Below are 197,058 nucleotides of genomic sequence, written 5' to 3'. Positions count from 1 at the left end.
TGGCCCGACAGACCCGGGGTTGCGCCACGAACCGACCCCGTCGTCAGCAGCTGCCGCTTGTGCGTCACGGGCACCTCGAAAGCGACAACAACATTGCAACGCGGACAGCGCGCCGTGTCGCGCTCGGGCAACCCAACTCGCCGTAGCGTGAGCCGAAATTGCCTTGCAGCCGGGCATTCCCGACACAACCCTGCGCCTCGTCCATCGTTAGCAGGACCGCGGAAAGCGTATGCAGACTTACATTGGCCGGGCCGGAATGTGCCCGCCTGCGCTTCGGCGTGTCGACCACTGCGCAACACAACTGCACAGATTACCGCAGGCGGCAGCAGCGCCACACAGGACCGCGCCGATCATGGGCCGCGTTAGTCAGTCATCGAGCGCACCGAGAAGCGCCAGCAGCACGACGAAGGCGAGCAGCGCCATCGGGATTGAGCAATATTCTATCCGTATCCAGAACAGCTTGTGCGTCGGAGTCATTCCCAGACGCTCGCCGGTCGCGGGATCGACCAATTGGCGCGGCGGTGTCGTGTTCATCCGTTTGCTGACGAACCAATTTACCGCTGCCGTGGCGAACAGGCCGATGCTCGCTGCGAGGAACGCCAGCTTCGGCTGGCTCAGCGCGCCGGCTGCGGTGGCGACACCAGCGACGATGAAAAATAGTCAGAGCCCCTGAACCACTCCGGATGATGAACATCGGCTGATCTCCTTGTGGGCGGATCGATCGACCGCTTCGTTCCTGATGGTGACGGCGGCACGTCGGTCCCGATGGTTGCTTCGCTTCTGTCCCGGCTCGTTGCACATTGCACGTTTCGCCATCGCCACCTGCGAGGGTGGACAGAGCAAAGCCTTACTGTATGATAAATACTATTCGGCATAGCGCCCGGGGGAAAATCATGGATCGTTCGACATTCGCCCGGGCCGCGGGGTTGCTATCGTTTGCGATGGCGACGCCCGCAGCAGCGCAGCCCAACGCCACGGTACCGCTGACGGTTTCGGCCACGCGCGCGACCAGTCTCGTCACCTGGGTGCCGAAGCAGGTCAAAGGCGTCGTTCTGTTCTCGACGGGACATGGCTCGTGGCCCGAGCGCTACGACGCGATCGTTTCGGCATGGCAGAAGGCGGGGTTTGCGGTGATCGCGCCGGTGCATGTGGACTCGATGCACTATCCCGATCGGGAGAAGTTCAGTCGCGAAGCAAGCTTCGGCGAACGGATCGCCGATCTCCGCGCCGCCAGCGCCTATGCGGCAAAGACGTGGCCGGGACGACCGGTCGTCGCGGCGGGGCACAGCTTCGGAACGCTGACTGCGCTGTGCCTCGGCGGCGGGCTGGCGTCGCTCGGCAATTTCCGTGATCCGAGCGTCAAGGCGGTGCTCGGCTTCTCGTCACCCGGACGGATCCCCGGCCTGATCGGACCCGACGCCTATGCGGGCGACCGCGTTCCGATGCTGCTCGTCACCGGTGATCGCGACGTCGTACCGGGACTGGTGACCGACTGGCACGATCATCTGTTGCCGGTCCAGTCTGCGCCGGCCGATGACAAGTTCGGCGTCGTCTATGCCGGGGCCGATCACGAGTTTATCGGGCGTCCCGCCGACACCCATTTCGCCGGCGCTGCCGCGATCAGCACCGATTTCCTGCGCGCCTATGCCCTGTCCGACGCCAAGGCACGCAGCCGGCTGACCAAGGCATCCGACACGGCCACGACGACCTGGACGCGCCGGTGATGCGGGGCAAACCGGTTCGGGGCATCGTTGCGGCGGCCATGTTGCTCTGGACCACCAATGCGGCGGCCCAGCAAAAACCGGTCTTCGATCCCACGTCGTGGAAACGCGACGTGGCCGGTCCCCCGACGCGGGTCATGGTCCTCGCCTCGACGCATTTGAAAAACCTGCCCGGCTTCAAGCCGGAATGGATGGGATTGCTGCTCGACCGCCTCGCGGCCTACAAGCCATCGATCATCACGATCGAGGCACTGTCCGGTCAGGAATGCGATCAGTTGCGCCGTTATCCCGCGACCTATCCGGGCGTGGCCGGCCAATATTGTCCGACCGTCGACGATGCGCGCATGGCGACCGGCCTCGACGTGCCGCAGGCGACGTCGCAGGCCGCCGCGATGCTGGCGGCGTGGCCGGAACGTCCGACGCCGGCCGCGCGCCGTCGGCTCGCCAGCGTGTTTCTGGCGGGCGGCGAGCCGGCGTCGGCGCTCGTTCAGTGGCTGCGGCTCGATCCGGGCGAACGCCATGACGGCGACGGCCTCAACGAAGCGCTGGTCAAACGGCTCGGCACCTTGATGGCGAGCGCCAACGAGAATTATCAGATTGGTGCGGCGCTCGCGGCCCGGCTCGGCCTCGAACGGGTGTACCCGATCGACGATCACACTGCCGATGGCGCGATGAGCGAGGAGCAGGCGTTCGGTAAGGCGATCCAGCGGCTATGGTCGACCCCCGGACCGAACGTCGAAAAGCTGAACGCAGAAGCGTATGAAAGCCCGGCGGACATGCTCGCCACCTTCCGGCTGAACAATCGCGTCGACATCCAGATCGGCGGGATCGAGGGCGACTTCGGGCGGGCGCTGAAGGATCGCACGCCCGAACTTTGGGGCCGGCAATATGTCAGTTGGTGGGAAATACGGAACCTGCGGATGGTCGCCAACATCCGCGCGACCTTCGCCCAGCAGCCCGGCGCACGCGTGCTGACCATCGTCGGCGCGGCGCACAAACCTTATTTCGATGCCTATCTGAATCTCATGCACGAGGTCGAGCTGGTGGATGTGAATACGGCGTTATGAACCGCGCCGGGGTTGCCGGTTCGCATTGACCGTCGGTCGTGTAGCGCCTGTTCGAGCGCAGGTAGGACAGGCCGGTATGCGCGCTCCGACGGGCGCGCGCCGGAGCATCTCGGCCAACAAGATGTCGTGGGCCGGTTCTTACAACGCCCGAATCCACGCCGCCTTGGTCGTGGCAAAGCGCGTGTCACCGTCAGACCTGATCCGGTCTGAAAATCCGTCAATCATCCACGCTGCTGAGCACATGTTTGGTTAACCCGAGCAGCGGCGCTCGCTGCGCGGCCATACCACCCCCCGCCCCTGCTACGGCCGGGCTCGGGCCATAAAGTACGAGGGTACCGTCGTCGCTTCCTTGTGCGACAATCTGTCTATTTCGGTACGGTTCAGTAACGAATCTTTATCATGCTCGTACCGCTATTCGTCATTTGCCAGACATATTACCATCGCACGTTCGGTGTCCTGCCGCGCCAGATCGACCAGAAATTCGGTCGCCGCGCGCGCGCCCGCGCCGTCGCTGCGGGCGATCATGTCGAACAGCGCCTGATGTTCCATCACCGGGTCGCGCGGCGTGCCGGCCCGATATTTGAAAAGCGTGGTCCAACGCACTGCCGCGGCGATGCTGCCGGACAGGCTGACCAACAATTCATTGCCGGTCGCTTCGAGGATGATGGCATGGAAACTCTGATCGGCCGCCTGCCCCGCCTCGCTGTCGAGGCCGAGCCGCGCCATTTCTTCGAGCGCGTGGCCCATCCGCGTCAACTGGCGCGCCGTGCGCGAAACCGCCGCCAATTCCGCCGCTGCGGGCTCGACGATCATGCGAAGCTGAAACAGGCTGCGCACGAACGCCAGCGACGGCGGCTCGCCTTCGAACATCCAGCCCAAGAGTTCGGGGTCGAGCAGGTTCCATTCCTGCCGCTCGCGAACGCGGGTGCCCGCCTTGGGGCGGCTTTCGACCAGCCCTTTGGCTGCCAGCATCCGCAGCGACTCGCGGATGACGCTGCGCGACACGTTGAAACTCTCGGCGAGATCGATTTCGCCGGGTAGATAACTGCCCGGTTCGTGGCGGCCGGTGACGATCGCCACGCCCATCCGGCGGGCCAATACGACGTTGGCCGGCTGTCCGCCGTTGCGCAGAACCATGGTCCCCCTCCCCCGCTTTGCTCCAGCATAGCCGTGAAGGCAAAGCTGCGTCGAGCCGCTCGATTCCATATTGTCAGGCAAATATTATACGGTAATATGTCAGACAAGGCTCGATTCAGAGTCATATATGGGGAGAGGCATTATGAGGACCATCAGGCACGCCCTCTTGGCGAGCGTTTCGTTGATGACCGTCGGCGGGTTCGCCGCCGCAGCATCGGCACAGACGGCGGCCGAGACGACCGGCGATGCGGCGGCGGGCGATGGTCAGGATATCGTCGTCACCGGGGTCCGTGCGTCGTTGCGATCGGCGCAGGCCATCAAGCAGAATTCCAACCAGATCGTCGATTCGGTCAGCGCGCAGGACATCGGCAAGCTGCCCGACGTCAACACCACCGAAGCGTTGCAGCGGATCACCGGCGTGCAGATCCAGCGCCGCTATGGTGAGGGCGCGACAGACTTCGATCATCGGACACAGCCGGCCGTGACCGTGCGCGGCCTGACCCAGGTGCAGAACTTCCTCGACGGCCGCGCCGTGTATTCGGCGTCGGGCGGTCGCGCCTTCGACCTCGAAGGCATTCCGCCCGAACTGCTCTCCGGCATCGACGTGTACAAGAACGCGCCGGCCAATATTATCGAAGGTGGCGTCGGTGGCGCGGTCAACCTGCGCACCCGCCGGCCGTTCGATTCGACGGGTCAGGTCATCAGCATGACCGCCCGCGGCAATTATTACGACCGCGTCGACAAGCCGGGCTATGCGTTCTCGGGCCTGTACAGCAACCGCTACGATACCAGCATCGGTGAAATCGGCCTGCTGGTGAACGCGGTCTATTCGAAAAGCCATTATCGCCAGGACGGCCTGCTTGCCGGTCCGTTCGGCGAGGCACGGCCCGGGTCGATCGCGAATGCGCCGAGCAACGCGCAGATTCCCTATGGTTTCGAAGTCTATGACGATACCGGCGATCGCAGGCGCTTCGGCATCGCCGCCGCGGTACAGTGGCAGGCGAGCGATACCGTATTGGTCACCGCACAGTATCAGGGCAGCAAATACTGGTTCAACCGGACCGGCGCATATTATTATGATTTCAACAACCTGCCGGGAAACCAGTATAATTCCGCAGGGCAGGTGACCCAGTACAACACGCTGCCGACCGCCGGCGCGGCGTTCACCTTCAACAAGGATGGCTATGCGACCAGCGGTTCGCTGTCGCCGCAGACTTTCGAGACCGGTCGTTTCGATCAGGAACTGTGGAGTGCCAGCCAGAACTACACCTTCAATGTCGGCTGGCAGGCGACCGACCGGGCGAAGGTCAATTTCGACGTCCAGTATCTGACGTCCTATTACAACGCCGATCGCAACGGCCATGTGCTGTCGCTGTACAATCGGACGAACCAGAACGCGACCGGCCAATATGGCGGCACCCTCGCGCCGCATCCGTCGACCGTAGTGTTCGATCTGCGCGGCAAATATCCGCGCTGGGACGTTACCGATCCGTCGGTGCTGAACAACCCGGCGAACTATACGCTGCCGTTCATCGCCGACTCGCTTCAGCGCAACGACGCCGACACGCTCGCGCTTGCCTATGACATCGAATATGATGTCGAAGGCGGCTTCCTGAAGAAGCTGCGTGGCGGTGCCCGCTATTCGGACAATGGCATCGATCTGCGCGGTACGTGGAACGGCGTCGGCCTGTTCCGCGACTATGCACCGGGGGCGAGCAACGTGCCGGCCGGCGCGGCGCTGATCCCGCTGACCCGTTTCCCGCAGCTCGCGATGAAGGGGCCGTCGAAGAACTGGTTCGACGGCAATACCGTCACCGGCGGCATCCTGTACCCCGCGTTCCCGGCCGGCGATGGCGTGTGGGAACAGACCAAGGCGCTGTACGCCCTGTTCGGTGCGCAGACGAAGGATGCCTTCACACCGGGCGACCTCAATCGCCAGACCGAAAAGACCTATACCGCCTGGGGTATCGCCGATTATGAATTCGCACTCGGCAGCATCCGGTTCGACGGCGGTGCCGGTGTGCGGATCGTCAAGACGCGCACCACGTCGGTCGGCACGCAGTTCAATGTCGACGGCACCTTCAGCCCGATCTCGCTGGGCAACGAATATACCAACGTTCTGCCCAGCGTGAACATCCGGGCCCGGCTGACCGACACGTTCCAGATGCGCTTCGCCTATTCGAAGGGCGTGGCGCGGCCGAACTTCGACGTGCTGTCGACCAACGTCACACTGCAGAACCCGAACCAGGTCGATCCGAACAACGGTCTGCCCTTTGCCAATTCGGGCAACCCGTTCCTGCGTCCGATCAAATCGGACAATTTCGACCTGACCGCCGAATGGTATTTCGCGCCGACCGGTTCGCTGACCGCCGGCCTGTTCTACAAGAAGGTCAACGGCTTCCTGTCGAGCGGACGGTTCATCGGCACCTATGGCGGACGTCAATATAACGTGAACTCGACGCTCAATTCGGGCGACGGGACGGTGAAGGGCCTCGAAGCGGGCTATCAGCAGTTCTTCGACTTCCTGCCGGGCCTGCTGAGCGGTTTCGGCATTCAGGCGAACTATACCTATGTCGACTCGAACGTCGAAAACCCGTTCTCGTCGTCGAGCAACAACCTGCCCTCCACGCTGCCGCTCGAAAAGCTGTCGAAGCATAGCTACAATTTGATCGGGCTGTACGAAAAGGGGCCGATCACCGCCCGCCTCGCCTATAACGGCCGGTCGAGCTATCTCGAACAGACGACGGGCAGCGGTGCCAACGGCCAGGGCCAGTTCGCCAAGCCCTATGCATCGCTCGATGCATCGGTCAGCGTCAATCTGAACGAACATATCGCGGTATCGGCCGACGTCGTGAACCTGAACAACCGGATGAACGTGCTCTACATCGGCACGCCATCGGCACCGCTTCAGTATCAGTTGAACGATCGCCGCTTCGGCCTGTCGCTCCGCGCGACGTATTAAGGACAGGGCGACGCGACGAATTTTTCGTTTCGTCGCCCATATTTCCCCTCCCCTGTCGGCGTGGTTCGCCACGCCGACGCTTTTTGCGCTATCGGATCTGCCATGTCGTCCGCCCCGATCGCCGCCGCCCCGCCCACCATCACCATTCGCCATGTCGGCCATGAACGCGAACCGGTGGTCGTCATCGACCGGGCGACCGGGCAACGCGACGCTCTGGTCGATTTCGCCGCGACCCGATCGCGCTTCGCGCCGGCGACGGAGGTCGGCAGCTTCTATCCCGGTCTGCTCGGGGCAGCGCCGACCGCCTATGTCGACGCGATGGTCCGTCTGGTCCTGCCGCTGATCGCAGCCCATTTCACCGGAGCCCCGGTCCAGCCGGCCCGCGCCCGCGGCAATTTCTCGCTGGTCACGCTCGCCCCCGACGCGCTCAGCCCCGACCAGCGCGTGCCGCATGTCGATTCCGCCGACCGGCTGCAATTCGCGACCGTCCATTTCCTGTCGTCGGCCAATGGCGACGGCACCCGTTTCTTTCGCCACCGCACCACCGGGTTCGAGACGATCGACGCGGAGCGCATGGCGACCTTTCGCGCCGCGCTCGACGCGCAGATCGCCGAGGTGCCCGCCGCCTATGCCGATGGTAGCAACGGCCCGTTCGAGGTGATCGATACGGTCGATGCGGTGCCCGACCGGTTGATCCTGTACCGCGCGGCGCTGCTCCATTCGGGGGCGATCACCGCGCTGCCCGCCGATGCCGCCGATCCGCGGCACGGTCGCCTGACCGGCAATCTGTTCCTGCAATGCCGGATCGCGGCGTGAGCGCGCGCGCCGATGGTCCGCTGCGCCGGATCGCGATCGTCGGCGGCGGCACGGCCGGCTGGATGGCCGCCGCCGCGCTGTCGCGTCTGCTGGGACCGCACGGCCCGACGATCACCCTGATCGAGTCCGAGGAGATCGGCACGATTGGCGTCGGGGAAGCGACGATCCCACCGATTCAGGCCTTCAACGCGATGCTCGGCATCGATGAGGACGATTTCGTCCGCGCGACACAGGGCACGTTCAAGCTCGGTATCGATTTCCACGACTGGGGCCGGGTCGGCCACCGCTATTTCCATCCGTTCGGCGTGTATGGCATCGATGCCGGTGCGGTCCCGTTCGAGGCGACGTGGCGACGGCTGCACGCCGCCGGACAGGCCGGACCGCTCGCCGACTATTCGATCTGCGCCGCTGCCGCGTATGCCGGGCGGTTCCAGCGGCCACAGCCCGGCAACACCCCGCTCGCGCAGATCGGATATGCCTTTCACTTCGACGCCGGGCTCTATGCCCGGTTCCTGCGCGCGCGCGCCGAAACGGCCGGCGTGGTGCGGATCGAAGGGCGGATCGTCGATATCGGCCGGGACGGCAGCGGGTGGATCGATGCGGTCCTGCTGGCCGATGGCCGGCGGATCGATGCGGACTTCTTCATCGACTGTTCGGGCTTTCGCGCGCTGCTGATCGAAGGGGCGATGGGCGCTGGGTTCGAGGATTGGAGCCATTGGCTGCCCAACGATCGCGCGGTCGCCGTCCCCTCCGCCAATGCCGGCCCGCCCAGCCCCTTCACTCGTTCCACCGCACGTGCCGCCGGGTGGCAGTGGCGCATCCCGCTGCAGCATCGCACCGGCAACGGCTATGTCTATTCCAGCAACCATGTGTCCGATGACGAGGCGGCGGCCACCCTGCTCGCCAATCTCGACGGACCGGCATTGGCCGATCCCCGCCCCTTGCGGTTCCGCACCGGGCGACGCGACCGGTTCTGGGTCGGCAATTGCGTGGCGCTCGGCCTGTCCGGCGGATTCCTCGAACCGCTCGAATCCACCTCGATCCATCTCGTCCAGGCGGGCATTGCGCGGTTGCTGGAAATGCTGCCGACGCGCGCCTGCGACCCGGCCGATACCGCGCGGTACAACCGGCTGATGGCCGCCGAGTTCGATCAGGTCCGCGATTTCGTCATCCTGCATTTCCACGCCAGCGAGCGGCGCGACACCGCCTATTGGCGCGATCAGGCCGAACGCCCGATCCCGGAGACGCTGGCCGAACGGCTTGCCATCTATGCCCGCACCGGCCGCGTCTATCGCGAAGGCGACGAGCTGTTCACGAAGACGAGCTGGCTGGCGGTGATGGACGGTCAGGGCCTGCGCGCGGCGAGCTATGATCCGCTCGCCGATGCGATGCCGCTCGACGCCGCCGCCGCGCGGTTGCAGCGGATCGGCGCGGTCGTCGCCGCTACGGCGGCACAGATGCCCGCGCACGACGCCTTCATCGCCCGCCATTGTGCCGCCGCTGGGTGACGCTGACCGGATCGGCGCCGAGCGTACGGCCATGGACCGCCGGGACGCTGATCTCTGCACCCTGATGGTCGACCTCGTCTCGATGGACGAGGAACCACACCCCGCCAGCGCGGCGAGCGACGAATGGCGCGACGCGCTCCCGGCGGAACGGCAGGCACCCCTTCCTACTGCCGAACGGATACCGGCGGTGCGAAGACCAGCAGGGCGTTTGCTACCGGCCGTTCGCGGCCGGCGATGCCGGTATGGATCGGGCGGTTGAGAACGACCGCGCCCTTCCCCTCGGCGACGGCGAGGGTCGAGGAACCGCCGCCGTCGAAGCTAATCGCATCGCTGGCCCCCAGGTCGCGGAACAGCGCGACCAGCGCGGCATTGTCCGCGCCCATGCTGTAACCCTTTTGCCGGCCGTCCACGACGACGATCCACGCCCGCCGCCGGTCCGCCGACAGGCCGATGGCCGTGCGCGGACCTTTTCCGCCCTCGGCCATCAGCGCGCGGTGGAGCGGGACGGCCTGCCCGCCCTGCAACAGATGCGGACCGGCGGCGATGGCATCGCGCGTGCCCGCCGGACACCGCTGCCCGGCCCGGATGTCGGTGCGGCGGCCGAGGCACAGGATCGCCGATACCCGCAGGTCCTGATCGATTTCGACCGGCGAGGCGACCCGCCCGCCGCCGATCGCCGCCCCCGATACCGACACCGGCTCGCCGTCATGCGGGTAATAATCGTCGCCCTTGGGCGATCCGCCGAAAAAGGGCAGGAAGTAGCTGGCGTTGACCGCCACTTGGGCGTGTTGCGCGATCAGGTCGTTGCGGACGGTGTGCGCGACATATTCCATGCCGCGCGACCGGTCGGGCGGGGTCACGCCCAATCGCAGGCCCGGCCGCGTCAGGTCGAGCGTGACGATGTGGATCACCGCCGGATCGGCCGAGGCATCGACGCGCCGTTCCTGACGATAGGTGACGCCGTCGAATAATGGCCTGTCCGCCGGTGGCGCGGCAGCGGCCTGCCACGCCGCCGCCGCCAAGAGGCCGGGCCAGACGCTCACAGCTTCACCGCCGCGCCGAGCCAGAACTGGCGGCCGAAGAAATTCTGGTCGCGCGTGCCGAACCCGTCGAAATTCTCGCGGTGCGCATCGGTGGCGTTTCGGACCTCGCCGATGATCTGGATCGGGCCGAACGTCATCCGCGTCTGCAGGTCGAGCTGGTCGAACGGCTGGTCATAGCGGTTGGTGAGCGGCGCGGTCGGGCTGATTGAGGTATATTGCCGGCCGATATGCGCGTAGCTCGCCCGCGCCTGCAACCAGTCGCGCTGGTAGAACAGCGCTGCATTGCCCTGAAACTCCGGCTGCTGGGTCAGCCGGTCGAAACTGCCCCCGGCCGGGAAGCGCGACTTGCCGTTCAGATAGGTGGCGTTGAGCGACACGCCGAAATCGGCCAGCGGCCCGGGCAGGAAGCGCAGCTTGTTGACGACCAGCGCACCCTCGACCCCGAACACGCGCGACCCGGACAGATTCTGCGGCTGCGTGACCTGATAGGTGGTACCGTCGATCACCGTCGTGCCCGCCGCCCGCGAATAAATGTCGTCGCGAATATCCTTGTAGAAGGTCGCCAGCGACACGAGGCCGGCATTGCGCGGCATGTAATATTCGAGGCTGGCATCGAAATTCTGCGCCACCCGCGGCCGCAGGTCGGGATTGCCGCGCGTCAGGATCAGCGTCGTCTGGTTCAGCGTTTCGTTGGTGCCGAGGTCGCTGGGGCTGGGCCGTCCGATCGCCTTGTAATAGCCGAGCCGCAGCTTGAGCGGATCGGCCAGTTCGTAGTTGAAGGTGGCGGACGGCAGCCAGCTGCCATAATTCGCGCCGCGCGTCAGCGGGGTCAGCGTGCTGCCGGCGACGCGAAAGCCGTAGATCGTCGTCTCGGTATCCTCATAGCGGACGCCGGTGATCAGCGTGTGGCGGTCGCCGGTGTGACGTAGCAGGACATAGCTCGCCATCACCTTTTCACCGACGATAAAATCCGACCGCCGCGCGTTGAGCGTGGTCTGCGCGGTATTCAGCGTGAAGGCAGTCGGGTTCTGGCTGAAATACCGCTGGAACGCGGTGAAATCGAGCAATGGCTGCGGCCGGCTCTGCCCACCGGTGTACAGCGGCGACCAGCGGTCGGGCAGCACGAAGTTGGTGGCGGTCAGGCTGGTCCCGGTCGCGCCGCTCCAGACCGCCTGTTGCGTGTCGAAATCGCGCGTCGCGGCACGGTATTTCAGCCCCGCACCGATGCCGAAGCCGCGATCCTGCGCGGTATCGCGATACCCCCAGTCGAACTGCCCCTCGCGCACCAGATCGAGCGAACGATCGCGATAGGGGGTGTAGGAGGCAAAGGTGTAATTGGCCGGATTGGTAAACGTCGCCGGATTGTCGAGCACCGCGATCGGCACGCCATCGGCCAGCGTCTGGCTATAGGCGTTGGCGGCGCTGGTCGGGAGGTTGAACTGCATCTGGTTCGACGCTTCAAGGAAGATGGCGCGTGACCAACTGCCGCGCAGCGCGGCATGGTGACCGTCATCGCCGGTCCACTTCACCCGGCCCTGCCCGACATAAAGCGGCTTTTCGAGCGGGAAGTCGTTGAAGCGCAGGAAGCCGCCGGCGGTGTTGACGCGCGCGGTGCCGCCGGTGGTGCGAACGGTATCGACGGTCCCGCGCGTCAGCTGCTGCTGATGGCGCAATTCATTGTCGGACTGCTGGAAAAACGTGCCCGACACCTCTGCCTGCACGCGCGGATCGGGACGCCATTCGAGCTTGGCGGTTCCGCCATAGCGGTCGACGGTGTTGGGATAGCCTGCCGAAATGATCCCGCTGGCCACGGTGACGCCGTTCACTTGGGTATAGCCGGTCGGGTTCTGCCGCTCCTGATCGCGCCGCTTGCGGCTATAGGCGCCGGTCAGCACGAACCCCCAGGTGTCGTCGACCCCGAACCGGGTCGCGAGCGTCGCATCGGCGCGATAGTTTACGCCGTCGTCGGTCGGCCGGTTGAAGCCCTTGCCGGGGACGGCGCGGCTGTCCGACAGGCCGATGAACGCATTGCCGACAAAGGTCCGGATACCGCGATCGAACGCCGATCGGCTGCGCAGGTTGACGATGCCACCGATCGCATTGCCCTCGACGTCGGGCGTGCGCGACTTGATGACCTCCAGCGCGGAGACGGCGGTCGTCGGGATCGCCTCCATGTTAAGCTGCCGGTTCTGCCGCTCGGCAGTGGCCAGCACCGCGCCGTCGAGCGTGCCGACGGTGAAGTTCGGGTTCATGCCGCGGATGCCGACATAGCGGCCTTCATCCTCGTCGAAGACGGTGGTGACGCCGGGCAGGCGGCGGAAGCTGTCGGAAATATTGTAGTCGGGCTGCTGGCCGATCTCGTCGCTGGCAAGGAATTCGCCGATCCGGTCGTTGTCCCGCTTGGCGGCGATGGCCTGCGTGTTCTGCCGGGCATAGCCGGTGACGACGATATCCTCGCTGGTGGTGTCGGACGGCACCTCCTGCGCCAGCGCCGAAATCGGCATCACCGCACCGGCCAGCAACATCACCCGCCACGTCTTTCCAAAACGTACCATCGTCAAAACCCCCGATTCCTGAAACACGAATGCCATTTACTGACTATAAGTGACATATAGGTGACGCGACGACACCGGTCGGGCGTCGAACCGTGCAGGGAGCGACAGGATGTTGACACTGCTGGCTATTTCCTTGGCGATGTCGCCCGGTCCGGCCGCCTATGCGTGCGGGGACGATCAGGTGCGCGAGGTGCGAATCACCCCCGATGGCCCGGTCGAGGTCTGGCGATGGACCGCCCACGATGCCCGCGACCTGCCGGCGGAATATCGGACGCGGCTGATGGCCCATATCGACGAATGCAAGCCGGTCGATCGCAACCGCGCGATCCTCGTCACCGCATCGACCGGCGGCGCGGTGCTGATCGATCGTGCCAGCGGACGGGTGCTGTTCCGGGCGCGGGTGCCGATGGCGCATTCGGCGGACCTGCTGCCCGGCGGGCGGATCGCGATCGCGCTGTCGATTTCGCCCGAGGGCGACCGGTTGCAGCTATACGACCGGCGGCATAGCGAGCAGGTGGTGCAGGACCTGCCGCTGCCATCGGGGCATGGCGCGGTATGGGACGCGAAGCGGCATCGGCTGTTCACCTTGTCGCACGATCTGGTGCAGTCGTTCCGCCTGACCGGTCAGGGGCGTGCCACCCGACTGGTCGAAACCGCGCGCTGGACGCTGCCGGGGCGGCGCGACGGCCACGACCTGTCGCCGGGCGATAACGGGCGTTATTATGTCACGACCGACGACGGCGCGTGGCGGTTCGATCCCGAGGACGGCAGGTTCGTCCCCTATGCACCGCTCAACCCCGCGCTGCGGGTGAAGTCGGTGAGCGCGACGGCCGACCGCGTCGCATGGGTGCAGGCCGAGGAGAAGTGGTGGACGAACGGCTTTACGGTAATGACGCCCGACGGTCGCGACCGTCGCCGCATCGCGCTCGACGGCATCCATCTCTATAAGGTCCGCTGGATACGATAGGTCTGCGGGCAGGCTTGACAAGCCGACCCCCACACGGCGCAACAGCCGGATGAACGACGGTTATGCCGGTGCCTTTCACCCCCGCTTCCTGCGCGCCGATGGTCAGCGTACCGCGACCGCCAACGAACGGGTCGTCCTTGCGCTGCTGTCGCGGTGTGGCGCGGCTTCCCGTGCCGAGCTTGCCCGCGTCACCGCCCTCGCGCCCCATTCGGTGGGGCGGCTGATCGAACCGCTGATCGAACGTGGGCTGGTGCTGGCGGGCGCACCGGAAGTCGCGGGACGGGGCAAGCCCGGTGCGCCGCTGCGCCTGAACCCCAACGCCGCCTTTTCGATCGGGGTGTCGGTGATGACCGACGCGGCGACGCTGGTCGTGGTGGATTTCACCGGCGCGGTCCGCGCTCGGGCATCGGTGCCGCTCGAACGCGACGATTTCGATGCCGGCACCCGACAGGTCGCTGCCCTGATCGACCGGGCCGTTGCCGAAGCCGGGCTCGATCCGGCGCGTCGTCTGGGAATCGGCGTCGGGGTCACCGGCTATTTCATCGGGGACGGCGCAAGGGTCAATCCGCCGCCCTCGCTCGATTCATGGGCGCTGCGGCCGCTCGACACGCTGCTGGCCGACGCGCTGGGCGGTCCGGTCTGGGTCGATAATGACGGCAACGTCGCGGCGGTCGGCGAAGCGATGCTGGGCGCAGGCCGGACCTGCCCCGACTTTGCATATCTGTACTTCGCGGCGGGATTCGGCGGCGGCGTCGTGGCGCGCGGCGCGCCGCTGCGCGGGGCGCACGGCAATGCCGGCGAGTTCGGATCAGTCCTGCCGGCGGGATGGTATCAGCCGAATCTGGAGAATCTGCGCCGTCACCTCGCCGATCACGGCATGGCCTTTGACGGATTGCGGACGATGCTGCGCGATCTCGACCTCGCCGCGCCGGCGATGGACGCGTGGGTCGATCGTTGCATGCCGTCCCTGAACCTCGTCGTATCGGCGATCTTCGCCGCGCTCGATCCGGCGATGATCGTTCTGGGCGGCCGGCTCCCCCCCAGCCTTGCCGAGCGCATGATCGCGAAGATCGACATCACCAACCCGACCCGGCGGGGCCATCACCGCCCCATGCCGCGTCTGGTGCCTTCGGTCATCGGCAGCGATGCGGCGGCGATCGGTGCCGCGATGCTCCCGACCCGCGCCGCCTTCTTCGAGTAACCGCCCCCGGATCGCCTGCCGCATTGATCGAGAGCGAGCCGCAGGCAACGCTTCATCCTGCATCCGTCGCCGATGCTGCCAACAAACATCGTTCCAATATAGATGCCCATCGCCGCTGGCCCTGCTCGTCGGCCAGAAGATCCTGCCGGATCTCGATCTCGGCATAGCGGCGGCGCAGCGGATAGGCGTGCAGCGGGAGCGTATAGTCGACCTGATCCATCCGGTACGGCTCGTTATCCCCGACGATCAGGTCGGCCTCGCGCCGCAGCGCCGCGAGCAGGGCGAGGGCGAACGACGGATCGCCGCCGTCGTGGAGGATGCCGGCATGCCACGGCCGTGCCGGCCCCCCGGACATAGCGGGGGTGAAGCTGTGGAGCGCGATCAGGATGCTCGCCCGCCCCTCCCGGTCACGCCGTGCCAGTTCGTCCGCGATCGCGCGATGATAGGGTGCATGGATCGCATCGATCCGGGTAGTGCGTTCCTCGGGCGTGAGTGCGGCGTTCGCCGGAACGATCGTCCTGTCGCTTACCGCCGGCATCGCATCGGCGGAACCGGGCGCGCGATTGCAGTCGATCACGAGGCGCGAATAGGTCTGGCGCAGGAAGACCGCGTCGAGCCGCTCGGCCAGCGCGAGGCCGAGACCGGCGACACCGATGTCCCATGCGATGTGGCGGCACAGGTCGGGCGAACCGATTCCCATCCTTCCCAAGGACGAGGGGATGACATTGCCGGCATGATCGCCGATGATCAGAAACGGCGATCGGCCTCCGGGATTGACGGTCACTACCGGCAAAGGGTCGGAATCGCTCAGCAACGCAGCCTCGACGCGGGGATTACCGTTTGATGCCATTCGTGAATCTCTCGCATGTGACGACCTATCTCTACAAGCAGCCGGTCGCGTTCGGCGAGCACCGAATCATGGTCCGGCCGCGCGAGAGTTTCGATCAGCATCTGCTCGAAGCGACGCTGACGATCGACCCCGCGCCGGCCGACGTGCGCTGGCTGCAGGACGTTTTCGGCAATGCCGTCGCCATCGCCACGTTCGAACGGCGCGCGAGCCGGCTGTCCTTTACCAGCGACGTCCGCGTCCGTCACGAACCGGGCGACGTCCAGTATGTCGACATCGAGGAATATGCGCGCAGCTATCCCTTCACCTATTCGTCGGAGGACATGCCCGACCTGCTGCGTTCGATCGAGCGACAGCATCTCGACCCGCAGCGCGAGGTCGACAGCTGGGCACGGCGGTTCCTGAACCCCGGGGGCGTCACCGACACGCTGGCGCTGCTGACGGCGATGACGACCGCGATCCGCCGCGAATTCACCTATCAGTCACGAGCGGAAAAGGGCACCCAGACCCCGATCGAGACGCTGCGCCGTCGCAAGGGCACGTGCCGCGACTATGCCATCCTGATGATCGAAGCAGTCCGCGCACTGGGCTTCGCCGCGCGCTTCGTCTCGGGCTATGTCTACAGCCCGTCGGGAACGCGCGACACCCGGATCGGCGGCGGCAACACCCATGCGTGGGTTCGCGTCTACCTGCCGGGATCGGGCTGGGTCGAGTTCGATCCGACCAATGGCATCGTCGGCAGCGCCGGGCTGATCCGCGTCGCGATCGCCCGCGACATCTACCAGGCCGTGCCGATCTCCGGCACCTTCGATGGTTTTCCCGGCAGTTTTCTCGACATGCAGGTGTCGGTGGACATTACGGTGGACCCGTCTCCCCCGCGCGACGTTCCTGTCCCTGCCGATACCATAGGGGCCGTTCGATGCTGATCCGCGCCGGTTACGACATCAGTTTTTCCGCCGACACCCCGACGCCGATGATGGCGATGCTGAGCGTGCATCCGTCACGCCATCAGGATCTGCGCACCCCGCATCGCATCACCACCGTGCCGGAGGTTGCGCTCCGCGACTATGTCGACGCCTTCGGCAACATCTGCACCCGGGTGAGCGTGCCGCCCGGCGGCCTGACGCTCAGCTGCGACTTCGTCATCGAGGACAGCGGCGAGCCCGACGTCCAGTCGCCCGGCGCGATTCAGCACGACATTGCGGACCTGCCCCATGACGTCCTCGTCTATCTGCTCGGCAGTCGCTACTGCGAAACCGACCGGCTGTCGGAAACGGCGTGGTCGTTGTTCGGCGATGTCCCGCCGGGTTGGGGACGCGTGGAAGCGATCGTGGCGTTCACGCACGATCATGTCGAATTCGGTTATCACCATGCCCGTCCCACCAAGACCGCGTGGGACACCCATCAGGAACAGCAGGGCGTGTGTCGCGATTTCGCGCATCTGGCGATCACGTTGTGCCGCTGCATGAACATCCCGGCGCGCTACTGCACCGGGTATCTGGGCGATATCGGGGTACCGCCGGTCGATGCCGCGATGGATTTCTCGGCATGGTTCGACGTGTATCTGGGCGGCGAATGGCACACGTTCGACGCGCGCCACAAACACCCGCGCATCGGCCGCATCCTGATGGCGCGTGGCCGCGATGCCACCGACACCGCATTGACCACGGTCTTCGGGCAGACGACGCTGACCCGTTTCGAAGTCCATACCGACGAAGTCGCCACGGTTTGACGATCGACGGGTCGCGACGCAACGACGTTATTGCATCGAGTTGTTGAAGAGCCAGGGCGTAGAAGCACCAATCGAGCGCGGCGACCGAATAAATTGCCTCCAGCGGAAGCCACATCTAGGACCCTACATAGCTCTACTGCCCAAACAATTCGATCTTGCCAACGACAACCACCAATCCGACCAGCGTCGACCGGTTCATTTAGCATTATTTCTATATTGCATCGGAACTGATGCACCATGCTGCTCGATTAGGCGCGAACCAAATGGTTGTAGACCATCGTTCTACTCGCCTGCCGCTGGTCGTTCCTTCCGAACCCGACGCGGGACGGTTCGCGATGCGTCGACCCGGTTTGGGGTAGCACGACCGGCGCTCTGCGTGGCGCGTCGTTCGCCTGTTTGCGCATAGGAACGACGGGAAATAGAGGCCATGGCAACCGCGATTTCCCCCTCCGGCGCGGCGCGCACCCCACCCGCCAGGACGCCGACCGGTACGCTCGACGCGCTCAACTTCTTTCTGGCCGACGTGCGCGACGGGCTGGGGCCGTATCTCGCCATCTATCTGCTGGTGGTGCGCGGACCGTCGCATGGCTGGGACGAGCAAACGGTCGGGCTGGTCCTGACCATCGCCGGCATCGTCGGCCTGTTGTCGCAGACGCCGGCGGGCGGGCTGATCGACCGGGTGAAGAACAAGCCGCGCATCGTCATCGCCGCCGCGCTGCTGGTGACGGCCGGCAGCCTGTCGTTGCCGATCGTATCGGGCTTCACGATGGTGACGATCACCCAGTCGATCGCCGCCGCGGCGGGCGCGGTGTTCGCCCCCGCAATCTCGGCGATCACGCTGGGATTGGTCGGGCCGAAGCTGTTCGCCAAACGCGTCGGGCGCAACGAAGCGTTCAACCATGCCGGCAACGCGGTGTCGGCCGGACTGGCGGGGGTACTGGCATGGTCGTTCGGGCCGGTCGTCGTCTTCTGGCTGATGGCGGCGCTGACCGTCGCCAGCGTCGTCGTGGCCGCCCGGCTGAACAATGACGATATCGACAACGCCGTCGCCCGCGGTCTCGACTGCGAACCCGACGAGGGTTGCGACGAGCCGAGCGGATGGAAGACGCTGGTCGAAAACCGCCCGCTGATGATCTTCGCGCTCGCCGCCTTCACCTTCCACCTGTCCAACGCGGCGATGCTGACATCGGTCAGCCAGCTGCTCGGCCGCACCGTCGGAACCGACAAGGCGACCTCGCTGACCGCCGCGTGCATCGTCGCGGCACAGCTGGTGATGGTGCCGGTCGCGATCGTCGTCGGGCGCAACACCGAACGCTGGGGGACCAAACCGATGTTCCTGATCGCGTTTGGCTTCCTCGCGATCCGGGGCGCGCTTTATACCGTATCGAACGATCCGTGGTGGCTGGTCGGGGTACAGGCGCTCGACGGGATCGGCGCGGGCATTTTCGGCGCGTTGTTCCCGGTGATCGTCGCCGATCTGACCAGGGGGTCGGGCCGCTTCAACGTCAGTCAGGGCGTGGTGTCGAGCGTCTTCGGCCTCGGTGCCGCGCTGTCGGCGACGCTGGCCGGGTCGATCATCGTCTGGGCCGGTTACAGCGCCGGCTTCCTGACACTGGCGGCGATCGCCGCGATCGGCTTCGTCCTGTATCTGACCGCGATGCCCGAGACGCACAAATGACACGCCCGCCGCGCGGCCCCGACGAGAACGGACGCCATCGGTGATCCTTGCTACCGGGGCGATATGGGGAATCTGCGCTGCCGCGACCGCGGCGGTGATCGCGCGGCCGTTCCGCTGGCCCGAGGCGATCTGGGCACTGGCCGGGGCGGCGCTGCTGCTGCTGCTCGGTCTGATCCCGCTATCGGCGGCGCTGACGGCGGTGGCGAAGGGCGGCGACGTCTATCTGTTCCTGATCGGGATGATGCTGCTCAGCGAAGTCGCCCGTGCCGAAGGGCTGTTCGACTGGGTGGCGGCGACCGCCGCGATCCATGCGCGCGGATCGACCACGCGGCTGTTCGCGCTGGTCTATGTCACCGGCATCGTTACTACCACCTTCCTGTCGAACGATGCGACCGCCGTCGTCCTGACCCCGGCGGTCTATGCCGCCGCGAAAAAGGCGAAGGCCGATCCCCTGCCGCTGTTGTTCGCGTGCGCGCTGATCGCCAATGCCGCCAGCTTCGTCCTGCCGATCTCCAATCCCGCCAATCTCGTGTTGTACGGGGGCCGGATGCCGCCGCTGGGGCAGTGGTTCGCGTCGTTCGCGCTCCCCTCGCTGGCGGCGATCGGGGTGACGTTCGTCGTCCTGCGCTGGCTGGAGCGCGACCGGCTGGCGGGGACGTGTACCAGCAACGTCGAGCGCGCGCCGCTGACCGCCGGCGGCAAGGCGGCGTTCGTCGGGATCGTCGCCACGGCGGCGGTGCTGCTGGTGGTATCGGCGCTCGACATCGAACTGGGATTGCCGACCGCGATCGCCGGGATCGTCACGACGCTGGTGGTATGCGCCATCGCGCGCAATTCGCCGGTCATGTTGCTGCGCGACGTGTCATGGAGCGTCCTGCCGCTGGTCGCCGGGCTGTTCGTGCTGGTCGAGGCGCTGGACCTGACCGGAGTGATCGGACAGGTCGCCGCCGCGCTGCGTACCGCGTCGGCCGATCCGGTATCGGCGGCTGCGGCGTCGGGCACGATCCTCGCCTTCGCATCGAACCTGATGAACAACCTGCCCGCCGGGCTGGTCGCCAGCACCGCCGTCGCACAGGCACAGCCGCCGCGACTGGTGGTCGATGCGCTGCTGATCGGGGTCGACCTCGGCCCCAATCTGTCGATCACCGGCAGTCTGGCGACGATCCTGTGGTTGCAGGCGATCCGGCGCGAGGGCGAGGATGTCGGTTTCTGGCGCTTCCTGAAAATCGGTGCGGTGGCGATGCCGCTGGCCTTGTTCGCGGCGCTGGGTACGCGGATCCTGCTGGGATAGCTGCGCAAGCGATCCCGTACGGTTCAGGCGGGATCGACCTTTATTCGAATCTCCGGCGATATTGCTCCCCTCCCTGACAAGGGAGGGTTGGGGGTGGGTCGGTCCGTTGGCGGACGGCACCTCCCCTCGCGGGCCAACCCACCCCCCGCCCCTCCCTTGTCAGGGAGGGGAGTAAGGTGATTGCGTCCGACCAAGGTCGATCCGGACTCGCGGAACGGCGGCGTTCCTGCATTGACAACGCATCCCTTAAACAATAGCAAATTTGTTAATTAATAGGGGCCGCACGATAACGGCCCGATCCATGGGGAGGCTCTATGCGCCGTACTTCGCTCTCGATCGTTCGTCCGATGTTGCTCGCGGCGGTATCCGCCTTCGCCTTGCCATCGGCGGGTTGGGCACAGACCGCTACCGGCAATGCCCCGGATGCCTCCGCCGTTCCCGCCGACGGGGCGGCCGCTCCCCAACAGGTCGAAGGTCCGGGCGAAGAAATCGTCGTCACCGGCATCCGCGCATCGCAGGCCCGATCGGTCGAGATCAAGCGCAACGCCGCCAGCGTGGTCGAGGCGATCAGCGCGCAGGATATCGGCAAGCTGCCCGACGTCACCATCTCCGATTCGCTGCAACGCATCCCCGGCGTCCAGATCCGCCGCGAGGCGGGCGAAGGCGGCGCGATCAACGTCCGCGGCCTGCCGCAGGTCACCACGCTGATGAACGGCGAGCAGTTCCTCGGCGCCAATTCGGTGACGACGGTACAGCCGAACTTCACCGACATCCCGTCGCAGCTGTTCTCCGGCGCGACCGTGTTCAAGTCGCCTACGGCGTCGCTGCAACAGGCGGGTCTGTCGGGGACCGTAGACCTGCTGACCCGCCGGCCGATGGACCTGAAGAAGGGGCTGACGCTGTCGGCCGCCGCCGAAGGGCAATATGGCGACCGGACCGAAAAATGGAGCCCGTCGGCCAACGGCCTGATCGCCTATCATGGCGAGCGGTTCGGCGTGCTGGTGTCGGCGGCGTATAGCGACCTGACGCTCGGCAACAGCTTCCGCGGCATTCAGGATTACGGCGTCGCGTTCAACACCGAAGCCGGCAGCGATGCGGTGCTGAACCGCGACGGTTCGGTCACGCCCGCGAACCCCGGCAATTTCGCGGTCGGCAACAACGGCGTCAGCCGCGGCCGGCCGATCCGCAATTCCGCCGGCAGCCTGTTGGGCTATGACGTCAACGGCGATGGCGACGTCAACGACGCGTTCATCACGCCGCAGTCGCACACCGCGTGGAACCGCATCACCAATCGCGAGCGCTTCGGTGCCAACGCGTCGTTGCAGTTCGAGATCAACGATGCGCTGAAGCTGACCGCCGACGGCTTCTACACCCGCCAGACGCAATATGACCGCACCGCCGGTTTCCAGTTCCAGAATGTCGACTGGCTGTCGTCGCCGTTCCTGCCGACCAAGTCGCGCGATACCGGCGCGGTGTCGCCCAACGGCTACAACGTCAATACGGTGCAGGAATACAGCTACAGCCTGCCCAGCTTCGACAGCTATTCGGAAACCTTCCGTACGAAGAGCGAATCGCAGAATTACAATGTCCAGCTCGACTGGCAGCCGAGCGAACAGTTCAAGGGCACCGTTCGCGGTATCTATGGCAAGGCATCGCGCAAGCGCGATCAGGCCTATACCCAGTTCAGCCTGACCAACGGCACGCAATGGGCCTATAACGGCGTCGGCAACTATCCGGCATCGGTTGGTGGCGACCGCCAGTTCAATCCGACCGGCTACCAGATCTACAGCCAGGCCGCGACCGTCGACTATTCGAGCGGCGCGCCGGTGTTCGGCTTTTCGCCCGCTTTCCTCGCGCAGGCATCGGACCCGTCGCGCTACGGGCTGAAGACGATCTCGTCGGAGGGCAACCAGTATCAGAATGGCGACCTGTGGGCGGTGCGCGCCGATGGAGAATATACCGCCGACAACGGCGTGAAGCTGTCGTTCGGTGGCCGCTATGGCGAACGCAGCGTCGATCAGTTCACCTTCGACCGCGTCTCGCCCTTCTATGCCGGCAACACCGACAATGCCGCCAATCCGGCGGGCGGTTGCCTGGTCAAGTGGAAGGCGTTCGACGTCAACCTGAACGACAACAAGTGCGCGGTGCGCGATGCGCAGGGCAATGCCTATACCGCGGGCTATACCCGGCAAGCGAACGACCCGGTCTTTGCCGGCCTGATCAAGCAATATGCCCTGCCCGCCGGCGGCACGCCCGCGCTCTACGCGCTCGACCCGCACGCGATGGACGACAGCGAGGCGTGGCAGAACAAATTCTATCCGGGCAGCCAGAATCTGGTCAATCCGGCCGACAGCTTCACGGTCAACGTCCGCCAGATTTCGGGCTATGGCCAAGTGTCGGGCGAAGGCGAGCTGTTCGGCATGCCGTTCCGCGCCAATGGCGGCCTGCAGGTGGTCAATACCCGGCTGAACGTGCGGCAGAACATCGTCGGCGCGCCGCAGCCGTACGGCGTGTCGGGCGTCGATGCCGGCGACGTCGTGACGCAGCGTGAATTCACCGATTTCCTGCCCGCGTTCAACGTCGCGTTCGACGTGACCGACAAGCTGCGCGCGCGCGCCGCCTTCTCGAAGACGATGACGGTGCTCGACTTCCTGCAATGGGGCGGCGGTCTGAACGTCAACTACGCGATCAATACGCAGGTGAACCCGGCCCGGTTCGAGGCGCGCACCGCCGATTCGCGCGGCAATCCGAACCTGAACCCGTGGCGCGCGACCAATGCCGAGGCGAGCCTCGAATATTATACCGGGCGCTCCAGCCTGCTGGCGGTCGGTGCGTTCTACATCTCGGTCGACAGCTTCATCACCACCACCACCGAAACCCGCAGCGACATTCCCGACAATGACGGCGTGATCCGTCGCCCGGTCGTCACCAACACCCTGGCACAGGGCGAGGGCGGTACGCTCAAGGGGATCGAGGCGTCGGCGCGCCAGTCGCTCGCCGATTACGGCGTGGGCGGGCTGTTCGGCGGGTTCGGCGTCGATGCCAACTATACGCTGTCGCTGGGCGATGCGGGGCAGGTCGATCTGGCCGGCAACAAGATGCCGTTCCAGGACAACAGCAAGCATCAGGTAAACGCCGCCTTGTGGTTCGAGAAATACGGATTGCAGGCGCGCGTCGCCTACAACTTCCGGTCGAAGCGGCTCGCCTCGTCCAACTATGGCGGCATCCCGGGGCTGGCCCAGTATCAGGAACCGACCAGCTATCTCGACGCGTCGATCGCCTATGACCTGACCCCGCACTTCAGCATCTATGGCCAGGCATCGAACCTGACCGGCGAGACCGAACGCTATTACCTCACGTGGCAGGATCAGGTGTTCAACGAGAATATCTACGAGCGTCGCTTCATCGCCGGCGTCCGCGCCAAGTTCTGAACGCGTCGGGGAGGGTCTGGCCCCTCCCAGCCTGCCCCGGCCATGCCGGGGTGACGTCCGCGGCGTTGGGCGATAGCATGGCATCGCGGAACGGGGACGAGGGGGACGGATGCCGAACGAGCCGGTTCGATCGATCGTCATCGTCGGCGGGGGCACCGCCGGATGGATGGCCGCGACCTATCTGGCGCGGCGGCTGACCCATCTGAACCTGTCGATCACCGTCGTCGACAGCGCCGCGATCGGTACGGTCGGCGTGGGCGAGGCGACGGTGCCCGCAATCCGCGACTTCCTGTCGGCGATCGAACTGGGCGAGCCCGACGTGCTGCGCGAGACCGGCGGCACGATCAAATACGGCATCCGCTTCGACGGATGGGGTGGCGAGGGACATCGGTTCTTCCACCCGTTCGGCCTGTACGGCGTCGGCGCGCAGGGCGTCGCCTTCCATCACTATTGGCTGAAACTGAACGCCGCGGGCCGCGCCGGGCCGCTGGCGGACTATTGCCTCGCAACGCAACTGGCCCGCAACGGGCTGTTCCTGCCGCCCGCCGACCAGCCCGCCAACGATCTGGGCGTGTTCAACTTCGCGCTGCATTTCGATGCCGCCGCCTTTGCCGCGATGCTGCGTCGCCTCGCGCTCGCCAACCGCGTCGCGCATGTCGACGGGCGGATCGGGGCGGTCGCGACCGATCCGGCGCGCGGTCACGTCACCGGGGTCACGCTCGACGATGGGCGCACGATCGAGGGCGACCTGTGGATCGACGCATCGGGGTTTCGCAGCCTGTTACTGGGCGACGCGCTGGGCGCGCCTTATATCGACTGGCGCCACTGGCTGCCGTGCGACCGCGCCATCGCCATTCCCTGCACGGCGGCACCGGGCGATCCCACCCCCTATACCGTCGCCACCGCCCGCAAGGCCGGCTGGCAATGGCGCATTCCGCTTCGCCACCGCATCGGCAACGGATCGGTGTATTGCAGCGCGTTCCAGTCGGACGGCGATGCCGAGAACGCGCTGCTCGCCACGCTCGAAGGGGCACCGCTGGCCGATCCCAACCGACTGCGCTTCACGACCGGTCACCGGGAGCGGTTCTGGAGCGGCAACGTCATCGGCCTCGGCCTTGCCTCGGGCTTCCTCGAACCGCTCGAATCGACCAGCATCTCGCTGATCCAGTCGGGGCTCGAGCGGCTCGTCGCGCTGTTCCCCGATCGCGACTGCGACCCGCGCCTTGCCGCGACCTATAACCGGCAATCGGTGCTGGAATTCGAACGGCTGCGCGACTTCCTGTTCCTTCATTATCTTGCCAACGGTCGCAATGAACCGTTCTGGCAGGCCATCCGCGCGGTCGAACCGCCAGAACCCTTGCAGATCAAGCTGGACGCCTGGCGTTCGGGAGGAGAATTTGTGCGAAACGAGTGGGATACGTTCCAGGACCCGAGCTGGTTGAGCCTGTATGCCGGGTTCGGCGACCTGCCCGCCCGCCATTCGCCGCTGGCCGATGCGATCGATGAGGACACGCTGGCCGACAGTTTCGCCCGGATGCGCGAGGCGATCGGCAAGACGCTGGCCCATGCCGAACCGCATGGCCGCTTCCTCGCCCGGGTGACCGGCGCATGAGCGGCGCGACCCACACTCGCGCCGTGGTCGCGATGAGTCTCGGCGGACTGTTGTTCGGGTTCGACACTGCCGTCATCTCGGGCGTGACCGACGCGCTGCGCAGCAACTACGCCCTGTCCGAAGCGGGCCTCGGCCTCGCCGTCTCCGCCGCCTTGTGGGGCACGCTGGTTGGCGCGTTGTTCAGCGGCGCGCCGGGCGACCGCTGGGGCAGCCTTGCCGTGCTGCGCGTCGTAGGGCTGCTCTATGTCGTGTCGGCGGTCGGTTGCGCCATCGCCACCACGCTGACCGGCTTCATCGCGTTCCGCGTGCTCGGCGGCCTCGCCATCGGCGCATCGTCGGTGCTGGTCCCGGTCTATATCGCCGAAATCAGTTCGGCGAAGCGACGCGGGCTGCTCGTCGGGCTGTTCCAGTTCAACATCGTGGCGGGCATCCTGATCGCCTATCTCAGCAATTATCTGGTCGCGCAGGCGGTCGCCCCCGATCTGGCGTGGCGGTGGAAGCTGGGCGTGGCGGCGGTCCCGGCCGCGCTGTTCCTGATCCTGCTGACCGGATTGCCGCAAAGCCCGCGCTGGCTGACCGCCCGCGGACGCGGCGACGAAGCGGCCCGCGCGGCGGCACGGCTCGGCCTCGACGCGATTCCGCCTGCGACAAGCGGCGGCACGGGGCGGCTCGACTGGCGCGTGCATCGGATGCCGATCCTGCTCGCCATCGCCATCGGGCTGTTCAACCAGCTGTCGGGGATCAACGCGATCCTCTATTACCTCAACGACATCTTTGCCGCCGCGGGCTTCACCGGCGTGTCCGGCGATATGCAGGCGATCGCCATCGGTGCCGCCAACCTGATCGCGACCGTCATCGGCATGGGCGTGATCGACCGGGTCGGACGCAAGCCGTTGCTGATCGGTGGCGGCATCGTCACCGCCGTCGCCCTGGGCGGCGTCGCGCTGGTCTATATGGGACAAGCATCGCCCGCCCTGCTGCTGCCGCTGCTGATCCTGTTCATCGCCGCCTTCGCCATGTCGCAGGGGGCGGTGATCTGGGTCTATCTCAGCGAAATCTTCCCGACCGACGTCCGTGCCCGCGGACAGGCGATCGGCAGCGCGACCCACTGGGTCGCCAATGCCGTCCTGTCGTTCGCCTTCCCGCTGGTGGCGCATTGGGACCGAGCGCTGCCCTTCTGGGGCTTTGCCGCCGCGATGCTGGTGCAGGCGCTGCTGGTCTGGCGCTTCTTCCCCGAAACCCGTGGCCGCGATCTTGAAGCGATCAGCGCCGACCTGACGAAAAGGACTTCTGCATGAAACTGGGCATGATCGCCGCGCTGCTGGGCAGCGTCGCCATGGCGGGGGTCGCCGGCGCACAAGTCCCGGTCAATGGCGGGCCGTATAATGCCAGCTTCCTGACCGGCGGGATCGGGATCGAACGCCCGGTCGCCGGACCGGTGACACAGGCCGGGGCACCGTACAGCGTGACGTTGTGGATCAAAGCCGACGCGCGACAGGCGGGCATGGTGCCGCTGGTCGCGCTGGGCGAGGCGCGGGTCGTGGCACTGAACGACGGGCGGCTGACGCTGAACGACGGGGCGACGACGCTGACCGGCCCGGCCATCGCGCCCGGCCGCTGGACGCAGGTCGCGGCGGTATCCGACGGCACCCGCGCGACCCTGTATGTCGACGGTCGCCGCGTCGCGACCGGTACGGCCCGTTCCGCCGCGACCAACGGCGTCCTTCACGTCGCGCGCGCGGTGCCCGGCCGTCCGCATTTCGGCGGTACGCTGGTCGGCGTCACGCTGGATGACCGCGCGCTGTCGCCCGCCGCCATCGCCGCGATGCCGCGCCCCGACTTCGCCAATGTCCAGCTGTGGGAGGTCGGCGTCACTTGGCCTTTCCAGAAAACGGCCAATATCGGCCAGACCCAGCAGCAGGACGCATGGACCCTGCCGCAGTCGAAGGGCGATGCGTACAGCGCGCCGGTCGCCAAACCGCTGCCGACCGCGCCCACCGTGCAGGCGACGGCACCGGGCCGGTGGCAGATCAATGGCTGGCAACTCGCCGCCGCCCCCGATGTCACCGGCGACGGCGCGGCGCTGTCGCGGCCGGGCACTCCCAAGGGGGCGTGGCGCGCGGCGACGGTGCCGGGCACCGTGCTCCAGACGCTGGTCGATCGCGGCGTCTATCCTGACCCCTATTACGGCCTGAACAACCTCAAAATCCCCGAAAAACTGGCACGGCAGAATTACTGGTACCGCACCCGCTTCACCGTGCCGGCCGAGGCTGCCGGCAAGAAGCTGACGATCGTGTTCGGCGGCATCAACTACGCCGCCGACATCTGGGCCAATGGCGTGAAGCTGGGAGCCACGCGCGGCGCGTTCATCCGCGGCCAGTTCGATTACGTGCCCGTCGCGGGCGAGAACGTGATCGCGGTACGGGTATCGCCGCCGCCACATCCCGGCATTCCGCACGAACAATCGGTCAGCGCCGGCGTCGGCGAAAATGGCGGGCAGCTGGCGATCGACGGCCCGACCTTCGTCGCGACCGAGGGGTGGGACTGGATTCCCGGCATCCGCGACCGCAACACCGGGCTGTGGCGGCCGGTCGAGCTGGTCGCCCATGGCGCGGTCCGCATCCTCGACCCGCATGTCGTAACCGACCTGCCGCTGCCGCGCACCGACCGCGCCAATGTCCATGTCACCGTGCCGATCGACAATAGCGGGCCGGCGGGACCGGTGACGGTCAAGGTCGCGTTCGAAGGGGTGTCGGTCGAACGGACCGTGACCGCGCCGACCGGACGCAGCGAGGTCCGCTTCACCCCCGCCGACTTCCCGGCGCTGACCGTCGCCAACCCCAAATTATGGTGGCCCAATGGCTATGGCGAACCGCATCTCTACCACGCGACCTATCAGGTCAGTGACGCGAACGGCGTGTCGGATAGCAAGGCGCAGCGCTTCGGCATCCGCGAGGTCAGCTACGACCTGTCGCTGTTCGATGCGGCGGGCGCGCTGCGCCGGGTCAACGTCCAGACCACCGATGGCGGGCTTGCCGGGCAGAAGCTGATCGACGTCCGCCACGCCGCGATCAAGCAGACGCCGACCGGCTGGGCGGAATCGCTGACCCCGGCGGGTGAGGTGTCGAAGGCGGTGACGACGATCACCGAAACGCTGCCCGAACCGCATCTGACCATCCGCGTGAACGGGGTGCGGATCGCCGCGCGCGGCGGCAATTGGGGCATGGACGACGCGATGAAGCGCGTCAGCTACGACTGGCTCAGCCCGTTCTTCCGCCTCCAGCGCGAGGCGCATATGAACGTCATCCGCAACTGGATGGGCAACAATACCGAGGACGAGTTCTACGATCTGGCCGACGAGAACGGCATGATGGTCCTGAACGATTTCTGGCAATCGACCCAGAATTTCCAGATCGAGCCGGACGATGCCGCGCTGTTCCTCGCCAATGCCCGCGACACGATCGCCCGCTATCGCAACCACCCCAGCATCATCCTGTGGTTCGGCCGCAACGAAGGCGTCCCCTATCCGACGCTGAACGAGGGGCTGGACGATGCCGTGTTCCAGCTCGACGGTACCCGCTGGTTCACCGGGTCGTCGAACGTCGTGAATCTGCAGGGGTCGGGGCCGTATAACTACCGTGCGCCGGTCGGCTATTTCACCGATCTCGCCACCGGTTTCTCCGTGGAGACCGGCACGCCGTCGCTGTCGACGGCGGAATCGGTCGCGTCCTATGTCCCTGCCGCCGATCGCTGGCCGCTAGGCGACGTGCTGGCCTATCACGACTGGCATTTCGGCGGGAATGGCGACACCAAGACGTTCATGCAGACGCTGGCCACGATGTTCGGGACGGCCAAGGACTTCGCCGATTTCGAGCGCAAGGCGCAGATGATGAACCTCGAAACGCACAAGGCGATGTACGAGGGGTTCCTCGGCCACCTGTGGACGAAGAATAGCGGCCGGTTGCTATGGATGACGCATCCGGCATGGCCGTCGAACGCGTGGCAGATCTATTCATGGGACTATGACACCCACGCCGCCTATTATGGCGCGAAGAAAGCCGTCGAACCGCTACACGTCCAGCTGAACCTGCCGGGCAACGAACTGGTCGTGCTCAACACGACCCGGGGCGATGCGAAGGGGCTGACCGCGCGCGTGCGGGTCGTCGGGCTGGACAATGCCGAATTGTTCGCGCGGTCCGAACGGGTCGATGCGCTGGCCAATCGCGCGACGCCGCTGGCCGCCGTGCCGCTCGACACGCTCTATGCGACGCATCCGGTGGTGCTGGTGCGGCTGACCCTGTCCGATGCGGCCGGCAAGCCCGTTTCGGACAATTTCTACTGGCGCGGGCGCGATACCGCTTCCTATCAGGCGCTGAACGCGCTCGCCCCGGCGACGCTGACGGCACGGATGGCGGCACCGGTAGTCGACGGCGGCGACCGGATGGTCGCGGTGACGCTGTCCAACGACGGCCCGGTCGCCGCGCTGAACACCAAATTGACGCTGCTCGACCGCAACGGGCAGCGTATCCTCCCCGCCTTCTACGACGACAACTACGTTTCCCTCCTTCCGAAGGAAACCCGCACCATCACCATCCGCTACCCCGCGACACTGGCCGCGCAGCCGGTCGTGACCTTGCGCGGATGGAACGTCGCGGAAACGAAGGTGCCGCAGTGAAAGGATAATTTCCGCGTTGCCGGTTTCCACAACCGGCAGCGGACCGGGCAGGGCGGCATCGCTGTCGTGGGCACTCTTCCCGACGGTGCGGTTCGCGACGATGCACCATCGACCGCCGCTCGCCGAGCGACGGCCGATGGCAACGGATCAGAAGCCCCGGCGCAGCGTAACGAACCACTGGCGCGGCGCACCGGCCAGCAGCGTCTGGTTGTCGCCCGAGGCGGTATAGCCGTTGGTGCCGACCGTCGAGATATAGGCGCGATCGGTCAGGTTGGTGACGCTTCCTTCGATCGCGACGCCTTCCAACACGCCGCCTAGCCCGGTCAGCCGGTATCCGATGCTGGCATCGAGCAACACCCGCGCGCCGACCGACTGGTCGTTCAGATAGGTGAAGTAGCGTTTCGACATGTAATCGCCGCCGACCCGCGCGAAGAAGCGGTCGTCGTCATAGGCGATTTCGCCCTTGGCCATATGTTCGGGCGTGTCGACCACGGTCCGGCCCGCGATCGGCTGTACCACCGTGCCCGCCGCGTTGCGGACGTCGTTCTGATACGTCGCCTTGTTATACGAGTAGCTGGCGAACAGCGTCAGCGGCGACGCGAGGCGATAGGTCGCGGCGAGTTCGGCACCATAGCTTTCGACGCTGCCGGCATTGTTCAGCGTTGGCGGGTTGCCGATGATCCCCGCCCCGTTCGCAAAGGTCAGCAGCCGGTTCGAGAAATCGACGTAATAGCCGACCGCCGACAACTGTAACCCGCCCGAGCGCAGACGCGCCCCGCCCTCGACCGTCTTCGACGTTTCGGGCTTCAAGGTCGAACGGATCGCGTTGAACCCGTTCTGGGTCGTCGCGAACGGACCAGTCGTCGCCGACGACACGAACGCCCGCAGATTTTCGGTGTAGCTCGCGAACAATTCCGCCCCGCCGCCCACGCGGAACAGCGCCGAGACCTGCGGCAGGAACCAGTCCCGCGCCTGGATGTCGCCGACGACCAGCGTCCCGGTGCGCAGGTTCGCCGAATTGCGCACGCGCAATCCCTTCCATCCGCCGTTGAGCGTCAGTGCGCCGAGGTCGAGCGTATCGGCGACGTGATATTGCAGCGTTTCGGTATCGTATTTGCCGTCCCATTGCGTGCGGTACGGGTTGCTCTGGAACTGGCGCGCCGTGCGGTTCGGCGTGGCGGCGTCGTTCATGCCGTAGAAGCGGCGCGCCTGTTCGAACGTATTCGTTTCGTACCACAATCCGACTTCGATCCGGTTCGCGCCGGTGGTCAGCGCCATGCGGGTCTGATTGCCGGCGCGATCGATGCCATATTCGGTAGTGCGGAAACCGAGTGGCGAGGTAAGGCCGGCGGTCGAGGTCGACGATACCGGCAATGCCGACCCGTCCGGCCCCGCAGCCCCCGCCGGTGTAGGCGAATAGGGCGTGATCCACGATCCCTGCCCCTTGTTGTGATGATAATAGCTGGTCGACACCAGCGACAATTCGGGCGTGAGCCGCGCATCGAAGGTCAGACCGCCCAGCCAGTCGCGCCGCAACCCGGCGGCGTCGTAATAGGCGTCGTCGACGGTGCCGAACCCGGTCGGAAAGGCGAAGCCGGCTCCGGTCCATGGCGCGGTGAAGCCCGCCGTCGATCCGTTGTTGGCGGCAGAATAGGCACTGCGCGCCGCCTGATTCTGGTACACCCGGCCGATCTGCAGCGCGAGCGGATAGTCGTCCGAGATATTGTCGGCGCGCAGGCCGCGCCGGGCGATGATGTCGTAGCTCAGATCCTGATAGTCGTTTTCGCGCCGGTCGGAGAAGTTGAGGAACGTGGTGATGCTGCCACGGGTGTCGATCTCCTTCACCAGCTTGGCATTGGCCTGATGCTGGCGCTGGACGCCGACGCCCTTCCACTTGTCGCTGGTCAGATAGCCATAAGACAGATAGCCCATCAGCCCGCCGCCGAGGTCGCCGGTGTCGATCCGGGTAAAGGCGCGGATCGTATCGTTACTGCCATAGGTGCCCGACGCGACGATATCGGCAGTGTCGGACGGCTTGCGGCTGACAAATTCCAGCGTACCGCCCAGATTGCTGGTCGATGTGGTGCCCAGCGCACCCGCCCCCTGCGCAACCGTCGTCGTCGCGATGTTTTCGGACAGGATCGCGCGGCTGATATGCAGGCCGTTGACGTTGCCATAGCTCATGTCGCCCAGCGGCACGCCGTCCAGCGTGAACCCCAGCTGGTTCTGATTGAACCCGCGCAGCGAGATGCGCGTCGACCATTCATAGGCACCGAACGCATCGGCCGACTGGAAATTGACGCCCGGCAGCTTGGCGGCCGCCTTCAGCGGCGACGTCCCCGGCGTCAGCCGTTCCATGTCGATCGCCGAAATCGTCTGCACCTGCCGCGTCTGGCCAAAGCCGAGCACGACGATTTCCTCGCCTTCCGCCGGTGCCGCTTCATCGACCTCGGGGGCGGCGACAGGTGCGACGACCACGCGTTCCTGGCCGTACGCGGTGCCTGTCATGAGTGCGAGTGGCGCTGCGCCAACCAACCAGATGCGTGCCGTCATGATAACCCCCTGCGACGTTCTGAACTGCCGTCCTGTCGGGGGGCGCTTGCGACGGTATCGTGAAGTACGTGCGACGGTTCGGCGACCAATCGATGACAATGCGCCGCCAAATGGCTGCAGGGTACGTTCGGGCTCCAAACCGGGCGGCCGGTCAGAATTCGGCAGGTACAATCGATTATTAACCATCTGTCACGTTGTCGCAACGAACCTGTAATTCATCTGCCATGCGCAACGGGCAGCCTGATGCGCGAAGGCGGCCGGGGCCGCACCATCGCATGCGGGGAATGTCGGGTATGGATCTGTCGAAATATGTCCGGGTCGGACGCTACGACCTGCCCGAACCCACCCGCACCACCGCCCCCGCCGGCAACGTGCTGGGACAGGAAGCCTCGGGCGTCGCCTATAACTGGGACACCGACACGCTGTTCATCATCGGCGACGGCGGGCGTTCGATCACCGAAGTGAGCAAGTCGGGCAAGCTGGTCAGCACGATGACGCTGGGTGCAGGCAACAGTCCGCAGGGCACCGCCTTCTACGATCCCGAAGGCATTACCTATATCGGCAACGGCCAGTTCGTGTTCACCGAGGAACGCGATCGCAACGCCGTGCTCATCACCTATGAAGCGGGCGCGACCAAGACGCGCGCCGATGCGCAGGTCGTCAACCTCGGCACCTTCGTCAACAATATCGGTCTGGAGGGTCTGAGCTACGACCCGCTGACCAAGGGCTTCATCTTCGTCAAGGAAGCCGGACCGATCGGCGTGTTCCAGACGACGCTCGACTTCGCCAACAACACCGCCAGCAACGGGTCGGCGACGACCGAAAATGCGACGAACCTGTTCGATCCGGCGCTGCTCGGCCTGTCCGACGTCGCCGACGTGTTCGCGCTGTCGAACATCCCTTCGCTGGCCGGCACCGCCGAGGCGGACAACCTCCTCATCATCAGCCAGGAAGAGGGCAAGATCGTGAAGGTCGATCGCGCTGGCAACATCCTGAGCGAACTGGTCATCCAGACCGATGCCGGCAATCCGCTGGGCGTCGCCGATCAGCAGCATGAGGGGATCACCGTCGATCGCAACGGCTTCATCTATGTCGTCAACGAAAATGGCGGCGGCGATGCCGATCATCCGCAACTCTGGGTCTATGCCCCGGCCGACTTCCCCAATGCCGCGCCGAGCGCGATCACGCTCGGCAATGCGCTGTCCGCGATCGAGGAAAACAGCGGCACCGCCCGCCGGGTGAAGGTCGCCGACGTGCTGGTCGCCGACGACGGCATCGGCGTGAACCAGTTGGCGGTCACCGGAGCCGACGCCGCCTTCTTCGAAGTCGATTCCACCGGCTTGTATCTGAAGGCCGGCACGAAACTCGATTACGAGACCAAGACCAGCTATGCGGTCACCGTCACCGTCGATGATCCCAATGTCGGCAGCGCGGTCGATGCCAGCGTCGATTATGTGCTGAACGTCACCGACATCGCCAACGAAGTCGTCAAGCCGACGCTGTTCATCTCCGAAATCGCGCCATGGTCGAGCAGCAACAGCCCGGTCGCCGCCGACTGGTTCGAAGTCACCAATAACGGCGACGTCGCGATCGACCTCACCGGATGGAAGGTCGACGATAATTCGGCGCAATTCAGCAACGCCCGCGCGCTGACCGGCATCGCCCGGATCGGTGCGGGGGAATCGGTCATCTTCTTCGAAACCGCCGATCTGGCCGCGACGCAGGTGGCGTTCGTCGATGCATGGTTCGGGGGCAAGGCCCCGGCAGGACTGCAATTCGGTGCCTATACCGGGTCGGGCGTCGGCCTGAGCAGCAACGGCGATCAGGTCAATCTCTACGACACCACCGGCGAAGTGCGCGCCAGCGTCAGCTTCGGCGCATCGCCCGCCGCCAGCCCGTTCGCGACCTTCAACAACGCCGCCGCGATCAACAATGGCGACGTCGCCACGCTGAGCGAAGCCGGACGGAATGGCGCGGTCGCGGTCGGCAGCGGGAGCAGCGCCGCGATCGGGTCGCCCGGCACGGTCGGCAAGCTGTTCGTATCGGAAGTCGCGCCTTGGGCAAGCGGCGACAGCCCGGTCGGTGCCGACTGGTTCGAAGTCACCAACTCGACCGGTCTCGCCATCGACCTGACCGGGTGGAAGGTCGACGACAATTCGCAGTCACCGATCGCAGCCGTCGCCCTGACCGGCGTCGATGCGATCGCCGCGGGGGAATCGGTCATCTTCGTTAACGGCGGCGCGATCGAGGTTCAGGCGTTCGTCACCACATGGTTCGGCGGCACGCTGCCCGATGGCGTCCGGATCGGGACCTATACCGGATCGGGCATCGGGCTGAGCACCGGCGGCGATCAGGTCAACCTGTACGACGCGGGCAATATGCTGCGTGCCAGCGTCAGCTTCGGCCAGTCGACCGGCCGCCCGTCGCTCGCAACGTTCGACAACGCCGCCGGACTGACCGGCCCGATCGCGCAGACCAGCACCATCGGCACCAACGGCGCCTATCAGGTGACGACCGTCAACGGCACCGAAACCGGATCGCCCGGATCGATCCGCACGGCGATCGACGACAGCAATGCCGCACCGACCGCCATCGCGCTCGCCAACGCGCTGGACGGCATCGACGAAAACACCGGCACGCTGACCCGGATCAAGGTCGCCGACATCGCCATTACCGACGATGGACGCGGCACCAATGCGCTGGGCCTGACCGGCAGCGACGCGGCCTTTTTCGAAGTCGACGCCAACGGCCTGTATCTGAAGGCCGGCACCAGTCTCGATTACGAGAGCAAGACCAGCTATGCCGTGACCGTCACTGTCGACGACCCGACCGTGGGCGCGACGCCTGACGCCGCCACCGACTATGTGCTGAACGTCCGCGACATCGCCAACGAAGGCAGCGGCCCGGCAATCCGCATCACCGAAGTCGCGCCATGGGCCAGCGGTGACAGCCCGGTGCGTGCCGACTGGTTCGAACTCACCAACTTCTCCGATGCCACGGTCGATATCACCGGATGGCGCGTCGATGATGATTCGAACAGCTTCGCCGCGTCGGTCGCGCTGGGCGGCGTGACCAGCATCGCCGCCGGCCAGTCGGTAATTTTCCTCCAGACTACCGACCTTGCCGCGACCGCAAAGACCTTCGTCGACACGTGGTTCGCCGGACAGGCACCGGCCGGGCTGACTTTCGGCAGCTATACCGGGTCGGGCATCGGATTGAGCGGCGGCGGTGACGCGGTCGTCCTGTTCGACGCCGCCAGGCGGGTCGCGGCCAACGTCACCTTCGGCGCGTCGACCGGCGTGCCCGCGCTGGCGACGTTCGACAATGCGGCGGGGCTGAACAATGCCCGCCTGACGACGATCGCCACCGCCGGCATCGACGGCGCGTTCACGATTCCCGGCAGCACCGGCAACAGCGAAACCGGATCGCCGGGCTATATCGCGCCATCGCAGATCGTCGGCGGGGCCGGCAACGATGTGCTGAACGGGACCGTCCTTGCCGATTTGATGATGGGCGGCGCGGGCAACGACACGCTGTCGGGCATGGCCGGCAACGACCGTCTGGTCGGCGAGGCCGGATCGGACACGATGCGCGGCGGCGCGGGGGCCGATGCGTTCTTCTTTTCGGTCGACGACAACAGCCTGTCGCGGGCCCGGACACAGACGCTCGACCGCATCCTCGACTTCTCGGCGCAGGACGTGCTGGTCACCGACGTCGCGCTGTTCGACAGCGACGACAACGGCATCGTCACTTTCGGCCGCAACAAGCTGCTCGACCTGACCGGCGGCGGACAGGTCAGCATCATCGGCGATAATGGCAAGCGCGTCCTCGCGCTCGAATTCGACGGCATATGGCGCGATGAAGCAACCGGCATCGACCATTATGTCTACAGCCTGGTCGGGTCCGCCGCCGGGGTCGCCACCCTCGACCTGACCGCCTGACGCATCGCCGGGGGATCGGAAGCACGCGCCGCCGATCCCCCGGTTCCTTACCGTCGGGCGCGCACCTGCCGCCAGACCAGCAGCGCGTCGACCGCATCGGTCTGGATCAGGCGGACCCCGCTATCCGCCAGTCGTCCCCAGACCGCCTCGGGATCGCGCGCCGCGACCGCATCGCCGCCCAGCCCGGTCACGAACCCTTCGAACAGGGTGTTGACCCAGACGGCCATGCCCGCTTGACGGGCGGCGGCGACGCTGGCCGGCAGGCTCGCGAGCGGCATCCGCGGCAGTTCGACCGCAAGCGGCTTACGCCGCGCACCCGCCTGTTGGCGGATGATCGCCGGCACGTCGGCGGCGGCCGGATCGCCGGTGATCGGGATCGGCGCGAACGGCACCCGGTCAAAGGGTGGCATCGCGGCCAGCGGCGGCGAACCGATCCCTGCAAAGGTCTTCACGATCACCCGGTCGGCCGCACCCGCTCGCACCACCGCATCGACCACCTCGCCATAGATCGCGTCCTTCACGTCGAGGTTCAGGACGATCCGCCCCTTTGCCAGCGCCAGCAGTTCGTCGAGGGTCGGCACTCGTTCGTCGGTGAGCGCGGTCCCCGCCCCGCCTTCGTCGTCGCGCAGGCGCAGCGCGCGGATCTGCGCAAGGGTCAGGTCGGCGACCTTCCCCGTGCCATCGGTCGTCCGGTCGACGCTGTCGTCATGGATCATGACCAGATAGCCGTCGCGGGTGCGGCGCACATCGGTTTCCATCACCTCGACGCCCAGCGCCGCACAGCGCAGCAGCCCGGCGCGCGAATTTTCGGGAAGCGTTCCGGCCATCCCGCGCGTCGGCGCGGCGGCATGACAGCCGCGATGGGCGATGGCGATGATGCCGCCCCTGGGATCGGCGATCCGACGGATCGTATCGACCGGCCCCGCCTGTGCCGCCGAAGCGACGACACAGGCAAGGACGATGGCGAGCAGCGGACGGATCACCATTTGCGGCTCACGATCAGGCGGAAGTTGCGCCCGAACAGCGGCCGGCCGAAGATCGCGGTCGGCACGCCCTGACCGAACCGGTCGCCCGCCGTATTGCCTTCGGTAAAGCCATGCGCGTTGGTGATGTTGTCGCCCACGATCTGGACCTGCCAGTCGCCGTTGCTGACCGTCCCGCCCAACCCGAACGCGCCATAAGCGGGCAGCGCGGTGCTGTTGAAGAAGTCGGTATAGCGCCGCCCGACATAGTCATAGCGTCCATAGACGCTGACCGCTGCGCCGCCCACGTCGAGGTCGATGGTCGGCCGTACGTTCAGGAACAACTTCGGTTCGCGGATGATCTGCTTGCCGCTCGCCCGGCTGCCATCGGCACCGGTATTGCTGCTGAAGTTCAGATAGCGCGGGTCCTGGAACGTCACCGACCCGGCCAGCGAGAAGGGTCCGGTCAGGCGCAACTGCCCATCGGCCTCCAGCCCCTTGGTCTCGGCGGTGCCGATGAAGTTCGTCACCTGATCGGCGCGGCCCGTCGCCGGGTTGAACGCCGCGAAGCTGGCGTTCAGCGGATCGAAGCGGGTGTAGAAGCCGGTGACGTAGAGATAGGAGCGCCCGGCGGCGAACTTCACGCCCGCCTCGTACAGCTTGGCCTTGGTCGCGACGATCGCCGCCACCGGATAGTTCAGCGCGATGGTCGTGTTGGGCGGCACCTCCAGCTGCGACGCGCGGAGATACGCGCCGATATTGCCGGTTGCGTCGTAATTGGCCCCGACCGTCCAGTTGGTCGCCTGCTGCTTCAACCGCAACGTACCGATCGCGCCGGTGAACCCGCGCGTGGCATTGTCGGCCAGCGTGGTGGCGTCGCCCAGATTATAGCTCGACGTCAGCCGGCCGAACCCGTCATAGCTATACCATTCGTGACGCAGGCCGGCATCGATCCGCAGCCGGTCGGTCACGTCCCACGTGTCGGTGCCGTACAGCGCGACCAGCTGACCATCGGTCGCACCGCCGCCTAGCGTCGCGGCATTCGCCAGCGCGCCATTGTCGGTGACATAGCCCAGCACCGCGCCCGTCGCGCTATAGGCGGCAAGGTCCAGCGTGCGCGGCCGCGATTTCACCTCAACCAGCAGGTTCTGGTACGCGTTGAACGTCTTCTGACCCCAGAAAGAGGTATAGACCCCGGCACGCAGATCGTGCGCACCGATCGCGGTTTCCAGCTTGCGCGTGACCGACAGGTCGCCCTGCGTCGAATGGAAATCCGTTTCGACCGAACGATATTGCGCCTGCATTACCAGGCCGGAATCGGCGGCGGGGTTATAGGCGGTCTGTCCGCCCGTACCGGCGACGCTGTAGCCGAGGCGGCTGACGTTCGCACCGAATGCGGTGGTCGCCGCTGCGCGGAAATTATTGGCGAACGTCGTCGCATCGACCGGGTTCGACGTCGAATAGAAAGCGTCGAAATGCAGCTTGCCCTGCGTCACGCCACCCTTGGCCGACACGTGCCAGTCGCCGACATCGCCTTCGTAATTCAGCGCGACGTTCCCGAATTGCAGATGCCGCCCATTGGCCAGATCGCCGCGCTGGTTCTGCAACACGCCGGCACCATCGCGATACTTGATGTTCACCTGCCGCAGCGACGGGCTGTTCAGCGTACCGGTGAAATAGTCGATATACTTGTCGAGGCTGACCGAGGGATCGCGCGGATCGGCGGTCGGGATCGACAGATAGAACAGGTTGTGATCGTTGGTGTATTGCCCCGACAGCTTCACGAACCCATTGGCCAGATCATGACGGATGTTCGCCCGGATCTGCCCGCCGCGATCGGACGGAAAGCCGGAGTCGCGATAGCCGTCATGATGGCGCAGGAAGCCGCCGATGGCGTAATAGGTGTCCTTCGAAATCGGTCCCGCCTGATATGCGTCGAGGCGGTACAGCCCGGTATCGCCCAGCGTCAGCTGCGCCTTGCCACGCGTCGTCGCGCTGCCGGTCACGGTGATGACGTTGGCGATCGCGGCCGCGGTGCTGGCATAGATCGGTGCCGGACCGCCGCGAACGACCTCGATCCGGTCGGTCATCAGGTCGAGCCGGTTCATGCCGTCGCCCTGATTGAAGAAGAAGCCGTCCAGTTCTTGGAACAACGGCAACCCGTCCTGCTGATAATAGAGGAAACCGCGATCGGTCGGGATGCCGCGCACGCGGGTGATGTTCTGCACCTCGCCGCCGGTCGCCTCGGCATGGATGCCCGGCAACGTCCCGATCAGGTCGGTCGTGCTCTTGGGCGCGATTTTCTGAATATCGGTCTGGCTCAGCGAATTGACCGCATAGGATACGTCGAAGCGCCGCTGCTGCCGCGCCGATCCGGTGACGATGATGTCCGATGCCGGTGCGTCCGTGGATTCCACGGTTTCGGCAGTCGGCGTCGTATCGCGCGCGGTCTGCGTGGTTTGCGCGATGGCCGGACTGGCGATGGCAAGCAGCGCGACGTACGCGACGCCGCCCAGGAATTTGGTGTGCATGGATGGAAGCCCCCTGTGGTTTCGTTGAGGAGCCCTTGGCGGCACTGCGTGACAGTTTTATTTGCTTACACGCAATTAAATCACAGCCTGGTGGGACGTGATCGAGTGGATCGGGATCATCGCCGCGCCGATCACCACCGCCTTGCTGCCGATGGTGGACGCGAGCACGGGCGGCAGGGTCGCCCGATACTTGTCGCCGCGACGGCGGCCGATCGCGTTTAGCCCATCGGCGATGCGGCGCAGCAGCGGCAGCGGCAATGCGCCCGACACGATGATCGCGCCGGGATCGAGCCAGACGATGCCGCTCAGTACGGCCAGGTCGAGCTGCTCGATCACCCGGTCGGTCCAGCGGTCGATGATCGCACGATGCGTCGCCATCAATCCGTCGATGTCGGCCAGCGAATCGACCTCGACACCCTCCGCACGCAGGGTCCGCAGCAGATCGATGCCCGATGGCCGGTCGCCATGACCGGGAAACAGCCGCCCGACCTCGCCGGCATTGCCATGTTCGCCGAGGAACAGGTCGCGCTCGGCGATCAATCCGCCGCCGACGCCATGCCCCAGAAACAGGGTCAGGACCGATCGATAGCGACCGATGATACCGTCCTGATAATATTCGGCCAGCCCGGCGACGCTGGCGTCGTTCTCGATCCACACCGGCATGCCCAGTACGTCGCCGATGATCTCGGCCAGCGGAACGTCGTCCCACCCCGCCACGCGATCGACGACGGCGCGACGATTGCGGTCGCCCGACAGGGCATAGCCTGGAACGGCGACCCCCATGCCCAGAAACTGGCCGCGCATGAATCCGTGCGCCGCCGCCAGCGCCTGCAGCCGCGCCTCGACGGCGCGGGCGAACACGCGGGGGTCGGGACTGTCGAACGGCGTCGTATCGTGTACCAGCGGCCGGCCGCGAAAATCGACCAGCACCAGTTCCAGCCAACCGGGATGCGGCGTCGCGCCGATCGCCCAGCCGCCGCGTCCCGACACGGTCAGCGGCACCAACGGCCGCCCCCGCGCCACCGCCTCGGGGGATTCGCGTTCCTCGATCAAGCCGAGCGCCAGCAGCGATTGGGTCAGCCGGGTCACCGTCGCGCCGTTCATCCCCAGCACCTGCGCCAGTCGCGTCCGCGGGGCGGTCCCCTCGATCCGCAACTGGATCAGGACCCGGCGTTGCGGTTCGCTGAGCGGGATGGGCGGGCGGTGCGGACGCGACATGATGCGGATGATATAGTTGCGACGTGTCAAATAAATGAAATCGCCGCCGCCTATGCGCAGACATCATGCCTTCCGCTGCCGATCCTGTCCCGACTTCGCTGCCCACCCGGATCGGCTACAGCATCGGCAATCTGGGCAAGAGCGTCGTCTGGACCAGTTTCGAAAACTTCATGCTATTCTATCTGGTGTCGATCGCGGGATTGCCGCCGATGCTGGCGGGCGGATTGCTGGCGGCGGCGATGCTATGGGATGGGCTGTTCGATCTGGGTATCGCCTTATGGGCCGATGCCCATGGCAGCGGCGACCGGCTGGGGCGGCTGATTGTGATCGGCGCGCCGATGTGCGCGACCGGTTTCTACCTGTTGTTCACGCTCGACCGGCCGGGGGCGATCGCAGCGGCGATCTTCCTGTGCCGGGTCGGCTATTCGCTATGCGATGTCGGCCATAACACGCTGCTGGTCCGCGTTGCCCGGACACCGGGCGATGCGTCGTCGGTATCGGGCTATCGACTGATCTTCAGCGCGTGCGGTGCCGCTTTGGTGGCGCTGGCGTCGACCTGGAGCCTCGCCCCGTCCGACGCGGCGGCGCGGCAGGATGCGTTCGCCACCAGCGCTCTGATGGGCGGGCTGCTATACGCCACGACGCTCGCCATCGCCGTAATCGCGACCCGGCATCTGAGAGGACGAACCGGGCACCGCCAGCAGCTGTCACCGCGCAACCGGTTGCGCGGACTGTGGCGGCACGAAGCATTCCGCCGAACGCTGCTGGTCGCGGCGATCCAGGCCGGGGCGGTGCCGCTGTTCCTGCGCACATTGCCCTTTTTCGGACAGGCGGTGCATCACGATGCGGGCTGGGCCGGACCCGCGCTGGCGACGATCACGCTGGGTCAGGCGCTGTCCCTGCCGGGCTGGATGGCGCTGTCCCGCCGCCTGTCACCGGTCGCGATCTCGCGGATCGGGCATGGCACGACCATCGTCGCGATGGCGGGGCTGGCCATCGGGTCGCGTGGGCCGATCGGCACCGCGATGCTCCTGTTGCTCGGCAGCGCGCTTGCCGCGATGAATCTGGCGATCTGGGCGATGCTCGCGCTGGCCGCGCAACGGTCGGCAACCAACGAGGCGACCCCGGTCGGCCTGTTCCTGACCACCCTGAAATCCGCCGCCGCGCTCGGGAATCTGGCGTCCGGCGCGCTGGTCGCCATGGCACCCCCGCAATCGTCGGACAGCTGGTCGACCTTTACGTTCGGAGCGCTGCTGTTTCCGGTGGCCGGATGTGGCCTGACCTTGCTGCTGTTGCGCTCGCGCGCGCCTGCCGCCGCAACTTGAGAAGATTCACTGACAGGCCGGCGTCAATGGTCGGCGCGTAACCGATATCCGACGCCGAGTTCGTTGGCGATGACACTACCCACCGGTCCGGGGGCTTCGAGTTTTTGGCGCAGGTTGCGGATGACGATGCGCAAATATTCGACGCGCGGTTCCTCGTCCGCGCCCCAGCATGCCGCCAGCACCCGCTCATGCGTCACGACGCGGCCGATATGCCGCGCCAGCACGCCGAGCACGTCATGCTCCTTCCGGGTGAGGTGCAGCTCCTCCTCGCCCCGACGCACGATCCGCCGATCGAGATCGATGCTGAGGTCGCCGCGACGAACGATCTTCTGCGTGGCGGGCGACACCCCCTGATGACGCAGCGCGACCCGCAGCCGGGCGAGCAGTTCGTCGGTATCGAACGGCTTCGTCACGAAATCGTCCGCGCCGAGATCGAGCGCGGTCACCTTCTCGTCGGTCGCGTCACGCGCCGATACGACGAGGATCACGATATCGCCCTGCGCGCGCAGCTGCGGGATGATGCTCAGCCCGTCGCGATCGGGAAGACCGAGGTCGAGCAGGATGGCGCCGGGATGCTCGACCGCCGCCTGCCGCAGCGCGCCCCTGGCATCTTCGGCCTCGACGACGGCATAGTCGGCCCGCAACAGCGTGTTGCGGAGCAACCGGCGGATCGCCGCGTCATCGTCGACGACAAGGATTTTAGCCGGCATGGCGAGGGGCGCTTTCGGTCGCGTGCGGTTGGACGATCAGGGCGGGCGGGAACACCAGTGCGAAGGCGGCACCGGTGCCGTCCGGGCGGTTGGCGGCTTCGACGTTCATGCTCATTGCCTCCGCGAACGCCTTGACGATGGCGAGGCCAAGGCCGGTCCCGCCGATCGCGCGATCGGACCCCTCCAGACGTTTGAACATCTCGAACACCTCGCGTTCGCGACCCGGCGGCAAGCCCGGCCCGTGATCGAGGACCGCGAGCCGCAACTCGCCATACCGGTTTCGCCCCTCGATCACGATGTCCGTCCCCGGTTCGCCATATCGGCCGGCATTGTCGAGCAGGTTCAACAGGCAGTGATGGAGCAGCTGCGGATCGGCCCGCACCAGCGGCAGGTCGGGCGGAACGTCCAGACGCACGGCATGTCCCTCCAGCGCGCGTCGGGCATCGTGCGCCGCCCCGGTGACCGCATCGCTCAGGTCGGTCGCCTCGATATTGAGTTTCAACGCCCCCGCCTCGACCCGGGCCATGTCGAGCAGGTTGGCGACGAAGCGGTTGAGCCGCTGCGCCTCGCTCTCGATCGTACCGATCAGTTCGGGCGTGACCCCGTGATGCAGTTCCGCCGCGGCGGCGATCACGGCGGTCAGCGGTGTGCGCAGATCGTGGCTGACCGAGGATAGCAGCGCCGCGCGAAGCCGGTCACGGGTGCGGACCACGTCGACGTCGCGCATCTCGGCCTGAAGCCGCAGCCGTTCGAGCACCAGCGCGGACTGGTCGATCAGGCTGCCGAGCAGCGGCAACTGATCGGCGCGCACCGGGCTGCCGGCCTTGTCGCTGGCGACGCCCAGCACGCCGAGTACGCGGTCGCCCGCCTTCATCGGCTGGAACAGCCATTCCGAGGCGGCGAGCGTCCCCGATCCCTTGCCCGCCGGACTGCCGGTGTCGAAGGCCCAGCTCGCGGCGGCGCTGTCCATCGTGTCAAGGCGATAGGCCGGGTCGCTGGCCGCGATGATGTCGAGCGCCGCGCCATGGCCACGACCGAGCAGCACCACCTGTACGTCGAGCAGGCGGCGGACATCGTCACAGATCATCTGGGCGGCGACATCGCGGTCGTTGACCCCGGCGATCTGGCGCAGGAAGCCGGCCAGCGTCGCGTTGGTCCGCGCGCTCGCGGTGGCCAGATCGGCCTGCGCGCGCACCCGCGCCGTCAGCTGGCTGGTCGCGATGGCGATGCCGAGCAGCACGATGATCGAGATCAGGTTTTCGGGATTGCTGACCGTCAGCGTCCCGGTCGGCGGCAGGAAGAAGAAATTATAGGCGAGGCTGGAGGCGATGCCCGCGTACAGCCCGGTCCGCAGGCCATAGAGGCTCGCCGCCGCCATCACCGGCAGCAGATAGAGGAGCGCCACGTTGCCGAGGTCGAGGATCTGGAACAGCGCGCTGGCAAGGCCGGTGATCGCCGCGACCATCACGCTGGTGATCGCATAGCCGGCGGGCGTACCCCATTGCCCCGGCCGTCGCCGGATGTGCTGCCGACCCGACGGCGCGGTCGGCATCGGCAGCACGTGAACGGTGACGCCGGGGGTATCGCGGACCAGCCGGTCGACGACCGACCCGTGACGAAGCTCGAACCAGCGCGAGCGGTCGGCCTTGCCCAGCACCAGCTGGGTAGCGCGCAGGTCGAGCAGCACGGACTGGATGCCGGCCACGACATTCTCGGCGGGCACGGTCGCGACCGCGCCGCCCAGCTGCGTCGCCAGCGTCATCGTCGCCGCGATCCGGGCGTGCTGTTCGTCGGTGAAGTGCGCGGCGCGCGGCGTTTCGATGAACACCGCGGTCCATGGACCGCGCAAGCCATCGGCGACCCGCTTGGCGGCACGCACCAGCGCGTCGCACCCCGGCAGCTCGCTGATCGCGACGACGATGCGGTCGCCCCCCGCCCAGGTGCCGCCGAGTCCCAAGGACCGGACATCGTCCAGCATCCGGGCATCGACCGCCTGCGCCGCCCGGCGAAGCGCCAGTTCGCGCAACGCGGACAGGTTCGATTTCGAAAAGAAGTGCCCGAGCGCGCGGCTCGCCTCGGCGGGGAGATAGACCTTCCCCGCTTTCAACCGCTCGATCAGCTCGTCGGGCGGAATGTCGACGACCTCGATCTCGGCGATTTCGAGGAAGCGGTCGGGCACCGTCTCGCGCACCCGCACCCGGGTGAAGCTGGCGACGATATCGTTCAGGCTTTCGACGTGCTGGATGTTGACGGTCGAATAGACGTCGATGCCCGCCGCCAGCAGCTCCTCGACATCCTGATAGCGTTTGGGATGACGGCTGCCCGGCGCGTTGGTGTGGGCCAGCTCGTCGACCAGCGCCAGACGCGGCGCACGGTGCAGGATGGCGTCGATATCCATCTCGCGCAGCGTGCGCCCTTCATAGGCCACGTCGCGCCGGGCGACGATCTCATGGCCGCGCAGCAGCGCCCCGGTTTCGGCGCGGCCATGCGTTTCGACGACGCCGATGACGACATCGACCCCGTCGCGCTGCCGCGCTGCCCCTTCGGACAGCATTTCATAGGTCTTGCCGACGCCGGGGGCCGCGCCGAGGAAGATCTTCAGCCGCCCCCTGCCCTCCTGCCCGGCCGCGCGCAGGAGGGCGTCGGGATCGGGACGCACCATGTCCGGTCCGGATCCCGCCACCGGCATCAGCGCGCGGGCGACCGGACCGGCGCGCCGGGGGCCGCATCGAGCGCCTGATTGAGCACGAAGACGTTGACGTGGGGATCCCCCAGCAGCGAGGTTTCGGTGTTTCCGGTCACGATATCCCGAAGGCGATCGGGCGAGATGCCGCGCACGCGCGCGATGCGCGGCACCTGTACCATCGCCGCCGCCGGCGACAGATCGGGGTCCAGCCCCGAACCGCTGGCGGTGACCAGATCGGCGGGCACCGCGCCGGTCAGCCCCTCACCCCGGCGTTTCGCGACATCCGGCGTTACCCGGTCGACCAGCGCCCGGCTCGTCGGACCCAGGTTCGAACCGGACGAGGCGAGCCCGTCATAGCCCTTGCCGGCCGCCGACGGCCGCGTCTGGAAATAGCGGTCGGCGGTGAAGGCCTGTCCGACGACGGTCGATCCGATGACCCGGCCGGTCGTGTCGCGAACGAGACTGCCATTGGCCTGGCTCGGGAAGATCGCCTGGCCGATACCGGTCATCGCGAGAGGGTATGCCAGCCCGAGCAGCAGCGCGAACAGGATCGTCATGACGATCGCCGGACGCAGCGCGGTAGAAAAATCTTTGCCCATGATATCGATCCTTACGCGAGGCCGAGGCCACCGACCACAAGGTCGATGATCTTGATGCCGACGAACGGGGCGAGGAGACCCCCCAAACCGTAGATGGCGAGGTTGCGTGCCAATAATGGCCCCGCCGCCATCGGCTTGTATGCCACGCCCTTCAGTGCCAGCGGCACCAGCAGCGGGATGATGACCGCGTTGAAGATGATCGCGCTCAGGATCGCCGACTGGGGCGAGCCGAGGCCCATGACGTTCAGCACGCCGAGGCCCGGATAGAGCGCGACGAACATCGCGGGAATGATCGCGAAATACTTGGCCACGTCGTTGGCGACCGAGAAGGTCGTGAGCGCACCGCGCGTCATCAGCAACTGCTTGCCGAGGCCCACCACCTCGATCAGCTTGGTCGGATCGCTGTCGAGGTCGACCATGTTGCCCGCCTCGCGCGCGGCCTGCGTGCCGGTGTTCATCGCCACGCCGACATCGGCCTGCGCGAGGGCGGGCGCGTCGTTGGTGCCGTCGCCACACATCGCCACCAGCTTGCCGCCCTGCTGTTCCTTGCGGATCAGCGCCAGCTTGTCTTCGGGCGTCGCCTGCGCGAGGAAGTCGTCCACCCCCGCCTCGGCGGCGATGGCAGCGGCGGTCAGCGGGTTGTCGCCGGTGATCATCACCGTGCGGATGCCCATCGTGCGAAGCTCGCCGAAGCGTTCGCGGATACCCGCCTTCACCACGTCCTTCAGGAAGATCGCGCCGAGCAGGCGACCGTCCTTGGCCACCGCCAGCGGGGTACCGCCGGCGCGTGCGATCTCGTCGGTGATGCGGCGCAGTTCGGTTGCCGCCGCGGTCTCGCCCGAACCGGGGTTCGCCTTCAGGATCGAGACGACGGCCCCCTTCTGGATCAGCGTGCCGTCGAAGCGGACGCCCGATACGCGGGTCTGCGCGGTGAACGGGATGACCTCCGCCCCGGCGGGCATCAACCGTTGCAGATTGAACGCGTCGCGCGCCAGCACCACGATCGAACGGCCTTCGGGCGTTTCGTCGGCAAGGCTGGCGAACAGGGCGGCTTCGGCCAGTTCGGCCTCGCTGGTGCCGCCGACCGCGCGGAATTCGCTCGCCTGCCGGTCGCCGATCGTGATCGTGCCGGTCTTGTCGAGCAGCAGCACGTCGATATCGCCCGCCGCCTCGACCGCACGGCCCGATTTCGCGAGCACGTTGAAGCGGACGAGCCGGTCCATGCCCGCGATCCCGATCGCCGAGAGCAGCGCCGCGATCGTGGTCGGGATCAACGTGATAAGCAGCGCGGCGAGGATGGCGACCGGGATTCTGCCACCCGCATAGGCGGCAAAGCCCGGAATGGTGGCGACCGCGATCAGGAAGATGATGGTCAGACCGACCAGCAACAGCGTCAGTGCGATCTCGTTGGGCGTCTTCTGCCGCTGCGCCCCCTCGACCAGCGCGATCATGCGGTCGAGAAAGCCCTCGCCCGGCTCGACCGTCACCTTGACGCGGATTTCGTCGGAGATGACGCGCGTCCCCGCCGTCACGGCCGAGCGATCGCCGCCCGCCTCGCGGATCACCGGTGCGCTTTCACCGGTGATCGCCGCTTCGTTGACCGACGCGACGCCCGATACGACGTCGCCGTCCGACGGGATCAGGTCGTTCGTCTCGACCAGCACGACGTCGCCGACCTTCAGCTGGCTGGCGGGCACCGCGTCATATGCGCGCCCGTCGCCCTTCAGCCGTTTGGCCGTCAGTTCGGCCTTGGTGGCGCGCAGGCTCGCCGCCTGCGCCTTGCCCCGCCCTTCGGCCAGCGCCTCGGCAAAGGTGCCGAACAACACGGTCAGCCACAGCCATACGACCAGCTGAAGTTTGAATCCGATCGTCAGGCCGTCCTGCCCGACGACGAGCAGGACGGTCATCAGCGCCGCGACGACGGCGGTGACGAACATGACCGGGTTACGGACCAACTCTCTAGGGTTGAGCTTCAGGAACGACACCTTGATCGCGGGCCCGACAAGGTCGGCGGTGAACAGGCTCTTGGATTGGGTTTTTGCCATGATGGCCCCCGTGTCAGAACAACTGGCCGCGGATCATCGCGAGATGATCGGCGATCGGACCGAGCGCGAGGCTCGGCAGGAAGGTGAGGCCACCCAGAACGAGAATGATGCCCACCAGCAGGCCGACCCACAGGCCGCCCGTCGTCGGGAAGGATCCCGCGCTTTCCGGCGTGTATTTCTTCGCCGCGAGGCTGCCGGCGATCGCCAGCATCGGCACGATGACGAAGAAGCGGCCGACCCACATCGCGACCCCCAGCAGCCCGTTGTACCAAGGCGTGTTGGCGGTCAGGCCGGCAAAGGCCGAACCGTTGTTCGCGACGGCGGAGGTGAAGGCGTAGAGGATCTCCGAAAAGCCGTGCGGCCCCTTGTTCAGCGGCCCGGCCAGCCCCTGTTCCAGCACCGACGACAGGGCGGTCAGCCCAAGGATCATCAGCGGCAACACTGCGATGGCGAGGACCGCCAGCTTGACCTCGCGCGCCTCGATCTTCTTGCCGACATATTCGGGCGTGCGGCCGACCATCAGCCCGGCGACGAACACCGCGAGGATCGCGAACAGCAGGAAGCCGTAGATACCGGCACCGACGCCGCCGATCACGACCTCGCCCAGTTGCATGTTGAACAGCGGGATCAGCCCGCCGAGCGCGGTGAAGCTGTCATGCATCGCGTTGACCGCGCCGCACGACGCGGCGGTGGTGACGACCGAGAACAGCGCGGAGGCGGCGATGCCGAAGCGCACCTCCTTGCCCTCCATATTGCCGCCCGCGACGCCGATCTGGTGCAGCACCGGGTTGCCGGCCGCCTCCGCCCAGTAGGTGACGGTCGTGCCGGCGAGGAACAGGACCATCATCGCCGCGAGGATCGCCCAGCCCTGTCGCGGATTGCCGACCGCCTTCCCGAAGGTCCAGGTCAGTCCGACGCCGATGACGAAGATCGACAGCATCTGGACGAAGTTGGTCAGCGCCGTCGGGTTCTCGAACGGATGCGCCGAATTGGCGTTGAAGAAGCCGCCGCCATTGGTGCCGAGCATCTTGATCGCTTCCTGCGACGCGACCGGCCCCAGCAGGATCGACTGGCGCGCACCCTCCAGCGTCTGCACGTCGACGACCCCGGCCAGCGTCTGCGGCACGCCGCTGGCGATATAGAAGAGGGTCAGCGCGATGCAGAGCGGCAGCAGCAGATAGAGCGTGATCCGCATCACATCGGCCCAGAAGTTGCCGACCGTCTTCGTTTCCCGCCGCGCGAACCCGCGAAACAGCGCAAAGGCCAGCGCGATGCCGGTCGCCGCCGACAGGAAATTGTGGATCGTCAGCCCCAGCATCTGGCTGAGGTTCGACATCGTGCTCTCGCCGCCATAGCTTTGCCAGTTGGTGTTGGCGGTGAAGCTGATCGCGGTGTTGAACGACAGATGCTCGCCGACACCGGCCAGATGCTGCGGATTGCCCGGCAAGAGGCCCTGAAGACGCAGCACCGCATAGGTGAACGCCATGAGGACCGCGTTGAACAGGAGCATGTGCACCGCGTAGCGGCGCCAGCCCTGCTCCTGCGCGGGATCGATACCCGACAGCTTGTAGAAACCGCGCTCGACCGGGCCGAGCACGAGGTGAAGCGGGGTGCGTCGCCCTTCGTACAGCGCGAACAGCCACAGACCGACCAGCTTGGCGAGCGCCAGCAGGATGCCGGTAAAGGCGATGATCAGGAACCAGCCCTGAAGTGTCATGGTGCCGCTCCTTTCAGAAGCGTTCGGGGCGGATCAGGACGCCCACGAGATAGACGAGAAGGCCAAGCGCGGTCAGCGCCGCCAGCCAGAGATCGAGCGTCATGTCAGCGCTCCCTCACGCATTGTCGCAGAGGCGAACATAGGCGAGCGTCAGCGCCACCAGTCCGACCATGATCGCGACCCACAGCAGGTCCTGCATCGGTGTTCTCCAAAGTTCAGAAGGCAGCGGTCAGCGCGACCACGACGGTGCCGCCGGCGATGTTGCCGGTGCCGTCCTGACCCTTGCTGAAACCGGGGCGGAGGTACGTCGCCGCGCGGTTCGAAATGTCGGTATCGACATAGCTGACGTTGAACGTCAGGTTTTTGTACGTGGCATCGGCACCCAGCGACCAATCCCAATAGGTGCCGGTGGGCGAAACCGCGGTCGCGTTCGGGCCGAGCCCGTCCTGTCCCCGGCTATGGCCGACATGCGCCCGCGCGGTGATCGGCGTCCCGGCGAGCGCGAACGCGCCGTCGCCCCACAGATACAAGTTGTCGTCCCTGGCACCGGGATCGGTGTAGGTTCCGGCGGCGGCATCGGCACCGGTGTCGTACCACTTGCCGATGGCCTCCTGCCGGGGCGCATAAGCAGCACCGGCGGTGAGCGTCGCCGGCCCGGCCGTGCCGGTCAGTTTGGCATAGGGTTCGGCGAAATCGGTCTTATCGGCACCGCCCGGATACAGGTACCAGGTCAGCCCGACATCCAGCGTCGCGGTGTCGGACAGCCGCGCCTTGTACCCGCCGATCAGGTCGAGCTCCATATTGGCCCCGCCGAACGTGCCCCAGCCGGCAAGGTTCGAACCCCAGCTTCCGATATACAGGCCGCTGTCGTGGGCGACGGTGATGCCGGCCTGCACCGCCATTTCCTGATCGGACTGCGATACGCCGCGGAACCGGTAATCGGACGCGATCGACGCCGACCCGCTGATCGTGAAGGCCGGGGACGGTGCGGTCCCGGCGACCGCTTCCGCATCGTCGGCGGGTGCCGATTGGGCTTGCGCCGCGGCCGGCAGCGCGAGCAGCGCCACGACTGCGGCCGCCTGATAGAACTTCATTCCTGCCATCCCTTTGCGCGGCAAACGTCGCGTGACGCTGCCTTCAGGGACGCGCGATTAGGCCCATATCGCGTAGCAATTCGAGAGCGATTCCGGGTAATCGCATAGTGCGCGCATATAGATGTCGCTTTTTCCGCCGGATTGGACGCCACGCGGCGTCCCGGGCGGTGACATATTGCCCGCGCCCTTGACCTCGCGGTGCCCGGCATCCGACACTCATCGAATGATCAAGCCTTTCGTCGCCACCGTCGCGCTGTTCGCCCTCGCCACCGGTACCGCTGCGCAGACCGTGCCCACGCGGCAGGTCGGCACCGCCACCCTGTCGGGCGTGCCCGACATTCCCGCCGATGTGCGCGAGGCGGTGCAACGCTATCAGAACAGTCGGGCGGCGCAGTTCGAGGATTGGCTGCCCGACGGTTCGATGCTGATCGCCACGCGCTTCGGCGCGACCCAGCAGCTGCATCATGTTGCGGCCCCCGGCGGCGCACGCACGCAGATCACCTTCGGCACCGAACCGGTCGCCGCAGCGACGACGATCCCCGGCAGCGACCGGTTCGTGATGACGCGCGACACGGGCGGGGACGAATGGTTTCAGCTCTACACGCGCGGCCTCGCCGGTGTCGCGACGCCGCTGACCGAGGCCGGGACGCGCAACCAGTCGCCGGTCTTCAGCAAGGACGGTGCGCTGATGGCATGGGCGCGCGCGACCAAGGGCAGCGCTGCCTATGCGATCCTCGGCATCGATCCGAAGGCGGGCGGGAAACCGCGCACGCTCTACCAGTCCGACGGTGCGGTGGCGCCCGCCGATATCGCGCCCGACGCCGCGCGGCTGATCTTCATGCGCAGCCTGTCCAACCGCGAGGACCAGCTGTTCGAGCTGGATCTCGCCAGCGGCAAGGCAACGCGGATCGCGCCGAAGGCTGCTGCCGCCGTCTATGCCGACCCACGCTATCTGCCAGGCGGCCGCAAACTGATCGCCATCTCCGATGCCGGCAGCGACACCCGCCGACTGGTAGAGATCGATATCGCGACCGGCGCGCAGACGGTCCTGACCCCGGACCTCGCATGGGATGTCGAAAGCTTCGACCTGACCGATGACGGTCGCGTGCTGTCCTATGCCGTGAACGAGGACGGCTTCTCGCGCATCGTGGTTCAGGATCGCGTCACCCGCCGGGCGCTGCCGCAACCGGTGCTGCCGCGCGGGGTGCTGACCGCGCTGAAATTCTCACCGGATGGCCGGAATCTGGCGATCGGCCTCACCTCGGCGACGTCGGCCGGCGACGTATGGAGCTGGCCGGTGACCGGCGGCGACCTGACGCGCTGGACGGTGTCGGAACTGGGCGAACTCGATCCCGCCACGCTCGCCGAGCCCGAGCTGGTGCGGTTCACGTCGTTCGACGGCCTGTCGGTGCCCGCGTTCGTCTATCGCCCCCGGGGAGTGCCGGCGGGCACGCGGACGCCGGTCATCATCGACATCCATGGCGGACCGGAGGCGCAGACGCGTCCGATCTGGAACTATGGCGCGCAATATTTCGCCGATGTGCTGAAGGCGACGGTGATCCTGCCCAACGTCCGTGGCAGCGACGGCTATGGCAAGCGCTACCTGAACCTCGACAATGGCGCGAAGCGCGAAGATTCGGTGAAGGATATCGGCGCGTTGCTCGACTGGATCGGCACGCAGCCCGGCCTCGATGCGGCCCGCGTCGCGGTCTATGGCCAGTCCTATGGCGGCTACATGAGCCTTGCCGTCATGACCAAATATTCGGACCGGCTGGTCGGCGGGGTCGAACGCTATGGCATCAGCAACTGGAACACCTTCCTCCAGAACACCGAAGCCTATCGCCGCGACAATCGCCGCGCCGAATATGGTGACGAGCGCGATCCGGCGATGCGCGCTGTGCTGACGCGGGTGTCACCGATCACCAATGTCGCAAGGATCACCAAGCCGATGCTGGTGATGCAGGGGGCCAACGACCCGCGCGTGCCGCAATCGGAATCCGATCAGGTCGTGGCGCGCCTCCGCGCAAACGGCAACGACACCTGGTATGTGCTGTTCGCCGACGAAGGCCACGGCTTTCTGAAAAAGCCGAACAACGACCTGCGGCGCGAGGTGGAAACGGTGTTCCTGCGGCGGTTGTTCGCGCGGTAGAACGTGGCTGAAGCGTCCGCCATGCCCGTGCATGGCGGCGCGCCCCGGCCTATGTCTGCGAAAGCGCGCCGCTGGCGATGACGGGGCCGGTCGGCGTCGGTTCGGGCGAACCGCCCAGCGGTTCGATCGATATCGCCAGCACCTCGTTCGTCCCCAGCGCACCGCGCTCGGCCACCGGCAGGGTAAGGCGTGTCGCGCCGGCCCGGTCGAGCAGACCGATCGAATGCGGCACACCGTCGCGGATGATCCACAGCTGCGCGTCTTTCCCCGTCGGTGCCAGACCGCTGGTCGCGACGCGAACCTCGCTGGCATCGAGGTCGATCGACGCTGCGAAGGGCGCATCGCTCTTGTCGGCGGGCACGAGTACCGCCAGCATCGTCTGCTGCACCCGTGGCGACGGCTGTTCGACCGTCCCCTTCGGCTGGACAAGCAGGAGCGCGACCGACGCCGCGATCGCGCCGGCCAGCGGAACGAACGCCCATCGGAACCCCGATCGTTTCGCCGCGGGTGCCGGAAAAATCCGGTCGGTCCGCAGTGGCGGTGCCTCGACGGGACGAACGTCGTCGAACAGCGCGGCAAAGCGATGCCGCCACCATTCGACCTCACGCGCGAACTGCGGGTCCGACAGCGACCGGCGCAACGCCGCCGATCGATCGTCACCCTCCAGCAAGCCGAGCGCGAACTCGGCGGCCATCGTTTCGGGATCAGGATCAGTCATCGCCGACACACCCCCGAAGCTGCAACAATCCGCGTCGGACCCAACTCTTCATCGTCCCCAATGGTACCCCGCGGGCGTCGGCGATTTCGGCATAGGTCATCCCGTCGACGAAGGCGGTCCGGATGGCATCGCGCTGCGCAAGCGTCAGTTCGTTCAGGCAGTCATAAAGCCGTTGCACGGTTTCGGCACGCTCCGCCGTCGCCGCCTGGTCGGGCGTATCGTCGGCGATATCGAACGCCTCCTCGATCGGGCGCATCGGCCGCCGGCCGTGTCCGCGGACCCAGTCGATCGCCCGGTTGCGCGCGATCGTCGCCAGCCACGCGACCGGATAGAGCGACCCGACCTGAAACGCGCCGGCCCGTTTCCAGATGATCGCATACACCTCGTGCAGCACGTCTTCCGCCGAACTGCGGTCGCCACAGATGCGCAGGCAGATGCCGAAGAGCTTGGCGGACGTCATGCGATATAATTCGCCCAACGCATCCCGATCCTCGGCCGCGACCCGTTCCAGCATCTCGCATAACCGGATGCGTTCCTCGAGGGCGTCGGTCGTCATATCCGGCACAGGTCCTTTGTCGGCGGGTCGTCGATCGGACAACGGGTGGTCATGCGTCCTTACCGCCGGAATGGCCGACGTGCTACCGCGATGCGCCGATCGGAGGTGGCCGGCAGGGTGCACGGGCCGGCACCGCAAAATGCGCATCCGGGCGTTTTCAAACAGCCGCTTACCCCCGAAATCGGATATATCTTGCCAAGCTCTCGCCATTGGTTATGTCGAACGCTGGTTTAGGGAAGGTGATACACGATGAAGAAGGTATTTGCATTTGGCGTCGCCGCCGGTCTGCTGTCGCTGGCCGCATGCAACAACACCCCGCGTGAACAGGCCGCCGACAATATCGAAGCGAACGCAGAAGCGGTTGCCGACAACCTCGAAGACGCTGCGGACGCCGTCTCGAACGACGTCGTCGAGGCGAATCTGGAAAACGCTGCCGAGGCAGTTCGCGCGACCGGCGAGAACCAGGCCGAAGACATGCGGACCCACGATGCCGACACCAACCTGAAGAACGGCATCTGATCGAAACCGAACCCGCCGGTAGCGCCGACGCACGGCAATACCGGTCCGGAAAGGCGCCCACGGCAACGCGGGCGCCTTTTTCGTTGCGGCTCCCGGTGGCAGTCGCCGCTGGGCACGGTAACCGTCCGCGATGGTCGGCGGCGACCATTTCCGCACGAGCGAAACGTCATGCGGCAGCAGTCGGAACCCGCATATCTGCGAACATCGTAGCACCCGGAAACCGACCGTGCGGTGCGACCCGTCCAGAATCTCGAAGCGCCCCCCACCCTGCGATCACACTTCCAGCGTGGCATTTATGTGACAGCTCCGAAGTTAGTAGGCTTCGTCTACATTTTCACTCTTGCCGGCTTCCCGAACGAATACTCTTATATCGGTAAGCCCTATCGGGCGGAAAAACGGGGAAATTTTGTGAAACTGTCACATCTTTATGTGGCCACGGCATTGACGCCGCTGGCTATCGCTATCGCTTTGCCTGCGTCGGCTCAGACCATCGCCACCGATACGCAAGCCAGCCCGGTTCCCGATCCGACCCAGGTGCCGAGCGACGCCCAGAACCCGCAATCGCCGAACGCCGAGGACGGCACCGTGACGGTCGGCACGGATATCGTCGTCACCGGTTCGCGCATCCGCCGCGATGAATTCTCGGTGGCGGAACCGATCACCGTGATCGGTCGGGGCGAAATCACCCAGGCCGGCTTCGCCAGCGTCGGCGATGCGTTGCAAAGCAATGCCGTTGCGCAGGGCGCGTCGCAGATCAACAGCGCCTATGGCGGCTTCGTCACCGACGGCGGGGGCGGCGCGAACACGCTTGGCCTGCGCGGCCTTGGCCCCAACCGCACGCTGATCCTGCTGAACGGTCGGCGACTGGCACCGGGCGGCACGCGCGGATCGCTGCTCGCTGCCGACCTGAACGTCCTGCCCAACGCAATCGTCGAACGGATCGAGGTGCTGAAGGCCGGCGCGTCGTCGGTCTATGGCTCGGACGCGGTCGCCGGCGTCGTCAACATCATCACCGACCAGAAGCTCAAGGGCCTCCAGCTCAATTTCCAGATGAACGTGCCCGAGGTCGGAGCCGGCATCGATCGCCGCGCCAGCGCCAGCTTCGGCTTCAGCAACGATCGTTTGAGCGTCATCGGCTCAGCCGAATATCGCAAACGCGATCTCCTTTCGCGCAACGACGTGCCGTTTTTCGGCTGCCCGATCGGCGGTTTCCTGAACGGCGAGGGCTCGGCATTCGGTTCGGGCGACAATTTTTCGCCAGACGATCCCCGTGCCTGTTTCACGCTCGATAATGGCGGCGTGACGATCAATACGCTGGGCCTGCCGACCCGTGATGCGATCGGGCGTACCAGCGGTGCCGTCGGCCGGTTCAACCGGTTCGTACCAGCGCCCGGCCAGACCACCGGCCCGTTCCCCGGCTATCTCGGCGTCGGCACCTATGACCGCGACACCTTCGATCCGCGGCAGGAGGAAGAGCCGCTCATCAACGATACCGAAATCTATACCGGCTATCTGTCGGCGACCTACAAGCTGGACTTCCTCGGCAATGCCGAAGTGTATGGCGAATTGCTGGCGACGCGGCGCAAGTCGTCGACGGACCTCTATCGTCAGCTGTCGCTCGATTATCTCCAGGGCAGCCCGCTGCTTCCCGAAGCGATCCGCAACGGCGCCTTCGCCAACCCCACCAACACGTCGAGCGGCCGCAACATCGCGGCGCGGGCGTTCATCGGCTATGGCATGACCTCCTCTGCCCAGACGGTGGACTATGTCCGCGCGTCGGGCGGCGTGCGCGGCGACTTCTTCTTCCCCAACTGGCGCTATGACGCCTATATCGGCAAGTCGTTCAACGACGGCACCTACGAAGCCGAGTCCTTCCTGATCGACCGGCTCGCCAATTCGCTGAACGTCACTGCCAACGCCAACGGCACGTTCAGCTGCGCCAGCATCGCCTCGAACGCCAACTGCGTCGCTGCCCCGTTCCTGAGCGCGGCGGTGATCGGCGGCCAGTTGCCGACCGATTTCCGCAACTACATCGTCCAGAACACGATCGGGAAGACCCGCTTCCGCGAAACGACCTATGCGTTCAATATCGACGGCCCACTGGTCCGTCTGCCCGCCGGTGACGTGCAAGTCGCGCTGGGCGTCGAGCATCGCCGACAGAGCCTGAACGACCAGCCCGATCTCAATTCAGTCAACGGCAACCTGTACGGTCTGACCGCGGCGACGCCGACGGTCGGCAAGGACAATGTGAAGGAAGGCTTCGGTGAAATCTTCGTGCCGCTGCTCGAGGATCAGCCATTCTTCTATCGTCTGAACCTGACCGGATCGGCGCGCTATACCGACTATGCGTCCTATGGTTCGGACGTGACCTACAAGATCGCGGGCGAATGGGAACCGTTCCGCGGCTTCGGCATCCGCGGCAGCTATGGCACGTCGTACCGCGCGCCGGCGCTGGCCGAACAGTTCCTCGGCGCCACCAGCGGCTTCCTGGGCTCGAACAGCGATCCGTGCAGCGCGCTGCCGGTCGCGGGCGAACAGTCGCCGAACCAGCAGATCGTCGCGCGCAACTGCGCCTCGATCGGCCTGCCAGCGGACTTCGAACAGCGCAGCGGCATCACGTCGTTCCGCGTCGGCGGTGCCGAAGCGGGCCTGAGCGCCGAAACGTCGACCAACTGGACGATCGGTGCCGTCATCAGTCCGCGGTTGCCCGAAGCGATCGGCCAGCTATCGCTGTCGCTCGATTATTTCGACGTGAAGGTCGACAACGGCGTTTCGGACCTGAGCGGAACGACGATCCTGCAGCGTTGCTACGGCAGTGCGAACTTCAATCCGACCGAAGGCTTCTGCCGGTTCGTCCAGCGCGACAGCAATCAGGCGCTGACGGTGACGAGCAGCTTCGTCAACCTGTCGGAAAACATCGTCAAGGGCTTCGAATTCAACGGCCGCTATGCCCGCGAACTGCTCGGCGGAAAGTTCATCCTGAACGCCAACGTCACCAAATATACCGAACAATCGACGCGCCTGTTCCCGGAAGAATTCCTGACGGATTCTAACGGGATCCTGACCGCGCCGGATTGGGTCGGCAATTTCGACGCGACGTTCAGCATCGATCCGGTCACGATCCGCTACGGTCTCGACTGGACCGGTGGCGACCGCAACCGGACCTATGACTATTTCGCATTCGACAACCTGACCGGTGAAATCGACGCCGATCTGCAACAGGAATATCGCGACAACTATTATTTGGAGGCAAGCAGCTACTTCCTGCATTCCTTGTCGCTGCAGTTCAATGTGCAGAAGCAGTATCAGTTCACCTTCGGTGTCCGCAATCTGCTCGACACCAAGCCGCCGCGGATCAGCGCGATCGGGTTCACGACCGTTGCCAACGCTCCGCTTTATTCGGGCTACGACTATGTCGGGCGGCAGTTCTTCGCCAACGCGAATATCAAGTTCTGACCATCCGGAAGGCCCCGAGCGATCGGGGCCTTTCCTTTTGATCCGGGGTAATGGCGCGAGCACGACGAGCGGCGGCGATTTCGGACAAAGCGTTTTCTCTTGGGCAACTTAGCGGGGTCGCGATCCGTTAGCATTCCGAACGAGAAGGATTGCCATGACCGATCACATTGCCCGCAACCCCGGAACCGGCGGCGAGACGCATCAGACGACCGATGCCGATCACCCGGTGCTGACCACCAACCACGGCACGCCGATTTCCGACAACCAGAACCAGTTGAAGGCGGGCGCGCGTGGACCCGTGCTGATCGAGGACGAAGTCTTCCGCGAGAAGATGAACCACTTCGATCACGAGCGCATTCCCGAACGTATCGTCCATGCCCGCGGATCGGCCGCGCATGGCTATTTCGAATGCACCGACAGCCTGTCCGACATCACCGTCGCCGACCTGTTCCAGAAGAAGGGGCAGCGCACCGACGTGTTCGTCCGCTTCTCGACGGTCGCGGGCGGATCGGGATCGGTGGATACGCCGCGCGATGTGCGCGGCTTCGCGGTGAAATTCTACACGCGCGAAGGCAATTGGGATCTGGTCGGCAACAACATCCCGGTGTTCTTCATCCAGGACGCGATCAAGTTCCCCGACCTGATCCATGCTGCCAAGATGGAGGCGGATCGCGGATATCCGCAGGCGGCGACCGCGCACGACACCTTCTGGGACTTCATCTCACTGATGCCCGAATCGACGCATATGATCATGTGGGCGATGTCGGACCGGACGCTGCCGCGTACCTTTGCCAACATGGAAGGGTTCGGCGTCCACACCTTCCGCCTGATCGATGCGGCGGGCAAGTCGACCTTCGTCAAGTTCCACTGGAAGCCCAAGGCGGGTCTCGCCTCGACCATCTGGGACGAAACGGTGAAGATCGCCGGTGCCGACCCCGATTTCCAGCGTCGCGACCTGTTCGAACGGATCGACCGGGGCGACTATCCCGAATGGGAACTGGGCGTCCAGCTGTTCGACGAGGCCTTTGCCGACAGCCAGCCCTATGACGTACTCGACGCGACCAAGATCATTCCGGAGGAAGTCCTGCCGGTCCGCATCGTCGGGCGGATGGTGCTCGACCGTTATCCCGACAATTTCTTCGCCGAAACCGAACAGGCGGCGTTCGTGCCGAGCCATGTCGTCCCCGGCATCGGCTTTTCGAACGATCCGCTGCTGCAAGGGCGGCTGTTCAGCTATACCGATACGCAGCTGTCGCGACTCGGATCGGTCAATTTCCACCAGCTGCCGATCAACGCCGCCAAGGGCCGCGCCGAAGCGGCGGGCTGCCCATTCCTGAACCAGCAGCGCGACGGCCACATGCAGATGGCGGTGCCCAAGGGCCGCGCCAATTACGAGCCGAACAGTCTGGCGAAGGCCGGCGAGGAAGCCGGCGCGCGGGAGGACCCGGAAAAGGGGTACAAGACATATCCCTCGGAAGAGCAGGGCCAGAAACTGCGCATCCGCCCCGAAAGTTTCGCCGATCATTACAGTCAGGCGCGGCTATTCTTCCGGTCGATGGACCCGGCCGAACAGGCGCACATCGCCTCTGCGCTGGTGTTCGAGCTGTCGAAGGTCAGCCTCGATCATATCCGCAGCGCGGTACTCGCCAATCTGCGCAACGTCGACGAGGGGCTGGCGGGCCGCGTCGCCGATGGGCTGGCGATGGACCTGCCCGACGCATCGCCGACTGCCGCACCGGTGCTCGACATGGATGTGTCGCCGGCGCTCCGCATCATTCGCGGACCGCTGGAAAAGCATACGCTGGAAGGGCGCACCGTCGGCATCCTGATCGCCGACGGCACCGATGCCGGTGAGCTGAAGACGCTGAAGGACGCGGTCAAGGCTGCCGGCGGCAATGCGATGACGATCGCGCCGAAGGTCGGCAAGGTGCCGCTGTCGGACGGATCGACCATCGCCGCCGACGCGCAGCTGTTCGGCCAGCCCTCGGTCACCGTCGATGCCTGTGCAGTGATCCTGTCGGACGAAGCCGCGCAGAAGCTGACCAAGGAAGGCGCAGCCGTCCAGTGGGTCATGGACGCGTTCGGCCATCTGAAGGCGATCGGCCACAACGCCGCCGCGCAGCCCTTGCTCGACAAGGCCGGCGTCGAGGCGGACGAGGGCATCACCGACCTCGCATCCTTCGTCGACGCCGCCAAGCAGCGTTATTGGGACCGCGAGCCCAAGGTCCGTACCCTGGCGTAATCGACGCGGCCGGAGGGTTCGCCCTTCGGCCCGTTACTTTCGCCGCAACTTCTTACCAAGTCCGTGGTAAATCCGCTGCGGAGCCCCTGCCCTGGGCCCGGATCGACATGCATCGGACGCCGTCGCCTGCGGCTCCCCTCCCTGACAAGCGAGGGGTCGGGGGTGGGTTGGTCCGTTGGGGATCGTTACCGCCGCTCGCAGGCCGCGCCACCCCCAGCCCCTCCCTTATCAGGGAGGGAAGCGATACCGCGATCCGTTCGGTCTGCAAGCAATCCACCCTACCCCTTACGCAACGTCGCCGGACCACCCGGTAGTGTCGCGGACCATCCGTCCGCACCGGTAGCGAACAGCACGACCGTGCGCCGGTCGGCCGACGCCAACGCGATGCCGTCGGGGGTCGGCCGCCATCCGACGACGCCCGGTGCCAGTGCGGTCAGGCATCCCATCGCATCCTCGACCGCCCATGCATTGGCGGAATTGATCCGTCGGGCGGTGAAATCCATGGCGCAATCGCCCGTTTGCGTGGCGATGATCCAGCGTCCAACCAGCGCCGCGGGCTCCTCCAACCTCAAACTGCCGCTCGATTGTGCCGGTTCGCCGTGAAGTTGCGTCATCTCGATGTCCTTCTTCGTACCAAGCGTTGCGGATGCGGGCGTATTGATAAAGAATACTAATGGGGCGACACCAAACGTCATTCCCCGAACGTACCGAAATACGCGTCCGCTCCGTGCGATCGTGGCGCGTCTGTGTGGAGAATATCTGTGGCCGTAGCGCATTCCACAACTCCCGTTATCGGAAACATGTCCGAACAATATTTCGACGGACCGACCGGTCCCGATCCGACATCGTTATTGCACCGGCTGATGAACGATAGCAACGCCGTGATCGGCGGCTATGACTTGCCGGCGATTTCGACAGCACCAACCCCGTCCGCCGTCATGGCGATCGCCGCTCCCGGCGCATCGTTCGGCTTCGGGTGGGAAGCGTGGCAGTCGCACCAGTCGTCCCAGACGGCGGCCGCCGCCGAGGGATGCCATTGCTGGGGCTGCATGAACGGCGGCACGCCCGATCAGGGAACCGGATCGGGTCCGCAGGCGGCGCTGAACGGCGAGCAGCGCGGCGATGCCGGCCCGAACGGCAAGCAGTCGCTGACGATCGGCGAGGCCGCCGCACAGATCGGCCGCGCGAACCAGACGTGGAACGGCTCGACGCTGGGACAGGCGGCCGAGGTCACCTATGCCTTCCGCGCCACCGCGCCCACGTCGATGCCCAACGGCACCGCCGGGTTCTCGCGCTTCAACGATGCGCAGATCGAACAGACCACGATCGCATTGCAGGCATGGGCCGATGTCGCGCGCGTCACCTTTCGCCGGGTCGACAGCGGCAACGGGTATAGCAACAATGCGCAGATGCTGCTGGGCAATTATTCCAGCGGCGCGTCGGGGGCGGCGGCCTTCGCCTATTATCCCGGCAGCGGCGTCGGCGGTGACAGCTGGTACAACAGTTCGCTCAGCTACAACCGCGCGCCCGACAACCTGAACTATGGCGGGCAGGTCCTGATCCACGAGATCGGCCATGCGCTCGGCCTCGGCCATCCGGGCGACTACAATGCCGGCAACGGATCCCCGACCTATGCCAACAGCGCATCCTATTACGAGGATACGCGGCAATATTCGGTGATGAGCTATTGGTCGGAAACCAACACCGGCGGCGACAATGGCGGCTATTACGCGGCGGCACCGTTGCTTGACGATGTCGCCGCGGCCCAGCGGCTCTATGGCGCGAACAACACCACCCGCACCGGCGACACCGTCTATGGCTTCGGGTCGAACACCGGGCGCGACTATTATACCGCGACGTCGGGCAGCTCGGCGCTGATCTTCGCGGCATGGGACGCGGGCGGCAACGACACGTTCGACTTTTCGGGCTATGCCAGCGCACAGCTGATCGACCTGAACGACGGCAATTTTTCGGACGTCGGCGGGCTGAAGGGCAATGTCGCCATCGCGCAGGGCGCGACGATCGAGAATGCGCGCGGCGGGTCGGGTGCCGACCGCATCGTCGGGAACGAAGTCGCCAACCAACTGGTCGGCAATGCCGGCAACGACGTACTGATCGGCGGCGGCGGGGCGGACGTGCTAACGGGCGGCAGCGGGGCGGACATCTTCGTCTTCACCGCGATCGACGATTCGACGTCGAGCGTCCGCGACCGGATCACCGATTTCGCCACCGGCGTCGACAAGATCGACCTGTCGGCGATCGACGCCGACCTGTCGGTATCGGGCGATCAGGCATTCAGCCAGGTCGCACAGTTTAGCGGGCGCGCGGGACAGGCGGTGATTGCCAGCAGCAACGGCACGACGATGCTGTCCCTCGACCAGAATGGCGACGGCGTTGCCGACTTCATGCTGTCGGTCACGGGGACGCTGTCGGGCAGCGACCTGTATTGGTGAGCGACCACCGGGGCGAGCACCCTGCCCGCCCCGGCCGGTTCACGCGAGCATGACGCTGTCGGCGTTGACCAGATCGGCACCGACCAGCGTGCCGACCAGTCGGACACGCTTTTCGACTTCATCCACCGGCGTACGGTGCAGTTCGAGCTGATACCGCCCGCCCAGATCACGCCGCAGATAAAAGGCGCCACCTTCGCGGATCAGCGTTCCGCTTTCATCGATGCGGGTGCCGATGGTCGGCATCGCCGCCCGGCTCAGCGGTCGCGTTCTGCGCGCTTGCGGTCGGCCTTGCGTGCGCGGCTGATCGCGGCGGCGCGTTCACGGGCACGCTTTTCCGACGGCTTTTCGTAATGCCGGCGCAGCTTCATTTCGCGATACACGCCTTCGCGCTGCAGCTTCTTCTTGAGCGCTCGCAGCGCCTGATCGACATTGTTATCGCGAACGATGATCTGCATGAGGTATAAGGTCCTAGGTTGATTCGAATCGGCAAGAGCCGGTTTTGCCGGGCTATCCGGCACCGCCTATTACGATTAGCTTACATTTGGCAATCCGCGATCTGTCCTGCGGCTCGCGCGGACCATCTCATCGATCCAGTGCAGAAGCAAGGTCGTGTAGGTCCGCTGGTGCCGCGGATCGCGCATCGCATGGGTCGCGCCGTGCAGAATCCGGTGGCTGAGCGAGTTCGCGTTGCGAAACGCCGACTGATAGGACAGCATCGCTTCGCGCGGAATTTGCTCGTCCTTTTCGGACTCGACGATCAGCACGTCGCCACGAAAAGCCGCACAGGCGGCGAGCGCCCGGTCGCCCCGCTCGTCCTGCGGCTGCTGGCGGTAGGCGCGCACGACCTCCTTGTCGAGCAGCGCCTTGGGCGTGTCCCAATGTGCGTCGGGGTACAGCGCCGGCACGCGCAACGCCATCCAGCGGATTGGACGCCGGGCACTCAACAACGCCGACAGATAGCCGCCATAGCTGGTGCCGATCACCCCGATCGCCCCACGATCGATCAACGGGTGGGATGCGAGATGGTCATAGGCGGCAATGACATCGTCGAGGCTGTTCTGCCGCGTGACCTCGTTGCGGTCGGCATCGCTGCCGGCATGGCCGCGCAGGTCGAAGGTGAAACAGACACATCCGAGCCGGGCCAGCTCCTCGGCCTGTCCGAAATCCTCCGCCTGATCGCCGCCCCAGCCATGGACGAACAGGAAACCGGGCACCGGCGCCTCGGGTTCGATCAGCGTACCGGTCAGCTTCTGTCCGTCGACGCGCAGCATGACGCGCCCTTCGTCCAACCGCTCGGGATCGCTCACGCCAGCCTCACCGCATATTTGGTCATCGGCCCGACCCGCGGATCGACGCCGCGAAAATAGACCGTTGCTCCGGTCGGCGGATCGATCTCGGCATAGATTTCGACCGTCGAGCAGCGCACGGCATGGGTGTCGGGTTCGTCGCGCAATGCCTCGAACGCAGCGATCTCGGCACCGCTGGCCCCGCCGACGCGCCACGATTGCTCCAGCACGCCGATCCGCCGGGCACCAGCCGCATCGGTACCCTCGATCACGTCATAGTTGCGGCGCGTCAGCAGCAGGTCGGGATAGGCAAGCTGCGCCGCCCGGTCGAACGCCCCGGCACAGGCCACCGCCCGCGCGATCGCCGGCGACAACGGTTCGGCGGCGAGCGTGTCGAGCCCGCCGCGCACGACATACAGGTCCGACCCGCCATATACCTCGCGACCCTGATGGTCGGTCGCCAGATTCTGGCTACCCCAATAGCTGATCGTGCGGTGGCCGAGTTCGATGACGCCGATGCTGTATGTCACGACTTCTGTAAGATTTTCCTCGAGCACGATACCGTCGCGCGCCAGATCTTCGTCGGTTTCGCGCGACAGGGCATCGGCGAGCACGGCTTCGTGATGGACGACGATCTGGCCCAGCCCGGCCTTGGCACACACGTCCTTGATGCGGACCGGGCCGGTGGCCAGCAGGCGCTGCCCGGCGGCGAACGCATCCTCGCGGCTGAACGCGGTATAGCCGGTCAGCGCGGCATCGCCCATCAGTTCGGCCATCGCCGGCGACCAGAGCGGCGGGCATCGGGCGTCGGGGTGCAACAGGCCGTGGGTGATCGCCTTGGTCGCCACGAAGGCGGCGGGAACGACGCCGCCCAGTATCTGGTCGCGCCGGCGGATGCCCAGATCCTTCGCCACCGCCGCTTCGATCGCGTCGCCCGGCACATGCAGCGTCGCATCCTCGACCGGTTCACCGATGCCGATGTCGAGCAGTGCCGCGATCCGGGTCAGCAGCATTTCGCGCGAGCGGTGGTCGTGAACGTTGCCGGTGCGGCGATCGACATCGCCCGGCGCGGCGACGACGCGGATCGGGGGGAGCGGAAGGACGGCCGGGGTCGGGTCGATCGCGGAAGCGTGGAGCATGCCGTTTCGCCTGCATCAGAGGAACGTCGCGCCAACGCACCATGCCGCAAACCGGTTCAGCGATACCGACAACTTCCCCGTCCGTACCGATCCCGACCGACCGGCCCCTGTCGATGCTACCGCAGCGACGGGCGGGCCGGGGCGGGCGCGGCATCGTCCCCTTCGTGCAACTGCCCCAGTGCGCCTGCCGCGCGCGCCTTGCGGCCATACACGATCTCGAACAACGGCGACGCCATCAGCGTCGTCACGATCGCCATGATGACCAGCATCGAAAACAGCGCCGGGCCGATAATCCCCTTTTGCAGCCCGATATTGATGATGATGAGTTCCATCAGCCCGCGCGCGTTCATCAGCGTGCCGACCGCCATCGCCGTCGCATTGTCCTGCCCGGTCGCCCGCGCCGCCGCCCAGCATGCCACGCCCTTCGCCCCGATCGACCCGATCAGGATGACCGCCGTGACGAGGATCAGGTCGACGCTGTTGACCATCGTCAACTGCGTGTTCAGCCCCGAAAACGCGAAGAACATCGGCACCAGCAGCGCGGTGGTGAAGGGTTCGACCTGCTTGCGCACCTCGCGCGTCAGCACCCCGCGCGGCATGACCACGCCCAGCAGGAAACCGCCGAACACCGAATGCATCCCCGCCGCATCCATCGCCCATGCGCTGAGGCCGAACAGCATGACGACGACCGCCAGCATCGGCTGCGTCACCCGCCCCTCGCGTTCGGCCCAGCGGGTCAGCGGGGCCAGCACCTTCGGCCCGAGCACGATCATGAACGCCGCGAACGCGCCGCCGCCCACGATCGCCTTGACCGCCACCTCGCTGCCGCCGCCGAAGCTGGCCAGCACGATCGCCAGCACCACCCACGCCCCGGCATCGTCGATCGCCCCCGCCGACAGCGACAGCGATCCGAGCGGTGTACCGGTCAGCCCGCGCTCATGGATGATCCGCGCCAGCATCGGAAACGCAGTGATCGAGATGCACGCCCCCATGAACAGCGTGACCTGCAGGCTCGTAATCCCCTTGCCGAACAGGTCGAGGCCGAGCAGCCACGGCGTCAGCGCGAACGCGACGAGAAACGGTGCCGCCATCCCCGACAGCGACACGGCGATCGCGCTGCGGGCGTTCAGCCGGAAATGATCGGTGCGGAACCCCAGCCCGACAAGGAACATATACAGCCCGACGCCCAGTTGCGCGCAGACGTACAGGATCGGCTTGGCATCCTTGGGAAAGATCGCCGCCTGCAGATCGGGCGCGATCAATCCCAGAAGCGACGGGCCGAGCACGACCCCCGCGATCATTTCCCCCACCACCTGCGGTTGGTCGAGAAAGCGTTTCCCGAACCAGCCCATCGCCCGGCACGCGCCGACGATGACGAAGATTTGCAGGAAAAATGCTACGCTCAGTTCCGGTAACGCCATCCGCCCCTCCCCCGGGTCGTTTCGTCCGACCGCTTCGGGCGGCCCGGTATTTGCCAACGAATTGCCGCAGCGACGGGCGAGGGCAAGCGGCATTCGCAGCGACAGCACGGATGCGGCTTCGTTTTTCCCTCGGCACGCCGCCGAATGTTGCCGCGACGCTACACCGCAGCGACGCGGATGCCGCCCCCTACAACAGTTTGTCGAGCGTGATCGGCAGGTCGCGGATGCGGCGACCGGTCGCGTTGTAGACCGCGTTCGCCACCGCCGCCGCGACGCCGGTGATGCCGATCTCGCCGATGCCATGCGCGCCCATCGGCGTGTGGGGGTCGGGGATGTCGGTCCAGATCACGTCGATCTCCGGCACGTCGAGATGCACCGGCACATGATATTCGGCGAGGCTGGGGTTCATGATCCGGCCGTTGCGTTCGTCGAACTGCGTCTCCTCCATCAACGCCATGCCCAGCCCCATGACGATGCCGCCGCGAAACTGGCTGGCGGCGGTGCGCGGGTTCAGGATGCGGCCGCAGTCGAACGCGCCGAGGAAGCGGCGCACCCGCACCTCGCCCGTCACGTCGTCGACCCCGACCTCGCAGAACAGGGCGCTGTGCGAATGCATCGACCAGTGCATGAATTCGAGCGGGGGCGAGCCGGCCTCGGTCACGCTGATGCTGTCGCGCCCGGCGCGGCGCAGGATTGACGCATAGCTTTCGCGTCGGGCCGGATCGTCGAGCTTCGCCAGCCCGCCGCCCTCGCTGCCGATCTCCTTTGCCGACAGGCCGGCCAGCGGCGAATCATTGCCGGCCAGTTTCAGCAGCTCGGCGGACAGCGCATTGTGCGCGGCGATGACCGCCGCACCGATCGCCGCGGTCTGTTGCGATCCGCCGGCCATGATCGCGCCGGGAATGGCGCTGTCGCCATAGCCGACATCGACCCGGTCGAGCGGCAGGCCGAGCCGTTCGGCGGTGACGATCGCGGTGGTCGTGCCGGTGCCCATGCCCATCTCCGCTGCCGCAACCTCGACAAAGGCGCGCACGTCGTCGCCGTCGCGGGTCAGCGTCAGCCGTGCCTTCGCCCCGGGCATCCGGTAATAGGGATAGGTACCGGTCGCGCAGCCCATGCCGATCCGCCATGCGCCGTCGCGCCGCGTCGCCGTCTGCGGCCGGTCGCTCCATCCGAAGCGTTCCGCCCCCTGTCGCCACGCGGTGACGATATGCCGCGAGGAAAAGGGCAACCCCGATGTCGGGTCGCGGTCGGGTTCGTTGCGGATGCGCAGTTCGACCGGATCGATGCCCAGATCGTCGGCCAGTTCGTCGATCGCCGATTCCAGCGCGAAGGTGCCGACCGCCTCGCCCGGTGCGCGCATGAAGGTATTGGCCAGCATCTGCACCCGCGCCACCTCGACCTTCAGCGCGATGTTCGGCACCGCATAGGCCGACCGCGTACCGAGGATGAAGGGTTCGGGCATCGCATTGTGCGGCGTCATCACCGACAGCCCGCTATGGACCAGCGCGGTGAAGCGGCCATCGGCCTGCGCACCGATCGCCACGCGCTGTTCGGTCAGCGTCCGCCCGCCGACGACGCGATAGACGCCCTCGCGCGACAGGGCGATGCGCACCGGTCGCCCGGCGAGCTTCGCGGCGGCGGCGGCGATCACCTGATGCTCCCACAACCCCTTCGACCCGAAGCCGCCCCCGACATAGGGCGATGTCAGCCGGACCTTGTCGGGCTTCATCCCGAACACCTCGGCCATGGTCTGCGCCTGTTGCGCGACCATCTGGCTGGCGTCGTGGATCACCAGTTCGCCGTCGATCCATGCCAGCGTCGCGGCATGCGGTTCGATCGGGTTATGGTTGTGGCGCGGCGTCGTATAACGCCGGTCGACGCGGTGCGGTGCCGCCGCCAGCGCCGCCTCGGCATCGCCGATGTCGTTGCGCAGTGGCTGTCCCATGAACAGCCCCTGTTCGATGCCCCTGGCCTTTGCCGCCGCCAGCGTCGTCACCGCCGGCACTTCAGCATAGGTGAAGCGCAGCAGCGAGGCGGCATGGTCGGCCTGTTCCTGCGTTTCGGCGAGGACGCAGGCGATCGGCTGTCCGTTCCAGTGTACCTGATCGTCCTGCAGGATCGGGATCGTGTCCGGCCCGACCGCACTCATCGACGTGCCGAACATCGCCGGGGTCTTCATCCGCGGTGCATTGCGGTGGGTCATCACCAGCACCACGCCCGGCGCGCCCTCCGCCGCCGCGCCGTCGATCGCGGTGATCCGCCCGCGCGCGATCGTCGCATAGGCGAGCGCGGCATAGGTCATGCCGTCGAACCGGAATTCGGCGGCGAACGGCGCGCCGCCGCCGACCTTCAACGGCCCGTCGAGCCGCGACACCGGCGTGCCGATCAGCCCGTGCTTGCGCGCTATCAACGGGTCGGGAACCCCGCCGGGAATCCAGCTGTCGGGGGCCAGCGGCACCAGCTTTTGCAGCGCGCCCATCACCATCCCCTGTGCGGTCTGCTTGGCGCTGTCGATGATGCTCATGCCCGTGCTCCCGTCGCCAGTTCGCCCAGCACCGCCGCCAGCGTCCGTTCCGCCAGCACCGGTTTGAAACCATTGTCGCGCAGCACCTGCGCATCGGCAAACTCCGCCGCCGCCGCCGCGCGGAACGCCACTTCGCCCGGCACCTGCCCTAGCAGCGCCGCTTCCGCCGTTCGCGCGCGCCACGGCTTGTGCGCGACCCCGCCGAACGCGATGCGCAGTTCGGCGATCCGGTCGTCCTCGATCGTCAGCGCCGCCGCGACCGAGATCAGGGCAAAGGCATAGCTCGCCCGGTCGCGGACCTTGCGATAGGTCGAATTTGCCGCGACCGGGGCGGGCGGGACCTCGACCGCGACGATCAGCTCGCCGGGTGCCAGCACCGTGTCCAGATCGGGCCGGTCGCCGGGCAGCCGGTGGAACTGGTCGAACGCGATCGCGCGCATGCCATCGGGGCCGGCGACCTGCACCACCGCGTCGAGCGCGGCGAACGCCACGCACAGGTCGGACGGATGCGTCGCCACGCACGCCTCCGACGCGCCGAGCACCGCATGGATGCGATTGAACCCGCCCAGCGCATCGCACCCCGATCCGACCACCCGCTTGTTACAGCGCGACCCGTCGGTGTCGTAGAAATAGGTGCAGCGCGTCCGTTGCAGCAGGTTGCCGCCGACCGTCGCCATGTTGCGGATCTGTGCCGATGCCCCCGCGAGGATCGCGCGGGACAGCACCGGATAGCGGCTGCGGACGGCGGGATGTTCGGCCAATGCAGTGTTGCGCACCGCCGCGCCGATGCGCAGCCCGCCGCCATCGGTCTCCTCGATTGTGTCCGACAGTCCGGTGACGTCGATCAGCCGGGTCGGCCGCGCCACCGTTTCGCGCATCAGGTCGACCAGATTGGTGCCGCCGCCCAGAAACGCGGTGCCCTCCCCCGCGGCCATCCGCAACGCCGTCGCCACATCGTCCGCGCGCGCATAGTCGAACGGGGTCATGCCGCCGCCCCCATGCTGTGCCGGATCGCATCGATGATGCCGTTATGCGCGCCGCACCGGCACAGATTGCCGCTCATCCGTTCCTGCACCTCTTCGCGGTTCAGCGTGACGGCGACGGTCAGGTCGACGGAGACGTTGCTCGGCACGCCGCGCTTCGCCTCGGCAATCATGCCCAGCGCCGAACAGATCTGGCCGGGCGTGCAATAGCCGCACTGGAACCCGTCATGCTCGATGAACGCCTGTTGCAGCGGGTGCAGCACATCGCCCTGCCCCACCCCCTCGATCGTCGTGATCGACCGGCCGTCATATTGCACCGCCAGCGCGAGGCACGACAGAATGCGCTCGCCATCGGCCAGCACGGTACACGCCCCGCACGCCCCCTGGTTGCAGCCCTTCTTGGTGCCGGTCAGGTGCAACGTCTCGCGCAGATGGTCGAGCAGCGAGGTGCGGGGATCGGCCGGCGGCGCGACCGCCACCCCGTTGATGATGAGCGACACGCCTGTCTCCGTCGGAATGGCTGGATCGCGACAGGCTATCACAGTGCGAAACTTTGAAAAGCTGCCATTTTCGGTCGGCCCGGCACCGACGCGCTACCCGATATGGCGTATTTCCGGTCTGCCGCTCTCCCGTCATCATCACGTCGGGCCGCCGCCCCCATGCCGGCGACCAGGGGAAAGCCACCATGCCGGATGCCAGGCTGTTGCGTACCTTCACCCGCAAGCGGTTCGATCCGGCGCGGATGCGGATCGATCCCGCCCGCCTCGCGCAAATGCGCGACACGCGCGCGGCGCGGATCGCCGCGCTGCTCGGCACGCGGAAACCCTATAAACTCGACACGCCGTGGCTGACGCTGCGTCCCGATCAGCCGATCGTGCCCGGCAAGGGCTGGGTCGAATATGTCAGCCCCAGTTCGGTCGGCATGGGGCAGTTCGCTGATGGCAGCTATATGTATGCCGCCTTCGACCTGATCTTTCAGAAGGACATGCCCTCGTCCTATTCGGTCGAACGGCCGCAGGTGCTGATCCGGCTGGTCGACCCGCCAGCGGCGACGATGCTGATCGAGGTCGATCTCCACTGCTATGATTTTCCGCCGGGCGATCCCGAGTTCGAGGTGCAGGCGGCGAACAAGCAGGTGATGACCATTTCGGAAGGGCATCGCGAAACCATCCTGTTTGTGATGCGCGACTTCGCCTCGATCCAGTCGGCATGGGCCACCGGCGAGAAATTCTGGGACCGCGACGGCAACTGGGCCTTTTTCGAAGCGCGGATCACGCCGGTCGACTGATCGCGCGTCACAGCGGCGTGCCGGTCACCCCGCTGACGAAACCCGGCCCCCAGAAGCGGGTGACGAACACCCAGGTCGCCAGCACGATGAACAGGCTGGCGGCAATGAGCGCCACGACCGCGCCGATCGCCAGCGCCGCGTGCGCCGGGCGACGTCGCGCGCGGATGAACAGTTCGGCGACCAGCAGATTGGGCAGGTAGAAGGCGAACGCCATCACCGCGTCGAACGGGCCATGGAAATCGCTGGCATGTCCCGCCTTGCCCATGGTCAGGAACCACAGGCCATATTCCATCCGGTACAGCCAGGATCCGATCACCAGCGCGAACAGGCGGATCGCCCATGCCCGGTGCGCCGCGATCCGTCCGCTCCACGCCCGCTGCCACGCCAGCACCGCCGCGCCGACGACCAGCAGGCCGTACAGGCCGAAGCCGGTATCCATCACGGTCCCGCCGATCGTGCCGCGCGTGGCGATGAAGCCCAGCCCCCCTGCCCCGGTCACCGCCGCCGCGACGACATAGACGCGGCCCAGCCACCGATGCAGCGCCGGCCACGCCGCCCGCAGGCGTCCGATCAGCTGGATCGGGCCGAGCAGCAACAACACGCCGCCCGCGACGAAATGCGCGCCGATCGCCACCGTCCCGACCGGTCCCGCACGGTCGAAGAGCGCGGGCAGCGACGCGTTCCATTGTTCAGGATCGCCGCGCAGCGCCGCCCCGCCGAAGAACGCGACGATATACGCGCCGAACAGTGCCGCGCTGATCCATGTCACCACGACCAGCAGCGTCGCCGCCCATCGTACCGCGTATTGCCCCGTCGTCCCCATCGCCGCACCCTTACGCTGGCCCGGATGGTCATGCTATGGCGACGCGGTGTTCGTACCTTCCGTTCCGCCCGTCGATTTCGTCGTCATCGATGTCGAAACCGCCTGTTCGCGCGTCAGCAGCATCTGCCAGATCGGCATCGTCGGCTTTCGGGACGGCCGTGAAGTCTTCGCCTATGAAACGCTGCTCGATCCCTGCGACGAATTTTTCCCGTCGAACGTCCGCATCCACGGCATCACCAGCGACCATGTCCATGGCAAACCCAATTTCGCCGATATCCATGCGACGGTCGACGGCTATCTGACCGGACGGGTGACGGTCGCCCATTCGTCGTTCGACAAGAGCGCGCTGGCCGCCGCCTGTGTGCAGCACGGCCTGCCCCCGATCGAGACGCGCTGGCTCGACAGCGTCGGCGTCGCCCGCCGCGCATGGCCCGAATTGCCCAGCCACCGGCTGAACATCCTGACCAAATTCCTGAAACTGCGCCACAAGCACCACGATGCGCTGAGCGACGCGCGGGCGGCGGGCATGGTCGTGCTGCGGGCCATGGCACATACCGGCCACGACCTCGCCTCCCTGTTCGCGCCCGCGCCCAAACGGGGTTCCGCGCCCAAGGCGGCCGGTGACGGCCCGTTGAAGGGGCAGCGTGTCGCCCTGATCGGAGCGACCCGCGACGGTCCGCTCGCCCATCGGCTCGCGGCCCTCGGCGCGCGGATCGCCGCCGGGGTCGGTACGACCACGACGCTGTTGGTGATCGGCAATGCCCAGACCTTTGGCCGGTTCGTCCACGCCCATGCCGATTATCGCCGCGCCGAGGAATTGAACCGGGCGGGGGCTGCGATCGAGATCGTCGAGGAGGATGTGCTGCTGGCGCGGTTGGCGGTCGTGGATTGAGCCTCTCCCCTCCCTGAAAGGGAGGGATCGGGGGTGGGTCGGCCCGTTGGCGGACGTGACCGTCCCTCGCAACCCGACCCACCCCCAGCCCCTCCCTTGTCAGGGAGGGGAGTCATCTTGCCGACATTCTAACGGTGCCGATACCTCCGCCTAACCCCTTGTCCCCCATCCCCCCACCGGCAATGATGCAGCGATGATCGCCCGCCTTCCGCTCGCATTGCTCGGCGCGTTCGCGCTCCTGCTTCCCGCCCGTCCGGCGCTTGCCCAGACACCGCCGGTGCCGGTCGCGATGGTCGCGGGCGACCTGCGTCCGGCCACCGACCTGACCGGACAATGGCATTATTCGATCGATCCGTACCGCGCGGGCATGCGCGGTTTCCATGGCGAGGATGCGAACGTCACCGAACGCCGTTGGGCCGAAACCGACGTGCCCGCCGAACTGCGCCGCAACCAGCAGGCGCTGTTCGAATATGACATGGCCGCCGCGCCGATCGCGACGCTGCCCGGCGGATGGATGACCCATGCAGCGGAGATGCGCCATTATCAGGGGCTGTTATGGTACCAACGCCATTTCAGCGCACAGCCGACTGCCGGCAAGCGCCGCTTCCTGCGGTTCGGTGCGGTCAATTACCGCGCGCGCGTATTCCTGAACGGCCAGTTCGTCGGCGAACATGAGGGCGGCTTCACCCCCTTCGCGATCGAGGTCACCGACCGCGTCCGTAGCGGCGACAACCAGATCACCGTCGCGGTCGATTCGGCAGTCGATGCCAGCAGCGTGCCGCCGCCGGTCACCGATTGGGAGAATTATGGCGGCATCACCCGCGACATCCGCCTGATCGAAACGCCCGCGACCTTCGTCGACGATGCCTGGGTCCGGCTGACCCGCACTGGCCGACTCGCGATCGACGTGAAGCTGAACGGCACCACCGCCGCCAACGCCCTGCTACGCCTGACCATTCCCGCGCTCGGGGTCACGCTGTCGAGCCGCACCGATGGCGAAGGTCGCTGGCATGGCGAGACCGCCGCGCCCAAGGCCCTGCGCCGCTGGTCGCCCGAGACGCCGCAACTCTATGACGTGAGCGTCGAGGCGGGCGAGGATCGCTGGCGCGACCGGATCGGTTTCCGCACCATCGAGCGGCGCGGGGCGCAGATTTTGCTCAACGGCCGTCCGGTTTTCCTGCGCGGGATCAGCGTGCATGAGGAAGAGTTCGGCAACAATCCGGCACGGGCTATCACGCCGGCGGCGGCGCGCGCCTTGCTGGCCGAAGCCAAGGACGGGCTGCACGCCAATTTCGTCCGCCTCGCCCATTATCCGCATGGCGAGGTGACGACGCGCCTTGCCGACGAACTGGGGCTGCTCGTGTGGAGCGAGGTGCCGGTCTATTGGCTGATCGCGTGGGACGATCCGGCGACGCTCAAAACGGCCCGCGCGATGCTGGCCGACAATATCGTGCGCGACCGCAACCGCGCGTCGATCGCGATCTGGAGCATCGCCAACGAAACGCCCAACTCGCCCGCGCGCAACGCGTTTCTGGGCGCTTTAGCCGACGATGTCCGGCGGCTCGACGATACGCGGTTGCTGGGGGCGGCGTTGCTGACCGACCGGTCGACCAGCGACGGCCATCCGCTGATGACGATCAACGATCCGTTGGCGCAGCGGCTCGATGTGATGGGGGTCAACACCTATAATGGCTGGTATTCGCCCGACCGTCTGGCCGATCTGCCCGCGATCGCGTGGCAGGTGCCGACCGACAAGCCGCTGATCCTGTCGGAGTTCGGCGCGGGGGCCAAGGCCGGTTTCCACGACGACCGCCCGGCCCCGCAGAAGTTCTCGGAAGAATATCAGCGCGACTATTACCGCGCGACGCTGGCGATGGCGGCACGGATCCCGACGCTCACCGGCCTGTCGCCGTGGCTGCTCAAGGATTTCCGCTCGCCGCGCCGCCAGAACGGTTGGCAGCAGGGCTATAACCGCAAGGGGCTGGTGTCGGAAACCGGACAGCGCAAGCTGGCGTTCGACGTGCTGGCGGGATTTTATACGGAGCGGGCGGAGCAGGACGCGAAATAGGCGCGATCGATCGGTAAAATCGATCAATGGCAGTGGTTCAAGTCGTTAGCCTTACCCGATCCGCTGGTTCATCCTGCCGCCATATACAGTCGAGAGGAATGTACCGATGGACGCCATACCCGAAGGCAGCCCGATCAACGATCCCAAGAAGCAGCCCGCGGCGATGCGCCGCCTGCTGGGACATACCGCCCGCGACTGGTGGCCCGAAGCACTGTCGATCGACATCCTGCATCAAAAGGGTGTCAGCGGGAACCCGATGGGCAACGACTTCGACTACCGCAAGGAATTCGAGGCCATCGACTATGCTGCGCTGAAGGCCGACCTGACCGCGCTGATGACCGACAGCCAGCCATGGTGGCCGGCCGATTACGGCCATTACGGCCCTTTCTTCATCCGCATGGCGTGGCATTCGGCCGGCACCTATCGCACCGGCGACGGGCGCGGCGGGTCGTCGGCGGGGCAGCAGCGGTTCGCCCCGCTCAATTCATGGCCGGACAACGGCAATCTCGACAAGGCGCGCCGCCTGTTGTGGCCGATCAAGCAGAAATACGGTCGCCAGCTGAGCTGGGCGGACCTGTTCATTCTGGCGGGCAATGTCGCGATCGAATCGATGGGCGGCCCGACCTTCGGCTTCGGCGGCGGACGCGAGGATGTGTTCGAGCCGGAAAAGGACGTGTATTGGGGCACCGAGGAGGAATGGCTCGGCCAGACCCGCATCGATGAGGAAGCCGGCCTCGCGCTCGAAAGCCCGCTGGCCGCGATCCAGCACGGCCTGATCTATGTCAATCCGGAGGGTCCGGGCGGCTGCCCGATGCCCAAGGGATCGGCACGCGACATGCGCGAGACCTTCGCCCGCATGGGCATGAACGACGAGGAAACCGTCGCGCTGACCGCCGGCGGCCATACCTTCGGCAAGGCGCATGGCGCGGGCGATCCCAAGCATGTCGGCAAGGAGCCGGAGGGTGCCGATATCGCCGCACAGGGTCTGGGCTGGGCATCGACGCATGAGACCGGTCTGGGCGATCACACGATCACCTCGGGCTTAGAAGGGGCATGGACGCCGACGCCGACGAAATGGGACATGACCTATTTCGACATGCTGTTCGATCACGAGTACGAACTCACCAAGAGCCCGGCGGGCGCGCACCAGTGGCAGCCGGTCGGCAATCCCGAGGATACGCTGGCCCCGGCTGCGCATACCCCGGACAAGAAGGTGCCGACGATGATGTCGACCGCCGATATGGCGTTGAAGGTCGACCCGGCATATAACGCGATCTGTCAGAAATTCCGTGCCAATCCTGATTATTTCGCCGATGTCTGGGCGCGGGCATGGTTCAAGCTGACCCACCGCGACATGGGTCCGAACGTCCGCCTGATCGGGCCGGAAGTACCCAAGGAAGACCTGATCTGGCAGGACCCGGTCCCGAAGCTGACCGGCGAGCCGCTGAACGAAGGCGACGTTGCGACGCTGAAGCAGGCCATCGCCGGATCGGGCCTGTCGATCGCCGAACTGGTGACGACGGCCTGGGCATCGGCCTCGACGTATCGCGGGTCGGACAAGCGCGGCGGGGCCAATGGTGCGCGCATCCGCCTCGCCCCGCAAAAGGACTGGGAGGTCAACGAGCCGGAACAGCTGGCCAAGGTGCTGGGTGTCTATGACGGCATCAAGGGCGATTTCGACGGCAAGGGCGGCACGACCGTGTCGATCGCCGACCTGATCGTGCTGGGCGGTGTCGTCGGTGTCGAACAGGCGATCGCGCCGACCGGGCACCATGTCGCCGTTCCCTTCACGCCGGGCCGGACCGACGCGACGCAGGACTGGACCGATGTCGACAGCTTCGACGTGCTCGAGCCGAAGGCCGATGCGTTCCGCAACTATCTGCAGGTGCAGTTCAACGTTCCGACCGAGGAACTGATGGTCGATCGGGCGCAGCTGCTGGGGCTGTCGGCACCCGAAATGGCGGTGCTGGTCGGCGGGCTGCGCGTACTGGGGGCGAACCACGGCAAGGCTAAGGAGCACGGCGTGTTCACCACGCGTCCGGGCCAGCTGACCAACGACTTCTTCGTCAACCTGCTCGACATGGGCACGGCGTGGAAGCAGGTCAGCGACGACAGCGATCAGGAGTTTGTCGGCACCGATCGCCACACCAAGGAGCAGAAGTGGACCGCGTCGCGCACCGATCTGGTCTATGGTTCGAACTCGCAGTTGCGGGCGATCGCCGAAGTCTATGCGTGCGACGATGCCGGCGAGAAGTTCGTGCAGGACTTCGTGGCGGCATGGACCAAGGTGATGATGGCCGACCGTTTCGACCTCGGTCGCGCATAGGCCTTGGGATCGGCGGGGAGCAGGCAACTGCTCCCCGCCTTTTTTTGGCCGGTTACGACGGAACCGCTATGCGCCGCCCACGCTTGATCTGCCGCACCGCGGCCAGTTGCCCGGTCAGGATCGCAATCGCATTCGCCTCCGGCACGCTCAACTTCTCCATCGGCACATGCTTAAGCACAGCTTCCAGCACGTCGCCGATCCGTCCAATCTGTCGGCCATAGCTCCCGACATCGTCCAATATCTGCTGTTCGACTTCGGGCGCAGGCGTGCTGCCCAGCTGAATGTTGACGAACCCGATCTGGGCACCTTGCTGATAGACGCGCCACGGATTGATCGCCTGGATCAACTGTTCCGGTGCTATCGCATAGGTCATGGTTTTCATCGTGCATCTCCGCTTCCGGGGGTCGGTACAGATACGCGCGCCCTGTTGTTCAGTACCGGCCTGATCCGGTCAAGATCGCGCGAAGCGAAACCAGCCACTGAACTTTCCGCTGATTGTACTTGCTCGATTGAAGCACGTGGTGGCATATACCTTCCGACAAGCTTCAAACTGCGGATCGGACCCAAACATGAATGCAATCGTCGCCCAGATCGGCGATCTTGCCGATGCCGGCGAGCGGATGATCGAACGGCTGCGGCGCAAGGCGTTCCTGCCCGAAAGCCGCAAGGCGCTCACCGTCCGTTTCGGTATCGCCGAGGCTGCGCAATTGCTCGGCTGTTCGACCAACCGGATCCGCATGGCCGAAGACGATGGCCGCCTGCCCCCCGCCCCTGCCGCCGAAAACGGCCGCCGCCTCGGCTATAATGTCGAGGAATTGCTGCACATGCGGCAGGTGCTTGGGGCCTCCCCCGCGCGCGCACCGCTCGACGTGCCGGCGATCATCGCGGTGCAGAACTTCAAGGGCGGTGTCGGGAAATCGACGGTAACCACGCATCTTGCACATTATTTTGCGGTGCAGGGGTATCGCGTGCTGGTCGTCGATTGCGACAGTCAGGCGACGACCACGACACTGTTCGGCTTCAATCCGCATTTCAACATCACGCGTGAAGAGACGCTCTACCCCTATCTCTCGATCGATCCGACGCAGAACGACCTGTCCTATGCGGTCAAATCGACGTCGTGGCCGAATGTCGACCTGATCCCGTCGAACCTCGAACTGTTCGACGTCGAATATGAACTGGCGGCGTCGGGATCGGACGGGCAGTCGGTGCTTGCCGCGCGTTTTCGGAAGCTAAAACAAGGGCTTATCGACCTTTCCCGACACTATGACATCGTCCTGCTCGATCCGCCGCCCGCGCTCGGCACGATCAGTCTGGCGGTGATGCAGGCCGCGAACGCGCTGCTGGTGCCGCTCGCGGCGACCACGCCCGATTTCTGTTCGACGGTTCAATTTCTGTCGATGATGGATCAGGTGTTGCAGCAACTGGGCAGCGCCGGGATCGAGGTCAATTACAGCTTCGTCCGGCTGATCTGTTCGAAGTTCGACGGCAACGATCCGAGCCATGCGATGGTCCGCGCGATCATGGAGCAGAGCTTCGGCCCGGCGCTCCTGCCCGTTCCGATCCTCGAATCGGCGGAGATCAGCCACGCGGCGATGCGGATGATGACCGTCTACGAACTCGAAAAGCCGATCGGCACGCCCAAGACGCACAAACGCTGTCGTGCCAATCTGGACGAGGCATTGGGGCAGATCGAGCAATTGGTGCGGCAGGGTTGGGGCAGGATCGCGCCGGCGGGGGAAGAGGTGCTGTATGCGGCGGTTTGACAGCGCGCAGCGCGCCGGCAAGGCGCTGAAAGCGCCAAGCCGGCTCAAACCGCCCGGCCGGCGGGCACCACGCCCGACCGACGCGTTGGCGAAGGCCAATGCGGCGCTGGGTACAGACCACCCCATCCACGAGGCCCATTCCCATGGCGCGTAAGCAATCCGATTACCTCGCCGCGCTGCTCTCCGACGAAGCGCCGCAGGCCGCTGACGCCCCCCCTGCCCCGCCCGAACGCGGCTCCGATCGCCTACGCGGTACGACCCTGCTCGGCCGGGAATCGGCGCTCGCGCGCGTCGCCTCGGGCGAGGTTCGTCAGGTGACCCAGCTACTGCTCGAGCCGGCCCGCGTCCGTATCTGGCCGGGCAATGCCCGCTCCTACGCGCATCTGACCGAGGCGAGCTGCCGCGAACTGATCGATTCGATCATCGCCGAGGGTGGGCAGAAGGTCCCCGCGGTCGTGCGCCGGGTCGAGGGCGACGCCGCGCACGACTATGAGGTCATCGCCGGCACCCGCCGTCACTGGTCGATCTCTTGGCTGCGCGCGCACAGCTATCCCGACATGATGTTCGTGGCGCAGGTTGCGACGCTCGACGACGAAGCCGCCTTCCGTCTCGCCGATCTTGAAAACCGGGCGCGGGCCGATGTTTCGGACCTCGAACGGGCGCGCAACTATGCCGCCGCGCTCAAGACCCATTATGGCAACCACGCCTCGCGCATGGCCGACCGGTTGAAATTGTCGAAAGGCTGGCTGTCGAAGATGCTGCGGGTCGCGGCGCTGCCCGACCCGATCGTCGCCGCCTTCGCTTCGCCCGGCGATGTGCAGTTGAAGGGCGGCTATGCGCTGGCGCAGGCGCTCGACGATCGCGCCGATGCGGCGGTCATCGGCGGCGAGGCAAAGGTCCTTGCGCGCGAGCAGCAGCACCGCCGGGAGAAGGGGCTGCCCCCCATCCCCGCCGCCGACGTGCTGCGCCGGCTGATCGACGCGCCGAAACGCGGACAGGAAGCGAAGGACCGGTTCGTATGGACCACGCCGCACGGCCGCGTCGCGGTGACGGCGCAGACGATCAACCGGCAGGGGGTGACGCTGCGGCTGCATGCCGGATCGGGCCTCGGCCATGACGACATGGTCGAAATGGTCCGTCGCGCGCTGATCGAGCTCGACGCCGACGGACGCGGACTGCAACGGTGACCGGGCGGGGGCCTCAAGTTTCCCCGGGGAAACATCGCCCGCCCCCTGCCCCTTCTCCCCTGAAGTTTCCCCGGGGAAACCCGCCTGCGGACCTGAAGCCATGACCCGCCCGAATCCGGAAAAGATCCCCGAGCAGTTCGACCTGTTCCTCCCTTATCTCGCCGACATGCCGCTGCGCGATCAGCGCGAGATGATGGAGCGGCCGTTCTTCAGCCTTGCGAAGACTAAGCGGCTCAAGCCGATCGACTATCGCAGTCCCGACGGGGAGCTGTGGGTCCATGTCTCCGCCAATGCCGATTACGGTATGGCGACGATCTGGGACGCCGACATCCTGATCTACTGCGCCAGCGTGCTGGCCGATATGGCACGGCGCGGCGTCAACGACGTACCGCGCAAGCTCCATTTGATGCCCTATGACCTGTTGCGCGCGATCGGACGGCCGACGACCGGGCGTGCCTATGAGCTGCTCGGGCAGGCGCTCGACCGATTGGTGGCGACGACGATCAAGACCAATATCCGTGCCGAGAACCGGCGCGAGGCGACGTTCAGCTGGCTCGATGGCTGGACCCAGCTGGTCGATGAAAAGACCGAACGATCGCGCGGCATGACGATCGAACTGTCGAACTGGTTCTGGGAAGGCGTGATGATGACCGGCGGCGTGCTGTCGATCGACCGCGCTTATTTCGATCTGACCGGCGGACGCGAACGCTGGCTGTACCGCGTCGCGCGCAAACATGCCGGCGGGGCCGGCGAAGCCGGTTTCGCGATCTCGATGCCCACCCTGTTCGAAAAATCGGGTGCCGAGGGCCAGTATCGCCGCTTCAAATTCGAGATCGCGAAGATCGTCGAACGCAACGAGCTCCCCGGCTATTCGCTGGCGCTCGAACAACCCGCCGAAAAGCGCGAGCCGTTGCTGCGGATGCGCCGTCGCGCAGGTGGTGCCGCGCGAACCACCGTTGTCGGCGCGCCCCCCGCCCCTACACCGGTCGCCCCGCCGGCTCCCTCTCCCGAACGAACCGAGGAACTGGTCGATGCCGCCGCGCTGATCCGGGCGTCGATCAGGGGCCTCGCGAACCGGGCGACTGACGGCGAGATCACGTCGCAGACGCTGTCGCTGCTCCGCAATGAATGTCCGGGCTGGGATTACCAGACGCTGCACGCCGAATTCCGCACGTGGATCGAAGCCGACAGCACCCGGACCCCGGTCAGCTATCAGGCGGCGTTTATCGGCTATGTCCGGCGTTGGGATGCACAACATCGGCATGAACTCGGCCGGTAACGCCGCGGGGATGTGGCGGCGGGGCCCTGCCCCCGGTCTTTTTGCGGCCCTTTCAACGCATGCCGCCCTACGACGAAGCGCCATTCAGCGGTAGCTACGGAATTTCGTCATTCCCGCACAGGTGGGAGTCCATATACGCCAGCGTCCGGATCCAACCAAACCGTCAGCGTATATGGATTCCCACCTGCGCGGAAGTGACGAACGGGGATCGAACGCTATTCCTATGCCCAGCGAACTGAATGTCTATCCCGCCTAGCAATGCCGGCATCAGTCAGCCCGAAGAATCCATCAAACCGTCCCCGAACGATCGACCACCCCGCACCCGCGTTCCCGAAGTGTCGTGCGGCACATGCCCCGGTCCGCCGATTGCGTATGAAATGGAATATCCCCACTCCAATTGAACGTCCCCCACCGCCACCATCGACGAATTGATTCAATCGGGGCGGTCGACCGGGCGGTATCGGGGAGCCGTCGACACTCCGGGAACGCGGTTCGACCCTTTGGGAACGATGGGCCGACACATCGGGAACGAGAGCGTCGATCTATCGGGAACGAAGCATCGAACTTTCAGGAACGCGGACACCCACGCGACTCGTGGTTGCGAGCCGATTCGGAAGCCGATTCCACGCCCCTAACCTGCTAACCTTTCAATAAACCGTCTAACTATTTCGATGGTTTGATTTCAGGTTTTGAGCGTAGCAGATCGATTGGCGGCAAGCCGTTTGCGGGTAAGAGGAGGGTGCTCGTACAGATCGCGCAACGCCCTGTACCGAAAGCGATTCCACCAGCGTTGCCAGCGATGTTCGGCCGCATCGTGCAGGATATGGCACCGCTGGCACAAGGCGGCGAGGTTCGCCGCAGCGTTGTTGCCGGGATCATGGTCGAGATGGGCACAGGCCAGTACCACGCGGGTCATGCGCACGCGGGCGAGGGGTACCCGAACGGTGGCGATCCGCCGCCCGCTTGGTGACCGCCAGCAACGTCCCTCCGCATCCCACCAGCGGCCATCGCCCAGATGCGGCACCCGCGCCAGATGGGGCCGGCCACATCGCTCGCAGCGGCCCCCGGCACGGTCGAACCGGATCGTCGCGGACAATTGCGTCCAGTCGATCGGGTAGAGCCAGCGATTTTCGGCGCGGATCGGCATGTCGATTCTATGAGTCGGTCGCCGGCGAAAGGGAAGCGAAATGTTCCCGTCCTGTCCTGCACGTCCAGGCCTGCCAAACGATATCGACGGCCTTAACCGACCTTGGCCCCGGCGCGGGCAGGGCAGTGGGGCCTTCACCCGCCGCATAGCGCCGGTCATGCACCGGGAGGACGATCACCGGCGCATCGCCGAACTGGTCGGCAGTGATGTCGATGACGAAGCCACCTGCCTCGACCCAGGCATGGCTTTCCCATTCACCGGCTGCGCGAAATCCGAACGACGCGGACGCCGGTTCCCGTTCGTCGGCAAGCGGGACGCCCGACCGCAGGACGCCGACGATGCCCTGTTCGGCGAGCAGGCGAACGACGAACAGGCCGCTACGGACACAGGTGTAGCGCGACAGCGGCGACGGCACGCCCCAGTCCGCATGCCATGCCGGCCAGACAGGCGCGACGAACCGTCGTGCGACGCTCGCCAGCCTGAACAGCCGGCGTCGCGGCAGCCTATAACCGATCGAAATCGATCGCCCCATGCCGGTCGAGCATCGCATCGGCGGAGGGCAGGGGGTATTTCAGCCCGGTCGCACAGTTGAACAGGACGACCTCCTCCTCGGCATCGACCTCGCCATCGCGCAGCGCTTGCCGGTACGCGGCCAGCGTCGCGCCGCCTTCGGGACACAGCAGCAGGCCGTCGTGGCGGGCACAATCGTCGACGGCCTTCAGGATCGCCGGATCCCCCACCGCCAGTGCCTTGCCACCCGACGCCCGCACCGCGCCCAGGATCAGGAAGTCGCCGACCGCGCGCGGGACGCGGATGCCGGCGGCGACGGTGTGGGCGTCTTCCCAGCGATCGGCATGGTCCTGTCCCGCTTCGAACGCTCGGACGATCGGTGCGCAGCCGGCGGCCTGCACCGCATACATGCGCGGCCGTTCCGACCCGATCCAGCCCAGCGCCTCCAACTCGTCAAAGGCTTTCCACATGCCGATCAGGCCGGTGCCGCCGCCGGTCGGGTAGAAGATCGCATCGGGCAACCGCCAGCCAAGCTGTGCGGCCAGTTCGAGGCCCATCGTCTTCTTGCCCTCGATCCGGTACGGCTCCTTCAGCGTCGAGAAGTCGAACCAGCGTCCCTCGGCAGCGCCCTTCGCGACGATCGCGCCGCAATCGTCGATCAGGCCGTTGACCCGCCACACCCGGCTGCCCTGCGCCGCGATCTCGCGGACGTTCACCTCCGGCGTGTCTTCGGGGCAGAAGACGATCGTCTCGATCCCGCAGCGCGCGGCATAGGCGGCCAGCGCCGCGCCGGCATTGCCGTTGGTCGGCATGGCGATACGGCGTACGCCCAGCTCCCTGGCCATCGCCACCGCCATCACCAGCCCGCGCGCCTTGAAACTGCCGGTCGGCAGGCGGCCCTCGTCCTTGACCAGCACCCGCGCGCCGCCGGTGCGGGGGATGGGGATCAGCGGCGTCTCGATCTCGCCCAAGCTGACAATGTTCGCGGCATGGCGGACCGGCAGCAACTCGCGCCATCGCCACAAATCGGTATCGCGCGCCGCCAGCGTGTCACGCGACAGCGCCGCGCCGGCCGCCGCGAGATCGTAACGGACCAGTAACGGCTTTCCGGCCCGCGACAGATTGTGGAGCGTATCGGCGTCATACCGCTCCCCGGTCAGCGAACATTCGAGATGGGTGACGAAGGTCGGGCGATGTGCGGTGAGATTATCGTGCATGGTCAGCATAGTAGCGGCCGATCCGTCCGGGTCCATGCGTTCGGCCGTTAACCGGTTGCGGCAAGCATCTCTTCCACAGGAACCCGGCGACGCCGCCGATTCGCCATCCGATTCGAGTATCGGAGAGTATTTGTCCGCTTTTGTATGAAACCGAACGGAGTGATTGCGAAGGTCATTCCCTATAGCCGATAGTTAACGGCACCGGAATATTGGTAAATTTCCGAACCTTGTCCCGGTTCCGGACGATCCGTGTCGCCCTGATACGAATGGTTGAGCGTTGAAGTGCGATCCCGACGCGTGAGTGCTTGCGAATGTCGCGATCAGATGCCAATCGCGCTGCCACCGAGCCGCCGGGGATCATGGTGAGCGATCGGTGGCGATACAGGGATGGACAAGATGGCAAGCGCGACCCCGATCACGTTGGACGGCAATCTGGGCGATTGGACCGCACAGGACCGCATCGATCGCGGGCTGGAGGACGGCTATGCCATCTATGCCAAGAGCGACGGCGATGCCTTCGCCTTCGCGCTGAAGGTGCCGGGCACGGTCGGGATCAACACGACGGTCTGGCTGAATACCGATCGCAATGCGCAAACCGGCTATCAGGTGTTCGGCTTTGCCGGCGGGGCCGAATACAGCGTCAATTTCGACGCCGACGGCTCGGTCGCGCTGTACCACGGCGCGCCGGGTGCCTCCGCCCCGGTCGCGACGCTGCAGGCGGTGTGGTCGGGCGATCGCTCGACCGTCGAGTTCCGCGTCGACAAGGCGGCGATCGGCAACCCGCAGGCGATCGACACGCTGTACGACGTCAACGACCAGACGTTCCTGCCCGGCAGCTATTCGGCACCGCCCTTCACGGTCTTCAACGACGCCGGCATCGTCGCCGACCCGGCGCAGCGCGTCGCGATCGTGTGGTCGGAAAGCACCGCCAACGCCTATTTCAGCAAGACCGCCTATTCGCAGCTGTTCATGTCGGTGCAGGCGCAGGCGATGCAGGCGGGCGTTCCGTTCGACATCCTGACCGAAGACGATCTGACCAGCCTCGCCACCGTTTCCAAATATGACTCGATCATCTTCCCGTCGTTCCGCAACGTCGATGCGACCAAGGTCGATGCCATCGCGCAGACGCTGGAACAGGCGACCAAGCAGTATGGCATCGGCCTGATCGCGGCGGGTGAGTTCATGACCAACGACGCGGCGGGCAATGCGCTGGCCGGCGACAGCTATGCACGCATGAAGCTGTTGTTCGACGTGACCCGCGTGACCGGCGGCTTCCCGGCCGACGTGACTATCAAGGCGACCGATGCGAGCGGCCTTGTGCTCGACGGCTATGCCGACGGACAGGTCGTCCATGACTACAAGCAGATTGGCTGGAACGCGTTCAAGAGCGAGAGCGGCACCGGGCAGACGATCGCGACCGCGACCGTGAACGGCGAGACCTATTCGGCGGCGATCGCGACCCAGACCGGCGGGCGCAACGTGATCTTTTCGTCCGAAGCGGTGATGGCCGACGACAACCTGCTGCAAAAGGCGATCGATTACTCGGTGCATGGCGGCGGGCTGTCGGTCGGGTTGCAGATGACCCGCAACACCGGCCTGTTCGCGTCGCGCACCGACATGGACCAGAGCCAGGAACGCGACGAAGTGAAGCCCGAAGAGGGCGCGCCGGGCATCTATGACAAGATGATCCCGATCCTTGCCGAGTGGAAGGCGAAGTATAATTTCGTCGGCAGCTATTACGTCAACATCGGCAACGATCCGGCCAATGGTCAGGCGACGAACTGGGCGGTGTCGCTGCCCTATTACAAGCAGCTGATCGACATGGGGAACGAGATCGGCACCCACAGCTATACCCATCCGCACGACACCAACCTGCTGACCGACGAACAGATCAGGTTCGAATTCGGCCAGAGCCGCGCCGAGCTGGAAGCGAAGCTGAGCGACTATCTCGGCCGGACCGTGTCGGTCGGCGGCGCGGCGGTGCCGGGCGCGCCCGAACAGATCGCGACGTCGCAGGAAATCCTGAAGTACGCGCAATATCTGTCGGGCGGCTATTCGGGCGTCGGTGCCGGCTATCCCAACGCCATCGGCTATATGAACCCGGCCAACGCCACGTCGAACCAGGTCTATATCGCGCCGAACACCTCGTTCGATTTCTCGCTGATGGAATTCCAGAAGAAGACCGTCGCCGAAGCCGAAGCGGTATGGGCCAAGGAACTGGCCACGCTGACCGGCAACGCCGATGCGCCGGTCATCGTCTGGCCGTGGCACGATTACGGCCCCACCGCATGGGCGCTGGACAATGACGGCAACCCCAGCACGACTGGCAGCCCCTATGTCCGGTCGATGTTCGACAATTTCATTGCGGCGGCAGCGGCCAAGGGCGTCGAGTTCGTGACGCTCGCCGACCTTGCCGCCCGCGTGAACGCGTTCGACAAGGCGCAGATCGTCAGCAGCGTCGTCGGCAACACCATCACCGCGTCGGTATCGTCGTCGATGGGCAGCGGCCTGTTCGCGCTCGACGTCGACGGTCAGAAGGCTGGGCAGGTGATCCAGAGCGTCAAGGGCTGGTACGCCTATAACGACGACAAGGTATTCCTGCCGACCAAGGGCGGCAGCTTCGAGATCGTGATGGGCGCGAAGGCCGATGACGTCACCCACATTACCCAGCTGCCGATGCGCGCGTCGCTCGAAACGCTGTCGGGCGACGGCAGCGACCTGTCGTTCACCGTGGCGGGCGAGGGCAAGGTCGTGATCGACCTGAAGGCACCGGGCACCAACTGGATCACCGTCGAGGGCGGTACGCTGGAATCGCTGGTCGGCGAGATCGCGACGATCGACATCGGCGCGATCGGCAGCCATGCGGTGAAGTTGACGCAGACTGCCAATGTCGGCCCGACGATCACCTCGTTCGGCGGCGGCGATGCGGCGTGGCTGCCGGCGATGGCCGAAAACAGCATGGCGGTCGCCACCATCACCGCCACCGACGCCAATATCGCGCAGGGCGACCGGGTCCGCTATTCGATCGAAGCCGGTGGCGAAGGGGCGTTGTTCACCATCGACGCGACGACCGGCGCGCTCAGCTTCATCAAGGCTCCCGATTTCGAAAACCCGCAGGATGCGGATCGCAACAACATCTATGACGTGAACGTCGTCGCGACCGATGCCCGCGGCATGGTCGACAAGCAGATGGTCTATGTCACGGTCAGGAACGTGACCGAACAGACCGGCGGTCCCACCATCACCTCGTCGGGCGGCGGCAGCTGGGGCAGCATGGCGCTGAACGAGAATACGACGCTGGTCGGCACGGTCACCGCAACCGATCCCGACCTGCGCGACGGCGATGTCATCCGCTATTCGATCGCGCCGGGCGGCGAGGGTTCGCTGTTCACGATCGACGCCAATACCGGTGTGCTGAAGTTCGTGGCCGCGCCCGATTTCGAAACCGCGCGCGATTCGAACCATGACAACATCTACGACGTGAACGTCGTTGCCACCGACTCGTTCGGCGCGACGTCGCGGCAGTTGCTGTGGGTCTATGTGAACAACGTGAAGGAGCAGACCGGCGGTCCGACGATCACGTCGGCGGGCGGCGGTGATCGCGGTTCGATCACGGTCCTCGAAAACGGCACGACCGTCGGCACGGTCACCGCGACCGATCCCGACGTCCGCGACGGCGATGTCGTCCGCTATTCGATCGCGCCGGGCGGCGAGGGGGCGTTGTTCAGCATCGATGCGACGACCGGTGTCCTGAAGTTCAACACCGCGCCCGATTATGAAAATGCGCAGGATGCGAACCGCGACAATATCTACGACGTCACCGTCGTCGCCACCGACGCCTATGGCGTGACCGACCGGCAGCTGCTGTCGGTGACGGTGAAGGACGTTGCCGGACTGAACCAGACCGGCACGCTGCGCGACGACGTGATGAACGGCACCGGCGAGGGTGACACGCTCGACGGCAGCTGGGGGCATGACGTGCTGAACGGTCTCGGCGGGAACGACCTGCTGATCGGCAACTATGGCAACGACACGCTGAACGGCGGCGACGGCAACGACACGCTGAACGGCGGCGATGGCAAGGACGTCCTCGACGGCGGCAATGGCAACGACCTGCTGATCGGCGGCGACGATCGCGACGTGATGACCGGCGGGGCAGGGCGCGACGTGTTCCGTTTCGAACGGACCGGCGATACCCTGACCGCTGCCAGCCTGCGCGACGTCATCACCGATTTCCGCGCCGGCGAGGACAAGATCGACCTGTCGGCGATCGACGCCAACATCTCGATCTTCGCACGCGGCGATCAGGCCTTCACCCTGATCGGCGAGAATGGCCGGTTCTCGGACGGTGGGCAGCTGCGCTATCGCTACGAAATGTCGGGGGGCAAGGAATATACCATCGTCGAGGGTACGACCTTCGGCAAGCTGCCCGATTTCTCGATCGCGCTGTTCGGACATCACGTCCTGACGTCGGGTGATTTCTTTCTGTAAGGGATTGCTGGGCTAGGAAGCGTCGTCGGGGGCGCGAATGGCGGGAATCGGATTCAAACTGGCACAGGTTGCGCGCGAAGGCGGCGTCGGCGGTATCGTCGGCGCCGCTGCGCATGGTGCCGTCATCAGCGCGGGACCGTGGTTGATGACCGCGGTCGCGATGGGGCTGCTCGAACGCTGGGCGGCGGTGCATCTCATGCCGGCCGACGGCATGGTCCTGCAGACGGTGCTGATCTATGCGTTCAGCCTGTCGGCGCTGGCGGCGGCACCGATCGGTATCGTCGCGACGCGACTGGTCGCCGATCGCATCTTCGCGCGCGATGCGGCGGGGATACCGGGAATCGTGCTGCTGGCACTGGCGGCGGGCGGCGTGATCGGGCTGGCGGCGGGGGCGGTGCTGTTCGGCGTGCTGGGACGATTGCCGTTCGCGGAGGCACTGGCGGCGAGCGTGGCGCTCGCGTGGCTGGCGCAGATCTGGATCGCGGGACCGATGCTGACCGCGCTCGATCGCTATCGCGCGGTGCCGGTCGCCTATCTGATCGGGACCGGGGTCGCGGCGGGCACATTGTGGTTCTGGCCGCAGCGTGAACTGGTCGGGGTGCTGCTGGTCGTCACCGGCGGCATCGGCCTGACGCTGGCGGCGATCCTGCTGGTGCTGCGCCGCCATTTCGCGGGCGACGTGGTGCTGCCGACGCGCGAGGCGATGCACCCGCGCCTCGGCTTCATCATCGCGCTGGCCGGCATTGCCGGGGTCGCCGCGATCTGGATCGACAAATGGATCCTGTGGTTCGGCCCGGCGAGCCGGGTCGCGATCGGCGCGTTGCGGCTCAACCCGATCAACGACGGGGGCAGTTTTCTCGGGCTGCTGACGATCGTGCCGGGGCTGACGCTGTTGCTGATCGTCACCGAAACCCGGTTCGACCGCGCGTTCGGCAGCATGTTGGCGCGCTGCACCGGCACGTCTACGCTTGAGCGGATCGAGGAAGCGCGTAGCGAGGTCCTGCGCGTGATGTTCGACAGCCTGCGCCTGCTGGTGCTGGCGCAGATGCTCATCGCCGCCTTCGCATGGGTGCTGGCGGTGCCGTTGTTCGACGCGATCGGTGCCGATGTCCGCGCGATCTTCGCGTTTCGCCAGACATCGGCGGGGGCGGTGTTCCACCTCGTGGTGATCGCGACGACGGTGGTGCTGGCCTATTACGACCTGTTCGGGCGCATCCTGTTCACCTGGGCCAGCTTCGCGCTTGCCAGCGCCTTTGCTACTTATGTCCAATTCGACGCGGGTTTCGCGGCCTTTGGTTGGGGCTATATGGCCGGGTCAGTGGTGGGGGCCTTTGTCGGCCTCGCGCTGGTCGCGGAGGCAAGCACGAATATGACCTATCTGTTGTTCGTCGGAAACAATCCGGCGGTCGTCGGCCATGGCGGCCGCTGGCTGTGATCGGCCGCAGGCAGGCGATGGCGCTGGGTGCGGGCGCGGTGGGGCTGACGCTCGGGTTGCGTGGCGTGACGTCGGGACAGGTGCGCCCCGCCGGCGGCGACGCGTCGCTGCGCTGGGCGGTCGATTACGGTCCCGCGACCGATCCGGTATTGGCTCGGCGATATCAGTTGCTGGTCCTCGAACCGCATCATCCGCGCCCCATCGCGCCGTTGCGCGGTGAGGGGGCGGTGCTGCTCGGCTATGTCAGCCTCGGCGAGGTCGAGAAGCGGCGGCCCTATTTCGCGGCGCTCGACCGGGCCGGGGCGCTCGGCATCGCCAATCCCGACTGGCCCGATGCGCGCCGCGCCGATCTGCGCCATCCGGCATGGACCGCGACGGTGGTCGACCAGATCGTCGCGCAGATCCTGCAACGCGGCTATGACGGAATCTTCATCGATACGATGGATAATGCCGAGGCGATGGAACGGCAGGACCCCCTTGGTGCAAAGGATATGGTGGCGGCGGGCGCGCGCCTGATCGTGGCGATCCGGACGCGATTCCCCGCCATCCGCATCATGTTGAACCGCGGCTATGCCCTGCTCGACCGGGTCGCGCCGTCGATCGATTACGTGCTGGGCGAATCGATGGCGTCGCGCTGGAACTTCGCGACCAAGCGCTACGACATGCTGTCCGACAGCGACTGGCAGTGGCAGGCCGACCGGCTGCGCGCGGCCAAGGCGATCAACCCGGCGCTGGTCGTGACCACGCTCGATTACTGGGACATGGCCGATCGCGGGCCGGTGGCCAAGCTCTATGCCCGCGAACGCGCGGCGGGGTTTGCCCCCTATGTCTCGACGCTGGCGCTCGACCGGTTGTGGCCGGAGCCGACCGGATGAGCATGGGCGACCAGCGTTGGCTGGCGATCGGCGTGCCGATGGTCGGGGGCGGGGCGGCATTGGCCGCCGCGATCCTGTTGCTGCCCGGCCGGACCGAAATCCTGCATGTCGAGCGCCGCGCCCATCCGGTGACGGTGTCGATCGCGCTGCCGCCGCCGATGCCGTCACCCGTGATGCCGGCGGGGCCGCAGCTGCCGGCGCTGGCCGATACGATCAAACGCGCCGATGCCGCCGAGCTCGCCACGCTGACCGCGCAGTTGCAGGCGGCGGGGCAGCAGGTCACGACGCTGCAGGTCGCCTATGACCTGAAGGCCGCCGGTCGCGGCACGGTCGCGCTCGCCTATCTGGCGGTACGCCCCGACGGAACGGCTGCCGAGACATGGCCGCTGCGCATCGACCTGCTGGCCGAGGCGGGGCAGCGCGATGCCGCGGCGAAACTGTTCGATGCGGCCAAGGGTGTGCCGGGGCCGGCGATCGTCGCCGCCGCCTATACGCTCGACCGGCCCGACCTGCTGGTCGCCGCCGCCGAACGCGGCGCGATCCCGCGGCCGGACGCCGCGCTGTCGCTCGACCTTGCCCGCCGGTTGGAACGGGCGGGGCAGGGGGCGTGGATCGCGCGGCTCGCCCGGGTCGGCAGCGACTGGCGTGCCGGCGATCCATGGCTGGCGATCCGCGTCGCGCAGGCGGCGGGCGATCAGCGCGCGGCGCTGGCGGCGGCGGGGATGCTGCCGGGCGATCAGCGCGATGCCGCGCGCGAAGCGATCCTGACGCGTGCCGGCGACCGGGCGGGGTTGCGGCAGATGCTGCTTGCCCGGGCGCAGGTGCCGGGTACCGATCCGCTACCTATCGCCGAGCAATTGCTGGCGGCGGGGGCGCGCGACGATGCGGTCGGCGTGCTGGCGGCGGCGGTCGGGCAGGGTGGCCCCAACGGCCCAGCGGCGCGGCGGCTGCTCTATCTGCTCGGCCCGCGCCCTCGCCAGGGCGACGTCGCATGGCTGCGGCAGCGCACCCTGAACGGCACGACGGCGCAGCAACTCGACTGGATCGCCGCCTATGCCGATCGCGACCGGCCGGGCGAGGCGGCAGCGTTCCTCGCCCGCCATCCGCTGGCCGATCGGACGCCGGTGCTGCTCGAACGGCTGCGGCTTGCGCAGGCGGCGGGGGACGATCCCGCCGGGCGCGCGGTGCTGGCCCGGCTGTTCGACGGACGCGCACTGTCCGCCGATGCGGTGCGCGCGGCGGGCGACGCGATGCCGCGCAGGCCCGATCCGGCGCAGCTCGCCACGCTGCTGCGTGCCCGCGTCGCCACCGGCATCGCCGCTCCGCGCGACCGGATGGATCTGGCGTGGAGCGCGTGGAATGCCGGCGATGCGCCGCGCACGGTGCAGATCCTGCGCGACTATCTGACGACGCAGGGCGACGATCTGCCCGCGGTGGGGCTGATGGCCGATGCGCAGGGCCGGATCGGCGGCGATCGCGCCGCGCGGCCATGGCTCGAAAAGGCGCTGGCCAGGACGCCCGCCGACAGCCGCGCCGCCGCCGAACTGCTCGACCGGCTCGGCCGTCGGCGCGAAGCGGTGGCGCTGGTCGAACGCCTGCGACAGGCGACACCGAACGACCGGCAACTGGTCGCGCTCCATGCCCGGCTGCTGATCGCCGATGGTCAGCCCGGCCGCGCCCGCATGGTGCTGTCGCAACAATGATCGCCGCGCTGGTCCTGATCGCGGGCATCGCCGGCCCGGTGCTGCGCGTGCCGCCGGCGATCCTTGCCGATGGCGAGGTCGCGGGCGGCGATCCGCAACTGGTGTGGCCCGCCGGCACGACGCTGAGCGTCGAGGGCGATGGCGGCGAGATCGTCGTCCGCGCCGACCGTCCGATCGACGACCGCGCCATCGACCGGTTCCGCGATGCCGCCGGCGATGCGATCGGCGACCTGCGCTGGAATGATGACAGCCTCGTGCTGCGCCCCGCCGCCGGAAATACGCTCCGCTGGCGGCGTAGCGACAACCGCATCACGATCGGCTTCACGCCGGCCGACGACGCACCGGTCGCGGCGGTGGCGCAGGACGCCGCCGATCTCGACCCGCAACTGCTGACGATCGAGGCCGATGTCGCCGCCGGCTATCCGGGCGAGGGCCGCCGCCGTGCGGAGGTGCTGGCGACGCAGCATCCGACCGACCGGCGCGTGACCCGCATCCTCGCCGATGCGCGGAACGCCGATGGCGACGCTGCCGGTGCGACGCGGCTCTATCGCCGCCTCGGCGCGACCGATCGCACCGCGCGGCGGGCGGCGGCCTTCGCCCCCGGTGCGGCCTCGGCCAGCGTGACGCTGCGCGACGGCAGCGACCTGTCGCAGATTGAGAGCGCCGCGCGCGTCGATGTCGCGCTCACCGATCGCACGACGGTCGGCGGTGGCGTGCGCCATATCGCCAGCACCATCGGCGACGCCCATCGCGGATCGACCGTGGCCGAAGCCGGTGCGACGGTCCGCGTCGGCGACGAGGCACGGATGCAGGCGGTGCTGGCCGGCGCGCTCGACAGCGGCGTCACCGGCGGCGGCGTGCGCTATGCGTCCGGCTCGGTCGAGGGACAGTGGCGCGCCGGGCTGACGCTGCATCAGCCCGATTATTCGACCCGCGAACAGGCGATCGACGATGGCTGGCTGTCGCGTGTTTCCGCAGGAGCCACCTATCGCATCGCGCCGGGGCTGGTCGGGCAGGTCGATGTCGGCGGCAATCGCTATGGCATTGCGGGCGCGGGCGGGGCGGTCGACACGATCACGCTGGCCGGCGGGCTCGACTATATCCGGCGGCGCGGTGGCTTTGCCTTCGGCCTGACCTATCGGTTGGAGGCCGAATATGTGCAGCGTCTGCGCGGTGGAATCGATTTCGCGACGCGCGAAAACCACACGGTGCAGGGGTTGGTGAGCGGCGCGATCGGCGAAGCGCAGTTGACCGGCCTTGCCGGATGGACGGTCGACCGCTTCGGCGGCGACGGTCCCAATGCCAGCCTCGGGCTGGCGCTGCCGATCGGCACCGCGTGGCGGGTCGAGGGGAGCGGCGGGATCAGCTCGGTCACGCGGCCGGGCTTTGCGGGGCAACAGATTTTCGCGCGCGCGGGCGTAACGCGCGGCTTGGGGAACGGGCGATGAGCGCAGGACGTCACCGGTCGCTGCGCATCGCCATGGAACTGGCGGCGGGTTTCGGGGTGCTGATCGCGCTCGACCGGCTGCTGCTGGGCGGCACGGCCTTTACCGGCGTCGATCCCAATCCGCTGTGGCTGCCGGTGGTAGTCATGGCGCTGGCCTATGGCACCTTTCCCGCGCTGGCGGCGGCGGGCATCGCCAGCGGGCTGTGGCTGGCGATCGGGCAGGAACCGGGCGTCGAGCGCGATTATCTCGATCACCTGCTGCACCTGTCGCTGCCGCCGCTGCTGTGGTTCATGGCGGCGGTGGCGATCGGCGAGGTGACGATGGTGCGCGCACAGCGGCTCGTCCGGCTCGAACGGACCAAGAATACCGCGCGGCGCAACGTCGTCCGGCTGACCGAAGCGTTCCACCGCCTGGTCGATACCAATCGCGCGTTGCAGGTGCAGGTCGCGACCGACGACCGCAGCATCGGCCATGTCATCGCCACCGCCGCGCGTCTGGGCGATGTCGACCCGGCCGAACGCCGCGCCGCGGTGGTGGCGCTGATCGCGCTGGCCGCGCACACCCGCGACTTCACCTGTTACCGCGTGGTCGGTGGCGAGGCGCGGGCATGGTTGCGTGGCGACGCGGCACAGGCGCGCGCCGACACGCTGCCGCCGCCGCTCCTGCTGATGGCGCGGCGCGGCGATGCGATCCATGTCGGCCGGGCGTCGGATCGTGCCGCGCTGGTCGGGGTTGGCGTCGCCGCCCTGCCGCTGATCGACGGCGATGGCGACCGCGTGGTCGGGATGCTGGTGCTGCACGACCTGCCGTTCGAGGCGCTGGGCGCGCATCTGCTGGCCGAACTGACCGAAATCTGTCGCTGGCTGGTGCCGCTGCTGGTCGACGAACCGCGTCGCCCCGCGATGCTGGCGGTCCGGTCGCCCGGAAAGGTCGCATGATGCGCGCGGTCGTCGCGCTGGCGGTGGCCGACGTGGCGATGCTGGCTTCGGCGCCGGTCTGGCCCGGTCCCGTGTTGCTGATCGGCCATATCGGCTGTTCGATCGCGGCGATCGTGCTGCGGCTGCGCGACGGTCGCGCATTGCGCTTCAGCGCGATCGTCTTCGGCATGATCGGCCCGGCGGCGTTGCTGGCGGGCGAATGGGCGAGCCGCACGCTGCCCGATGACGATCGTCCGCCGGCCCCGCTGCCCGAACCGGTTGTCCGGTCTGGCAAGGCGCAACGCGGTGCCAAGCTAACCATCGCCCGGATGCTCGACGGACGCGTCCTCCATGCCGAACCCGACGCGCTGCATTCGCTGGTCACGATCATGCGCCACGGACAGGTGGCCGAGCGGCGGCGCGCGCTGGAAACGGTGGTGCGCTCGTTTCAGCCGTCGCTTTCGCCGTTGATCGCGCTGGCACTGACCGACGGCGATCAGACGATCCGCGCGCTTGCCGCCGCCGCATCGGCGCGCATCGTGCAGAATCTGGCGACCGGTCGCGCCGCACTCGAAGCGGCGAGCGGGCCGGAACGCGATGCGGCGCTGGCGGCGATGCTGGCCGATCATGCGCGCGGCAACGTGCTGTTGTCCGATACGCAGCGCGCGCATCTGCGCGCCGACGCGCTGGACCTGATCGGCGACGACCCGCTCGACCCGACCCGGATCGAGGCGCTGTGGGCGGCGGGCGACTATGCCGCGATCGATGCGATCGTCGAACAGGCACCTGTCGACGTCAGCCCCTACGACCGCGTCTCCCGTGCAACCGGATGGTGGCGCGGACAGACGATCGGGCATCGGGCGTGAACGCGCGGATCAACCCCGGCCCGCCCGCCGATATCTGCCTGATCGTCGAGGGGGCGTACCCCTATGTCGTCGGCGGCGTATCGGGGTGGTTGCAGGACCTGATCACCCACCTGCCCGAAATCCGTTTCGCCATCGTCGCGATCAAGCCGTCCTCGGCCCCGCTCGCGATGCAGTTGACCCCGCCCGACAATGTCGTCGAACTGGTCGAGATCGCGCTGGCCCCCGAAGCGACGATGCCGCGCGGCTATCCGGCGGCGCAGGCGGTGGCGATCGCCGACGCGCTGATCGATTTCGTCGACGGGGGCGGGGCGGGGACGCTCGGCACGCTGATCGCGCTGATCGACGGTGTCGGACGCCCGCTGACGCCCGGCGATATCCTCGCCCATCCCGCGACCTTCGCGCGGTTGCGCCGCCATTATGAGGCGCTGTTGCCCAAGGCGTCGTTCCACCATTATTTCTGGGCGATGCGCGTCCTGCTCGGCGGGCTGCTCGCGGTGCTGACCGCGCCGCTGCCCCGCGCGCGCGCCTATCACACCATCTCGACCGGGTTCGCCGGGCTGCTGGCGGCGCGCGCGGCACAGGTCAGCGGACGTCCGGCGTTCATCACCGAACACGGCATCTATCTGCTCGAACGACAGATCGAGGTGATGATGGCCGAATGGATCGGCGATCAGGTCGATACCGGCCTCGCCATGGACCGCACCGTCAACGACCTGCGCGACCTGTGGGTGCGCGCCTTCACCAGCTATGCGGGTGCCTGTTACGATGCCTGCGATCCGATCGTCGCGCTGTACGGTGACAATAATGCGGTGCAGCGGCGACTGGGCGCGGCGACCGACCGGGTGCGGGTGATCCCCAACGGCATCGACGCACGGCGTTTCTCGCACCTCGCCGATGCCCGCGATCCCGACCATCCCCTGGTGGCGCTGCTCGGGCGGGTGGTGCCGATCAAGGACATCAAGACTTTCGTCCGCGCCTGCGCCATCGCCCATGTGCAGAAACCGCATCTGCGCTTCGTCGTGCTGGGGCCGGAGGACGAAGACCGCGAATATGCCGCCGAATGCAACCAGCTGGTCGCCGATCTCGGGCTGAACGACGTCCTGCATTTCGCCGGGCGAGTGCGGATCGAGGATTGGATGAACCGCATCGACCTGCTGGTGCTGACCAGCCTGTCGGAAGCGCAGCCGCTGGTGATATTGGAAGGGGGGGCGTGCGGCATCCCGGTCGTCGCCCCCGACGTCGGCAGTTGCCGCGAGATGATCGAGGGGCGTGGGGCTCATGATCCCGGCCATGGCGGCATCGTCACGCCGCTGGTCAATCCGCAGGCGACGGCGGCGGGCATCTTCGCCATCGCCGGCGAACCTTCGGTCCGCTGGGAAATGGGCGAGGCGATGCGCCGCCGGGTGCTGCGCGATTACGATCACCCGACGATCATCGGGTCGTATCGTGCGCTCTATGGGGAATTGATCGGGCGGTAGAGGTTAGCGCCTAACCGCCCCAAAAACCCGTTCGGTTCGAGCGGCTTCGAGCCAAGTCGAGAAGCGTCCGTCGAGAACGGCCCGCTTGGGGCGCTGCCTTCTCGACTTCGGTTCTCGACAGGCTCGACCTGCGCTCGAAGCGAACGGGAGGAGGGCGGCGTGTCTTACGACAGCTTCTTGCCGCGCAGCGTGTTCAGCACCGCGATCGCCGCCACGCCGGCCAGCGCCGCGCTGGTCCACGGACGGTCCTTGGCAAAGCCGCGCGCCTTGTCGGCGATCGGGGCGTCGCCGCCGAAATGCTTCTTGAACGCGTCGGTCAGCTTGGTCTTGCCGTTCGAAACGGGGATGTCGCGATTGGTGATGAGGGTGTCGGCCATGAATCTACTCCTGATCGGTGAAGGTCGCGGGTCGTAACGCACGACCCGCGAACCGGTGCCATCGCCGTCCCGATCAGAAGTTCAACCGCGCACCGACAGCATAGCGCGGGCCATAGGTTTCGAACGCTATCACCCGTTCCTTATAGACCGAGTAGGAAAAGGTCTTTTCGTTGAACAGGTTCAGCCCCTGCGCGAACAGCGTCAACCGATCGTTCAGCGCATAGTTAATGCTGGCGTCCCAGATGCCATAGGCGTCGACATTGACCGGCTGTCCGCGATTGCCCTGCTGCGTCTGTTCATACGCGTTGCGGTAATTATACGCGATCCGCGCCTGCAACGGCCCTTTTTCGTAAAAGGCCACGGCATTGTACGTCGTCGCATCGGGATCAACGAGGCTCAGGTTCGCCTGCACGCCCAGCCCGTCGAGCGGCGCAGGCAGTCCGGTAAAGGTATATTGCCCCGAAAATTCGATGCCGCGATAGCTGCGGCTGCCGATATTCTCCGGCCGCGTCCGCCGGAAATCGAGGCCGAGCAGCTGGATCGTCGACGTCACCGATTCCGAGATATTGTCCAGATCCTTGGCGAACAGCGCGACGCTGACGAAGCTCGACCGGTCGAGATACCAGGTCAGCGCCGCATCGTAATTCCATCCGATCATCGGTTCGAGGCCGGGATTGCCGTCGGTGATCGCGCGTTCGCGTGGGCGCGGGTTGATGTTGCGGATGAGCAGCAGGTCGGACAGCGTCGCGCGGGTCAGCGTCTTGGCGACGGCCGCCTGCAACACGACGTCCTCGAACACGTCGATCTTGAAATTGGCGCTGGGGAGCCACTGCGCATAGGAACCGGTCTGACGGATCGGTTGCGCCGCCGACAGATTGACGATCGGATCGCCCCCGGGCGGGGCGGGGGTGATGCTCACGATCTCCTGCCCGAACCCCAGCGAGGTCACGTCGGTGCGGGTATAGCGCAGCCCGATATTGCCCGACCATGGCCGCGACCCGAAATCGCCGCCGAACGTCGCCTGCACATAGCCGCCGATCGTCCGTTCCTGCGCCGACCCGCTGTTGCCGGGTACCGGAATGACGCCGAAGCCGCCGCCATTGGCCGCCAGCGCCGCGCGCGCCGCCGCCGGATTGGCAAGCTGGTTGATCGCGGCATCGCTCAAGAGATAGCTGGCGAGGTCCGCCGCAGAATAGGTTGGATAGGCGCTGTCGAACATGCCCGTGCCGAGGAAATTCGTCGCCCCCGCCGGCCGCCCGAACACATTCTGCGGCACCCCGACACCCGCCCCGCAATACAGGCATTGCAGCGCATCGGGCGTCTTGAACGAGAACCGCGATTTCTTGCGATCCGAGAAATTATACCCGCCCGAGATCTTCGTCAGAATGCCCATATCGGCATCCCATTTCAGGTTCGCATTGCCCTGATAGATCTGGTCCTCGACGCTGACCCCCTCATAGGTCAGGAACCCCGCCTTAGCGTTCGACGTGTCGAGCAGGTTGCCAAGGCCCGTATAGACCGGCAATCCGGTCGGGCCGATCGCGAAGCGTACGCCGGCCGGCGAATAGCTGGGCGTCGCCAGATTGCTTTCGAACCACGCCTGATTGCCGCCGGTATCGTCGGTCGCCTTCGACCATGAAAAATCGACCGAGCCGCTCAACCGGTCCGACGGGGTCCATGCCAGATTGCCGCCCGCCTGATAGGTGGTGGCAAGTCGCGGGCGAACCTGGTTGGTGATGTTCGGACCCGATGCGATGCCGGTATAGCTGGTGATGGTCTTGTTCGAATCGACCGTCGCGGCGGTGATGTCGCCGGGGCCGCCATAGACGAAGAACACCTTGTTATCGTCGTTGACGTCCAGCTTCGAATACAGGCCGTCGAGCGTGAACAGCAACGTGTCGCTCGCCCGCCACTGCGCGGTGAGCAACCCCGACAGCCGCTTGCGACTGGTGCGGTTGGTGCCCCATTCGACATAGGTCGGCAGCGACACGCCGGTGAATTCGGCCGTCCCGTCCTTGTTCAGGTCGAGCGACTGGTTCGCTTCCCATCCGTCGGTGAAGATGCGCTTCCCCTCGATCTTGCGATCGATATAGGAAAACGCGCCGAGGATGCCGAAATCGCCGCCGCCGAACGTCGTGCTGAACAGCCCCGATGCCTGTGGCGAGAATTCCCCGCGCAGCTTGTCGTAATTGGCCTGTCCCGACAGCGCGACCCTGGTCCCCGAAAAATCGAACGGCCGCGCGGTGTACATGTCGACCGTCGCGGCGATGCCGCCCTCGATCTGCGCGGCGGTCGGCGTCTTCGACACATCGACCCGGTTGATGAGTTCGGCGGGCAGGATGTCGAAGCTGAACTCACGCCCCTGATTCTCGGTCGCGAGGATGCGGCCATTGTACAGCGCGCTGCTGAACGCCGGCCCCAGGCCGCGGACGGTGATGAACTGTCCCTCGCCATTGTCGCGCGAGATGGTGACGCCGGGAATACGCTGGATCGCCTCGGCGATATTCTGGTCGGGCAGCTTGCCGATATCGTCGGCGACGATCGAATCGACGATATTGTCGGCGTTGCGCTTGATATCGGTCGCGCGGCGCAAACTGGCGCGTAAGCCGGTGACGATGATCTCGCCGTCGTCGACGGCCGTCGCCGCATCCTGCACCGTGCCGGCGGGCGGGGCCGGATTGTCGGCCCCCTGCGTCTGCGCGGTGGCGGGAGTCATGGTCAGCACCGTGGCCATCCCGGCCATCGTGAGCAAGCGGAACCGCGTATCGGATTTCATGCCGAATCCTCTCCCTATCGCTTCCCGTATCGCCATGCCGTTCGTGCGGTCATCGGGTCGGAAGCTGCGACAGGTTTAACGATCAACCTGCCGCACGGCAAGCGGGCATGTGCGGTAGCGTACTGGAGCGGATCAGATCGATTTTCAGGTTTGTGCGGCCAGCGTGGCTGCAATGGTCGATCCTGTCCCGACCGCGCCGGCGTACCGAGGAGGATTCATCGAGGGAGCGACGCCGATGACAGGAGAAGCGGATCGTCCGATGGCCGAACCTGCACCGCGTCCGGATCTGATCGAGACGCTGCGCGCGATGGAGCCGCTCGCTCCGGCGGACGCGTTGCCGGACGATCTCGACGCGCTCCTGTTGCCGTTGCGGGACGCTGCGTGCCTGTTGCCGGCACCGTGCCGACGTCTGCTTCCCCGGTTCGCATCGGACGCAATCCACCTTCATCGCACCATGCGTCATCCCAGCGCAGGCTGGGATCTCCCGGTGATGGCACGAAACAAGCGCCGCACGAGGCCTCAGCCCCCGCTGGGGCGACGTTTCCGGTTAGCTGGATCTAGAAGATAAAAACCGGCGGACAGTACAGACTGTCGGCGATACCCGCCCGCACGGCGGCAATGCCTATGTCCGCTGGCCGGGTTTGCCGTCCGGCAGCACCGCGCCCACGAACGCCGGTCGTCAGATCGACTGCCACACCGCATAGCCGCTGAGCAGTGCCGACGCCGATCCCGACATGCCGACCAGCAGATAGCCCATATAGGTCAGCATCGCCGGATTGGGCCGCTCCATCCGCTTGTTGCGCGCCGCGCCCGACAGCACGAAACTCGCCAACAACCCATAGGTGAACACTGCCGTCTCGACCATCGCTCGCGCTATCCTTTGCCAGTGCGGGATGCCCCCCGGCTCTCCGCTGTTCGTCCTAAATCATAGGCCGGTCAGACTAGCAAATGGTTAACGCGGAACCGATCGCGTGATTGAGGCGTTTCGGCGTGTTGGTTTGAAAAATCGGCCTGATTGTTTCGGTGCGCGATCCTACGTCGACTTCCGAATGAACAGCCGATCGCCGTCGCGCCCGATCAACGCTGCGTCACCATGGTCGCGGATATGACGTAACGCCATGCGACGGCATTGCTGGTCGTGTTCGATCTGCCGTTCGACCCATCGCCGCCATGCCGGATCGGCAAGCGCGATCCTTTCGGCGTCCAGGATGCTCACCGCATGCGCGGCGCGCAGGTCCTTGATATGGAGGATCCAGCGATTGCGTTCGGTCACCACTGGGCGGCCTCCCGCACCGTCACCCCATCCGATCCGAACACCAGCATCCGTGCCGGATCGGCGTACAGCGTCACCGCGCCCGTCACCGTGTGATGTCCGTCCAGCTTCGCGCGAAATTCGTCGCCTGTCGCCAACCGGCCGTAGAGATAGGTCGAATGGCCCAGCGCCTCGACCGCCTCGACCATCATCGGCAGCGCGACGCCGTCCGCCCCCGGCTGCAACCGCAGATGCTCGGGCCGCAGCCCCAGCGTCACCCGATCCCCCTCCGCCAGCGTGCCGGACGTCCCGGCGATGCGCACGCCCCCGGCCAGTTCGAAGATCGCCGCCGCGCCATCGCGCGCCACGACCGTCGCCGGCAGCAGGTTGATCCGCGGCGAACCGATGAACCCCGCCGTAAAGACATTGGCGGGCCGGTCGTAAATCTCCAGCGGGGTGCCGACCTGCGCAATCCGCCCCTTGTCGAGGATCACGAGCCGGTCGGCCAGCGTCATCGCCTCCACCTGATCGTGCGTCACATAGATCATCGTGCTGCCCAATCGCCGGTGCAGTGCCGCCAGTTCGTGCCGCATCCGCACGCGCAGGTCGGCGTCGAGGTTGGACAGCGGTTCGTCGAACAGGAAGATCGCCGGATCGCGCACGATCGCCCGGCCGATCGCCACCCGCTGGCGCTGGCCGCCCGACAACTGGTGCGGCATCCGGTCGAGCAGCGCATCCAGTTCGAGGACCGTCGCGGCATGGTCGACGGCCTGTGCGATCGTCGCCCTGGGCGTGCGGATGTTCTTCAGTCCGAACGCCAGATTCTCGCGCACGGTCATGTGCGGGTACAGGGCGTAGGACTGGAACACCATCGCCACGCCGCGATCGGCGGCGGGGGCATGGGTCACGTCGCGCTCGCCGATGCGGATCGTGCCGTGGCTGACGCTTTCGAGGCCGGCGATCATCCGCAGCACCGTCGACTTGCCGCAGCCCGACGACCCGACCAGCACGACGAACTCGCCCGACCGCACCTGCAGGTCGATGCCGCGGATCGTCTCGACCCCGTCATAGGACTTGCCGAGTCCTTCGAGCATCAATGCCGTCATGCGCAGGTCCCTTTCGACGCGGCGGCGCTGCTGTCGCCGATCACGAATTCGGCCTCGATCGCGATCGGGGCGGCACCGCCATCGGTGTCGCACAGCAGCCGTTCGGCGGCCTTGCGTCCCTTCTCGAACGCATTCTGCCGTACCGTGGTCAACCGCAGCCCGCCGGCTCCGCGGCCGGGCGGGTCGATCCCGTCATAGCCGGTCACCGACATCCGCCCCGGCACCGCCCGCCCCAGCGCGTCGCACGCCGCGATCACGCCATGCGCCAACCGGTCGGAGAAACAGACGATCGCGGTCAGGTCGCGTTGCCGTTGCAATAACCGGTCGACAGCGCGCGCGCCGCCTTCCTCCGCATTCATCGTCTCGCATACCAGCACGCTGTCCTGCGCGATGCCGGCGGCGTCGAAGGCGTCGCGACAGCCGAGGATGCGTTCGTGGACGACGTAATTCTCGTCCGAAAAATCGCGGTCCAGCGCGTAAATCTCGCCATGATCCTCGGTCCATGGAAAGGTGACGATCGCGATCCGGCGGTGGCCGAGCGCGAGCAGGTGCGACACCACCGCGCGCATCATCGCCCGGTCGTTGGTCAGCACGCTGGGCAGCCCCGGCGCGTCGAAATCGACCACCACGGTCGGCAACCGCCGCGCGAGCGCTTTCTGGATCGTCGGATTGCTCTTGTACGGCGCGTTCAGGATATAGCCGTCGACGATGGCGGTCAGCGTGTCGCGCCGTTCGGGATGCTTGTCCTTCAGCGGGATCAAGACGATGTTGGCGCCTTCCTCCTCACACACCGATGAGATGCCGCGTAGGAACGCGATGTCGTGCGCGTCGGTAAAGGCATAGCTCAGCTGGTCGTTGAACAGTACGCCGATCGCGCCGCATTGTCCGGTGCGCAGCGACCGTGCGGCGGGGTTCGGCCCTTCGTAATGGACGTGGCGGGCATGGGCGAAGATGCGGTCGCGCAGGTCTTTCGACACCTTTGCCGGGTTGTTGTACGCATTCGACACCGACGTATGGGTGATGCCCAGATCGGCGGCGATCGATTTCAGCGTGGCGCGTTTGGGGCGCGGCATGGCATCCTCTCCATTCGGCCGTTCCGCCGGTTGGCCCCTGCCTACCGCGCCGCCTTGACAGCCGCAACTGCCAATGTTTAACGATAAACCCGCACCTCGAAACGGGGGCGGTGGAGAGGAACGGCCGCTTGTGAAGACGACCCTGCGCATCGGCGCGGCCGCGCTGCTAGCCCTTGCCATTCCCTTGCCGGGCAGGGCGGTCGCGCAATCGATTGCAGCGGCGTCACAACTACCGATACGTGGCAACTTTGTCCACTTCGACCATCTCTATGCCGAACGCGACTTAAACGGCGAACGCGTCGGCATCCTGCATATCTACAGCGAAGCCCCCGACTATCGCTTCGCCATCGAACCGCGCGAAGGCTATACCTGCGTCGATGATGTCGCGCGCGGCATCGTCCTGCTCGCCGCCACCAACCCGGATGCGAAGCGGCGGCACCGGATCGAGATGCTGACCCGCTTCGTCCTGCGAATGCAGGCGGAGAACGGCTATTTCCACAATTTCCTGTGGGGCGACGGTCGCATCAATCGCGACTATCGCACCTCGCTCGCCGAGCTGAACTGGTGGTCGCTCCGCGCGCTATGGGGGCTGGAGGCGGCGCTGCCGCACCTTGCCCCCGACACTGCCGTGCGCGCCCGCACCGCCGCCGACCGCCTCGTTGCGAATCTGAAGCGCGACCTGCCGGTCAGCGCCAGCGGGACGACGACGGTGGCGGGCCTGACCGTCCCGACATGGCTGCCGCTCGAATCGGGTGCCGATGCCGGATCGGTCGCGCTGCTCGGCCTGCTGCCGCACTGGCAGCGCACACAGGACCCCGCGACCCGCGCCCTGATCGGGCGGATCGGCGACGGGCTGGTCGCGATGCAGGCGGGCGATGCCAGGCGCTTCCCCCACGGCGCGTTCCTCAGCTGGCAGAATCGCTGGCACGCGTGGGGCAATGCGCAGGCCTATGCGCTGCTGCGCGCCGGCAAGCTGCTGAACCGTCCCGACTTCACCGCCAGCGCCTTGCGCGAGGTCGATCATTTCTACCCCTGGCTGCTGAACACGGGCATGCGCTCTGCCTTCGCGCTGCAAAAGGACGGGCAGGGGTTCAAAGCGGTTGAGGCCGAACGCTTTCCGCAGATCGCCTATGGTATCACCCCGATGATCCTCGCCGCGACCGAGGCGCATCGCCAGACCGGGGAAGGGCGCTATCAGTTGCTGGCGCAGCGTCTGGGGACGTGGTTCACCGGGCGCAACGATGCCCGACGCGTGATGTACGACCCGGCGACCGGGCGCGGCTATGACGGGATCATCGCCCCGGGCAAGATCAACCCGAACGCCGGTGCGGAGTCGACCATCGAGGGGCTGTTCGCCGCCACCGCGGTGGCCGGAACCCCGCTGCCATGACCAGCAGGCGCGACGCCCTGCTGCTGGCGCTGGGCGGTGCGGCGCTGCTGGCCGGGTGCGGGCAACCGCGCCGCGAGCGGCGCACCGACCGCATCCGGCTCTGGGTCGCGCCCAATGCGGCGGAGGAGGGGTTCTGGAAGATCGCGGTGGCGAAATGGAACGCCGCGCGGCTCGGCCTGCCGGTCGAGTTCACGACCATCCCGACCGCCGGCAATTCGGAGGATACGGTGTTGTCGGCGCTGGTCGCGGGCACCGAACCCGATCTGTGCACCAACGTCTTTTCGGGTTTCGCGGTACAGCTGGCCGCGCTGGGACAGGTCGCCAATCTCGCGGTGATGCCGGGCTATGATGCGTTGCTCGACCGGCGACACATGCGATCGATCATGGCGGGATGGGAACAGGGCGGGCAGGTCGTGGCGCTGCCGATCTATTCCAGCCCGACGCTGATCTGGTGGCGCGCCGATCTGCTCGAAGCAAACGGCCTGTCGGCACCGCCCACCACCTATGCCGATGTCTATCGCTTCTGCGAACGCTATGCCGTGCGCGGCTCGCGCTACGGGATGCAGGTCGTCGCCGGGCGCGCGTGGCAGGACCGCTGGTTCGACTATATCTCCTATTACTATGCCGCATCGGACGGGCAGCCGTACCTCGCGGGTAACAAGGCGCTCTACGACAATCCGGCGGGGAGCCAAGCGGCGGGGTTCGTCGACCGCATGTATCGACAGGGCTGGACCGCGCTCGACTTCGATGCCGAGGAGCCGTTGGTCTCGGGCCTTGCCGCTGGCGCGGTGCGGGGGCCATGGGATGTCGAGCGGTTCGCGAACATCTATCCCGAGACGCTCGCGCGCATCGCCGTCGGGCCGATGATCGCGGAGGGTCCGGCGACGGGTACGCGGTCGACCTTTTCCGACAGCAAGGGCGTCGTCATCTTCCGCAACAGCCGCGTGCAGCGCGAGGCATTTGCGTTCCTAAGCTGGGTATTGGGCGACGAAGCGCTGAACCTGCTGTGGCTCCAGCGTACCGGCCTGTCGCCCGCGCGCGACGACCTGCTGACCAATCCCGCCTTTGCCGATTATTATCGCGGCAACGCCATTGCCCGCGCCTACGCCGATCATGTCGCGACCGCCCGGCCGCCCGCGCTGTCCGAACATACCATCGATATCCAGAAGATCATGAGCGCAAGGCTGGTCGAACCGCTGATGCTCGGCACGACCAGCCCCGCCGCCGCGCTGGCCGACGCGGTGGCGCGGACCGACCGGATGCTGGAGGTGCAGGCATGAAGCTGTCGCGCGAAGCGGTGATCGGGCTGTCGCTGGCCGGCGCCTATCTGCTCTTTACCGCCGTCTTCTGGGCCTATCCCTTCTTTTGGCTGGCCAAGCTGTCGGTGACGCAGTGGCGCTTCTTCGACGAACCGGTGTTCACCGGTGCGCGCAACCTGTTGCTGACGGTGCAGGACCCGCAGTTCTGGCAGGCGTTGTGGAATGTCGTGCGGTTCCTCGGCTTCTATCTGCCGATCGCGTTCGGCGGGGCGTTGATCGTCGCGTTCGGGTTGCAGCATGTCGGGCGGGGCAAGGCGTTCGTGGCGCTGTGTTTCCTGCTGTCGAACGTGTCGTCGGGGGTCGCGCTGTCGCTGGTGTTTGCCAAGGTGTTCAGCTCGACCGGGCCGCTGAACACCATGCTGTTCGATGTGGCAGGGGTGCGGGTGCCGTGGACCAACGATCCGACGCTGGCGATGCTGGCGATCGCGCTGGTCGTCGCGTGGAAGTTCGTCGGCTATTACGGGCTGATCCTCTATTCGGGGCTGCTGGCGATTCCGAAGGAAATCTATGATGCCGCGCGGCTCGACCATGCGGGGCCGTGGACGCGGCTGACGCGGATCACGCTGCCGATGATGAACCCGCAGCTGATGATGGTGCTGACCTTTGCGATCCTCGTATCGTTCGGGCTGTTCACCGAACCGTTCATCATCACCGGCGGCGGCCCCAGCGACAGCACGGCGACGCCGCAGATGATGATCTACGAAACCGCGTTCCGCCGCCTGCAACCCAGCCATGCGGCGATGATGAGCATCCTCGTCGCGCTGGTCACCTATGCGCTGGTGCAGCTCGCCCGGCGGCTGTTCGAACGAAAGGTCGTGCTGGCATGACGCGCATCCGGGCGTTCCCTGGCAAGCGCAGCATCGGCGGATGGGCGGCGACGATCGCCATCTATGCCCTCGCGCTGACATGGCTGTACCCGTTCGCATGGATGGTCGCCGCGTCGCTGAAACCCGCCGCGCAGATCTACAATACCGGGTTATTCGAGGGCGACTTCACGCTCGACAATTTCGCCTTCCTGTTCGCGACCGCCGACAAGCTCGACCGGCCGTTCCTCGGCGCGCTGGGCGTGTCGGCGGTGGTGACGCTGACCGTGACGGCATCGGTGCTGCTGACCTCCGCCTTCATCGCCTTCGCATTGGCGCGGATGCGGTTCCCGGGGCGCAAACTGTTCGGCGATTTCCTGCTGCTGCAAATGGTCATTCCGACCAGCATGTTCATCCTGCCGCTGTTCGTGCTGGTGAAGGAAATGGGGCTGCTCAATTCGCTCGCCGCGCTCATCCTGCCGTCGATGATGTCGGGCTGGGGCATCTACATGATGTCGCAGTCGTTCCGGACCATGCCCGAGGAATATTTCGATGCGGCCCGGCTCGATCGCGCCAGCCTGTGGCAGACGGTGACGAAGATCGTCGTGCCGCTCAACAAATCGATCATCGCCATCGTCGCGCTGTTCACCTTCACCGGCACCTGGGACAATTTCCTGTGGCCGCTGATCGCGATCTCCGACACCGACAAGATGCCGTTATCGGTACTGCTGGCGACGTTCAGCAAGCAATATGGCGGCTATGCCGGACCGGTGATGGCGGGTGCGGTGTTGCAGACGCTGCCGCTGGTGCTGCTGTTCCTCCTGTTCCGGCGGCATTTCCTGCAGGGCATGTCGCTGTCGCTCAAATGAGAAGGTTTCCGCATGTTGCAGCGTGATCCGCGCAATCCCGTCGTCACGCCCGAGATGGTCCGGCCGAGCCGCCCCGAATGGCGGGTCGACGGCAGCTTCAATGCCGGCGTCACCCGCTTTGGCGAGGAGACGATCCTGCTGGTCCGCGTCGCCGAGAGCGTCGTCGCCGACGATCCCGACACGGTGATCGTGCCGCTGCTGGAGGAGGTGGACGGCGCATGGGCCTGCACCACCCGCAGTTTCCGTCGCGACGATCCGGCCTATGACTTTGCCGACCCGCGCATGGTGCGCTCGCGCGCCGATCCGCGCGACGTGTTCCTGACCTCGCTGTCGCACCTCCGCCTCGCGCGCAGTCGCGACGGGGTGACGTTTGCGGTCGACGACGCGCCGTTCCTGTTTCCCGCCGACCGCAGCGAACGCTTCGGGTGCGAGGATGCGCGGATCACGCAGATCGAGGGGCGCTGGTACATCAACTATACCGCCGTCAGCGACCTCGGCATCGCCACCGCGCTGGCGGTGACCGACGACTTCGTTTCGGTCGAGCGGATCGGCATTATCCACGCGCCCGACAATCGCGACGTGTGCCTGTTTCCGCGCAAGGTCGGCGGGCAGTATTGGTGCCTGCATCGTCCCGCGCCGCTGCACCTCGGCACGCCCGAAATCTGGATCGCCAAGTCGCCCGACCTGCTGCACTGGGGCGATCACCGCCATCTGGCCGGACGGACCAGCGCCGCATGGGAGGCGATGAAGATCGGTGGCGGCGCGCAGATGATCGAGACCGATCGCGGATGGCTGCAAATCTATCACGGGGTCGATGCCGATCAGCGGTACAGCCTCGGCGCGCTGCTGCTCGATCTCGACGATCCGCGGATCGTGCGGGCGCGGTTGGACCGGGCGCTGGCGGTGCCGGACGAAGCCTATGAACGCACCGGCTTTTTCGACAATGTGCTGTTCAGTTGCGGCGCGTTGGTCGGGGGCGATACGCTGCGCATATATTATGGCGCGGCCGACCGGGTGATGGCGGTGGGCACGGTGTCGCTCGCCGAATTGTGGCAGGCGATGGGCGTTTGAGGACACGCCCGACCGTACTCCCGCGCATGCGGGAGTCCAGGGCCAAGCAATACCGCGTCCCGATCGGGACTCTGGACCCCCGCCTGCGCGGGGGTACGGATGCAATACAGGAAAACAGCCATGCACCATGACAGCATTCCGCGCGTCAAAACCCGCCATGCCGCCTTCGCCGCCGACCCGCCCAAGGGCCGGACGGGCAAGCTGACCTTTGCCGGGGTCGACGGGCTCGACGTCTACAACATCTCCGCACCGTTCCGCGTCGGCGGGCGGACCGTCATCGCCGGGCGGGTCGAGGCGCGCGACAGCGAACATTCGACCGCGATCTTCTTCGAGGAAGCGGACGGCGTCTGGCACCCGATCGACGGCGCGCCGCGCCTTGCGTTGCAGGACCCGTTCGTGACCTTCATTGGCGGCGAACTGGTGTTCGGCGGGGTCGAGGTTCGCTTCGGTGTGGGCGAGCCCGAATGGTGGACGGTCTTCTATCGCGGCAACGACCTGTTCGACCTGAAACCCTTCTTCGCCGGGCCGCTGGGGATGAAGGATATCCGGCTGTGCGAGCTGGCCGATGGTCGGGTCGCGGTGTTCACCCGCCCGCGTGGGGCCAAGGGCGGGCGCGGGACGATCGGCTATACCGAGGTCGCCTCGCTCGACGCGCTGACCGTCGAGGCGATCGACGTCGCGCCGATGCTGGAGGGCATGTTCCACCCGTTCGACTGGGGCGGGGTCAACGAAGCGCATCTGCTGGCCGGTGGTGAGATCGGGCTGATCGCGCATATCGCCTATTTCGAGGATGATACGATGTATAGCGCGCGGCATTATTATGCGGTGTCGTTCGTGTTCGATCCGGCGAGCCGCCAATGGCGCGACCTGCGCATCCTCGCCGGGCGCGACCAGTTCGGACCGGGTGCGGCGAAGCGGCCCGATCTGACCGATGTCGTGTTTTCGTCGGGCATCGAACGCATCGGCGCGGTCACGCGGCTCTATGCCGGCACGTCGGATGCCGAGGCGCATTGGGTCGAGATCGCCTATCCCTTCGACGTGCCGCTCGCCGGGGAGGCCACGACCAACGACGCCCCGCAGTTGATCGTCGCGCCGCAGCGGTTAGAGGCCTGAATATGCTACGCATCGATCCTAGTCCCCGCCCGCTCGGCAAGAGCGATATCGTCGTTTCCCCAATGGCTTGGGGCATGTGGCGCTTCACCGGCGAAGTCGCGGCAGCACGTGTGCTGGTCGAGGCGGCGCTGGAGACGGGCATCACCCTGTTCGATACCGCCGATATCTACGGCACCGATACTCCGGCGGGTTTCGGGTCGGCAGAGGCGCTGTTCGGGCAGGTGCTGGCCGAGGCACCGTATCTGCGCGAGCGGATGGTGATCGCGACCAAGGGCGGCATCCGGCCCGGCATCCCCTATTGTTCCGACCGCGCCTATCTGACGGAGGCGGTCGAGGCATCGCTGTCGCGGATGGGGATCGATCGGATCGAGCTGTACCAGATCCATCGCCGCGATTTCCTGACCCATCCGCAGGAGGTGGCGAAGAGCCTGACGGCGATGGTCGAGGCCGGCAAGGTGCGCGGGATCGGCGTGTCGAACCACAGCCCGGCCGAAGTCGATGCGTTGCAGACGTTTCTGAGCCTGCCGATCCTGTCGACCCAGCCCGAATTCTCCCCGCTGCACAGCGCGCCGTTGTTCGACGGGGCGCTCGATCAGGCGATGGCGAAGGATATGGCGGTGCTCGCCTGGTCGCCGCTCGGCGGCGGGCGGCTGAGCGATGGCGCGCATCCGGCCGGCGCGCTGCTCGCCGAACAGGGCGCGCGCTTCGGGGTCGATGCCGCCACCGCCGCGCTGTCATGGGCGATGGTCCATCCGGCGCGGATCATCCCGATCATCGGATCACAAAACCCCGATCGCATCCGTTCGGCAGCGGGGGCGCTGACGGTCGAGTGGACCCCGGCTGAATGGTATGCGGTGTTGCAAGCCGGGATGGGAACGTCGCTACCCTGACGATCCACCCGCCGGTTGTAGCGGACCCGACGCATCTGTATATTGCTGACGAGTCTGTAGCATCGTGAGGCGGCAAGTCGATGAACGCGCATAACGGTCGGTTGGTAAGCGGGGGACGGTTGCAGCTGCCCTCCGACGTTCGTCGCGAGCTGGGGCTGGCCGATGGCGATCAGGTCGTGATGCGCGTGGTCGACGGAGAACTGCATATCCGGCCGCGCCGCGACGTGCTTAAACGGATTCAGGCGATGTTGCAGCCCTATGCCGCGACGAACGGATCGGTCGTCGACGAACTGATCGCCGACCGGCGCGCCGAATCCGACCGTGGCTGACCCGGTCTATGTTCTCGACGCATCGGCGGTGCTGGCAGCGTTCTTCGACGAACCCGGTGCCGATGTCGTCGCCGACCATATGAGCGGTGCACTGATGAGCGCGGTGAACCTGTCCGAAGTCGTCGCCAAGCTGATCGACCGGGGTGCGTCGCCCGACCAGATCGCGGAGATCGTGGCGCAACTGGATATCGACATCGTCCCGCAGGACGAAACGCAGGCGATGGCCGCCGGGCTGCTGCGCCGGGAAACGCGGTCGTCGGGCCTGTCGCTCGGCGATCGCAGCTGTCTGGCGCTCGCTATCGATCGCAAGGCGGTCGCGCTGACCGGGGATCGGGCGTGGCTGTCGCTGGCCGAACCGCTGGGGGTCGAGGTTCTGGCAATCCGGTAAAGGCGGCGGACACGGAAAAATGCCCCCGCCGGGGATGGGCGGGGGCAGGGGGGGGGAACTTTGAATTTCTCCCCTCCCTTCCAGGGAGGGGAGCGGCTCAGAACCGTATGTTGACGCCCGCCGTCACCGTCCGCCCGATGCGCGTCTCGAACAGCGTGTCCTGCCGGACGCTGTCGGTGTAGAGGACGTTGCGTTCGTCGGTCAGGTTGGTCGCCTCGACGATCAGCTTGATCTGGTCGGTAATGCCATAGGATGCCGACGCATCGACATAGAGGGTCGGCTTGTTGCCCTGAAGATCGCTGCCGGGGGAGGCCGGAATGCCGCGGATAAAGCGGTCGCGATAATTCGCCGTCGAACGGATGCTGAACTTGTCGTCCTCGTAATAGAGCGTGCCCGACGCGGTGTTCTTCGACAGGCCGACCAGATCGTTGGTGGTGGTGACGGTCGGCACCCCGCCGACGCTGGCAAGGATATATTCGATCTCCGACGTCACCCGCGTGTAATTACCGAGCACGCCGAAATTGCGCAAGAAACCCGGCAGGAAGTCGAGGCGGAATTGCGCATTGACCTCGAACCCTTTTAGCGGGCCGCCCGGGGTATTGAACGGCTGCGAAACGGTGAACAGTTCGTCGGGCGACGTCTGGCTGTTTTCGAGCAGCGCATTGGGCAGGCCCAGCTGGTTGAACGGGATCTGGCTGTTCACATTCTGAATGTAGCTTTTGATATCCTTGTAGAAATAAGCGACCGACAACAGCGAGCCGGGCTTGAAATACCATTCGACCGCGGCGTCGAAGGTGTTGGCGCGGATCGGTTCGAGGAACGGGTTGTTGACGTTGCCGACCCGCGTCACCGGGTTCACCCCGCTGGTCGGCGTCAGTATGCCGAGTTCGGGTCGGGTCATCACTTTCGCCCCCGATACGCGGATCAACAGGTCGCGGACCGGTTCGACGACGATGTTGGCCGAGGGCAGCCAGTCGTCATAGCCGCGCCGCGCCTGCGCATATTGGCCTATCAGGTTGGTGGGGGAGGTCTGTCCGGCGGGCGGTGCGACGGCGATATAGCCCGAGGTGGACAGGTCGGTCTTGACGTAGCGCACGCCGACATCGCCGCGCAGCCCCAGCCCGACCATGTCGGTCAGGTCGAAATTGCCCATCAGATAGGCGCCCTTGACCTCTTCCTTCACCCGGCTGCGTCCCGCGCCGCATTCAACCCCGCAATAGCGGACCTGATCGTAGCCAAAGGTCGATGCCCATTTGTCCGGGTCGATCGCCGCCCATGCATTGGGCGCGCCCGATCCGAACAGGTCGCCGACGCCCTCGATCTGGCGGGTGATGCTGGCGAGCGAGGTGCCGGCGGGGAGCGCCCGGACGACGGTGTCGGCATTGTAGGGGCGAAGGAAGGACGAGACGAAATCGCTCTCGCGATACTGGCCGCCGGCCTTGACCGTGAAGCCCTCCGCCACGGTCCAGCCCAGATTGACCTCGCCGGTCGTGTTGTCGGTGGTGTTCTTGGACGGCTTGCCCTGAAAACTGAAGCCGCCGAGCACGGTGCCATCGGACAGGCCGGGGGCGTAGTTGAAGTTCGCGGGGTCGGCGACGTCGAAGCCGAAACCGATCGTCGGCGTGCTGCCCTTCGCCCGGAAATCGATCGAGAAATTATCGCTGTCGATGACGTCCATGAACGTCTGCAACCGCTTGCGCCCGTCCCACACCGACTGGTTGCGCCCGACCAGCATGGTCAGTTCCAGCGCGTCGTTGAAGCGATGCTTCAGGTTGAAATTCGCCTGTTTGAAGGTCGAGACGAAGTGGTCGACCAGCCCTTCGGAACGAACGTCGACGCCGTCGAACAGGCCGTAGAGGAGCGACCCCTTGTCGCTGAACTGCGCGTCGCGCACCGACACCATCGGTTGCCCGTTATTGCCGATCGCGCGGCCGAACGAGATGCCGGCGATGTAATTGTCGCGACGGGTGACGTCGAAGCGCGAATAGAGCAGATCGACCGAGATGTCGGTATTCTCGTCGGGCTTGAACTGGACGGTGAAGGTACCGCCGATCCGTTCCTGATCCTGTTCGGAATTGAGATAGCGCGGCAGACGCGGGAAGAACGCACCGCTGCCCGGCGTATTGGGCAGGTCGGCACGGCGCAGGCCGAGAATGGTGTTGTAGGCCGCGACCGACCCGGTGCGCGGGTTGCCGGTCGAACAGTCGCCGATCGTCGCTCCCTTGGTCCCGAACGCGGGATAGAGCGGATTGACGCCGAGCGGCGAGCAGAACAGCCCGTTGGTGTTGGCCGACAGGATATCGACCGCCGAATAGCCGACCTCGCGCAGATGCCGCTTCTGATAGGCGACCGAAGCGAGCACGCCGAAGGTGCCGTCGGCGAACTTCTTCGACACCAGCATCGATGCGCGCGGGTCGACCTGCTTCGACAATTCGTTCCAGATGCCGCGCGCGGTGGCGGTCAGCACGAAATCCTCCCGCGAATCGAGCGGCTTGGGTGCGGACAGGTCGACAGTCGCGCCCAGTGACCCTTCCTCGACATCGGCCGACGGCGTCTTGCGCACCGACAGCGACGAGAAGATCTCGGTCGGGAAGACGTTGAAGTCGAAGCTGCGGCCGTTATTGCCCGCGCCATAGATGTCGGACGATCCGGTCTGGGCCGTGCCCTCCATGCCGTTGATGCGGACGCGGGTGAAGCCGGCACCGAGACCACGGACCGAGATGTTGCGCCCTTCGCCGCCGTCCCCGCGGGCCAGCGCCACGCCCGGCACGCGCTGCATCGATTCGGCAAGGTTCGCATCGGGGAATTTGCCGATATCCTCGGCGACGATGCTGTCGACCGCCGCCGTCTCGCGCCGCTTCTGTCCCAATGCGCTGTTGAGGGAGGCGCGGAAGCCGGTGACGACGATCTCGCCTTCGTCAACTTGTTGCGGGGTTGCGGTGTCGCCGCCGGTGTCGGCGGGGACGTCCTGCGCGAAGGCGGGGGCGGTGAGGCCCAGGGCGAATGCCAAAGCGGCGAACGATGCGCCACGGTACGAAGCTGCGCGATATACGGCCATGTGTCCCTCTCCCCGGCTGCTCCTCTTTGTGAGCATCCCATATGATGATACAGTGGATCACATAGTATAGATGAACGCGCAGCATGTCATTTGTATTTTATGTTACGACGCGAGAACGGCGGCCCCCCTGTCGGGGGACCGCCGTGCGGGCCGTAGCGGGTATCGATCAGTTGCCGGCGAGCGCCGCGTCGAGGTCGACGCCGGCGGCCTGCCAGTCGGCGCGGGTCTTGCAGATGCGCGGCGCAATGCGCGAGCCGGCGCGTTCGGTGCGGAAGCAGTAGCGGGCGTTCGCCGCTGCCTTGTACTTCACGGCGGCCGGACCGGCGGCGAGCGTCACGGTCAGCGGCAGTGCCGACATGGTCGCGGCGACGGGGCTGGGCGCCGGTGCGGCATTGGGTTCGGCGGCAAAGGCCGAGGTGGTGGCAACGAGGCCGAGGACGATCGAAGCGGCGAAGCGAATGGCGGTCATGGTGTAGTCTCCCTGTGCAATCCGGTGTGTTCCGGTGTTGCCAGCTACTTTGCAGCGACCGTGCCAGTTCTGAAAAATGGCTGAAATGCGTGGGTTTTGCGGTAGGAGCCTAGGGTAGTCGTGTGATTTGCTACCAAAGAGCGGTGTAATCCGCCATGCTTTGGGAAGGGCCGGGTGGCGATCGGTGCCGAGAATCGCGTGGACCTCTCCCCTCCCTGACAAGGGAGGGGTCGGGGGTGGGTTGGTCCGTTGGCGAGCGGGACTTTCCTGCACAAGCCAACCCACCCCCAGCCCCTCCCTTGTCAGGGAGGGGAGCAATGGCGCAGCCGGCACCGTGGAATGTCGATCGGCCTTATTCCGCCCGGACGTTATCGGCGAAGTGTGCGCGCAAAAGTTCGAGTTTCGGGTCGATATAGCGGCGGCAGAACGGGCGGTTCGGGTCGGTCCGGTAATAGTCGCGATACCGTTCCTCCGAAGGCGTGAAGTCGCGCAGCGGCAGGATCAGCGTGCGTGCCGTTTCGCCGCGTTCGGCCGCGACTCGTGCGATGACCGCTGTGGCGATAGCGCGCTGATCGGGTTCGTCGACATAGACGGCACTGCGATAGCGTCCGTTCGGCGAATAGGTGCCGCCGCCCGAATGGGTGCGCAGATGCACCTCGATCAGCGTGTCGAGCGGCAGGACGGCCGGATCGAAGGTCGCGATCACCCCCTCCGCCCACGCATCCCATGGCGGATCGGATCGCAAAAACCCCTGATCGACCTGCTTGACGCCGCGCAATGCCTGCACGACGCCTTCGGTACACCAATGGCAGCCACCGCCGAGGCCGATCCGCATCATTCGTGGCGAAGCGCGTCGATCGGGTTGAGCGAGGCGGCGCGCCGCGCCGGGAAATAGCCGAACACGACCCCGATCAGCGCCGAAACCCCGAATGCCAGCGCATTGACCCGCGGCACGAACAGGAAGGGCAGGTCGCTGGCGAGCGACAGGCCGGCAACGGCGGCCTGCGCGATCAGCAGGCCGATCAACCCGCCGAGGCACGACAGCGCCACTGCCTCGACCAGAAATTGCAGCAGCACTTCGGACGCGACCGCACCGATCGCGAGGCGGATGCCGATCTCACGCGTGCGTTCGGTCACCGACACCAGCATGATGTTCATGATCCCGATCCCGCCGACCAGCAGGCTGATCGCCGCCACCGCAGACACGATCGTCGTCAGCAGCGTCGTGGTGCTGGTGATGGTGGCGGAGATTTGCGCGGTGTCGAAGATGTTGAAGTCATCCTCCTTGCCGCCAGAGATGTTGCGGCGTTCGCGCAGCAGCTGGGTCAGCGATTGCTGCACCTGCCCGCCGTCATAGGCCGGGTTCACGCCGACCAGCATCAGGCGGATGTCGCGCGTGCCCGTGAAGCGGCGCTGCACCGTCTTGATCGGCATGATGACGACATCGTCCTGATCGCCGCCGAACCCGGCCTGTCCGCGCGTGCTTAGGGTGCCGATCACGTCGCAGCTGACATTGCCGATGCGGAAGCGCGATCCGACCGCTTCGCCGCCGGCGAACAAATTGGTGCGCACGGTATTGCCGATGATGCACACCGCCTTGCCCGCCGCCTCCTCGGCCGGGGTGAAGATGCGGCCCGACACCAGCGGCCATGGCTGGACGGTGAAATAGGCGTTGGTGGTGCCGTTGATCGTCGTCGACCAGTTGGCCCCGTTATAGATGGCGGTGGCGGCGGATTGCGCCTGCGGGGCGACGGCGGTGACGCCGGCGATCTGGTCGCGGATCGCTTCGACATCGGCTTCGTCGAAGTCGGGCGGACGCGGACCGCCACCGCCGCGCCCGAAGCCCTGGCCGGGCCGGACCTGCAGGATGTTACTGCCGAGGCTGGCGATGTTCGACTGAACCGCGCTGGTGGTGGCTTGGCCGAGCGTCGAGATGGTGACGACGGCGGCCACGCCGATGATGATGCCGAGCGTCGTCAGGAACGAACGCAGCTTGTGGCGCAGGATCGAGCGGATCGCGAGGAGGAAGGTGGTGCCTAGCATCCGGTTATCCTTCCCCAAAAATTTCCGTTTGGTTCGAGCAGCGATCGAACCTGTCGAGCGCGCGTGTCGAGAACGGGGTTCCGCTGGGGCGACCGATATGGGTTCCGTTCGGGGCGGGGCGTTCTCGACGGACGCTTCTCGACTGCGCTCGAAGCTGCTCGAACCAAACGGAATGGGGGGATGGTAAAGGTCACGCCACCTCCTCCCCCTGCGCATGGTGCGCTTCGATCCGTTCGACCAGTCCGTCCTTGAAATGCACCACCGTCCTTGCGAACGCGGCCATGTCGGGTTCGTGGGTCACCATCAGCACGGTGATCCCGCTGGTGCGGTTGAGGTCGGTCAGCAGGTGCATGATCTCGACCGAGCGTTCGGAATCGAGATTGCCGGTCGGTTCGTCGGCGAGCAGCACATCGGGGTTGGTGACGATCGCGCGGGCGATGGCGACGCGTTGCTGCTGCCCGCCCGACAATTCGGCGGGGGTATGGTCCCACCATTGGTCGAGCCCGACCTTTTCGAGCGCCGCCATCGACGCGCGTCGCCGCTCCGCCTTGGCATCGCCGCGATAGAGCAAAGGCAGTTCGACATTTTCGAGCGCGGTCGTGCGGCTCAGCAGATTGAACCCCTGAAACACGAAGCCGAGATAATTGCGCCGCAGCAGCGCGCGCTGGTCGCGGTTCAGCCGTTCGACATGATGGCCGCGAAACAGGAAGGTGCCGTCGGTCGGCACGTCGAGACAGCCGAGGATGTTCATCGTCGTCGACTTGCCCGACCCTGACGGCCCCATCACCGCGACGAAGTCGCCGGCGGTGATGTCGAGGTCGACCCCTTTCAGCGCCTGAAACTGCGTCGCGCCTGTGCCATAGCTTTTGGTCACGCCGCGGAGCGCGATGAGGGGGGCGTCAGCTGCCACGCGGACCCCCGCCGCCCTTCGGCGCGCCGCCTTTGCTGCTGCTCTTGCCACTGGGGTCGGCCAGTTGTGCGGTGATGATCTTCATGCCGGCGCGCAGGCTCCCGCCGGTGACTTCGGTCATCGCGCCGTTGCTGTTGCCGGTGGTGATCTGCACCGGCTGCGGCTTGCCGTCGTCGCCGAGGATATAGACGGTCTGTTGCGAGCCACGGCCGATCGTTGCCGCCTTGCCCTGTCCGCCGCCGCCGCGCCGCCGGGGCGGGCCGAAGGCGCTGGCAAGGCCGCCGCCGCCCGCCGCCGCATCGCCGTCCTGTGGGCGGAAGCGCAGCGCCGCATCGGGGATCAGCAGCGCGCGCGGCCGCTCCAGCGTCACGATCTCCGCGGTCGCGGTCATGCCGGGGCGCAGTTTCAGGTTCGGATTGGCGACCGACAGCGTCGCGGCATAGGACACGACCTGCCCGGCGGTGCTCGCCGTGCTGGTCGTGGTGCTGCTCGACGACTGCGCCGACAGGTTGGAGCCGAGATCGACGCGGGTGATCTTTGCCGGGAAAGTTTCCCCGGGGAAAGCATCGACGGTGAAGTCGGCGCGCTGTCCATCCTTGACCTGCCCCACATCGGCCTCGTCAATGGCGACCTCCAGCTTCATCCGGCTGAGATCCTCGGCGATCACGAACAGGGTCGGGGTGTTGAACGATGCGGCGACGGTCTGGCCGGGTTCGACCTGCCGCGCCAGCACCACGCCGTTGACCGGCGAGCGGATGATCGCGCGATACCGCTGGGTCTGGCTGGAGTTCAGCTGCGCGCGGGCGGCGACGACGTTCGCCTGCGCCTGTCGCACGCCGGCCTCGGCGCGTTGGACCGCTGCCTGTTGCGTCTGGAGTTCGGTGGCCGACGGCACGCGCCCGCCCGACAGGCGGCGGACTTCCTCAAGCCGCTGCAACTGCGCGCGCGCTTCGGACAGTGTCGCCTGCGCGGTCGCGACCTGTGCCTGGTTGGCGTTGACCTGCGCCTGACCCTGCCGGATCGCATCGTCGAGCTGTTCGGGATCGATCAGCGCCAGCGGTTGCCCGGCACGGACGCGGTCGTTGACGTCGGCGACGACCTGCGTGACGAGGCCCGACAGCTGCGACCCGACCTCGACCTGATTGGTCGGGGCAAGCTTGCCGGTGGCGGAGACGGTGACGGTCAGCGGGGCCTGTTCGATCACCGTCGTCGCATATTTCGGCGCGTCGTCGCCCTTGACGCAGCTGCGCACCGCAAGGCCGAGCAACACGACGCCCAGCGCGATCAACGCCCATTTCAGCCATTTGCGCCAGCGGGGCTGCGCCTTCACGCGCAGGAACTGATCGAGATCGGGGTCGGTCGGATCGGCCATCAGCGGTCCTCGGTATAAACGGCGCGGTCAGGGACGGGGGCGGTGACGGGATCGGGGATGGCGGCGTCGCTCCATCCGCCGCCCATCGCGGTCATCAACTGCACCAGCGCGGTCGCGCGGTCGGCGCGCGCTTGCACCAGCCCGTTCTGCGCCGACAGCAACGACGATTCCGCCTGGTTGAGCGTGGTGAAATCGGTCAGCCCCGAGCGATATTGCAGCCGCGACAGCAGCGCGAAGTTGCGCGCCGCATCGGCGGCGACCGCGAACTCGCGTTCGCGCGCGGTGGCGCTGTCGACCGAGACGATGGCGTTCTCGACGTCCTCCAGCGCGGTCAGCACCGTCTGTTTATACGCGGCGAAGGCGGCATCGGCGGCGGCGCGCTGGCCGCGTACCTGCGCGCGCAATCGCCCGCCGTCGAAGATGGTCTGCGCGATCGAGGCGAACAGCCGGCCGTTGATGATGTCGGTCAGCGCGGTGAACGAGGTGGCGTTGGTATCGACCGTCCCGCCGAGGCTGAGCGCGGGATAGAGTTGCGCGGTGGCGACCCCGATCTGCGCGACGGCGGCGGCGAGGTTGCGCTCGGCGGCACGGACGTCGGGGCGCAGCCGCAGCGTGTCGGCGGGGATGCCGGTGCCGATCCGCGCGTCGGCGGTCGGGATCGCGGCGGCCCGCGCCATCGCCGTCCGCAGCGCGCCCGGTGCCTGCCCGGTCAGCACGCCCAGACGGGCGACGGCGGCGGCGTAGCTCGCCTCGATCTGCGGCAATTGCGCGGCGGTCTGCGCACGGGCGGTGCGCGCCTGTTCGACGTCGAGCGAGGACACGAGCCCCGCCTGTACCCGAAAGCCGGCAATCTCCAGATTATCGTCCTGCAGCGCGATCGACGCGCGGGCATTGGCGAGCTGCGCCTGTGCAAGCCGCGCCGTCAGGTAATTGCGCGCAATCTCCGACTGCGCCGACAACAAGATCGTCGCATAATCGTAGCGGGTGGCGTCGAACTGCGCCCGGCTCGCATCGATGCCGCTGCGCACGCCGCCGAACAGGTCGACCTGATACCGGGCATCGCCGCCGACCGAGAAACTGTCCGACGCGCCGATATTGCGCTGGACGATCGTGCCGTCGGGCAGGGTGGTGGTGCCGCCGCCGCCGCGCAGCACCTCGAGTCGCGAATAGCTGCCCGAGGCGGACAGTTGCGGGAACAGCGACGCGCGGCTCTGCACCAGCTGTTCGCGCGCCTGTCGCAGCCGGGCAACCGCCTGCGCGACGTCGAGATTGTCGGCGGCGGCCCGGTCGACCAGCGTCGCGAGCAGGGGATCGTTGAACCGCGCCCACCATCGCGTCAGGTCCTCGCGGGGGGCATCGCTTCGCGTGACCGAAAAGGCAGGCGGCACGCCCAGCGCGGTGTCGACCGGCGCGCGATAGGCGGATCCGGTGGTACAGGCACTCGCCAGGAACGCGAGGCCCAGCAGGGCGGTGCGGCGCAACATCGATAAACGATATGCCGAAACGGTGCGGTCGTCCAGCGCCAAACTGTCGCAGTTTGTCGCCGACGACCGGGCCGGACAATGATCCGAAATGGTGGCGATGATCCGCGCGCCGCGCGACATGGTAGCCCGACGTTAACGACATTGCGCTATGGTCGACGCCAAGCGGATCAGAGTGGCGAATGGGCATGGCAGACAGTATCGGCGTACGGGCGCTGCGGTTTCTCGATGCGCAACGGCTGGATCATAGCCCCGAACATTATGCGTTCGCGCATCGATATCTGACCGGTGCCGATCGCGAATTTTCCGATGCGGTCGATCGCGAGATCGAGGGCGGGGTGCGGCTGCGCGAGGAAGCGGTCCGTTCGCTGATGCCCGACATCGCGTCGCCGTTCAGCGACGGGACGTTCGACCGGCTGACGATCCAGCTGCTCGAATTGCTGACCAAGGTGTCGGCCGCGACCGGTGGGCTGAATCAGGATCTGACCCGTACCGCCGCCGAACTGGTGTCGGCCGAGCCGCAACAGATCCACCGCCTGGTCGTGTTCATGATCGACCGCACTGCCGAGGCGGAAAGCTCGCTGTCGGCGGCGCTGCAACAGGCGCAGGTGCTGCGCGACACGCTGAACGGTGTGCGCGAGGAAATGGGGCGCGATCCGCTGACCGGGTTGCCGGGGTGGGAAGCGATGGTCGAGCGGCTCGACGCGTGTCTCGCCACGATCGGCCATTGTTCGGTGGCGGTGGTCGATATCGACCAGCTCGACGAATTCGTCGCGACGCATGGGCCGGCGATGGGCGACCGGGTGCTGAAGGCGGCGGCGATGACCCTGAAGGACGCATGCGCGCCGTATCAGGTCGGGCGGTGGGGCGACACGTCGTTCCTGACCGTCATCGACGAACCCGATCTCGCGACCGGGATCGCCCGGCTGGAAAGTGCCTGCGCCGAAATGGCGTCGCGCCACCTGCGGGTGCGCGAGACCGACGAACCGCTGGGACAGGTCACGCTGTCGGCCGGCGTTGCGACCAGTCGCGGACGGCTGCCGCGCGACCTGACCAAGGCGGCGGTCCGCCTGTCGCGCAAGGCCCGCAAACAGGGCGGCAATCGCGTTTTGGCCGAAGCGCGGCTGATCGAAATCGGCTGACGCGCTTCGAAACGGGCGTGTTGCGCCCGCGAAGCGTTGGCCGGATGGGCGAAGGCGTCCCGCGGGACAGGTTGGCGATCGGACGACGACCTCCAAGTACAGTATAGTAACGGCCGTGTCCGTTACTTGAGACGGTCCAAAGGACAGGCGCAGCGTCGACGGCGTTCGGATCCGGACGTCGACACAGCGTCGCGGTCCGTTTCATGCGCCGTCCGCGCAGTGCCGATGCGCCAAAACGGCTCTGGTGCGCCGCAACAGCAATCGTCCTAAGTATCCGATCTATTGAGATATTATAACGTGTTGCGAATCATGGTAAAAGGACCGGCGTTATGTCCGACAATGGTTGCCGGCAACCCGGCAAGATGTGGCCGGCGGACCATTTCGACGTACGATGAAGCGGTAGAATTCGTCGATGAATGGCATCGCTCGATTTTGGTTCCGACAACCGTTCCAATTTGGCGCGATTCTTGAACGTCTCATCGCCTGACTGTCGACGGTGAAGGGAGCATCGCATAGCCGCCAGAATAACGGCAACGGGCAACGGTGTCGTGCCGATCTCGTTACGAATAACGGGGCCGGCGGTGCGAACGTGTATCGTTGTAACAAGTATTTCCAAAAGTCGGATTATGGATCGGCGGAAAGCGGCCGGGTTGTCTTCGGGCAACGGGCGGTCGTGTGTTTGGCAACAATCTGGATCGAGCATCTCGAGCGGGGATATTGATGACTATTTCGAGCGCGGTTTCTAATGGTGAAGTGTTCTTGCAGGGTACCTATCTCGGGATAGGGATCAACGAATGGGGCGGGCTTGGCACGACCAAGAATGCACCGAAGGGGTTCGCCTCGGATGCCGACAGCGGGTATCTGCGCACCGGCATGGTCGCCGACCTCGACGGCTTCGGCAAGGGCCAGGAAACGACCCTCGACGACGCGCTGCTGCAAGGCCGCGCGATCGAGGGGTTCAACATCGGCTACAACCTCGGCTCGACCAAGGTCGTGCAGAGCAACCAGCTGCTGACCGGCTATTATCAGGTCAAGGGTTCGCTCAGCGAGGCATCGTCCAAGGGTAACGGCGTCGCGAACTGGGCCGGTGAGACCAAGGACAATCTGGGCGTCGCGCAGACGATCACCCTTGCCGACGATGCGAAGTATATCCGCATCGACGTGGTCCTGACCAACAATTCGTCGTCGACGATGAGCGACGTCCGGTACATGCGGACCGCCGATCCCGATCAGTCGGGCAAGTATGCCACGACCAACAAGATCGAACAGCAGGACAGCAAGGGCGCGCTGGTAACGGCGCTGCTGCAGAAGGACACGCCGTTCTTCCTGTATTCGCAGGATTCGCGCGCCGATGCGTCGTTCTACGGCTTCGTGAACCTCGATCCCTATGCCGCGAGCGCGACGTCGCAGGCGGAGGGCTATACGAAGACCGTCGACCAGACGCTGAACCTGACCTTCAGCCTCGGCACGCTGCGGGCCGGCCAGTCGACCAAGATCACCATGTACATGGGCGTCACCGACAATCTGTCGGCGACCATCTCGCAGATCAATTCCGGGACGGTCACGTCGCCGCCACCGCCGCCGCCCCCGGTCGAAAACCTCGCCCCGATCGCGGTCGCCGACGCCTTTTCGGGCAAGGAAGACGGTCGCCTGTCGGGCAACGTCCTGTCGAACGACCGCGATCCGGAAGGCAAGTCGCTGAGCGCGAGCCTGGTCGACGGGCCCAGCAACGGTACCATCCAGTTTTCGGCCGACGGCAGCTTCGTCTATGTGCCCAAGACCGGCTGGAACGGCAGCGACAGCTTCGTCTATGCGGCGTCGGACGGCGTCAACAAGACGAGCGCGGTGGTCAAGCTGACCGTCGATGCGGCACCGGTCATTATCGATCCGGTCACCGACCCGACGCTCGACCTGATTCAGAACTATAACATCATCAACGGCAGCCACACCGATAACCAGGTGCTGCGCGGCACGGCCGGTTCGGATGCGTTCTACTTCGAAGCCGCCGCGTCGAGCGGGAACGATCGCGTCGTGAACTTCGGGTCGGACGACCTGCTGGTGTTCGACAAGAAGCTGTACGACGGCAATAACGACAACCTGATCCGCCTGACGAACAACCGGGTTACGATCGATGCCAGCGGCGACACGGTGCAGGTCGACGGCGTGTCCGTGCTGCGTCTGCTGGGCAGCGACGACGAAGGCCACTTTTTCTATCGTGACGACAGCATCCGTCCGCGCGGCGCGAAGGAAGGCACGTTCGCCAACAACGTATTCAACGGCGATGCCGCCAATGAATCGCGGAACATGTTCTTCTTCGACACCCGGCTCGGGATCGATCTGGGCGATGATACGATCAACCGCTTCGGCAAGGACGATCTGATCATCACCACGACCAAGCTGTTCGACGGCAACAACGACGGCATCATCATGGGCAGCAAGGGCAATCTCTCGCTGCCCGACGGCACCGGCACGGTTTCGCTGACCGACATCGACGGCAATGCGCTGACCACCGTCGAGTTCGACGGATCCGTCACCAACGACGGCATCACCTATTATGTCTACTCGCTGGTCGGGTCGAACGCCGGCCTTGGTGGCCTCGTCCTGATCTGATCCGCAGTCCTGCTGCCGAAACGGACGTCGATGCGCTGGCGACAGCGGGTCGGCGTCCGTTTTCGTTTGCCCGCCGGTGCAAACGCACTGGCCGCTGCCGCGTGCGTTCCGCTATTGGGGGTGGAAACGTTCGGGAGGGGATATGTCGATGACGTTCTGGGGCCGGTTGCTCGCGTCCGCCACACTGCTTGCCGCGCTACCGGCGCTCCCCGCCGCCGAGGCGAAGCCGAAACCGCGGCCTGCCGCGCATGTCCGGCCGGCACCCGGCCTATCCGCCGAACGGCTCGCGCGGCTGTCATCGCTGTTGAAGGCCTATGTCGATCAGGGGCGCATCGCCGGTGCGGTCGTGCAGATCCAGCAGGATGGCCGCACCGTCTATGCCGATGCGGTGGGCTGGCGCGATAAGGAAGCGCGCGACCCGATGCGGCAGGATGCGATCTTCCGCATCGCGTCGCAGACCAAGGCGCTGACCAGCGTCGCCATCCTGATGCTGATGGAGGACGGCAAGCTGTTGCTGTCCGATCCGGTCGGCAAATACCTGCCCGCATGGGGCAAGACGACCGTCGCGGTGGCCAACGACAAGGGTGGCTACGACGTCGTGCCGGCGAAGCGCGCGATCACCATCCGCGACCTGCTGACCCACACCGCCGGTATCTCCTATGGTGGGGGAGCGGGCGAAAAGGCGTGGCGCGACGCCGGCATCTACGGATGGTATTTCGCCGATCGCAACGAACCGGTCGCGGACGTCGTGGCGCGCATGGCGGCGCTGCCGATGGCCGAGCAGCCGGGCACCAAATTCGTCTATGGCTACAGCACCGACATATTGGGCGTGCTGGTCGAGAAGATCAGCGGGCAGCCGCTCGACGCGTTCCTGCAGGCGCGGATCATCGGACCGCTGGGGATGCGCGATACGTCGTTCTACCTGCCGCCGGCCAAGGCGGGGCGGCTCGCCGCCGTCTATGCTGCCGACCCGGCCGGCGTTCGGCGCAACCCCGATCCGGGGGTGTGGAACGGCGGCGGCCATGTCGGGCAGGGCCAATATCTGCGCGGCCCGCGTGTCGCGTTGTCGGGCGGGGCGGGGCTGTTGTCGACCGCAGCGGATTACAGCCGTTTCCTCGAAATGCTCCGGCGTGGCGGCGAACTGGAGGGTCGGCGCTATCTCGGGCGCAAGACGGTCGAGCTGATGGTCAGCGACCAGCTGGTCGACATTCCCTATGAACCGGGCAAGGGGTTCGGCCTGGGGTTCAACCTGCGCACCGATCTGGGCAAGGCGGGGGAGCCGGGATCGGTCGGCGAGTTTGGCTGGGGCGGTGCCTATCACAGCAGCTATTGGGTCGATCCGGTCGAGCGGCTGACCGTCGTGTACATGACACAGCTGCTGCCCGCCGGGAGCATCGACGACCATGGCAAGCTGCGCGCGTTGATCTATCAGGCGCTCGAATAGGACATGCGCTGGAGATAGCGAACGATTTCATACCCTTGCCAAGCATCGTCCGCCGCCTATGGTAGCGGTAACGAAATAAGGTGAGCGGGGGGATGATCGTGGGTCGCATGGCAGGGCTGGTTGCTGGGATACGGGTATCGGGCGTGCCGGCGGGGTGGCAGGTGCGCGGCGGGCGGATCGTCCTTGCCGTGGCGCTGTCGCTGGCCGGTCCGGCGGTGGCGCAGAATAGTAAGGAAGCCGCGCGCGCCATCGCCGGCGAACCGGCGACGACGCCGCAACGGCTGACGCTGGTCGACCTGCCGAAGCCGGCGGGCAGGAAGGTCGCATTGTTCGACGGGCGGACGCTGAAGGACTGGCAGCCATGGCTCGGCTATGCCGATCCGGCGTTGACCTATCGCAACCCACCCGACAAGCCGGTCGGGACGAGCCGCGATACCAGCGGCGATTTCGCCGTGCGGATGATCGATGGCACCCCGGCGATCTGGGTCAGGGGCGAGACATGGGGCAGCCTGGTCCACCGGGCCGACCTGCGCGACTATCACCTGCGCCTGCGCTTCAAATGGGGCGCGAAGACCTATGCCCCGCGCGAGACGCAGCCGCGCAACAACGGCCTGCTCTATCATACGCACGGGACGCCCGGCGAAGTGTTCGGCACCTGGCAGCCATCGGCGGAGTTCGAGATCATGACCGGGTCGACCGGGATGATCGTCGCGGTCGGTCCGAAGCTGCGCGGGCATACCGATGTCGGCTTCGACCCGTCGCTGATCGCGCCGCACCTTCGCTATCGCGCAGGCGGGCGCACGATCGATATCGTCAACGGCACCCCGACCTGGAATGTCGAGGCGGCGACCGATGCCGAACGGCCGGTCGGCGAATGGAACACGATCGACCTGTACGTCGTCGGCGACCGCGCGGTGCATGTCGTCAACGGCGTGCCCGTCGCCGAAGTCCGCGACCTCGCCACCATCGCCGCCGATGGCCGCCGGCAACCGCTCACCCATGGCCGCATCCAGCTCCAGTCGGAGGGGGCGGAGACATGGTTTCGGGAGATCACCGTCGAGCCGATCCGGACGCTGCCACGCATCGTGGTGGGTGGGTAATCGGGTCACCCATCCCGGTCGGGCAGGCGAAAGCGGTCGCAGCGGACACTGTGCGTCGTCCGGTCGATCCGCGCGGCGGCGGGGCTGTCGCAGATGACCAGCAGGTCGCGTCGCCCCTCCGGCAGGTCGAGGAGCACCAGCCCCTCCGGATGATCGTCGCCGCGCCCGAACGGCAGGTCGATGATTCGGTCCGGCCGGTGCCGCCGCACGATCTGGTCATGCCGGGGCGGATCGCCGAGCCAGTCCGTCCACCGATACACGGCGCACGGCCCGTCCAGCCCGGTGGTCGGGCCGGCGAGGATCAGCAGGTCGGCCCCGTCGCGCTTCAGGTCGCGAATGCCGAGGCCGTCGAGTTCCAGCAGGCGGATGTGCATCGGGCCGAGGATCTTGAGGCGACCGGTCCGGGTCGGCACGACCTCCACCTCCAGCAGCACGGCATAGGTCTGGATCACCGGACCGCGCATGCCGATGGCGATGCGGTTGCCGGCGACCGCGATCCCCTCCAGATCGACGCCGCCTTCCTTGGCGGCGATGCGGGTGAAGGGGCGCAGCAGCGCGCTTTCCTGCATCAGCCGCGACAGCCGGTTGCCATATTTTGTCTGACGCAGCATCCCCGCGCGGCGATCGCCGTCGCGCCGCACCGGCAGCACCGCGCCGTCCAGTTCGGGGTCGGCGGCCAGCGGCAGGCGCGCGAGCAGGCAGCGCGGCCGGGTATTCTTCAGCGTGGCGAACTGGGTCAGGTCGATCCGGTCGTCGCCCTGCTTGCCGATCTTCGGCCGGGTCCGGGCATGCGATCCCAGCACCCATAGCCAGCCATGCTCCTCGGCCAGCCCCTCGATATCGGCCTCGCCCGACGCGTCGAGGTCGAGGATCGCGTCGAGCGGGAAGCGGCGATGCTGCCCCCAGCCACCCTCGCCATCGCCGATCAGCCGTTCGAGCCGGACGCCCTCGTCGCTGCCGAGAACATCGTCTGCCCATGCCGCGCCGCCGCCGACAGGTCGAGCGCAGGATCGTCGGCGTCGCCGCGTTCGGCATTCAGGATCAGGCGTTCTGTGCCCGATGGCGGGGTGGTCGCGGGCCATGGCGTGGACGGATCGGACATCGGCAAACCCTCGAAAGCCATGCTATGGTCGTGCCGGACGGAAGGTGGGCGAGCCCCCGGCCCGACCGGACGATATGGCCGAAGGGTACGGCCGTCGGCCGCGATTGCAATTCCCGCTTTCATCGGACCGCGGTGAAAATGCCGAACGGAGCCAGACCGCGCCTTTATCCTGGCGTAAGCGAGACCCTTGCGAACGTCGTACGCTGAGCCAGAAACTCGCCGTACCCCCGCGAAGGCGGGTGTCCAGAGGTAAGCAGAACAACGGCTTGCGCCTGGAACTCTGGACCCCCGCCTGCGCGGGGGTGCGCTGTTGGGCATTTTTGCAGTTGGGCATTTTCGCAGACATTTCGTCCGAGCGCGTCCCGCCGTTCCTGCGGCATCGCTTCCGGCACTCCCCCTTCGCATGCCATACCGGGTGCATATCCGGTCTTGCGGTGATCGGCCGGGTTGACCATCAGCGGTGCACGCCGATCCTTTCAGGGCGTCTGCATGGGGCCTGCCGTTTGACGGTATGATCCTGCTCGCCTTTCCTGCATGAGTTGAACCGATGACCGAACTTTGGAACCATATCGTCGCGGACTTCGCCAATATCGGCAGTCCGTCCGCGCTTGCCGCCTTTACGCAGGTCGTGCTGATCGACGTGATGCTGGCCGCCGACAATGCGATCGTCGTCGGCGCGCTGGCCGCCGGCCTGCCCGCCGACATGCGGCGCAAGGTGATCCTGATCGGCGTCGGTGCGGCGCTGGTCCTGCGCGTCGCCTTTGCACTGGTCGTGACGCAGTTGTTGCAGCTCACCGGCCTCGTCTTTGCCGGCGGGCTGCTGCTGGTGTGGGTAGCGTGGAAGATGTGGCGCGAACTGCGCGATCATGACGATACGCCGGGCGAGCACGGCGCGATCAAGGCCGCTGCCCCGCGCAGCTTCGCCAGTGCCGCATGGGCGGTGGCGGTCGCCGATGTCAGCATGAGCCTCGACAATGTGCTGGCGGTCGCCGGCGCGGCGCGCGAGCATCCCGGCATCCTCGCCGTCGGCCTGATCCTGTCGGTCGCGCTGATGGGGCTTGCCGCCAACGGGCTGGCGCGGGTGATCGAACGCTATCGCTGGGTCGCCTATATCGGCCTTGCCGTCATCGTCTATGTCGCCTGCCGCATGATCTACGAAGGGCTGGTCGATCCGTCGCGCGGCNATCGAACGCTATCGCTGGGTCGCCTATATCGGCCTTGCCGTCATCGTCTATGTCGCCTGCCGCATGATCTACGAAGGGCTGGTCGATCCGTCGCGCGGTATTCTGGCACTGTTCGGTTGAGCCGGACGGCGGCGGGTGCCACCCGTCGCCGATCGGTCGATAGCGGAACCGAACCGACCGCGCTCCGTTCGTTACCCTAGCGATATCAATCGTCTGGAGGGCATTCCCTCCATCGCATCGGATCACCGGCGGGGACAGCGACATGGTAGCACAGGACGAGACGGGACCGGCGACACAGCGCGGCGGAGGGGGCCGTTGACCGTCGTGTCCGTCGCGATCTGCATCCCGGCGCGTGACGAGGCGGAGCGGTTGCCGCGCCTGTTCGCGGCACTCGACCGGTTGATCGTCCCGCCCGAAACCGCGCTGACGCTATGCCTCTTGCTCGACGGCTGCACCGACGCCAGCGAGGGTCCGATCGCCGCCTATCGTGCGACCGGTCGCCATCCGCTGATCGTCGGGATCGTCGATCGCGCCGCTGCCAATGCCGGCCGCGCACGCGACCGGGCGATGCGACTGGGGCTGGCGAGCGTGGGGCAGGGGGATGCGATCCTGCTGACCACCGATGCTGACAGCCTGCCCGCCCCCGATTGGGTAACGGCAATGACGGCGGCGCTGGAGCAGGCAGACCTCGTCGTCGGCGATGTGGTCCGCAGCGGCCGGGGCGGCAATCCGGATCAGGACCGGATCGAACGTCATTATGCCAACCTCTACGCGCTGCGCCGCCGGATCGATCCGGTCGCGTGGGAGGCACCCGCCGTCCATCATCATGCCAGCGGGGCCAATATGGGCCTGCGCGCCACCACCTATGTCGCGCTCGGCGGGTTCGTGGCCCTGGCGCGGGGGGAAGATGCGCGACTGGTCGACGACGCGGCGCGCGCCGGGCTGCGCGTGCGGCGCGATGCGGCGAGTATCGTCCATACCTCCGACCGGCGGGTCGGGCGGGTGCGCGGCGGACTGGCGACGACATTGTGCGATCTCGATCGCGATGGTCTGGGGTCGGTCAGCGTCGCGCATCCCGCCGACCAGCTATGGCAATATCGCCTGCACGCCGCCGCCCGCCGGGCCTTTGCGGGAGGCGATTTCGTCGCGTTGAGCGCGCAGGTCGGGCTGGATCGCGACCATCTGCTCGGCGTCGCCCGCGACTGCCCGAATGCGGAGGCGTTCGCGATGCGCGTCGTGCCGGTGCCGCCGGGCGGCATGCGCCACATTCCGTTCGTCGCCGCCGAAGCCGCGCTCGCGGCGCTGACCGCTACCCCGGCGGCAGCGGCGTGAGCGACCTGCGCGACCGGATCGCCGGACTGACCACCGAACTGGGCGACCCGGCCGATCCCGCCGATGCGCCGGCGCTGCTCACCCTGTTGCGGCTCCTCTACCGCGTCGGGCGCGCGGACCTGCCGCTCGGGCGATTGTTCGAGGGCCATGTCGATGCCGCGCAGATCGTGTCGCGCTATGGCAGTGCGGCGCAGCGTACCCGGCTGGCCGCGATCCTGCGCGACGGCGGGGCGCTGGGTGTCTGGAATGCCGATCTGCCGGGCGACGGGCTGCGGCTCGACGGCGACCGGATCGATGGCGGCAAGAGTTTCGCGTCGGGCGCGGGGGTTCTCAGCCATGCGCTGGTCAGCGTCGATGCGCCGGGCGGGCGGCAATTGCTGCTCCTCGACCTCGCCCGCGTTCCGCCCACCATCGACCGTAGCTTCTGGCGCGTGGTCGGCATGCAGCGTTCGGAAACGCACATCGTGCGCTGGGCCGCATCGCCGATCGCGCCCGACGACCGCATCGGTGCGCCCGGCGATTATGTCCGCGAACCATGGTTCAGCGGCGGTGCGCTGCGCTTTGCGGCAGTGCAGGCGGGCGGTGTCGTCGGCATTGTCGATGGCGTCCGCGATCATCTGGTGACGACCGGCCGCGCCGCCGATCCGCATCAGACGGGCCGGCTCGCCCGGTTGTACGCGCTGGGCGAGGCGGCGGCCGGGGCGGTGCGAACGGCGGCGACGGCATGGTTCGCGGACGATGCCACGCGCCTGCCCGCCGTGGCCGCCGCGCGCGCCGCCGTCTATGCGGCCGGGGGGGAAGCGATCGCGGTGGCACAGGAGGCGGTCGGCGTCGCCGCGCTGTTCCACGACCATCCGCTGTCCGCGCGGATCACCGACCTTGCCATGTACCTGCGGCAGCCGGGCCCCGATGCGCAGCGGATGCTGGTCGGTGCGGCGGTGGCCGCCGGTACGCTGACGGTGGCGCTGTGATCCGGCCGGGCGGGCTGCTGATGGTTGCGCCGCATCCCGATGACGAGACGATCGGCGGCCATGCCCTGATCGCGCGGATGCGTCGGCGCGGCGTGCCGGTCCGCGTGCTGATCGTCAGCGACGGTGCCGGATCGCATCGCGGCAGCACGGCATGGCCACGCGAGCGACTGGTGCGTGAACGGCGACGCGAGACGCGGATGGCGCTGCACCGTATCGGCGTGACCGCCCGCGTCATTACTTTCCTCGACCTGCCCGATGGCGATGTCGCCGCGCATGGTGGCGCGATCTGCCGGGCCGTGGCGCGGGCTCTCGCCACCCTGCCGCGACCGGTGCTGGCGCTGGCCCCGTCGCCGCGCGACCACCATCCCGACCACCGCGCCGTCGCCGCCGCCGCGCGACCGGCGCACGGCGTCCGCTGGCTCGCCTATCCGGTATGGCCGACCGGGCAGCGCCTGCCCGCCGCCCGGCCGATGCCGCTGACCGCGCAGGAACGCCTTGCCAAGCGGCATGCCATCCGCCGCTATCGTACCCAGACGGGACGGATCACCGACGATCCGAACGGCTTCGCCCTCACCACCGCACAGATTGCCGCGTTCAGCCGTCCGGGCGAAGTCTTTGCGGCGATGCGGCGATGAGGGCGATCACCCTTGACGGGTTCGAACGGACCTTCGCCGCCGATCCCGACCCGTGGCAGACCTTTCGCAACCGCGACGAGGCGGTGAAGCGGCAGGCGATCCTGCATGCGATCGGTCCGGGGCCATGGGGGCGCATCCTCGAACTGGCGGCGGGTAACGGGTCGAACAGCGTCGCCATCGCGCCGCGTGCGCTGCGCCTCGATGCGACCGAGGCGACGGCGGCGGGAACGACGCTGGTGGCGAAGGCGCTGGCCGGGACGGCGCGCGCCCGCGTGATCCGGCTCGCGGTGCCGGGGCGACTGCCGCGCGCGACCTATGACGGCGTGGTCGTCGCCGAGCTGCTCTATTATCTTTCCTCCCTTGCGATGCGGCGCACCGCGCGCGATGTCGCCCGCGTGCTGCGGCCGGGCGGGACGCTGGTCCTCGCGCATCACCGCATCGACTTTCACGACTTCGCGCAGCATGCCGCCTCGCTACACCGGCAGTTCCTGTACGCGACCGGTTGCGGCTGGCGGGTACGCCCGGTGCACCGCAACCGCCGCTGGGCGGTGCTCGCCTGTATCCGGGCCTGATCGCACCCGTCGTGGACGCTTTGCCGGTGTGCGCGGCGTTTACCGAAGTGCAACCCGGTCCGACGTAGCCAGGGGAAATCGTGCCGTTATCGCCGCAGCAGGACTTTGAATGATGCATTCCATTTTTCCTGCGGACTCCGGCTCGGGTCGCCGGCAACGCCTTCGTCGGGTCGCGCCGCTGCTGCTGCTGGCGCTCGTTCCGGGTTGTGGCGGGGGTAGCACGTCCGGCAGTGGAACGATCGTCGCGCCCGCCGTCACCCCCGCTCCGACACCTACGCCGACCCCGACGCCATCCCCTGTCGCGACCGTGCGCGAACCGGCCGCCGGCGCGGATTTCGCGACCTCGGTCGAACAACTCTATACCGCCACCCCCAACATCGCCGCCTGCCAGACGGGGCAGTTGAAACCGGCGGTGGGGGTGCGGGTGCTGGCGGTGGTGAATGATATTCGGGCCCGTCACGGCCTGCCTTCCGTCACCTATTCGACTGCCGAGGAAGCGGCGTCGATGCAGTCGGCGTTGATGATGGCTGCCAATGGCCAGCTCAGCCATACGCCGCCGGTCGACTGGAAATGCTATACCGGCGCGGGCGCGACCGCCGCGGGACAGAGCAACATCTATCTCGGCTATGGCTCCGGCCTGCGCTATTCGCAGGATGCCGACATCATGATCGGGTTCCTGACCGACGTCGACAACCTGATCGCCAACAATATCGGGCATCGCCGCTGGCTGCTCTATCCGTTCCTGTCGAGCATCGCCTATGGTCGCGTCGCCGGGAACGAAGCCATTCGCGGGCGCGCCGACGGGGCGTCGATCAAGGTCATCAACACGACCCAGAACACCGCCGGTCCCTTGCCCGATTTCGTGGCCTATCCGTATCAGGATTACCCCACCCGTTATTTCGCCAACGGCGCGCTGCTGTCGTTCACCGTCATCGCCGACAAGAGCCGCAATTTCGGCGCGAACGCGCAGGTTCGTTTCGCCAACGCGGCGATCGTGATCAAGGCACGCGACGGCGCGGCGCTGACCGTGGGCAATATCGCCTATGACAATGACGGATACGGGCTGTCGAACAACCTGCAATGGAGCGTGGCGGGTCTGGCGGCGAACACGACCTATGACGTGACGATCAGCAATGTCGTGGTGGCGGGCACGCCGCGAACCTACAGCTATTATTTCCGCCTGACGCCCTGACCCTTGCGGTGCGCGCGGGCGCACGGGTACGGCATGGCGGATACCGCTGGTGGAGCCGCCATGTCCCGGACGACGTCCCCTTTGCTCAAGGACCTGCTCGGCCCCGGCGCGATCGCGACGATCGCCGATGCCGGCGTCGCAGCGTCACCGCGCTTCGATCGCGAGGCGTTCGTCGCCGCCGCCATGGCCGGGCTCGACGCGCTGTCGGTCATGGAGCGGGTGCGCCATATCGCCGATGCGCTGCATCCCGCCCTGCCCGCCGAATATGCGGCGGCGCTCGACATATTGCGCGCCATGGCACCGCGCCTGACCCATGCGTTTCAGGCGATGGCGATCACCGAATATGTGCCGCGATATGGTCTGGCCGATGCCGACCGGTCGCTGGCAGCGCTGGCCGACCTGACCCGCTTCGGCAGCGCCGAATTCGCGATCCGGCCGTTCCTGGCCCAGGATATCGACGGCACGCTGCGCACGATGCGTCGCTGGGCGGGGCACGACGACGCGCATGTCCGTCGTCTGGCCAGCGAGGGGAGCCGTCCGCGCCTGCCATGGGGCACGCGCATTGCTGCGTTCCGGCAGGACCCGACGCTGGCCGCGCCGATCCTCGATGCGCTGCGGGCCGATCCCAGCGCCTATGTCCGCAAATCGGTCGCGAACCATCTGAACGACATCGGCAAGGATCGACCCGACTGGCTGGTCGCGCACGTTTCGCGCTGGCCGGGCGACGATCCGCATACGGCATGGATCATCCGCCACGCGCTGCGCACGCTGGTGAAACAGGGCGATCCGGCCGCGCTCGAACGGATCGGTGCCAGCCACGATGCCGAGGTCGCCGTCGATCGGTTCGCGATCGAACCCGCGACGATCCGCCTTGGCGAACCGATCGCCATCGACGTGCGCCTGCAATCGACCGCGTCGATCGATCAGCGCGTGGTGGTCGACTACCGGGTCCACTATGCCCGGCCACGCGGCAAGATCGCGTCCAAGGTCTTCAAGCTGAAGACGTTCGATCTGTCGGCTAACGCGGTGGCGACGCTGACGACGCGACAGATGATCCGCGATTTCAGCACGCGGCGGCATTATCCGGGACGCCATATGGTCGAGTTGCTCGTCAACGGCCGGACATGCGCCACCGCGTGGTTCGATCTGGTCGACCAGGGCGGAACGGTTGGTCGGTAGCCAAACGCCATATTGCGGGCCGATGGTCCCTTTCGGACTGGGCGACGGTTCCGGCAAACAGGGCCGCCACCTTTCTTTCCGACCTGTCGCGCTTGCGCAACGGATGCCTGCCATGGTTGGAATGCGGCAGGCACGACGAAAGGAAGCTGAATGACGAACCCCGAACCGCCGGCGATGCAGCCGGCCATCACCTTGTCACGGTTTCTGATTGAACAGCAGCGCCGCGATGCGGAAAGCTGCCCGGCCGAGCTGCGCCTGCTGATCGAAACGGTCGCGCGCGCGTGCAAGACGATCGGCCATGCGATTTCCAAGGGTGCCCTGGGCGATGTGCTCGGCGCGCTGAGCAGCGAGAATGTGCAGGGCGAGGTCCAGAAGAAGCTGGACGTGATCGCCAACGAACTGCTGCTCGACGCCAATGAATGGGGCGGCCATCTGGCGGGCATGGCGTCCGAAGAGATGGAGACGATCCACCGCATCCCCAACCGCTATCCCAAGGGCGAATATCTCCTGCTGTTCGATCCGATCGACGGGTCGAGCAACGTCGATGTCGACCTGTCGGTCGGAACGATCTTTTCGGTGCTGCGCGCGCCCGAGGATTGCGCCGGCCGCGACGTGACCGAGGCCGATTTCCTGCAGGCCGGGCGCGAGCAGGTGGCGGCGGGCTATGCGATCTATGGGCCGCAGACGTTGCTGGTGCTGACCGTCGGCGACGGCGTGTTCGAATTCACGCTGGACCGCGAAGTCGGTTCGTGGCGGCTGACCGACGGGCGGATGCGTATTCCGGCGGGCACCCGCGAATTCGCGATCAACATGGCGCGCCGCCGCCAATGGTCGCCGGACATCGCCCGCTATATCGAGGATCGCATCCAGGGGTCCGAGGGGCCGGGCGGCGTCGATTACAACATGCGCTGGACCGCATCGATGGTCGCGGACATCCACCGCATCCTGAAGCGTGGCGGCGTGTTTCTCTACCCTTCCGACCATCGCGACCCGGGCAAGGCACGACTGCGGTTGCTGTACGAGGCGAACCCGATGGCGATGCTGATCGAACAGGCCGGCGGGAAGGCGACCGATGGCTATCGGTCGATCCTCGATATCGAGCCGGAGGGCCTGCACCAGCGGGTCGGGGTCGTCATCGGCGATGCGTATGAAGTGGATGTCGCCAGCGGCACCGGCGGCTAGGTACTCATACGGACGATTGTCGGAACGATTCCGGTAAGATAGGGGTCGGTCGATCGCAATATACCGCTTCCCTTCTCGTGCCTGTGCGTCGATACCGTTGGGCAAGGGGGGCGGACGCCGCGGGTAGCGGACCGACCCCCCGGTAAAAGGGGGCGGGGATGTTGGCACCGATCGGGCTCGTTGCGATCGTGGCGTTGCTTGCCGCGATGCTGTCCGGGGGCATAGCGCCGCCGGTCGTACCGGTCGCGGGCATGTGTATCGTTGCGGTCCCGTGCTTCGAGGTAAGGACCGATGCCGCTCTGGGCCGGATCAGCGCAGCCTTGGGTTCGGCGCGGCGTTGCGCGCTCGGTAGCGGCGTCACCCGCTCGCTGACGCTCGACGCCGTTGGCACGGTGCCGGGCGGTTCGATGCCGGCGCTGGATATCGAGGCACCGGCATGATGCGCGCCCGCCACGCCGCCGCTCGTTTCGCGAACATCCCCTCGTCTACGGAGTCCTGCCCGATGAACCGCATCGTCAACGCGCTGATCGTCGCCACTGCCCTGACCGCCATCCCCGCCGCCGCGCAGCCCGCCGGTCCGACCGTCCGTACCGTCGACGGTGCCGTGCGCGGTCAGGCCACCGATGGCGTCGAAAGCTGGAAGGGTATTCCCTTCGCCGCCCCGCCGGTCGGCCCGCTACGCTGGCGCGCGCCGCAACCGGCGGCGAAATGGACCGGGGTGCGCGATGCGACCCAATATAGCTCGGACTGCATGCAGAAGCCGTTCCCGAGCGACGCCGCCCCGCTCGGCACCACCCCGGCGGAGGATTGCCTCTACGCCAATGTCTGGCGCCCGGCGGGTGCGAAGGGCAAGCTGCCGGTGCTGGTCTGGATCTATGGCGGGGGCTTCGTGAACGGCGGCGCATCGCCGCCGACCTACGCCGGTGCGAACATGGCGAAGAAGGGGATGGTATTCGTCAGCTTCAACTACCGCCTCGGGCGCTTCGGCACCTTCGCATTGCCGCAACTGACCGCGCAGAACGCCGATGGCGGGCGGCTGGGCAATTACGGGATCATGGATCAGGTCGCGGCGCTGCAATGGGTGAAGCGCAACGTCGCGGCATTCGGCGGCGACCCGGCGAACGTGACCATCTCGGGCGAGAGCGCCGGCGGCATCTCGGTCCATGCGCTCGTTACCTCACCCGAGGCGAAGGGACTGTTCAACAAGGCGGTGGTGATGTCGGGCGGCGATGCGAAGGCGTTCAGCCCCAACACGCTGGCGGATGTCGAGAAGATCGGCGGCAATTTTGCAAAGACCAAGGGGATCGATCCCGCCGCCCCCGACGCACTGCAACGGTTGCGCGCGCTGTCGGCCGAGGACGTGCTCGACGGTCTCAACATGGCGCAGATGTCGGGTCGGGGCGCGGCACCGACCAATTCGGGGCCGTTCGTCGACGGCAAGGTCGTGGTCGACCTGCGCAAGGCCTATGAACAGGGCAATTTCGCGCGGGTGCCGATGATGATCGGGGCGACCAGCGCCGATATCGGCGGCAAGAGCGGTTTCATGATCGCAGGTGGGCGCGAGGCATCGGCGATGATCGCCGACAAGGGCGTGCCCGTCTGGGAGTATCGTTTTTCCTATGTCGCGGATTCGGTCGGGCAGGGCGGCGCGCAACACGCGACCGATATCCCCTATTTCTTCGACAACACCCGGATCAAATATGGTGCGCAGACGACCGCGAAGGACGAAGGGGTGGGTCGGGCGATGAGCGGCTACCTCGGCAATTTCGTCAAGCGGGGCGACCCGAACGGCGGCGGGCTGCCGGGGTGGCCGCGCTATACCCGTGCCAGCGACACGCTCGCCGACTTCGCCGCCGACGGCAAGGTCGTGGTCGCGCGCGACCCGTGGGGTGCGGACATCGACCGCCTGTCACAGGCACTGGCGGCCGCCAAGGCATCGGGGCGCTATACCACGCTGACGACGCCGATCGGCGAGTTGCTCGACAATCCCGCGACCCGCGCGGTGCTGGAACGGCATGTGCCGGCGTTCCTGAAGAACCCGCAGCTCGACATGGCGCGGGGCACGACGCTGTACGGGCTGCAGACCTATCTGCCCGACCAGTTTACCGACCCGTTGCTGGCGACGATCGACCGCGATCTCGCGACCGTGCCGGTCAAGAAGTAGGGGGACGAACAGCGCGAGGGTGCGATGGTCGCCGGTGCACGGATGCCGGCGGCCAGCGCGAAAGACTGCCGCCGCGTTGCCGGCGTCCCGCCCCGCCTACACCGCCTTTTTCAGCGGCTCGGGTTTCTTGTCGTCCGGCAGGATCTTGTTGAGATGTTCATGCACCATGCGCTGGTTGAACGGCTTGGTGATGAACGTCGCCCGCTCCGGCATGTCGCCTTCGGCGGGGGAGACATGACCGGACGCGATGACGATCTCGATCTGCGGCCACCGCACCGCGACCTGTCGCGCGAGCGCGAAACCGTTTATCGATCCCGGCATGTCGACGTCGGAAAACAGGAGCACCGTACTTTCCCAATGTTCCTCAAGCAGGACGACCGCTTCATCGCCGTCGAAGCTTTCATGAACACGGAACCCGGCATCCTCAAGGATATAGGTCGTCTCCATCATGATGATCGGGTCGTCCTCGACGACGATGGCATAGGGAACGGTGGACAGGGTCATGACGGTTCAACCGCCATGGACCATCGGAGTTTCCATCGCCGACGTCGTTTCCGGGCACGGCGGTCGTCGGGCGCATGGCAACGGGTCTGAACCGGCCGATCGCCGCCGAGGTTGCGAAGTGCCGGGACGTGTGAAATCGTTATCGCCATGGTCCTTCACGGCGTTCATGATTCATATCTCGTCATCCTGTCGACGATCGTCGCGATCATCGCCGCCTTCACCGCGCTCACCCTCGCCGGACGGGTTCGCGAGTCGCGGGATCGTGCCCGGCGCGTGTGGCTGGCCAGCGCGGCGACGGCGCTGGGCGGCGGCATCTGGTCGATGCACTTCGTCGCGATGCTCGCCTTCAGCATGCCGGGCATGGTCGTGCGCTACGACCTCGTGCCGACCCTCGTCTCGCTGGCGCTCGCGATCGGCTTTACGGGCGGCGGCCTTGCGCTGATCGACTGGTCGGCACCGACGACGCGCCGGACGCTGGTCGCGGGCGTCCTGATCGGTGCGGGTGTCGCGACGATGCACTATGTCGGCATGGCGGCGATGCGGATGCCGGCCATCGTCCGCTACGATCCGTTATGGGTGGCGATCTCGGTCATTGTCGCGATCGGTGCCGCCACCGGCGCGGTCCGGCTCGCGACGCGGGACCAGCAGGTCGGTCGCCGCGCCATCGCCGCCGTGGTGATGGGCATGGCAATCGCCGGCATGCACTATTCGGGCATGTATGCCGCGACGTTCACGCAGGCGCACGCGCCCGATGTCGCCGCAGGCGGCGTGACGGGTCTGCATCCGGCGTTTCTGGCCACGGCGATCAGCCTCGTCACGCTGATCGTGCTGTTGCTGGCGCTGGCGGCGGTGCAACTGGAGCGCGTGCTGCGGGGCATGGCGCGTCGGGAAACGCGCGTCCGCTTCTTCAGCGATCTCAACGATCGGCTGTTCGTCGCCGGCCGCGCGACGGAGGCGATGACCATCGCCACGACCGCGCTCGGGACCGTGCTCGGCGCTTCGCGTTGCGCCTATGCCGATGTGCATGCCGATGGCGACCGCTTCTGGATCCGCAGCGATTATACGGCCCCCGAGCATGACAGTTCGGCCGGCGAATACAGTCTCGATCGCTTCGGGCCGGATGCGGCGGCGGCGCTCCGGTCCGGATCGCCGATCGTCCTGCGCGACATCGCTGTGGACATCGGTCCGGGCGACGGGCGCGAAATGTTTCACGCGATCGGCATCAACGCGATCATCTGCTGTCCGCTCATCAAGGACGGTCGGCTCGCCGCGATGATGGCGGTCCATCAGGATCGCGCGCGGCGGTGGACCGTCGAGGAGATCGAGCTGGTCAAGGAGGTGGCCGATCGCTGCTGGGTGCATGTCGAGCGGATCGGGGCGGAGGCAAGGCTTCGGACGAGCGAGGAGCGGCTTCGGCTGGCCGTCGACAACGCCGATGTCGGCTTCTGGGACGTCGATCTGGTCGCGGACGAGCTGATCTGGCCACCGCGTACGAAGGCGATGTTCGGCATCGCCCCCGATACGCCGGTCACCCTCAAGGACTTTTACGACGGCCTGCACCCCGACGACCGCGACGTCACGTCGCAGGCGTTCGCCGCCGCGACCGATCCCGCGCGACGGGCGTATTACGACGTCGAATATCGGAGCATCGGCCGGGAAGACGGCGTCATCCGGTGGGTGTCGGCCAAGGGGCGCGGTATCTTCGACGATCAGGGCAACTGCATCCGGGTGGCCGGCACCGCGCTGGAGATCACCGCGCGCAGGGAGGCGCAGGACGCGCTGCGCGAGCTCAACGCAACGCTGGAGGCGCGGGTCGACGCGGCGATCCGCGCGCGCGAGGAGGCGCAGGCGGCGCTGCGTCAAAGCCAGAAGATGGAGGCGATGGGCCAGTTGACCGGCGGCGTCGCGCACGACTTCAACAACCTGCTCACCCCCATCCTCGGCAGCCTCGACATGCTGCAGCGCAAGGGGCTGGGCAACGAGCGTGAGCGGCGGCTGATCGACGGCGCGGTGCAATCGGCGGAACGTGCGCGGACGCTGGTGCAACGGCTGCTGGCGTTCGCGCGGCGGCAGCCGCTGCAACCCGTGCCGGTCGATGTCGCGGCGCTGATCGAGGGCATGGGGGACCTGGTGGCGAGCACGACCGGGCCGCAGATCCGGGTGATCGTCGATGCCCCGGCCGATCTGCCGCCGGCCAAGGCGGACCCGAACCAGCTCGAAATGGCGATCCTTAACCTTGCGGTGAATGCGCGCGACGCCATGCCGGACGGTGGCACGCTGCGCATTTCGGCAAGCCGCGAATCGAACCGGACGGCGCATCGCGCCAACCTGCGGACCGGCCATTATCTGCGCCTGTCGGTCGCCGATACGGGGCTGGGGATGGACAGCGAAACGCAGGCACGGGCGATCGAACCGTTCTTTTCCACCAAGGGGGTGGGCAAGGGGACCGGGCTGGGCCTGTCCATGGTCCATGGCCTTGCCTCGCAGCTGGGCGGGGCGCTCACCATCCAGAGCAGCCCGGGTCTGGGCACCAATGTCGAACTGTGGCTACCGCAGAGCGCGACGGCGGCCGAAGCCGGTCGGGTGCCGGACGCCATCGCACCGACGACCGCATCGGGGGTGGTGCTAGTGGTCGACGATGAGCGGCTGGTGCGGATGAGCACCGCCGAGATGCTGTCCGACCTCGGCTATGCCGTTATCGAAGCCGAGTCTGGCGAAGCCGCGATGCGGTTCGTCGAGGAAGGCCGGCCCTTCGACCTCGTCGTCACCGACCATTTGATGCCCGGCATCAGCGGGACCGATCTGATCCGGCGGATCCGGACGCTGCGGCCGGGAACGCCGACGCTTCTCGTATCGGGCTATGCCGATATCGAGGGGCTCGACCCGGCCTTGCCGCGATTGAGCAAGCCGTTCCGCAAGGACGAACTGGCGGCCGGTCTTCGCGAGGCACAGTCGGTTCGCATGACGGCCGAGGTGCCTGCCGGCGTCTGATTTCGGCGCAGCCTTAGTGGGGACGAGCCGATCGGCAGCAGATCACTTCGGGGCGGAAATACGACCTTCCCGCCCCCAAGCGTGATCGGTTATGGGATCACGGGTGTCCTGCCGTGTGGACGGGTTCACGCTTCGCAGCCACCCCGCCTTGCGACAGCGAGCAGGGCGCTGCCCGCAACACCGGATTGCACCGCTCCATGACGCCACCGGGCAGTGTCACCTTGAAGTCGACTCCCGACCGCAGGGGCGCACCGGGATAATAGTCGGTGCTGACCGCCTGCGCCCCGCTCGCCGCCGCTGCCTCGGCGCGGGTGTGGCTGCCGGTACGGGCGTCGGTGGTCGGCAGGTCGCTGCGTGTCCGCACGATCACGCCCTGCCGTACCCAGTCGCGGATTCTGGCCCCGTCGACCAGCGGGTCCTGCACGATCTGCACCACCCCTTCGGCGGTGGCGGTGTCATACCATCCGAAGATCGGACGCCCCCGCAGCGAAGGGTGGCCGGTACGATAGAGCTCGCCGACCTCCGGCCGCACGTCGAGGACGAAATACAGCTGTCCGCGCGTGCGATCCAGCATCGGCCAGCCCTGTGTGCGGACGCCGTCGCGCAGGGTCGGCGCGGTCCCGCGCACCTCGTCCGGCGTGACGATCCTGCCGGGTGCCAGCGTCGTGCGGATCTCGTCGTCCAGCGCGTTCAGCAGCGGCGCGGTGAGCGGGAGCGGATCGGTGATCCCGGCGCGTCCCGACGGCCGGTCGGCGGCGTTGATCGTAATCATGATCGGCAGATGGCGCGGATGCGCGCGCGACCAGTCGTCGATTTCCTTCAGGCACCGGCGAAAGGTGACGCAGCCCGACAGATAGTCGACGTCGGGAATGTGGAACACCTTGAACCCCGGCCGCAGCATCGCCGCACGATCGAACCCGGTCGCTTCGCCCGCCGCCCTTGCCAGCCGTTCGCCGGCGGGGTCGGCATAGCGCCCGCCCGCCGGGTCGGCGAAGATATCGAGTTCGAGCTGGCGTACGCCGCGATCAAGCTGCGCGGTCAGCGACAGATGGTCATAATCCAGCGCATCGGCCTCCGCCGGCGATCGCGTCCGGATCGCCGCCATCACCGCACCGGGGATGCGGCGCTTGAAGCTGTTGTGCGAGCCAACGACCTGTACGTCGTTCATCCGCAGCGGCGGGCGCGGGGCCGCCGCTGTGCAGGCGACGGCGGCAGCCAGCAGGGCGGCGATGCGCATCAGAACGCGGTGCGCACGCCGAACAGGATCGTCCGGCCGTAATAGTTGATCTCGCCGAACCGGGCCTTGCTGTCGTTATAGGTATATTGCCGCGCCCCGGCGAGGTTGATCCCTTCGAGGCTGACGGTCACCTGATCGTTCGCGCGCAGCGACAGATTGCCGTCGAGCGAGCCGAACGCATCGACATAGGTCGGTGCCTGCGTCGTGCTGCCGGTGCCCGAGAGATATTTGTCGCGCCAGACATAGGACAGGCGCGCCGATACCGGACCGTTGTCGTAGAAGCCGACTAGATTGAAGCTGTTCTTCGACAGGCCGAGCAGCTGGTCGCGGATCGTCCGCGATCCCGCGGTATATTCCGCCTGTACCGAGGTGTGGGTGTACGACCCCTGCATCCCGAGACCATTTAGCGGCGCGGGCAGGAAGCTGAACACCTGCGTATAGGCCACTTCCGCACCATATACCTTGGCCCGGCCGCCGTTCACCTGTGTCGCGAGGCGGACGAGGCCACGGCCGGGGATCGTGATCTCGGTATTCTGCTGGGTGATGTAATCGTCCAGCGTCTTGTAGAATACTGCGCCCGACAACATGCCCGTGCGCGCGAAATACCATTCAAGCGACCCGTCGACCTGGGTGGCGAGGAAGGGAACGAGTTCCGGATTGCCGCCGCTTGCCGTCGGGGCATCGGTCGACACCGTGATGCGCGGGGCCGTGTCGGTGACGTTCGGCCGGGTCAGCACCCGGCTGGCCGCCAAGCGCGCGACCAGCGTCGGCTGCAGCTCGGCGCGTAGGTTGAAGCTTGGCAGGACGTTATTGAACGTCTTGGGAAAGCTAACCGGCGTGAAGGTCGTGCCGCTGGTCAGCGTCCCGCTCGACACCTGATCGGTGTGAACATAGCGCGCGCCGATATTGCCGGTGATGGGCACGCCGCCGACGCCGAAGTCGTAATCGGCGCGGACATAGGCGGCGGCGATCTTTTCGGTGACCACGAACGACGACCGGCGATCGCCGAGCGTCAGGGCGCTATTTTCGACAGCAGGCGTGAAGAACCGTGCGAGATACGCCTCGGTCACCGGCACCAGCCAGTTGCGCGGGGCATTGCCGTCGACGCCTTTCAGGAAATCGTCGTACGGCATCGCCTCATACCCGCCGCCGCCCAGGACGGCGAGCGGGGTGCCGCTGGCGGGATTGACGTTGTAGTCGCGCCGGAAATAGTCCCGCTTGCGCCAGTGATATTCGCCGCCGGCCGCCAGTTTCGACAGGAAGCCATCGAAATCGCGCGCCACGTCGCCGCGGACATAGCTGTCCCAGTCCTTGCTGTCCTTGGGCGCGATATTGAACGGGTAGAGGGCGTAGCTGGCCGGATTGGTGACATCGACGGTGGTCGTGAAGGTCGGCATGACCTTGTACCCACCGCGCGCATCATAGGTGAGCGGCCCGTTGAAGAAGGCGCGACTGCGCACCGTGCCCCGGCGATAATCGGGATGATAGCTGTGCGCGCTCGACCAGTTGCCGTTCAGCGACAGGTGCCAGCGGTCGGGATTCCACACCTGCTTCAACCCGATGGTCAGCAGGTCGTGGCGGTTCAGGCTGTATTCGCGCGACGCCATGAACCGGGCGCGGTTGATCGTCGCGGCGACCAGCGTGTCGCCTTCGATCACGGCCGACCCCGGCACGACCGACGTCCCCGAATCGTCCGGATAGATATCGAGGCCGAATTCGTCATAGGCGACGTCGAGCTGCGTCGCGAGGATGTCGAGCGTCGTTTCCAGTTCGGGCGACGGCCGCCACTGCGCCGAGACGATGCCCGACACGCGTTTGCGGTCCTCGGTCTCGACGGTCGGGCGGGTGCGCGTCGGCGAATACAGCCCGGCGGCAAGGCCACCCGCGCCGGCCGCCGTGTAGCGGTTCAGCAGCCATCCGAAATTCATGAAGCGATCGTTGCGGACCGTCTTGCCCCAATATTGCACGCCGGCCAGCACGCCGAAGGTGCCGTCATCGTTCTTGGCACTGGTCAGCGCGGTCATGTTCGGGCGGACGTCATGGGTCTGCGACGTGTAGGTGCCGCGCAGGTTGATCGTCGTGGTGTTGCCGGTGTCGAGCGGATGGAAGGTCTTGACGTCGATATTGCCGCCCAGCGCCCCTTCGACCATGTCGGCGGTCGGCGTCTTGATGACGTCGATGCTGGCGGTGAATTCGGCGGGCAGCATTTCGAACCGGAACTGCCGTCCCTGCGCGCCGCCATTTTCGATCAGGTCGTTGAGCGCGACGCTGCGCCCGTTGAGCTGCGTGTTCTGGAACTGCGGTCCCAGACCGCGGACGCTGACGTACAGCCCCTCGCCGCGCGGGCGAGTGATGGCGACGCCGGGGATCAGCTGCAACGCTTCGGCGACGTTCTGCGTCGGGAATTTGCCGATGTCGGTCGAATTGATCGAATCGACGCCGTACGCGGCGCGGCGCTTGGTCTCGATCGCCGCCGACAGGCTGCGCGCATAGCTGCCGTTGACGACGATTTCGGCATCCGCCTCCGGATCGGTTCCGGCCGTGCTCTCGGCGGTCTGCGCATGGGCGGCGAACGGCGTGGCGACGACGAAGGCAAGCGCGGTCGTGGCGCGAAGCAGGCGCAGAAACGGTAACATGCAATTCCCCTTTGGACGGCGGATATCGCGTACCGTCCTGTTCGGGGCCGCTAACCGCTGTCCATTTCACCTTGGTGACGGAGCCGCGTCAGATTATTTGCAGGCTGAAATGAAGGGCGCGAGCGACGGTGGCCGGCACCGCCCTTCAGACGGACGTTACCTCGACGGTCAGATGCTCGAGTTCGTGCACGGGCTGGAGCCGACGCCGGATCTCGCCGGGGTCGACATTGCCCGTCGCGGCGACGCTGACGATGGCGGAACGTGCGTCGGGTCCGACCCGCCAGACGTGGAGGTCGACGATCCTCGCGTCGCCGATTTCGACGCATTCCCGGACCTCCTGCGCGACATGGTCGTCGGTCCGGTCGAGCAGGACCCCGGCGGTATCGCGCATCAGCGACCACGACCAGCGTGCGATCACGATCCCGCCGACGATCCCCATGACCGGGTCCATCCAGATCCAGCCGAGATAACGTCCCGCGAGCAAGGCCGCGATCGCCAGCACCGACGTCAACGCATCCGCCAGAACATGGACATAGGCCGAGCGCATATTGTTGTCGCCGCCATGGCCATGATGATGGCCGTGGTGATCGTGGCCGTGATGGTGACCGTGATGATGTCCATGATCGTGCCCATGCCCGCCGGACAGCAGAAAGGCGGAAGCGATGTTGACCAGCAGGCCGAGCGCCGCGATCCATGTAGCCTCACCGAACGCGACGTCGATCGGTTGGAACAGGCGCAGGATCGATTCGACGCCGATCCCCAGCGCGACCAGCCCGAGGACCATGGCGGAGGCGAAACCGGCAAGGTCGCCGACCTTGCCGGTTCCGAAACTATAGGCGCTGCTGTGCGCGTGACGCTTCGCATAGGCATAGGCGGCGGCCGCGATGCCGAGCGCGCCGGCATGGGTCGCCATGTGGAACCCATCGGCCAGCAGCGCCATCGATCCCGTGAGATAGCCCGCGGCAATCTCGCCGATCATCATCGCGGCGGTCAGCAGGACGACCCACACCGTCCGGCGCGCGTTCGCATCGTGCGCCGCGCCGAGGAAGACATGGTCGTGCCGGAGGTGTTCGGTATCGGGCAGCATCGCGGTCGGCCCCTTCACTTGGCGTACCGGCGGATGACGGTCATCAGGTCGTCGGCACCCTTGCGGCGTTCCTCAGCCGACAGCCGGTCGTCGGCGACATGCGCCTCTAAGTGTTCGACGATGATCTCGTCGAGCAGGCCGTTCACCGCGCCGCGTACGGCGGCAACAAGGTGGAGAACTTCCGCACAGTCGGCGTCGGTTTCCAGTTTCCGTTCGACCGCGTTGACCTGCCCCGCGATCCGCTTCACGCGGGCGAGCAGCGCCTCGCGATGATCGTTGATATGCGCCATTTTCTTTCCTCACGCGGCCGGTCGGGCAGGGCACAGCTTCTCGCTGGTGCCAACGGGCCGTATAGTATAGGGGGATACCCTATGCAACGGGATGGATGTTGATGCGCTCGCCTTGTGTCGAACTCTGCGGTTTCGATGCCCGTACCGGTTGGTGTCGGGGGTGTGGACGTACGCGCGACGAAGTCCGGCGCTGGCGCAATCTGCGGCCGGGCGATGCCCGTCGGGTCGCGAGCGATCTGCCGCATCGTCTGACGAAGCTGGCGTCGCGTATTGGCGAGGAGGATGCGCGCTGATGTTCTACCTTGTCGTCAAGGCGCTGGTGTCGGGTATCCTGATCGCGGCTGCATCCGAAGTGGCGAAGCGGTTTCCGGGCTTCGGCGCGCTGATCGCCTCGCTGCCGCTGGTGTCGGTGCTCGGCATGATCTGGCTGTGGCGCGACAAGCCCGATGCCGAGAACATGGCCGCGCATGCCGGGGCGACCTTCTGGTACGTCCTCCCGTCGCTGCCGATGTTCCTGCTCATCCCCGCGCTTTTGCGGGCGGGGTTGCCGTTCTGGCTGGCGCTGACCCTGGGGTGCATCCTGACGATCGTGCTCTACTCGGCGATGACCGTGCTGGCACCGCGGTTCGGGCTGCGCCTGTGATGTGGGGGGCATTCCCGCCGTGGTTCCCCGTTCGCGACTGCCGTCATCACCGGACGGATCACGCAGCCACCACGGCGGAGTAGATAAGCCTCGTATCTGCAGCGGCGCGGATGCGCCGTTGCAGACAGGGCTGTCTCTATTCTTCGCTTGCGGCCGCGCCGCGCGGCTTGCGACCGAGGCCGATCGTCTTGGCCATCGCCCGACGGCTTTCGCTGTAGGTCGGCGCGACCATCGGATAGTCGGCCTTCAGATTGTATCGCTTGCGATATTCGTCCGCGGTCAGGCCGTTGCTCGAAAGATGGCGACGCAGCGTACGATAGGGCTTTCCGTCGATCATCGACAGGATGTGGTCCGGCGAAGCAAGCGATTTGCGCACCGACACTGCCGGCACATATTCCTCGTTCTCGTGCCGCGTTTCGGCGACGGCGGTCTCGGGCGCGTCGAGCTTCGTCAACGTGTCGTGCATCGCCTGAAGGAATGCCGGTACGTCGGTCGTGGTCACGCGCGTATTGGAATTGCCGAGCCACGCTATCGTCAGTTCGGTTGCGAGTTCGATCGTGTTCGTTACTTCGGTCATTCGGTTACATCCGGTACTATTGTTATGTTTACATTAGATCGAAATGATACGGATTCAATATCTACACCTGTATCCGGATCGGATTAAAGGCTGATCCCGCGTTTCATCATTTCGAATTTGGCGATTTCCTTGAGCGGATTGTCCGCCTTCGCATCGAAGATATCGGCAAGATCGAGAAGGTCGTCATTGTCGAGCGCCACGATCGCAGCTTCGATGGCGACGACACGCTGCTCGGTCCGTTCGCTTTTTTCAGCGATCCGCTTCATTCTGGTTCTCAGCATATTGCATGTCCTATGCGGCCGTTTTGCCATATCGTCCAGTGCAATACGACCTCCGCCAGGCTTGTTCCCGCAATCGATCTTGATTCGTAGCGGGTGCCGCTGTCGTTAGTCGGGATTACGGCCGATCGATCGACGCGTCATACTGTCGGAGGCCGCTTCGCCGAATATTGGGAACGGCGTTTTTCTGCCCGGATTGCGCCGCTATTAACCGCGATCGACGTTGCGTCGGTCGTCGGCGACCGACAATGCTTTCCTTCGACCACAATTCTGTCGGCCATTCGGATGGTACAAGGGTGGGGCTTTTGTCGAAAGGTCTTGTGCGATGGTCGTCCGACCGCGAAGCGAGACGCGCCGAACGCCATCTTGCCCGCATGGTCCCGTTCGCCGATAGTCAGGACGTCGCGGCGCGATGGGTCGGGGCTAACAATTCGGCTCCCGCCGTATGAACAAACGCCGTATAAACAAACATTGTCAGGAAGAGGATGACCGATATCGTGCAGCATTCGTGGCTTTCACCGCGTACCGGTTGGAACGCCGGCCTCGCCGTGTTCGCGATCGGGCTGATCACCGGCTGTTCCGGCACCGGCAATGCGTCGGGAAGCGTGTCGGCCCCGCCAACCGCGACGGTCACGCCGACACCGACACCGATACCGGTCGCGACGCCGTCACCGACGATGACCGCGACGCAGTTCGCCGCGCAGATGGTGCCCGGCTGGAACCTCGGTAACTCGCTGGAGGCGATCGGTGGCGCGCCCGCCCCGACGACCGTCTCGCAGGAGACGGCATGGGGCAATCCGGCGGTATCGCAGGCGCTGTTGAACGCGGTCGCCGCGGCGGGTTTCAAGAGCATCCGCGTGCCCGTTTCGTGGAAACAATATGCCGACGCCAACGACCGGATCGGGGCGGCATGGTTCGACCGCGTCGCGCAGGTGGTCGATCAGGCGCGCCAGGCCGGGCTGATCGTCATTATCAACGTCCATTGGGACGGGGGCTGGCTGCAACCGACCTATGCCGATCAGGCGGCAGCCAATGCGCGGCTCAAGACCTTCTGGACGCAGATCGCGACCCGGTTCCGCGATCAGGACGACCGCCTGTTGTTCGCGGGTACCAACGAAGTCATGGTCAAGGACAATTACAACGCGCCAACCGCCGAACATTGCGCCGTACAGAATGGTTTCAACAAGGTCTTCGTCGACGCGGTGCGCGCGACCGGCGGCGGCAATGCCAGCCGCTATCTGATCGTGCAGGGCTATAATACCAACATCGACCACACCATCGCGTGCAACGCCACGCTGCCGACCGACAGCGTTGTCGGACGGATGATGATGGAGGTGCATTATTACGACCCCTATGATTTCGCGCTGAACGAGAAGAGCGCTATCTGGCAATGGGGCGCGGGCGCGACCGACCCGAAGGCCGTTCAGGCGTGGGGGAACGAAGAGGGGGTCGATGCGGCGTTCCGGAAGGTGAAGGTGACCTTCGCCGACCGGGGCATTCCCGTCATTCTGGGCGAATATGGCGCGATCGCCAAGACGGAGTATGATCCGGCCGGCAAGTACCGGACCGCATGGGACCGTTATGTCACCCGGTCGGCGGTGCAGCACGGCATGGTCCCGATCTATTGGGACAATGGTCCGACCGGCAATCACACCCTCGGCCTGTTCGATCGCGCGGCGGCCCGCGTGGTCCATGCCGATATCGTCGAGGCCATCGTGCAGGCAGCGAAATGATGACCGTTCCGACGGGCGGTTTCCTGCGACGCGCGATGCTCGCCCCGGCGATGGCGTTGGGGCTGATCGTGACGCCGGCGAGCAGCGTCCCGGGGACGGCGCAACGTGCGGCGGCGCGCGCGATCGTTATCGACGTGCGCGGGGACACCACACCGCGCGATCGCATGGCGCAGATGTCGATCGGGTCCGACTTCCCCGGCACGCTGATCCGCGAGGACAGTCTGGCACAGCTGGCGACGGTGCAGAAGGAGCTGCGGTTCCGCTACATCCGGTTCCATCACGTCTTCGCCGACGAACTGGGTACCTATCGCGAGCAGAATGGCAGGCCGGTCTATGACTGGACGCGGCTGGACCAGCTCTACGACCGGCTGCTCGGCATGGGGCTGAAACCGTTCGTCGAGCTCGGCTTCACCCCCGATGCGATGAAACAGTCGAACCAAACCATCTTCTACTGGAAGGGCAATACCTCGCATCCGCAGCCGGAGAAGTGGACGGCGCTGGTCGATGCGTTCGTGCGGCATATGATCGCGCGCTACGGCCAACAGGAAGTCCGCAGCTGGTATTTCGAATTCTGGAACGAGCCCAATCTGGCCGGCTTCTGGGAAAAGGGCGACCAGCAGGCCTATTTCGACTATTACGGCCGCACCGCGCGGACGATCAAGGCGATCGACCCCGCGTTGCGCGTCGGCGGACCGTCGACCGCGGGTGCCGCGTGGGTGCCCGAATTCCTGCGCTATGTGGAGCGCGAGAAGCTCCCGATCGATTTCGTCACGACGCATACCTATGGCGTCGAAGGCGGGTTCCTCGATGAAAAGGGCGAAGGCGACAACAAGCTGTCGCGCAACCCCGACGCGATCGTCAACGACGTCCGCAAGGTGCGCGGGGAGATCGACGCGACGCGCTATGCCGGCCTGCCGCTGTTCTTCACCGAATGGAGCACCAGCTACAATCCACGCGATCCGATCCACGACGATTATCTGGGTGCCGCCTATATCCTGTCCAAGCTGCGCCGGACCGAGGGTCTGGTGCAGGGCATGAGCTATTGGACCTACAGCGATCTGTTCGAGGAGCCCGGGCCGCAGCGCAAGCCGTTCGAGGGCGGCTTCGGGCTGATGAACCCGCAGGGCATTCGCAAGGCGGCGTGGTTCGCGTACAAATATCTGGCGGAACTGGGCGACCGGGAACTCCGGACCGGCGACGATGCGAGCATCGCGACGTTGCGGGGCAACGCGTTGCAGGTGCTGGCGTGGCGCGACGTGCTGCCCGATCAAGAAGTCAGCAACCGGCCGTTCTTCACCAAAATCCGCCCGCCGGCCGCCGCACCGGACCTGACGATTCAGGCGCTCGGGTTGAAGCCGGGGTCCTATCGCCTGTCGGTTCGGCGAACGGGATATGAACGCAACGACGCCTATACCCGCTACCTTCAGATGGGCAGCCCGACGAAATTGACGTCGGCGCAACTCGGCGCGCTGCAATCGCTGACGAAGGACAATGCCGTCGTCCGTAGCATCGCCGTCGGGCGCGACGGCGTCACGCGCGTCGATCTACCGATGCACGATCACGACGTCGTGATGATCGAACTGACCAGATCGTAACGCGCTTCGACGGGAGGGCGGGCGGACAGGCCCCGGCATCGTCCATTCGTCGCGCCCGATACGGCTGACGGTCAGCGCAGGATGACGTCGGCCCCGTGTTTGTGCGCGCGAATTTCCGCTTCGCTCAGGCCGTTGATCTCATGCGGGAAGATCAGCCAGTCGTTGGTCTCGTGGACATAATAGTCGGGCTTCAGGTCGGTCACGTTGCGCGATGGTTTGAAATAGACGGTCGCGACCTTCACCTCGTCCGGGATGTTGTTGCGGCAGCGTTCTTTCAGCTCCTTCAGCACCGCACGGATCGAGCGGCCGGAATCGAACACGTCATCGATCAGCAGCAGGCGATCCTCGGGGTTGAGGACGTCGATCAGATAGCCGAGGCCGTAGATGCGGACCTGCGGGTCCTGCCGGTCGATGCCGGTATAGGAGGTGGTGCGGATCGCGATGTGATCGCTCTGGATACCGCGATATTCCAGCAGTTCCTGCACCGCGATGCCCACCGGCGCGCCCCCGCGCCAGATGCCGACGATATGGGTCGGCCGGAACCCCGAATCGAAGACGAGATTGGCGAGGCGAAAGGAATCCTCAAGCAGACGATCGGCGGACAGATAGACTTTGGTGACCACAAGACTTCCAGTATCGTTGCACGGTTGGCGCGCGCGAAAAATCCGTCCGAAACGCCGCGATCATATTGTCGGCCGTCCGCCGAAAGCGCAAGCGACCCGGTAGTTGCGAGACCTTTGCGAAGGTCGCAAACGTGGCCGAGACCTCGCCGTACCCCCGCGCAGGCGGGGGTCCAGAGCAAAGCAGAACAACGGCTTGTGCCTGGAACCCTTGACCCCCGCCTGCGCGGGGGTACGGCAGGGGGGCGGGATCGGTACTTCTGCAGAGGTTTCGCATTTGCAGAGACGCAGGAAGGAACCTGCCTAGTCGGCGGTCCGGGCAAAGGCGTCGAGGCTGGCGAGGTGGCCGGCGATCGCGGCATCGTCCATGAACGACCCGAGAAAGCTGTTGCGCGCCAGCGTCACGAGGTCCGCACGGGAGAGTTGCCGGGACCCGGCGACGGCGCGGTAGTTCGCGGCGACATAGCCGCCGAAATAGGCCGGATCATCCGAATTGATCGTCGCGCGCAGCCCGAGGGCGAGCATCCGGTCGATCGGATGATCCGCCATGTCCTTCACCACGCACAATTTGTGGTTGGATAGCGGGCAGACGGTCAGCGTCATCGCTTCGCGGGCGAGGCGGGCGGTCAGCAGCGGGTCTTCGAGCGCGCGATTGCCATGGTCGAGACGGTCGATCCGCAACAGGTCGAGCGCTTCATGGACATAAGCGGGCGGCCCTTCCTCGCCGGCATGGGCCACGCGCTTGAGACCGGCATCGCCGGCCGCCGCAAACACCCGCGCGAATTTCGACGGCGGATGGCCGACTTCCGAGGAATCGAGCCCGACGCCATCGATGCGGTCGAGCCACTTCTCCGCCTGCGCGAACGTGGCGAAGGCGGCGTCCTCGTCGAGGTGACGCAGGAAGCACAGGATCAGCTTCGACGTCAGGCCATGGCGTTCCTGCGCGCGGGTCATGCCGGCGAGCAGTCCCTCCATCACCACGTCGAACGGGATACCGCGATCGGTATGGGTTTGCGGATCGAAGAAGATTTCGGAATGCACCACGCCATCAGCCGCCGCCCGGTCGAAATAGGCGACCGCGAGGTCGTGGAAATCCTCGGCGGTGCGCAAGACGTCGGCACCGGCATAATAGATGTCGAGAAAGTCCTGCAGGTTGGAAAAGGCATAGGCGGCGCGGACCTCGTCCACCGAACGGAACGGGATGTCGACGTGGTTCCGCCGGGCAAGGTCGAACATCAGTTCCGGTTCGAGACTGCCCTCGATATGCAGATGCAGTTCGGCCTTGGGCAGGGCGGTGATGAAATCGTCATCGGTCATGCGGGCAGGCTCCATCGATTGCGCATCGTGGCGCGATGTCGCCCACCATGCGCAATCGCCGCCGCCGGCGATAGCCTCCCGACCCCAAATTCTGCCGGCGATCGGCCGGATGCGGCACCCCGGCGGCGAGCGATGCCTTTTCTCGATCGCTTCGTGCCAGAAACGGCGCTGGTGGCGGGCGGTTCGATGTCGATACCATGACCGTCATCGATCAGCGGACGGAGACCCACCCCATGCAATCGGCGACGACGGAGTTGCCCCTCGCGGGGAAAGGGCTGGCCGATGCGGCGTTCGTGCCGGCGGATGACCGGATGGCGGACGGCGTCGACGCGGTATTGCCCGCCCGGCGGCTGGTGCCGCTGGCGCTCCAGCACGTGCTGGTCATGTATGCCGGGGCGGTCGCCGTGCCGCTGGTGGTCGGTCGCGCGCTCGACCTGCCGCCCGCGCAATTGGGGCTGCTCATCAGCGCCGATCTGGTCGCCTGCGGCTTTGCCACGTTGATCCAGACGCTGGGCTTGCCCAGGGTCGGCATCCGCCTGCCGATCGTGATGGGGGTGACCTTTGCGTCGATCAGCCCGATGCTGGCGATGATCGCCACCGGCCATGCCGAAGGATCGCCGCCCGAGACGGTGCTGCGCGGTATCTACGGGGCGGTCATCATCGCCGGGCTGTTCGGGTTCCTGATCGCGCCGTTCGTCGGCCGGGTGTCGCGCCTGTTTCCGCCGGCGGTGACCGGGACGGTGATCCTGTCGATCGGATTGAGCCTGATGCGGGTCGGGATCAACTGGACGGCGGGCGGACAGCCGACCGATCCCGGATATGGCGCACCGGCGCATCTGCTGCTCGCGCTGCTGACGCTCGGCGTCGTGCTGTGCCTGATGCGGTTCGGGCATGGCCTGTTGCGCAGCGGTGCGGTGCTCGTCGGGACGGTCGCGGGGACGGTCGTTGCCGGGGCGATGGGGCATGTCGATCTGACGCCGGTCCGCGATGCGCCATGGTTCGCGCTGGTGCGTCCGTTCCAGTTCGGATGGCCGACCTTCGAAGTACCGGCGTCGATCGCGATGTGCCTCGTCATGATGACGGTGATGATCGAATCCTTCGGCATGTTCATGGCGGCGGGGCAGATGGTCGGGCGGCCGGTCGATCGCGGGCAGATGGTGCGCGGGCTGCGCGGCGACGCGGCGGGCACGCTGCTGGGCGGGGTGTTCAATACCTTTCCCTACACCTCGTTCGCGCAGAATATCGGGCTGTTGAGCATCACCGGCGTGCGGTCGCGCTTCGTTTGTGCAGGGGCGGGGGTCATCCTGCTCGCGCTCGGGCTATGCCCGAAGCTGGCGGCGCTGGTCGCGGCGGTGCCCTTGCCGGTGCTGGGCGGCGCGGCGCTGGTCATGTTCGGGATGATCGCGGCGACCGGCATTCGCATTCTGGGGTCGGTCGATCTGACCTTCGAACGGCTGGTCACCGTCGCGGTATCGATCGCCGTCGGGTTGATCCCGGTCTTGTCCGACCGGTTCTTTCAGGCGATGCCGACCGCGCTCGCGCCGTTGCTGCATTCGGGCATCGTGCTGGCGTCGATCAGCGCGGTCGGGCTCAATGCCTTTTTCAGCGGGCGGTCGAGTAGCGACGATCCGATGGCGTGACGATCAGGTGGCGCGGAGCCGCGCGATCGACCGGCGCGCGTCGGCGAGGATCGCGGACAGCGGCGCGCTGCGCAATTCGCCACCCGCTACGATGGTCCGCCCCTCGACGATCAGGTCGCGGACGCCGGCGGGCGGGCAGAGCACCAGCCCGGCCACCATGTCCCACGCGCCGGTATTCGACGCGCTCGCCACGTCCCACACCGCCAGATCCGCGCGCCGGCCGACGGTCAGTGCGCCGCAGTCGTCGCGTCCGAGCATCTCCGCCCCGCCGCGCGTCGCGAGCCGCAGCGCGGCGCGTGGGCATAAAGCGTCGGCACCGCCGACGACGCGCTGGAGCAGCAGCGCCTGCCGCGCCTCCTGCAACAGATTTCCGCTGTCGTTGGAGGCCGATCCGTCGACGCCCAGTCCCAGCGGCACGCCCGCCGCCAGCATCCGCTGTATCGGCGCGATCCCCGCGCCCAGTCGACAGTTCGAGCAGGGGCAGTGCGCGACACCGGTGCCGGTCGCGGCGAACAGCGCGATCTCGTCGGCGTCGAGCTTGACGCCGTGCGCCATCCACACGTCCGGCCCGGTCCAGCCCAGCCGTTCGGCATAGACGCCCGGCCGGCAGCCGAACCGTTCGAGCGAGAAGGCGACGTCGTCATCGTCCTCCGCCAGGTGGGTGTGCAGCATCACGCCCTTGTCGCGCGCGAGCAGTGCCGCGTCGCGCATCAGCCCCTCGCTGACCGAAAAGGGCGAACAGGGCGCGACGCCGATGCGGACCATCGCGCCGGGGGCGGGGTCGTGGAACCGGTCGATCACGCGGATGGTGTCGGCAAGGATCGCGGGTTCGCGCTCGACCAGCGCGTCGGGCGGCAGGCCGCCGGCGCTTTCGCCGACGCTCATGCTGCCGCGGGTGGCATGGAAGCGCAGGCCGATATCGGCGGCAGCGGCGATCGTGTCGTCGAGGGTGACGCCGTTCGGGAAGAGATAGAGATGGTCGCTGCTGAGCGTGCAGCCCGACAGCGCCAGTTCGGCGAGGCCCAGTCGGGTCGCGGCATGGACGTCGTCGGGGCGATAGCGCGCCCAGATCGGGTAGAGCCGTCGCAGCCAGCCGAACAGCGAGGCATCGGTCGCGCCGGGCACCGCGCGGGTCAGCGACTGGAACAGGTGATGGTGCGTGTTGACCAGCCCCGGCGTGACGACGCAGTCGCGCGCGTCGATCGTCCGGTCGGCGCGCTGTCGTAGCGGTGCCAGATCGGCGGTCGCGCCGATGGCGGTGATGACCCCGTCCTGCCACGCGACCGCGCCGTCGGCGATCTCGCGACCGTCATCGTCCATGGTGACGAGCATGGCGGCCGAATGCAGGACGGTCAGGGTCATGTCGGTAGCGTCATTTGGGCGGCGTCTTGCCGTAGCGATCCCAATGGGCGAGCAATTCGGTCACCACCTTGTCGCCGACGCGGTACAGGCTTTCGACCGATGCGTTGAGACCGGCATAGCCTTCGTTCTCGCGCAGCAGATAGTCGGCGGCGGTGACGCCGGGCGGCGGCAGGGTATAGTTGCTGCCGGTGCGCAGGACGAGGACGCGATCCTTGTCGACCCGCCGGATCCGCGACAGATACTCGATCGCCTGCAGCGTCCCGGTTTCCTCCATCGCGCTGGTCACGAACTGCCCCTTGGCTCCCGTGAAATAGCGGGTGTGGTCGTTGGCCCAGCGATTGAGCAGGCTCCCATGCCAGAAGGTCATCGCCGAGAACTGGTCGCCGATCAGCACGAAGGGCGGCTTTCGCGCATTGGGATGGTCGGTATAGCGCGCGCGTTCGCGGGCGATGCCCGGATCGTCGGGCAACGCCACGTCGCGGGTCAACCGATAGGCCCACTCGGTCAGGTCGGGGTTGAGCGCGAAAACCTCACCGCCATCGGTGCGCGGCGGGGCGGGATCGTCCGGCCCCTTGCGATCGAGCGGGAAGTAGCCGCTTTTCCAGTCCTTCGGAATCTCGCGCGCGTCGATCTCATGCGCCAGATCGCCGTCGACGACATAGCGTGCCCATGCCGCCGAACCGATCGAGGCATCCTCCGGATCGATGCCGGCGATGCCCGCGACCAGCCAATAGGCACGCGACAGGTCGAGCCGGGTGTCGAGGCCGAGCGCGGTGATCGCCGCCGCCGACCGTACCGATCCGACCCCGGTGACGACGCCCAGTATCTGGGTGTCCGGGTTGTAGTACAGGTCGTGAAAGCCGTGGGGGAAGGGAATGCGCTGGTGCAGATTGCGCCGCGTTTTCCACAACTGGAACTCGCCGGCGGTGTCGCCTTCGTCCTTGCCGATTTCGAACATGGTCACGACGACCATCCGCACCGGCAGTGGCCGGGCGCATGGGGCGGCGATGGCGCAGAGCGGCGCGGTGACGGCGGGCTGCGCGGCGGGCGCGGCCGGTGCGGGCAAAGCGGGCGCGGCCGTGGCAAGCAACAGGCCGGTGACGAAAGCGTGCATGATCGATACTCCGGCGGGCGGGGAGGGAGCGCTCGGCCCCTCCCCGGAAACGCCATCAGAATTTATAGACGGCGGACGCGAGGAAGCTGCGCGGACGTTCCGGCAGGACGATGGTGCTGCCGAACAATTCGGTGAAGTTCGCGCGGAAATAGCGGGCATTGGTCGCGTTCTTGACGACCCCGCGGAACAGCCACGGGCCGGTCTGGTACGAACTCGACAGGTCGAGCAGCGTATAGCCGGGCAGGCGCACCGCCTGCGACTGACCCGAAAACACCGAATCGACCTTCACCAGACTGCCGCTGAACGACAGGCCGTTGTCGAAGCCATAGGTCGCCGTCGCCGAATAGAGATTGGCGGGAATGCCGGCGCGTCGCGCGTCGCTGCGGCTGTTGATCGGAACCAGTCCGATCGGTTGCCCACCCAGATGCAGCGTCGGGTTGGTGACGTTGACCAGATCGTCGATGCCGAAGAAGCTGAACAGCGATCCGTTTTCCAGCCCGGTCAGGTTGACCACTTCGGTATGGGTATAGGCGGCGGTGACGAGCAGATGACGGTCGACCGCCCAGCGCGTTTCCGCTTCCACGCCCTTCGTCTCGACCGCCTGGTTGACGGTGATCGACTGGATGTTGAAGTCGGTCCGGTTCTGTTTGTAGACCGACAGCGCGGCATAGAGCGTGTCGTTCAGCCAGCTTCCCTTCACGCCGCCTTCGTACAGGCGCGAGGTCGACATGAAGCCCGATGCCACGGCTTCGGGAAGGACTTCGGCACCCTGACCGACGACGATCGTCGACTGCTGTGACGCGGTCGCATAGGGGATGATGCCGAACGGCAGCTTGTACGACGCGCTCGCGGTCCACGACCAGCCATCGTCGCTGCCCTTTGCCGAATTGAGGGTCGGCACCCGGTCCATCACCGACGCGTCGTAGCGCGACGATGCGTCGACCTTGTCATAGCGTCCGCCCAGCAGCAGATCGAGCCCGAAGGCGAAGTCGAGGTCGAACAGCCCGGCGATGCCATAGTCGGTGGTGTGGCCGACGACCCGGTCGGTATAGCCGCAATTGCATTCGTTCGCGAGCAGCCGGTTCGATGCGGGGGTGTACCCCTGGGTCAGGTCGACACGGTGAAAATATTCGAAGTCGAAATCGTCGCCATAGTCGAAATTGACGTAGCGGATCGAAGGCGACACCTGTGCCGAGAATTTGCCGACGCTCGTCTCGATCGATTTGGCGACGACGATCTTGTCTTCAATGACATAGGATTTTACCCGCTGGGAAAAGCCATAATCATTGTTGTTGATGTTGTGCGTATTGTCGAAGAACAGCTGGTTCTTGACCGTCAGATTGTCGGCACCATCGTAGGTGACGTCGTAATAGAGCGTCGTCTGCTTGTTGGTCAGCTTGTCGTTCACGCCGGTCAGCACGTCGCGGCGGCTGAGCTTGGTGGTGCCGGTGTTGACGAGGTTGAGCTGCGGATAGGTCTGGGTGAAGCAGGCGTCGGTAAAGCCGCTGGCGAACGGGCTGAAACTGCTGTTCGGGCAGGTGAAGTTGCCAAAGATCGACAGGCCGCCGGGGATCGACGCGTTGATTTCCCCCTGCGAAATCTGGCCGTCACCGCTGGTGTCGAGCGGTTTGGCCGTGCCGGTGATGTAGGTGCCGTCATCGACCAGCTGCTGGGTCAGGCGGTTCCAGCCACCATTTTGCTGCCCTTTGAAATTCTGGTACTGGCCGCCGAATTCGATGCGGATACGGTCGGTCAGTTGATGGTCGAACGAGCCCTGCAAAATCGTCTGCTTCGTCGACATGTTGCGGTAATAGCTGCCCGAATCCTCGATCTCGGCATACAGGCTGTAGCCGAGATCGGCACCGAGAATGCGGGCGGGCCCGCGCACTTCGGCGCGCAGATTGTTGCGGTCCCAGCTGCCGCCGGTGTAGCTGACCTCACCGCGCGGCGCGCCGAGCAACGCCCCGCCCGCCACCCGCGCCGATTTGGGCACGAAGTTCAGGTAACCGCCGGTCTTGGACGGGCCATAGATGGGCGAGGCGGGGCCGCGGACGATATCGATCCGGTCGGCCGCGGCGATCGGCGTCGGATAGTTGCCGGCATTGTCGAGCCTGCGGACGCCGCGGAAATAGGTTTCGCCCGGCGTGCCGCGGATGTCGAGCGCGCCGCCGACCCCGAAAAAGGAGTTGGTGAAGGTGCCGGGTGACTGCGCGACCAGATCATAGATGTCGGTGATACCGAAGCGTTCGATCTGTTCGTCGCTGATCGTCGAGGCGGAGCGCGGCGTTTCGACCAGCGTCTTGTCGAAGCCGAAGACCGATCCGACGTCCTTGACCGGCAGCGCGTTGAGCGATCCGGTGACGACGATTTCGTTGCCGTCCTGCGGCTCGGCCTCGGCAGAGGTTGTGGTCGCCGCTATTTCCTGCGCCTGTGCCGGCGTGGCGAGTGCCGTCCCGCACAGCAGCGACAGGAGCAGCGCGGCGCCGGTGCGACGCGTCGATTTCGGATCGTTGCGGACGATGGATACCGAACGAGCAAGCATGGTCATGGTCAGCCCCCCTATGACGTCCGATCGGTTCCCCCGGACCGGTCCGTCGCTGTTGTTCCCCGCCTCTCCCGGCATGTGCGCGGCGTTGTCCGCCGTCGTCGCCAGCCCGTTTCGAACGGGCAGCCAGACGGCGACCGCGTCACAATTCTGACTTCATAATTGACGTACGGGGGGCGATCGTTGCATTCAAACGCAATGATGACGACGATCCGTTGCAAAAATTAGCGCATGCCGGCCCTATCGCGGTTCATCCGGTATTTCATGGCGGTGGGGCGGCTCGGGTCGATCCGGCGCGCCGCCGATGAACTGTCGGTATCGGCGTCGGCGATCGACCGGCAGATCCTGAATGCCGAAGCGCGACTGGGCGTGCAGTTGTTCGAACGCCTGCCGACCGGTCTGCGGCTGACGGCGGCGGGCGAGGTCATGATGTCGGCGGGCGGACGCTGGCAAAAGCAGCTGGGCGACACGCTGTCGCAGATCGAGGATCTACGCGGGCTGAAGCGCGGTCATGTCGACATCGCGGTGATCGATGCGCTGGCAAAGGGGTATATGCCCGCTGCGATCCATGCGATCCAGCAAAGCCATCCGGGCATCACCATCGGCGTGCAGGTGCTGGGCAACGAGCAGGTGCGCCGTGCGATCGCGGCCAACGACGTCGATTTCGGCATCCTGTTCGACCCGCAATCCTATCGCGAGCTGACGGTTCGCGCCTTTGTCGATGTCGTGCTGGGGGTCGTCTCGCCGCCCGACCATCCGCTGGCGCAGCGGTCGGACGTTCGGTTCTCGGACTGCGACGGTGAGTCCGTGATCCTCCCCGCCGCCCCGCTGGCGGTGCATCAGCAGGTGGACATACTGCAGGCGACGTCGGGTGTCTCGCTCCATCGCCGGGCGACGTCCGACAATATCCAGATGATCGCCTCGCTGATTCAGGAGGGGGGAAGCGTAGGCATCCTCACCTCGCTGGACGTGTCGACCGAGGTGCGTGCGGGCACGCTAGCTTTCACCCGCATCGTCGACAAGGTGCTGCGCCCGATGACGCTGGCGCTGTGCACTGCGACCGCACGTACCCCGTCCTATGCCGCCACGATGGTGTTGCGCGAGATCGAGGCGGGGTTCACCCAGTTCGCCTATATCCCGCCGGCGTAGGGCCGATCGGCGTTCGGGAAGGTTTCGACTTCTCCCTCCCTTGTCAGGGAGGGGAGAAGTTTGCTGGCCTGACAGCGGAAGGTCGATCGGTCCTAGCGCACGGCAGGACGGGACAACAGTCGCAGCATCATCGCTTCCAGACGGGCGGGGTCGATCGTGCGGATCACCTCGGCGCGCTGTTCGCCGACGCCCGGTTGATAGCCGGCGCTCCACGACAGCATGTCGCCGTAATTCGGCCCGAACTGCGTGTCGTAATCGACGAAGGCGGTGTCGCGCCCGGTGACGATGGTCGGGTCGAGCCAGACGCCGGCGGCGATTTCGTCCCACAGCGGAAAGCCGGGTTCGAGCGCGGCGATCCATGCGGCGACGGCGGGCGGCGACACGCCCCGCAGCCGGGCGATCAGCGCGGGCGTCAGCTCGGTCGCGGTCGACGGATCGGCGGGGATGATCGTGATATGCCGCCACGGGCTGCGCGAGACGATGCTGGCCGCTTCGGGATCGAAGCGCGCGTTGAATTCGCGGCGCGGGGAGTGGAGGAATTCGCGGGCGAACTGGCTCGCCGAAACGCTGTCGCGCACCTGCCGGGGGTTCAGGCTGCCGCCCATATAGACCAGCTCCTTCGCAAGGCCGGCAAAGGCGGGGTCGAGCCGCTGGGCCAGCGCGAGGTTGGTGAGCGGTCCCATGGCGATGATCGTCACCTGCCCCGGATGTTCCCGAACCATCCGCAACAGGAAATTGGCGGCGATTTCGGGCGAGGGGCGGGTGGTCGGATTGCCGCCGGGCAGGTCGACCGGATCGTCGGCGCGGAAATAGGGCGGGGTGCTTTGCCGGGTCGGTTCGACCCATTGCCGCATCCATGCACCTTTCCACGTCAGCTTGCCGTACAGGCTTTCCCAACGCTGCGTCAGCACCTCGGAATTGACCAGCGGATAGGTCGCGCCTTGCATGACCGGGACGGTCCGCCCCATCCGCTCGACGCCTTTCAGCGCCATCGCCGTCGCGCGATTGGCCCAGACGTTGCCGGTCACGGTCGTAATGCCGAGCACCTCGACATCGGGGGCGTCGAGCAGCATCGCATGGGCGAGGCCGAAACCTTCGTCGTCGATGATGACGAGGCGACGTGCCGGTTGCGCCTGCGCGGGCATCGCCGCCGCCAGCAAAAGGATCAGGCCCCACAAGAATTTGCGCATCAACCCGTCCCCCGATCCCAGGCGCATTCGCCCATTACATAGGTCCGTCGCACGGTGCGGTCGTCGCCCAGCACCTGCATCGCGAACAGCCGTGCCGCGAGATCGGCCCCGGCGGTTCGCCGCGCGAGCAGCGGCGTGGCGGCGTCGTCGAGCACGACGAAATCGGCCTCCTGTCCCGGCAGCAGCGCGCCGACCCGGTCGGCGATGCCGAGCAGCGCCGCGCTGCCCCCGGTCGCCAGATAGAGGGCGCGGAACGGATCGAGCCGCATCTCGCGGGCGAGTGCGGCCTGATAGGCGACGCCGGCGGTGTGCAGCATCGAAAAGGACGTGCCGGCGCCGATATCGCTGCCAAGACCCAGCCGCATCCGGTGCGCGTCAGCCTGCCCAAAATCGAAGAACCCCGATCCGAGGAAGAGATTCGAGGTCGGGCAGACCGCGATTCCCGCGCCGGTTTCGGCGATCCGCGCGCAGCTGCGATCGGTCAGGTGGATGCCGTGCGCGAACACCGACCGGGGACCGACCAGCCCGAACCGGTCATAGACGTCGAGATAGTCGTGGGTTTGCGGGAAGCGTTCGGCGACGGCGGCGCATTCGTATCTGTTTTCGGCGAGATGGGTGTGGAGCAGGACATCCGGGTTGGCGTCCAGCACGGCGGCGGCCTGTCGCAGCTGTTCGTCGGACGAGGTCAGCGCGAAGCGCGGCGTCACGGCATAGCCCAGCCGCCCGCGCCCGCGCCACCGCCGGATCAGCGCCTCGCTGTCGGTGCGCGCCGCTTCGGACGTATCGCGCAGGCCATCGGGGCCGAGGTCCATCAGCACCTTGCCCGACACGACCCGCATCCGCCGGTCGAGCGCCGCGTCGAACAACGCGTCGACCGATGCGGGGTGGACGGTCGGGAACACGAGCGCACTGGTGGTGCCGTTGCGCAGCAGCTCGGTCAGGAACGCGTCGGCGACGGCTGCGGCGTGCACCGGATCGGCGAAGGCCATTTCGGCGGGAAAGATATGGCGTTCGAGCCAGTCGAGCAGCTGTTCGCCGTGCGATGCGATCCGGTCCATCTGCGGATAATGGACATGCGCGTCGACGAAGCCGGGGACGACGATGCCGGGCAGGCGTTCGACCGGCAGGCCGGCGAAGCGCGATGCCAGTGCCGCATGATCGCCACGGGCGACGACCAGCCCGTCCTCGACCACCAGAAGCCCATCGGGTTCGTGCCGGATCGCGCCGGGATCGTCACGGGGATCGGTCGAAACCGACAGCAGTTCGGCGCGGAAGAGGCGGAGGGTCATGGATACTCCGGCGTGATGCGCGCGTCGGCGGTGCCGAGGGTGAGAAGCTGGGCGAGGAGCGACAGGGCGATGACGTCCGGCTCCTTGCCGGGGATCGTGGTCAGCCCGATCGGACAGGTGAGCCGCGCGCGGGCGTCGGCCGATATCCCTTCGCGGGTCAGCCGGGCGAAGAACCGGGCGCGCTTGGTCGCCGAGCCGATCAGCCCGACATAGGCGAGCGGGGGACGCCGCAGCGCGGCGCTGGTCAGCGCATAGTCGAGCGCGTGGTCGTGCGTCAGGATCACGACCGCCGCGTCGTCGGGCGCGTCGGACAGGCAGGTCGGCAGGCGATCCGCGTCGACGACCGTCACGCCCGGTGTATCGGCCAGCTCCGTTCGGCTGTCGAACCATGCGAGCCGCAGCGGAAGGCCGGCGGTCCGGCGGGCGATCGCCTGTCCGACATGGCCGGCCCCGAACAGGTACAGCGGCCGCTGCCACGCGCCGGGCCGTTCGGACCATGTCGCGCCCGCCGCAGGACGCTCGCCACGGGCCGATAGCGGGACGATCGCCGCCGTCGGATCGGGCGCGCGCGCAATGTTTCCGACGTGCAGCGTCGTGGTCAGCGTCGTACCGGTCGCCGCCGCATCGATCCAGTCGCGCGCCGCGGGAACGACCCGCTCGATCAGCAGTCGCACCCGCCCGCCACAACATTGGCCGAGCAGGGGGCCGAGCGGATAATCCTGCACCCGCCAGCTGCCCGGTGGGTGAGCGAGGATCGCGCGTGCCTGCTCGATCGCCTGATGCTCCAGCGCGCCGCCGCCGATCGTGTCGAACGAGGCCGCTGCGTCGACCGCCATCCGCGTGCCCGCACCGCGCGGGGCCGATCCTTCGGTGGCGAGAATGGTGACCAGCGCGACCGGTTCCTCCGGCGCGGCACGGCGCAGGCGCGCGATCCAGTCGCCGGTCATGCGCGATGCGCGGCGATCGCGCGCAGGATCGCCTCGGGCGTGGCGGGCGCATCGAGCGGGGGAAAGGCGCGCCGATCGGGGACGGTCGCCGCCACCGCTTCGCCCAGCGCCGACAGGACGCACTGGGCCAGCATGAACGGCGGTTCGCCGACCGCTTTCGACCGGTTGATCGTCGGTTCGACATTCTCCCCGTCCCACAGCGCGATCGACAGGCGGTCGGGACGGTCGGCGGCGGTCGGGATCTTGTAGGTCGCGGGCGAATGGGTCAGCAACCGGCCGTCGTCGGCGAACACCAGTTCTTCGGTCGTCAGCCAGCCCTGTCCCTGTACGAACCCGCCCTCGATCTGCCCCAGATCGATCGCGGGGTTGAGCGACCGGCCGACGTCGTGGAGGATGTCGACTGCCAGCACGCGATGCTCGCCGGTCAGCGTGTCGACCACCACTTCGGCACAGGCCGCGCCATAGGCGAAATAGTAAAAGGGGCGGCCGCGATGGGCGGCGCGGTCATAGGCGATGTGCGGCGTGGCATAGAAGCCGGTCGACGACAGCGACACGCGCGCCAGATGCGCCTTGCGACACAGGGTGGCGAAGGGGATCGTCTCGACCCCCGCGACGATCCCCGCCGCGGTGAAGCGCACGGTGTCGGGTTCGCAGCTGCCGATCGATGCGGCGACCCCCGCCAGCCGGTCGCGGATCGTGCGCGCGGCCTCGAACGCCGCCATGCCGTTCAGGTCCGCCCCCGACGATGCGGCGGTGGCAGAGGTATTGGGTACCTTGTCGGTGCGCGTTGCGGTGATGCGGATGGCGCTGGCGGAAACGGCGAACACGTCGGCCACGACCTGCGCGACCTTGATATACAGGCCTTGCCCCATTTCGGTGCCGCCATGGTTCACCTGAATGCTGCCATCGGCATAGACGTGCACCAGCGCCCCGGCCTGATTGAGATGGGTCGTCGTGAAGCTGATCCCGAATTTCACCGGGGCCAGCGCAATCCCCTTTTTCAGGACGCGGTGGCGCGCGTTGAAGGCGCGGACGGCGGCTCGGCGGGCGTCATAGTCGCTGTCGCGGCGCAGCCGTGCGATCAGCGCGGGCGCGATATTGTCGGTGATCGTCATGCCATAGGGCGTGACGTCACGCCCCGGCCCGTACAGGTTGGCGGTGCGCACATCGAGCGGGTCGCGCGCCAGCGACGCGGCGACGACATCGACGACGCGCTCGATCGCCAGCATCCCCTGCGGCCCGCCGAAACCGCGAAAGGCGGTGGCCGAGACGGTGTGGGTCTTCAGCCGTTCCGACAGGATTTCGACTGCCGGCAGCCAATAGCTGTTGTCGGCGTGGAACATGGCGCGATCGTTGATCGCCGGCGACAGGTCGACCGTCGCGCCGCACCGCGACGCCAGCCGCAGGCTGAGGCCGAGAATATGGCCATCGTCGTCGAAGCCGACATCGTAATCGACGGTGAAGTCGTGGCGCTTGCCGGTCAGCACCATGTCGTCGTCGCGGTCGCAGCAGAATTTTGCGGGCCGACCGGTCTTCGTCGCGACCAGCGCGGCGGCGGCGGCGAAGGGCGCGGCCTGCGTTTCCTTGCCGCCGAACGCGCCGCCCATGCGGCGGACCTCGACCGTCACATCCGCCGACGTGACGCCGAGCAGATCGGCGACCAGATGCTGCACTTCGCTGGGATGCTGGGTCGAGCTGGCGATATGGACCTGTCCGTCCTCGCCCGGTCGAGCGAGCGCGATCTGGCCCTCCAGATAGAAATGATCCTGTCCGCCCATCGCGAAGCTGCCCGAGCGACGATGCGGTGCGGTATCGAGCGCGGCGGCGGCATCACCCCGCGCCATGCGCTGGGTCGGTTCGATCCGCGATGCGGCGGCGCGGGCGTCGGCGATGGTCAGCAGCGCGGGGCGGGGGGCGTATTCGATCCTGCCGAGCCTGGCCGCCCGCCTCGCCGCACCCCGGCTGGTCGCCGCCACCAGAAACACCGGCTGGCCGCGATACAGCACCTCGCCATCGGCGAGCAGCCGGTCGTCATGCGCGACCGGGCTGACGTCGTTGTGGCCCGGTATGTCCGCTGCGGTGAAGACCGCGACGACGCCGGGCGCGGTGCGCACCGCCGACAGGTCGATCGCGACGATCGCGGCATGGGTCTCGGTCGACTGGCCGAAGGCGAGGTGCAGCAGATCGGCGGCTTCGGGCTCGTCGTCGATATAGCGTGCGGTCCCGGTGACGTGCAGCTGCGCGCTGTCATGCGGCAGCGACGGCTTCACGTCCGATCGGACCGGGGACGGCGCGGCGCGGTCGGCCATCACAGCACCTCCCGGACCGAAACCGGTTCGCCCTGTTCGCGGTGCCACAGACGCCACAGCAGATTGCCCGCGGCTTCCTGTCGATAGGCGGCGCTACCGCGGACATCGGTCAGCGGCGCGAAATCTTCGCGGAGCGCCGCGACGGCGCGGGCGATGGTGGCTTCGGCGAAGGGCGCACCGGTCAACGTCGCCTCGCACGCCGGCGCGCGGCGCGGGGTCGCGGCCATCCCGCCAAACGCAACCAGCGCTTCGGCGATGACCCCATCACGCAACGTCAGATGGAACGCGCCGCACACCGCCGAAATATCGCTGTCGAACCGGCGCGACAGCTTGGCGATGTGGACGATCGCGTCGGGGGCGGGGCGGGGGATGTGGATACGCTCGACGAACTCGCCGGGTGCGCGGTCCTGTTTGCCATAAGCGAGGAAATAATCCTCCAGCGCCAGCGTCCGTCGCTGATCGCCCCGGCGCAGGACCAGCGTCGCGCCAAGCGCGATCAGCGCGGGCGGACCGTCGCCGATCGGCGAGCCATTGGCGATATTGCCGCCGATCGTGCCGGCATTGCGCACCTGCAACCCGCCGATCCGCCGTACCAACTCGCCGAGATCGGGATGGAGGCGGGCAAGCACGTCATGCGCTTCCGCATAGCGGACCGCCGCGCCCAGCGTGACCCCGGCGGCATCTTCGGTGATCGCGCGCAGTTCGGGCACGTCGCCGATGAACACCGGCACGTCGATGTCGCGCAGTCCCTTCGTCACCCACAGCCCGACGTCGGTGGCCCCGGCGATCAGCCGGGCATGGGGGTGTTCGATCAGCAGCGCGGCGAGATCGTCGGTCGATCGCGGGGCGAACCATGTCGGCCGCGCTTCCGGTGCATCCATCGCCGCAAGACCGCGCAGCGCGGCGGCCAGTTGCCGGTCGTCGCGATCGATCTGCGGCACCGCACGCGCGGCGTCGAGGATCGGGCCATAGCCGGTACACCGGCACAGATTGCCCGCGATCACATCGGCGACGGGCAGGTCGTGCCCCGCCGCCCCGACGGCGCGACCATAAAGCGACATGACGAATCCCGGCGTGCAGAAGCCGCATTGCGAGCTGCCGTTGCGCGCCATGCACGACTGGAGCGCGGTCGGCGCGCCGCCCTGCGACAGGCTCTCGACGGTCATCACCGCCTTGCCGTCGATCATCGGCAGGAACAGGATACAGGCATTCACCGCCCGCCACGCGACGCCGTCGTCGACCGGCTCCCCGACCAGCACGGTGCAGGCCCCGCAATCGCCCTCGGCACAGCCTTCCTTCGTTCCGGTACGGCGCAGGCGATAGCGCAGGTGATCGAGCAGCGTCGCGGTCGGGGCGGCATCGACGATCTCGACGATCGTATCGTCGAGGAGGAAGCGGACCGTCATGACCTCACGCCGCCCCCATCCATGCGAAGCGCGCGATGAAGAGCGCGGCGAGCAGGAACAGGAACCAGTCGGCGCGCGTCGCCTGTCCGCGCATCGCCTTCAGCACGGCATGGGCGGTGATGCCGAACGCCAGCCCGTTGGCGATGGAGAAGGTCAGCGGAATCATCGCCACGGTCAGGAATGCCGGGATCGCCGCCAGCGGATCGTCCCACTGCACCTCGACCAGCGGCAGCAGCATCAGGCCGCCGACGACGATCAGCGCCGGAGCGGTCGCGGCCAGCGGCACCAGTTGCGCGTAGGGGGCGACGAACATGGTCAGCAGGAACAGGATGCCGGTGACGACCGCGGTCAGGCCGGTGCGCCCGCCCGCCTGTACGCCCGCCGCGCTTTCGACATAGCTGGTGACGGTGCTGGTACCCGCCACCGCGCCGACCATGGTCGCTACCGCATCGGTCAGCAGGATGCGGTTCAGCCGGGGAATGCGGCCGGCCGCGTCGATCAGCCCGGCGCGCTTGGTCACCGCGACCAGCGTGCCGATATTGTCGAACAGGTCGACGAACAGGAACACGAACAGGATTTCGAAGAGGCCGAGCCCGTGCCGCCCCCCTGCGCCGAACACGCCGGCCAGATCGATCTGAAACGCGGTCTGGGTCAACATGGTCAGGCTATAGGGTTCGGGAGCCATGGTGACCTGCCCGGCCATCCACGCGACGGCGGTCGTAATGACGACTCCGATCAGCATTGCGCCGCGCACGTTCCAGATGCTCAGCACCGCGATCACCAGCAGGCCGAGCAGCGCGAGCAGCGCGCCCGGCGCGGTCAGCGGGCCGAGCGCGACGAGGGTCGCAGGGCTGGCGACGACGATGCCGGCGTTGCGAAACCCGATAAAGCCGATGAACAGGCCGATCCCGCCCGCCACCGCCGCGAACAGATGCGGTGGGATGACCGAGACGATCAGCTGTCGCACACCGGTCAGCGTCAGGATAAGAAAGCAGAAGCCCGAGATGAAGACGCAGCCGAGCGCGACCGGCCATGGAATGCCCATCTGCTGCACGACGGTGAAGCTGAAATAGGCGTTCAGACCCATGCCCGGCGCGAGGGCCAGCGGCACGTTGGCGACCGTCCCCATCAGGATCGAGGCGAAGGCGGCGGCGAAGCAGGTGGCAGCGGCGACCGCCGCCACCGGCATCCCGGCCTGTCCGAGGATCGCCGGATTGACCAGCACGATATAGGCCATGGTCAGGAAGGTGGTGGTGCCCGCCAGCACTTCGGTCCGGACCGAGGTCCCGCGTCCGGTCAGGTCGAACCGGCGCTCCAACATGGTCGCTGCCGGTGTTTCCGTCGCTACCGTCTGTGTCATCTCATTCCCCGACCGCCCTGCGCCTGTCATGCCAGCGGGTAGCCGCCCGATCTACATCAATGATCGGCATTCCGCGTTGCAAAAATGAGCGCACCATCCAGCTCGTGCGTTCGTCCGGGCGAGCGTTTTACGGCAACGCGACGTCCCGGATATTGCGATGGGCGCGCCACGATCCGTCCCATAGACAGGCGGCAAGGGGGCCTGCGCCACGACCGGCGGGCATCATCAAAGGGGGAATGACGATGAACGCCCGTTGGAATGACGGCCGCATCCGCGCGTGCTTCGGCGCGGTACAGGCGGGATGGATGCTCGCGGCGGCGATGCTGTGCGGTGCCGCCGCGCCGCGCGATGCGGCGACGCCCGAAGCGCGGACCGCCGCGTATCTCGACCGGATCGCCGACAGTCCGCCACGGCTGCGCATGTTCCTGCAGACCATGCCCAAAGGGGGCGATCTGCACAATCACGCCGGCGGCGCGATCTATGCCGAGGATATGCTCGGCTGGGCGGCGGCGGAGGGGCTGTGCCTGTCGATCGATCCGGCGGGGATGGCACCGCCGCCGTGCGACGCGCCCGGCCGGGTCGCGGCGGCGGATCTGGCGCGGGACTATCCGCGCTATGCCGCGTTCGTCGACGCCTTCTCGACGCGCGGTTTCGAGGGCGGCACCGGCGATCCGCGCGTGTCGGGCTATGATCGCTTCTTCTCCACCTTCGGCGCGTTCTGGCCGATCGCCGCGCGCCATGGCGGCAAGGTGATGGCGGTCAGCCGCCAGCAGGCCGCCGCCGACAATCTGTCCTATGCCGAATTGAGCACCGGTTCGGCGGCGACGCAGCCGTTGCTGGCGAAGGTCGGCGATGGCGACGTGCGTGACCTGGCGGCGCTGTACGCGCGGATCGCGCCCGAATTGCCCGACGCGGTGCGGACGACGCGCAAGGAATATGACGGCTATGATGCGGAAATGGCGGCGATCGACGGCTGCGCCACGCCCGCGCCCAAGCCCGCCTGCGCGACCGAAATCCGTTATCAATATGCCGCGATCCGGACCCGGCCGCCGGCACAGGTCTTTGCCGAACTGGCGCTGGGCTTCGCGCTGGTTGAGGCCGATCCGCGCTTCGTCGCGGTCAACATCGTCGCGCCCGAACATGACCCGGTCGCGCTGCGCGACTATGCGCTGCACATGCGGATGCTGCGGTTCCTGAAGGAACGCTATCCCGCCGTGCCGCTGTCGCTGCATGCCGGTGAACTGACACTGGGGCTGGTGCCGCCGCGCGATCTGGCATTCCATATCCATGATGCGGTGACGGTCGCCGGCGCGCGGCGGATCGGGCACGGGATCGACATTTCCTACGAAACCAATGCCCGCGCGCTGTTAGCGCGGATGGCGCGTGACCGGGTGGCGGTGGAAATCAATCTGACCAGTAACGCTGTGATCCTGGGGGTGAAGGGACGCGACCATCCGCTGTCGCTCTATCGGCAGGCGGGGGTGCCGGTCGTGCTGTCGACCGACGACGAAGGCGTTTCGCGCAGCGACATGACCAACGAATATCTGCGCGCGGTGACCGAGCAGAACCTGCGCTACCGCGATCTGAAGCAGATTGCCCGCGATTCGCTCCATTATGCGTTCCTGTCGGGCAACAGCCTCTGGCAGGATCGGGCGGGCGGTTCCCGCGTGCCGGCGTGCCGGCTTCTCGATTCCGACGCCTGCCGCACCTTTACCGCCACCCATGCGAAGGCGCGTCTCGAAGCGCGGCTGGAGCGCGACTTCGACCGGTTCGAGCGTCAGCGGTTCGACTGATCCCGCCGGCAACTGGAGTGCGCGAAAAATGCGCGCACTCGAAGCGCAATATTGTGCTTCCGATACGCGATTCGTCACCGCTACCAAGGGGGCGCGCTGCGGTCCGGTGCGGCACGCGATAGGAGAATGTGGCATGACCCCGGCAACCGACGACGAACGGCGACTTGCCCTGCTGCTGGCCGATCGCCTCGGGTTGACGATCCCTCCGGCGGCGCTGGACGGCGTTGTCGCCAACCAGCGGTTGCTGGCTCGGCATCATGCGGCCGTGCGCGAGGATGCGCGATGAGTGACGCCGGCACGGCGACCGCGATCGCCGCCGATGTCCGCGCGGGGCGGCGGTCCGCCCATGCGGTAGCGATCGAAACGCTCGACCGCATCGCGCGTCACGACCGGCTGAACGCCGCCACCCGGCTGTTGCGGGAGCGGGCGCTGGCGGACGCGGCGCGGGTCGATGCCGCCGTTGCCGCCGGGCGCGATCCCGGACCGCTGGCCGGCGTCCCCTTTGCGGTAAAGGACCTGTTCGACGTTGCCGGCGAGCCGACCACGGCCGGCGCACGGCAGCTGGCGACTGCTCCTGCCGCGACGTGCGATGCACCGGTCGTCGCGCGGCTGTGCGCGGCGGGGGCCGTGCTGGTCGCGACGACCAACATGGACGAATTCGCCTATGGATTTTCGACCGAGAACGCGCATTTCGGCATCACCCGCAACCCGCACGACCTCGACCGGCTGGCGGGCGGATCGTCGGGCGGATCGGCGGCGCTGGTCGGGGCCGGGCTGGTGCCGCTGGCGCTGGGATCGGACACCAACGGATCGATCCGCGTACCGGCGAGCCTGTGCGGCATTTACGGCCTGCGTCCGACCTTTGGCGCGGTGCCGGTCGACGGGGTCTATCCCTTTGTCGAGCGGCTCGACACCGTCGGCTATTTCGTGCGGTCGGTTCAGGATCTTGCCATTGCCCATGCGGTGATGGCCGGCACGGTACCGGCATCGGACCAGATCGAGCGCATACGCGTCGCGGTGCTCGGCGGATGGTTCGCGACGCGCGCCGATGCCGCGATCTTTGCCGGGATCGATCGCATCGCCCGCCATTTGCGCGCTGGGCCGGCGGTCGTGCTGCCGTCCGCCGCCGCTGCGCGGTCGGCCGGTTTCGTGCTGACGGGGGCCGAGGGGGGACATCGCCATCTGCCGGCGCTGCGCCGCGATGCGATGGCGTTCGATCCGGTCACGCGCGACCGGCTGATCGCCGGGGCGCTCCAGCCGGTCGCCGCCGTCCGCGAGGCCGAAGCGGTCGCCGATCGCTTTGCCGGCGAAGTCGCCGACGCGCTGGCCGGGCACGACTTGTTGCTGGCCCCCGCAACGCCGATGGCCGCACCGCGGACCGATGCGACGACGGTCGTGATCGACGGCGAAACGCTGTCCGCGCGGGCCGATCTGGGCCTGCATACCCAACCGCTGAGCATTGCCGGCGTGCCGATCCTGTCGGTGCCGCTGCGCCAGCGCGACGGCGCGATGCCGATCGGCGTGCAACTGATCGCCGCGCGGGGACGCGAAGCGTTGTTGTTCGACACGGCGGCGGCGTTGGTCGCGGCCGGGCTGGTCGCCTGTACGCCGGCACCGCGATGGGCGCAGGCCGCATGACGCGCGCGACGCCCCGGTCGCTGCGCGGCATGGTCAGCGCGCCGCATCATCTGGCGGCGCAGGCCGGGCGCGACGTGCTGGCCGATGGCGGCAGCGCGGTCGAGGCGGCGGTGGCGACCGCCGCGTGCCTTGCCGTCGTCTATCCGCACATGACCGGCATCGGCGGCGACGGCTTCTGGCTGGTCGCCGAACCGGACGGGCGCAACTGGGCGATCGACGGCAGCGGCGCGGCGGCGATGGCGGCGGACCGTTCCCTGTACCAGGACCATGCGACGATCCCGTGGCGCGGACCGCTGGCGGCGAACACCGTGGCGGGGACGATCGCGGGATGGCGGGCGGCACTGGCTGAGAGCGATACCTCGCTGCCGCTGGATCGGCTGCTGCGCGATGCGATCCACCATGCGCGGGCCGGGGTGGTCGTCACCGCCGGTGGCGCGCAGATCGCCGCCACCGTGTCGGATGCGCTGCGCGACCTCCGCGGCGACTATGCCCGCATCTTCGAAGCCGAAGGCCGGCCGCTGATCGAAGGCGACCTGTTGCGGCAACCGGCGCTGGCGACGACGCTGGAACGACTGGCGCGCGACGGGCTGGACGGTTTCTATCGTGGCGAACTGGCACAGGCGATCGCCGAAGATCTCGTGCGGCTCGGCAGTCCGCTGGTGGCCGCGGACCTTGCGGCGTTCGATGCGCGGCCGGTGGAGCCGCTGTCGGTGGCGATCACCGGTGCGCGGCTGCTGAACCTGCCGCCGCCGACGCAGGGCGTCGCGTCGCTGCTGATCCTCGCGCTGTTCGGCCGGATGCGGGACGTCGAGTGCGACGGGTTCGACCATGTCCACCGGTTGGTGGAGGCGACGAAACAGGCATTTCGCTGGCGCGATGCGCATGTCGGCGATCCGGCGACGATGGCGCAGGATGCGCAGGCGCTGCTGGGCGATGCCGCCGCGATCGACCGGATGGCCGGTGCGATCGACATCGGGCGGGCGGCACCATGGCCGCATCCGCCGGCGCTGGGCGACACCACATGGTTCGGCGCGGCGGATGCGCGGGGTCAGGTCGTCAGCTGTATCCAGAGCACCTATTTCGAATTCGGGTCGGGCATCGTGCTGCCGCAGACCGGCATCGTCTGGCAGAATCGGGGATGCTCGTTCGCGCTCTACGGAGATGGTCCCAATCGACTGCGGCCCGGCGCGCGGCCGTTCCATACGCTCAATCCGGCGCTGGCGCGGTTCGACGATGGTCGCGTCATGGCCTATGGCACGATGGGCGGCGAGGGGCAGCCGCAGACGCAGGCGGCGGTCTTCACCCGCCACGCGCTGTTCGGTCAGCCGTTGCAGGCGGCGGTGGATGCGCCGCGCTGGCTTTTGGGCCGGACATGGGGCGATCAGAGCACGACGCTGAAGATCGAGGCGGGGTTCGATCCGGCGCTGTACGAACGACTGGCGGCGGCGGGCCATGCGGTCGAGCGCGTGCCGGCGTGGTCGTCGATGATGGGCCATGCCGGGGCGATCGTGCGCCACCCCGGCGGCATGATCGAGGGGGCGACCGATCCGCGCAGCGACGGGATGGTGGCGACATGGTGATCGCATCCGGCGCCCGGGCGGCGGCACGCTGTCTCGACCTGTCGCGCGCGCCCTATAGCGACAGTGCGGACCGGTTGTTCCGCGGCTGGCTGACCCCGGCCTATCGCGCGACGATCGATCGGGTCGGGGCATGGATGGAAGCGGCGGGCATGACCGTGCGCCGCGACGCCGCGATCAATCTGATCGGTCGCTATGAAGGCACGCGCCCGGACGCGCCGGCGCTGGTGATCGGCAGCCACCTCGACAGCGTGCGCGACGGTGGTGCCTATGACGGGCCGCTCGGCGTCATGCTCGGCATCGAATGCGTCGCCGCGCTCCATGCCGAAGGACGTCGCCTGCCGTTCGCGATCGAGGTGATCGGCTTCGGCGACGAGGAAGGATCGCGCTTCCCGGCCGCAATGCTCGGCAGCCGTGCGGTGGCGGGAACGCTGACGCCGGGTGCCGCCGACATGGCCGATGCGGCGGGGATCGGCGTCGACGCGGCGCTCCGTGAGTTCGGGAGCGAAGCGGCGGCGCTGGCCTCTGCACGCCGGGCACCGGGCACCATGCTCGCCTATCTCGAAACGCATATCGAACAGGGGCCGGTGCTGGAGGCGGAAGGGCTGGCGCTGGGCACCGTTACCGGCATTGCCGCGCAACTGCGCCTCGCAGTGACGGTCGGCGGGGTGGCGGGACATGCCGGCACGGTGACGATGCAACTGCGCCGTGACGCGATGGCCGCCGCCGCGCGGATGGTGTCGGCCATCGAGGATATCGCGGTCGCCGACGCGTCCGATCTGGTCGCGACGGTCGGACGGATCGAGGTCGCGCCGGGGGCGGCGAACGTCATCGCGGGCGAGGTGCGCTTCACCGTCGATATCCGCGCGGGCGCCACCGACCGCCGCGACCGGGCGGCCGCCGCGATCGGGACGGCGATGGACGCGATCGCCGGGGAACGGGGCGTGTCGATCACCGTGGCGACGATCCACGACCTGCCGCCATGCCCGTGCGACCCGAAGCTGATGGACCTGCTCGACGCCGCTATCGTCGCCACCGGGCAACCGTCGCGGCGGTTGATGTCGGGGGCGGGGCATGACGCGATGGCGATGGTCGCGCTGGGGCCGGTGGCGATGTTGTTCGTGCGCTGCGCCGGCGGGATCAGCCATCATCCGGCCGAACATGTCGATCCGGCCGACGCCGACGCCGCCTTCGCCGCGATGCGCGGCTTCATCGACCGATTGGGAGAAGACTATCGTGACGCCTGACCTGTTCGGCGAGATCGACCCGCCGCAGCGGCTGTTGATGGGGCCGGGTCCGGTCAACGCCCATCCGCGCGTGCTGCGTGCGATGAGCGCCGACCTGCTCGGCCAGTTCGACCCGGAAATGACCGGCTACATGAACCAGGTCATGGCGCTGTACCGCCCGGTGTTCGGGACGGAGAACCACTGGACCTTCCTGATCGACGGCACCGCGCGCGCGGCGATCGAGGCGTCGCTGGTGTCGCTGCTGGCCCCCGGCGACCGGCTGCTGGTCATCGATTTCGGCCGGTTCGGATTGCTGTTGCAGGAGATCGGCGAACGGATCGGGGCAACGGTCGAGCGGCTGTCGGTGCCGTGGGGGCAGACCGTGCCGATCGACGCCATCGCCGACGCGATCGAGCGTACCGCGCCGATGGTCGTCGCCTGTGTCCATGGCGATACCTCGACCACCATGGCACAGCCGCTGGACGGGGTCGGGGCGCTGTGCCGCGAAGCGGGCGCGTATCTCTATGTCGATGCCACCGCGACGCTGGGCGGCATGGAGATCGCCACCGATCGCTGGGGCGCGGACGTCGTGACCGGGGGCCTGCAGAAATGCCTTGGCGGTCCGTCGGGGTCGGCACCGATCACCGTGTCGCCGCGCGCAGCGGAACGCATTCTCGGGCGGCGGCATGTCGAGAAGGGGATTCGCCGCGACGACCTGACCGATGCCGGCGGGGTGCGGATCGGCAGCAACTATTTCGACCTCGCCATGATTATGGATTACTGGTCGGACAAGCGGCTGAACCACCATACCGAAGCGACGACCATGCTGTACGGCGCGCGCGAATGCGCCCGCGTGGCGCTGGGGGAGGGGTTGCCGGCGCGGTTCGCGCGCCATGCGGCGGCGGGGCGGGCGGTGGTGGCGGGGGCGCGGGCGCTGGGGCTGGCGGTGTTCGGCGACGACCGTTTCCGCATGACCAACGTCACCGGCATCGTCATCCCGCACGGTGTCGACGGCGAGCGGGTCCGCGCCCGGATGCGCGAGGATTTCGAGATCGAGATCGGGACCGCGTTCGGACCGCTGCAGGGCAAGGTCTGGCGGATCGGCGCGATGGGATATAACGCCATGAAGCACAAGGTGCTGCTGACGCTGGCCGCGCTGGAGGCGGTGTTGCGAGCCGAAGGGCTGGCGCTGCCGTCCGGGGCCGGGGTCGATGCCGCGCTCGAAAGCTATGCCGCATGACCGCCGAACGCGATCTGATCGGATATGGCGCATCGCCGCCCGATCCGCGCTGGCCGGGTGGCGCGCGCGTCGCGGTCCAGTTCGTCGTCAATGTCGAGGAGGGGGCTGAGAACAGCGTCCTGCACGGCGATGCCGGGTCGGAGGCGTTCCTGTCGGAAATGGTCGGTGCGGCGAGCCATCCGGCGCGGGCGATGGCGATGGAAAGCCTGTACGAATATGGTTCGCGCGCCGGCTTCTGGCGGCTGCACCGGCTGTTCGTGGAGCGGCAGGTGCCGGTGACGGCGTTCGCGGTCGCCACCGCGATGGCCGCCAATCCGGCGAGCGTCGATGCGATGCTGGCCGCCGAATGGGAGATCGCCAGCCACGGCCTGCGCTGGATCGATTACCAGCGCGTCCCGCCCGAGGTGGAGCGCGCGCATATCGCCGAGGCGATCGCGCTGCACGCCCGGCTGACCGGCGCGCGGCCGCTGGGCTGGTATCAGGGGCGGACCTCGCCCGCGACCGCCGCGCTGGTCGCTGCCGAGGGCGGGTTCGTCTATGACGCCGACAGCTATGCCGACGATCTGCCCTATTGGGACCGTCGCCATGCCGCCGCCAATGGCGGGCGGGCGCAGCTGATCGTGCCCTATACGCTCGATGCCAACGACATGAAGTTCGTGGCGTATAACGGCTTTGCCGATGGCGAACCGTTCTTCCGCTATCTGCGCGACACGTTCGAGCAATTGCGAAGCGAGGGCGGGCGGATGATGTCGGTCGGGTTGCACGGGCGCATCGCCGGCCGGCCCGGCCGCGCAGCGGCGCTGGCCCGCTTCGTCGATCATGTGATCGCCAGCGGCGACGCATGGATCGCGCGCCGCATCGATATCGCGCGACACTGGCAACAGGTGCACCCGGCATGACGATCGACGACCCGCACGTGGTGGCCGAGGTGACCGCCGCGTTCATGGCCTATGAAGCGGCATTGATGGCTGACGACGTGCCGGCGATGGACCGGCTGTTCCACGATCATCCGACCACCATCCGCTATGGCGTGGGCGAGGTGCTGTACGGCGCGGACGCCATTCGCGCATTCCGTGTCGGGCGTGGCGGATCGCCGCAGCGTCGGTTGGGCAGGGTCGCGATCCACAGCTTCGGCCGCGACCACGCCACCGCCAATGCCGAATTCTTCCGCGAGGGCGATGCGCGGCGCGGGCGACAGAGCCAGAGCTGGGTCCGCTTCGCCGATGGCTGGAAGGTCGTCGCCGCGCATGTCTCGATCGAGGGGGCGGGATCATGACCGAGCGTGATTTCAACACGTTGTCCTCCGAAGCATTCGTCCAACGCTACGCCGCGATCGTCGAGCATTCGCCATGGGTGATCGAACGCGCGGCGGCGCGGCGCCCCTTTGCCGATCTGGCGGAGGGGATCACCGCGACGCTGGCCGATGCCACGCCCGACGAGCGGCTGTCGGTGATCCGCGCCCATCCCGAACTGGCCGGCCGCGCCGCCATCGCCGGTACGCTCACCGCCGAATCGCAGAGCGAGCAGGCGTCGGCCGGGCTGGACCGGATGACGCCTGACGAGTTCGAACGATTTCATGCGCTCAACACCGCCTATCGCGCGCGGTTCGGCTTTCCCTTCCTCATCTGCGTCCGGCGGACCGACCGGGCGGGCATCCTGCGGGCGATGGCCGAGCGGTTGGGCAACGACCCCGCGACCGAGATGGCGACCGCGCTCGACGAGATCGGCCATATCGTCCGCCTGCGACTGGAGACCCTGGCATGACCCGACCCATCGGCCTTGCCGCCCTCGCGGAGCAGGTCGCGCGCGACCTCGAACGCCTCGCGCATGGTGGCCCGGCATGGACCGTGCCGCAGGAAAGCGCGGAGGGCCATGTCCATGACGTCGTCATCATCGGCGGCGGGCAGAGCGGGCTGGGCGCGGCGTTCGGGCTGCTGCGCGAACGGGTGTCGAACATCCTCGTGCTCGACGAAAATCCGGCGGGCTATGAGGGGCCGTGGGACACCTATGCGCGGATGATGACGCTGCGCACGCCCAAGCATCTGACCGCGATCGACATGGGGTTACCGTCGCTGACCTTTCGCGCGTTCTGGGAGGCGCAGCACGGGCGCGCGGGCTGGGACGCGCTCGACAAGATCCCGCGCCGTGACTGGATGGCGTATCTGCGCTGGTATCGCGCCGTGCTGAAGCTGCCGGTGCGCAACGATGCACGCGTCACGCTGATCGAGCCGCTGGGCGGGCGGTTCCGGCTCCATCTGGCCGAGGGTGCGCCGCTGCTCGCGCGCAAGGTCGTGCTGGCGACCGGGATCCAGGGCGGTGGCAACTGGCACGTACCGCCCTTCATCCGCGATCGGCTGCCGGCGACGCGCTATGCCCATACCTCCGCCGCGATCGACTATGCGGCGCTGGCGGGCAAGCGGATCGCGCTGCTGGGGGCGGGGGCGTCGGCGTTCGACAACGCCCATGCCGCGCTGTCCGCCGGTGTGGCGCAAGCGCATGTTTTCGTTCGCCGCCCGGCGCTGCCGCAGGTCAACCCGATCCGGCATATGGAGCGCAGCGGGATCATCGGGCGCTTCCCGGCGCTGGACGATGCCGCCAAATACCGGATGATGGTCGCGTTCTTCGACCGCAGCCAGCCGCCGACCAACGACACGTTCGAACGGGCATCGGCGCTGCCCGGCTTTCACCTGCATCTCGGGACGCCATGGCTCGACGTGGCGGACAGCGCCGAAGGGGTCGTGGTCACGACGCCGGGCGGGACCGAGACGTTCGACTTCCTCGTGCTGTCGACGGGGCTGGTCACCGACCCGGCGCTCCGGCCCGAGCTGGCGCTGGTTGCCGACGGCATTGCGCGATGGGCCGATCGGTATCGCCCGGCGGACGCGGCGGCCACCCATCCGCTGATCGATGCCCATCCCTATCTAGGGCCGCAATTCCAGTTCCTGCCGCGTGACGCGGATCATGCGGACAAGCTGCACGGCCTGTTCGCGTTCAACTATTCGGGTCTCATCAGCCTCGGCCTGTCGGCATCGGCGCTGTCGGGATTGCGCCACGCGCTCCCGCGATTGGTGGCGGGCGTGGCGGACCAGCTGTTCCTCGACGATCGCGAGGCGATGATCGCCGCGTATCTGGCGTATGACGAGGTCGAATTCGTCGGTTCGTGGCCGCGCGGGGAGGCGGCGGCATGAGCGTGACCCTGTCGACCCATGTCCTTGATACCGCGCATGGCAGACCGGCGGCCGGGGTCGCCGTCACGCTGCTCGACGGGTGCGGCACGGTGTTGTTCGACGGCGTGACCAACGCCGATGGTCGCTGTCCCGACCTCGCCGCGTTGCGGCTGTCGGCGGGTCGCCACGCGCTGTGCTTCGCGGTGGCCGATTATTTCCGTGCCGCCGGGGTGACGCTGGCCGATCCGCCGTTCATCGACCGGGTGACGATCGATTTCGGGATAGCGCAGGACGGCGGCCATTATCATGTGCCGTTGCTCGTTTCCCCTTACGGCTATTCCACCTATCGGGGCAGTTGATCCCGTGTTGCGTACCGGAGTGCCCCGATGATCCGCCGATTGTTCGCCACTATCGAACCCTATGTGCTGATGCTGCTCGCGACCGTCGTGATCGCGACGCTGTTGCCGCCGCGCGGGGTCGGCGTGCCGATTTTCGACATCGCCGCCGATACCGCGATCGTCGCGCTGTTCTTCGTCCATGGCGCGAAACTGTCGCGCAGCGCGCTGCTGGCCGGGGCGCGGCACTGGCGATTGCATGCCGCGATCCTCGCAACCAGCTTCGTCGTGTTTCCGCTGCTCGGCCTTGCGATTACCGGCAGCGGGTTGCCGGCGCCGGACTTGGCCACCGGATTGCTGTTTCTGACGCTGCTGCCCTCGACGGTGCAATCGTCGATCGCCTTTACCGCGATCGCGCGCGGCAACGTCGCGGCGGCGGTATGCAGCGCGTCGCTGTCCAATCTGCTCGGCATCGCGGTCACGCCCGCGCTGGCCGCGTTGCTGCTGCCGGGGACCGGCGGCGTCAACCTGTCGTTCGGCAGCGTGCAGGCGATCGTGTTGCAGTTGCTGGTGCCGTTCGCGGCCGGGCATTTGCTGCGCCCGTGGATCGGCGACTGGATCGCCGCGCGCAAACGGTTGGTGACCACGCTCGATCGCGGGTCGATCCTGCTGGTCGTCTATACCGCGTTCGGCGCGGCGGTAACCGAGGGGCTTTGGTCGCAGGTCGGGGCGGTGGAACTGGCCGAACTGGTCGGATGGTGCGCGGCGCTGCTGGCGGTGGTGCTGGTGCTGACCGGGCTGATCGCGCGGGCGATGAAGCTGGACCCTGCCGACGCGGCGGTGATGCGCTTTTGCGGTTCGAAGAAGAGCCTCGCGACCGGGGTGCCGATGGCGGGGGTGCTGTTTCCGCCGGCGCAGGTCGGCGTCGTGCTGCTGCCGGTGATGGTGTTCCACCAGTTGCAGCTGATCGCCTGTGCTTTTCTGGCGCGGCGACTGGCGGACGCGGCCGATGCCGCCGATGCGGTCAGGCCGGTGCCGGTGTCGCCAGCAGCGCGAACTCTTCCTTGAGCAAGTCGACGAAGTTGCTGAGATAGATCGGCATCACCCGCCCGCGTTGCAGCAGGATCGACATGGGGTCATCGCAGAATGTCTTCACGAGCGTACGCTAAGCGAAAGGGCGTGACGGGAGACTGAGCGTTGCGCGGAGGCCATGCGGTTGCCGATTGTCCAATATCAGTCTGCCGCCATGCGCAACGGCGATACGATCCGCGATCGCCAGCCCGAGGCCTACCCCACCCGTCGCGCGGCTTCGCGATGGTTCCAGCCTTCTGAACGGTGCGATGATGCCACCGACGTCGTTCAGAGGGATACCGGGCCCGGAATCATCGACATGGATGCACACCTGCGTGTCGCGATTCTCGACCGACAGGATGGCATTCCCCGCATAGCGTATGGCATTGTCGATGAGATTATCCAGAGCGCGGTGCAGGAGGTGTCTGTCGACCACGGCCCAGCCATCATCGATCTGGCCGGCCAGATCGACATCCTGGTCCAGCGAGCGCCGATCATTCCGGATTGCGGTGAGAAAGGCGACAAGATCGGTGTTTTGCGGACATAACCGATGCCGATCGATCTGCGCAAAATCGAGCACCTCGCCAATCATCGCTGCCATCCGGTCGAGATCATGGATCATGCGTTCGCGTTCGCCTGGCGGGACCAGTTCCGCGCGGATGCGCAGCCCGGTCAGGGGCGTGCGAAGGTCATGCGCTATGGCGGCGAACGCCTGGAAGCGCTCCTCCGCCTGATCGGCAAGGCGCTGGTGCATGGCGTTCATCGCTGCGGCGACCGCTCTGATCTCGGCCGGGCCGCTATCTTGAAACGGCGGTTCGCTGGCTAAGTCGCTTCGTGCCGCACATTCCGCGAGATTGCGCACGGGTATCGACAGCCGACGTGCTGCGATCCACACCGGGACTGCGGAAAGCATGAGGGCCAGACCGAACGCCGCAAACAGCCGCAGTCGCCATGCTGCCAGGTGCCGGTCGGTCGGCGTGACGGTTCGCCAACGGCCATCGTCCTGCCGAACGGCTGCTTCGAACGCGGGCATTTCCACGTCGGGGCCGATCCGCACATCGGCGCCATATCGCATCTGAAACCCGCCGGCACCGCTGTCGACGAGCAACGTCCTGTCACCGACCAGAATGACGCTTTGCCCTGTCGCCTTTCCTTTGCCGGCACCGTCGCTGTCGAGCCAGTGCGCGAACCCGATCGGGACGGACGCGCAACATCCGCGCCAGCGAGGCCTCGACCTCCACGACCCGGGGCGGGGTGGGCGGCGCCGATCGGATCGTCAGACCAAAGGCACCGTTCCGCTCGCCCTCCAATACACTTGCCGCATCGCGAACCGTCATCCGCGCCGGCGCAGGGGTGGGCGTCAGCAATACAATACCCAAGCTCAGGGCGAAAGCGAGCACCAGCGTAGTGAGCGCCAGCGTCGCGACCTGGGCCAGGATAGACGGCGACCACCTCACCGGCGGGTAACCGCGGGCCGAAACCGATAGCCAAGCCCACGCACGGTTTCGATCAGGCTCGTCCCGCCCGCATCTGACAATCGCCGTCGCAATCGGCTGACCGCCAGATCGATCGCCCGGTCAAAGGGACCGTCGTCCGTGCCATGGGTCAGATCGAGCAACCTGTCGCGACCAAGGACTTGCGCCGGGTGCCGGACGAACGCGAGCAGCATCCGCAGTTCGCCTGCCGTCATCGATGCCGGCGTGCCGTCCGGCGCGATCAGCCGTGCGCTATCCGGCTCGAACAGCCATCCGTCGAAGTGATAGGATTGAGGGGATTGCGTGACCGGCGGGGCTTCGCGCCGGAGGATCGCGCGGATGCGGGCGAGCAACTCCCGCGGATCGAAGGGTTTGGCCAGATAATCCGCCGCACCGATCTCCAGCCCAACGATACGGTCCGTCGTATCCCCCAGTGCGCTGAGCATCAGGACGGGAGGAGCAGCATCGCGCAATCTGCGACAGAGCGACAGTCCGTCCTCTCCCGGCATCATCACATCGAGAACGATCAGGTCGGCACGGGTGCCGTCCGCCAGCGCATCGAAGGCGCGCGCATCGGGTACGCCCGTTACGTCGAAGTCATGCCGCGACAGATAGCCGACGATCGCGTCTCGCACGCTGTCGTCGTCCTCTACTACGATGATCCGCGCCACGCTGTTCGCCATGCCTTCCCCTATCAATGGATCGTATCGCGTTCGTGTCATGATCGCCGCCCGGGATACAATGAGGCCATGAAGGCGATACCTTCGCCGGCCAGAAAGCCCGCCTCACAATCGAGGCAGGGATCTCACGCAATGCCCATCAAGCATCATCACCGTCTGTGGTTGTCGATCGGTGGAATAGCGGGATGTCTCCTTGCTACCTCCGCATCGGCGCAGCCTCTATCCGGTTCCCAAGCCAAGGCCGCAGGCGAAGCCATCACCGGATATCGCGTCCTGTGCCATCGCGATGGCGGACGATTGTGGGGCAGGAGCCTGTGCGGGCCGATCATGCTGGTCGATCCCGGTACGCGAACCGTCTACGCCGACAGGAATACGACCGGCCACGATCTCCGGGCCTCGGGCGCGCTGTTCATCGGAACGCTGCCTTCGGACATCGGCATGGCGAACACCGCGATCGACTGGGCAGGCACCCGCTGGACGATGGTGCTGCTGCCACTGCCCTCGGATCGCGACAGACGCGATACCTTGCTGATGCACGAGGCATTCCACCGCATCCAACCCGATCGCCTTCCCCCGCCCGTGGCGGCTCTGCCGGATCATCTCGACACACTCGACGGGCACCTGCTCCTGCGCCTCGAATGGCGAGCGCTGGCCCGGGCACTGCGAACGGATGGCGAGCCGCAACGCACTGCGATCCGTGATGCGCTGGCCTTTCGCGCGCTCCGGCGCAGTATGGCGACGGAGGCGACCGGCCGGGAGAACGCATTGGAGATCAACGAAGGGATCGCCGAATATACCGGCAAGCGCCTCGGTGCCGGCAAGGATGCCGTGGCTTCGACGATCGGGGCCTTGGCCGATTACGACCGGCGCGATGGCTATGTTCGCAGCTTCGCCTATGCGTCCGGTCCCGCCTATGGCTTGTTGCTCGACCGGCTGTCTCCAGGGTGGCGGAACGGCTTGCGACCGGACAGCGATCTGGGGGCCTTGCTGCATAATGCCATTGGTTACGTTGCCTTGCTCCCGGTGGAGGCGGTCCGCGATCGTTATGGCTTTGCCGGCATCCGGTCGGAAGAAGCGACAAAGGCGGATGCCCGTGCCCGCCAGGCCGCGCACTGGCGAACCATGCTGATCGATGGTCCGGTCATGCGGCTGCCGCTGATCGACATACAGATCCAGTTCAATCCGCAGAACGTCTTCGCGCTGCCGCCATCGGGCACCGTCTATCCGACGGCCACTATCCGCGACGCATGGGGCACACTGACGGTGGAGCAGGGCGTGCTGATCGCGAAGGACTGGAAGTCGGCATCGGTCGCCGGTCCCGGCACCGCGCGTGGCAGTGAATATGTCGGAGCGGGGTGGAGCCTCAAGCTTTCGCCGGGCTGGATCGTGTCGAACGGCAGCGTGCAACATCAGTGATGGCAGATCATCGCTTCCTTGCCAGCAGCTTTTCGCCATCTGGTCTGATATCGCCCTTGGGCGTGACGTGGCGGTAGAGCGTCTGGCGTGTGATGCCGAGTTCAGCGCACAGCTCGGCGACCTTGGTTTCAGGCTTGCCCATTGCGGCCTGGGCGAGGCGCAGCTTGGCCGGTGTCATCTTGAACGGGCGACCGCCGGTCCGCCCGCGGGCGCGCGCCGCGGCGAGGCCGGCCTTGGTCCGCTCGACGATCAGCTCGCGCTCGAACTCGGCAAGTCCTGCGAAGATCGCAAAGACGAGCCGGCCGTTGGCAGTGGTGGTGTTGATTGATGCGCCCTCGCCGGCAAGCACCTTCAGTCCGATGCTACGCTTCGTCAGGTCGCCGACCAGGTTGACGAGGTGGCGCAGGTCGCGCCCCAACCGGTCCAGCTTCCACACCACCAGCGTATCGCCGTGACGCAGTGCCTTGATGCAGGCGTCCAGCCCCGGCCGGTCGTCGCGCTTGCCCGATGCGGCGTCGGTATAGAGGTGATGTTCCAGATCGACGCCGGCCTTCGCCAATGCGTCGCGCTGGAGGTCGATGACCTGGCTGCCGTCCGCCTTCGACACCCGCGCATAGCCGATCAGCGCCGTCACTTTAACGAGCGTCCACGTGACAGATGACGGCAGCGCCGCAAAGCGGCGCCTTCCTGTCACTTAACCAGTCACTCCGGCTATGTCGCATCAACGTCATCACGGCATGATTGTGTGACAGCAGAGGGAGCAGGGTCAAGATGGTCGCGCAAATCCTGTCGCCAGCACAGCGCGCCGCGCTGTTCGATCTGCCATCGGACCCCGCCGCGATCGAGCGGCTATACACGCTCGGCCCCGACGATCTGGTCGAGGTGTTCCGACGCAGGCGTCCCGGCAACCGGATCGGCTATGCGGTGCAGCTCGGCTACCTCCGCCATCCCGGTCGCGCGATCGAACCCGGTGAGGTGCCACCTGCGGCGATGCTACCGTGCTGGCTGCCCAGATTGGCTGCGCGCCCGACGCCTTCGCCGACTATGCCGCGCGTGACACGACGCTGCGCGAGCATCGTGCCGCGATCGAGCGCCGGCTTGGATTGCGTGCCTTCGAGCGCGCCGATCGCGGAATGGTCTTCGCGACTGCCAGCGAGGTGGCGACCTCCACCGACCGCTGCGATGCCATCGTCGCGGCTATGATCGAGCGGCTGCGCGGGGTGGGTGTCGTGCTGCCACTGCCGGCCGTCCTCGAACGGATCGCGCTGGTCGCTCGAGCGGAAGCGAGACGGCAGACGTTCGCCCGGCTCGGCCGTGACCTGACGCCGGATCAGGTGGAGCGGCTCGATGCGCTGTTGCGGGTCGGGGGAACACCCACCCGTTCGCCCCTGGCGTGGATACGCGACTGGCCGGAAGCGCCCGGTGCCGGCAACCTCAAGGCAATTGTCGAACGGCTCGATCATGTCCGCGCCCTCGGCATCGAGGCGGAGCGGGCGCGGCGCATCCATGGCAGTCGCTATGCAGTGATCGCGCGCGAGGCCGCGATCATGACCGCCCAGCACCTAGCCCGGCTCGAAGGCCGGCGTCGCCTCGCCACGCTGGTCGCCTTCGCGATCGAGATGGAGGTGGCGCTGACCGACGCCGCCATCCTGATGGTCGAGAAGCTGGTGGGCGCGATGTTCCGGCGCGCCGATCGCACCCGGTCGGAACGGCTGATCGACCAAGCGCGGCTGTTTCGCGACACCGCCCGTCTGCATATCCGCCTCGGGCGGACGCTGGTCGAGGCGCGTGGCACCGGTCGCAATGTGCTGGCGCTCATCAACGAGCGGATCGGATGGCCGGCGCTGGAACAGAGCATGCGCGCGGCCGAGGAACTGACCCGTCCGGGCGAGGATGGCCTCGACGAGGTGGTAGAACGCTATGCGGCGGTTCGCCGCTTCCTGCCGACCTTCCTCGCCTCGTTCCGCTTCCGGACGGCCCGCGCCGGTGATCCGCTACTCGGCGCGGTCGAACTGCTCCGCACCTTCTACGCGGACGGCCGCACGATCCTGCCGCGCAAGGCACCCGTGTCGTTCCTCAAACCCAAATGGCGTCGCATCGTCATGCCGCCTGATGGCGCGTTCAACCGGCGCGCCTGGGAGATCGCGGTGCTGGTCCATCTGCGCGACCGGCTCGCCTCGGGCGCGATCTGGGTGGACGGCAGCCGCGCCTATCGCACGCTCGACGACTATCTCCTGCCAGCCCCGGCCTTCGCGACCATGCGTACCGAAGGGCAGCTCGGCCTGGCGATAAGCGGTAGCGCGGCCGACTGGATCGCCGCACACCGGGATCGGCTGCGCCAGCGAATGAACGAGGTGGAGCGCGCCGCGGCCAAAGGAACGCTGCCCGATGCCGCGATCGAGGACGGCCGCCTGACCGTCTCACCGCTGAGGCGCTCGACGCCGGACGAGGCGGAGGAACTGAAGGCCCGCCTCTATGGCCTGCTGCCGCGCATCCGCATCACCGACCTGCTGGCCGAAGTCTCGGCATGGACCGGCTTCGCCGACCGCTTCGTCCACGCCCGCACCGGCATGCCGGCAAGCGATCAGCCCGCCCTGATGGGCGCGATCCTGGCCGATGGCACCAACCTCGGCCTGGCCCGCATGGCGGAAAGCTCGCGCGGGCTGACCCATGCCCGGCTGCTGTGGACCGCCGAATGGCATATCCGCGACGAAACCTATGCCGGCGCGCTGGCCGTGATCGTGTATCATCATCATGCCCATCCGCTCAGCGGTCTGTGGGGGCCGGGCGACACCTCGTCGTCGGACGGGCAGTTCTTCCGTGCGGGCGGGCGCGGCGAGGCGCGGGCCGATCACAACGCCCGCTATGGCAGCGAGCCGGGCGTGCTGTTCTACACCCACATCTCCGACCGCTTCGCACCCTTCCACAGCAAGGTCATCGCCGCCAATGCCGGTGAGGCTCCGCACGTCATCGACGGGTTGCTCGACCATGAAAGCGGCATCGCGATCCGCGAACATGCGACCGATACCGCCGGCGCCGTCGATCACGTCTTCGGCCTGTGCCACCTGCTCGGCTTCCGCTTCGCGCCCCGCATCCGCGACCTTGGCGAACGCCGCCTCTACGCCATGAGCGACCTGACACCCTGGCCGACGCTGCGTCCGCTCGTGGCCGGTCCGGTCAACCTGCGCGCCATCGAAGAGGACTGGGACGAGACGCTGCGGCTTGCCGCTTCGATCCGTGCCGGCACCGTTCGAGCATCGGTGATGCTGCGCAAGCTCGCCGGCTATCCCCGCCAGAACCCCGTCGCTCGCGCCCTGCGCGAGATCGGGCGGGTCGAGCGCACCCTGCTCATGCTCGACTGGCTCGACGATGCCGAACTGCGTCGGCGCACCAACGCCAACCTCAACAAGGGCGAGGCCCGCAACGCGCTCGCCCGTGCCGTCTTCTTCAACCGCCTGGGCGAACTGCGCGACCGCACCTTCGAGAACCAGCGGCACCGGGCATCCGGCCTCAACCTGATCGTCTCGGCCATCATCCTGTGGAACACCGTTTATATCGACCGTGCAGCCCGCCATCTGCGTGAGCGCGGCATCGACGTGCCCGATACCCTGCTCGCCCACGTCGCCCCGCTGGGCTGGGAGCATATCAGCCTCACCGGCGACTATCTGTGGAGCGAGGTCGACAAACCCCGCGAGCGGTTCAGGCCGCTGCGGATCACGGGATCAGCCATCCGGCCTTAACGTACGTTCAGAAAGACATTCTGCGATGACCCCCTGAACGAATGACTGGGATTGAGAAATCGCCGGGGTGCCCTGAATGACCGGAACTGGGTCAAGTCGACGTCACGGTTGCAACCACGTCAGCGCGTCGAACTCGCGTGCGAAATGGATGCGGGCGGCTCGTTCATAGACCCTTTGGCCGCCGGCACCGTTCGTCAGCACCACCAAGCCGGTTCCGCTGGCGAGATCAAGAACGAACAGGTTGGCGACGCCGTCGTTGGCGCCCCAGTGCCAGGCGAAGCGATCCGAGCCTGAATGTTCGAGTCCCCACCCCATGCCCCAGGAAAGACCGGCTTCGACTTTCACGGTCGGCGTGTTCATGGCCGGGTAACGTTGAGCGAAGCTGAGGAATCGCGCGTAGTCGCCAGCAGTCGTCCACAGTCCCGCCGCCATGTTCGGGGTCATGAAGACGGGCAAGGCCGGTTTGCCTAGCGCTTTGGCCGCTGCAATCCGATCGCCCTGTGTCCACGTTTCAACTGGTCGCCGGGGTCCGGCGTCCCGGCTTGCCTGGAACTTTGCGGGACCCGCATCTGCCATCAGTTCGCCGCCAGCATCATGGGCCCATGCCACCATGGGTTTTTGCCCGGCTGCCCAGCCGTAGCTGCTTCGCGTCATCCCTGCAGGCGTCAGCACTCGGGAGCGGATGACCTCCGCCGCGGTCTGCCCGGTTATCGCCTCGGCGAGGCGCGCGAGTAAGGTGTAGCCCTCCCCGGAATAACGAAAGCCGGAGCCAGGCCTGAACCTGCTCACCAGATCACTGTTCGCTTCGGTTCGCCAGTTCGGCAGACCACTGGAATGCGACAGCAGATGACGCGGCGTGATGGCCCGGGTCGCGGCATCCGTGGTGAAATCAACGTGCCTGGCGACCGGCTCGTCGAGGTCGACACGGCGATCACGGACGAGGTCGTGGATGGCAGCAGCCAGAACCGGCTTCGACAGGGAAGCGGCTTCGAAGAGCGTCTTCGTGGTAGCCGTTACCTCGCCGGCTTTGGCGTATCCTTCGGCAACGCTCGCCGGCTCCGCGCCGCCGTCGAGCGTTGCCCAACTTGCCCCCGGTACGGAAGCAAGCGCCATCCATGACCGAAGTTGCACCGCCGGATGCTTCCGGCTCTCGGCCAGCGTCGGCATGGCGGTAGCGCAGGCGCCTGCGGTCCCGATCAGGATTGTCCTGCGTGTCAGGTTCATTCGGGAATTCGCAGGAACGTCATAACGCAACCGATCACTTGGTGTATTACGTCGACACTACGGCTGGCTGCGCTATTTGCAATCTTCTTTCGTGCCGATCACATACGCTGCGCTGATCACCCGGCGCTCGCCTCCCATCAGCTTCAAAGCCGCTAAGACTTCATCTTTGAGATGCTGTGAATGAATGCCCGCTTCTGAGTAGCGGCTGTCTCACCTCGAGCGACCGAATGTGCGTCAAATCGCCAAGCCTTGCTAAGACGTTGTTACCACCATCGTTACGCGGCGGTTGGCGGGGGCGACCTCCTCGTCGCGGGTCATGTCGAGCAGCGGACGACCGTCGGCGGCCCAATGGACGCGACGCACCCGCGCATCACGCCCGTCGCCGCCGACGCCATTGCCCCAGGTATGGTAGACGTAGAGTGTGTTGCCGTCCTCGTCGGTGGTGAAGGCGCCATGCCCCGGCCCCTGTTCGTAGCGGCGATAGTCGGTGACCCCGGCCGGCATCGCCACGCTCTTCTGCAACGGAGCCGCCCATTTCCGCCACGAGTCGATCCGCGTCAGATCGGCATCGAGCGGTGCGGAGATGCCGTTGACGACATAGGTTGGGCTGACCCCCGAGCTGGAATAGACGAGCGTCAGCCGCCCCTTGCGGCTGAGCGCGAACGCGCCCTCGGCAAGATTCTCCTCGACCGAGGTCTGCGGCGCGATGATCGGCATCGGCGCGCCGGCCAGCCGTGTCGGATGCGAGGGGTCGACCGGCGCGATCCACGTCAGCGGATCGCCGAGCGAGCCCGACGCCGGCAGATAGCGCTGCGACCAGATGTAATAAGCCCGTTCCCCGACCGTGAAGAACGACATGTCGAGGCTTATGTTCGTCGGCATCTCCGCGCGGCCGAGCGGGGTGCCGTCGGCCTTGCGGATCGCGGCGGGCCGCGACCAGTCGACCGGGTTGGCGGGATCGCCGCCCTCGCGCAACTGGATGAGGTGCGACGCGACCCGCGACCACGCGCCGCCTTCGTTCGACTGGTCGTCCTTCGGGTTGAAGCAGGGCGCGAACAGGATCGACAGCTTGCCGCCGATCTCGTGGATTTCGGGCGCCCAGTAACAGCCGGCGATCACGCGGCCTTCGGTGGTGCGGTCACGGCGGGCGCGGCGGTTGAGCAGGTCGACCTCGCGCGCGCGCGCGCCACTGGCATCGGCGAGGTCTGCAATCCGGTCGGCGACGCGCAGCGGCAGGTGCACGGAGCCGACATTGTCGTTGTCGGTGTCGTCGGTGGCGGTGAGCAGATAGCGCACCCGCCCGTCCTTCTCCCAGCGATAAATGTCGGGATCGGCGCGGTTATAGGCGAAGATCGCCGGATAGCGCCGCTGGCGGACCGTGCCATGGACCAGATAGCGGCCCGGTCGCGTGAGCTTCGCCAGATCGGCGGCATCCCAGTCGACCGCGCGCGTCGCGGTGGAGCCGTCCGAATAGCCGAGCGTCACCCGCGCGCTACCAAGATCGGTGCTGCGACCCGCGGCGATCTTTTGCGGCGCGACCGTCGCGCTGGTGTTGACGACGCGGCCGAAGCGATGGGTGAGGGTGGCTGCGGTTTCGGCGCTGATCGCCAGCGTATCGGAGGTGGTCACCGCCCCGATCCGCGCGTCGCCGACATTGCCGGCCGAGACGATCCGCCGCCGCCGCCCCCCGTCGTCCGGCTGCCACGTCGCAGCCTGCCACTCGGTCCGAGCCAGATTGGCGACCGTCGTCCAGCGCTGCTGCGCGTTGCCGTCAGTCCATGATACGAGATAGCGACGCGCAGCGCTGTCCCAGATCGCGTGCGGCTGCGCAACGCCATCGGCGCTGCGCAGGTCGAGCGTGCCCAACTCCTCGAAGTCGCCCGCGCGCGCGATATCGCTGCGGAAGATCACAGTCGCCGTCTCGGCGGGATCGGGCTTGCCCGCCATATCGACCCGCGTCGCGATCACGCCGAGCGCACCGTCTGCGAAGTGGAACAGCGACGGATCGGCGACCCCGCGCAATGCGACCCGGTCGACGCCGGTATAATCGCCCTTCGCGAACAGCACGCCATAATCGTCGTTGAGCGGCGTCATGCGACCATCGGCGCCGGAGAGCGTGAGATGCACGCTGCGCGCCACGGTCGGCTGGTTCGCGTCATGCGCGCCGGTGGGCGTGCGCGCATAGGCTTCCAACTGCCGAGCGCCGCTGCTGAGCACGCGGACCGTGAAGCTTTTGGTGAGCGTCGTCCCGTCCGCACGCGTCAGTCTGCCCTCGAGCCGAACGACCCGCGCCGCCGCATCGCGGTTGGTGAGGACGTCGTCGCGCAACGCCTGCCCGTCGGCGCGCCATGTCGCGGCGAAGCCGACCGGCACCGGCAGCTGCGTCCCCGACGCCAGCACCGGAGGCACCACCCAGCGTGCCGTGACGTCGGCGCCCTCCGGCGTCGTGCTGCGCCAGTGCGCCTCGATCCGCTCGCGTTCGGCCGCGGTGATCGACAGGACGGTGCCGTGGCGCGGCGACGGCGGCAGGTGGAAGTCGCGCGGATAGGTCCAGGCGATCTTGCCGTCGAGCGCGTTGGTGGCGAGCGGAATATAGCCGGCCCCGCCGTAATCATCGACCCACAGGAAGTATTTGAACCCACTTGTGTCGCCCGGATTGGCGACGAAGGCGGTAGGCCCCTCCACTTCGGGCGTGCCGGCGCGACGGCCGATGCAGCGATCGAGGATCTTCCATTGCCCCGAGGCGCCGTCAGTGCGCAGCGATGGCGAGACCTGCGCCAGGATGTCGCTCGATGCGCAGGCGCGCGCGTCGCTGATCTTGGTGAAGCGGTAATAAAGGCCGCGATCCTTCATCACGGTCGCGTCGATCATCCCCTTGGCCCTGACCGCGCCCGGCACGTCGGCGGCCTTGAACCATGGCGTCGGGGTGGCGAAGGTGCGGAAGTCGCGGGTTGTGGCGGTCAGGATCTGCGGTCCCTCGCCATCCTCCACCATATGTGCCGCGTCCTTGTAGAGCGTCGAGGTCCAATAGACGACATAGGCGCCGATTGTCGGGTCATAGGTCGCCTCGGGCGCCCACGTCATGCCGGCAGCAGGCAGGTTGACGCGAACGTGGCGCTGCTTGCCCCAATGGATCAGGTCGGTGGATTCCCAGATCTCGAGATACTGGCTGCCGTGGCGCGTCGCGTCGCCCCAGCCGGTGCGCGCTGCCGACAGATCGGTGGCGAGCAGGAAGAAACGGTCGCCCTCCGCGGAGCGCATGATGAACGGGTCGCGCAGCCCGCGCGTGCCCTCATTCGATTGTAGCATCGGCCGGCCATCGTTGAGCGTCTTCCACTGCAGGGCATTGTTGCCGTCAGAAATCGCGAACCGCAGCTTCTCGCCGTCGATCGTGTTCTCGGTAAAATAGACGAAGAGATAGGCCGCGCCGGCAGGCGCAGGCGCAACGGGTTCGGCCGCCGACGTCGCGCCGCTCAGCGCGACCGCCGCGGCGAGCAGCAGCAGGGGGCGCGCGAACCCTGAGGTGAACTTCAACCATCGTCTCCCGATCGCCGGGCGGTCGATCCGCCGGGCCGTCATCGTCTCTAGGGCGTTGATTCCGTCAAGTCGAAGCTCCGGCCGACCGATCTTCGAAGCTCGCTCGCTCACCGAACCTCGTCGTCCCGGATCAAGCCCGGGACGATGAATAAAGGCTAGCCGGTCGTTTAGCTAGAACCGGAACCGTCCGCCCACTGAGCGGGCTCGCCTCCCAGCGCTTGCGTGGCTCTATGCACAGGCGGGTGCGGGACACTCCTATTCAGTGCGCTACCCAATTGCGCGAGAGGGAAGGGGCGGGCTGAACACCGAACGAGCGTGGTTGGTGAAGCCATCATAGCTAATCTGACGGCGACCAAGCCGTGATTAACGAGTGTCCGCTTTCGGGAACCGGCCGAGGACGTCTGGACGTCCGCTTCTGGGTCAAAATTGCTGC

General features: G+C 66.7%; 148 protein-coding genes and 2 pseudogenes. 81 read left to right on the top strand and 69 right to left on the bottom strand.

Annotated features, from left to right (window positions below; all coding sequences use genetic code 11):
* Positions 1-366 precede the first annotated feature (366 nt).
* Positions 367-534 carry a hypothetical protein gene (locus tag ASE50_RS18710; protein ID WP_156347415.1) on the bottom strand — a complete coding sequence of 56 codons (168 nt, stop codon included), beginning with the start codon at positions 532-534 and terminating at the stop codon, positions 367-369.
* Positions 535-941: 407 nt separating this feature from the next.
* Between ASE50_RS18710 and ASE50_RS07090 the strand changes: the two genes are divergently transcribed.
* Positions 942-1,724 carry an alpha/beta hydrolase family protein gene (locus ASE50_RS07090; protein ID WP_162236175.1) on the top strand — a complete coding sequence of 261 codons (783 nt, stop codon included), beginning with the start codon at positions 942-944 and terminating at the stop codon, positions 1,722-1,724.
* Positions 1,725-1,762: 38 nt separating this feature from the next.
* Positions 1,763-2,788, top strand: a complete 1,026-nt coding sequence (locus ASE50_RS07085; protein ID WP_156347413.1) for a DUF5694 domain-containing protein — start codon at positions 1,763-1,765, stop codon at positions 2,786-2,788.
* Between the two features lie 411 nt (positions 2,789-3,199).
* Here the strand turns inward: ASE50_RS07085 and ASE50_RS07080 are convergent, their stop codons facing one another.
* Complete coding sequence (locus tag ASE50_RS07080) at positions 3,200-3,925, bottom strand: FadR/GntR family transcriptional regulator (protein ID WP_056397635.1); 726 nt, start codon at positions 3,923-3,925, stop codon at positions 3,200-3,202.
* 142 nt (positions 3,926-4,067) lie between these two features.
* Between ASE50_RS07080 and ASE50_RS07075 the strand changes: the two genes are divergently transcribed.
* The 3 genes from ASE50_RS07075 to ASE50_RS07065 all read left to right on the top strand — a co-directional run bounded on the left by ASE50_RS07075 (position 4,068) and on the right by ASE50_RS07065 (position 9,211).
* Positions 4,068-6,887, top strand: coding sequence for a TonB-dependent receptor (locus ASE50_RS07075; RefSeq protein ID WP_082438864.1), 2,820 nt, complete (start codon positions 4,068-4,070; stop codon positions 6,885-6,887).
* Positions 6,888-6,989: 102 nt separating this feature from the next.
* Positions 6,990-7,703 (top strand): DUF6445 family protein, encoded by a 714-nt coding sequence (locus tag ASE50_RS07070; protein WP_056397630.1) that lies wholly within the window; start codon positions 6,990-6,992, stop codon positions 7,701-7,703.
* Positions 7,700-9,211: a tryptophan halogenase family protein gene (locus tag ASE50_RS07065; RefSeq protein ID WP_268794920.1), complete on the top strand. Its 1,512-nt coding sequence runs from the start codon at positions 7,700-7,702 to the stop codon at positions 9,209-9,211. Before ASE50_RS07070 ends, ASE50_RS07065 begins: the two co-directional genes overlap by 4 nt.
* Before the next feature lie 164 nt (positions 9,212-9,375).
* Here the strand turns inward: ASE50_RS07065 and ASE50_RS07060 are convergent, their stop codons facing one another.
* Positions 9,376-10,254 (bottom strand): phosphodiester glycosidase family protein, encoded by an 879-nt coding sequence (locus ASE50_RS07060; protein ID WP_056397624.1) that lies wholly within the window; start codon positions 10,252-10,254, stop codon positions 9,376-9,378.
* Positions 10,251-12,809, bottom strand: coding sequence for a TonB-dependent receptor (locus ASE50_RS07055; protein WP_162236174.1), 2,559 nt, complete (start codon positions 12,807-12,809; stop codon positions 10,251-10,253). The genes ASE50_RS07060 and ASE50_RS07055 overlap by 4 nt, the downstream gene beginning before the upstream one ends.
* A gap of 109 nt (positions 12,810-12,918) precedes the next feature.
* Between ASE50_RS07055 and ASE50_RS07050 the strand changes: the two genes are divergently transcribed.
* Both ASE50_RS07050 and ASE50_RS07045 read left to right on the top strand, forming a co-directional pair.
* Positions 12,919-13,776 carry a DUF6528 family protein gene (locus ASE50_RS07050; RefSeq protein WP_056397620.1) on the top strand — a complete coding sequence of 286 codons (858 nt, stop codon included), beginning with the start codon at positions 12,919-12,921 and terminating at the stop codon, positions 13,774-13,776.
* Positions 13,777-13,825: 49 nt separating this feature from the next.
* On the top strand, positions 13,826-14,977 hold the full coding sequence (locus ASE50_RS07045) for an ROK family transcriptional regulator (protein ID WP_056397618.1): 1,152 nt from the start codon (positions 13,826-13,828) through the stop codon (positions 14,975-14,977).
* A 52-nt stretch (positions 14,978-15,029) separates the two neighbouring features.
* Here ASE50_RS07045 and ASE50_RS07040 read toward each other — a convergent pair whose 3' ends face one another.
* On the bottom strand, positions 15,030-15,827 hold the full coding sequence (locus ASE50_RS07040) for an N-formylglutamate amidohydrolase (RefSeq protein WP_056397615.1): 798 nt from the start codon (positions 15,825-15,827) through the stop codon (positions 15,030-15,032).
* Between ASE50_RS07040 and ASE50_RS07035 the strand changes: the two genes are divergently transcribed.
* The 8 genes from ASE50_RS07035 (at position 15,821) to ASE50_RS07000 (ending at position 30,243) form a co-directional block, all read left to right on the top strand.
* Positions 15,821-16,750, top strand: a complete 930-nt coding sequence (locus ASE50_RS07035; protein WP_056397614.1) for a transglutaminase family protein — start codon at positions 15,821-15,823, stop codon at positions 16,748-16,750. The genes ASE50_RS07040 and ASE50_RS07035 overlap by 7 nt on opposite strands.
* Entirely contained in the window at positions 16,744-17,556 is an 813-nt protein-coding gene (locus tag ASE50_RS07030) for a transglutaminase-like domain-containing protein (protein WP_056397611.1), read from the top strand. Before ASE50_RS07035 ends, ASE50_RS07030 begins: the two co-directional genes overlap by 7 nt.
* Before the next feature lie 427 nt (positions 17,557-17,983).
* A complete protein-coding gene (locus ASE50_RS07025) occupies positions 17,984-19,234 on the top strand; it encodes an MFS transporter (protein WP_056397608.1) in 1,251 nt (416 codons plus the stop codon).
* Positions 19,235-19,274: 40 nt separating this feature from the next.
* Entirely contained in the window at positions 19,275-20,525 is a 1,251-nt protein-coding gene (locus tag ASE50_RS07020) for an arsenic transporter (protein WP_056397605.1), read from the top strand.
* Between the two features lie 314 nt (positions 20,526-20,839).
* Positions 20,840-23,956, top strand: a complete 3,117-nt coding sequence (locus tag ASE50_RS07015; RefSeq protein ID WP_056397603.1) for a TonB-dependent receptor — start codon at positions 20,840-20,842, stop codon at positions 23,954-23,956.
* 109 nt (positions 23,957-24,065) lie between these two features.
* Complete coding sequence (locus tag ASE50_RS07010; RefSeq protein WP_056397600.1) at positions 24,066-25,568, top strand: tryptophan halogenase family protein; 1,503 nt, start codon at positions 24,066-24,068, stop codon at positions 25,566-25,568.
* A complete protein-coding gene (locus ASE50_RS07005; protein WP_056397597.1) occupies positions 25,565-26,866 on the top strand; it encodes a sugar porter family MFS transporter in 1,302 nt (433 codons plus the stop codon). The genes ASE50_RS07010 and ASE50_RS07005 overlap by 4 nt, the downstream gene beginning before the upstream one ends.
* Positions 26,863-30,243, top strand: a complete 3,381-nt coding sequence (locus tag ASE50_RS07000) for a glycosyl hydrolase 2 galactose-binding domain-containing protein (protein ID WP_082438863.1) — start codon at positions 26,863-26,865, stop codon at positions 30,241-30,243. The genes ASE50_RS07005 and ASE50_RS07000 overlap by 4 nt, the downstream gene beginning before the upstream one ends.
* A gap of 147 nt (positions 30,244-30,390) precedes the next feature.
* Here ASE50_RS07000 and ASE50_RS06995 read toward each other — a convergent pair whose 3' ends face one another.
* The gene (locus tag ASE50_RS06995) at positions 30,391-32,796 is read right to left on the bottom strand and encodes a TonB-dependent receptor domain-containing protein (RefSeq protein ID WP_056397594.1); all 2,406 of its coding nucleotides are present in this window, start codon (positions 32,794-32,796) and stop codon (positions 30,391-30,393) included.
* 284 nt (positions 32,797-33,080) lie between these two features.
* Here ASE50_RS06995 and ASE50_RS06990 point away from each other — a divergent pair, with 284 nt between their 5' ends.
* The gene (locus tag ASE50_RS06990) at positions 33,081-36,737 is read left to right on the top strand and encodes a lamin tail domain-containing protein (RefSeq protein WP_162236173.1); all 3,657 of its coding nucleotides are present in this window, start codon (positions 33,081-33,083) and stop codon (positions 36,735-36,737) included.
* Between the two features lie 47 nt (positions 36,738-36,784).
* Here ASE50_RS06990 and ASE50_RS06985 read toward each other — a convergent pair whose 3' ends face one another.
* From ASE50_RS06985 to ASE50_RS06975, 3 genes are all read right to left on the bottom strand, one after another.
* A complete protein-coding gene (locus tag ASE50_RS06985) occupies positions 36,785-37,723 on the bottom strand; it encodes a glycerophosphodiester phosphodiesterase family protein (RefSeq protein WP_056397588.1) in 939 nt (312 codons plus the stop codon).
* Positions 37,717-40,230, bottom strand: coding sequence for a TonB-dependent receptor (locus ASE50_RS06980; RefSeq protein WP_056397585.1), 2,514 nt, complete (start codon positions 40,228-40,230; stop codon positions 37,717-37,719). Before ASE50_RS06980 ends, ASE50_RS06985 begins: the two co-directional genes overlap by 7 nt.
* 75 nt (positions 40,231-40,305) lie before the next feature.
* Positions 40,306-41,448 carry an ROK family transcriptional regulator gene (locus tag ASE50_RS06975; protein WP_082438872.1) on the bottom strand — a complete coding sequence of 381 codons (1,143 nt, stop codon included), beginning with the start codon at positions 41,446-41,448 and terminating at the stop codon, positions 40,306-40,308.
* A gap of 65 nt (positions 41,449-41,513) precedes the next feature.
* Between ASE50_RS06975 and ASE50_RS06970 the strand changes: the two genes are divergently transcribed.
* Entirely contained in the window at positions 41,514-42,773 is a 1,260-nt protein-coding gene (locus ASE50_RS06970; RefSeq protein WP_056397582.1) for an MFS transporter, read from the top strand.
* 23 nt (positions 42,774-42,796) lie between these two features.
* On the opposite strand, the gene ASE50_RS06965 is transcribed toward ASE50_RS06970, so the two are convergent.
* From ASE50_RS06965 to ASE50_RS06935, 7 genes are all read right to left on the bottom strand, one after another.
* A complete protein-coding gene (locus ASE50_RS06965) occupies positions 42,797-43,483 on the bottom strand; it encodes a response regulator transcription factor (RefSeq protein ID WP_056397575.1) in 687 nt (228 codons plus the stop codon).
* Entirely contained in the window at positions 43,473-46,145 is a 2,673-nt protein-coding gene (locus ASE50_RS06960; protein ID WP_056397572.1) for a sensor histidine kinase, read from the bottom strand. Before ASE50_RS06960 ends, ASE50_RS06965 begins: the two co-directional genes overlap by 11 nt.
* 26 nt (positions 46,146-46,171) lie before the next feature.
* The gene (gene kdpC / locus ASE50_RS06955; protein ID WP_056397568.1) at positions 46,172-46,768 is read right to left on the bottom strand and encodes a potassium-transporting ATPase subunit KdpC; all 597 of its coding nucleotides are present in this window, start codon (positions 46,766-46,768) and stop codon (positions 46,172-46,174) included.
* Positions 46,769-46,779: 11 nt separating this feature from the next.
* Positions 46,780-48,813 carry a potassium-transporting ATPase subunit KdpB gene (gene kdpB / locus ASE50_RS06950; protein WP_056397565.1) on the bottom strand — a complete coding sequence of 678 codons (2,034 nt, stop codon included), beginning with the start codon at positions 48,811-48,813 and terminating at the stop codon, positions 46,780-46,782.
* 13 nt (positions 48,814-48,826) lie between these two features.
* Positions 48,827-50,530, bottom strand: a complete 1,704-nt coding sequence (gene kdpA / locus ASE50_RS06945; protein WP_056397562.1) for a potassium-transporting ATPase subunit KdpA — start codon at positions 50,528-50,530, stop codon at positions 48,827-48,829.
* A 13-nt stretch (positions 50,531-50,543) separates the two neighbouring features.
* Positions 50,544-50,633 carry a K(+)-transporting ATPase subunit F gene (kdpF, locus tag ASE50_RS06940; RefSeq protein ID WP_056397559.1) on the bottom strand — a complete coding sequence of 30 codons (90 nt, stop codon included), beginning with the start codon at positions 50,631-50,633 and terminating at the stop codon, positions 50,544-50,546.
* Positions 50,634-50,745: 112 nt separating this feature from the next.
* On the bottom strand, positions 50,746-51,624 hold the full coding sequence (locus ASE50_RS06935) for a TorF family putative porin (protein ID WP_056397555.1): 879 nt from the start codon (positions 51,622-51,624) through the stop codon (positions 50,746-50,748).
* Between the two features lie 223 nt (positions 51,625-51,847).
* On the opposite strand from ASE50_RS06935, the gene ASE50_RS06930 reads away from it, so the two are divergent.
* Positions 51,848-53,773, top strand: coding sequence for a prolyl oligopeptidase family serine peptidase (locus ASE50_RS06930; protein ID WP_056397551.1), 1,926 nt, complete (start codon positions 51,848-51,850; stop codon positions 53,771-53,773).
* 49 nt (positions 53,774-53,822) lie between these two features.
* On the opposite strand, the gene ASE50_RS06925 is transcribed toward ASE50_RS06930, so the two are convergent.
* Positions 53,823-54,491, bottom strand: coding sequence for an anti-sigma factor domain-containing protein (locus tag ASE50_RS06925; protein WP_156347412.1), 669 nt, complete (start codon positions 54,489-54,491; stop codon positions 53,823-53,825).
* Positions 54,484-55,047, bottom strand: a complete 564-nt coding sequence (locus ASE50_RS06920; RefSeq protein WP_056397545.1) for a sigma-70 family RNA polymerase sigma factor — start codon at positions 55,045-55,047, stop codon at positions 54,484-54,486. Before ASE50_RS06920 ends, ASE50_RS06925 begins: the two co-directional genes overlap by 8 nt.
* Positions 55,048-55,296: 249 nt before the next feature.
* Between ASE50_RS06920 and ASE50_RS06915 the strand changes: the two genes are divergently transcribed.
* The 3 genes from ASE50_RS06915 (at position 55,297) to ASE50_RS06905 (ending at position 61,264) form a co-directional block, all read left to right on the top strand.
* Complete coding sequence (locus ASE50_RS06915; RefSeq protein ID WP_056397543.1) at positions 55,297-55,566, top strand: hypothetical protein; 270 nt, start codon at positions 55,297-55,299, stop codon at positions 55,564-55,566.
* A 468-nt stretch (positions 55,567-56,034) separates the two neighbouring features.
* Positions 56,035-59,022: a TonB-dependent receptor plug domain-containing protein gene (locus ASE50_RS06910; RefSeq protein WP_235512228.1), complete on the top strand. Its 2,988-nt coding sequence runs from the start codon at positions 56,035-56,037 to the stop codon at positions 59,020-59,022.
* A gap of 154 nt (positions 59,023-59,176) precedes the next feature.
* On the top strand, positions 59,177-61,264 hold the full coding sequence (locus ASE50_RS06905) for a catalase (protein WP_056397538.1): 2,088 nt from the start codon (positions 59,177-59,179) through the stop codon (positions 61,262-61,264).
* 278 nt (positions 61,265-61,542) lie between these two features.
* On the opposite strand, the gene ASE50_RS18210 is transcribed toward ASE50_RS06905, so the two are convergent.
* Entirely contained in the window at positions 61,543-61,878 is a 336-nt protein-coding gene (locus ASE50_RS18210; protein WP_162236172.1) for an AprI/Inh family metalloprotease inhibitor, read from the bottom strand.
* A 249-nt stretch (positions 61,879-62,127) separates the two neighbouring features.
* On the opposite strand from ASE50_RS18210, the gene ASE50_RS06895 reads away from it, so the two are divergent.
* Entirely contained in the window at positions 62,128-63,717 is a 1,590-nt protein-coding gene (locus tag ASE50_RS06895; RefSeq protein ID WP_321163368.1) for a serralysin family metalloprotease, read from the top strand.
* A gap of 39 nt (positions 63,718-63,756) precedes the next feature.
* Here the strand turns inward: ASE50_RS06895 and ASE50_RS06890 are convergent, their stop codons facing one another.
* The 8 genes from ASE50_RS06890 to ASE50_RS06855 all read right to left on the bottom strand — a co-directional run bounded on the left by ASE50_RS06890 (position 63,757) and on the right by ASE50_RS06855 (position 71,573).
* Positions 63,757-63,960, bottom strand: coding sequence for a DUF5818 domain-containing protein (locus ASE50_RS06890; protein ID WP_056397529.1), 204 nt, complete (start codon positions 63,958-63,960; stop codon positions 63,757-63,759).
* An 11-nt stretch (positions 63,961-63,971) separates the two neighbouring features.
* Positions 63,972-64,172: a 30S ribosomal protein S21 gene (gene rpsU / locus ASE50_RS06885; protein ID WP_055997902.1), complete on the bottom strand. Its 201-nt coding sequence runs from the start codon at positions 64,170-64,172 to the stop codon at positions 63,972-63,974.
* A gap of 75 nt (positions 64,173-64,247) precedes the next feature.
* On the bottom strand, positions 64,248-65,024 hold the full coding sequence (locus tag ASE50_RS06880; protein ID WP_235512227.1) for an alpha/beta hydrolase family protein: 777 nt from the start codon (positions 65,022-65,024) through the stop codon (positions 64,248-64,250).
* Positions 65,021-66,142: a DUF3182 family protein gene (locus tag ASE50_RS06875; RefSeq protein WP_056397526.1), complete on the bottom strand. Its 1,122-nt coding sequence runs from the start codon at positions 66,140-66,142 to the stop codon at positions 65,021-65,023. Before ASE50_RS06875 ends, ASE50_RS06880 begins: the two co-directional genes overlap by 4 nt.
* Before the next feature lie 116 nt (positions 66,143-66,258).
* Positions 66,259-67,563, bottom strand: coding sequence for a cation:proton antiporter (locus tag ASE50_RS06870; protein ID WP_056397522.1), 1,305 nt, complete (start codon positions 67,561-67,563; stop codon positions 66,259-66,261).
* 187 nt (positions 67,564-67,750) lie between these two features.
* Positions 67,751-70,090, bottom strand: coding sequence for a xanthine dehydrogenase family protein molybdopterin-binding subunit (locus ASE50_RS06865; RefSeq protein ID WP_056397519.1), 2,340 nt, complete (start codon positions 70,088-70,090; stop codon positions 67,751-67,753).
* A complete protein-coding gene (locus ASE50_RS06860; RefSeq protein WP_056397516.1) occupies positions 70,087-71,076 on the bottom strand; it encodes an FAD binding domain-containing protein in 990 nt (329 codons plus the stop codon). Before ASE50_RS06860 ends, ASE50_RS06865 begins: the two co-directional genes overlap by 4 nt.
* A complete protein-coding gene (locus ASE50_RS06855) occupies positions 71,073-71,573 on the bottom strand; it encodes a 2Fe-2S iron-sulfur cluster-binding protein (protein ID WP_056397513.1) in 501 nt (166 codons plus the stop codon). Before ASE50_RS06855 ends, ASE50_RS06860 begins: the two co-directional genes overlap by 4 nt.
* A gap of 185 nt (positions 71,574-71,758) precedes the next feature.
* Between ASE50_RS06855 and ASE50_RS06850 the strand changes: the two genes are divergently transcribed.
* Positions 71,759-72,361 carry a hypothetical protein gene (locus ASE50_RS06850; protein ID WP_056397510.1) on the top strand — a complete coding sequence of 201 codons (603 nt, stop codon included), beginning with the start codon at positions 71,759-71,761 and terminating at the stop codon, positions 72,359-72,361.
* Between the two features lie 7 nt (positions 72,362-72,368).
* On the opposite strand, the gene ASE50_RS06845 is transcribed toward ASE50_RS06850, so the two are convergent.
* Positions 72,369-73,184 (bottom strand): DUF2306 domain-containing protein, encoded by an 816-nt coding sequence (locus ASE50_RS06845; protein ID WP_056397506.1) that lies wholly within the window; start codon positions 73,182-73,184, stop codon positions 72,369-72,371.
* Positions 73,185-73,230: 46 nt separating this feature from the next.
* Here ASE50_RS06845 and ASE50_RS06840 point away from each other — a divergent pair, with 46 nt between their 5' ends.
* The 3 genes from ASE50_RS06840 to katG all read left to right on the top strand — a co-directional run bounded on the left by ASE50_RS06840 (position 73,231) and on the right by katG (position 78,470).
* On the top strand, positions 73,231-74,076 hold the full coding sequence (locus tag ASE50_RS06840) for an exonuclease domain-containing protein (RefSeq protein ID WP_056397503.1): 846 nt from the start codon (positions 73,231-73,233) through the stop codon (positions 74,074-74,076).
* Between the two features lie 193 nt (positions 74,077-74,269).
* On the top strand, positions 74,270-76,144 hold the full coding sequence (locus ASE50_RS06835) for a glycoside hydrolase family 2 protein (RefSeq protein ID WP_082438859.1): 1,875 nt from the start codon (positions 74,270-74,272) through the stop codon (positions 76,142-76,144).
* Positions 76,145-76,250: 106 nt separating this feature from the next.
* Entirely contained in the window at positions 76,251-78,470 is a 2,220-nt protein-coding gene (gene katG, locus ASE50_RS06830; RefSeq protein ID WP_056397500.1) for a catalase/peroxidase HPI, read from the top strand.
* Between the two features lie 52 nt (positions 78,471-78,522).
* On the opposite strand, the gene ASE50_RS06825 is transcribed toward katG, so the two are convergent.
* Positions 78,523-78,852, bottom strand: a complete 330-nt coding sequence (locus tag ASE50_RS06825) for a hypothetical protein (protein ID WP_056397498.1) — start codon at positions 78,850-78,852, stop codon at positions 78,523-78,525.
* Between the two features lie 187 nt (positions 78,853-79,039).
* Between ASE50_RS06825 and ASE50_RS06820 the strand changes: the two genes are divergently transcribed.
* From ASE50_RS06820 to ASE50_RS06810, 3 genes are all read left to right on the top strand, one after another.
* Positions 79,040-80,236 (top strand): AAA family ATPase, encoded by a 1,197-nt coding sequence (locus ASE50_RS06820; protein ID WP_056397495.1) that lies wholly within the window; start codon positions 79,040-79,042, stop codon positions 80,234-80,236.
* 143 nt (positions 80,237-80,379) lie between these two features.
* Positions 80,380-81,423, top strand: coding sequence for a ParB/RepB/Spo0J family partition protein (locus ASE50_RS06815; protein ID WP_056397492.1), 1,044 nt, complete (start codon positions 80,380-80,382; stop codon positions 81,421-81,423).
* A 100-nt stretch (positions 81,424-81,523) separates the two neighbouring features.
* The gene (locus ASE50_RS06810) at positions 81,524-82,702 is read left to right on the top strand and encodes a replication initiator protein A (protein WP_056397491.1); all 1,179 of its coding nucleotides are present in this window, start codon (positions 81,524-81,526) and stop codon (positions 82,700-82,702) included.
* 682 nt (positions 82,703-83,384) lie between these two features.
* Here ASE50_RS06810 and ASE50_RS18205 read toward each other — a convergent pair.
* The 3 genes from ASE50_RS18205 to ASE50_RS06800 are packed head-to-tail and all read right to left on the bottom strand — an operon-like array spanning position 83,385 to position 85,576.
* Positions 83,385-83,849 carry a hypothetical protein gene (locus ASE50_RS18205; RefSeq protein WP_082438858.1) on the bottom strand — a complete coding sequence of 155 codons (465 nt, stop codon included), beginning with the start codon at positions 83,847-83,849 and terminating at the stop codon, positions 83,385-83,387.
* A gap of 7 nt (positions 83,850-83,856) precedes the next feature.
* On the bottom strand, positions 83,857-84,381 hold the full coding sequence (locus tag ASE50_RS06805) for a hypothetical protein (protein WP_056397486.1): 525 nt from the start codon (positions 84,379-84,381) through the stop codon (positions 83,857-83,859).
* The gene (locus ASE50_RS06800) at positions 84,353-85,576 is read right to left on the bottom strand and encodes a threonine synthase (RefSeq protein WP_056397713.1); all 1,224 of its coding nucleotides are present in this window, start codon (positions 85,574-85,576) and stop codon (positions 84,353-84,355) included. The genes ASE50_RS06805 and ASE50_RS06800 overlap by 29 nt, the downstream gene beginning before the upstream one ends.
* 396 nt (positions 85,577-85,972) lie before the next feature.
* On the opposite strand from ASE50_RS06800, the gene ASE50_RS06795 reads away from it, so the two are divergent.
* From ASE50_RS06795 to pelF, 8 genes are read left to right on the top strand one after another with little or no spacing between them, the layout of a single operon-like run.
* Positions 85,973-90,067 carry a cadherin domain-containing protein gene (locus tag ASE50_RS06795; protein ID WP_082438871.1) on the top strand — a complete coding sequence of 1,365 codons (4,095 nt, stop codon included), beginning with the start codon at positions 85,973-85,975 and terminating at the stop codon, positions 90,065-90,067.
* Positions 90,068-90,104: 37 nt separating this feature from the next.
* Positions 90,105-91,502, top strand: a complete 1,398-nt coding sequence (gene pelG, locus ASE50_RS06790) for an exopolysaccharide Pel transporter PelG (protein ID WP_056397481.1) — start codon at positions 90,105-90,107, stop codon at positions 91,500-91,502.
* Positions 91,499-92,377, top strand: coding sequence for an endo alpha-1,4 polygalactosaminidase (locus ASE50_RS06785; RefSeq protein WP_235512226.1), 879 nt, complete (start codon positions 91,499-91,501; stop codon positions 92,375-92,377). The genes pelG and ASE50_RS06785 overlap by 4 nt, the downstream gene beginning before the upstream one ends.
* A gap of 2 nt (positions 92,378-92,379) precedes the next feature.
* Positions 92,380-94,080 (top strand): hypothetical protein, encoded by a 1,701-nt coding sequence (locus ASE50_RS06780; RefSeq protein WP_056397478.1) that lies wholly within the window; start codon positions 92,380-92,382, stop codon positions 94,078-94,080.
* A complete protein-coding gene (locus ASE50_RS06775) occupies positions 94,077-95,528 on the top strand; it encodes a hypothetical protein (RefSeq protein ID WP_056397473.1) in 1,452 nt (483 codons plus the stop codon). Before ASE50_RS06780 ends, ASE50_RS06775 begins: the two co-directional genes overlap by 4 nt.
* Entirely contained in the window at positions 95,525-96,466 is a 942-nt protein-coding gene (locus ASE50_RS06770) for a hypothetical protein (protein ID WP_056397471.1), read from the top strand. The genes ASE50_RS06775 and ASE50_RS06770 overlap by 4 nt, the downstream gene beginning before the upstream one ends.
* Positions 96,463-97,311, top strand: coding sequence for a hypothetical protein (locus ASE50_RS06765; RefSeq protein ID WP_056397468.1), 849 nt, complete (start codon positions 96,463-96,465; stop codon positions 97,309-97,311). Before ASE50_RS06770 ends, ASE50_RS06765 begins: the two co-directional genes overlap by 4 nt.
* Positions 97,308-98,789, top strand: a complete 1,482-nt coding sequence (gene pelF / locus ASE50_RS06760; RefSeq protein WP_235512225.1) for a GT4 family glycosyltransferase PelF — start codon at positions 97,308-97,310, stop codon at positions 98,787-98,789. Before ASE50_RS06765 ends, pelF begins: the two co-directional genes overlap by 4 nt.
* A gap of 164 nt (positions 98,790-98,953) precedes the next feature.
* On the opposite strand, the gene ASE50_RS06755 is transcribed toward pelF, so the two are convergent.
* From ASE50_RS06755 to ASE50_RS06730, 6 genes are all read right to left on the bottom strand, one after another.
* Complete coding sequence (locus ASE50_RS06755; protein WP_056397463.1) at positions 98,954-99,166, bottom strand: hypothetical protein; 213 nt, start codon at positions 99,164-99,166, stop codon at positions 98,954-98,956.
* A 73-nt stretch (positions 99,167-99,239) separates the two neighbouring features.
* Positions 99,240-101,942 (bottom strand): TonB-dependent receptor, encoded by a 2,703-nt coding sequence (locus tag ASE50_RS06750; RefSeq protein ID WP_056397460.1) that lies wholly within the window; start codon positions 101,940-101,942, stop codon positions 99,240-99,242.
* 679 nt (positions 101,943-102,621) lie between these two features.
* Positions 102,622-102,807 (bottom strand): hypothetical protein, encoded by a 186-nt coding sequence (locus tag ASE50_RS06745; protein WP_055997983.1) that lies wholly within the window; start codon positions 102,805-102,807, stop codon positions 102,622-102,624.
* 168 nt (positions 102,808-102,975) lie between these two features.
* A complete protein-coding gene (locus ASE50_RS06740) occupies positions 102,976-103,215 on the bottom strand; it encodes a hypothetical protein (protein ID WP_235512224.1) in 240 nt (79 codons plus the stop codon).
* Complete coding sequence (locus ASE50_RS06735; protein ID WP_056397455.1) at positions 103,212-104,300, bottom strand: ABC transporter ATP-binding protein; 1,089 nt, start codon at positions 104,298-104,300, stop codon at positions 103,212-103,214. Before ASE50_RS06735 ends, ASE50_RS06740 begins: the two co-directional genes overlap by 4 nt.
* Positions 104,297-105,373 carry a LacI family DNA-binding transcriptional regulator gene (locus ASE50_RS06730; protein WP_056397453.1) on the bottom strand — a complete coding sequence of 359 codons (1,077 nt, stop codon included), beginning with the start codon at positions 105,371-105,373 and terminating at the stop codon, positions 104,297-104,299. The genes ASE50_RS06735 and ASE50_RS06730 overlap by 4 nt, the downstream gene beginning before the upstream one ends.
* Positions 105,374-105,503: 130 nt before the next feature.
* On the opposite strand from ASE50_RS06730, the gene ASE50_RS06725 reads away from it, so the two are divergent.
* The 9 genes from ASE50_RS06725 to ASE50_RS06685 all read left to right on the top strand — a co-directional run bounded on the left by ASE50_RS06725 (position 105,504) and on the right by ASE50_RS06685 (position 113,545).
* Entirely contained in the window at positions 105,504-106,763 is a 1,260-nt protein-coding gene (locus ASE50_RS06725; RefSeq protein WP_056397450.1) for a hypothetical protein, read from the top strand.
* Entirely contained in the window at positions 106,760-108,043 is a 1,284-nt protein-coding gene (locus ASE50_RS06720) for an ABC transporter substrate-binding protein (protein ID WP_056397446.1), read from the top strand. Before ASE50_RS06725 ends, ASE50_RS06720 begins: the two co-directional genes overlap by 4 nt.
* Positions 108,040-108,909 (top strand): carbohydrate ABC transporter permease, encoded by an 870-nt coding sequence (locus ASE50_RS06715; RefSeq protein ID WP_056397443.1) that lies wholly within the window; start codon positions 108,040-108,042, stop codon positions 108,907-108,909. Before ASE50_RS06720 ends, ASE50_RS06715 begins: the two co-directional genes overlap by 4 nt.
* On the top strand, positions 108,906-109,754 hold the full coding sequence (locus ASE50_RS06710; protein WP_056397440.1) for a carbohydrate ABC transporter permease: 849 nt from the start codon (positions 108,906-108,908) through the stop codon (positions 109,752-109,754). The genes ASE50_RS06715 and ASE50_RS06710 overlap by 4 nt, the downstream gene beginning before the upstream one ends.
* 12 nt (positions 109,755-109,766) lie before the next feature.
* Positions 109,767-110,825: a glycoside hydrolase family 130 protein gene (locus tag ASE50_RS06705; protein ID WP_056397437.1), complete on the top strand. Its 1,059-nt coding sequence runs from the start codon at positions 109,767-109,769 to the stop codon at positions 110,823-110,825.
* 120 nt (positions 110,826-110,945) lie between these two features.
* Positions 110,946-111,938, top strand: coding sequence for a DUF1861 family protein (locus tag ASE50_RS06700; RefSeq protein WP_082438854.1), 993 nt, complete (start codon positions 110,946-110,948; stop codon positions 111,936-111,938).
* Between the two features lie 2 nt (positions 111,939-111,940).
* Positions 111,941-112,828 (top strand): aldo/keto reductase, encoded by an 888-nt coding sequence (locus ASE50_RS06695; protein ID WP_056397434.1) that lies wholly within the window; start codon positions 111,941-111,943, stop codon positions 112,826-112,828.
* 80 nt (positions 112,829-112,908) lie between these two features.
* Positions 112,909-113,157 carry an AbrB/MazE/SpoVT family DNA-binding domain-containing protein gene (locus tag ASE50_RS06690; protein ID WP_056397431.1) on the top strand — a complete coding sequence of 83 codons (249 nt, stop codon included), beginning with the start codon at positions 112,909-112,911 and terminating at the stop codon, positions 113,155-113,157.
* Positions 113,150-113,545, top strand: coding sequence for a type II toxin-antitoxin system VapC family toxin (locus tag ASE50_RS06685; protein WP_056397428.1), 396 nt, complete (start codon positions 113,150-113,152; stop codon positions 113,543-113,545). The genes ASE50_RS06690 and ASE50_RS06685 overlap by 8 nt, the downstream gene beginning before the upstream one ends.
* Positions 113,546-113,642: 97 nt before the next feature.
* Here ASE50_RS06685 and ASE50_RS06680 read toward each other — a convergent pair whose 3' ends face one another.
* From ASE50_RS06680 to ASE50_RS06650, 7 genes are all read right to left on the bottom strand, one after another.
* The gene (locus ASE50_RS06680) at positions 113,643-116,603 is read right to left on the bottom strand and encodes a TonB-dependent receptor (RefSeq protein ID WP_056397425.1); all 2,961 of its coding nucleotides are present in this window, start codon (positions 116,601-116,603) and stop codon (positions 113,643-113,645) included.
* Between the two features lie 166 nt (positions 116,604-116,769).
* Entirely contained in the window at positions 116,770-117,072 is a 303-nt protein-coding gene (locus tag ASE50_RS06675; protein ID WP_056397422.1) for a hypothetical protein, read from the bottom strand.
* 352 nt (positions 117,073-117,424) lie between these two features.
* Entirely contained in the window at positions 117,425-117,910 is a 486-nt protein-coding gene (locus ASE50_RS06670) for a peptide-methionine (S)-S-oxide reductase (protein ID WP_056397419.1), read from the bottom strand.
* Complete coding sequence (locus ASE50_RS06665; protein WP_056397416.1) at positions 117,907-119,115, bottom strand: ABC transporter permease; 1,209 nt, start codon at positions 119,113-119,115, stop codon at positions 117,907-117,909. The genes ASE50_RS06670 and ASE50_RS06665 overlap by 4 nt, the downstream gene beginning before the upstream one ends.
* Positions 119,116-119,305: 190 nt before the next feature.
* Entirely contained in the window at positions 119,306-120,025 is a 720-nt protein-coding gene (locus tag ASE50_RS06660; RefSeq protein WP_056397413.1) for an ABC transporter ATP-binding protein, read from the bottom strand.
* Positions 120,015-121,397, bottom strand: coding sequence for an efflux RND transporter periplasmic adaptor subunit (locus tag ASE50_RS06655; protein ID WP_056397407.1), 1,383 nt, complete (start codon positions 121,395-121,397; stop codon positions 120,015-120,017). Before ASE50_RS06655 ends, ASE50_RS06660 begins: the two co-directional genes overlap by 11 nt.
* Positions 121,397-122,881: an efflux transporter outer membrane subunit gene (locus ASE50_RS06650; RefSeq protein ID WP_056397708.1), complete on the bottom strand. Its 1,485-nt coding sequence runs from the start codon at positions 122,879-122,881 to the stop codon at positions 121,397-121,399. Before ASE50_RS06650 ends, ASE50_RS06655 begins: the two co-directional genes overlap by 1 nt.
* Positions 122,882-123,066: 185 nt before the next feature.
* Between ASE50_RS06650 and ASE50_RS06645 the strand changes: the two genes are divergently transcribed.
* From ASE50_RS06645 to ASE50_RS06630, 4 genes are all read left to right on the top strand, one after another.
* A complete protein-coding gene (locus ASE50_RS06645; protein WP_162236171.1) occupies positions 123,067-124,020 on the top strand; it encodes a GGDEF domain-containing protein in 954 nt (317 codons plus the stop codon).
* 720 nt (positions 124,021-124,740) lie between these two features.
* Positions 124,741-126,630 (top strand): Ig-like domain-containing protein, encoded by a 1,890-nt coding sequence (locus ASE50_RS06640; RefSeq protein ID WP_156347411.1) that lies wholly within the window; start codon positions 124,741-124,743, stop codon positions 126,628-126,630.
* A gap of 142 nt (positions 126,631-126,772) precedes the next feature.
* Positions 126,773-128,074, top strand: coding sequence for a serine hydrolase domain-containing protein (locus tag ASE50_RS06635; RefSeq protein ID WP_200909517.1), 1,302 nt, complete (start codon positions 126,773-126,775; stop codon positions 128,072-128,074).
* A gap of 107 nt (positions 128,075-128,181) precedes the next feature.
* Positions 128,182-129,174, top strand: a complete 993-nt coding sequence (locus ASE50_RS06630) for a DUF1080 domain-containing protein (protein WP_056397701.1) — start codon at positions 128,182-128,184, stop codon at positions 129,172-129,174.
* Positions 129,175-129,179: 5 nt separating this feature from the next.
* Here the strand turns inward: ASE50_RS06630 and ASE50_RS06625 are convergent, their stop codons facing one another.
* A complete protein-coding gene (locus ASE50_RS06625; RefSeq protein WP_056397397.1) occupies positions 129,180-130,256 on the bottom strand; it encodes a DUF3616 domain-containing protein in 1,077 nt (358 codons plus the stop codon).
* A 567-nt stretch (positions 130,257-130,823) separates the two neighbouring features.
* On the opposite strand from ASE50_RS06625, the pseudogene ASE50_RS06620 reads away from it, so the two are divergent.
* From ASE50_RS06620 to ASE50_RS06575, 10 genes and pseudogenes are all read left to right on the top strand, one after another.
* Positions 130,824-131,459, top strand: a pseudogene (locus ASE50_RS06620) (YjbE family putative metal transport protein); the annotation flags it as partial.
* A gap of 325 nt (positions 131,460-131,784) precedes the next feature.
* Entirely contained in the window at positions 131,785-132,792 is a 1,008-nt protein-coding gene (locus ASE50_RS18200; protein WP_082438870.1) for a glycosyltransferase, read from the top strand.
* On the top strand, positions 132,789-133,763 hold the full coding sequence (locus tag ASE50_RS06610) for a hypothetical protein (protein ID WP_056397395.1): 975 nt from the start codon (positions 132,789-132,791) through the stop codon (positions 133,761-133,763). Before ASE50_RS18200 ends, ASE50_RS06610 begins: the two co-directional genes overlap by 4 nt.
* Positions 133,760-134,398: a PIG-L deacetylase family protein gene (locus tag ASE50_RS06605; RefSeq protein WP_235512222.1), complete on the top strand. Its 639-nt coding sequence runs from the start codon at positions 133,760-133,762 to the stop codon at positions 134,396-134,398. Before ASE50_RS06610 ends, ASE50_RS06605 begins: the two co-directional genes overlap by 4 nt.
* Entirely contained in the window at positions 134,395-134,970 is a 576-nt protein-coding gene (locus ASE50_RS06600; protein ID WP_056397390.1) for a class I SAM-dependent methyltransferase, read from the top strand. The genes ASE50_RS06605 and ASE50_RS06600 overlap by 4 nt, the downstream gene beginning before the upstream one ends.
* A 307-nt stretch (positions 134,971-135,277) precedes the next feature.
* Positions 135,278-136,162, top strand: coding sequence for a CAP domain-containing protein (locus ASE50_RS06595; RefSeq protein ID WP_056397388.1), 885 nt, complete (start codon positions 135,278-135,280; stop codon positions 136,160-136,162).
* A gap of 60 nt (positions 136,163-136,222) precedes the next feature.
* A complete protein-coding gene (locus ASE50_RS06590) occupies positions 136,223-137,341 on the top strand; it encodes a DNA alkylation repair protein (protein ID WP_056397385.1) in 1,119 nt (372 codons plus the stop codon).
* 174 nt (positions 137,342-137,515) lie between these two features.
* Positions 137,516-138,523, top strand: coding sequence for a class 1 fructose-bisphosphatase (locus ASE50_RS06585; RefSeq protein WP_056397692.1), 1,008 nt, complete (start codon positions 137,516-137,518; stop codon positions 138,521-138,523).
* A gap of 158 nt (positions 138,524-138,681) precedes the next feature.
* Positions 138,682-138,963, top strand: coding sequence for a hypothetical protein (locus tag ASE50_RS06580; RefSeq protein WP_056397382.1), 282 nt, complete (start codon positions 138,682-138,684; stop codon positions 138,961-138,963).
* Between the two features lie 62 nt (positions 138,964-139,025).
* Positions 139,026-140,687, top strand: coding sequence for a carboxylesterase/lipase family protein (locus tag ASE50_RS06575; protein WP_056397378.1), 1,662 nt, complete (start codon positions 139,026-139,028; stop codon positions 140,685-140,687).
* A 96-nt stretch (positions 140,688-140,783) separates the two neighbouring features.
* Here ASE50_RS06575 and ASE50_RS06570 read toward each other — a convergent pair whose 3' ends face one another.
* Positions 140,784-141,191 carry a response regulator gene (locus ASE50_RS06570; protein WP_056397376.1) on the bottom strand — a complete coding sequence of 136 codons (408 nt, stop codon included), beginning with the start codon at positions 141,189-141,191 and terminating at the stop codon, positions 140,784-140,786.
* Between the two features lie 147 nt (positions 141,192-141,338).
* Between ASE50_RS06570 and ASE50_RS18195 the strand changes: the two genes are divergently transcribed.
* The gene (locus ASE50_RS18195) at positions 141,339-144,182 is read left to right on the top strand and encodes an MHYT domain-containing protein (RefSeq protein WP_082438852.1); all 2,844 of its coding nucleotides are present in this window, start codon (positions 141,339-141,341) and stop codon (positions 144,180-144,182) included.
* Positions 144,183-144,279: 97 nt separating this feature from the next.
* Here the strand turns inward: ASE50_RS18195 and ASE50_RS06560 are convergent, their stop codons facing one another.
* From ASE50_RS06560 to ASE50_RS06545, 4 genes are all read right to left on the bottom strand, one after another.
* Entirely contained in the window at positions 144,280-145,419 is a 1,140-nt protein-coding gene (locus ASE50_RS06560; protein ID WP_056397373.1) for a Ca2+-dependent phosphoinositide-specific phospholipase C, read from the bottom strand.
* Positions 145,419-148,055, bottom strand: a complete 2,637-nt coding sequence (locus ASE50_RS06555; RefSeq protein ID WP_056397370.1) for a TonB-dependent receptor — start codon at positions 148,053-148,055, stop codon at positions 145,419-145,421. Before ASE50_RS06555 ends, ASE50_RS06560 begins: the two co-directional genes overlap by 1 nt.
* A gap of 145 nt (positions 148,056-148,200) precedes the next feature.
* Entirely contained in the window at positions 148,201-149,142 is a 942-nt protein-coding gene (gene dmeF, locus ASE50_RS06550) for a CDF family Co(II)/Ni(II) efflux transporter DmeF (protein WP_056397686.1), read from the bottom strand.
* 14 nt (positions 149,143-149,156) lie between these two features.
* Positions 149,157-149,432, bottom strand: coding sequence for a metal/formaldehyde-sensitive transcriptional repressor (locus ASE50_RS06545; protein ID WP_056397367.1), 276 nt, complete (start codon positions 149,430-149,432; stop codon positions 149,157-149,159).
* Between the two features lie 95 nt (positions 149,433-149,527).
* Between ASE50_RS06545 and ASE50_RS06540 the strand changes: the two genes are divergently transcribed.
* Both ASE50_RS06540 and ASE50_RS06535 read left to right on the top strand, forming a co-directional pair.
* Complete coding sequence (locus ASE50_RS06540; protein WP_056397361.1) at positions 149,528-149,725, top strand: DUF1289 domain-containing protein; 198 nt, start codon at positions 149,528-149,530, stop codon at positions 149,723-149,725.
* Positions 149,725-150,075 carry a DUF3147 family protein gene (locus ASE50_RS06535; protein ID WP_056397359.1) on the top strand — a complete coding sequence of 117 codons (351 nt, stop codon included), beginning with the start codon at positions 149,725-149,727 and terminating at the stop codon, positions 150,073-150,075. The genes ASE50_RS06540 and ASE50_RS06535 overlap by 1 nt, the downstream gene beginning before the upstream one ends.
* A gap of 136 nt (positions 150,076-150,211) precedes the next feature.
* On the opposite strand, the gene ASE50_RS06530 is transcribed toward ASE50_RS06535, so the two are convergent.
* Both ASE50_RS06530 and ASE50_RS06525 read right to left on the bottom strand, forming a co-directional pair.
* Positions 150,212-150,652 carry a MucR family transcriptional regulator gene (locus ASE50_RS06530; protein ID WP_056397356.1) on the bottom strand — a complete coding sequence of 147 codons (441 nt, stop codon included), beginning with the start codon at positions 150,650-150,652 and terminating at the stop codon, positions 150,212-150,214.
* An 83-nt stretch (positions 150,653-150,735) separates the two neighbouring features.
* On the bottom strand, positions 150,736-150,918 hold the full coding sequence (locus tag ASE50_RS06525) for a hypothetical protein (protein WP_056397353.1): 183 nt from the start codon (positions 150,916-150,918) through the stop codon (positions 150,736-150,738).
* 497 nt (positions 150,919-151,415) lie between these two features.
* Between ASE50_RS06525 and ASE50_RS06520 the strand changes: the two genes are divergently transcribed.
* Complete coding sequence (locus ASE50_RS06520; protein ID WP_056397350.1) at positions 151,416-152,663, top strand: glycoside hydrolase family 5 protein; 1,248 nt, start codon at positions 151,416-151,418, stop codon at positions 152,661-152,663.
* Entirely contained in the window at positions 152,663-154,258 is a 1,596-nt protein-coding gene (locus ASE50_RS06515; RefSeq protein WP_235512221.1) for a GH39 family glycosyl hydrolase, read from the top strand. Before ASE50_RS06520 ends, ASE50_RS06515 begins: the two co-directional genes overlap by 1 nt.
* Before the next feature lie 71 nt (positions 154,259-154,329).
* Here the strand turns inward: ASE50_RS06515 and ASE50_RS06510 are convergent, their stop codons facing one another.
* Together ASE50_RS06510 and ASE50_RS06505 are read right to left on the bottom strand one after the other, a co-directional pair.
* Positions 154,330-154,881, bottom strand: coding sequence for a phosphoribosyltransferase (locus ASE50_RS06510; RefSeq protein WP_055998110.1), 552 nt, complete (start codon positions 154,879-154,881; stop codon positions 154,330-154,332).
* A 300-nt stretch (positions 154,882-155,181) separates the two neighbouring features.
* The gene (locus ASE50_RS06505) at positions 155,182-156,195 is read right to left on the bottom strand and encodes an adenosine deaminase (protein ID WP_056397347.1); all 1,014 of its coding nucleotides are present in this window, start codon (positions 156,193-156,195) and stop codon (positions 155,182-155,184) included.
* Positions 156,196-156,392: 197 nt separating this feature from the next.
* Between ASE50_RS06505 and ASE50_RS06500 the strand changes: the two genes are divergently transcribed.
* Complete coding sequence (locus ASE50_RS06500; RefSeq protein WP_200909516.1) at positions 156,393-157,835, top strand: nucleobase:cation symporter-2 family protein; 1,443 nt, start codon at positions 156,393-156,395, stop codon at positions 157,833-157,835.
* 3 nt (positions 157,836-157,838) lie between these two features.
* Here the strand turns inward: ASE50_RS06500 and ASE50_RS06495 are convergent, their stop codons facing one another.
* The 3 genes from ASE50_RS06495 to ASE50_RS06485 are packed head-to-tail and all read right to left on the bottom strand — an operon-like array spanning position 157,839 to position 162,859.
* Positions 157,839-159,197, bottom strand: a complete 1,359-nt coding sequence (locus ASE50_RS06495; protein ID WP_056397343.1) for an 8-oxoguanine deaminase — start codon at positions 159,195-159,197, stop codon at positions 157,839-157,841.
* 10 nt (positions 159,198-159,207) lie between these two features.
* Positions 159,208-160,311, bottom strand: coding sequence for a purine nucleoside permease (locus ASE50_RS06490; RefSeq protein WP_082438850.1), 1,104 nt, complete (start codon positions 160,309-160,311; stop codon positions 159,208-159,210).
* A 55-nt stretch (positions 160,312-160,366) separates the two neighbouring features.
* Positions 160,367-162,859 carry a TonB-dependent siderophore receptor gene (locus ASE50_RS06485; RefSeq protein WP_082438849.1) on the bottom strand — a complete coding sequence of 831 codons (2,493 nt, stop codon included), beginning with the start codon at positions 162,857-162,859 and terminating at the stop codon, positions 160,367-160,369.
* A gap of 228 nt (positions 162,860-163,087) precedes the next feature.
* On the opposite strand from ASE50_RS06485, the gene ASE50_RS06480 reads away from it, so the two are divergent.
* Positions 163,088-164,005 (top strand): LysR family transcriptional regulator, encoded by a 918-nt coding sequence (locus ASE50_RS06480; RefSeq protein WP_056397339.1) that lies wholly within the window; start codon positions 163,088-163,090, stop codon positions 164,003-164,005.
* Positions 164,006-164,097: 92 nt separating this feature from the next.
* Here the strand turns inward: ASE50_RS06480 and ASE50_RS06475 are convergent, their stop codons facing one another.
* The 6 genes from ASE50_RS06475 to ASE50_RS06450 are packed head-to-tail and all read right to left on the bottom strand — an operon-like array spanning position 164,098 to position 172,506.
* Positions 164,098-165,195 carry a nucleoside hydrolase gene (locus ASE50_RS06475; protein ID WP_056397335.1) on the bottom strand — a complete coding sequence of 366 codons (1,098 nt, stop codon included), beginning with the start codon at positions 165,193-165,195 and terminating at the stop codon, positions 164,098-164,100.
* Complete coding sequence (guaD, locus tag ASE50_RS06470) at positions 165,195-166,484, bottom strand: guanine deaminase (RefSeq protein WP_056397331.1); 1,290 nt, start codon at positions 166,482-166,484, stop codon at positions 165,195-165,197. Before guaD ends, ASE50_RS06475 begins: the two co-directional genes overlap by 1 nt.
* Positions 166,481-167,431, bottom strand: a complete 951-nt coding sequence (gene xdhC / locus ASE50_RS06465; protein ID WP_056397329.1) for a xanthine dehydrogenase accessory protein XdhC — start codon at positions 167,429-167,431, stop codon at positions 166,481-166,483. The genes guaD and xdhC overlap by 4 nt, the downstream gene beginning before the upstream one ends.
* Positions 167,428-169,740, bottom strand: a complete 2,313-nt coding sequence (gene xdhB, locus ASE50_RS06460; RefSeq protein WP_056397326.1) for a xanthine dehydrogenase molybdopterin binding subunit — start codon at positions 169,738-169,740, stop codon at positions 167,428-167,430. The genes xdhC and xdhB overlap by 4 nt, the downstream gene beginning before the upstream one ends.
* Entirely contained in the window at positions 169,740-171,146 is a 1,407-nt protein-coding gene (gene xdhA / locus ASE50_RS06455) for a xanthine dehydrogenase small subunit (protein WP_056397323.1), read from the bottom strand. Before xdhA ends, xdhB begins: the two co-directional genes overlap by 1 nt.
* Before the next feature lie 4 nt (positions 171,147-171,150).
* Positions 171,151-172,506: an NCS2 family permease gene (locus tag ASE50_RS06450; protein WP_056397320.1), complete on the bottom strand. Its 1,356-nt coding sequence runs from the start codon at positions 172,504-172,506 to the stop codon at positions 171,151-171,153.
* 242 nt (positions 172,507-172,748) lie between these two features.
* Here ASE50_RS06450 and ASE50_RS06445 point away from each other — a divergent pair, with 242 nt between their 5' ends.
* The 12 genes from ASE50_RS06445 (at position 172,749) to ASE50_RS06395 (ending at position 184,550) form a co-directional block, all read left to right on the top strand.
* On the top strand, positions 172,749-174,299 hold the full coding sequence (locus ASE50_RS06445; protein WP_082438867.1) for an adenosine deaminase family protein: 1,551 nt from the start codon (positions 172,749-172,751) through the stop codon (positions 174,297-174,299).
* Between the two features lie 133 nt (positions 174,300-174,432).
* Entirely contained in the window at positions 174,433-174,585 is a 153-nt protein-coding gene (locus ASE50_RS18705) for a hypothetical protein (RefSeq protein WP_156347409.1), read from the top strand.
* Entirely contained in the window at positions 174,582-175,937 is a 1,356-nt protein-coding gene (locus ASE50_RS06440) for an AtzE family amidohydrolase (RefSeq protein WP_056397317.1), read from the top strand. The genes ASE50_RS18705 and ASE50_RS06440 overlap by 4 nt, the downstream gene beginning before the upstream one ends.
* Positions 175,934-177,517 (top strand): gamma-glutamyltransferase family protein, encoded by a 1,584-nt coding sequence (locus ASE50_RS06435; RefSeq protein WP_056397315.1) that lies wholly within the window; start codon positions 175,934-175,936, stop codon positions 177,515-177,517. The genes ASE50_RS06440 and ASE50_RS06435 overlap by 4 nt, the downstream gene beginning before the upstream one ends.
* Positions 177,511-178,761 (top strand): allantoate amidohydrolase, encoded by a 1,251-nt coding sequence (locus tag ASE50_RS06430; RefSeq protein WP_056397312.1) that lies wholly within the window; start codon positions 177,511-177,513, stop codon positions 178,759-178,761. Before ASE50_RS06435 ends, ASE50_RS06430 begins: the two co-directional genes overlap by 7 nt.
* Positions 178,762-178,798: 37 nt before the next feature.
* Positions 178,799-179,980: a pyridoxal-phosphate-dependent aminotransferase family protein gene (locus ASE50_RS06425; RefSeq protein WP_200909520.1), complete on the top strand. Its 1,182-nt coding sequence runs from the start codon at positions 178,799-178,801 to the stop codon at positions 179,978-179,980.
* Positions 179,977-180,879 carry an allantoinase PuuE gene (gene puuE / locus ASE50_RS06420; protein ID WP_056397305.1) on the top strand — a complete coding sequence of 301 codons (903 nt, stop codon included), beginning with the start codon at positions 179,977-179,979 and terminating at the stop codon, positions 180,877-180,879. The genes ASE50_RS06425 and puuE overlap by 4 nt, the downstream gene beginning before the upstream one ends.
* Entirely contained in the window at positions 180,876-181,256 is a 381-nt protein-coding gene (gene hpxZ, locus ASE50_RS06415) for an oxalurate catabolism protein HpxZ (RefSeq protein WP_056397303.1), read from the top strand. Before puuE ends, hpxZ begins: the two co-directional genes overlap by 4 nt.
* The gene (gene uraD / locus ASE50_RS06410; protein ID WP_056397299.1) at positions 181,253-181,744 is read left to right on the top strand and encodes a 2-oxo-4-hydroxy-4-carboxy-5-ureidoimidazoline decarboxylase; all 492 of its coding nucleotides are present in this window, start codon (positions 181,253-181,255) and stop codon (positions 181,742-181,744) included. The genes hpxZ and uraD overlap by 4 nt, the downstream gene beginning before the upstream one ends.
* On the top strand, positions 181,741-183,168 hold the full coding sequence (locus tag ASE50_RS06405; RefSeq protein ID WP_156347408.1) for an FAD/NAD(P)-binding protein: 1,428 nt from the start codon (positions 181,741-181,743) through the stop codon (positions 183,166-183,168). The genes uraD and ASE50_RS06405 overlap by 4 nt, the downstream gene beginning before the upstream one ends.
* Positions 183,165-183,506, top strand: coding sequence for a hydroxyisourate hydrolase (uraH, locus tag ASE50_RS06400; RefSeq protein ID WP_055998242.1), 342 nt, complete (start codon positions 183,165-183,167; stop codon positions 183,504-183,506). Before ASE50_RS06405 ends, uraH begins: the two co-directional genes overlap by 4 nt.
* Positions 183,507-183,533: 27 nt before the next feature.
* Positions 183,534-184,550 (top strand): bile acid:sodium symporter family protein, encoded by a 1,017-nt coding sequence (locus ASE50_RS06395; RefSeq protein WP_056397291.1) that lies wholly within the window; start codon positions 183,534-183,536, stop codon positions 184,548-184,550.
* A 97-nt stretch (positions 184,551-184,647) separates the two neighbouring features.
* On the opposite strand, the gene ASE50_RS06390 is transcribed toward ASE50_RS06395, so the two are convergent.
* Positions 184,648-185,661, bottom strand: coding sequence for a sensor histidine kinase (locus ASE50_RS06390; protein WP_056397277.1), 1,014 nt, complete (start codon positions 185,659-185,661; stop codon positions 184,648-184,650).
* 345 nt (positions 185,662-186,006) lie between these two features.
* The gene (locus ASE50_RS06385) at positions 186,007-186,663 is read right to left on the bottom strand and encodes a response regulator (protein WP_235512220.1); all 657 of its coding nucleotides are present in this window, start codon (positions 186,661-186,663) and stop codon (positions 186,007-186,009) included.
* Between ASE50_RS06385 and ASE50_RS06380 the strand changes: the two genes are divergently transcribed.
* Positions 186,628-188,124, top strand: a complete 1,497-nt coding sequence (locus ASE50_RS06380; RefSeq protein ID WP_156347407.1) for a hypothetical protein — start codon at positions 186,628-186,630, stop codon at positions 188,122-188,124. The genes ASE50_RS06385 and ASE50_RS06380 overlap by 36 nt on opposite strands.
* 7 nt (positions 188,125-188,131) lie before the next feature.
* Here ASE50_RS06380 and ASE50_RS06375 read toward each other — a convergent pair whose 3' ends face one another.
* Positions 188,132-188,758 carry a recombinase family protein gene (locus ASE50_RS06375; protein ID WP_082438848.1) on the bottom strand — a complete coding sequence of 209 codons (627 nt, stop codon included), beginning with the start codon at positions 188,756-188,758 and terminating at the stop codon, positions 188,132-188,134.
* Between the two features lie 137 nt (positions 188,759-188,895).
* Between ASE50_RS06375 and ASE50_RS06370 the strand changes: the two are divergent.
* Positions 188,896-191,864 (top strand): annotated as a pseudogene (locus ASE50_RS06370) (Tn3 family transposase).
* Between the two features lie 102 nt (positions 191,865-191,966).
* Here ASE50_RS06370 and ASE50_RS18190 read toward each other — a convergent pair.
* A complete protein-coding gene (locus tag ASE50_RS18190; protein WP_156347406.1) occupies positions 191,967-193,088 on the bottom strand; it encodes a serine hydrolase domain-containing protein in 1,122 nt (373 codons plus the stop codon).
* 252 nt (positions 193,089-193,340) lie between these two features.
* Positions 193,341-196,622, bottom strand: coding sequence for a family 43 glycosylhydrolase (locus ASE50_RS06355; protein ID WP_200909515.1), 3,282 nt, complete (start codon positions 196,620-196,622; stop codon positions 193,341-193,343).
* Positions 196,623-197,058: the final 436 nt, after the last annotated feature.

Source organism: Sphingomonas sp. Leaf5, assembly GCF_001421155.1.
In the GTDB taxonomy this organism is placed as follows: Bacteria; Pseudomonadota; Alphaproteobacteria; order Sphingomonadales; family Sphingomonadaceae; genus Sphingomonas.
This window is presented reverse-complemented; position numbering and strand designations above follow the sequence as displayed.

What these genes read in the sequence shown, in the direction of transcription:
- ASE50_RS18710 (WP_156347415.1), bottom strand. Translation starts at nt 534, where the DNA reads ATGAACACGACACCGCCGCGCCAATTGGTCGATCCCGCGACCGGCGAG.
- ASE50_RS07090 (WP_162236175.1), top strand. Translation starts at nt 942, where the DNA reads ATGGCGACGCCCGCAGCAGCGCAGCCCAACGCCACGGTACCGCTGACG.
- ASE50_RS07085 (WP_156347413.1), top strand. Translation starts at nt 1,763, where the DNA reads ATGTTGCTCTGGACCACCAATGCGGCGGCCCAGCAAAAACCGGTCTTC.
- ASE50_RS07080 (WP_056397635.1), bottom strand. Translation starts at nt 3,925, where the DNA reads ATGGTTCTGCGCAACGGCGGACAGCCGGCCAACGTCGTATTGGCCCGC.
- ASE50_RS07075 (WP_082438864.1), top strand. Translation starts at nt 4,068, where the DNA reads ATGAGGACCATCAGGCACGCCCTCTTGGCGAGCGTTTCGTTGATGACC.
- ASE50_RS07070 (WP_056397630.1), top strand. Translation starts at nt 6,990, where the DNA reads ATGTCGTCCGCCCCGATCGCCGCCGCCCCGCCCACCATCACCATTCGC.
- ASE50_RS07055 (WP_162236174.1), bottom strand. Translation starts at nt 12,809, where the DNA reads ATGGTACGTTTTGGAAAGACGTGGCGGGTGATGTTGCTGGCCGGTGCG.
- ASE50_RS07050 (WP_056397620.1), top strand. Translation starts at nt 12,919, where the DNA reads ATGTTGACACTGCTGGCTATTTCCTTGGCGATGTCGCCCGGTCCGGCC.
- ASE50_RS07045 (WP_056397618.1), top strand. Translation starts at nt 13,826, where the DNA reads ATGAACGACGGTTATGCCGGTGCCTTTCACCCCCGCTTCCTGCGCGCC.
- ASE50_RS07035 (WP_056397614.1), top strand. Translation starts at nt 15,821, where the DNA reads ATGCCATTCGTGAATCTCTCGCATGTGACGACCTATCTCTACAAGCAG.
- ASE50_RS07040 (WP_056397615.1), bottom strand. Translation starts at nt 15,827, where the DNA reads ATGGCATCAAACGGTAATCCCCGCGTCGAGGCTGCGTTGCTGAGCGAT.
- ASE50_RS07030 (WP_056397611.1), top strand. Translation starts at nt 16,744, where the DNA reads ATGCTGATCCGCGCCGGTTACGACATCAGTTTTTCCGCCGACACCCCG.
- ASE50_RS07025 (WP_056397608.1), top strand. Translation starts at nt 17,984, where the DNA reads ATGGCAACCGCGATTTCCCCCTCCGGCGCGGCGCGCACCCCACCCGCC.
- ASE50_RS07015 (WP_056397603.1), top strand. Translation starts at nt 20,840, where the DNA reads ATGCGCCGTACTTCGCTCTCGATCGTTCGTCCGATGTTGCTCGCGGCG.
- ASE50_RS07010 (WP_056397600.1), top strand. Translation starts at nt 24,066, where the DNA reads ATGCCGAACGAGCCGGTTCGATCGATCGTCATCGTCGGCGGGGGCACC.
- ASE50_RS07005 (WP_056397597.1), top strand. Translation starts at nt 25,565, where the DNA reads ATGAGCGGCGCGACCCACACTCGCGCCGTGGTCGCGATGAGTCTCGGC.
- ASE50_RS07000 (WP_082438863.1), top strand. Translation starts at nt 26,863, where the DNA reads ATGAAACTGGGCATGATCGCCGCGCTGCTGGGCAGCGTCGCCATGGCG.
- ASE50_RS06995 (WP_056397594.1), bottom strand. Translation starts at nt 32,796, where the DNA reads ATGACGGCACGCATCTGGTTGGTTGGCGCAGCGCCACTCGCACTCATG.
- ASE50_RS06990 (WP_162236173.1), top strand. Translation starts at nt 33,081, where the DNA reads ATGTCGGGTATGGATCTGTCGAAATATGTCCGGGTCGGACGCTACGAC.
- ASE50_RS06985 (WP_056397588.1), bottom strand. Translation starts at nt 37,723, where the DNA reads ATGGTGATCCGTCCGCTGCTCGCCATCGTCCTTGCCTGTGTCGTCGCT.
- ASE50_RS06980 (WP_056397585.1), bottom strand. Translation starts at nt 40,230, where the DNA reads ATGCACACCAAATTCCTGGGCGGCGTCGCGTACGTCGCGCTGCTTGCC.
- ASE50_RS06975 (WP_082438872.1), bottom strand. Translation starts at nt 41,448, where the DNA reads ATGTCGCGTCCGCACCGCCCGCCCATCCCGCTCAGCGAACCGCAACGC.
- ASE50_RS06970 (WP_056397582.1), top strand. Translation starts at nt 41,514, where the DNA reads ATGCCTTCCGCTGCCGATCCTGTCCCGACTTCGCTGCCCACCCGGATC.
- ASE50_RS06965 (WP_056397575.1), bottom strand. Translation starts at nt 43,483, where the DNA reads ATGCCGGCTAAAATCCTTGTCGTCGACGATGACGCGGCGATCCGCCGG.
- ASE50_RS06960 (WP_056397572.1), bottom strand. Translation starts at nt 46,145, where the DNA reads ATGGTGCGTCCCGATCCCGACGCCCTCCTGCGCGCGGCCGGGCAGGAG.
- kdpC (WP_056397568.1), bottom strand. Translation starts at nt 46,768, where the DNA reads ATGGGCAAAGATTTTTCTACCGCGCTGCGTCCGGCGATCGTCATGACG.
- kdpB (WP_056397565.1), bottom strand. Translation starts at nt 48,813, where the DNA reads ATGGCAAAAACCCAATCCAAGAGCCTGTTCACCGCCGACCTTGTCGGG.
- kdpA (WP_056397562.1), bottom strand. Translation starts at nt 50,530, where the DNA reads ATGACACTTCAGGGCTGGTTCCTGATCATCGCCTTTACCGGCATCCTG.
- kdpF (WP_056397559.1), bottom strand. Translation starts at nt 50,633, where the DNA reads ATGACGCTCGATCTCTGGCTGGCGGCGCTGACCGCGCTTGGCCTTCTC.
- ASE50_RS06935 (WP_056397555.1), bottom strand. Translation starts at nt 51,624, where the DNA reads ATGAAGTTCTATCAGGCGGCCGCAGTCGTGGCGCTGCTCGCGCTGCCG.
- ASE50_RS06930 (WP_056397551.1), top strand. Translation starts at nt 51,848, where the DNA reads ATGATCAAGCCTTTCGTCGCCACCGTCGCGCTGTTCGCCCTCGCCACC.
- ASE50_RS06925 (WP_156347412.1), bottom strand. Translation starts at nt 54,491, where the DNA reads ATGACTGATCCTGATCCCGAAACGATGGCCGCCGAGTTCGCGCTCGGC.
- ASE50_RS06920 (WP_056397545.1), bottom strand. Translation starts at nt 55,047, where the DNA reads ATGACGACCGACGCCCTCGAGGAACGCATCCGGTTATGCGAGATGCTG.
- ASE50_RS06915 (WP_056397543.1), top strand. Translation starts at nt 55,297, where the DNA reads ATGAAGAAGGTATTTGCATTTGGCGTCGCCGCCGGTCTGCTGTCGCTG.
- ASE50_RS06905 (WP_056397538.1), top strand. Translation starts at nt 59,177, where the DNA reads ATGACCGATCACATTGCCCGCAACCCCGGAACCGGCGGCGAGACGCAT.
- ASE50_RS18210 (WP_162236172.1), bottom strand. Translation starts at nt 61,878, where the DNA reads ATGACGCAACTTCACGGCGAACCGGCACAATCGAGCGGCAGTTTGAGG.
- ASE50_RS06895 (WP_321163368.1), top strand. Translation starts at nt 62,128, where the DNA reads ATGAACGATAGCAACGCCGTGATCGGCGGCTATGACTTGCCGGCGATT.
- ASE50_RS06890 (WP_056397529.1), bottom strand. Translation starts at nt 63,960, where the DNA reads ATGCCGACCATCGGCACCCGCATCGATGAAAGCGGAACGCTGATCCGC.
- rpsU (WP_055997902.1), bottom strand. Translation starts at nt 64,172, where the DNA reads ATGCAGATCATCGTTCGCGATAACAATGTCGATCAGGCGCTGCGAGCG.
- ASE50_RS06875 (WP_056397526.1), bottom strand. Translation starts at nt 66,142, where the DNA reads ATGCTCCACGCTTCCGCGATCGACCCGACCCCGGCCGTCCTTCCGCTC.
- ASE50_RS06870 (WP_056397522.1), bottom strand. Translation starts at nt 67,563, where the DNA reads ATGGCGTTACCGGAACTGAGCGTAGCATTTTTCCTGCAAATCTTCGTC.
- ASE50_RS06865 (WP_056397519.1), bottom strand. Translation starts at nt 70,090, where the DNA reads ATGAGCATCATCGACAGCGCCAAGCAGACCGCACAGGGGATGGTGATG.
- ASE50_RS06860 (WP_056397516.1), bottom strand. Translation starts at nt 71,076, where the DNA reads ATGACCCCGTTCGACTATGCGCGCGCGGACGATGTGGCGACGGCGTTG.
- ASE50_RS06850 (WP_056397510.1), top strand. Translation starts at nt 71,759, where the DNA reads ATGCCGGATGCCAGGCTGTTGCGTACCTTCACCCGCAAGCGGTTCGAT.
- ASE50_RS06845 (WP_056397506.1), bottom strand. Translation starts at nt 73,184, where the DNA reads ATGGGGACGACGGGGCAATACGCGGTACGATGGGCGGCGACGCTGCTG.
- ASE50_RS06835 (WP_082438859.1), top strand. Translation starts at nt 74,270, where the DNA reads ATGATCGCCCGCCTTCCGCTCGCATTGCTCGGCGCGTTCGCGCTCCTG.
- katG (WP_056397500.1), top strand. Translation starts at nt 76,251, where the DNA reads ATGGACGCCATACCCGAAGGCAGCCCGATCAACGATCCCAAGAAGCAG.
- ASE50_RS06825 (WP_056397498.1), bottom strand. Translation starts at nt 78,852, where the DNA reads ATGAAAACCATGACCTATGCGATAGCACCGGAACAGTTGATCCAGGCG.
- ASE50_RS06820 (WP_056397495.1), top strand. Translation starts at nt 79,040, where the DNA reads ATGAATGCAATCGTCGCCCAGATCGGCGATCTTGCCGATGCCGGCGAG.
- ASE50_RS06815 (WP_056397492.1), top strand. Translation starts at nt 80,380, where the DNA reads ATGGCGCGTAAGCAATCCGATTACCTCGCCGCGCTGCTCTCCGACGAA.
- ASE50_RS06810 (WP_056397491.1), top strand. Translation starts at nt 81,524, where the DNA reads ATGACCCGCCCGAATCCGGAAAAGATCCCCGAGCAGTTCGACCTGTTC.
- ASE50_RS18205 (WP_082438858.1), bottom strand. Translation starts at nt 83,849, where the DNA reads ATGCCGATCCGCGCCGAAAATCGCTGGCTCTACCCGATCGACTGGACG.
- ASE50_RS06805 (WP_056397486.1), bottom strand. Translation starts at nt 84,381, where the DNA reads ATGGGGCGATCGATTTCGATCGGTTATAGGCTGCCGCGACGCCGGCTG.
- ASE50_RS06800 (WP_056397713.1), bottom strand. Translation starts at nt 85,576, where the DNA reads ATGCACGATAATCTCACCGCACATCGCCCGACCTTCGTCACCCATCTC.
- ASE50_RS06795 (WP_082438871.1), top strand. Translation starts at nt 85,973, where the DNA reads ATGGCAAGCGCGACCCCGATCACGTTGGACGGCAATCTGGGCGATTGG.
- pelG (WP_056397481.1), top strand. Translation starts at nt 90,105, where the DNA reads ATGGCGGGAATCGGATTCAAACTGGCACAGGTTGCGCGCGAAGGCGGC.
- ASE50_RS06780 (WP_056397478.1), top strand. Translation starts at nt 92,380, where the DNA reads ATGGGCGACCAGCGTTGGCTGGCGATCGGCGTGCCGATGGTCGGGGGC.
- ASE50_RS06775 (WP_056397473.1), top strand. Translation starts at nt 94,077, where the DNA reads ATGATCGCCGCGCTGGTCCTGATCGCGGGCATCGCCGGCCCGGTGCTG.
- ASE50_RS06770 (WP_056397471.1), top strand. Translation starts at nt 95,525, where the DNA reads ATGAGCGCAGGACGTCACCGGTCGCTGCGCATCGCCATGGAACTGGCG.
- ASE50_RS06765 (WP_056397468.1), top strand. Translation starts at nt 96,463, where the DNA reads ATGATGCGCGCGGTCGTCGCGCTGGCGGTGGCCGACGTGGCGATGCTG.
- ASE50_RS06755 (WP_056397463.1), bottom strand. Translation starts at nt 99,166, where the DNA reads ATGGCCGACACCCTCATCACCAATCGCGACATCCCCGTTTCGAACGGC.
- ASE50_RS06750 (WP_056397460.1), bottom strand. Translation starts at nt 101,942, where the DNA reads ATGAAATCCGATACGCGGTTCCGCTTGCTCACGATGGCCGGGATGGCC.
- ASE50_RS06745 (WP_055997983.1), bottom strand. Translation starts at nt 102,807, where the DNA reads ATGGTCGAGACGGCAGTGTTCACCTATGGGTTGTTGGCGAGTTTCGTG.
- ASE50_RS06735 (WP_056397455.1), bottom strand. Translation starts at nt 104,300, where the DNA reads ATGACGGCATTGATGCTCGAAGGACTCGGCAAGTCCTATGACGGGGTC.
- ASE50_RS06730 (WP_056397453.1), bottom strand. Translation starts at nt 105,373, where the DNA reads ATGCCGCGCCCCAAACGCGCCACGCTGAAATCGATCGCCGCCGATCTG.
- ASE50_RS06720 (WP_056397446.1), top strand. Translation starts at nt 106,760, where the DNA reads ATGACCAGCAGGCGCGACGCCCTGCTGCTGGCGCTGGGCGGTGCGGCG.
- ASE50_RS06715 (WP_056397443.1), top strand. Translation starts at nt 108,040, where the DNA reads ATGAAGCTGTCGCGCGAAGCGGTGATCGGGCTGTCGCTGGCCGGCGCC.
- ASE50_RS06710 (WP_056397440.1), top strand. Translation starts at nt 108,906, where the DNA reads ATGACGCGCATCCGGGCGTTCCCTGGCAAGCGCAGCATCGGCGGATGG.
- ASE50_RS06705 (WP_056397437.1), top strand. Translation starts at nt 109,767, where the DNA reads ATGTTGCAGCGTGATCCGCGCAATCCCGTCGTCACGCCCGAGATGGTC.
- ASE50_RS06700 (WP_082438854.1), top strand. Translation starts at nt 110,946, where the DNA reads ATGCACCATGACAGCATTCCGCGCGTCAAAACCCGCCATGCCGCCTTC.
- ASE50_RS06695 (WP_056397434.1), top strand. Translation starts at nt 111,941, where the DNA reads ATGCTACGCATCGATCCTAGTCCCCGCCCGCTCGGCAAGAGCGATATC.
- ASE50_RS06690 (WP_056397431.1), top strand. Translation starts at nt 112,909, where the DNA reads ATGAACGCGCATAACGGTCGGTTGGTAAGCGGGGGACGGTTGCAGCTG.
- ASE50_RS06680 (WP_056397425.1), bottom strand. Translation starts at nt 116,603, where the DNA reads ATGGCCGTATATCGCGCAGCTTCGTACCGTGGCGCATCGTTCGCCGCT.
- ASE50_RS06675 (WP_056397422.1), bottom strand. Translation starts at nt 117,072, where the DNA reads ATGACCGCCATTCGCTTCGCCGCTTCGATCGTCCTCGGCCTCGTTGCC.
- ASE50_RS06670 (WP_056397419.1), bottom strand. Translation starts at nt 117,910, where the DNA reads ATGATGCGGATCGGCCTCGGCGGTGGCTGCCATTGGTGTACCGAAGGC.
- ASE50_RS06665 (WP_056397416.1), bottom strand. Translation starts at nt 119,115, where the DNA reads ATGCTAGGCACCACCTTCCTCCTCGCGATCCGCTCGATCCTGCGCCAC.
- ASE50_RS06655 (WP_056397407.1), bottom strand. Translation starts at nt 121,397, where the DNA reads ATGGCCGATCCGACCGACCCCGATCTCGATCAGTTCCTGCGCGTGAAG.
- ASE50_RS06650 (WP_056397708.1), bottom strand. Translation starts at nt 122,881, where the DNA reads ATGTTGCGCCGCACCGCCCTGCTGGGCCTCGCGTTCCTGGCGAGTGCC.
- ASE50_RS06645 (WP_162236171.1), top strand. Translation starts at nt 123,067, where the DNA reads ATGGCAGACAGTATCGGCGTACGGGCGCTGCGGTTTCTCGATGCGCAA.
- ASE50_RS06640 (WP_156347411.1), top strand. Translation starts at nt 124,741, where the DNA reads ATGACTATTTCGAGCGCGGTTTCTAATGGTGAAGTGTTCTTGCAGGGT.
- ASE50_RS06635 (WP_200909517.1), top strand. Translation starts at nt 126,773, where the DNA reads ATGTCGATGACGTTCTGGGGCCGGTTGCTCGCGTCCGCCACACTGCTT.
- ASE50_RS06630 (WP_056397701.1), top strand. Translation starts at nt 128,182, where the DNA reads ATGGCAGGGCTGGTTGCTGGGATACGGGTATCGGGCGTGCCGGCGGGG.
- ASE50_RS06625 (WP_056397397.1), bottom strand. Translation starts at nt 130,256, where the DNA reads ATGGCCCGCGACCACCCCGCCATCGGGCACAGAACGCCTGATCCTGAA.
- ASE50_RS06600 (WP_056397390.1), top strand. Translation starts at nt 134,395, where the DNA reads ATGAGGGCGATCACCCTTGACGGGTTCGAACGGACCTTCGCCGCCGAT.
- ASE50_RS06590 (WP_056397385.1), top strand. Translation starts at nt 136,223, where the DNA reads ATGTCCCGGACGACGTCCCCTTTGCTCAAGGACCTGCTCGGCCCCGGC.
- ASE50_RS06585 (WP_056397692.1), top strand. Translation starts at nt 137,516, where the DNA reads ATGCAGCCGGCCATCACCTTGTCACGGTTTCTGATTGAACAGCAGCGC.
- ASE50_RS06580 (WP_056397382.1), top strand. Translation starts at nt 138,682, where the DNA reads ATGTTGGCACCGATCGGGCTCGTTGCGATCGTGGCGTTGCTTGCCGCG.
- ASE50_RS06575 (WP_056397378.1), top strand. Translation starts at nt 139,026, where the DNA reads ATGAACCGCATCGTCAACGCGCTGATCGTCGCCACTGCCCTGACCGCC.
- ASE50_RS06570 (WP_056397376.1), bottom strand. Translation starts at nt 141,191, where the DNA reads ATGACCCTGTCCACCGTTCCCTATGCCATCGTCGTCGAGGACGACCCG.
- ASE50_RS18195 (WP_082438852.1), top strand. Translation starts at nt 141,339, where the DNA reads ATGGTCCTTCACGGCGTTCATGATTCATATCTCGTCATCCTGTCGACG.
- ASE50_RS06560 (WP_056397373.1), bottom strand. Translation starts at nt 145,419, where the DNA reads ATGCGCATCGCCGCCCTGCTGGCTGCCGCCGTCGCCTGCACAGCGGCG.
- ASE50_RS06555 (WP_056397370.1), bottom strand. Translation starts at nt 148,055, where the DNA reads ATGTTACCGTTTCTGCGCCTGCTTCGCGCCACGACCGCGCTTGCCTTC.
- dmeF (WP_056397686.1), bottom strand. Translation starts at nt 149,142, where the DNA reads ATGCTGCCCGATACCGAACACCTCCGGCACGACCATGTCTTCCTCGGC.
- ASE50_RS06545 (WP_056397367.1), bottom strand. Translation starts at nt 149,432, where the DNA reads ATGGCGCATATCAACGATCATCGCGAGGCGCTGCTCGCCCGCGTGAAG.
- ASE50_RS06540 (WP_056397361.1), top strand. Translation starts at nt 149,528, where the DNA reads ATGTTGATGCGCTCGCCTTGTGTCGAACTCTGCGGTTTCGATGCCCGT.
- ASE50_RS06535 (WP_056397359.1), top strand. Translation starts at nt 149,725, where the DNA reads ATGTTCTACCTTGTCGTCAAGGCGCTGGTGTCGGGTATCCTGATCGCG.
- ASE50_RS06530 (WP_056397356.1), bottom strand. Translation starts at nt 150,652, where the DNA reads ATGACCGAAGTAACGAACACGATCGAACTCGCAACCGAACTGACGATA.
- ASE50_RS06525 (WP_056397353.1), bottom strand. Translation starts at nt 150,918, where the DNA reads ATGAAGCGGATCGCTGAAAAAAGCGAACGGACCGAGCAGCGTGTCGTC.
- ASE50_RS06520 (WP_056397350.1), top strand. Translation starts at nt 151,416, where the DNA reads ATGACCGATATCGTGCAGCATTCGTGGCTTTCACCGCGTACCGGTTGG.
- ASE50_RS06515 (WP_235512221.1), top strand. Translation starts at nt 152,663, where the DNA reads ATGACCGTTCCGACGGGCGGTTTCCTGCGACGCGCGATGCTCGCCCCG.
- ASE50_RS06505 (WP_056397347.1), bottom strand. Translation starts at nt 156,195, where the DNA reads ATGACCGATGACGATTTCATCACCGCCCTGCCCAAGGCCGAACTGCAT.
- ASE50_RS06500 (WP_200909516.1), top strand. Translation starts at nt 156,393, where the DNA reads ATGACCGTCATCGATCAGCGGACGGAGACCCACCCCATGCAATCGGCG.
- ASE50_RS06495 (WP_056397343.1), bottom strand. Translation starts at nt 159,197, where the DNA reads ATGACCCTGACCGTCCTGCATTCGGCCGCCATGCTCGTCACCATGGAC.
- ASE50_RS06490 (WP_082438850.1), bottom strand. Translation starts at nt 160,311, where the DNA reads ATGCACGCTTTCGTCACCGGCCTGTTGCTTGCCACGGCCGCGCCCGCT.
- ASE50_RS06485 (WP_082438849.1), bottom strand. Translation starts at nt 162,859, where the DNA reads ATGACCATGCTTGCTCGTTCGGTATCCATCGTCCGCAACGATCCGAAA.
- ASE50_RS06480 (WP_056397339.1), top strand. Translation starts at nt 163,088, where the DNA reads ATGCCGGCCCTATCGCGGTTCATCCGGTATTTCATGGCGGTGGGGCGG.
- ASE50_RS06475 (WP_056397335.1), bottom strand. Translation starts at nt 165,195, where the DNA reads ATGCGCAAATTCTTGTGGGGCCTGATCCTTTTGCTGGCGGCGGCGATG.
- guaD (WP_056397331.1), bottom strand. Translation starts at nt 166,484, where the DNA reads ATGACCCTCCGCCTCTTCCGCGCCGAACTGCTGTCGGTTTCGACCGAT.
- xdhC (WP_056397329.1), bottom strand. Translation starts at nt 167,431, where the DNA reads ATGACCGGCGACTGGATCGCGCGCCTGCGCCGTGCCGCGCCGGAGGAA.
- xdhB (WP_056397326.1), bottom strand. Translation starts at nt 169,740, where the DNA reads ATGGCCGACCGCGCCGCGCCGTCCCCGGTCCGATCGGACGTGAAGCCG.
- xdhA (WP_056397323.1), bottom strand. Translation starts at nt 171,146, where the DNA reads ATGACGGTCCGCTTCCTCCTCGACGATACGATCGTCGAGATCGTCGAT.
- ASE50_RS06450 (WP_056397320.1), bottom strand. Translation starts at nt 172,506, where the DNA reads ATGACACAGACGGTAGCGACGGAAACACCGGCAGCGACCATGTTGGAG.
- ASE50_RS06445 (WP_082438867.1), top strand. Translation starts at nt 172,749, where the DNA reads ATGAACGCCCGTTGGAATGACGGCCGCATCCGCGCGTGCTTCGGCGCG.
- ASE50_RS18705 (WP_156347409.1), top strand. Translation starts at nt 174,433, where the DNA reads ATGACCCCGGCAACCGACGACGAACGGCGACTTGCCCTGCTGCTGGCC.
- ASE50_RS06440 (WP_056397317.1), top strand. Translation starts at nt 174,582, where the DNA reads ATGAGTGACGCCGGCACGGCGACCGCGATCGCCGCCGATGTCCGCGCG.
- ASE50_RS06435 (WP_056397315.1), top strand. Translation starts at nt 175,934, where the DNA reads ATGACGCGCGCGACGCCCCGGTCGCTGCGCGGCATGGTCAGCGCGCCG.
- ASE50_RS06430 (WP_056397312.1), top strand. Translation starts at nt 177,511, where the DNA reads ATGGTGATCGCATCCGGCGCCCGGGCGGCGGCACGCTGTCTCGACCTG.
- ASE50_RS06425 (WP_200909520.1), top strand. Translation starts at nt 178,799, where the DNA reads ATGGGGCCGGGTCCGGTCAACGCCCATCCGCGCGTGCTGCGTGCGATG.
- puuE (WP_056397305.1), top strand. Translation starts at nt 179,977, where the DNA reads ATGACCGCCGAACGCGATCTGATCGGATATGGCGCATCGCCGCCCGAT.
- hpxZ (WP_056397303.1), top strand. Translation starts at nt 180,876, where the DNA reads ATGACGATCGACGACCCGCACGTGGTGGCCGAGGTGACCGCCGCGTTC.
- uraD (WP_056397299.1), top strand. Translation starts at nt 181,253, where the DNA reads ATGACCGAGCGTGATTTCAACACGTTGTCCTCCGAAGCATTCGTCCAA.
- ASE50_RS06405 (WP_156347408.1), top strand. Translation starts at nt 181,741, where the DNA reads ATGACCCGACCCATCGGCCTTGCCGCCCTCGCGGAGCAGGTCGCGCGC.
- uraH (WP_055998242.1), top strand. Translation starts at nt 183,165, where the DNA reads ATGAGCGTGACCCTGTCGACCCATGTCCTTGATACCGCGCATGGCAGA.
- ASE50_RS06395 (WP_056397291.1), top strand. Translation starts at nt 183,534, where the DNA reads ATGATCCGCCGATTGTTCGCCACTATCGAACCCTATGTGCTGATGCTG.
- ASE50_RS06380 (WP_156347407.1), top strand. Translation starts at nt 186,628, where the DNA reads ATGCCGCGACAGATAGCCGACGATCGCGTCTCGCACGCTGTCGTCGTC.
- ASE50_RS18190 (WP_156347406.1), bottom strand. Translation starts at nt 193,088, where the DNA reads ATGAACCTGACACGCAGGACAATCCTGATCGGGACCGCAGGCGCCTGC.